199 protein-coding genes, 3 tRNA genes and 3 pseudogenes (2 of these 205 running past the window's edge) are annotated in these 228,504 nt (G+C 62.2%); 109 read left to right on the top strand and 96 right to left on the bottom strand.

Features of this window, described 5'->3' with window-relative positions; translation table 11 throughout:
• The 4 genes in view from QOS90_RS18050 to QOS90_RS18035 are tightly spaced (at most 18 nt apart) and all read left to right on the top strand, a layout consistent with a single transcriptional unit that may run on beyond the window.
• On the top strand, window positions 1-861 hold the 3' portion of the coding sequence (locus QOS90_RS18050; RefSeq protein WP_085273907.1) for a TauD/TfdA dioxygenase family protein. 39 nt of this gene lie to the left of the window's left edge; the window shows 861 of its 900 coding nt (coding positions 40-900); the start codon falls outside the window, past its left edge; the stop codon is at window positions 859-861.
• Between the two features lie 18 nt (window positions 862-879).
• Window positions 880-1,899: an ABC transporter substrate-binding protein gene (locus QOS90_RS18045; protein ID WP_085273906.1), complete on the top strand. Its 1,020-nt coding sequence runs from the start codon at window positions 880-882 to the stop codon at window positions 1,897-1,899.
• 6 nt (window positions 1,900-1,905) lie between these two features.
• On the top strand, window positions 1,906-2,769 hold the full coding sequence (locus QOS90_RS18040) for an ABC transporter ATP-binding protein (protein WP_085273905.1): 864 nt from the start codon (window positions 1,906-1,908) through the stop codon (window positions 2,767-2,769).
• A gap of 14 nt (window positions 2,770-2,783) precedes the next feature.
• Entirely contained in the window at window positions 2,784-3,647 is an 864-nt protein-coding gene (locus QOS90_RS18035; RefSeq protein ID WP_085273904.1) for an ABC transporter permease, read from the top strand.
• A gap of 56 nt (window positions 3,648-3,703) precedes the next feature.
• Here the strand turns inward: QOS90_RS18035 and QOS90_RS18030 are convergent, their stop codons facing one another.
• Window positions 3,704-4,264: a WYL domain-containing protein gene (locus QOS90_RS18030; RefSeq protein WP_027595110.1), complete on the bottom strand. Its 561-nt coding sequence runs from the start codon at window positions 4,262-4,264 to the stop codon at window positions 3,704-3,706.
• A gap of 206 nt (window positions 4,265-4,470) precedes the next feature.
• Between QOS90_RS18030 and QOS90_RS18025 the strand changes: the two genes are divergently transcribed.
• From QOS90_RS18025 to QOS90_RS17990, 8 genes are all read left to right on the top strand, one after another.
• Entirely contained in the window at window positions 4,471-5,265 is a 795-nt protein-coding gene (locus QOS90_RS18025; protein ID WP_085273903.1) for a tetratricopeptide repeat protein, read from the top strand.
• 261 nt (window positions 5,266-5,526) lie between these two features.
• On the top strand, window positions 5,527-5,979 hold the full coding sequence (locus tag QOS90_RS18020; RefSeq protein ID WP_085273902.1) for a MarR family winged helix-turn-helix transcriptional regulator: 453 nt from the start codon (window positions 5,527-5,529) through the stop codon (window positions 5,977-5,979).
• The gene (locus QOS90_RS18015) at window positions 5,976-8,063 is read left to right on the top strand and encodes an FUSC family protein (RefSeq protein ID WP_027595113.1); all 2,088 of its coding nucleotides are present in this window, start codon (window positions 5,976-5,978) and stop codon (window positions 8,061-8,063) included. Before QOS90_RS18020 ends, QOS90_RS18015 begins: the two co-directional genes overlap by 4 nt.
• Window positions 8,060-8,272, top strand: coding sequence for a DUF1656 domain-containing protein (locus tag QOS90_RS18010; protein ID WP_027595114.1), 213 nt, complete (start codon window positions 8,060-8,062; stop codon window positions 8,270-8,272). Before QOS90_RS18015 ends, QOS90_RS18010 begins: the two co-directional genes overlap by 4 nt.
• Window positions 8,269-9,144, top strand: a complete 876-nt coding sequence (locus tag QOS90_RS18005; protein WP_085273901.1) for an efflux RND transporter periplasmic adaptor subunit — start codon at window positions 8,269-8,271, stop codon at window positions 9,142-9,144. Before QOS90_RS18010 ends, QOS90_RS18005 begins: the two co-directional genes overlap by 4 nt.
• On the top strand, window positions 9,141-10,559 hold the full coding sequence (locus QOS90_RS18000) for an efflux transporter outer membrane subunit (protein WP_085273900.1): 1,419 nt from the start codon (window positions 9,141-9,143) through the stop codon (window positions 10,557-10,559). The genes QOS90_RS18005 and QOS90_RS18000 overlap by 4 nt, the downstream gene beginning before the upstream one ends.
• 625 nt (window positions 10,560-11,184) lie before the next feature.
• Entirely contained in the window at window positions 11,185-11,439 is a 255-nt protein-coding gene (locus QOS90_RS17995; RefSeq protein WP_027595117.1) for a hypothetical protein, read from the top strand.
• Window positions 11,440-11,455: 16 nt separating this feature from the next.
• The gene (locus QOS90_RS17990; protein ID WP_027595118.1) at window positions 11,456-11,704 is read left to right on the top strand and encodes a DUF3077 domain-containing protein; all 249 of its coding nucleotides are present in this window, start codon (window positions 11,456-11,458) and stop codon (window positions 11,702-11,704) included.
• Between the two features lie 33 nt (window positions 11,705-11,737).
• On the opposite strand, the gene QOS90_RS17985 is transcribed toward QOS90_RS17990, so the two are convergent.
• Entirely contained in the window at window positions 11,738-13,234 is a 1,497-nt protein-coding gene (locus QOS90_RS17985) for a Fic family protein (protein ID WP_027595119.1), read from the bottom strand.
• A gap of 207 nt (window positions 13,235-13,441) precedes the next feature.
• Between QOS90_RS17985 and QOS90_RS17980 the strand changes: the two genes are divergently transcribed.
• Window positions 13,442-15,385 (top strand): cytochrome c/FTR1 family iron permease, encoded by a 1,944-nt coding sequence (locus tag QOS90_RS17980; protein ID WP_085273899.1) that lies wholly within the window; start codon window positions 13,442-13,444, stop codon window positions 15,383-15,385.
• Between the two features lie 27 nt (window positions 15,386-15,412).
• Here QOS90_RS17980 and QOS90_RS17975 read toward each other — a convergent pair whose 3' ends face one another.
• Both QOS90_RS17975 and QOS90_RS17970 read right to left on the bottom strand, forming a co-directional pair.
• Window positions 15,413-15,658 (bottom strand): TIGR02647 family protein, encoded by a 246-nt coding sequence (locus QOS90_RS17975; RefSeq protein ID WP_027595121.1) that lies wholly within the window; start codon window positions 15,656-15,658, stop codon window positions 15,413-15,415.
• Between the two features lie 69 nt (window positions 15,659-15,727).
• Window positions 15,728-16,027: a hypothetical protein gene (locus QOS90_RS17970; protein ID WP_027595122.1), complete on the bottom strand. Its 300-nt coding sequence runs from the start codon at window positions 16,025-16,027 to the stop codon at window positions 15,728-15,730.
• Between the two features lie 147 nt (window positions 16,028-16,174).
• On the opposite strand from QOS90_RS17970, the gene QOS90_RS17965 reads away from it, so the two are divergent.
• Window positions 16,175-16,837, top strand: coding sequence for a glutathione S-transferase (locus QOS90_RS17965; RefSeq protein ID WP_085273898.1), 663 nt, complete (start codon window positions 16,175-16,177; stop codon window positions 16,835-16,837).
• Window positions 16,838-16,960: 123 nt separating this feature from the next.
• On the opposite strand, the gene argH is transcribed toward QOS90_RS17965, so the two are convergent.
• Window positions 16,961-18,355 carry an argininosuccinate lyase gene (gene argH, locus QOS90_RS17960; RefSeq protein ID WP_085273897.1) on the bottom strand — a complete coding sequence of 465 codons (1,395 nt, stop codon included), beginning with the start codon at window positions 18,353-18,355 and terminating at the stop codon, window positions 16,961-16,963.
• Window positions 18,356-18,664: 309 nt separating this feature from the next.
• Here argH and QOS90_RS17955 point away from each other — a divergent pair, with 309 nt between their 5' ends.
• The 7 genes from QOS90_RS17955 to QOS90_RS17925 all read left to right on the top strand — a co-directional run bounded on the left by QOS90_RS17955 (window position 18,665) and on the right by QOS90_RS17925 (window position 25,073).
• A complete protein-coding gene (locus QOS90_RS17955; RefSeq protein ID WP_027595125.1) occupies window positions 18,665-19,408 on the top strand; it encodes a LytR/AlgR family response regulator transcription factor in 744 nt (247 codons plus the stop codon).
• Between the two features lie 125 nt (window positions 19,409-19,533).
• Window positions 19,534-20,475: a hydroxymethylbilane synthase gene (gene hemC / locus QOS90_RS17950; protein ID WP_085273896.1), complete on the top strand. Its 942-nt coding sequence runs from the start codon at window positions 19,534-19,536 to the stop codon at window positions 20,473-20,475.
• Window positions 20,472-21,239, top strand: coding sequence for a uroporphyrinogen-III synthase (locus QOS90_RS17945; RefSeq protein ID WP_097151362.1), 768 nt, complete (start codon window positions 20,472-20,474; stop codon window positions 21,237-21,239). The genes hemC and QOS90_RS17945 overlap by 4 nt, the downstream gene beginning before the upstream one ends.
• Window positions 21,240-21,284: 45 nt before the next feature.
• A complete protein-coding gene (locus QOS90_RS17940; protein WP_097151363.1) occupies window positions 21,285-22,385 on the top strand; it encodes a uroporphyrinogen-III C-methyltransferase in 1,101 nt (366 codons plus the stop codon).
• A complete protein-coding gene (locus tag QOS90_RS17935) occupies window positions 22,382-23,620 on the top strand; it encodes a heme biosynthesis protein HemY (RefSeq protein ID WP_027595129.1) in 1,239 nt (412 codons plus the stop codon). The genes QOS90_RS17940 and QOS90_RS17935 overlap by 4 nt, the downstream gene beginning before the upstream one ends.
• A 244-nt stretch (window positions 23,621-23,864) precedes the next feature.
• Window positions 23,865-24,371, top strand: a complete 507-nt coding sequence (locus QOS90_RS17930; RefSeq protein ID WP_027595130.1) for a disulfide bond formation protein B — start codon at window positions 23,865-23,867, stop codon at window positions 24,369-24,371.
• Window positions 24,372-24,602: 231 nt separating this feature from the next.
• Complete coding sequence (locus QOS90_RS17925) at window positions 24,603-25,073, top strand: Rsd/AlgQ family anti-sigma factor (protein WP_027595131.1); 471 nt, start codon at window positions 24,603-24,605, stop codon at window positions 25,071-25,073.
• Between the two features lie 9 nt (window positions 25,074-25,082).
• On the opposite strand, the gene QOS90_RS17920 is transcribed toward QOS90_RS17925, so the two are convergent.
• The gene (locus QOS90_RS17920) at window positions 25,083-25,733 is read right to left on the bottom strand and encodes an FKBP-type peptidyl-prolyl cis-trans isomerase (protein WP_085273895.1); all 651 of its coding nucleotides are present in this window, start codon (window positions 25,731-25,733) and stop codon (window positions 25,083-25,085) included.
• 228 nt (window positions 25,734-25,961) lie between these two features.
• Here QOS90_RS17920 and QOS90_RS17915 point away from each other — a divergent pair, with 228 nt between their 5' ends.
• On the top strand, window positions 25,962-27,020 hold the full coding sequence (locus QOS90_RS17915) for an AlgP family protein (protein ID WP_085273894.1): 1,059 nt from the start codon (window positions 25,962-25,964) through the stop codon (window positions 27,018-27,020).
• Here the strand turns inward: QOS90_RS17915 and QOS90_RS17910 are convergent.
• Complete coding sequence (locus QOS90_RS17910) at window positions 26,996-27,478, bottom strand: TIGR02444 family protein (RefSeq protein WP_085273893.1); 483 nt, start codon at window positions 27,476-27,478, stop codon at window positions 26,996-26,998. The two genes, QOS90_RS17915 and QOS90_RS17910, sit on opposite strands and share 25 nt — an antisense overlap.
• 50 nt (window positions 27,479-27,528) lie before the next feature.
• Here QOS90_RS17910 and QOS90_RS17905 point away from each other — a divergent pair, with 50 nt between their 5' ends.
• Together QOS90_RS17905 and QOS90_RS17900 are read left to right on the top strand one after the other, a co-directional pair.
• Window positions 27,529-29,439, top strand: coding sequence for an ATP-binding cassette domain-containing protein (locus tag QOS90_RS17905; protein ID WP_085273892.1), 1,911 nt, complete (start codon window positions 27,529-27,531; stop codon window positions 29,437-29,439).
• A 235-nt stretch (window positions 29,440-29,674) separates the two neighbouring features.
• Entirely contained in the window at window positions 29,675-30,307 is a 633-nt protein-coding gene (locus QOS90_RS17900; protein WP_027595136.1) for a LysE family transporter, read from the top strand.
• Window positions 30,308-30,338: 31 nt separating this feature from the next.
• Here QOS90_RS17900 and QOS90_RS17895 read toward each other — a convergent pair whose 3' ends face one another.
• A complete protein-coding gene (locus QOS90_RS17895) occupies window positions 30,339-31,091 on the bottom strand; it encodes a slipin family protein (RefSeq protein WP_085273891.1) in 753 nt (250 codons plus the stop codon).
• Window positions 31,092-31,093: 2 nt separating this feature from the next.
• A complete protein-coding gene (locus tag QOS90_RS17890; RefSeq protein ID WP_027595138.1) occupies window positions 31,094-32,443 on the bottom strand; it encodes an NfeD family protein in 1,350 nt (449 codons plus the stop codon).
• A gap of 99 nt (window positions 32,444-32,542) precedes the next feature.
• Here QOS90_RS17890 and QOS90_RS17885 point away from each other — a divergent pair, with 99 nt between their 5' ends.
• The 3 genes from QOS90_RS17885 to QOS90_RS17875 all read left to right on the top strand — a co-directional run bounded on the left by QOS90_RS17885 (window position 32,543) and on the right by QOS90_RS17875 (window position 34,013).
• The gene (locus tag QOS90_RS17885; RefSeq protein ID WP_027595139.1) at window positions 32,543-33,001 is read left to right on the top strand and encodes an aminoacyl-tRNA deacylase; all 459 of its coding nucleotides are present in this window, start codon (window positions 32,543-32,545) and stop codon (window positions 32,999-33,001) included.
• 61 nt (window positions 33,002-33,062) lie between these two features.
• Entirely contained in the window at window positions 33,063-33,305 is a 243-nt protein-coding gene (locus QOS90_RS17880; RefSeq protein ID WP_085273890.1) for a DUF2789 domain-containing protein, read from the top strand.
• A 69-nt stretch (window positions 33,306-33,374) separates the two neighbouring features.
• Window positions 33,375-34,013: a hypothetical protein gene (locus QOS90_RS17875; RefSeq protein WP_027595141.1), complete on the top strand. Its 639-nt coding sequence runs from the start codon at window positions 33,375-33,377 to the stop codon at window positions 34,011-34,013.
• A gap of 6 nt (window positions 34,014-34,019) precedes the next feature.
• Here QOS90_RS17875 and QOS90_RS17870 read toward each other — a convergent pair whose 3' ends face one another.
• Complete coding sequence (locus tag QOS90_RS17870; protein WP_085273889.1) at window positions 34,020-34,457, bottom strand: CBS domain-containing protein; 438 nt, start codon at window positions 34,455-34,457, stop codon at window positions 34,020-34,022.
• A gap of 256 nt (window positions 34,458-34,713) precedes the next feature.
• Here QOS90_RS17870 and QOS90_RS17865 point away from each other — a divergent pair, with 256 nt between their 5' ends.
• Genes QOS90_RS17865 through QOS90_RS17855 form a run of 3 tightly spaced genes read left to right on the top strand, consistent with a single transcriptional unit; the run spans window position 34,714 to window position 38,750 of the window.
• Window positions 34,714-36,291: an OmpA family protein gene (locus QOS90_RS17865; protein WP_085273888.1), complete on the top strand. Its 1,578-nt coding sequence runs from the start codon at window positions 34,714-34,716 to the stop codon at window positions 36,289-36,291.
• A gap of 21 nt (window positions 36,292-36,312) precedes the next feature.
• Window positions 36,313-37,920: a hypothetical protein gene (locus QOS90_RS17860; protein WP_085273887.1), complete on the top strand. Its 1,608-nt coding sequence runs from the start codon at window positions 36,313-36,315 to the stop codon at window positions 37,918-37,920.
• A complete protein-coding gene (locus tag QOS90_RS17855; RefSeq protein ID WP_027595145.1) occupies window positions 37,917-38,750 on the top strand; it encodes a hypothetical protein in 834 nt (277 codons plus the stop codon). Before QOS90_RS17860 ends, QOS90_RS17855 begins: the two co-directional genes overlap by 4 nt.
• Before the next feature lie 133 nt (window positions 38,751-38,883).
• Here the strand turns inward: QOS90_RS17855 and QOS90_RS17850 are convergent, their stop codons facing one another.
• The 4 genes from QOS90_RS17850 to QOS90_RS17835 all read right to left on the bottom strand — a co-directional run bounded on the left by QOS90_RS17850 (window position 38,884) and on the right by QOS90_RS17835 (window position 43,498).
• On the bottom strand, window positions 38,884-40,614 hold the full coding sequence (locus tag QOS90_RS17850) for a dipeptidase (RefSeq protein WP_159455785.1): 1,731 nt from the start codon (window positions 40,612-40,614) through the stop codon (window positions 38,884-38,886).
• A 160-nt stretch (window positions 40,615-40,774) separates the two neighbouring features.
• Window positions 40,775-40,851 (bottom strand) — tRNA-Arg (locus QOS90_RS17845).
• A 188-nt stretch (window positions 40,852-41,039) separates the two neighbouring features.
• Window positions 41,040-41,903: an ABC transporter ATP-binding protein gene (locus QOS90_RS17840; protein ID WP_050580764.1), complete on the bottom strand. Its 864-nt coding sequence runs from the start codon at window positions 41,901-41,903 to the stop codon at window positions 41,040-41,042.
• Window positions 41,900-43,498: an ABC transporter permease gene (locus tag QOS90_RS17835; protein WP_256577499.1), complete on the bottom strand. Its 1,599-nt coding sequence runs from the start codon at window positions 43,496-43,498 to the stop codon at window positions 41,900-41,902. The genes QOS90_RS17840 and QOS90_RS17835 overlap by 4 nt, the downstream gene beginning before the upstream one ends.
• Before the next feature lie 300 nt (window positions 43,499-43,798).
• Here QOS90_RS17835 and QOS90_RS17830 point away from each other — a divergent pair, with 300 nt between their 5' ends.
• Both QOS90_RS17830 and QOS90_RS17825 read left to right on the top strand, forming a co-directional pair.
• On the top strand, window positions 43,799-44,836 hold the full coding sequence (locus tag QOS90_RS17830; protein ID WP_027595149.1) for an ABC transporter substrate-binding protein: 1,038 nt from the start codon (window positions 43,799-43,801) through the stop codon (window positions 44,834-44,836).
• 36 nt (window positions 44,837-44,872) lie between these two features.
• On the top strand, window positions 44,873-45,778 hold the full coding sequence (locus QOS90_RS17825; RefSeq protein ID WP_027595150.1) for a TauD/TfdA dioxygenase family protein: 906 nt from the start codon (window positions 44,873-44,875) through the stop codon (window positions 45,776-45,778).
• 128 nt (window positions 45,779-45,906) lie between these two features.
• On the opposite strand, the gene QOS90_RS17820 is transcribed toward QOS90_RS17825, so the two are convergent.
• A complete protein-coding gene (locus QOS90_RS17820) occupies window positions 45,907-46,821 on the bottom strand; it encodes a LysR family transcriptional regulator (protein ID WP_027595151.1) in 915 nt (304 codons plus the stop codon).
• Between the two features lie 193 nt (window positions 46,822-47,014).
• Between QOS90_RS17820 and QOS90_RS17815 the strand changes: the two genes are divergently transcribed.
• From QOS90_RS17815 to QOS90_RS17795, 5 genes are all read left to right on the top strand, one after another.
• The gene (locus QOS90_RS17815) at window positions 47,015-49,351 is read left to right on the top strand and encodes a TonB-dependent receptor (RefSeq protein ID WP_085273885.1); all 2,337 of its coding nucleotides are present in this window, start codon (window positions 47,015-47,017) and stop codon (window positions 49,349-49,351) included.
• Window positions 49,352-49,368: 17 nt separating this feature from the next.
• Window positions 49,369-51,045: an aryl-sulfate sulfotransferase gene (locus tag QOS90_RS17810; protein ID WP_085273884.1), complete on the top strand. Its 1,677-nt coding sequence runs from the start codon at window positions 49,369-49,371 to the stop codon at window positions 51,043-51,045.
• A gap of 335 nt (window positions 51,046-51,380) precedes the next feature.
• On the top strand, window positions 51,381-52,823 hold the full coding sequence (gabD, locus tag QOS90_RS17805) for an NADP-dependent succinate-semialdehyde dehydrogenase (RefSeq protein WP_027595154.1): 1,443 nt from the start codon (window positions 51,381-51,383) through the stop codon (window positions 52,821-52,823).
• Window positions 52,824-53,005: 182 nt separating this feature from the next.
• Complete coding sequence (gene gabT, locus QOS90_RS17800) at window positions 53,006-54,283, top strand: 4-aminobutyrate--2-oxoglutarate transaminase (RefSeq protein WP_027595155.1); 1,278 nt, start codon at window positions 53,006-53,008, stop codon at window positions 54,281-54,283.
• 136 nt (window positions 54,284-54,419) lie between these two features.
• Window positions 54,420-55,682 (top strand): response regulator, encoded by a 1,263-nt coding sequence (locus QOS90_RS17795; RefSeq protein ID WP_027595156.1) that lies wholly within the window; start codon window positions 54,420-54,422, stop codon window positions 55,680-55,682.
• Window positions 55,683-56,214: 532 nt separating this feature from the next.
• On the opposite strand, the gene QOS90_RS17790 is transcribed toward QOS90_RS17795, so the two are convergent.
• Both QOS90_RS17790 and desA read right to left on the bottom strand, forming a co-directional pair.
• Window positions 56,215-57,204, bottom strand: a complete 990-nt coding sequence (locus QOS90_RS17790) for a GGDEF domain-containing protein (RefSeq protein ID WP_027595157.1) — start codon at window positions 57,202-57,204, stop codon at window positions 56,215-56,217.
• A 141-nt stretch (window positions 57,205-57,345) separates the two neighbouring features.
• A complete protein-coding gene (gene desA / locus QOS90_RS17785; protein WP_085273883.1) occupies window positions 57,346-58,530 on the bottom strand; it encodes a delta-9 fatty acid desaturase DesA in 1,185 nt (394 codons plus the stop codon).
• Window positions 58,531-58,677: 147 nt separating this feature from the next.
• Here desA and dibA point away from each other — a divergent pair, with 147 nt between their 5' ends.
• Entirely contained in the window at window positions 58,678-60,573 is a 1,896-nt protein-coding gene (dibA, locus tag QOS90_RS17780; protein ID WP_085273882.1) for a phosphodiesterase DibA, read from the top strand.
• Window positions 60,574-60,577: 4 nt separating this feature from the next.
• Here dibA and QOS90_RS17775 read toward each other — a convergent pair whose 3' ends face one another.
• The 11 genes from QOS90_RS17775 to tcyJ form a co-directional block, all read right to left on the bottom strand.
• Window positions 60,578-61,831, bottom strand: coding sequence for a HipA domain-containing protein (locus QOS90_RS17775; RefSeq protein WP_085273881.1), 1,254 nt, complete (start codon window positions 61,829-61,831; stop codon window positions 60,578-60,580).
• Complete coding sequence (locus QOS90_RS17770) at window positions 61,828-62,055, bottom strand: helix-turn-helix domain-containing protein (protein WP_033694250.1); 228 nt, start codon at window positions 62,053-62,055, stop codon at window positions 61,828-61,830. The genes QOS90_RS17775 and QOS90_RS17770 overlap by 4 nt, the downstream gene beginning before the upstream one ends.
• Before the next feature lie 226 nt (window positions 62,056-62,281).
• A complete protein-coding gene (locus QOS90_RS17765) occupies window positions 62,282-62,926 on the bottom strand; it encodes a methionine ABC transporter permease (protein WP_008096606.1) in 645 nt (214 codons plus the stop codon).
• Window positions 62,916-64,025, bottom strand: a complete 1,110-nt coding sequence (locus QOS90_RS17760) for a methionine ABC transporter ATP-binding protein (protein WP_085273880.1) — start codon at window positions 64,023-64,025, stop codon at window positions 62,916-62,918. The genes QOS90_RS17765 and QOS90_RS17760 overlap by 11 nt, the downstream gene beginning before the upstream one ends.
• A gap of 1 nt (window position 64,026) precedes the next feature.
• On the bottom strand, window positions 64,027-64,827 hold the full coding sequence (locus QOS90_RS17755; protein WP_085273879.1) for a MetQ/NlpA family ABC transporter substrate-binding protein: 801 nt from the start codon (window positions 64,825-64,827) through the stop codon (window positions 64,027-64,029).
• Window positions 64,820-66,211 (bottom strand): LLM class flavin-dependent oxidoreductase, encoded by a 1,392-nt coding sequence (locus QOS90_RS17750; RefSeq protein ID WP_085273878.1) that lies wholly within the window; start codon window positions 66,209-66,211, stop codon window positions 64,820-64,822. The genes QOS90_RS17755 and QOS90_RS17750 overlap by 8 nt, the downstream gene beginning before the upstream one ends.
• Entirely contained in the window at window positions 66,211-67,392 is a 1,182-nt protein-coding gene (locus tag QOS90_RS17745) for an SfnB family sulfur acquisition oxidoreductase (RefSeq protein ID WP_085273877.1), read from the bottom strand. Before QOS90_RS17745 ends, QOS90_RS17750 begins: the two co-directional genes overlap by 1 nt.
• Window positions 67,393-67,531: 139 nt before the next feature.
• On the bottom strand, window positions 67,532-68,773 hold the full coding sequence (locus QOS90_RS17740; RefSeq protein ID WP_085273876.1) for an SfnB family sulfur acquisition oxidoreductase: 1,242 nt from the start codon (window positions 68,771-68,773) through the stop codon (window positions 67,532-67,534).
• A gap of 269 nt (window positions 68,774-69,042) precedes the next feature.
• Window positions 69,043-69,801 (bottom strand): L-cystine ABC transporter ATP-binding protein TcyN, encoded by a 759-nt coding sequence (gene tcyN, locus QOS90_RS17735; protein ID WP_085273875.1) that lies wholly within the window; start codon window positions 69,799-69,801, stop codon window positions 69,043-69,045.
• Between the two features lie 2 nt (window positions 69,802-69,803).
• Window positions 69,804-70,472 carry a cystine ABC transporter permease gene (tcyL, locus tag QOS90_RS17730; RefSeq protein WP_085273874.1) on the bottom strand — a complete coding sequence of 223 codons (669 nt, stop codon included), beginning with the start codon at window positions 70,470-70,472 and terminating at the stop codon, window positions 69,804-69,806.
• On the bottom strand, window positions 70,469-71,263 hold the full coding sequence (gene tcyJ, locus QOS90_RS17725) for a cystine ABC transporter substrate-binding protein (protein ID WP_027595169.1): 795 nt from the start codon (window positions 71,261-71,263) through the stop codon (window positions 70,469-70,471). Before tcyJ ends, tcyL begins: the two co-directional genes overlap by 4 nt.
• A gap of 271 nt (window positions 71,264-71,534) precedes the next feature.
• Between tcyJ and epsC the strand changes: the two genes are divergently transcribed.
• Window positions 71,535-72,467: a serine O-acetyltransferase EpsC gene (epsC, locus tag QOS90_RS17720; protein WP_027595170.1), complete on the top strand. Its 933-nt coding sequence runs from the start codon at window positions 71,535-71,537 to the stop codon at window positions 72,465-72,467.
• Between the two features lie 255 nt (window positions 72,468-72,722).
• Window positions 72,723-74,684, top strand: coding sequence for a choline transporter BetT (gene betT / locus QOS90_RS17715; RefSeq protein WP_172960398.1), 1,962 nt, complete (start codon window positions 72,723-72,725; stop codon window positions 74,682-74,684).
• Between the two features lie 114 nt (window positions 74,685-74,798).
• Here betT and tauD read toward each other — a convergent pair whose 3' ends face one another.
• From tauD to tauA, 4 genes are read right to left on the bottom strand one after another with little or no spacing between them, the layout of a single operon-like run.
• A complete protein-coding gene (gene tauD, locus QOS90_RS17710) occupies window positions 74,799-75,632 on the bottom strand; it encodes a taurine dioxygenase (protein ID WP_085273873.1) in 834 nt (277 codons plus the stop codon).
• A 45-nt stretch (window positions 75,633-75,677) separates the two neighbouring features.
• Window positions 75,678-76,517: a taurine ABC transporter permease TauC gene (gene tauC / locus QOS90_RS17705; protein WP_085273872.1), complete on the bottom strand. Its 840-nt coding sequence runs from the start codon at window positions 76,515-76,517 to the stop codon at window positions 75,678-75,680.
• Window positions 76,514-77,302, bottom strand: a complete 789-nt coding sequence (tauB, locus tag QOS90_RS17700) for a taurine ABC transporter ATP-binding subunit (RefSeq protein ID WP_027595174.1) — start codon at window positions 77,300-77,302, stop codon at window positions 76,514-76,516. Before tauB ends, tauC begins: the two co-directional genes overlap by 4 nt.
• Before the next feature lie 13 nt (window positions 77,303-77,315).
• Window positions 77,316-78,287 (bottom strand): taurine ABC transporter substrate-binding protein, encoded by a 972-nt coding sequence (tauA, locus tag QOS90_RS17695; RefSeq protein ID WP_085273871.1) that lies wholly within the window; start codon window positions 78,285-78,287, stop codon window positions 77,316-77,318.
• A gap of 499 nt (window positions 78,288-78,786) precedes the next feature.
• Between tauA and QOS90_RS17690 the strand changes: the two genes are divergently transcribed.
• The 8 genes from QOS90_RS17690 (at window position 78,787) to QOS90_RS17655 (ending at window position 85,888) form a co-directional block, all read left to right on the top strand.
• A complete protein-coding gene (locus QOS90_RS17690; RefSeq protein ID WP_085273870.1) occupies window positions 78,787-80,115 on the top strand; it encodes an OprD family porin in 1,329 nt (442 codons plus the stop codon).
• Between the two features lie 165 nt (window positions 80,116-80,280).
• The gene (locus tag QOS90_RS17685; protein ID WP_027595177.1) at window positions 80,281-80,919 is read left to right on the top strand and encodes a peroxiredoxin; all 639 of its coding nucleotides are present in this window, start codon (window positions 80,281-80,283) and stop codon (window positions 80,917-80,919) included.
• A gap of 229 nt (window positions 80,920-81,148) precedes the next feature.
• Window positions 81,149-81,742, top strand: a complete 594-nt coding sequence (gene ssuE / locus QOS90_RS17680; protein ID WP_027595178.1) for an NADPH-dependent FMN reductase — start codon at window positions 81,149-81,151, stop codon at window positions 81,740-81,742.
• Between the two features lie 94 nt (window positions 81,743-81,836).
• A complete protein-coding gene (locus QOS90_RS17675) occupies window positions 81,837-82,802 on the top strand; it encodes a sulfonate ABC transporter substrate-binding protein (RefSeq protein WP_027595179.1) in 966 nt (321 codons plus the stop codon).
• A gap of 60 nt (window positions 82,803-82,862) precedes the next feature.
• On the top strand, window positions 82,863-84,011 hold the full coding sequence (gene ssuD, locus QOS90_RS17670; RefSeq protein WP_027595180.1) for an FMNH2-dependent alkanesulfonate monooxygenase: 1,149 nt from the start codon (window positions 82,863-82,865) through the stop codon (window positions 84,009-84,011).
• A 10-nt stretch (window positions 84,012-84,021) separates the two neighbouring features.
• Window positions 84,022-84,819, top strand: coding sequence for an aliphatic sulfonate ABC transporter permease SsuC (ssuC, locus tag QOS90_RS17665; RefSeq protein ID WP_027595181.1), 798 nt, complete (start codon window positions 84,022-84,024; stop codon window positions 84,817-84,819).
• Window positions 84,816-85,628: an aliphatic sulfonates ABC transporter ATP-binding protein gene (ssuB, locus tag QOS90_RS17660; protein WP_027595182.1), complete on the top strand. Its 813-nt coding sequence runs from the start codon at window positions 84,816-84,818 to the stop codon at window positions 85,626-85,628. The genes ssuC and ssuB overlap by 4 nt, the downstream gene beginning before the upstream one ends.
• Before the next feature lie 44 nt (window positions 85,629-85,672).
• On the top strand, window positions 85,673-85,888 hold the full coding sequence (locus QOS90_RS17655) for a TOBE domain-containing protein (protein WP_027595183.1): 216 nt from the start codon (window positions 85,673-85,675) through the stop codon (window positions 85,886-85,888).
• 141 nt (window positions 85,889-86,029) lie between these two features.
• Here the strand turns inward: QOS90_RS17655 and QOS90_RS17650 are convergent, their stop codons facing one another.
• From QOS90_RS17650 to QOS90_RS17635, 4 genes are all read right to left on the bottom strand, one after another.
• Window positions 86,030-86,662, bottom strand: a complete 633-nt coding sequence (locus QOS90_RS17650; RefSeq protein ID WP_027595184.1) for a TetR/AcrR family transcriptional regulator — start codon at window positions 86,660-86,662, stop codon at window positions 86,030-86,032.
• On the bottom strand, window positions 86,662-88,239 hold the full coding sequence (gshA, locus tag QOS90_RS17645; protein WP_371918160.1) for a glutamate--cysteine ligase: 1,578 nt from the start codon (window positions 88,237-88,239) through the stop codon (window positions 86,662-86,664). The genes QOS90_RS17650 and gshA overlap by 1 nt, the downstream gene beginning before the upstream one ends.
• Window positions 88,240-88,498: 259 nt before the next feature.
• On the bottom strand, window positions 88,499-88,882 hold the full coding sequence (locus QOS90_RS17640) for a PaaI family thioesterase (RefSeq protein WP_050580765.1): 384 nt from the start codon (window positions 88,880-88,882) through the stop codon (window positions 88,499-88,501).
• Window positions 88,882-91,206: a Tex family protein gene (locus tag QOS90_RS17635; protein WP_085273868.1), complete on the bottom strand. Its 2,325-nt coding sequence runs from the start codon at window positions 91,204-91,206 to the stop codon at window positions 88,882-88,884. Before QOS90_RS17635 ends, QOS90_RS17640 begins: the two co-directional genes overlap by 1 nt.
• Before the next feature lie 227 nt (window positions 91,207-91,433).
• Here QOS90_RS17635 and ompR point away from each other — a divergent pair, with 227 nt between their 5' ends.
• Complete coding sequence (gene ompR, locus QOS90_RS17630) at window positions 91,434-92,174, top strand: osmolarity response regulator transcription factor OmpR (protein WP_085273867.1); 741 nt, start codon at window positions 91,434-91,436, stop codon at window positions 92,172-92,174.
• Window positions 92,175-92,187: 13 nt separating this feature from the next.
• Window positions 92,188-93,501 carry an ATP-binding protein gene (locus QOS90_RS17625; protein WP_027595188.1) on the top strand — a complete coding sequence of 438 codons (1,314 nt, stop codon included), beginning with the start codon at window positions 92,188-92,190 and terminating at the stop codon, window positions 93,499-93,501.
• A 116-nt stretch (window positions 93,502-93,617) separates the two neighbouring features.
• Here QOS90_RS17625 and rimK read toward each other — a convergent pair whose 3' ends face one another.
• Both rimK and rimB read right to left on the bottom strand, forming a co-directional pair.
• Window positions 93,618-94,523, bottom strand: a complete 906-nt coding sequence (gene rimK / locus QOS90_RS17620) for a 30S ribosomal protein S6--L-glutamate ligase (RefSeq protein ID WP_012316721.1) — start codon at window positions 94,521-94,523, stop codon at window positions 93,618-93,620.
• Window positions 94,520-95,002, bottom strand: coding sequence for a retropepsin-like aspartic endopeptidase RimB (gene rimB, locus QOS90_RS17615; protein ID WP_027595189.1), 483 nt, complete (start codon window positions 95,000-95,002; stop codon window positions 94,520-94,522). Before rimB ends, rimK begins: the two co-directional genes overlap by 4 nt.
• Window positions 95,003-95,111: 109 nt before the next feature.
• Here rimB and QOS90_RS17610 point away from each other — a divergent pair, with 109 nt between their 5' ends.
• A complete protein-coding gene (locus tag QOS90_RS17610; protein ID WP_027595190.1) occupies window positions 95,112-95,513 on the top strand; it encodes an RNA-binding S4 domain-containing protein in 402 nt (133 codons plus the stop codon).
• An 83-nt stretch (window positions 95,514-95,596) separates the two neighbouring features.
• Here the strand turns inward: QOS90_RS17610 and QOS90_RS17605 are convergent, their stop codons facing one another.
• A complete protein-coding gene (locus QOS90_RS17605; protein WP_027595191.1) occupies window positions 95,597-96,391 on the bottom strand; it encodes a phosphatase PAP2 family protein in 795 nt (264 codons plus the stop codon).
• 118 nt (window positions 96,392-96,509) lie between these two features.
• On the opposite strand from QOS90_RS17605, the gene hslO reads away from it, so the two are divergent.
• Window positions 96,510-97,409: an Hsp33 family molecular chaperone HslO gene (gene hslO, locus QOS90_RS17600; RefSeq protein ID WP_085273866.1), complete on the top strand. Its 900-nt coding sequence runs from the start codon at window positions 96,510-96,512 to the stop codon at window positions 97,407-97,409.
• A gap of 179 nt (window positions 97,410-97,588) precedes the next feature.
• Entirely contained in the window at window positions 97,589-99,130 is a 1,542-nt protein-coding gene (locus QOS90_RS17595) for a phosphoenolpyruvate carboxykinase (RefSeq protein ID WP_085273865.1), read from the top strand.
• 57 nt (window positions 99,131-99,187) lie between these two features.
• Here the strand turns inward: QOS90_RS17595 and QOS90_RS17590 are convergent, their stop codons facing one another.
• Entirely contained in the window at window positions 99,188-99,439 is a 252-nt protein-coding gene (locus QOS90_RS17590) for a type II toxin-antitoxin system RelE/ParE family toxin (RefSeq protein ID WP_371918161.1), read from the bottom strand.
• A gap of 20 nt (window positions 99,440-99,459) precedes the next feature.
• On the bottom strand, window positions 99,460-99,924 hold the full coding sequence (locus QOS90_RS17585; RefSeq protein ID WP_256577497.1) for a ParC-related protein: 465 nt from the start codon (window positions 99,922-99,924) through the stop codon (window positions 99,460-99,462).
• Window positions 99,925-100,026: 102 nt separating this feature from the next.
• On the opposite strand from QOS90_RS17585, the gene QOS90_RS17580 reads away from it, so the two are divergent.
• A complete protein-coding gene (locus QOS90_RS17580) occupies window positions 100,027-100,467 on the top strand; it encodes an acyl-CoA thioesterase (protein WP_085273862.1) in 441 nt (146 codons plus the stop codon).
• A gap of 55 nt (window positions 100,468-100,522) precedes the next feature.
• On the opposite strand, the gene QOS90_RS17575 is transcribed toward QOS90_RS17580, so the two are convergent.
• The 3 genes from QOS90_RS17575 to fdhD form a co-directional block, all read right to left on the bottom strand.
• Window positions 100,523-101,002 (bottom strand): glycine zipper domain-containing protein, encoded by a 480-nt coding sequence (locus QOS90_RS17575; RefSeq protein ID WP_027595195.1) that lies wholly within the window; start codon window positions 101,000-101,002, stop codon window positions 100,523-100,525.
• A gap of 263 nt (window positions 101,003-101,265) precedes the next feature.
• Window positions 101,266-103,611: an FdhF/YdeP family oxidoreductase gene (locus QOS90_RS17570; protein WP_085273861.1), complete on the bottom strand. Its 2,346-nt coding sequence runs from the start codon at window positions 103,609-103,611 to the stop codon at window positions 101,266-101,268.
• Window positions 103,612-103,616: 5 nt separating this feature from the next.
• Window positions 103,617-104,447: a formate dehydrogenase accessory sulfurtransferase FdhD gene (gene fdhD / locus QOS90_RS17565; RefSeq protein WP_027595197.1), complete on the bottom strand. Its 831-nt coding sequence runs from the start codon at window positions 104,445-104,447 to the stop codon at window positions 103,617-103,619.
• Between the two features lie 174 nt (window positions 104,448-104,621).
• On the opposite strand from fdhD, the gene lysM reads away from it, so the two are divergent.
• Window positions 104,622-105,062, top strand: coding sequence for a peptidoglycan-binding protein LysM (gene lysM / locus QOS90_RS17560; RefSeq protein WP_085273860.1), 441 nt, complete (start codon window positions 104,622-104,624; stop codon window positions 105,060-105,062).
• A gap of 154 nt (window positions 105,063-105,216) precedes the next feature.
• On the opposite strand, the gene yrfG is transcribed toward lysM, so the two are convergent.
• Window positions 105,217-105,879, bottom strand: a complete 663-nt coding sequence (gene yrfG / locus QOS90_RS17555; protein ID WP_027595199.1) for a GMP/IMP nucleotidase — start codon at window positions 105,877-105,879, stop codon at window positions 105,217-105,219.
• A gap of 64 nt (window positions 105,880-105,943) precedes the next feature.
• Here yrfG and nudE point away from each other — a divergent pair, with 64 nt between their 5' ends.
• Window positions 105,944-106,510 (top strand): ADP compounds hydrolase NudE, encoded by a 567-nt coding sequence (gene nudE / locus QOS90_RS17550; protein ID WP_027595200.1) that lies wholly within the window; start codon window positions 105,944-105,946, stop codon window positions 106,508-106,510.
• The gene (gene cysQ, locus QOS90_RS17545; RefSeq protein ID WP_027595201.1) at window positions 106,507-107,343 is read left to right on the top strand and encodes a 3'(2'),5'-bisphosphate nucleotidase CysQ; all 837 of its coding nucleotides are present in this window, start codon (window positions 106,507-106,509) and stop codon (window positions 107,341-107,343) included. The genes nudE and cysQ overlap by 4 nt, the downstream gene beginning before the upstream one ends.
• Window positions 107,344-107,493: 150 nt before the next feature.
• Here the strand turns inward: cysQ and QOS90_RS17540 are convergent, their stop codons facing one another.
• The 7 genes from QOS90_RS17540 to rfbB are packed head-to-tail and all read right to left on the bottom strand — an operon-like array spanning window position 107,494 to window position 114,558.
• Window positions 107,494-107,949 (bottom strand): thioesterase domain-containing protein, encoded by a 456-nt coding sequence (locus tag QOS90_RS17540; protein WP_027595202.1) that lies wholly within the window; start codon window positions 107,947-107,949, stop codon window positions 107,494-107,496.
• Window positions 107,946-109,355: a sigma-54-dependent transcriptional regulator gene (locus tag QOS90_RS17535; RefSeq protein WP_027595203.1), complete on the bottom strand. Its 1,410-nt coding sequence runs from the start codon at window positions 109,353-109,355 to the stop codon at window positions 107,946-107,948. Before QOS90_RS17535 ends, QOS90_RS17540 begins: the two co-directional genes overlap by 4 nt.
• Complete coding sequence (locus QOS90_RS17530) at window positions 109,352-111,166, bottom strand: sensor histidine kinase (RefSeq protein WP_027595204.1); 1,815 nt, start codon at window positions 111,164-111,166, stop codon at window positions 109,352-109,354. The genes QOS90_RS17535 and QOS90_RS17530 overlap by 4 nt, the downstream gene beginning before the upstream one ends.
• A gap of 38 nt (window positions 111,167-111,204) precedes the next feature.
• Entirely contained in the window at window positions 111,205-112,143 is a 939-nt protein-coding gene (gene rfbD / locus QOS90_RS17525; RefSeq protein ID WP_143491094.1) for a dTDP-4-dehydrorhamnose reductase, read from the bottom strand.
• Window positions 112,062-112,607, bottom strand: a complete 546-nt coding sequence (gene rfbC / locus QOS90_RS17520; protein WP_027595206.1) for a dTDP-4-dehydrorhamnose 3,5-epimerase — start codon at window positions 112,605-112,607, stop codon at window positions 112,062-112,064. The genes rfbD and rfbC overlap by 82 nt, the downstream gene beginning before the upstream one ends.
• Window positions 112,604-113,479 (bottom strand): glucose-1-phosphate thymidylyltransferase RfbA, encoded by an 876-nt coding sequence (gene rfbA / locus QOS90_RS17515; RefSeq protein WP_027595207.1) that lies wholly within the window; start codon window positions 113,477-113,479, stop codon window positions 112,604-112,606. The genes rfbC and rfbA overlap by 4 nt, the downstream gene beginning before the upstream one ends.
• Window positions 113,476-114,558 carry a dTDP-glucose 4,6-dehydratase gene (gene rfbB, locus QOS90_RS17510; RefSeq protein WP_027595208.1) on the bottom strand — a complete coding sequence of 361 codons (1,083 nt, stop codon included), beginning with the start codon at window positions 114,556-114,558 and terminating at the stop codon, window positions 113,476-113,478. The genes rfbA and rfbB overlap by 4 nt, the downstream gene beginning before the upstream one ends.
• A gap of 266 nt (window positions 114,559-114,824) precedes the next feature.
• Here rfbB and aguA point away from each other — a divergent pair, with 266 nt between their 5' ends.
• Both aguA and QOS90_RS17500 read left to right on the top strand, forming a co-directional pair.
• A complete protein-coding gene (gene aguA, locus QOS90_RS17505) occupies window positions 114,825-115,931 on the top strand; it encodes an agmatine deiminase (protein WP_027595209.1) in 1,107 nt (368 codons plus the stop codon).
• A 195-nt stretch (window positions 115,932-116,126) separates the two neighbouring features.
• Entirely contained in the window at window positions 116,127-116,324 is a 198-nt protein-coding gene (locus QOS90_RS17500) for a hypothetical protein (RefSeq protein ID WP_027595210.1), read from the top strand.
• A 117-nt stretch (window positions 116,325-116,441) separates the two neighbouring features.
• Here QOS90_RS17500 and QOS90_RS17495 read toward each other — a convergent pair whose 3' ends face one another.
• The gene (locus QOS90_RS17495) at window positions 116,442-118,526 is read right to left on the bottom strand and encodes a TonB-dependent receptor (RefSeq protein WP_085273859.1); all 2,085 of its coding nucleotides are present in this window, start codon (window positions 118,524-118,526) and stop codon (window positions 116,442-116,444) included.
• A gap of 469 nt (window positions 118,527-118,995) precedes the next feature.
• Between QOS90_RS17495 and QOS90_RS17490 the strand changes: the two genes are divergently transcribed.
• Window positions 118,996-120,315 (top strand): OprD family porin, encoded by a 1,320-nt coding sequence (locus tag QOS90_RS17490; RefSeq protein ID WP_027595212.1) that lies wholly within the window; start codon window positions 118,996-118,998, stop codon window positions 120,313-120,315.
• Between the two features lie 136 nt (window positions 120,316-120,451).
• On the opposite strand, the gene QOS90_RS17485 is transcribed toward QOS90_RS17490, so the two are convergent.
• From QOS90_RS17485 to QOS90_RS17475, 3 genes are all read right to left on the bottom strand, one after another.
• Window positions 120,452-122,122: an FMN-binding glutamate synthase family protein gene (locus tag QOS90_RS17485; RefSeq protein WP_027595213.1), complete on the bottom strand. Its 1,671-nt coding sequence runs from the start codon at window positions 122,120-122,122 to the stop codon at window positions 120,452-120,454.
• Between the two features lie 121 nt (window positions 122,123-122,243).
• Window positions 122,244-123,611: an ATP-binding protein gene (locus QOS90_RS17480; protein ID WP_085273911.1), complete on the bottom strand. Its 1,368-nt coding sequence runs from the start codon at window positions 123,609-123,611 to the stop codon at window positions 122,244-122,246.
• A 1-nt stretch (window position 123,612) separates the two neighbouring features.
• Window positions 123,613-124,332 carry a response regulator gene (locus QOS90_RS17475; protein WP_027595215.1) on the bottom strand — a complete coding sequence of 240 codons (720 nt, stop codon included), beginning with the start codon at window positions 124,330-124,332 and terminating at the stop codon, window positions 123,613-123,615.
• A gap of 140 nt (window positions 124,333-124,472) precedes the next feature.
• Here QOS90_RS17475 and QOS90_RS17470 point away from each other — a divergent pair, with 140 nt between their 5' ends.
• Window positions 124,473-126,770, top strand: coding sequence for a TonB-dependent siderophore receptor (locus QOS90_RS17470; protein WP_085273858.1), 2,298 nt, complete (start codon window positions 124,473-124,475; stop codon window positions 126,768-126,770).
• Between the two features lie 65 nt (window positions 126,771-126,835).
• Here QOS90_RS17470 and QOS90_RS17465 read toward each other — a convergent pair whose 3' ends face one another.
• From QOS90_RS17465 to QOS90_RS17440, 6 genes are all read right to left on the bottom strand, one after another.
• Entirely contained in the window at window positions 126,836-127,042 is a 207-nt protein-coding gene (locus QOS90_RS17465) for a DUF3079 domain-containing protein (RefSeq protein WP_085273857.1), read from the bottom strand.
• 403 nt (window positions 127,043-127,445) lie between these two features.
• Entirely contained in the window at window positions 127,446-128,261 is an 816-nt protein-coding gene (locus QOS90_RS17460) for a hypothetical protein (RefSeq protein ID WP_143491093.1), read from the bottom strand.
• A 245-nt stretch (window positions 128,262-128,506) separates the two neighbouring features.
• On the bottom strand, window positions 128,507-128,938 hold the full coding sequence (locus tag QOS90_RS17455; RefSeq protein WP_085273855.1) for a hypothetical protein: 432 nt from the start codon (window positions 128,936-128,938) through the stop codon (window positions 128,507-128,509).
• 5 nt (window positions 128,939-128,943) lie between these two features.
• Entirely contained in the window at window positions 128,944-129,987 is a 1,044-nt protein-coding gene (locus tag QOS90_RS17450; protein WP_143491092.1) for a DUF6731 family protein, read from the bottom strand.
• Window positions 129,988-131,117: 1,130 nt separating this feature from the next.
• Window positions 131,118-131,193, bottom strand: a tRNA-Thr gene (locus QOS90_RS17445).
• A 98-nt stretch (window positions 131,194-131,291) separates the two neighbouring features.
• Entirely contained in the window at window positions 131,292-131,540 is a 249-nt protein-coding gene (locus QOS90_RS17440) for a hypothetical protein (protein WP_085273910.1), read from the bottom strand.
• Window positions 131,541-131,989: 449 nt separating this feature from the next.
• Here QOS90_RS17440 and QOS90_RS17435 point away from each other — a divergent pair, with 449 nt between their 5' ends.
• Window positions 131,990-132,283 (top strand): DUF3077 domain-containing protein, encoded by a 294-nt coding sequence (locus QOS90_RS17435; protein WP_085273853.1) that lies wholly within the window; start codon window positions 131,990-131,992, stop codon window positions 132,281-132,283.
• 236 nt (window positions 132,284-132,519) lie between these two features.
• Here QOS90_RS17435 and QOS90_RS17430 read toward each other — a convergent pair whose 3' ends face one another.
• From QOS90_RS17430 to QOS90_RS17410, 5 genes are all read right to left on the bottom strand, one after another.
• Window positions 132,520-133,731 carry a methyltransferase gene (locus QOS90_RS17430; RefSeq protein ID WP_085273909.1) on the bottom strand — a complete coding sequence of 404 codons (1,212 nt, stop codon included), beginning with the start codon at window positions 133,729-133,731 and terminating at the stop codon, window positions 132,520-132,522.
• Window positions 133,732-133,862: 131 nt separating this feature from the next.
• Window positions 133,863-134,552, bottom strand: coding sequence for an ABC transporter permease (locus QOS90_RS17425; RefSeq protein WP_027594257.1), 690 nt, complete (start codon window positions 134,550-134,552; stop codon window positions 133,863-133,865).
• Window positions 134,549-135,244 carry an ABC transporter permease gene (locus QOS90_RS17420; RefSeq protein ID WP_085273852.1) on the bottom strand — a complete coding sequence of 232 codons (696 nt, stop codon included), beginning with the start codon at window positions 135,242-135,244 and terminating at the stop codon, window positions 134,549-134,551. Before QOS90_RS17420 ends, QOS90_RS17425 begins: the two co-directional genes overlap by 4 nt.
• A 54-nt stretch (window positions 135,245-135,298) precedes the next feature.
• On the bottom strand, window positions 135,299-136,060 hold the full coding sequence (locus QOS90_RS17415; RefSeq protein ID WP_085273851.1) for an ABC transporter substrate-binding protein: 762 nt from the start codon (window positions 136,058-136,060) through the stop codon (window positions 135,299-135,301).
• Between the two features lie 13 nt (window positions 136,061-136,073).
• Window positions 136,074-136,847 carry an ABC transporter ATP-binding protein gene (locus tag QOS90_RS17410; protein ID WP_085273850.1) on the bottom strand — a complete coding sequence of 258 codons (774 nt, stop codon included), beginning with the start codon at window positions 136,845-136,847 and terminating at the stop codon, window positions 136,074-136,076.
• A 617-nt stretch (window positions 136,848-137,464) separates the two neighbouring features.
• Here QOS90_RS17410 and gabP point away from each other — a divergent pair.
• The gene (gene gabP / locus QOS90_RS17405; RefSeq protein WP_027594261.1) at window positions 137,465-138,850 is read left to right on the top strand and encodes a GABA permease; all 1,386 of its coding nucleotides are present in this window, start codon (window positions 137,465-137,467) and stop codon (window positions 138,848-138,850) included.
• 206 nt (window positions 138,851-139,056) lie between these two features.
• Here gabP and QOS90_RS17400 read toward each other — a convergent pair whose 3' ends face one another.
• Window positions 139,057-139,500 carry a hypothetical protein gene (locus QOS90_RS17400; RefSeq protein ID WP_027594262.1) on the bottom strand — a complete coding sequence of 148 codons (444 nt, stop codon included), beginning with the start codon at window positions 139,498-139,500 and terminating at the stop codon, window positions 139,057-139,059.
• A gap of 129 nt (window positions 139,501-139,629) precedes the next feature.
• Between QOS90_RS17400 and QOS90_RS17395 the strand changes: the two genes are divergently transcribed.
• Complete coding sequence (locus QOS90_RS17395) at window positions 139,630-140,163, top strand: hypothetical protein (protein ID WP_027594263.1); 534 nt, start codon at window positions 139,630-139,632, stop codon at window positions 140,161-140,163.
• A gap of 9 nt (window positions 140,164-140,172) precedes the next feature.
• On the opposite strand, the gene ppk2 is transcribed toward QOS90_RS17395, so the two are convergent.
• Window positions 140,173-141,024, bottom strand: a complete 852-nt coding sequence (gene ppk2, locus QOS90_RS17390) for a polyphosphate kinase 2 (RefSeq protein WP_252827369.1) — start codon at window positions 141,022-141,024, stop codon at window positions 140,173-140,175.
• 351 nt (window positions 141,025-141,375) lie between these two features.
• Between ppk2 and QOS90_RS17385 the strand changes: the two genes are divergently transcribed.
• Window positions 141,376-141,582: a hypothetical protein gene (locus tag QOS90_RS17385; protein ID WP_085273848.1), complete on the top strand. Its 207-nt coding sequence runs from the start codon at window positions 141,376-141,378 to the stop codon at window positions 141,580-141,582.
• A gap of 161 nt (window positions 141,583-141,743) precedes the next feature.
• Here QOS90_RS17385 and QOS90_RS17380 read toward each other — a convergent pair.
• From QOS90_RS17380 to QOS90_RS17365, 4 genes are all read right to left on the bottom strand, one after another.
• Window positions 141,744-141,819 (bottom strand) — tRNA-Phe (locus QOS90_RS17380).
• Window positions 141,820-141,909: 90 nt separating this feature from the next.
• Window positions 141,910-142,182 carry an oxidative damage protection protein gene (locus QOS90_RS17375; protein ID WP_027594266.1) on the bottom strand — a complete coding sequence of 91 codons (273 nt, stop codon included), beginning with the start codon at window positions 142,180-142,182 and terminating at the stop codon, window positions 141,910-141,912.
• Window positions 142,179-143,246, bottom strand: a complete 1,068-nt coding sequence (mutY, locus tag QOS90_RS17370; RefSeq protein WP_085273847.1) for an A/G-specific adenine glycosylase — start codon at window positions 143,244-143,246, stop codon at window positions 142,179-142,181. Before mutY ends, QOS90_RS17375 begins: the two co-directional genes overlap by 4 nt.
• A complete protein-coding gene (locus QOS90_RS17365) occupies window positions 143,243-145,492 on the bottom strand; it encodes an AsmA family protein (RefSeq protein WP_085273846.1) in 2,250 nt (749 codons plus the stop codon). Before QOS90_RS17365 ends, mutY begins: the two co-directional genes overlap by 4 nt.
• Window positions 145,493-145,921: 429 nt before the next feature.
• Between QOS90_RS17365 and QOS90_RS17360 the strand changes: the two genes are divergently transcribed.
• From QOS90_RS17360 to hisF, 6 genes and pseudogenes are all read left to right on the top strand, one after another.
• Complete coding sequence (locus QOS90_RS17360; protein ID WP_085273845.1) at window positions 145,922-147,583, top strand: OFA family MFS transporter; 1,662 nt, start codon at window positions 145,922-145,924, stop codon at window positions 147,581-147,583.
• A 242-nt stretch (window positions 147,584-147,825) separates the two neighbouring features.
• Window positions 147,826-148,419 (top strand): imidazoleglycerol-phosphate dehydratase HisB, encoded by a 594-nt coding sequence (hisB, locus tag QOS90_RS17355; RefSeq protein WP_027594270.1) that lies wholly within the window; start codon window positions 147,826-147,828, stop codon window positions 148,417-148,419.
• Window positions 148,420-149,058 (top strand): imidazole glycerol phosphate synthase subunit HisH, encoded by a 639-nt coding sequence (gene hisH / locus QOS90_RS17350; protein WP_027594271.1) that lies wholly within the window; start codon window positions 148,420-148,422, stop codon window positions 149,056-149,058.
• Window positions 149,059-149,320, top strand: a pseudogene (locus QOS90_RS17345) (DUF2164 domain-containing protein). It abuts the gene before it with no gap.
• A gap of 27 nt (window positions 149,321-149,347) precedes the next feature.
• The gene (gene hisA / locus QOS90_RS17340; protein ID WP_027594273.1) at window positions 149,348-150,085 is read left to right on the top strand and encodes a 1-(5-phosphoribosyl)-5-[(5-phosphoribosylamino)methylideneamino]imidazole-4-carboxamide isomerase; all 738 of its coding nucleotides are present in this window, start codon (window positions 149,348-149,350) and stop codon (window positions 150,083-150,085) included.
• A 10-nt stretch (window positions 150,086-150,095) separates the two neighbouring features.
• Complete coding sequence (gene hisF / locus QOS90_RS17335; protein WP_027594274.1) at window positions 150,096-150,866, top strand: imidazole glycerol phosphate synthase subunit HisF; 771 nt, start codon at window positions 150,096-150,098, stop codon at window positions 150,864-150,866.
• Between the two features lie 120 nt (window positions 150,867-150,986).
• On the opposite strand, the gene choV is transcribed toward hisF, so the two are convergent.
• The 3 genes from choV to QOS90_RS17320 all read right to left on the bottom strand — a co-directional run bounded on the left by choV (window position 150,987) and on the right by QOS90_RS17320 (window position 154,039).
• Window positions 150,987-152,165, bottom strand: coding sequence for a choline ABC transporter ATP-binding protein (choV, locus tag QOS90_RS17330; RefSeq protein WP_027594275.1), 1,179 nt, complete (start codon window positions 152,163-152,165; stop codon window positions 150,987-150,989).
• Complete coding sequence (gene choW / locus QOS90_RS17325) at window positions 152,162-153,010, bottom strand: choline ABC transporter permease subunit (RefSeq protein WP_172960399.1); 849 nt, start codon at window positions 153,008-153,010, stop codon at window positions 152,162-152,164. The genes choV and choW overlap by 4 nt, the downstream gene beginning before the upstream one ends.
• Window positions 153,011-153,091: 81 nt before the next feature.
• Window positions 153,092-154,039 (bottom strand): choline ABC transporter substrate-binding protein, encoded by a 948-nt coding sequence (locus tag QOS90_RS17320; RefSeq protein WP_027594277.1) that lies wholly within the window; start codon window positions 154,037-154,039, stop codon window positions 153,092-153,094.
• Between the two features lie 453 nt (window positions 154,040-154,492).
• Here QOS90_RS17320 and QOS90_RS17315 point away from each other — a divergent pair, with 453 nt between their 5' ends.
• From QOS90_RS17315 to QOS90_RS17285, 7 genes are all read left to right on the top strand, one after another.
• On the top strand, window positions 154,493-155,869 hold the full coding sequence (locus QOS90_RS17315) for an L-serine ammonia-lyase (protein WP_027594278.1): 1,377 nt from the start codon (window positions 154,493-154,495) through the stop codon (window positions 155,867-155,869).
• A gap of 395 nt (window positions 155,870-156,264) precedes the next feature.
• Window positions 156,265-157,371 carry a choline metabolism transcriptional regulator GbdR gene (gene gbdR, locus QOS90_RS17310; RefSeq protein ID WP_027594279.1) on the top strand — a complete coding sequence of 369 codons (1,107 nt, stop codon included), beginning with the start codon at window positions 156,265-156,267 and terminating at the stop codon, window positions 157,369-157,371.
• A gap of 200 nt (window positions 157,372-157,571) precedes the next feature.
• Window positions 157,572-158,072 carry a sigma-70 family RNA polymerase sigma factor gene (locus QOS90_RS17305; RefSeq protein WP_027594280.1) on the top strand — a complete coding sequence of 167 codons (501 nt, stop codon included), beginning with the start codon at window positions 157,572-157,574 and terminating at the stop codon, window positions 158,070-158,072.
• Between the two features lie 100 nt (window positions 158,073-158,172).
• Complete coding sequence (locus tag QOS90_RS17300; protein ID WP_085273844.1) at window positions 158,173-159,135, top strand: FecR family protein; 963 nt, start codon at window positions 158,173-158,175, stop codon at window positions 159,133-159,135.
• A 188-nt stretch (window positions 159,136-159,323) separates the two neighbouring features.
• Window positions 159,324-162,158: a TonB-dependent receptor gene (locus QOS90_RS17295; RefSeq protein WP_085273843.1), complete on the top strand. Its 2,835-nt coding sequence runs from the start codon at window positions 159,324-159,326 to the stop codon at window positions 162,156-162,158.
• 26 nt (window positions 162,159-162,184) lie between these two features.
• A complete protein-coding gene (locus tag QOS90_RS17290) occupies window positions 162,185-164,953 on the top strand; it encodes a M16 family metallopeptidase (RefSeq protein WP_085273908.1) in 2,769 nt (922 codons plus the stop codon).
• On the top strand, window positions 164,950-166,605 hold the full coding sequence (locus QOS90_RS17285) for an ABC transporter ATP-binding protein/permease (protein ID WP_085273842.1): 1,656 nt from the start codon (window positions 164,950-164,952) through the stop codon (window positions 166,603-166,605). The genes QOS90_RS17290 and QOS90_RS17285 overlap by 4 nt, the downstream gene beginning before the upstream one ends.
• A 153-nt stretch (window positions 166,606-166,758) precedes the next feature.
• Here the strand turns inward: QOS90_RS17285 and QOS90_RS17280 are convergent, their stop codons facing one another.
• On the bottom strand, window positions 166,759-167,016 hold the full coding sequence (locus QOS90_RS17280; RefSeq protein ID WP_027594285.1) for a hypothetical protein: 258 nt from the start codon (window positions 167,014-167,016) through the stop codon (window positions 166,759-166,761).
• Window positions 167,017-167,387: 371 nt separating this feature from the next.
• Between QOS90_RS17280 and QOS90_RS17275 the strand changes: the two genes are divergently transcribed.
• A complete protein-coding gene (locus QOS90_RS17275; protein WP_143491091.1) occupies window positions 167,388-169,028 on the top strand; it encodes a reprolysin-like metallopeptidase in 1,641 nt (546 codons plus the stop codon).
• 68 nt (window positions 169,029-169,096) lie between these two features.
• On the opposite strand, the gene QOS90_RS17270 is transcribed toward QOS90_RS17275, so the two are convergent.
• The 4 genes from QOS90_RS17270 to choX all read right to left on the bottom strand — a co-directional run bounded on the left by QOS90_RS17270 (window position 169,097) and on the right by choX (window position 172,514).
• A complete protein-coding gene (locus QOS90_RS17270) occupies window positions 169,097-169,570 on the bottom strand; it encodes a thioesterase family protein (protein ID WP_085273840.1) in 474 nt (157 codons plus the stop codon).
• A 10-nt stretch (window positions 169,571-169,580) separates the two neighbouring features.
• A complete protein-coding gene (locus tag QOS90_RS17265; RefSeq protein WP_085273839.1) occupies window positions 169,581-170,546 on the bottom strand; it encodes an L-carnitine dehydrogenase in 966 nt (321 codons plus the stop codon).
• Window positions 170,547-170,563: 17 nt separating this feature from the next.
• Entirely contained in the window at window positions 170,564-171,448 is an 885-nt protein-coding gene (gene cdhC, locus QOS90_RS17260; protein WP_027594288.1) for a 3-dehydrocarnitine:acetyl-CoA trimethylamine transferase CdhC, read from the bottom strand.
• Between the two features lie 121 nt (window positions 171,449-171,569).
• The gene (gene choX, locus QOS90_RS17255; protein ID WP_085273838.1) at window positions 171,570-172,514 is read right to left on the bottom strand and encodes a choline ABC transporter substrate-binding protein; all 945 of its coding nucleotides are present in this window, start codon (window positions 172,512-172,514) and stop codon (window positions 171,570-171,572) included.
• Window positions 172,515-172,661: 147 nt separating this feature from the next.
• On the opposite strand from choX, the gene QOS90_RS17250 reads away from it, so the two are divergent.
• Complete coding sequence (locus QOS90_RS17250) at window positions 172,662-173,606, top strand: GlxA family transcriptional regulator (RefSeq protein ID WP_027594290.1); 945 nt, start codon at window positions 172,662-172,664, stop codon at window positions 173,604-173,606.
• 117 nt (window positions 173,607-173,723) lie between these two features.
• On the opposite strand, the gene QOS90_RS17245 is transcribed toward QOS90_RS17250, so the two are convergent.
• Window positions 173,724-174,125, bottom strand: a complete 402-nt coding sequence (locus QOS90_RS17245; protein ID WP_027594291.1) for a lysozyme inhibitor LprI family protein — start codon at window positions 174,123-174,125, stop codon at window positions 173,724-173,726.
• 285 nt (window positions 174,126-174,410) lie between these two features.
• Here QOS90_RS17245 and QOS90_RS17240 point away from each other — a divergent pair, with 285 nt between their 5' ends.
• The 6 genes from QOS90_RS17240 to etfB all read left to right on the top strand — a co-directional run bounded on the left by QOS90_RS17240 (window position 174,411) and on the right by etfB (window position 182,215).
• Window positions 174,411-175,388, top strand: a complete 978-nt coding sequence (locus QOS90_RS17240) for a dipeptidase (RefSeq protein ID WP_027594292.1) — start codon at window positions 174,411-174,413, stop codon at window positions 175,386-175,388.
• Between the two features lie 77 nt (window positions 175,389-175,465).
• Window positions 175,466-175,996, top strand: coding sequence for a DUF5943 domain-containing protein (locus tag QOS90_RS17235; RefSeq protein ID WP_027594293.1), 531 nt, complete (start codon window positions 175,466-175,468; stop codon window positions 175,994-175,996).
• Window positions 175,997-176,011: 15 nt separating this feature from the next.
• Window positions 176,012-178,072, top strand: coding sequence for a dimethylglycine demethylation protein DgcA (dgcA, locus tag QOS90_RS17230; protein WP_027594294.1), 2,061 nt, complete (start codon window positions 176,012-176,014; stop codon window positions 178,070-178,072).
• Window positions 178,073-178,249: 177 nt separating this feature from the next.
• Complete coding sequence (dgcB, locus tag QOS90_RS17225; RefSeq protein WP_085273837.1) at window positions 178,250-180,202, top strand: dimethylglycine demethylation protein DgcB; 1,953 nt, start codon at window positions 178,250-178,252, stop codon at window positions 180,200-180,202.
• Window positions 180,202-181,434: an electron transfer flavoprotein subunit alpha gene (gene etfA, locus QOS90_RS17220; protein WP_085273836.1), complete on the top strand. Its 1,233-nt coding sequence runs from the start codon at window positions 180,202-180,204 to the stop codon at window positions 181,432-181,434. The genes dgcB and etfA overlap by 1 nt, the downstream gene beginning before the upstream one ends.
• A 10-nt stretch (window positions 181,435-181,444) precedes the next feature.
• Window positions 181,445-182,215, top strand: a complete 771-nt coding sequence (gene etfB / locus QOS90_RS17215) for an electron transfer flavoprotein subunit beta (protein ID WP_027594297.1) — start codon at window positions 181,445-181,447, stop codon at window positions 182,213-182,215.
• Window positions 182,216-182,359: 144 nt separating this feature from the next.
• On the opposite strand, the gene QOS90_RS17210 is transcribed toward etfB, so the two are convergent.
• Window positions 182,360-182,578 carry a cold shock domain-containing protein gene (locus QOS90_RS17210; RefSeq protein WP_027594298.1) on the bottom strand — a complete coding sequence of 73 codons (219 nt, stop codon included), beginning with the start codon at window positions 182,576-182,578 and terminating at the stop codon, window positions 182,360-182,362.
• Window positions 182,579-182,994: 416 nt separating this feature from the next.
• Between QOS90_RS17210 and QOS90_RS17205 the strand changes: the two genes are divergently transcribed.
• Window positions 182,995-184,032 (top strand): RHS repeat-associated core domain-containing protein, encoded by a 1,038-nt coding sequence (locus QOS90_RS17205; RefSeq protein WP_085273835.1) that lies wholly within the window; start codon window positions 182,995-182,997, stop codon window positions 184,030-184,032.
• A pseudogene (locus tag QOS90_RS17200) lies at window positions 184,032-184,289 on the top strand (RHS repeat-associated core domain-containing protein); the annotation flags it as partial. The gene QOS90_RS17205 and the pseudogene QOS90_RS17200, both read left to right, overlap by 1 nt.
• 251 nt (window positions 184,290-184,540) lie before the next feature.
• Here QOS90_RS17200 and gbca read toward each other — a convergent pair.
• A complete protein-coding gene (gene gbca, locus QOS90_RS17195; RefSeq protein ID WP_085273833.1) occupies window positions 184,541-185,833 on the bottom strand; it encodes a glycine betaine monooxygenase oxygenase subunit in 1,293 nt (430 codons plus the stop codon).
• A 295-nt stretch (window positions 185,834-186,128) separates the two neighbouring features.
• Here gbca and gbcB point away from each other — a divergent pair, with 295 nt between their 5' ends.
• Complete coding sequence (gbcB, locus tag QOS90_RS17190) at window positions 186,129-187,229, top strand: glycine betaine monooxygenase reductase subunit (protein ID WP_085273832.1); 1,101 nt, start codon at window positions 186,129-186,131, stop codon at window positions 187,227-187,229.
• Between the two features lie 142 nt (window positions 187,230-187,371).
• On the opposite strand, the gene QOS90_RS17185 is transcribed toward gbcB, so the two are convergent.
• Window positions 187,372-188,997, bottom strand: coding sequence for a methyl-accepting chemotaxis protein (locus QOS90_RS17185; RefSeq protein ID WP_085273831.1), 1,626 nt, complete (start codon window positions 188,995-188,997; stop codon window positions 187,372-187,374).
• 278 nt (window positions 188,998-189,275) lie between these two features.
• Here QOS90_RS17185 and QOS90_RS17180 point away from each other — a divergent pair, with 278 nt between their 5' ends.
• From QOS90_RS17180 to QOS90_RS27665, 4 genes and pseudogenes are all read left to right on the top strand, one after another.
• Window positions 189,276-189,506 carry an MreC domain-containing protein gene (locus tag QOS90_RS17180; RefSeq protein ID WP_027594302.1) on the top strand — a complete coding sequence of 77 codons (231 nt, stop codon included), beginning with the start codon at window positions 189,276-189,278 and terminating at the stop codon, window positions 189,504-189,506.
• Window positions 189,503-189,805: a cell division protein ZapA gene (locus QOS90_RS17175; RefSeq protein WP_027594303.1), complete on the top strand. Its 303-nt coding sequence runs from the start codon at window positions 189,503-189,505 to the stop codon at window positions 189,803-189,805. Before QOS90_RS17180 ends, QOS90_RS17175 begins: the two co-directional genes overlap by 4 nt.
• A gap of 191 nt (window positions 189,806-189,996) precedes the next feature.
• Window positions 189,997-191,070, top strand: a pseudogene (locus QOS90_RS27670) (HAMP domain-containing protein); the annotation flags it as partial.
• 126 nt (window positions 191,071-191,196) lie between these two features.
• Window positions 191,197-191,934 (top strand): methyl-accepting chemotaxis protein, encoded by a 738-nt coding sequence (locus tag QOS90_RS27665; RefSeq protein WP_371918312.1) that lies wholly within the window; start codon window positions 191,197-191,199, stop codon window positions 191,932-191,934.
• Window positions 191,935-192,050: 116 nt separating this feature from the next.
• Here the strand turns inward: QOS90_RS27665 and QOS90_RS17165 are convergent, their stop codons facing one another.
• Window positions 192,051-193,091, bottom strand: a complete 1,041-nt coding sequence (locus QOS90_RS17165; RefSeq protein WP_085273829.1) for a threonine aldolase family protein — start codon at window positions 193,089-193,091, stop codon at window positions 192,051-192,053.
• 340 nt (window positions 193,092-193,431) lie between these two features.
• On the opposite strand from QOS90_RS17165, the gene QOS90_RS17160 reads away from it, so the two are divergent.
• The 7 genes from QOS90_RS17160 to fdhA all read left to right on the top strand — a co-directional run bounded on the left by QOS90_RS17160 (window position 193,432) and on the right by fdhA (window position 202,436).
• On the top strand, window positions 193,432-194,685 hold the full coding sequence (locus tag QOS90_RS17160) for a serine hydroxymethyltransferase (protein WP_283600555.1): 1,254 nt from the start codon (window positions 193,432-193,434) through the stop codon (window positions 194,683-194,685).
• A 15-nt stretch (window positions 194,686-194,700) separates the two neighbouring features.
• Window positions 194,701-195,951 carry a sarcosine oxidase subunit beta family protein gene (locus QOS90_RS17155; RefSeq protein WP_008089646.1) on the top strand — a complete coding sequence of 417 codons (1,251 nt, stop codon included), beginning with the start codon at window positions 194,701-194,703 and terminating at the stop codon, window positions 195,949-195,951.
• Between the two features lie 14 nt (window positions 195,952-195,965).
• Window positions 195,966-196,301, top strand: coding sequence for a sarcosine oxidase subunit delta (locus tag QOS90_RS17150; protein WP_027594307.1), 336 nt, complete (start codon window positions 195,966-195,968; stop codon window positions 196,299-196,301).
• Window positions 196,298-199,315: a sarcosine oxidase subunit alpha gene (locus QOS90_RS17145; RefSeq protein WP_085274037.1), complete on the top strand. Its 3,018-nt coding sequence runs from the start codon at window positions 196,298-196,300 to the stop codon at window positions 199,313-199,315. Before QOS90_RS17150 ends, QOS90_RS17145 begins: the two co-directional genes overlap by 4 nt.
• Window positions 199,316-199,456: 141 nt before the next feature.
• Window positions 199,457-200,089, top strand: a complete 633-nt coding sequence (locus tag QOS90_RS17140; RefSeq protein WP_027594309.1) for a sarcosine oxidase subunit gamma — start codon at window positions 199,457-199,459, stop codon at window positions 200,087-200,089.
• Between the two features lie 12 nt (window positions 200,090-200,101).
• Window positions 200,102-200,959 carry a formyltetrahydrofolate deformylase gene (gene purU / locus QOS90_RS17135; RefSeq protein ID WP_027594310.1) on the top strand — a complete coding sequence of 286 codons (858 nt, stop codon included), beginning with the start codon at window positions 200,102-200,104 and terminating at the stop codon, window positions 200,957-200,959.
• 277 nt (window positions 200,960-201,236) lie between these two features.
• Window positions 201,237-202,436 carry a formaldehyde dehydrogenase, glutathione-independent gene (gene fdhA / locus QOS90_RS17130; protein WP_027594311.1) on the top strand — a complete coding sequence of 400 codons (1,200 nt, stop codon included), beginning with the start codon at window positions 201,237-201,239 and terminating at the stop codon, window positions 202,434-202,436.
• 58 nt (window positions 202,437-202,494) lie between these two features.
• Here the strand turns inward: fdhA and QOS90_RS17125 are convergent, their stop codons facing one another.
• Together QOS90_RS17125 and QOS90_RS17120 are read right to left on the bottom strand one after the other, a co-directional pair.
• Complete coding sequence (locus tag QOS90_RS17125; protein WP_081717493.1) at window positions 202,495-203,403, bottom strand: RHS repeat-associated core domain-containing protein; 909 nt, start codon at window positions 203,401-203,403, stop codon at window positions 202,495-202,497.
• Between the two features lie 311 nt (window positions 203,404-203,714).
• On the bottom strand, window positions 203,715-204,635 hold the full coding sequence (locus QOS90_RS17120; RefSeq protein WP_085274038.1) for an RHS repeat-associated core domain-containing protein: 921 nt from the start codon (window positions 204,633-204,635) through the stop codon (window positions 203,715-203,717).
• Between the two features lie 330 nt (window positions 204,636-204,965).
• Between QOS90_RS17120 and QOS90_RS17115 the strand changes: the two genes are divergently transcribed.
• On the top strand, window positions 204,966-205,541 hold the full coding sequence (locus QOS90_RS17115) for a DUF2780 domain-containing protein (protein ID WP_027594313.1): 576 nt from the start codon (window positions 204,966-204,968) through the stop codon (window positions 205,539-205,541).
• A 102-nt stretch (window positions 205,542-205,643) separates the two neighbouring features.
• On the opposite strand, the gene QOS90_RS17110 is transcribed toward QOS90_RS17115, so the two are convergent.
• Together QOS90_RS17110 and yihG are read right to left on the bottom strand one after the other, a co-directional pair.
• Window positions 205,644-206,993: an APC family permease gene (locus QOS90_RS17110; protein ID WP_085274039.1), complete on the bottom strand. Its 1,350-nt coding sequence runs from the start codon at window positions 206,991-206,993 to the stop codon at window positions 205,644-205,646.
• Between the two features lie 245 nt (window positions 206,994-207,238).
• Window positions 207,239-208,126: a 1-acylglycerol-3-phosphate O-acyltransferase, YihG family gene (gene yihG / locus QOS90_RS17105; RefSeq protein ID WP_027594315.1), complete on the bottom strand. Its 888-nt coding sequence runs from the start codon at window positions 208,124-208,126 to the stop codon at window positions 207,239-207,241.
• A 182-nt stretch (window positions 208,127-208,308) separates the two neighbouring features.
• On the opposite strand from yihG, the gene rloA2 reads away from it, so the two are divergent.
• Complete coding sequence (gene rloA2, locus QOS90_RS17100) at window positions 208,309-208,809, top strand: retropepsin-like aspartic peptidase RloA2 (RefSeq protein WP_027594316.1); 501 nt, start codon at window positions 208,309-208,311, stop codon at window positions 208,807-208,809.
• A 210-nt stretch (window positions 208,810-209,019) separates the two neighbouring features.
• Here rloA2 and QOS90_RS17095 read toward each other — a convergent pair whose 3' ends face one another.
• Window positions 209,020-209,949, bottom strand: a complete 930-nt coding sequence (locus QOS90_RS17095; RefSeq protein ID WP_097151371.1) for an RHS repeat-associated core domain-containing protein — start codon at window positions 209,947-209,949, stop codon at window positions 209,020-209,022.
• A gap of 276 nt (window positions 209,950-210,225) precedes the next feature.
• On the opposite strand from QOS90_RS17095, the gene creB reads away from it, so the two are divergent.
• The 3 genes from creB (at window position 210,226) to creD (ending at window position 213,865) form a co-directional block, all read left to right on the top strand.
• Window positions 210,226-210,906: a two-component system response regulator CreB gene (creB, locus tag QOS90_RS17090; RefSeq protein WP_085274040.1), complete on the top strand. Its 681-nt coding sequence runs from the start codon at window positions 210,226-210,228 to the stop codon at window positions 210,904-210,906.
• Window positions 210,906-212,339, top strand: a complete 1,434-nt coding sequence (gene creC, locus QOS90_RS17085) for a two-component system sensor histidine kinase CreC (protein WP_027594318.1) — start codon at window positions 210,906-210,908, stop codon at window positions 212,337-212,339. The genes creB and creC overlap by 1 nt, the downstream gene beginning before the upstream one ends.
• Before the next feature lie 197 nt (window positions 212,340-212,536).
• On the top strand, window positions 212,537-213,865 hold the full coding sequence (creD, locus tag QOS90_RS17080) for a cell envelope integrity protein CreD (protein WP_027594319.1): 1,329 nt from the start codon (window positions 212,537-212,539) through the stop codon (window positions 213,863-213,865).
• A 148-nt stretch (window positions 213,866-214,013) separates the two neighbouring features.
• Here creD and QOS90_RS17075 read toward each other — a convergent pair whose 3' ends face one another.
• From QOS90_RS17075 to aceE, 5 genes are all read right to left on the bottom strand, one after another.
• Window positions 214,014-214,637, bottom strand: a complete 624-nt coding sequence (locus tag QOS90_RS17075; protein ID WP_085274041.1) for a glutathione S-transferase — start codon at window positions 214,635-214,637, stop codon at window positions 214,014-214,016.
• A 3-nt stretch (window positions 214,638-214,640) separates the two neighbouring features.
• Window positions 214,641-215,309: a peptide-methionine (S)-S-oxide reductase MsrA gene (gene msrA, locus QOS90_RS17070; protein ID WP_085274042.1), complete on the bottom strand. Its 669-nt coding sequence runs from the start codon at window positions 215,307-215,309 to the stop codon at window positions 214,641-214,643.
• A 132-nt stretch (window positions 215,310-215,441) separates the two neighbouring features.
• Window positions 215,442-218,132 (bottom strand): putative bifunctional diguanylate cyclase/phosphodiesterase, encoded by a 2,691-nt coding sequence (locus QOS90_RS17065; protein WP_027594322.1) that lies wholly within the window; start codon window positions 218,130-218,132, stop codon window positions 215,442-215,444.
• Window positions 218,133-218,493: 361 nt separating this feature from the next.
• Window positions 218,494-220,134: a dihydrolipoyllysine-residue acetyltransferase gene (gene aceF / locus QOS90_RS17060; RefSeq protein WP_085274043.1), complete on the bottom strand. Its 1,641-nt coding sequence runs from the start codon at window positions 220,132-220,134 to the stop codon at window positions 218,494-218,496.
• 13 nt (window positions 220,135-220,147) lie between these two features.
• On the bottom strand, window positions 220,148-222,793 hold the full coding sequence (aceE, locus tag QOS90_RS17055) for a pyruvate dehydrogenase (acetyl-transferring), homodimeric type (protein WP_027594324.1): 2,646 nt from the start codon (window positions 222,791-222,793) through the stop codon (window positions 220,148-220,150).
• Between the two features lie 383 nt (window positions 222,794-223,176).
• Here aceE and glnE point away from each other — a divergent pair, with 383 nt between their 5' ends.
• The 4 genes from glnE to QOS90_RS17035 all read left to right on the top strand — a co-directional run.
• Window positions 223,177-226,110: a bifunctional [glutamate--ammonia ligase]-adenylyl-L-tyrosine phosphorylase/[glutamate--ammonia-ligase] adenylyltransferase gene (glnE, locus tag QOS90_RS17050; protein WP_085274044.1), complete on the top strand. Its 2,934-nt coding sequence runs from the start codon at window positions 223,177-223,179 to the stop codon at window positions 226,108-226,110.
• Between the two features lie 173 nt (window positions 226,111-226,283).
• Window positions 226,284-227,333 carry a lipopolysaccharide heptosyltransferase II gene (gene waaF, locus QOS90_RS17045; RefSeq protein WP_085274045.1) on the top strand — a complete coding sequence of 350 codons (1,050 nt, stop codon included), beginning with the start codon at window positions 226,284-226,286 and terminating at the stop codon, window positions 227,331-227,333.
• Window positions 227,334-228,392: a lipopolysaccharide heptosyltransferase I gene (waaC, locus tag QOS90_RS17040; protein WP_027594327.1), complete on the top strand. Its 1,059-nt coding sequence runs from the start codon at window positions 227,334-227,336 to the stop codon at window positions 228,390-228,392.
• A protein-coding gene (locus tag QOS90_RS17035) for a glycosyltransferase family 4 protein (protein ID WP_027594328.1) crosses the window boundary here: on the top strand, window positions 228,392-228,504 show its beginning. Its footprint extends 1,012 nt past the window's final position; 113 of the gene's 1,125 nt are visible here — the first part of the coding sequence; its start codon is at window positions 228,392-228,394; its stop codon lies off the right edge, out of view. Before waaC ends, QOS90_RS17035 begins: the two co-directional genes overlap by 1 nt.

Below are 228,504 nucleotides of genomic sequence, written 5' to 3'. Positions count from 1 at the left end.
GCCCAGCCGCAAAGCTTTGAAATCCGCCCGTTCTCCGGTGCCGTCGGTGCCGAGATCATCGGCCTGGACCTGACCCGACCGGTCAACGCCGAGGATTTCACCCAAATTCATCGCGCCCACCTTGATCACCATGTACTGGTGTTCCGCGACCAGCGCATCACCCCGGAGCAACAGATCAGCTTCAGCCGCCGTTTCGGCGAGCTGCAGATTCATGTGCTCAAGCAGTTCCTGCTGACCGGGCACCCCGAAATCCTGATCGTTTCCAACATCGTCGAAGACGGTCGCAACGTCGGCCTGGGCGATGCTGGCAAGTTCTGGCATTCGGACCTGTCGTATAAAGAGCTCCCCAGCCTGGGTTCGATGCTGCATGCCCAGGAGCTGCCCAGCGAGGGCGGCGATACGCTGTTCGCCGATATGCACAAAGCCTGGGACGCCGTGCCCGAAGCCCTGCGCAAGGTAATCGCCGGCCGCGACGCGGCTCATTCCTACACGGCCCGGTATGCCGAGACCAAGTTCGAAGGCAACTGGCGCCCGGCCCTCAGCGCCGAGCAATTGGCCCAAGTGCAGGAAGTGATCCACCCGGTGGTACGCACCCACCCGGAAAACGGCCGCAAGGCGCTGTTCGTCAGCGAAGGCTTCACCACCCGCATCGTCGGCCTGCCGGACGACGAAAGCCGCGACGTGCTGCAGCAGCTGTATGCCCTGAGCGTGCTCGAGCAGAACATCTACCGCCATCAGTGGCAGCCACACGACTTGGTGTTCTGGGACAACCGTTCGCTGATCCACCTCGCCACCGGCTGCCCCGCGCACCTGCGGCGCAAGCTCTATCGCACCACCATCCAGGGCGATGCCCCGTTCTGACGACTGAGGAAACACACCATGCGTAAATCCATCAGCCGCCTGGCGGCAAGCATTGGCCTGGGCGCGAGCCTGGTCGTCGGCAGCCTGGCGGCCCCCGCCGTGGCCCAGGCCGAAGGCAAAATCCGCATCGCGGAACAATTCGGCATCGTCTACTTGTTGTTGAACGTGGTGCGTGACCAGCACCTGATCGAAAAACACGGTAAAGAACAGGGCGTCGACATTGAAGTCGACTGGGCCCAGCTCTCGGGCGGCGCGGCCATCAACGATGCGCTGTTGTCCGGCTCGGTGGATATCGCCGGTGCTGGCGTTGGCCCGCTGCTGACCGTCTGGGACCGCACCAAAGGCCGGCAGAACGTGAAGGCGGTCGCCTCGCTTGGCAACTTCCCGTATTACCTGGTCAGCAGCAACCCGAATGTGAAGACCATCGCTGACATCTCCGAGAAAGACCGCATCGCCGTGCCAGCCGTGGGCGTCTCCGTGCAGTCGCGCTTCCTGCAGTACGCCGCCGCCCAGCAGTGGGGCGACAAGGAATACAACCGCCTCGACAAGTACACCCTGGCCGTACCGCACCCCGATGCCACGGCCGCGCTGATCGCCGGTGGCACCGAACTGAACGGGCACTTCTCCAACCCGCCGTTCCAGGACCAGGCGTTGGCCAACAAGGATGTGCACGTTGTGCTCAACAGCTACGACCTGCTTGGCCCCAACTCGCCGACCCTGTTGTTCGCCACTGAAAAATTCCGCACGGACAACCCCAAGACCTACAAAGCCTTCGTCGACGCGCTGGCCGAGGCCGCAGACTTCGCCCAGAAGGACAAGGCCGCCGCTGCTGACACGTACATCCGCGTGACCAAGGCCAAGATCGACCGCGATGTGCTGATCAAGCTGATCGACAACCCGCAGTACGAGTTCACGGTAACGCCGAAGAACACCTACAAACTGGCGGATTTCCTGTATCGGGTTGGCGCGATCAAGCACAAGCCGGAGTCGTGGAAGGATTACTTCTTCCAGGATGAACGCCCGTTGCAAGGGAGCTGATCGATCATGACCGCCCCATTGCCAGGCCACGCGGCCAGCAACCTGAGCCGTGTCGCCACGCCACCGCTGCTCTCGGTGGATAACCTCAGCCTCGAATACCGCACCGCGCAACGCGTGGTGCGGGCCACCCACCAGGTCAGTTTCGAAGTCGACCGCGCCGACCGTTTCGTCTTGCTGGGGCCTTCGGGCTGCGGCAAGTCCACCTTGCTCAAGGCCGTGGCCGGGTTCATCGAGCCCCAGGAAGGGCAGATTCTGCTGCAGGGCCAGCCCGTCAAAGGCCCCGGCCCTGACCGCATCGTGGTGTTTCAAGAGTTCGACCAGTTGCCACCCTGGAAGACGGTAAAGCAGAACGTCATGTTCCCTTTGCTGGTATCGGGCCAGCTCAAGCGTGCCGAGGCCGAGGACCGGGCACTGCACTACCTGGACAAAGTCGGCCTGGCCGCCTTTGCCGATGCCTACCCACACACCCTTTCTGGCGGCATGAAGGCGCGCGTGGCGATTGCCCGGGCCTTGGCCACCCAGCCGAAGATCCTGCTGATGGACGAGCCGTTCGCCGCGCTGGACGCGCTGACCCGGCGCAAGATGCAGGAAGAGCTGCTGCTGCTGTGGGAAGAGGTGTGCTTTACCCTGCTGTTCGTGACCCACTCCATCGAAGAAGCGCTGGTGGTCGGCAACCGCATCTTGCTGCTGTCGCCGCACCCAGGCCGGGTACGGGCCGAGGTACACAGCCATCAGTACGACCTTGGCAGCCTGGGCGCCGCCGATTTCCAGGCCAGTGCCCGGCGTATCCATCGCCTGTTGTTCGATGAGGCGGACACGCCCGAGCAGGCCGACGACCTTGGCTTCAACGATATCCGTATCGCCTACTGACAGGAGCTTCAGCCATGACCACTACACCTGTACGTCAGGAATACGAGGTGCAGCTGGAGCCGCTGCTCAGTGTGCCTCTGGAACGCCAACTGCCCTTAGCCCAGCGCTTGTGGCAGCAAGGCTGGCTGCGCAAGGCTGTCATCCTGGTGGTGATCGCCGCGCTGTGGGAGGCCGTGGCCCGCTATCAAGGCAACGACCTGCTGCTGCCAAGCTTTCTGCAAACCTCTGCTGCGCTGTGGGACGGCCTGCTCAGTGGCGAGTTGCCCGCCAAGGTCGGCGTGTCGCTGGTGATCCTGCTCAAGGGCTATGTGCTGGGTATTGTGCTGGCGTTCGGCTTGACCAGCCTGGCGGTGTCGACCCAGCTTGGCCGTGACCTGCTGGGCACCTTGACCTCCATGTTCAACCCCTTGCCGGCAATCGCCTTGCTGCCGCTGGCGCTGTTGTGGTTCGGCCTGGGCGACAACAGCCTGATCTTCGTGCTGGTGCACTCGGTGCTATGGGCGCTGGCGCTGAATACGTATGCGGGCTTTCTCGGGGTGTCCGAGACGTTGCGCATGGCCGGTCGCAACTATGGCCTCAAGGGCCTGCGCTTGGTGCTGCACATCCTGGTGCCGGCGGCCTTGTCGTCGATTCTGTCGGGCTTGAAGATCGGCTGGGCGTTTGCCTGGCGCACCTTGATTGCCGCCGAACTGGTGTTTGGCGCCAGCAGCGGCAAGGGCGGGCTGGGTTGGTACATCTTCCAGAACCGCAACGAGCTGTACACCGACAAGGTGTTTGCCGGGTTGGCGGTGGTGATCTTGATTGGTTTGCTGGTCGAGGGGTTGGTGTTCAACACCCTGGAGCGGCTGACCGTGCGGCGGTGGGGGATGCAGCGCTAGCCAGTAAGCCAGCCCCGGCCTCTTCGCGGGCTTGCCCGCGAAGAGGCCGATACAGGCTATGGATTCTGGTACTGAGCCGCCGCATTGCTCAGCATCTTGCCAATCTCTTCGCGCAACCCCTCTGGTTGCTCAACCACCACCCCATCCCCCTGGCTCAGCAGCCACCAACGCAGCGGCCAGCCATCGCTTACCGTGGCCCGCAACCGATGCCCATGCTCCAGCGCCGTCAGCTGCATGTCGCTGCTCAACGGCGCCTCGCGCAACTGCCGCGCCAAGGCATCACTGACCCGCGCCACCAGCTCTACCCCCTCGCCTTGGGCCGGCTGCAGCGCATCACCGCGCAAGTACGTCAGCAAGTCGAAATTGCCGCGCAGCTCGCCCACGGCACTCGACGACCAGTGCCAGCCGAACGGTATGCTCTTGTCATTGCGCTCCAGCGGAAAAATCAGCGACAACTCGTTGAGGTCGCGCTCAACCGTGCGTTTGCTGACATTGAACCCCACATCACGCAGGCGCCACACCAGCTCGGCGCTGGTGATGCCTGGGGAGCGGCTGGGCAGTTGGCGCAGCAGCGCCCACTGACGACTGAGGGTGGCGCGAGTGGTGGCGAACGGCAAAAGATAACGTCCTTGTCTAGGCTTGCCGCAATAGGATGGCGGCACGAGCGGGGCATGGCAATTGGCCACAGCCTGCTCAGATCAAGGAAGTCGCATTTGGTTGCCTCGTGCCGAATCGTTCGCGACAGGTTTTGTCGTGACGTCACGCAGAATCACGCCTCATCACAGCCGAGGTCGAGGTTGTGTGTCGTTCAATGAGGATGAACATGTCTGCTGCCAGCAATATCCATTCGCTGCTTGCCCGTCTTCTGCCAGAGCGGGTCATCGCCCCGCCAGCCCCTGCCGGGAGGCGTCATCGGCTGTTTGCCGGGGTCGGGCTGCCCAGCCAGCGGTCGTTGCTGGTCAGCCGCCTGGACGAGGCCAGCGATTTGCAGGGTGTGTACGCCGACTTGCGCCGCCAAGCGCTGCAAGGCAGCGTGGCCGCACTGAATGACCTCGGCTGGATCTGGCTCAATGGCAAGTACTGGCGTGCCGACACCGTGCTGGCCGGCCACCTGTTGCGCATGGCGGCCTTGCAGGGTAACGCCGCGGCCTGGTTCAACCTGGGCCAGCAGCATTACTTCGGCAAAGGCATCGAAACCTCCTACGTGCAGGCGGCCGAGTGTTATCGGCAGGCGTTTGACCGCGGCATGTTGCATGCTGCTGCCGCACTCGGTGACTTGTATGAAGAAGAAGTGTGCGATGGCGACCTGGACTGGCAGGTCGACCTGATACAGGCCTACCAATGGTTTTTGCGCGGTGCCCAGCGGGGCGAAGCGCGGTGCCGGTTCGAGGTGGGGTACCGGCTGATGCATGGCCTGTATGTGGAGGCCGATATCAAAGGCGCGCTGTATTGGCTTGAGTTGGCGGCTGCGGCCGGGGTGATGCAGGCGGCCGAGGAGCTGGCGGTGCACTTCAGCAGCCGCGACCGCGCGCGTTACCTCGACTGGCGCGACCGGGCCGTGCAAATGGGCAGCACGCTGGCGCTGACGATGAAGCTGGAAGACCAGGTCCAGCCCTGAACCTGTGCAGTGGGAGGTCGCGGGCCCTGTGGGAGCGGGTTTACCCGCGAAGCAGGCAACGCGGTACATGGCACCGGCTTCGCCGGTGTTCGCGGGTAAACCCGCTCCCACAGGGAATGTGCAACACAGTTGCTCTCGCGGGCTAAAGGCCACGCATGAACAGAATTTCACCCACGCTACCCGTCGCCCACTGTTGACGACAGGGGGAGGGCGAGGCGTATATTGATAGTTAGCAAACTATGAATATCCTTGGTTCCCTTCATGACCCTTGATCTCCTGCGCCTGCAAGTCAGCAGCGGCATGGTGGTTGCCGCTCGCCATTGGCGGCGCATCTGCCACGCGGCCCTGACTGGCTATGGCATTTCTGAAGCCTGCGCCGCGCCGCTGTTGATGATCGTGCGCCTGGGCGACGGTGTGCATCAGGTGGCGGTGGCCCAGGCCGCCGGCCTTGAAAGCCCGTCGCTGGTACGCCTGCTCGACCAGCTGTGCAAAGCCGGGCTGGTGTGCCGCAGCGAGGACCCTCTCGACCGCCGCGCCAAGGCCCTGAGCCTGACCGCCGAAGGCCGCGCCTTGGCCGAATCCATCGAAGCCGAGCTGGTGCGCTTGCGCCGTGAGGTGCTGCAGGGCATCGACCAAGCTGACCTTGAGGCCGCCTTACGTGTGCTGCGCGCGTTCGAAGCTGCCGGCCTCGGCACACCCGGCGGGGCAGCATGAACGGATTCTTCAGCTCGGTCCCCCCAGCCCGCGATTGGTTCTACGGCGTGCGTACCTTCGCCGCGTCGATGATCGCCCTATACATTGCCCTGCTCATGCAGCTGCCGCGCCCGTACTGGGCGATGGCGACCGTCTACATCGTCTCCAGCCCGTTCGTCGGCCCGACCAGTTCCAAGGCCCTGTACCGCGCCCTGGGCACCTTGCTCGGGGCCGGCGGGGCGATATTCCTGGTGCCACCCTTGGTGCAATCGCCGCTGTTGCTGAGCGTCGCCATCGCCTTGTGGACCGGCACCTTGCTGTTCCTCTCGCTGAACCTGCGCACCGCCAACAACTACGTGCTGATGCTGGCGGGCTACACGCTACCGATGATTGCCCTGGCCGTGGTCGACAACCCCACCGCGGTGTTCGATGTGGCCTCGTCGCGGGCTCAGGAAATCTGCCTGGGCATCGTCTGCGCGGCCGTGGTCGGTGCAATCTTCTGGCCGCGCCGCCTGGCCCCGGTGGTGGTCGGCTCGACCGGCAACTGGTTTGCCGAGGCGATCCGCTACAGTGATACCTACCTGGCCCGTGACGTCGCCGCCGACAAGGTGGGCGGCATGCGTGCCTCGATGGTGGCCACGTTCAACACCCTGGAAATGATGATCGGCCAGCTCGGCCACGAGGGTGCCGGCCCTCACACCCTGAAGAACGCCAGCGAGCTGCGTGGGCGGATGATCCACCTGCTGCCGGTGATCGACGCCCTGGACGACGCCCTGGTCGCCCTCGAAGGCCGCGCGCCCGTGCAGTTCGCCCAGTTGCAACCGTTGCTGGCCGAGGCCCGCGAGTGGCTCAAAGGCACTGCCGACGATGCCTCCCTGGCGCCCTGGGCCGCCTTGCACGAGCAGATCACCCGCCTGCAACCCAGCGCCGCCGCACTGGACCAGCGCGCCGGCCTGTTGCTGTCCAACGCCTTGTATCGCCTGACCGAGTGGGTCGACCTCTGGCAAGACTGCTGCACCCTCCAGCACGCCCTGCGCAAGGACGACGCCACGCCCTGGCGCGCCGCTTACCGCCACTGGCGCTTGAGCCGCCTGACGCCCTTCTTCGACCGGGGCCTGATGCTGTACTCGGTGTTCTCCACCGTCACCGCGATCATCGTCGCCAGCGGCTTGTGGATTCTGCTCGGCTGGAACGACGGCGGCAGTGCGGTCATCCTCGCCGCCGTGGCCTGCAGCTTCTTTGCCGCGATGGACGACCCGGCGCCGCAGATCTACCGGTTCTTCTTCTGGACGCTGATGTCGGTGATCTTCTCCAGCGTCTACCTGTTCCTGGTGCTGCCCAACCTGCACGACTTCCCGATGCTGGTGCTGGCATTCGCCGTGCCGTTCATCTGCGTCGGCACGCTGACCGTGCAGCCGCGCTTCTACCTCGGCACCTTGCTGACCATCGTCAACACCGCCACCTTCATCAGCATCCAGGGCGCGTACGACGCAGACTTCCTGACCTTTATCAACGCCAACCTGGCCGGCCCGGTGGGGCTGCTGTTCGCGTTCATCTGGACCTTGCTGCTGCGCCCGTTCGGCGTCGAGTTGGCAGCCAAGCGCATGACCCGCTTCGCCTGGCGCGACATCGTCGAGATGACCCAGCCCGCCACCCTGGCCGAACACCGCCAGGTCGGCGTACAGATGCTCGACCGCCTGATGCAGCACCTGCCGCGCTTGTCGCAGACCGGCCAGGACAGCGGCGTGGCACTGCGTGACCTGCGCGTGGGCCTGAACCTGCTCGACCTGCTGGCCTACATGCCCCGCGCCAACCCGCAGGCCCGTGAGCGCCTGGCCACGGTCATCGAGGAAGTCGGCGCCCACTACGCCGCTTGCCTGCGCGCCAACCAACGCCTGCACGCACCGGCCACGTTGCTGCGCAACATGGAGCGCGCGCGGCAAGGGCTGGCGCTGGACGACCACAACGACCGCGGCGATGCCCGCGTGCACCTGCTGCATGCCCTGAGTGGCCTGCGCTTGGCCTTGCTGCCTGGGGTCGAGGTGATGCTCGAACCGACCGAACAACCGCAACTGCCCCCCGGCATCGATGGAGCCCCACTGTGATCGGTGATCTGGATATCAGCGGGGTGTTCCTGCCCACGCTGCTGGTGATGATGGTGTTCACCTACCTGCTGTTTCTGGGCGTGCACGCCTTGCTCGTGCGCCTGCATTTTTACCGCCTGGTCTGGCACCGGGCTTTGTTCAACGTTGCCCTCTACGCCGTGATGCTGGGCGCGGTCGACCACTTTTGCCGAAACCTGATGCTGCCATGAAAAAACCTTTGCTGACCCTGGGCCGTGTGGTCCTGACCTTGCTGGTCGTGAGTTTCGCCGCCGTGCTCGTGTGGCAGATGGTGGGCTACTACCTGTTCGCCCCCTGGACCCGTGACGGCCACATCCGCGCCGATGTGATCCAGGTCGCCCCGGATGTGTCCGGGCTGATCCAGAAGGTCGAGGTGCGTGACAACCAGGTGGTCAAGCGCGGCGACGTGCTGTTCACCATCGACCAGGACCGCTTCAGCCTGGCCCTGCGCCAGGCCAAGGCGACCCTCGCCGAGCGCGAGGAAACCCTGGCCCAGGCTGCCCGCGAGACGCGCCGTAACCGCAAGCTGGGCAACCTGGTCGCGGCCGAGCAACTGGAAGAGAGCCAGTCCCGCGAAGCCCGCGCCCGCTCGGCGGTCAACGAGGCACAGGTGGCTGTCGATACTGCCCAGCTCAACCTTGATCGCTCGGTAGTGCGCAGCCCGGTGGACGGCTACCTTAACGACCGCGCCCCGCGTAACCACGAATTCGTCACCGCCGGCCGCCCGGTACTGTCGGTGGTGGACAGCGCCTCGTACCACGTCGATGGCTACTTCGAAGAAACCAAGCTCGGTGGCATTCACATCGGCGATGCCGTGGACATCCGCGTGATGGGCGACAACACCCGCCTGCGCGGCCACGTACAAAGCTTTGCCGCCGGCATCGAAGACCGCGACCGCAGCAGCGGCGCCAACCTGCTGCCCAACGTCAACCCGGCGTTCAGCTGGGTGCGCCTGGCCCAGCGGATTCCGGTGCGTATCGCCTTCGACGAAGTGCCGGAAGACTTCCGCATGATCGCCGGGCGCACGGCCACGGTGTCGATCATCGAGGACAAGCGCCCATGAAACGCCTGATGTTGGTGGGCATGGCCCTTTCCCTTGGTGCCTGTGCCCTGGTTGGCCCGGATTACGAAGTGCCGAAAGACGCGGCCGTGCAGCGCAGCGACCTCAACGGCCCGCTGCGCCAGGACGCCGACAGTGTGGTGTCGGCGCCGGTGCCCGAAGACTGGTGGCAGCTGTACCAGGATCAGCGCCTCAACCAACTGGTGCGCCAGGCATTGAGCGCCAATACCGAGCTGCGGGTGGCTGCGGCCAACATCGCCAAGGCCCGCGCCCAAGTCGAAGTGGCCGAATCGCAGGGCGGTTTCAGTGGTGGCATCAAGGCTGGCGCCCAGCGCTTGCAGGAGTCTGGCGAGGCCTTTTTGCTGCCCGAGAAGGTACCCGTGGCCAATATCGGTGAAGCCATCATCAGCGCCTCCTACCAGTTCGACCTGTGGGGCACGTTCAAGCGCGGCACCGAGGCGGCCAAGGCCAACGCCGACGCGGTGCAGGCCGCAGCAGACACCGCACGCATCACCCTGGTGGCGGATGTGGTCAAGGCCTACACCCAGGTGTGCTCGGCCAACGAGGAATACCACATTGCCCGCGAGTCGCTGGGCCTGCAGGAGCAAGGCGTAAAGCTGAACCAGCGCCTGCGCGATGCCGGCCGTGGCGACGAAACCCAGGTCACCCGCTCGCAGACCCAATTCAAATCCCTGCGCGCCGAACTGCCACGCTTCAAGGCCGAGCGCGAGACGGGCTTGTATACCCTCGCTGCATTGCTGGCCAAACCGGTCGAGCAGTTGCCCGCCGGCACCGCCGATTGCGCCGAACTGCCGCACCTGGCCCAACTGATCCCGGTAGGCGACGGTGCCGCGCTGCTCAAACGCCGCCCCGACGTGCGCCAGGCCGAGCGCCAACTGGCGGCCGCCACCGCATACATTGGCGTGGCCACGGGCGCGCTGTACCCGGACATCAGCATCGGCGCCCAGGTGGGCACCATCGGTATCCTCGAGAACCTTGGCGAGCCCTCCACCAACCGCTGGGGCTTTGGCCCACAGATCAGCTGGACCATCCCCACCAACGGCACCCGTGCCCGCATCCGCATGGCCGAAGCCTCCACCCAAGCGGCGCTGGCGCATTTCGACGGCGTGGTGTTGAACGCCATCCGCGAGACCCAGACCCGGCTGGCGCAGTACAGCGCCTTGCTCGACCGGCGTGATGCATTGGCCGAGGCAGAGAAGTCGGCCAAGGAAGCGGCGGACCAGACGCACCGGTATTACCAGGCTGGGCGTGAGTCGTTCCTGGCGGATTTGCAGGCGACGCGGACGTATACCGATATGCGCGCGCAGTTGGCGGCGGCGAATAGCCAGGTGGCGGTGGGGCAGATTGGGGTGTTTTTGGCGTTGGGTGGGGGATGGAAGGGGGGCGGCACGCCTTGATCGTTTTGAGGGGCGAAGGTGTTTGGCGATAGAGCTGCGGCGCCTATGAGATCGAGCGCCGCCCGCGCGGCGCTTCGCAGCACAAGGCTGCTCCTACATTTTTTTGGGCCAGTCACGCCTGTGAAGGCGGCGCGCGATCGCCTTGTTTGTAGGATTCGATATCGTGCCATGCACCAATGGGCCGCGCGCCGATGGGGCAGGAATAACTGGCCCGAAAAATGTAGGAGCAGCCTTGTGCTGCGAAGCGCCGCGCGGGCGGCGCTCGGTCTTGAGGGCGCCGAACCTCTAACGTCGAACACCCCGAATATGTAAGACATTTCCGAATCTGAAACCAAATGCTTCAGCTCTCGCTATCAGGCGAACTATCCTACGCGCCTGTCGGAAGGTGCTGTCTAGGCGGGGAGATGCCCCAGGAATAATGTCCTAGGGTCGCCTCGCAAGGCGATCGGGCGTGAGACACCCGGTTTGCATTCGGTAGCACCGCTTCATGGCGGTCGTGCGCGGGCAGGCTTAGGCCTGGCCGGGGTTACCGTATGTCCCGGGTCTCACTCCGTGCACGACTGCCACCCAATTCCGTGAGACGAGGAGGACGGTAGTTTTTTCTTTCCGCATACGGAGCCCCACCATGAAAAAAATCGTCCCCGACCCACCGCCCGCAACCCTCCTTCTGCTCGACCCACCCCTCATCACACTCCAAGACCCTCCCTGCGCCGAAACGTGCGACCTGCTGATCCGCGCCCTGACCCTGACTGTGGAGCAGACCACCTCCGCCCTGCTAGACAGTAGCCCTGGCCTGATGCGTGATGCGATGGGTATGAACATCCGCCTGTTGTGCCGGATGATCAACGCCTTGTGCGACCACACCCGCGCCAGCGCCTGAGCCGAGGACCAACACAATGCGCGACGATCCCACAGCGTCTTCCACCGCAGGCGAGGAAACCTTCGACCTGTTCCGCCTGCAACCTGACGTCCCCTTCAACCACGCCTTCTCTCAGCTGTCCGTACTGCTCGGCTGCATCCGCCACCTGACCACCGAAGCGGAAATGGAGAATGACCGCGTTGCCGGCAGTGCAGCGCGGATTCTCAGCGAGATGGCCAAGGCATTGATCGACGATATGGAGCGGGGGATGAACAGGGTGCATTGAGTGCACTAGCGCCAAGGCAGCGAGTGAGTGCGCTCACTCCTGCTTGGCTTCGGCCCGTTGTGTCGCAAGGATGTGTTGCGACTGCTGTTCGATGAAGTCGAATACCTCGACCGGAACGGTGTATTGGTATTGCTTGCGCCGGTTCCTGGATACGATGCCATCATTGGTTAGGCACATCATCACCAGGTTGGCCAAGTCGCTGCCACGGACATCATACTGATTGTCCACTGCCCGATAGACAGCGTCGTAACTGGCCAGGAAATCGACTTCCTTTTGCAGTTCCACTTCAAGGGCCATTCTGGCCATGTCGAGCGTGAAGGCCACGCACGGCGTCGCATCCCAATAACGATAGACGGCTTCGTGGCCTTTGAACTCGAAGCTGTATTTGCCGAAATCGATCCACTGAACTTCCCAGAAGTCGCGAACTGGCCTTGAGAACGACTGTAATGCCTCAAGGTAGCGCAACTCTTGGTGTTTCATGGCCACTGACACAGGCAGCAGCAGCCCATTTTCCAACGCTCCGGCCCGGCACAACGCTTGGTGAATGAGAAAGCGGGACAGACGCCCATTGCCATCCAGGAAGGGGTGTATCAATACGAAGCCGAACGAAATGATGGCGGCACACACCAGCGGGTCAATCTGCGACGGCGCTTCATTAGCGAAACCCATCAGGCTTTCCATCAACTCTCTGCACAATGCTGGAGGCGGAGGAAGGTAAGTCACCCCTGCCGCGCCCTGTGAACTGTCTGAAAGATAGTTTTGCTCATGCCTGAACGCTGCCGCTGAATCGAGGGGGTTGGAGAGGGTGGCATTCTGTAGTGCCACCAGATATTCCTCTGTAAGGGGCTGGCGTTCATGAGCTTGGCGCAGGAGTTGGATAAAACGTCGCGATTTACTCTCTGAGGGCGCCTCTCGCTCAATGGCAAATGAGTCTTTGGTTTCGTGCAGATAGGCCCAATTGAGTGCGCGGTCCATCATCACCGGCGGTAGCTCCGCCATGAAAGCTTTTGCTCTTGAGAGTATGTCGTGCTCAAGCAACCCTGTGATAACGGGCGTGCGCTCGACCGTCGCACAATAGGTAAAGTCACCCAGGCCGTTGAACTCGATACGCCACTTCTGATTACGAGGGCCAGGCCTGGTGATATAGCGTTGCGGGTCGAACAGCGGAGCGTAAGGCACCCGTATGCGTGCCGCTTGGTCAAGCTGTTTACCTGTGAACATTTCCCATAAATAGCAGGCTTTTCTGACGTAGATACCGTTAGGTGCCTGTGTGAAGGCTGACTCAAAGTGCTCGGCCGGGATGAAGGGTAAAGCTTGAGCAAGCACCGCAAGGTTGATCCCTTCGTGTTTCAGTGCGAACAGCACATGTTCGAGAAGGTTGTCAGGTTCTGGTGCCATGGCGGCGGGGACGGCCAGTGTGTGGCCGATAAGCTGAACGCGTGTGACAGGCTCGATGACTGCTTTGTAACGCAGAGGAACTGCGGTCAGTTCCAGGTGATGGATCAGGCGTGAGTAGCCGACGGCCCTCATCTTGAAAATCCTCACATCGGTTTCATCGGGCAAATTTTTTCTCACTCTACAAGGAAAATTGTGATTTTCTGCGTATTGCTCAATTTTTTTCTCACTCGAGTACGTAATGGTGACAGCTTTCCTGGGGCTGCCCTTCCTTGAATATGCCGCAAGATTTTTCATGAAATCCGCTGGTGAGCCTTGAGCAAAGGAAAGTGGAAGTGAACAATGTTCTCTTTCGCATTCCCTCCGAGACTGGCCATGAAAACCCGTTCCCGTCTGCTTGCCTGGCTGACTGCTTTACTGCTTGGCCCAGTGCTGGCGCTGTGCAGCACCGTGGTGCTGGCCGAAGCCCCCGTCGAGGCCGCCAAGGCCTTGCACCTGCTCGATTACATCGGTGCCGACTACCCGCCGACCGTGCGCGATGGCAAGGTGATCGACGAGGGTGAATACCGCGAGCAACAGGAATTCACTGCGTTACTGGCCGAACTGGTCAAAGGTTTGCCGGCGCATGCTGAGCAAACGGCACTGGAGCAGGGCGTAGAGGGGTTGCGCCAGGCCATTGAGCAGCGTCATGAAGGCGCCGCCGTTGCCCGTCAGGCCCGCCAGTTGGGCGCGCGCCTGGCGGTGGCCTACGAGGTTAGCCAGGCCCCGGTGATTACCCCGGACCCGGCCCGCGGGGCCTCGCTGTATGCGCAGAACTGCTCGATCTGCCATGGCGATACCGGCGCCGGCGATGGCCCGGCCGGTGTCGGCCTGGAACCGCCGCCCGCTAACCTGCGCAGCGCCGAGCGGCTTGACCAATTGAGCCTGTTCGACCTGTACAACACCCTTGGCCTGGGCATCGAAGGCACCGAGATGCCAGCGTTCGCCGATCAACTCGATGAGCGTCAGCGCTGGGACGTCGCTGCCTATGTGGCAAGCTTCACGGCCCAGCCTGAAGCCGCCAAAGGTGACAAGGTCTGGAACCTGGCCGACCTTGCCCGCCAGACCCCGGCTGAAGTCGCGGCCAACGAAGGCGCCACTGCACTGGACGCGTTCCGTGCCCAGCGTGCCCAGCCGCCGCAGGTCAAACGCGGCCCGGCGCAGTTGCTCGAATACACCGCCAGCACCCTGGATAAAAGCCTGGCCGCCTACCGCGAAGGCGATCACGACCAGGCGTATGACCTGTCTGTGGCCGCGTACCTGGAAGGGTTCGAGCTGGTGGAAAGCTCGCTGGACAACATCGATACCCAAGCGCGCAAAGACACTGAAAAATCCCTTATGGCTTACCGCCAGTCACTGCAGGACGGTTTGCCAGTGGCCCAGGCTGAGCAGCGCCTGACCGAAGCCAAGACCAAGCTCAGTCAGGCCGCCAAACTGCTGGGCAGCGATGGCCTGAGTTGGTCGCTGAGCTTCATTTCCGGGCTGTTGATTCTGCTGCGCGAAGGCCTTGAAGCGATTCTGGTGCTGGCAGCGGTCCTCGCCTTCCTGCGCAACACCGGCCAGCAGTCGGCTGTGCGCAGCGTGAATATCGGCTGGGGGCTGGCGCTGGTTGCCGGCTTTGCTACCTGGGCCCTGGCGGCTTATGTGATCGACGTGGGCGGTGCCCAGCGCGAGCTGCTGGAAGGCTGCACGGCGCTGTTTGCTGCGGTCATGGTGCTGTGGTTGGGGGTATGGATGCACGACCGCCGCCACGCTGCGGCCTGGCAGGACTACATCAAGAGCAGCCTGGTCAGTGGCGGCGGGCGCTTTGGCTTTGCCATGCTGGCGTTCTTCTCGGTGTACCGCGAGCTGTTCGAGGTGATCCTGTTCTACGAAACCCTGTGGCTGCAGGCGGGGCCTGCCGGGCATCAGGCGGTGTTGGCAGGGGGCGCCACGGCGCTGGTGCTGCTGGTGGGGTTGGCGTGGGTGATTTTGCGCGGTTCGGCCAAGCTGCCGCTGTCGCTGTTCTTCAGCATCAACGCGGCGCTGTTGTGCGCGCTGTCGGTGGTGTTCGCCGGGCACGGCGTCAAGGCACTGCAAGAGGCCGGGGTGCTGGGCACGCGGCCGGTGGCGTTCTTCGAGTTCGACTGGCTGGGCATTCATGCCGATGCCTACTCGCTGGCAGCCCAGGCGGTGGCATTGCTGGCCATCGTGTTCCTGTACGGGCGCTCGCGGTTGGCCGAGAAGCGCAGGGCGGCGGCCAGCTAAGGCCGCCCTCCTGGTATACCTGTTCGATCAGGCCGGTTGTGGCGCCTTGAGAATGTTCTGCAGCAGTTGAACACTGTCGACGGCGTCATGACCCAGGCTGGTCAGGTAGCCACCATCGGGTTGATCGGTCAGCCCTTTCTCGAACAGGCGCTGAGCGGCCGCGATCAGGGCAGGGGAGGCGTGGCTGTTTATCTTGATGCCTTCCTGGCTGCTGTCGTGCTTGAACAGCGCGAGGACTTCCAGTTCGGCGATCAGATCGGGGGTAAAGGACATGGCGACTCCTGACTTCCAGACGAGGATGGCGGCACCGTCATCGGTGCCTGACCTTCGAGTGTAGTCGGGTTATTCGTCGTCGCCTTGATCCATCTCAGGTGGCAGCTCGGGCAGGGCGCGCAGGGCGTTTTCATACCACTCGCTATTGAAGGCGCGGTCTTCCACCAGCATGTTGTCGATCTCGAAGGCCAACACATGGGCCATCAGGTTGAGGATGTCCTCGCGCGCGTAGCCGACCAGGGTGAGCTTGTTGAAGGTGGCTTTGGCGGCCGGCGGCTCGCCGCTTTCGATCTGGTTCTCGATGGCCTGGGTCAGCGTTGCTTCGGCGAAGGCTTCGTCGTCATTGTCGATGTCGGTGGGCTCGCTCATGGCGGTACTCCTGTGATGGGGCATACAGTTTGCCACGCCTGTGCTGGCAATGTCCGGTCATCGACCGGGTGCATGACGCTGGTCAGGCGCTGGCGCAGGGGCTATAAAAGCCGGGCCATCCCCATACGGCCTGGAGGCTGTTACCCCATGCTCAAGCTTCACGGATTCTCGGTCAGCAATTACTACAACATGGTCAAGCTGGCGCTGCTGGAAAAAGGCCTGCCTTTCGAGGAGGTCACCTTCTACGGCGGCCAGGCGCCCAAGGCACTGGAAGTCAGCCCGCGGGGCAAGGTACCGGTATTGGAAACCGAGCACGGCTTTATCAGCGAAACCAGTGTGATCCTCGACTACATCGAGCAGACCCAAGGCGGCAAGGCACTATTGCCAACCGACCCGTTCGAGCAGGCCAAGGTGCGTGAGCTGCTGAAGGAAATCGAGCTGTACATCGAGCTGCCGGCGCGTACCTGCTATGCCGAGTCCTTCTTTGGCATGGCGGTGGAGCCGTTGATCAAGGAACGCGCCCGTGCCGACCTACTGGCAGGCTTCGCCACGCTCAAGCGCAATGGGCGCTTCGCACCCTATGTGGCGGGTGAGCAGCTGACCATTGCCGACCTGATGTTCTGCTTCTCGGTCGACCTGGCCTACGCGGTGGGCAAGAAGGTGCTGAACCTCGACTTCCTCGCGGACTTCCCCGAGGCCAAGGCATTGCTGCAGCTGATGGGCGAGAACCCGCACATGGCGCGGATCGTGGCAGACAAGGAGGCGGCGATGCCGGCCTTCATGGAGATGATTCGTAGCGGCAAGCGATAACTGTAGCTAGCGCTGAACCTGTAGGAGCAGCCTTGTGCTGCGAAGAGGCCGGTGCAAACACCTTAGATCCATGGTGTTTGCACCGGCCTCTTCGCAGCACAAGGCTGCGCCTACAACAAGCAGTTAGCGCGAAGCCAGCAAGGCTTGGCCGCGCACCACGGCCGCACGCACCTGCGCCGGTGCGGTACCACCAATGTGGTCACGGGCATTGACCGACCCTTCCAGGGTCAGCACAGCGAACACGTCCTGCTCGATCTGGTCGCTGAACTGGCGCAGTTCGTCCAGGCTCATCTCGGCCAGGTCCTTGCCAGTGTCCACGCCATACTTCACCGCGTGGCCGACGATTTCGTGGCAGTCACGGAACGGCAGGCCACGGCGTACCAGGTAGTCAGCCAGGTCAGTGGCGGTGGAGAATCCGCGCAGGGCCGCTTCACGCATGATCGCGTGCTTGGGCTTGATGGCCGGGATCATGTCGGCAAAGGCACGCAGCGAGTCGCGCAGGGTATCGGCGGCGTCGAACAGCGGTTCCTTGTCTTCCTGGTTGTCCTTGTTGTAGGCCAGCGGTTGGCCTTTCATCAGGGTCAGCAGGCCCATCAGGGCGCCGAACACGCGGCCGCTCTTGCCACGTACCAGCTCCGGCACGTCTGGGTTCTTTTTCTGCGGCATGATCGAGCTGCCGGTGCAGAAGCGATCAGGCAGGTCGATGAACTGGAACTGGGCGCTGGTCCACAGCACCAGCTCTTCGGAGAAGCGCGACAGGTGCATCATCGCCAGGCTCGCGGCAGCGCAGAATTCGATGGCGAAGTCACGGTCCGAAACGCCGTCCAGCGAGTTGCCCGATACGTCCTCGAAGCCCAGCAGCTTGCAGGTGAGCTCGCGGTCGATCGGGTAGGTGGTGCCGGCCAGCGCGGCGCTGCCCAGGGGCATGCGGTTGGTGCGCTTGCGGCAGTCGATCAGGCGCTCGTAGTCGCGGCTGAGCATTTCGAACCAGGCCAGCAAGTGGTGGCCGAAGGTGACCGGCTGGGCGGTTTGCAGGTGGGTGAAGCCGGGCATGATGGTCTCGGCTTCACGCTCTGCCTGCTCCAGCAGGCCCTGTTGCAGGCGGGTGATTTCGGCCAGGATCAGGTCGATCTCGTCGCGCAGCCACAGGCGGATGTCGGTGGCGACCTGGTCGTTGCGGCTGCGGCCGGTGTGCAGCTTTTTACCGGTGATGCCGATGCGATCGGTCAGGCGTGCCTCGATGTTCATGTGCACGTCTTCAAGGTCGACGCGCCAGTCGAAGTTGCCGGCCTCGATCTCGCCCTGGATGGTCTTCAGGCCATCGATGATGGTGTCGCGCTCGGCATCGCTGAGCACGCCGACCTGCGCCAACATGGTGGCGTGGGCGATCGAACCCATGATGTCGTGGCGGTACAGGCGCTTGTCGAAATCGACCGAAGCGGTGAAACGGGCGACGAAGGCGTCGACGGGCTCACTGAAGCGGCCGCCCCAGGACTGATTGGTCTTGTCGGTGCTCATGGATTCACTCATTGCAGGCGTGAACGAAAAAGTGGCGCCGATAATAGCAGGGTTGGGCTGGCTGCCGCAGGACGCCGGTCGAGAGAAATGACGGCAAATGGGCAGGCGAACGAGCAAGCAAGGATTTGCAGGATTGAACGGCAGTGTTCCACGGACCGTCTACAGTTGGACAGAGGACTGGCAGTGAATCTGCCGGCCGAGTGAATCTTTGGCCATTGCACCGGTCTAGAGCGTGACACGCAGTGTCGCTCGAACCACACTTGTCTACGCTACACCTGTGCGAGACTCATTCAGGAATCCAGCGCAATTATGAATGTCCTGATCGTTGATGACGAACCCCAAGGCCGTGAACGCCTCAGTAGGCTACTCGGCGAACTAGAGGGTTATACCGTGCTGGAGCCAAGCGCCACCAACGGCGAGGAGGCCCTGGCGCTGATCGAAAGCCTAAAGCCCGATGTGGTCCTGCTGGACATCGGCATGCCTGGCCTGGATGGCCTTCAGGTCGCTGCTCGCCTGTGCGAGCGCGAAGCGCCGCCCTCGGTGGTGTTTTGCACCGGCGACGATGAGTACGGCACAGAGGCTTTCAAGGACAGCACCCTCAGCCATGTGACCAAACCCTTCCAGCCTCAGGCGTTGCGCGATGCGCTGCGCAAGGCCGAGAAGCCCAACCGCGCCCAATTGGCGGCGCTCACCCGGCCGGCCAATGAAGGCGGCGGCCCGCGCAGCCATATCAGTGCGCGAACGCGAAAGGGCATCGAGCTGATTCCCTTGCCCCAGGTTATCTATTTCATCGCTGACCACAAATACGTGACCTTGCGCCACGAGGGCGGTGAGGTGTTGCTCGATGAGCCCCTCAAGGCCCTGGAAGACGAATTTGGCGAACGCTTCGTGCGTATCCACCGCAACGCGCTGGTGGCCCGCGAGCGTATCGAACGCCTGCAGCGCACCCCGCTTGGGCATTTTCAGCTGTTTCTCAAAGGCCTGGACGGCGATGCCCTGACCGTCAGCCGGCGCCATGTGGCTGGCGTGCGCAAGATGATGCAGACGCTCTGACCACGTCTTTGCGCGGCCGCTGCCCACGGCCGCGCACGGGACGTACATAGCCATTGACCCGCATCTGCTGGTGATGCCGCCGGAGCTGTTATCATCGGCAGCATTTCTCTGCATCGGGGCGTTCCATGTCCACTCGCGAAATCCGCATTGCCACCCGTAAAAGTGCCTTGGCCCTGTGGCAGGCCGAATACGTCAAAGCCCGCCTCGAGCAGGCGCACCCTGGGCTGATCGTGACCCTGGTGCCCATGGTCAGCCGCGGTGACAAGCTGCTGGATGCGCCGCTGGCGAAAATCGGCGGCAAGGGCCTGTTCGTCAAAGAGCTGGAAACCGCCCTGCTGGACAACGAAGCCGACATCGCCGTGCACTCGATGAAAGACGTGCCCATGGACTTCCCTGAAGGCCTGGGCCTGTACTGCATCTGCGAGCGGGAAGACCCGCGCGACGCGTTCGTTTCCAACCGTTTTGAAAGCCTCGAAGCCTTGCCCGCCGGCAGCATCGTCGGCACCTCCAGCCTGCGCCGCCAGGCCCAGTTGCTGGCGCGTCGGCCAGACCTCGAAATCCGCTTCCTGCGTGGCAACGTCAATACCCGCCTGGCCAAGCTCGACGCTGGCGAATATGACGCGATCATCCTCGCCGCCGCCGGCTTGATCCGCCTCGGTTTCGAAGACCGCATCACCGCCAGCATCAGCGTCGATGACAGCCTGCCGGCGGGCGGCCAAGGTGCGGTGGGTATCGAATGCCGCAGTGCCGACAGCGAAATCCATGCACTGCTGGCCCCGCTACACCATCTCGACACCGCCGACCGGGTGGTGGCCGAACGGGCCCTGAACAAGCGCCTTAATGGCGGCTGCCAGGTGCCGATTGCCTGCTACGCAGTGCTTGAAGGCGACCAATTGTGGCTGCGCGGCCTGGTTGGCCAGCCGAGCGGTGGCACCTTGCTGGTGGCCGATGCCCGCGCGCCGCGCGCATCGGCTGAAGCCTTGGGCGTGCAGGTTGCCGAAGACCTGCTCAGCCAAGGCGCCGAGGCCATCCTCAAGGAAGTCTATGGCGAGGCCGGGCACCCGTGAGCCCTTGGCGCCTGTTGCTGACCCGGCCTGAAGAGGACTGCGCGGCACTGGCGCAGAGCCTGGCAGCCGCCGGCGTGGCCAGCAACTGCCTGCCTTTGTTGGCGATCGAGCCTGTGCGATTGGGCGACGTGGCGCGTCAGCGGCTTGCCGGGCTGGGGCACTACCAGGCCATGATCGTGGTCAGCAAACCGGCCGCCAGGTTGCTGCTTGAGCAACTCGCGCACGCCGGCCTGCAGCCCCCGGCAACCGGCTGGTTTACCGTCGGTGAAGCAACGGCTGCAGTGCTGCAGTCCGCCGGTCTTCAGGTGACTTTCCCTACGCAAGGTGACGACAGCGAGGCCTTGCTCGCACTGCCGGTCCTGCGCGACGCTATCGCGCGTCCTACACCACGCGTCCTTATCGTCCGTGGCGTGGGAGGTCGCGAACTGCTGGCAGAGCGTCTTGCAGAGCAAGGTGCTAGTGTCGATTATCTGGAACTGTATCGTCGCTGCCTGCCAGAGTACCCGGCGGGCACGCTGATGCGTCGCATCGAAGCGGAACGCCTCAATGGCCTGGTGGTCAGCAGTGGGCAGGGTTTTGAACATTTGCAGCAGATGGCCGGCGCCGATTGGCCGCAGGTGGCGCGTCTGCCGCTGTTCGTGCCGAGCCCGCGGGTTGCCGAGCAGGCCAGGGCCGCCGGCGCCCAACAGGTTGTGGATTGCCGTGGCGCCAGTGCCACGGCCTTGCTGGCAGCTGTGCAGCGCAGCGCTGCACCTGCCTCTTAAGGCGCTAAGCTGAACGCCTAGCGCCCCCATGCAAAGGATGGATACGTGAGCGAAACTGTCTTGTCCAATAACGATCAGCCGTCGGCCCAGACGCCGGCGGATCCTGTCACCGCCACACCCGCCAAGCGCTCCGGCACCGGTTTGGCAGCGCTGGCGCTGCTGCTGGGTGCGGCCGGGGTCGCAATAGGTGGCTGGGGTGTCTGGCAGGTGCGGCAACTGCAAGGCAGCGAATTCAACCAAGGGCAGCACCTTGAAGCCCTGAACCAGCGCGCCGAAGCGCTGCAGCAGCGTGAACAGCAGATCAGCGCGCAGCTGGCCAGCCTGCCGGCCGCCAGCGAGCTGGAAGACCGCCGCCGCCTGGTTTCGCAGCTGCAAGGCGATCAGCAACGCCTCAGCCAGCGTCTGGAAACCGTGCTGGGCGAGAGCCGCAAGGAATGGCGCCTGGCAGAGGCCGAACACTTGCTGCGCCTGGCTACCCTGCGCCTCTCGGCGCTGCAGGACATCACCAGCGCCAAGGCCCTGGTCGAAGGCGCCGACGAAATCCTTCGCGAGCAGAGCGACCCCGGTGCCTTCGCCGCCCGCGAGCAGTTGGCGCGCAGCCTGGCAACCCTCAACAGCACGCAGCAGCCAGACCGCACGGGCCTGTTCCTCAAACTGGCTGCACAGCGCGAGCTGGTGCAACAACTCAGCGCCCAGTCGCCTGAGTTCGAGAGCAATGCCGATGCGCTCGGTGCGCTGACCTCCGACGGCGATGGCGCCAGTCGCTGGTCGCAGTGGTGGGCGGAAATCTCGAAGTATTTCCAGATCGACTTCAACGCCGATGACAACGTGCGGCCGCTGCTGGCCGGGCAGTCGCTCAACCAGCTGCGCCTGGCCCTGAGCCTGACCATCGAGCAAGCCCAGTGGGCCGCGCTCAATGGCGAGGCCAAGGTCTACACCCAGGCACTGGATGATGCGCGCAGCGTACTGCTGGCCAACTTCAATGCCGACAACCCACAAAGCAAGGCCATGCTCGACAGCCTCAACGCCTTGGCCGAGCAACCGGTGTCTGTGGTCACCCCTGACCTGAGCGAGAGCCTGGCCTCGGTGCAAGCCTACATCCAGCGCCGCCACCTGCCGGCCGAGGGTGAAGGGGGCAAGCCATGAAGCGGGTCTACCTGCTGGCCGTACTGGCGATCGTGATCGCCGCCGCGCTGGGCATTGCGGTGGCCAAGCACAGTGGCTACGTCTTGATCGCCTATGGCAGCTTCCGCTATCAGTCCGGCTTGTGGGCGGCGCTGGCGGGGCTTGTTGCCGTGATCGCCCTGCTCGGGTTGCTGCGCTACCTGGTTGGCCTGGTGCTGACCTCCAGCGGCGTGGTCAACCCGTGGTCGCGTCGTAACCGCAGCCGCCGCATCCGTCTTTCCATCGAGCAAGGCCAGTTGGACCTCGCCGAGGGCCGCTGGGCCAGTGCCCAGCGCCATCTGCACCGCGCCGCCGAAGCTGAACGCCAGCCCTTGCTGTACTACCTCGGCGCCGCCCGCGCCGCCAACGAGCAAGGCCGCAAGGAAGACAGCGACAACCTGCTTGAGCGCGCCCTGGAGCGTCAGCCGCAGGCGGAACTGGCCATTGCCCTGACCCATGCCCAGTTGCAGATGGACCGTGGCGACACGGATGGTGCGCTGGAAACCCTGTTGGCGATGCAGGCGCGGCACCCGCATAACACCCAGGTGCTGCGCCTGCTGCAGCGCTTGTACCTGGAACGTGGCGATTGGTCGGCGCTGATTCGCCTGCTGCCTGACCTGCGCAAGGGCAAGGTGCTGCCAGCGGCTGAGCTTGCCGAGCTTGAAAAGCGTGCTTGGGGCCAGAACCTGAGCCTGGCGACAACCCGCGGCGAGGATGCGCAAAGTGCGCGTCAGGCCCTGGAACGTGCCTGGCAGCAACTGACTGCCGCCCAGCGCCAGGAGCCGCAGTTAGTGCTGGCCTACGCCGAGCAGCTGCGCCAGGTCGGCGCCCAGGGTGAAGCCGAGCACGTGCTGCGCACGGCCCTCAAGCGTGAGTACGAAAGCCACCTGGCCCGCTTGTATGGCCTGGTGCGCGGTGATGACCCGGCGCGCCAGTTGCAAACAGCCGAAGGCTGGCTGAAGGCGCATCCACAGGACCCAAGCCTGCTGCTGACCCTCGGCCGCCTGAGCTTGCAGAACCGCCTGTGGGGCAAGGCGCGGGACTATCTGGAAAGCAGCTTGCAGATGGAGCGCAACCCGGAAACCTGTGCCGAATTGGCCCGTTTGCTCGCCGGCCTTGGCGAGACCGAGCGCAGCAACCAGCTGTTCCAGGAAGGCCTCGGCTTGCTGGATGAGCGCTTGCTGGCGCTGCCGTTGCCAGAAGCAGTGCGCGCCTGAGTTACGCCTAAGCGTTTTACCTGGGTTACCCCTTAGTTCGCGCCAGCGTGCGGGCTAAGGGGGCGGGTAACTTGTCCGGAGATATAAGTTAGTTCTGCAGTCCATTTCTTAAGACGTTTCCTACTGCCAGGCAGGAAACTTCCTTTGCTATTCAGCGACTTGTCGTCCCTGTAGCGCCTTGAAACACAGCGGTTATTTCCTCTACCGTTTCAAGCCACTTCATTCCCCGGGACCTCCATCGCCCATGCTGCCGGCCCGTTTACGCACTTTTTTCTTTCCTGCCTGCCTTGCCGCGTTGGCTGTGCTGGCCGGTTCATTTCACCTGGAAAGTGCCCTGGGGCTGGTGCCGTGCCCGTTGTGCTTCAGCCAACGTTTGTTACTGGGCCTGTATGGGCTGCTTTGCCTGTGCGCAGTGCTGCAGGCACCGGGCAGGTCGGGTATTCGTCGTTACGCGCAAGCACTGTTGGCCTGCTCGGCGGCGGGGGCGTTGCTGGCGGCACGGCATGTCTGGCTGCAAGGGGCGGGTGGGGCAGTTCACGTGTGCCCGGCTCCGATCTGGGATGTGTTCGAGCAATCCTGGCGTGAAGCCGCGCGGCAATTGCTGCTGGGTGGCCCGGATTGCAACGCGCTGACCTGGAGCTTTGTTGACCTGACACTGCCTGAATGGAGCCTGCTGGCATTCCTGTTGCTGGGCGCGCTGCCCTTGAGCCGCCTGCTGGCGTATCGTTTCCGCACCCTGGCAGGCGATTGACCTGGCGCAAGCCTGGAACGCTATCGCGACCAATGGTGTTGTAACGGGGTATTAAACACTTGTATGAACTTTGTCTGCTGCGTACCTTGATGGTCAGCACGCGCGGGAATAATCTCCCAGCACGCATACCGAAAATACAACTGCTCGATGCCGTCCTGCTGATGTCACCTTTGTGCTGCGCGGTCGTGGTGCGAGGTGCAGCGGCATCTACCCAGAAGGGAAGAGATCGCCATGCTCGATAGTTGTCAGAACGCCCAGGAACGCTGGGGTGGGGTTCACAAGCTGATCGACCGTTGGCTGGAGGAGCGCCATGAACTGGTGCAGGCTTTCCGCGCGTTGCGCGACGCCAAGCCAGCCTTCGCCGACAAGGACAAGAACCGCGATTTTTGCGCGGTGCTGGTCGATTATGTCTCGGCTTGGCATTTCGAAGTCAGCGAACAGCTGGTCAGTGAAGCCAAGGCCTTCGGCGACACTCGCGGCCTTGAACTGGCCACGCAGATCAACCCGCGCATCGATGACAGCACCCAGATCGCACTGGCATTCAATGACCATTGCGAGAAGGGCGAGTGCACAGACCCCGAGCGCTTCGCCGAAAAACTGGCCAAGCTGGGCGGCCTGCTGCACGAGCGCTTCGAGCTGGAGGATTGCCTGATCGAGGTGCTGCACAACGCGCATAAGGAAGAGGGCACGGTCGAAGCCTGAGGCGTGGCGTCAGTCGCCAACCGCCAGCAGTTCGATCTCGAATACCAAGGGGGTATAGGGCGCGATCAGGTCACCCGCGCCCTCGGCACCGTAGGCTTGCGCCGACGGAATCACCAGGCGCCATTTCGCGCCTGCATGCATCCGAGGCAACGCCACCCGCCACCCTTCGATCACCGAATCCAGGCTGAACCACTGCGGCTGTTGGTTTTGGTCGAACACCGAGCCATCCGGCAACCTGCCCACGTAGCGTACCTGTACCTTGCCACCCGCTTTCGGCTGCGCGCCGGCGCCGCTTTGCAGTTCGCTGTAAAGCACGCCTTCGGGCAGTTCATGCACACCGGCACGTGCCCGCTCGTTGGCCATGAAGCGTGTTTCCACCGCCTTGAGTTTTTCTGCCTGAGCCTGCTCGGCGGCGTTGTCGGCTTGCGCTTCATGCTGCTGCAACACAGCCTGCATGCGTGCCTTGTCGAGCTTCAGTGGTTGCCCTTGATAGGACTGGCGCAGGCCTTCGACCAGGGCGTCCAGTTGCAGCCCCGGCATCTCTTCGCGCAGCCGCTCGCCCAGGCTGGCACCCAGGCTGTAGGCCAGGTCGTGGTCGTCTGCATTGGCCAGGGCAAAAGGCGCCACCAGGCACAAACCTAAAACAAGAAAACGCGGCATGGACAGTTCCTGCGCAATGAGCGGGCCGTGGCAGCCAACATCGGGGTTGGCCTGTATCTGCCAAATATGAGCAACGCTTAATTCAGCAACTACACTTTCACGGAGCTGCAAGATAACAACTTTGCCCAGGCATGCAACGCGGCGTAAATATTACTGTCAACATGCCCTAGCGGCGGTAGCAGCAGAAGCATAGTATGAGCCGCAATCTCGTCAGCCAGGAGGTAAACCATGTCGGCCAAAAAGAAGCCAGTAAGTACGCCGTTGCACCTGCTCCAGCAACTTTCGGGCAGCCTGCTCGAACATTTGGAAGATGCCTGCTCGCAAGCGCTGGCTGATGCGGAAAAACTGCTGGCCAAGTTGGAAAAGCAACGTGGCAAGGCACAAGAGAAACTGCACAACGGTCGCCTGAAACTGCAGGACGCGGCCAAGGCAGGTAAAGCCAAGGCGCAGACCAAGGCACAAAAAGCGATCGGTGAACTTGAAGGGTTGCTCGACTCGCTCAAGGACCGCCAGACCCAGACCCGTACCTACATCCAACAGCTCAAGCGTGATGCCCAGGACAGCCTGAAGCTGGCCCAAGGTGTGGGCAAGGTGCGTGAAGCCGCGAGCAAGGCACTGGACCAGCGCGCCGTCGCTGCCAAGGCTGCAAAACCAGCTGCTGCTAAAGCACCGGCCAAGGCTGCCAGCAAGCCAACAGCACGCGCCACGGCCGCCAAACCTGCCGCCAAAGCACCTGCAGCCAAGGCGCCGGCCAGAGCTGCTGCCGCCAAGCCAGCCGCCAAAGCCGCTGCCACCAAAGCGCCAGCAAAAGCCGCTGCCGCCAAGGCACCCGCCAAAACCGCCGCCGCCAAACCTGCGGCCAAGCCAGCCGCTAAAGCCGTCGCTGCCAAAGCACCGGCCAAGGCTGCAGCTGCAAAACCCGCAGCCAAGCCAGCTGCTGCCAAGGCGCCAGCCAAAGCCGCCGCTGCTAAACCGGCAGCCAAACCTGCAGCGGCCAAAGCCCCAGCTAAACCTGCAGCTGCAAAACCTGCGGCCAAGCCTGCTGCCAAGCCCGCGGCTGCCGCTAAAGCACCCGCGCGTGCTGCCGCCAAACCGGCTGCAAAACCGGCGGTGAAAGCTGCTGCAAAACCGGCTGCTGCCAAACCAGCCGCGAGCAAGCCAGCTGAAACCAAGCCCGCCACGGCTGCCACCAGCGCGCCTGCCGCCGCGACCAACTCGGCCAGCCCGGCCGCAGCACCGTCGGCACCCGCCAGCACCCCGGCTCAGGCGCCGTCTTCGGCATCCTGAAGCGCTGCCGCCGCGACGCGCAATTGATGCAGCGCGCGGTGATCTTGGGCCTGGTCCGGCGCTAGCCGGGCCAGCCAGTCGTCCGTGGGCTCGTGCGAGTCCGCGGGCCACTGTTGCGAGCACGCCTGCAGGCGTTCCAGCAAGGCCTTCTCGGCCTGCAATTCCAACCCCTTTACTTGCTCACGCAACGCTGCCAACTGCGCATCGTTGTGCGCTGCCGTGCGCCATTGCTGGCGCAGGTTACGCAATGGCGTCACCACCTCACGCTGCCAAGGTTCGGCAATGTCGCGCAGGGCTTGTGCGCGCTCACCTGTCGCGGCCACGCCGCGTGCTTGCAGCCAGGTGCCGCAGAGCAACAGGCAAACGTCACCGCCCAACGCTTGCACGTCAAGGCAGGCCTCTTCCACGCCGGCCCTGGCATACAAGGCCAGGGCGTGATTCCACAGGTCGGTGTACATGATTCCACTCACGCTACGGGCCGAGGAAGCTGGTAGACTCCGCGACCATCATGATCAGACTATCCAACCTCACTTTACAGCGTGGTCCGCAGCGCTTGCTAGAAGGCGCCGAGATGACCTTGCACGCCGGCCACAAGGCCGGTTTGATCGGTGCCAACGGCGCCGGAAAATCCAGCCTGTTCGCCTTGCTGCGCGGTGAGCTTTCGCCCGATTCCGGCGATTGCCAGCTGCCCGGCGACTGGCGCATCGCCCACATGCGCCAGGAGGTCGACAACCTCGATCGCCTCGCGGTGGACTATGTGCTCGATGGCGACGTGCGCCTGCGCAAGGTGCAGGCCGAGCTTGCCATCGCCGAAACGGCGCACGACGGCACGGCCTTGGCGCGCCTGCACAGCGAGCTGGAAAGTGCCGATGGCTATACCGCCGATGCCCGAGCACGCAAATTGCTGGCCGGCCTTGGCTTCACCAACGAACAGATGGACCGCCGCGTCGGTGACTTCTCCGGTGGCTGGCGGATGCGCCTGAACCTGGCACAGGCACTGATGTGCCCGTCCGACCTGCTGCTACTCGACGAGCCCACCAACCACCTGGACCTGGATGCCATCCTCTGGCTGGAAGACTGGCTCAAGGGCTACCCCGGCACCCTGTTGCTGATTTCCCACGACCGCGATTTCCTCGATGCCGTGGTCGACCACGTGGTGCACGTCGAGCAGCGCAAGCTGAACCTGTACAAGGGCGGCTACACCGCCTTCGAGCGCACCCGTGCCGAGCGCCTGGCGCAACAGCAGCAAGCCTACGAGAAGCAGCAGGCCCAGCGTGCGCACATGGAAAAGTACATCGCCCGCTTCAAGGCACAGGCCACCAAGGCCCGCCAGGCCCAGAGCCGGATCAAGGCCCTGGAGCGCATGGAAGAGTTGTCGGCGGCGCATGTCGATTCGCCGTTCGACTTCGTCTTCCGTGAGTCGCAGAAAATCTCCAGCCCACTGCTGGACATGTCCGAAGGCCGCCTGGGTTATGGCGACAAGGCCATCCTTGAGAAGGTCAAGCTGCAGCTGGTGCCGGGTGCGCGTATCGGCCTGCTCGGCCCCAACGGCGCGGGCAAGTCGACCCTGATCAAGAACCTTGCCGGCGAGCTGGAGCCGCTGTCCGGGCGCCTGGTGCGTGGCGAGAACCTGGCGGTGGGCTACTTCGCCCAGCACCAGCTCGACTCCCTCGACGACAAGGCCAGCCCGCTGTTGCACCTGCAGCGGATTGCCCCGACCGAGCGTGAGCAGACGCTGCGCGACTTCCTCGGCGGCTTCGATTTCCACGGTGACCGTGTCGACGAGCCGGTGGTGAATTTCTCCGGTGGTGAAAAGGCCCGCCTTGCCCTGGCGCTGATCGCCTGGGAACGGCCGAACCTGTTGCTGCTCGACGAACCGACCAACCACCTGGACCTGGAAATGCGCCTGGCGCTGACCATGGCCTTGCAGGAGTTCGCCGGTGCTGTGGTGGTGGTTTCCCACGACCGTCACCTGCTCAAAAGCACCACCGACGATTTCCTGCTGGTGGCTGACGGCAAGGTCGATACGTTCGATGGCGACCTGGAAGACTACAGCCGCTGGCTGGTCGAGTACCGTCAGCGCAACGCGCCGGTCAGCAACACCCCGGCCAACCCGGACAAGACCGACAAGAAAGCTCAGCGCCAGGCTGCAGCGGCCTTGCGTCAGCAACTGGCACCGCACAAGAAGGCGGCCGACAAGCTGGAAGCCGAGCTCAACCAGGTGCATGCGCAACTGGCTGAGATCGAAACAGCGTTGGGCGACAGTGGCCTGTACGAGGCCGCGCGCAAGGACGAACTGCGCGATGTGCTGGCCCGCCAGAGCAAGTTCAAGCAGCGCGAAGGCGAGCTTGAAGAAGCCTGGATGGAAGCGCTGGAAACGTTGGAAAGCATGCAGGCCGAGCTTGAGGCGCTGTCCTGAAGCTGAGGTCTTTGGGGCGTAGGGCGGGAGCCTTTTAGCGCCTGTGAGATCGAGCGCCGCTCGCGCGGCGTTTCGCAGCACAAGGCTGCTCCTACATCTGTTCGTGTCAGGCGCAAAGGGGGGTCGCGCCCATGCCACAGGAATAACTGGCCCAAAATCTGCAAAATCCGCTGGTTATTTTTTCGCCAACATCTTAGCTTAACGTTTTGCAACATATGTTCGAGCGAGGTGTGTGATGTCGATGGAAGTGTGGTTGGGCTTCTTTGCCGCGTGTTGGGTAATCAGCCTTTCACCGGGGGCCGGGGCGATTGCCTCGATGTCCAGCGGCCTGCAGTACGGTTTCTGGCGCGGTTACTGGAACGCGCTAGGCCTGCAGATTGGCCTGATCGTACAGATCGCCATCATCGCCGCCGGCGTCGGCGCTATCCTCGCCGCTTCCGCCACCGCCTTTACGGTGATCAAGTGGTTTGGCGTTGCCTACCTGGTCTACCTGGCCTACAAGCAATGGCGCGCGCTGCCGATGGACATGAGCGAAGAGTCTGCCGTACGCCCGATCGGCAAACCGCTGAGCCTGGTGTTCCGTGGTTTTCTGGTCAACGTCAGCAACCCCAAGGCACTGGTGTTCATGCTGGCGGTGCTGCCGCAGTTCATCAACCCACATGAGGCCCTGCTGCCGCAGTACGTGGCCATCACCGTCACCATGATCACCGTCGACATGCTGGTGATGGCGGGCTACACCGGCCTGGCTTCGCGGGTGCTGCGCCTGCTGCGTACACCCAAACAGCAGAAGCGGCTGAACCGCACCTTTGCCGGGTTGTTCATCGGCGCGGCAACCTTCCTCGCGACCCTGCGTCGCGCGCCTATCTGACAGGCCATCGGGGGCGCACAAGCGCCCCCGGTTATTTCGGCTTTTCCACAAAGCCCTTGAGCAAATCCAGCGGCAGTGGAAAGACGATGGTCGAGCTCTTGTCCCCGGCAATCGCCCCCAGCGTCTGCATGTAGCGCAACTGCATCGCCCCTGGCTCCTTGCTGAGCATCTGCGCCGCCTGCATCAGTTTTTCGGACGCCTGCAACTCCCCTTCGGCATGGATCACCTTGGCCCGTCGCTCACGTTCGGCCTCGGCCTGGCGCGCGATGGCACGCACCATCGATTCGTTGAGGTCGACGTGCTTGATCTCGACATTGGCCACTTTGATGCCCCAGGCATCGGTTTGCGCGTCCAGCACCTGGCGGATATCAGCATTCAGTTGCTCGCGCTCGGCCAACAGCTCGTCCAGCTCATGCTTGCCAAGCACGGCGCGTAAGGTGGTCTGGGCCAGCTGGCTGGTAGCGACGAGAAAGTCTTCGACCTGAATGATCGCTTTTTGTGGTTCGAGCACGCGAAAGTACAGCACGGCATTGACCTTGACCGAGACGTTGTCGCGGGTGATCACGTCCTGCGGCGGTACATCCAGCACGACCGTGCGCAGATCGACCCGAACCATCTGCTGGATGACCGGGATCAGCAGGATCAACCCCGGCCCTTTCACCTGCCAGAACCGTCCCAGCTGGAACACCACGCCGCGCTCGTACTCGCGCAAGATCCGGAACGCCGACAGCAACAACACGCCCAGCAGCATCAGCAGGGCGCCGAAACCCAATTGCATGAACATCGTCATTCTCCTTGGGCCGCAGGTGCAGCAGCGCTGACCTCCAGCATCACGCCACGGCGCGCCGTGACTCGCACGTGTTGGCCAGGCTGCAGTGGCGTCGCGCACTGAACCTGCCACTGTTCGCCCTGCGCCTGCACCGAACCGCAGAACGGGTTGTCTGCCAGCACCTGAGTGACCGTGACCAGGCTCCCGACCAAGCCGGCATCGCCGCTCACCAGGGCGCGCTTGCGCGCTTTCAGGGCCATGCCCAGCACGCCACCGATGAGCAGCGCCGACAGCACTGCCAGGCTGGCGATCAAGGGCAAGGGGATGCCGAACCCAGGCACGTCGGTGTCCATCAAAATCACTGCGCCGACCACGAAGGCCACGATGCCGCCAAAGCCGACCACGCCAAAGCTGGGCAAGAACGCCTCGGCAATCATGAACGCCAGCCCGAGCAGGATCAGCGCCACCCCGGCGTAGCTCACCGGCAGCAATTGCAGGGCATACAGCGCCAGTAATAGGCAGATACCGCCGATCACGCCGCCTACGGTGGAGCCGGGGCTCATGAACTCGAACAGCAGGCCGTACACGCCGACCATGATCAGGATCAGCGCCACGCTGGGGTTGGTGATGACCGCCAGCAGGCGTGTGCGCCAGTCCGGCAGATGTTCGACCAGGCTGGCTGCGCGGGTGTGCATCTGCTGCGGCTGGCCGGCAGCGTCCAGTGTTTTGCCGTCGAGTTGGCGCAGCAGGTCGGGCAGGTCAGTCGCCACGAGGTCGACCACCTTCAGCCGCAACGCCTCGCTGGCCGACAAACTGACGGCTTCGCGCACGGCCTGCTCCGCCCAATCGGCATTGCGCCCGCGCAGCTGCGCCAGGCCGCGTATGTAGGCAGCAGCGTCATTGACCTGCTTGCGGGCGAGGGTTTGTTCATCACCACTGGGCTTGGCCTTGTCGTCCTTGGGCATGCCCGGGGGGCCGCCGATCTGCACCGGGGTGGCCGCGCCCAGGTTGGTCCCGGGGGCCATGGCTGCGACATGGCTGGCATAAAGGATGTAAGTGCCAGCGCTAGCGGCCCGTGCACCGCTGGGCGCGACGAAGCTGGCAACCGGCACGGGGCTGGCGAGGATGGCTTTGATCATCTGGCGCATGGCGCTGTCCAGGCCACCAGGGGTATCCATGCGGATGACCACAAGTTGCGCGCCTTGTGCATGGGCCTGGTCCAGGCTGCGCACCAGGTAGTCGGCACTGGCCGGGCCGATGGCATCGTCGATGCTCAACACCCAGACGGCACCGGGCGCTGCCTGGCTGCCCGGTGCCAGCCCAAGCAGCATTAACAGCAACAGCCAGCGCCACCAGCGAGCGGCCACCTGTCGTCACCTCGTTCGTCCCTATTACACAAGTTTAGTCATGCCTGCCGGGCCAAGGCCTAAAATTGAAGATTGGGGGCGCAATACCGGAGGTGCATCATGCGTATGGCAAAGACCCTGCAGGCCCGCCTGGACAAGGCCAACTGCGACTACGACATCATTCCCCATCCACATTCAGCCACCAGCCTGGAGTCGGCACGCACGGCCGGTGTACCCGCCGAGCGGGTCGCCAAGTCGGTGGTGCTCGATGACCGGCATGGCAACTACATCCTGGCCGTGCTACCAGCCAACCGGCATCTGGACATGAGCAAGGTGCGCATGTCGGGCGCCTGGCAACTGACCCGCGAAAGCGGCCTGCCGACGCTGTTCGGCGATTGCGAACGCGGCGCAGTGCCGGCACTTGGCGATGCCTACGATATAAAAATGCTGCTCGACCCGACCCTTACCCGGCAAGGTGATGTCTACCTGGAGGCGGGTGACCACGATCACCTGATCCACATGAGCATGGAGCAGTTCATGAAGCTGGTACCGCACGCCGAAGTGCGTGAGCTGTGCTGATGTTCTCAAGCCAACGCCGGGCGGGCGTCGTGGACGGCCTGACCGGCTTTTAGGAGGAATCATGGAAGCACCGATCCATCCATTCGCCGAGCTGTTCAAACAGCTGGGCTTGCCTGACGATGCTTTGAGTATCGATCAATTCATCACCAGCCACTCGCCGCTGCAAAACGAGATCAAGCTGGTCGATGCCCCGTTTTGGACCGATGCCCAGCGCAACTTCCTCAAGGACAGCATCAACGAAGATGCTGATTGGGCAGTCCCTTTCGACCAACTCAACGAGGCGTTGCGCCGCCCCCGAAAATAAAGCGCCGAGCGGCACCTGACGAGTGATTGGCCGTTGCTATGCTCAGGAAAACAATAAGGGGATAGCGCGATGAAAGATCCCTACGCACCAGGGTTCTGGTGCTCCGTGACGATCCTGGGCACGCTGACGGCCAGTTACTTCTATGGCATCAGGCAGACGCAACAGATGAACCAGGCGGTGCAGTTTCTCTACGCCGCCGCCGCGGTCACCGTGGCGGTTGCGCTGGTGGCGCTGACCTGGATCGCCTGGCAACAGTTGCGCCTGAACAAGCGTGAGGTGATCCAGGGGCGAACGTTGCTGACCATCTGGAACACCAAGGTTGCCCTGCGCCGGGTCGAAACGGTATTCGACCGCTATTTCTGGGGCAGCTACTGGCACTCCGGGCGCACCTTCGAAGAAGTCATGGGTGAGCTCAAGGGCACCCCGCTGGAGCAAAGCCTGGACGCCTTAAAGCGCCAGTGCCGGGCGCTCGACCGTGAAATCCACGATCACCACCACCACTGGCTGGCCAACGCACGGGACCTCTCCAGCGTGGCGGCGGCCATGGCCCGCGAACGCTATCAGCTCGACCTGGGCGAGCCGACGAGCACGGGCAATGGCACCACTGCCGTGCTCAACCGCGACCTTGAAGTGCTGGTGTACACCTGGTCGGCGCGCCTGCGCAGCTTCGACCACCAACTGGACGAACTGGAGCGCGCCTATCACTGAGGCGGTTTACTCGCCGCGGATGTACTGCTCCAGCTGCAGGATCAGGTTGGCCTGTTCGGCGATGGTTTCCTTCACCAGGTCGCCAATCGACAACAGGCCCAGCAGTTCGCCATTACTGACCACCGGCAGGTGACGCAGGTGCAGGTTGGTCATCTGGTTCATGCAATATTCCAGATTGTGCTTGGGTTCCACGGTAATCACCGGGGCGCTCATGATCTCGCGTACCGGCGTTGCCGCTGACGAACGGCCTTTGAGCACCAGCTTGCGGGCATAATCCCGCTCACTGACGATGCCGATCACCTGGTTGTTCTCCACCACGGGCAGCGCACCGATATTTTTCTCCGCCAGCAGTTTAAGGGCGTCCAGTACCGAGTCGTCCGGGCCGATGGTGTAAACGGTCTGGTGCTTCGACTTGGTCTTGAGGATTTGTTCGACGTTTTTCATACGGGCCTCTGCGGGTGGAAAAAGCGCTGTCTCAATGTAAATAAAGCATCCGGCACGGCGCTCTGCACGGCAATGCAGGAAACGGCATGGAGGCGATTGAAAAACGTCATGGTTGAATCGATTGTGTACCAAGCACTCCGGCAAGCCGTGTATCCGGCGCTGGAGATGCTTACCTGGGTGGGGCAAAATCCCCGGTAATCTGTGACAATGCATGTCAAGTTGCCATCATCCAGACCTGTTTCGGCAAGGAGCCGCAATGCAAAGCATGTTTCGCCTCACAGCGCTCAGTTGCGCCTTCATCACCGCTGCCGGTTGCAGCAGCCAACAGATCGACAATATTTCCAAGAGCGTTAAAGACATTGGCAGGGACTACGGCATGCCCGTGCTCTGTGGTGTCGGGGTTGTCGCCGGGGGCGCTGCCGGTTATGCCCTTAAAGGCAAGGACGGCATCTTGCCGGGCGTTGCAGTCGGCGGCACGTTGGGGTGCATCGCCGGTTATGTCTGGCAGTCGCGCTTGCAGGAGCTTGACCGCATCGCCAAGGAAGAGAACCTGAAGATCACCACCGAGAAGTTGACCGTTGCCTCGGCTGCGGTGGTGACCGCCGTCCCTGAACAGGCGGGCCTGGTGACCCAGATCGAAGACACCGGGATGTTCGCCACTGGCTCCGACCAACTGACCCCCAACGGCCAGCGCGCCGTGGCCAAGCTGGCGCAGATGTATGCCAAGCCGGCCGCCACCGACAAGCAGGCCGCCGCCAAGGAGGCGCAGGCACGTCGCTTGTTGATCGTTGGCCACAGCGATGCCGTGGGCAATGCCGATTTCAACCAGAAGCTGTCCGAGCGCCGCGCCAAGACCGTGGGCAAGGTCATGCTGCAGGCCGGCATCCCGGCCAGTGCCATCTATTACCAAGGCGCCGGGGCATCGCGCCCGATTGCCGATAACAGCGACCCGTTGCTGCGTGGCCAGAACCGCCGTGTGGAAATCGTCGAGCTGGCCAACGAACAGGCCCTGGTAATGCGCGCCCAGGCAGAAGCGGGCAACACCCGCTACCTGCACTACGGCACCTCGACCGCTGCCAAACCTCGGCAGGCGACCACTACCGCACACGCGAGCAGCAAGCCTGCCGCGAGCAAGCCGACCACGGCACAGCGTACGCCTGCCACGGCCAGCAGTACCGCCAGCGCAACCACCAGTACCAGCAGCACCAGCACCAGCACCAGCACCAGCACCGCGAAGGCTGTTGCAGCTGTGCGTCCGCAGGTCGATTTCGCCGGTACCCCCGTGGCCAACTACAGCTGGACCATGGCGCAGAGCATCAAGCCGAAACAGAGTGGCTTCACGCTGATCAGCAGCGCATACGCCGCGCAGATGCCGATGTCCAGCTGCGAGGCCGACCGCCCACGCAATGCCGGCGAAGTGCTGAGCATGGTCAACGACCAACCTTTGCAGCGCCGCGCCACCAAGGACTACCTGCCGGGTTACAACAACCGGGTCTGGGCCAACCTGGTCAACGGGCACCTGGTGACCGTGTCGCCAGTATCGATCTTGCGTGAGAACGCCATGGTCGACCGCCAGCCGATCCTGCAGTTGGTCGAAGACTACAAACAGCCCACGCAGCACAAACCACGCACCATGAAGGCCGTGGCCAACACCTATGAAGGCGAAAGCGAAGTGCTCTACCGGGTCTTCGCCAGTGATGCCCAGGCATCGATTTCGTGCATGGACATCGTATTCAGCAAAGGCAACGCCGAGGTCAGCCAAGGTGCCTTGTTCTATGCCGCCGGCAGTGACGCGTTCGTCGCTTCCTACAAGCCGATCCCGGCTACCAAATAACCCCAGTCAAGGACGTCCTGAATGGAAGACTTTTCGCTCGCTGCACTTAAATCACTGATTCTCGCCAATCAGTTGCTCTCTGCCGGCCTGCTTTCGTTGCTGATCACTGCGGTGATCGTGCGTAACTATTGGGAAGAGGTTTCCTACTTCCTGACCCGTGTCTGGCACAGCTTCCCCTTGATCGGTACGGTCGCGCGCCTGTCGCGCAAGCCGGCTTCGGTCGACGCTGAAGGCTGGATCAACCACGAAGTCACCCTGTCGAACGTGTACAACAAGAAGTTCAAGCTCTACGCCAAGGACGCGAACGCCTACAGTGCCTACCTGGACTACCTGTCCAAGGCCGGTGAGGCCGGCCGTTCTGCACGGCCGTGGTGGGTGTTGGCGGTTGTCCTGTTGCTGGTGGTGATCGAGGCCATGGGGTTTGCCTATGTGGTCGCCGGCTGGGTCAACATGGACGCGTCGACCAATGACCGTCACTGGCTGACGGCATTCGTGGCGATTCTGCTGGCCGTTGCGTCGGCGTTTCTGGCCGAGGCTGCCGGGCACGCGGTGCACCACAACAGCCTGGTCGCTCGCGCCCGCCATTGGTGGCAGGGTGAAGAGCCTTCCAAGCGTTCGCGCTCGCTGAAAGCCAACAAAGCCATCAACCTGGAAGACTCCTTCAGCGACTCGGACAAGCCTGACTACGAGCAGTTGCTGGCCCGTGTGAAGGACGTGAACGCCAACGTCACGCGCAAGTTCTTCTGGTTGATCACCTGCGGTGCGTTCGTGGTGGCCATGGCCATTGGTGCCTTCCTCATCCGTTCGGCCACCCTGGACAGCATCGAGACCGAGATGGTCAACGGCATGCGTGCCGAAGCGTCCACGCAAAGCAGCACCGCGGGCTCGCCGTTCGACCTGCCAGCAGAATCCCAGGCCATCAACGATGAAGCGGATAACGCCACCATCGACGACAAGATGCAGGCGATCCGCAAGGCCAGCCTAACGACCTACGTGATGCTGTCGCTGATCTACGTGGCGATCCAGGGCATCAGCCTGTGGCTGGCCAGCCGCTACTTCTTCGCCGGTACGCACTCGCACACCGCCTGGCAGCGTACGCACAAGTACGCCACCTCCGAAGAAATGCTCGATGCGATGGACCAGAAGCGTTCGGCCATCGCCAGCCATGCCGATGACAAGCTGCGCCGCTTGCAGACCTTGTTGTCCAGCCGTGATCACACCGATGCCAATGTGCTGACTGCACTGGATGGGGAAAACACCGCCCGCCGCAATTTCTTGAGCTTCGTCGAACACAAGGCTGACAAAGTATCGGAGCAGCCAGAGAAGCCAGCCCGGACGATTGAAACCGTTGCGCCAGCACCCGCGGCTGTAGCCGTCGCTGTCGCCGCGATGCCGGTCGAGCCTGCGCCTGCCGTAGCCCCTGTTGCCCCTGCTGCTGCAGTGGCCGAGCCGGTCGCTATCAAGGCCTCCGAGTTCCACGATGTGACTGGCCTGCCGGAAGAAAGCCTGGCCGCCGCCAGCCGTGCGCTGAATGTCAGCGAGGCGCAACTGCGCGACATCCGCGAGCAACAGCAAGCACTCAAGGCCCTTGGCCTGTTCCCTGCGAAGAAGGAGGGCATGCTGTCATGAGGCTTGCCAAGGCCCTGATCCTGGCGCTGGCGCTGCCGTGTGCAGCGCTGGCCGCCGAACGCAACGATCTGCAGAGCTGCTACACGCGCAACGGCCTGGCAGACATCAAGCCTGCAGGTTCCGGCCGCGAGCTGGTGGTGATCATCGATCAGACCATCCCGATGCCAGAAGACTTGCAGCGCAGCGCCTGGGGCCAGATCGACCGGTTCGTGCAGCCGGGCGATCGCGTCAGGCTCTATACCTTCTCGGCGTTCCTGCCGGGTGAGTATCAGCGCCTGGTGTATGCCGGCGAGCTGGACACGCCGTTGCAGGGAGAGGTTCGCGACGATGTGAACATGCGCAAGCTGCGTGGCCTGGACCAGTGCCTGGCGACCCAGAAAAAGGCGTTTCAGACCGGTTTCGGCGGGCTGTTCGTGAAGGGCCTGCGCGAGGCGCGTCAGGACATCCCCAAGAGCGAAATCATGAACACCCTGCGCCGTGTCGGTGAAGACATGGGCAAAGAGCAGGGTATCCAGGAGCGGGTGGTGTACCTGATTTCGGACATGCTCGAGCATTCCGACTACACCAGCTTCTACGCGGCCAACCAGATCAAGCAGCTGAACGTTGGCAACGAGCTGAAGCTTGCGCAGAGCAAGGGGCTGTACGCCGACCTGCAAGGCGCCCGGGTGTATGTGTCTGGCGCTGGGCTGGTCACCGACGCGGTGAAGCATGCCTACCGCTCTGGCAAGACCATGGATGCGCTGAACGACTTCTGGGCGCAGTACTTGAATGCGTCCAACGCAACGTTGGAAGGCTTTGGCACGCCTAGCCTGAGTACCGACCTTCGATAACCCGGCCTTCCGAGTAATACGCACCCTTGTAGGAGCAGCCTTGCGCTGCGAAGAGGCCGGTGACAACAGCGCAGATCTACTGTGTTGTCACTGGCCTCTTCGCAGCGCAAGGCTGCTCCTACAGGTGATTGCGCTACAGCTTCGGCATCTGCCCGATGCGCGCGACCATCTCGCTCACTACCTGCAGATCCAGCATGAACTGCTCCACGGTCTTGAACTCGTTGTCGTTGTGCCCGGTGTATTTCACGTCAGGCATGGCCAGGCCGAACTGCACGCCGTTGGGCAAGTCATGCACCGAGGTCGCCCCCGCCGACGTGCCAAACTCGTGCTTCATGCCCAGGTTCTCGCTGGCCACGGCAAGCAGGGCCTTGACCCACTCGCCCTCCGGGTTGCGGTACATCGGCGCGTCGAGGCTGTAGTCGAAGGCCACTGGGACGTGGCTGGTGCTCTTCCATTTATCCAGCTTGGTCGCCAGGTCATCCTTGATCACGGCAATTTCCTTGCCCTTCGGGATACGCAGGTTGACCGCCAGTTTCAGCCCCTTGTCGTCCACGCCGACAAAGGTCGGCGAGGCGGTCAGCGGCCCCATGAACGCGTCTTCAAAGCCTACGCCGAGCTTTTTGCCCAGGTAGTCCAGGCCCCAGTTGTCGCTGGCATAGCGGGCGGCGTCGGTGAACTGGTTGTGCTTGAGTGGCACCTGCTTGCCCAGGCCATTGATGAACACCAGCATGCGCGCCACCGGGTTGACCCCGGACTCTGGCTCCGAGGAGTGGGCCGAGACGCCTTTCACAGTGAGCTGCACGTTCTTGCCGACCACCTTGGCATCGATGCTGAAATCACCGCCGTTGCCCTTCACATACGCGGCACCGGCTTTGTTCAGGCTGGCTGCCAGTTCGGCAGGCTTGTCGCTGGCCAGGGTGGCGACCGACGTCGTCGGGATCTGGTTGGTGGCCAGTCCGCCGGTGAGGTGGGTGATTTCGGCGCCCTTGCCGGTGGCGGCGCGCTTGGCGAAGCTGGCCATGACCGTGCCGTAGCCTTTCTCGGCGATCACCACAGGGTAGCCGCCGTCCAGCGCCAGGTTGTAGTCGGGCGTCGGGTTGCGCTCGAAGTAGTAAGGGATCGCGTCACCGCTGGTTTCTTCGGTGGTGTCCACCAGCAGTTTGAGTTGCCGGGCCAGCGGCAGCTTTTCGTCCTTGGCCACTTTCAGCGCATACAGCGCCACGACGATGCCGTTCTTGTCGTCTTCGGTGCCGCGGCCATACATGCGGTCACCCACCAGCGTGACCTTGAAGGGGTCGAGGCGAGTGCCATCGTCCAGCTTCCAGTTGTCCGGGTTGACCGGCACCACGTCGGCGTGGGCATGGATGCCGACCACCTCTTTGCCTTCGCCCAGGGTGATTTCGTAGACCCGGTTGTCGATATTGCGGAACGTCAGGCCAAAGCCTTCGGCCAGGGCTTTGATCTTGTCCGCGATCTTCAGGAACTCGGGGTTCTCGTGCTGCGGTACGCCATCGACGCTGAAGGTGGGGATGGCCACCAGTTCGCGCAGGGTCTCGGTGGCGGCCTTGCCGTACTTGATACGGGTATACAGGCCCAGCAGGCGGTTGATTTCGTTCTGTTGCTCGTCGGCCAGCGGCTTGTTGGCCAAGTACGCGCTCAGCGTCTCGCCGAGGTTGTCGGCCTTGGCCAGGTCGCTGCCGTTGAGCTTGCCGATGAACTGTTTGAAGTCCGCCAGTTCTGTGCCGTCGTAGGCCTTGATGATGGCCGCGGATTGTTGCTGGGAGAGGTTGGCCTGGGCCGGTACGCTGAACAGGCCGATGCTGGCCAGCAGCAGTGAGGTAGCGGTGAGTTTTTTCAGGTACATGGGCGCGCGCATTCCTTCGCGAGTCATTGTTGGGGGTACCCGTTCGAAAAACGGGAAGGTGCCCACGCTAACACCAATGCTCTGCAGTACGGGAGTACCAGAAACGCGACATGTCGCACAAACGAAAAAGCCCCGGGAAAAATCCCAGGGCTTTCGAAGATGGCGCACTCGGCGGGATTCGAACCCACGACCCCTGCCTTCGGAGGGCAGTACTCTATCCAGCTGAGCTACGAGTGCAACGCGCACGCATGATACCCATCTGTTTCGGTTGCGTCCATCGCCTTGATCTGTAGCTGTTTTTACCCGCGCTTTGGGCATAACGCCTGTAGGAGCAGCCTTGTGCTGCGAAGAGGCCAGTGGCAGCAACGCAGACGTGTGCTGTTATCGCCGGCCTCTTCGCAGCACAAGGCTGCTCCTACCGGCCATCAGAGTGCGATCAGCTCGGGCCGCAGCCCTTCTACTCGGCGAACCACGGGTGGTAGGTAACCGCCGGCACCGGTGATTTGGTGCAGCACCTTCTCGCGCAGCCCATGCAGCGCCACGCCTGTGCGCAGGCGCGGGTGTGGCAGGTCGATTTCGACCACCGACTTGATCCGCCCCGGGCGCGGTTCCAGCACGACCACCCGGTCGGCCAGGTAGGTGGCCTCTTCCGCATCGTGGGTCACCAGCAGGGTGGTGATACCCGCACGTTCACGAATGGCCAGCAGTTCATCCTGCAGTTGCTGGCGGGTCAGCGCATCGAGCGCGCCGAAGGGCTCGTCAAGCAACAGGATCCGTGGGCTGGCCACCAGCCCGCGGGCGATTGCCACGCGCTGGGCCATGCCGCCGGAAAGCTGGTGCGGGTAAGCCGACTCGAACCCGCTAAGGCCGACCAGCAGCACAAATTCATGCACGCGCCGGGCGCGCTCACCCTGGGTCAGCTGTTCGTTGACCAGCCCCAGGGCGATATTCTGTTCCACCGTCAGCCAGGGGAACAGGCGGTGTTCCTGAAACACGATGCCGCGTTCGCCACCGATGCCACTGACCGCGCGCCCGTCGACGCGGATGCTGCCGCTGTAGTCGGTGTCGAGCCCCACCAGCAGGCGCAGCAGGGTGGATTTGCCACAGCCGGACGCACCGACGATGGCGATGAATTCGCCTTCATTGATCGACAGGTTGAAATCGTGAATGGCCTCCAACGGTTGGCCATCGACGCGGAATACCTTACCGACCCCCTCGAAGCTGACCAATGGCGGGGTGACGTCGGGTTGATTGGCCGCAGGCAGGTGCGAGGTATTGAAGGCGTTCATGCGGTTCTCCAGCGCGTGGCGCGCGATTCGAGGCGTTGTCCGAGGGTACCGAGCAGGGCGCCGACCAGGCCGATCAGGACCATGGCGGCCATCACCTGGTCCATGCGGAACAGCTGTTGGGCGCCGATCATCAGGCTGGCAATGCCGCCGTCAGAAGGCATGAAGTATTCCGCGCCGATGGTGCCCAGCCAGGCGTAGATCAGCGACAGGCGCAGGCCGGCGAAAATCGCCGGGGCAGCGCCGGGCAGCACCAACCGGCGCAAGCGTTGCCACAGGCTCAGGCGCAAGGTGCGGGCGGCCTCGCCCAGTTGAGGCGACAGCCCGGCGATACCGCGCTGGGTGGCGATCAGCAACGGGAAGAACGCCGCCAGGGCCACGAACACAGTCTTGGCGCCTTCGCCCAGGCCGAACCAGGCCGTAAGCAGAGGCACCCAGGCAAACAGCGCCACTTGGCGCACGGCCGTCAGGCTCGGGCCGAACACGCGCTCGGCGCGTTGCGAAAGCCCCAGCAGCAGGCCAACCAGCAAACCCGCGCCACCGCCCAGCACCAGGCCGGTCAAGGTGCGTTGCAGGCTCAGCAGCAACGCCTGTGGCAGCGTGCCGTCCGCCAGCCCGCTGAACAGGGTGTGCAGCACGCCCAGCGGTGACGTGAGGATGTTCTGGTCGACCCAGCCAACGTTGCTGGTGAACTGCCACAGTGCCAGCAGCGCAATTGGCAGCAGTAGGCTTTGCCAACCTTTTGGGATCGGGCCGCGCTGCTGCTCGCCGGTTGCGGGTTGCGGCCAGAACAGCAGGCGTTTCTCCAGGCGCGAGAAGCCTTGCTCCATGAGCGCCCCAACCAGGCCGATCACCAGGATGCAGAGCAGCACCAGGTCGAGCATGAACAACTGCCTGCCCCACACCATCAGGTAGCCGATGCCCTCGCTGGAGGCCAGCAGCTCCACGGCCAGCAACGACGTCCAGCCGGTAGCCAGGGCCAGGCGTACGCCCGTGAGGAAGGCGGGCAGGGCGGCGGGCAACAGCAGCCGCAGGAACAACAGGTGACGGGGCAAGCGCAACGCCGCTGCAGCTTCACGCAGCTTGGGTTGGGCATCGCGCACACCGACCAGGGTGTGCAGGGTGACCGGCACCACCACGGCTTTGACCAGCACCACCAGCTTCAGCAACTCGCCGATGCCGAAAAACAGCATGAACAGCGGTATCCAGGCCAGGGTGGGAATTTGCGCCAGCGCGACGAAGGTGGGCAGCACCAGCGTCTGTGCCCGCCGCGACGACCCCAGCCAGGTGCCCAGCAGCAACCCGCTGACAATCCCGACCGCCAAGCCCCAGAACAGCCGCTGCACACTTATCCACAGGTGCCCCCAAAGCTCCCCGGAGCCAAACTCCAGCGCGCTCTCCCACACCCGCGAAGGCGCCGGCAAAATCTGCTCGCTCATCCAGTGTTGCTGGCTGGCGACCACCCACAACACCGCGATCAACACCGGCAATACCCAAGAAAGGTACGCAGCCCTCGTGTAGGCGCTGCCTTGCGTCGCGAAAGGGCCGCGAAGCGGCCCCCGAAGCCACCCCCAACTCCTGTTCAGAATTCCATTCATCGGCATCTCTCGAACGAAGCGTTGTTATCTTATGCACTAATGGAATTAAAAATTCATAAGTGCGCATTTCAAGAGATAAGAGCATGCAACCCTTGCATGCGCAAACCCCTTACCGTTGCGTTTTCCTCATATTTTCCATGCGTTCCCCGCAAGCCCCCCGCAGGCCCGCATAGCGCCTGATTTATGCTTTCTGGTTACTAAAAAATGAAGTTTTGATCTTTGGAGGTTCTAACCAGACCTGCCTAGCTTCTGGCCAAAGCGCCGGCCTTCGTCGGTGGCAGCCTGCCAAGGAGCCTTGCCATGAAAACCCCACTACGCCACCTGATCACCGCCCTTGGGCTGGTCTTCACCCTCAACGCCCACGCTGCCGAGTCAGCCAAGCCAGCGAGCATCCGCATCGCCGTGCCCGACTTGAGCGCTGGCAGCAAACACAGCGCCGGGGGCGTGGTCGATGTGCTGCGCGACCAGCAATTGCTGGAGAAGGAATTTGCCAAGGACGGCATCCGCATCGATTGGCACTTCTTCAAGGGCGCAGGGCCGGTGGTGAACGAGGCCCTGGCCAATGGCCAGGCCGACTTTGCCTACCTGGGGGACCTGGCTGCGATCGTCGGCAAGGCCAATGGCTTGGATACGCGCGTGCTGTCGGCCGGCGTGCGCGGGGTGAAAAGCTACCTGGGGGTGGTGCCGGGGTCCGGCATCAAGACCCTGCACGACCTCAAGGGCAAGCGTGTGGCGGTGTTCCGCGGCACTGCCAACCAGCTGTCGTTCGCCAGCGCGCTGGCCAGCCAGGGGCTGTCCGAGCGTGACCTGAAGGTGATCAACCTCGACTTCAACGCTGCCAACGCCGCAATCGCCGCCAAGCAGATCGATGCCACCTGGGGCCTGTCGAACCTGCTGGCGCTGCGTGAACGCGGGCTGGTCGAACTGCCCGTCAATTCCCGCGACCTGCAAGGCGCCGGCAGCACCCAAGCGGTCTTGCTGGGCACCGGCGAATTCATCCGCCAGCACCCAGACCTGGTGCAGCGCCTGGTCAATGCCCAGGAGCAGGCTACCGCGTGGCTGCGTGACGAACACAACCGCGACGCCTATGTCGACCTGGTGGCAAACAACGCCAGCTGGCCGCGCAGCATCCTCAGCGATGACTTGGCCAAGGAAAACCTCGCGCATTACTTCGACCCACGCCTGGACGCTGATTTTCTGGCCCAACTGCAGCAGGGCGTCGACTTGGCCGCCAAAGAGCGCCTGATCCGCCGTGGCTTCCAGGTTGCCGACTGGGTCGAACCACGCTTTCTCGACACCGCACTGCAACAGCAGCAGGCCGTCCAGGCCGCCCGCTAACCCTTTGAACCGACAATAACCGCAAGGACCACGACCATGAGCAATGCCGCCCTGGCCACCGCGCCACTCGCCCTTGAACTCGACATCCATCCGGTTGCCGGCCGTATCGGCGCCGAGATCCGCGGGTTGAAGCTTTCTGCCGACCTGGATGCCGCCACGATCGATGCCATACAGGCGGCCTTGGTCGAGCACAAAGTGATCTTCTTCCGTGGCCAGACCCACCTGGACGACCAAAGCCAGGAAGGCTTCGCCAAGTTGCTGGGCGAACCGGTCGCCCACCCCACCGTACCGGTGGTCGATGGCACCAGCTACCTGCTGCAGCTCGATGGTGCCGAAGGCCAGCGGGCCAACTCCTGGCACACCGACGTGACCTTCGTCGATGCCTACCCTAAGGCGTCCATCCTGCGCAGCGTGGTGGCGCCGGCGTCTGGTGGGGATACCGTGTGGGCCAATACCGCAGCGGCCTACCAGGAGCTGCCCGAGCCACTGCGCGAGCTGGCCGACAAGTTGTGGGCGGTGCACAGCAACGAATACGACTACGCGTCCCTCAAGCCTGACGTCGACCCGGCCAAGTTGGAGCGTTATCGCCAGGTGTTCACCTCGACGGTGTACGAGACCGAGCATCCGGTCGTGCGCGTGCACCCGGTCAGCGGTGAGCGGGCGCTGCAGTTGGGGCACTTCGTGAAGCGCATCAAGGGTTATTCGCTGGCCGATTCGCAGCACCTGTTCGCCGTGCTGCAGGGGCATGTCACGCGCTTGGAAAATACCGTGCGCTGGCGCTGGGAAGCGGGGGATGTGGCGATCTGGGATAACCGCGCGACGCAGCATTATGCGGTGGATGACTATGGCACCCAGCCGCGTGTGGTTCGGCGGGTGACGTTGGCGGGTGAGGTGCCGGTGGGGGTGGATGGGCAACTGAGCCGCACAACCCGTAAAGGCTAAGTACTGCCCAGTCTGTGGGAGCAGCCTTGTGCTGCGAAGAGGCCGGTGCTGCCAGGCTCATTGCGTTTGGCATGCGCCGGCCTCTTCGCAGCACAAGGCTGCTCACACACAGCGGGCGGTAGGGTTGTTCATAGGTCGGTATCACAGGCAATCAACTGCCTGACCAACCCCTGCGCCAACGGCGACAACCCATACCCCACCCGGCTCACCACCCCATAGCGGGTATAAAACGCTTCTTCGTGCTCCGGCGCCAAGTCCGAAAGCTTCAGCGCCACCAGCCCCCCGTCACGTTGATACGGCCGCAGGTTGGCATTGCAGGCAATGCCGATGGTGTCCGAATGCATCACCACATTCAGCAACGCATAGCCATGTTCGCATTCCACCGTGGGCAGAAAGTCCTGCCGCCCGCTGAGGTCGCTGAGGACCTTGCGGATGTTCGGCGGGCGAAAGGTGGTGGCCAATGGGTATTCGAACAGGTCCCGCGCCTGCACTGCTTGCCGCGTGGTCAGCGGGTGACCAGCGCGGCAGCAGAAGTGCCAGCGCTGCGGCGCCAGCTTGTGCACGCGGTAATCCGGGTCTGACTCGAACTGGCGCGTGTCGGCGACGAAAAACTCGATCTCTTCGGCGATCAGCTTGCGGTTCAACGCCTGCCAGTTATCCACCTGAAAACACGTGCGCGCCGCTGGGTATTCGGCGACGAAGCGCGCCACTGCCCGTGGCACCAAGCCCCCCGCTGGCGCAGGGCCGGAGCCGAAGCGCACCACGCCGGTGGTAGCGCCGTTGAACTGGTGAATTTCATTGACCAGGTTGTGCGCCCCGTGCACCAGCCGCCGTGAATGCTCCAACACCAGCAAACCCTGGCGGGTGGGGGCCAGCTCTTTGCTGGCGCGGTCCACCAGGCGGCAGCCGATGTTGTGCTCGAGGGTCTGGATGCTGCGGCTGAAGGCCGATTGCGACAGGTTCACCGCAGCGGCCGCGGCCACGAAACTGCGGTGCTCGACCAGGGCAATGTAATGGCGCAGCTGACGGAGATCGATATGCATTTTCTACATTAAAACCTTCGGTCAAATGCAATTGCTGATAAGGGTGAGTCCCCTTATAAAGGCTGTTACTTATTCCACTAAATATGAATTACAAATATTTATATCACTTAAAAGAATATAAGCCCGACTGACCGCGATTCGGTTCCGCCAACGGAAATGCTCGCTCAGGGCCCATGCCCCAAGGAGCATCAGCATGTCCCGAGTTTCCCGTTGGCCTGCGCGCGCATCGCGCTTCACCCTGCAACCCTTGGCCGCTGGCGTGTTGCTGGCGGCATCCACTGGCAGCTTTGCCGAAGCGCCTGTCAGCACAGCCCCTGCCGTGGAGCAGGAGGCCAAGCTTGGCACCGTTACCGTCAACGCCCGCCGTCGCGAAGAAACCGCACAAAGCGTGCCCACGCCGATCAGCGTGCTGAACAGCGAAACCCTGGAAACCCAGCGCATCTACCGCGTGCAGGATTTGCAACAGTTGGTGCCCAGCACCAACGTCGCCTATGTGCATGCCCGTCAATCGAGCATCTCGATCCGTGGCCTGGGCAACAACCCGGCCAGCGATGGCCTGGAAGGCAGCGTCGGCATCTACCTGGACAACGTCTACCTCGGTCGCCCCGGCATGGCCGTGTTCGACCTGCTGGATGTCGAGCAACTGGAGGTGCTGCGCGGCCCGCAAGGCACGCTGTTCGGCAAGAACACCACCGCCGGTGTGCTCAACATCACCACGCGCAAGCCGACCTTCCACCGCGAGGGCAGCGTTCAGCAGTCGATTGGTGAAGATGGCTACCTGCAGACCCAGGGCAGCTTCTCCGGGCCAATCAGTGACACCCTGGCCGGGCGCATCAGTGCCTACCGCACCGAAGACGATGGCTACGTGAAGAACATCCACAACGGTGACGACCTCAACGGCGGCAAGCGCCAGGGCTTTCGTACCCAATTGCTGTTCAAGCCCAGCGAAACCTTCAACCTGCGCTGGATCGGCGAGTACAACGAAGAAGATTCCAACAACGGCATCCTCAGCTTGTACAGCACCGGCCCGACCATCAACGGCGTCAACCGCTACGAGAGCCTGGCAGCGCAGGCCGGCGCGACGCTGGTGTCGGGCAAGGACCGCAAGGTCAATTTCGATGCCGATCAGCAGGTGACGGTGTTCCAGGGTGGCACTTCGGTCGAGGCCAACTGGACCTTGCCCAACGACTTCACCCTCACCTCGATCACCGCCTACCGCTGGTGGGACTTTACCCCGCGCAACGACGATGGCCTCAACGTGCCGGTGTTCTACAGCGCTGGTGTGTCGGTGCGCGACAAGCAGTATTCGCAGGAGATTCGCCTGGCTTCGCCGACCGGTGGCGCCTTCGACTATGTGGTGGGCGCGTACTACTTCAAGCAGGACCTGGACAATAAGTCCTTCACCTATTACGGCCCTCAGGCAGACATCTGGAACATCACCCCGGCCGGCGCCCTGAACAACGTCAACACCCTCGGTGATGGCCACATCGACACCGACAGCTATGCGCTGTTCGCCCAGGGCACCTGGCACCTTACCGACCGCCTGGACTTCACCGCCGGTGTGCGCGGCACTTACGAGGAGAAAAGCGCCTGGGTGACCCGTGATGCGCCTACGGGTGGCGCGGCGGTCACCGGCGCCGCAGCGGCGGCGCGCCAGGGCAGGGTGGGTGCCTACGACTCGGGGGATCTCAACCAGTACAGCTTCAGCCCCTCTGGCCTGCTGGGCCTGAGTTACCGCTTCAACGACCAGATACTGGGTTATGCCACCCTGACCCATGGCGAGAAATCCGGGGGTATCAACCTTACCGTCGGCGCCGCGCCGCGCTTGGGCACTGACTCGCTGCTGGTCGGCACCGAGCGGGTCAACAACGCCGAAATCGGGGTCAAGAGCACGCTGCTGGATGATCGCCTGCAGCTCAACGCCAACCTGTTCTGGGCCGAAGTGCATGGCTACCAGGCCAACGTGTATGACGAGGCTAACCGCGTGCAGTACCTGGCCAACGCGGGGCGTGTGCGTTCGCGTGGCCTGGAGTTCGAGGCCACGGCACTGCCGGTGCGCGGCCTCACGGTCAACTTCAACGGCTCGTGGAACGACGTGCGCTACACCGAGTACGACGATGCGCCATGCCCGCCCGAAGTCAGCCTGGCCAATGCCACCGCCACCTGCGACCTGTCGGGCCATCAGGTGGTCGGTGCCTCCAAGTACATCGCCAACCTCAACGCCCAGTACAAGTGGCAGCTGGCCGAGCGCGTCGAGCCCTACGTCACCGCCAGCTACGCCTTCCGTTCCAAGGCGGTGGGCACCATCGACGACTCTGACTTCGGCCAGATCCCCAGCTATGCGCTGGTCAACCTCTCCACCGGCGTACGCCTGGACCAGGGCGACGGCGTGCTCGACCTGTCGCTGTGGGTGAAAAACGCCGGCGACAAAACCTACTTCACCAGCCTGTGGAACTCCGCCAACGGTGGCTATGCCGGGGTACTCGGCACCCCTCGCACCTTCGGCGCTACCGCCCGTTACGACTTCTGAGCACAAGGAGCTTTGCCATGAATGCTAAAACCGAAACCCCTGCATTGCCTGAAGGCGCCTGCCTCACAGCCAAGGTCCCCGGGCCTGATGAGGCGCTGTTGGGCGACGTGGTGGTCAACCCGTACCGCCTGGCACCGCTGACAGCCATCATCCGCGATGGCGGGCGTACGCTGAGTGCGGCCCATGTGCGCGTGCTGGGCCGCGGCGAGCGGGGCGTAGACATCGCCTACGAGGTGTCGGACCGCTCGCTGTGGACCTATGGCGGCATCCCGGTGTTCGGGTTGTACCCCGACTACGTCAACCAGGTCGAAGTGACCTACAAACTCGATGGCGAGCGCATCCGCGAGCGTTATCAGGTCTATGCGCCGGCAGTGCGCCTGCCGGTGGTGGCGAAGCAGACTGCGGCGTTGCCAGAGGTCGAACCCATCAAGGTAGCGCCCGGCTTCGAAAATCGCCTTTACCTGTTCAACCACCTGCAGGGGGATATCCCGGGCGGCCGGGCCTTCAAGTGGAATGCCCTGGGCGGTGCGGCCGAGTGGGACCAAGTGGGCAACAATTGGATCGCCGACAGTAATGGCGACGTGCGCTGGTACCTGGATATCGAGCAGATTCACGATTCCAACCGCCGGGACGGCCTGGGCGGCACCATGGGCTTCCAGCAGACCCGTGACGGCAAGCTGATCTGGGGCCAGGGCCAGACTTACTCCAAATACGACCTGCTTGGCCGGCGCATCTGGCAACGCAGCCTGCCGGACAAGTTTGCCGACTTCTCCCACGAAATCCGCGAGACCGCCAACGGCACCTACCTGTTGCGGGTCGGTACCAGCGACTATCGCCGGCCAGACGGCAAGCGCGTGCGCTCGATCCGTGACCACATCATCGAGGTGAGCGAAGCGGGTGATGTGTTGGACTTCTGGGACCTGAACCAGATCCTCGACCCGTACCGCGGCGACTTGCTGGAAACCCTTGGCAAGGCGGCGATCCAGTTGCCCGACGGCGTGCAAAAGCACGAAGACCGGCTGGCCAACGAACTGGCCGAAGGCGACCTGCCGTTCGGTGACACCCCAGGCGTTGGCACCGGGCGCAACTGGGCGCACGTCAATGCCATCGACTACGACGCAGATGACGACAGCATCATCGTTTCAGCACGCCATCAAGGCGTGGTGAAGATCGGCCGTGACAAAGCCGTGAAGTGGATTCTCGCCTCGCCGCAGGGGTGGCCGCAGCGCTTGCAGGACAAGGTGCTGACGCCGGTGCAGAGCGAAGGCTTCGATTGGTCCTGGACCCAGCACACCGCCTGGCTCACGGGCAAAGGCACGTTGACCGTGTTCGACAACGGCTGGGGGCGCGATTTTGCCCCAACCAAGCTGGCCGGTAACTACAGCCGCGCGGTGGAGTACAAGATCGACGAGGCCAAAGGCACGGTCGAGCAGGTGTGGGAGTACGGCAAAGCGCGCGGTGACGAATGGTACAGCCCGGTGACCTCGGTGGTGGCCTACCGGCCCGAGACCGATACCCAGTTCATCTATTCGGCCTCGGTGAATTTCCTCACCCCAGAGAAGCTGACTACCACCGTGCTCAATGAGGTGCGCCGCGGGACGCAGGAGGTGCTGGTGGAGCTGAAGGTGCACAGCCGGCAGCCGGGCAGTGTCGGGTATCGGGCGTTGGTGATAGACCTGGGCAAGGCGTTCTGATCCATCCCGTCTGGGAGGGCCGTCGGTCCTCCCTTCACATTTCTTCCCGCTCGATCGTCTAACCTGTATCGGCCTCTTCGCGGGCAAGCCCGCTCCCACAGGATCTCCACAATCTCCTAGGGATGTGCACTCTGTGGGAGCGGGCTTGCCCGCGAAGAGGCCGGCTGCGGTGTAAAAAATCATGAAATTTCCCCAGGCTGTTCAACCATTCGTTCTTTTTTTCGAACAGCCTATTGTCCTACACCCCAGCAGCCGCTTAGCATTCGTTTGAGATTTCAAACGCTCGATGCCCTGCTTTGGGCGCTTTTCAACAATCAACAATTCGGGAAGCCGACATGCAGCTCAAAGACGCTCAGTTGTTCCGCCAGCAAGCCTATATCAATGGTGAGTGGCTGGATGCGGACAATGGCCAGACCATCAAGGTGACCAACCCGGCCACCGGCGAAGTCATCGGTACCGTGCCGAAGATGGGCACCGCGGAAACCCGCCGCGCCATCGAAGCCGCCGACAAGGCCCTGCCGGCCTGGCGCGCCCTGACCGCCAAAGAGCGTTCGGCCAAGCTGCGTCGCTGGTTCGAACTGATGATCGAGAACCAGGACGACCTGGCTCGCCTGATGACCACCGAGCAAGGCAAGCCACTGGCCGAAGCCAAGGGCGAAATCGCCTACGCCGCCTCGTTCATCGAGTGGTTCGCCGAAGAAGCCAAGCGCGTCTACGGTGACACCATCCCAGGCCACCAGCCTGACAAGCGCCTGATCGTCATCAAGCAGCCAATCGGCGTTACCGCGGCCATCACCCCGTGGAACTTCCCGGCGGCCATGATCACCCGTAAAGCCGGCCCGGCCCTGGCCGCTGGCTGCACCATGGTGCTCAAGCCTGCTTCGCAGACCCCGTACTCCGCTCTGGCCCTGGTCGAGCTGGCTCACCGTGCCGGCATCCCGGCTGGTGTGCTGAGCGTCGTCACCGGCAGCGCTGGCGAAGTCGGCGGCGAGCTGACTGGCAACTCCCTGGTTCGCAAACTGTCCTTCACCGGCTCGACCGAAATCGGTCGCCAGCTGATGCAAGAATGCGCCAAGGACATCAAGAAGGTTTCCCTGGAGCTGGGTGGCAACGCGCCGTTCATCGTGTTCGACGACGCTGACCTGGACAAGGCAGTCGAAGGCGCGATCATCTCCAAGTACCGCAACAACGGCCAGACCTGCGTCTGCGCCAACCGTATCTACGTGCAGGACGGCGTCTACGACGCGTTCGCCGAGAAGCTGGCTGCTGCAGTGGCCAAGCTGAAAATCGGTAACGGTCTGGAAGACGGCACCACCACTGGCCCGCTGATCGACGGCAAGGCTGTCGCCAAGGTTCAGGAACACATCGAAGACGCGGTCGCCAAAGGCGCCAAGGTGCTGGCCGGTGGCAAGCTGATCGAAGGCAACTTCTTCGAGCCGACCATTCTGGTCAACGTGCCGAAGACCGCTGCTGTCGCCAAGGAAGAGACCTTCGGCCCACTGGCGCCGCTGTTCCGCTTCCAGGACGAAGCCGAAGTCATCGCCATGTCCAACGACACCGAGTTCGGCCTGGCTTCGTACTTTTACGCCCGCGACATGAGCCGTGTGTTCCGTGTTGCCGAAGCGCTGGAATACGGCATGGTTGGCATCAACACCGGCCTGATTTCCAACGAAGTCGCACCGTTTGGCGGTATCAAGGCTTCGGGCCTGGGCCGCGAAGGTTCCAAATACGGTATCGAGGACTACCTCGAAATCAAATACCTGTGCATCAGCGTCTGATCACCGGTTAAAAGGCTTTACCTCTGCCAGCGGGGCGCGAGAGCGACGTCTCGCTGGCCTTTTTTACATGCAGTACCTGGTGGCCAGGGCGTTCACGGCAGTCGATCAACGAATACTGTGCGCGAGCACTCCCAGCCACCCCCGAATAAAAGCGCCATTCTGATCGGCGCAATGAGGGCATTATGAGCAAGACCAACGAATCCTTGATGCAACGCCGTGTAGCCGCCGTCCCACGTGGCGTCGGCCAAATCCACCCGATCTTCGTAGACACCGCGAAGAACTCGACGGTGATCGACGTTGAAGGCCGCGAACTGATCGACTTCGCGGGCGGCATCGCAGTGCTGAACACCGGCCACCTGCACCCGAAAGTGGTTGCAGCCGTGCAAGAGCAGCTGACCAAAGTCAGCCACACCTGCTTCCAGGTGCTGGCCTACGAACCCTATGTAGAGCTGTGCGAAAAGATCAACAAGCTGGTCCCAGGCGACTTCGACAAGAAGACCCTGCTGGTCACCACCGGCTCCGAAGCCGTTGAAAACGCCGTCAAGATCGCCCGTGCCGCCACTGGCCGCGCTGGCGTCATCGCCTTCACCGGCGCCTACCACGGCCGTACCATGATGACCCTGGGCCTGACCGGCAAGGTCGTGCCGTACTCCGCTGGCATGGGCCTGATGCCAGGCGGCATCTTCCGCGCACTGTTCCCGAACGAACTGCACGGTGTGAGCGTCGACGACGCCATCGCCTCGGTTGAGCGCATCTTCAAGAACGATGCCGAGCCTAAGGACATCGCCGCGATCATCCTCGAGCCCGTACAAGGCGAAGGCGGCTTCCTGCCAGCGCCGAAAGAGCTGATGCAGCGCCTGCGCGCCCTGTGCGACCAGCACGGCATCCTGCTGATCGCCGACGAAGTGCAGACCGGCGCTGGCCGTACTGGCACCTTCTTCGCCATGGAACAGATGGGCGTTGCGCCTGACCTGACCACCTTCGCCAAATCCATCGCTGGCGGCTTCCCGCTGGCCGGTGTGTGCGGCAAGGCCGAGTACATGGACGCCATCGCACCAGGCGGCCTGGGCGGCACCTACGCCGGTTCGCCGATCGCTTGCGCCGCGGCCCTGGCCGTGATCGAAGTGTTCGAAGAAGAAAAACTGCTGGACCGCAGCAAGGCTGTTGGTGAGCACCTTGTGACTGGCCTGCGCAAGATCCAGGAAAAGAACCCGATCATCGGTGACATCCGTGGTCTGGGCTCGATGATTGCTGTCGAAGTCTTCGAGAAAGGCACTCACACCCCGAACGCTGCTGCTGTTGGCCAGGTTGTTGCCAAGGCACGTGACAAGGGTCTGATCCTGCTGTCTTGCGGCACCTACGGCAACGTCCTGCGTATTCTGGTCCCGCTGACCGCCGAAGACGCACTGTTGGACAAAGGCCTGGCGATCATCGAAGAGTGCTTCGCCGAACTCGCCTAATGTGACACGCTTCAGAAAAAACCCGCCTCGGCGGGTTTTTTTTGTGCCCAGAAAACGCGATGGACGCTATCGTTGACGCAGGACTTGCCTTGGAAGCTGCGACGGATTGCGTGTCAGGGATATTCAGGAGTTGGCCATGAGCGCTGTAGACCCCACCCCACCTTGCGTACTGATTGTCGAGGGCGACCCGTGGGTGCGTGACATGCTCAAGGAGATGCTGCTCAGCGTGCGTTGCGACGCCCGTCTGCAGGTCTGCGCCGACGGCTCGCAGGCGCTGAGCGCGCTGTCGAGCAAGCCCGACCTGATCATCGCTGCGCGTGAGCTGGCCGGCGTCGATGGCCTTGACCTGCTGCGCAAGGTCCGCGCCAAAGGCCCGGAGTTGCCGTTCATTCTCATGAGCAGCCGCAGCGACAGTGCCAGCGTGCGCGAAGCGTTGCCCCTGCACCCCACCGCTTACCTGAGCAAGCCCCTGAACCTGGATAACCTGCGCAAGCGCCTGGAAGAACTCCTGCTGGCCGTTGGCGAAGAAATCGCCTGCCCGGTGCCGCCTTTGCAGCCGGGTGCCAGCCTGGCCGGTTACCTCGAGCAGCGCCGCGCGACTGCCGATGGCGGACCGCTGCTGGCCGATGTGCAGGTGGCGATCAAGCGCGCGCTGAACCCTCAGGGCCTGAACCTCAAGGTGCTTGAAGAGGAAGTGCGCAACGACCCGCAGGTTACCGCAGTGCTCATCGCCGCCGCCAACAGCGCCGCCCTGCACCGCGACGCGCCCGTGCAAACGTTGCTGCAGGCGTTGAACAAGCTTGGCAGCACCCAGAGCATGAACCTCATCCTGGGCATGACCCTCAAACGCAGCGCACGGCTGAGCGACCCCTTGCTGGCGCAGCACGCGGCGCACTTCTGGAAGCTCTCGCTGCACTGCGCTGAGTACGGCCGCAGCCTCGCGCGTATGTTGGAGCTGGATGAAGGGCGTTGTTACTGCGCCGGGCTGTTGCATTGCCTGGGCGACCTGGCAGTGCTGCGCTGCCTGCAAGAGTGGCGCCTGGCCGGTGGTGAGTTGGACGAGGGCACGGTCCGCAAGTCGCTCGATGAATACGGCGCGGCATTCGGTTCGGCGCTGCGCACGCGCTGGCGCTTGCCACTGGCACTGCGTGAACTGATTGCGGCCATCTACCAACTGGGCGGTGGCGTGTATTCGCGGGAGATCCTGGCGATGAATCTGGCCGGGCAATTGTCACGGTTGCCGGCTGAGCATGGGTTGGAGCAGGTTGCCAGTAACAAGACTGCACGGCTGCTCAAGCTCGGCTTGGCGGAGCTGGGCCGGCTGCGCAAGGTCGAGAACCCGGAGGTGAAGCCGCAGCGTGAAGAATTACCTGTCGGTGAGAGCGGCGCTGATACCTGATCTTAGGTTTTTGTACGAAAAGTATGGTCATCCATCGTTGTGGGAGCGGGCTTGTCCCGCGAATGGGGCTACGCGGTGCATGGCACCGGCTTCGCCGGTGTTCGCGGGGCAAGTCGGATCGCCGCACCGCCGCTCCCACGTAATGCGTCATTTTTTAGAAATTGCGCAAGACAGTTGCTCCCATGCTCAGGGTTCATTCGTGCACGCGTTCTTGCCTAGTCAGAAATGACAAAACCCAGCCTAGGCTGGGTTTTGCAGGTCCCTCAAGGGGAATAAAACGCGAAGTGCCTCTAAGGGCTACGGGGACAAGATCATGGGGTAAGTATCAAATCAAGATGTCCTCGTCCAATTTGCCTGGGTTGATGAGCAGGCAGCTCATCGTACCACCCTCCGCTTAGCGTTCCAGCATCCCTGGTCGCGGAAAGAGGCACCACTATGCAGGCATCTGGATCGATTATTCCATTGAGAACGACTACCAGTCGGCTTTTTACCATTTCAGGTTCAAGCGATAATCGCGGCTTGGTAAGTTTACCTATCCCCGCACAATCTGATTCTTCCCCTGCCGCTTGGCCCGATACATCGCCGCATCGGCGCGGGCGAACAGGCTGTCCAGCGACTCATCCTCATCCGTCAACGCCGTCAGCCCCTGGCTCACGGTCACCCCGTAGACGTGCTCGTCGTGGCTGAAGCTCAGCCGTTGAATCTCTCGCTGCAAACGCTCGGCGATCTGCTCGGCCACTTGTGCATTACAGCCCGGGAACACGGCCGCAAACTCCTCGCCACCAATACGTCCAAACTGGTCCCCTCGGCGTAGCACGGCTTTGCCGCTGTCGGCGATACGCTGCAGCACTTGGTCGCCTTCCTGGTGCCCGTAGCTGTCATTGATCTGTTTGAAATCGTCGATGTCCAGCAGCAGGAAGGCCAGTGGCGTGCCGTCCTCGCGGGCGCTGTCGAAGGCCTGCTGGGCACATTCGAAGAAGTGCCGGCGGTTGCTGCTCTGGGTCAGCACGTCGGTGGTGGCCAGGCGATGCAGTTCGCCTTCGAGTTGCTTCTTTTCGGTGATGTCTTCGGCGATACCGACAACGATGACCCGCTGTTCGCCCTCGCGGTGCTGGTTGATGTAGCACTTGTCACTCAGCCAGCGCACCTGGCCTTCGGCATTGAGGATGCGGTATTCGCGGTCTTCCACCGAGCCTTTGAGCAGCACTTGGGCCAGGCTGCGCTCGGCGTACTCCAGGTCGTCGGGGTAGATGCTGTCGCGCCACTCGTTGTAGTCGGCCAGCACCAGGCTGATCGGGCGGCCAAAGATACGTTCGTACGCCGGGCTGACGTAGAGCACCTGGCGAGCTTCCCAGTCAAAGGCCCAGAGTACGGCATTGACGCTGTCCAGCAACGAACTGAAGAGTTGTTCGCGTTCACTCAGGCGGGCAACTTCGCCTTGGGCGTGCAGCAGGGCCAGCAAGGTCTTGGCGGCTTCTGGAGGTGGGGTGCCGGGCAGGGAAGTTGGAATGTTCTTGGCCATGTGCACGAGCGAGTCTCGACAAGTGAGCGTGCGGCCAGCATCAGGCCCGCCACGCGGGCGATGTGCCGAATTGGAGTGGTGGGCAGGGGGGGAAGTTCCAGGCGGCACGCCCTGCTAGCAGGGCGTGCCGATCAACGGCGGTCAGGCGCCAGTTGGGCGCAGGGAGTAGGTTTTCAGTTGTGCGGCGAAGTCGTGCAGGGCATGGATGCCGCTGGCTTCGGCCTCGTGCACCCAGTCCTTCATGGCCGCGAGCATGTCGTGGCCATTGGCGCTGGTGCGTGCCCAGATTTGCTGCAGGGCCAGGCGTTTTTCGTAAATGACCTTGAGGGCCTGGCTATGCGCGAGCAGCGTCTCGATGCGCACGTGGTGGCGGTCTTCCAGCAGGCTGGTCTCCCGCGACAGCAGGCGCTTGGCGCGGCGGAAACGGTGGCGCATCGACGCGTCGACCTTGGCCAGCTCTTGCTGCACCAGCGGGCCGATCACCAGCTTGCGGTACTGGGCCATGATCTGGAAGCGATTGTTGAGGATCGCCATGGCAGTGTCCATGTCCAGGTTGGCCTTGCCTTCGACCCTGTGGGCGATCGGCGCCACGCGCTGCACCTTGGCCAGGCGCAGGAAGCAGAACAGGCGTATCCAGGCCCAGCCCATGTCGAACTCCCAGCGTTTTACCGACAGCTTGGCCGAGTTGGGGTAGGTGTGGTGGTTGTTGTGCAGCTCTTCGCCACCGATGACGATGCCCCACGGCACCAGGTTGGTGGCGGCGTCCCGGCATTCGAAATTGCGGTAGCCGACGGCATGGCCCAGGCCATTGACCACGCCAGCGGCCCAGAACGGAATCCACATCATCTGCACCGCCCAGATGGTGATGCCAATAGTGCCGAACAGCAGCAAGTCGATCACCGCCAGCAGGGCAATGCCGCCCAGCTTGTACCGCGAGTAGAGGTTGCGCTCGATCCAGTCGTCCGGGCAGTTCTTGCCATAGATGCGCAGGGTTTCGGGGTTGCGTGCCTCTTCGCGGTAGAGCTCAGCGCCTTTGCGCAGGACCGTGCTCAAACCCTTGTGCACCGGGCTGTGCGGGTCGTCCGGGGTTTCGCACTTGGCGTGGTGCTTGCGGTGGACGGCGGTCCACTCGCGGGTGTTCTGCGCCGTGGTCAGCCACAGCCAGAAACGGAAGAAGTGCTTGAGCGCGCCGTTGAGCTCCAAAGCCCGGTGCGCGGAGTAGCGATGCAGGTAAACCGTGACGCTGACGATGGTCACATGGGTCATCAACAAAGTGATGCCGACCAGTTGCCAGGCCGACAAGTCGAGCAGGCCGTTGTACCACATAGGTGTTAAAACCCTCGAGAACACAGGGGAAGGGTCTGATTATCCCTTGGCAGGGAAATAAAACCAGTCACCCTTTCAGATAGGACGTCACGACATGTTTCACCCTTTATAATGCGCGCTCTTCGTTCATGGGCTATTCCACCCGACATGTCTGTTTCCGTTCGCGACGCCTTGCGCATGGCTGCGCTCTATGTGGTGCTGTCGATCCTCTGGCTGGTGCTGGCGGAGATGCTCCTGCATGGTATGACTGACGACCCGCTGGCACTGACGGTGGGGCGGCAGATCAATGTGGTGATTTGGGTCTTGTTCAGCGCGGTGCTGATTTTCGTGTCGCGGGCACGGCTGCTCAATTTCATCGGCATTGGCGCGCGCCTGCGCTGCGAAGACCGCGAGCGGCTGCGCATGGCGGCGGCGGTGTTCGACAGTACCCTCGAAGGGGTGCTGGTGACTGACCGCCAAGGCCTGATCGTGCACGTCAACCGCGCCTTCATGCGTATCACCGGCTACCAGCAGGACGAGGTCATTGGCCAGCGCCCGAACAAATTCAAGTCGGGCCGCCATGGCGCGTCGTTCTATCAGCAGATCTTTGCCACCCTGGCCAAAAAGGGCGAATGGAGCGGCGAGATCTGGAACCGCCGCAAAAGCGGCGAGATCTACCCGCAATGGCAGACGATCTGCGCCATACGCGATGACGCTGGCGAGCTGAGCCATTACGTGGCGGTTTTCAGCGACATCAGTGCGATCAAGCATACCGAGCAGGAACTGGCCTACCTGGCCCATCACGACCCGCTGACCGGCCTGCCCAACCGCCTGCTGTTCACCGACCGCGTCGAGCAGGCGCTGGTGACGGCGCAAGCCAACAAACGCGGTTGCGGTTTGCTGCTGCTCGACCTGGACCATTTCCAGAGCATCAACGACGGCCTTGGCCACACCATCGGCGATCAGTTGCTCAAGCTGGTGGGCGAGCGCCTGGGCGAGGTGGTGGGCAATGGGGTGACCCTGGCGCGGCTGGGGGGGGACGAGTTCGGTGTACTGGCCGAGAACTGCCAGCAAGTCGGCCAGGCGGGCAAGCTGGCGCAACGCATCATCGAGCGTATGCGCGAGCCGTTCGTGTTCGATGGCCATCGCCTGTTCATCAGTGTCAGCGTCGGCATCAGCCTGTTCCCCAGCGATGCGCTGGGTACCGAGCAGTTGCTGCGCAATGCCGACGCGGCACTGTTCAAGGCCAAGAGCAGCGGGCGCGCCTGCTATGCGCTGTACACCGAAGAGCTGACCGCGCACGCCCAGCACCGGGTGGAAACCGCCGGCGAGCTGCGCCGTGCCTTGGAGCAGGATGAACTGCGGGTGTACTTCCAGCCGGTGCATGACCTGGCCACGGCCGAGCGGGTAGGGGTCGAGACCCTGGTGCGCTGGGCGCATCCTCAGCGCGGCCTGGTGCCGCCGAGCGAGTTCATACCGATCGCCGAGCGCACCGGGTTGATTGCCGAAATCGACACCTGGGTGCTGCGTCAGGCTTGCCTGCAGATGGTGCAGTGGCAGCGCGAAGGCCGGCAGCTGGCGTTCGTCGCGGTGAATATCTCAAGCCGTCTGTTTGGCCAGCACGCGTTGTATCGGCAGGTGGCCGAAGTGCTGCACGAAACCGGCCTGGCCCCGGCGATGCTGGAGCTGGAAGTCACCGAGAGTGCGGTGATGGAAGACCCGGAAGTGGCGCTGGAGCAGCTGCATCGCCTGCGTGAACTGGGCGTGACCTTGGCGATCGACGACTTCGGCACGGGGTATTCATCGCTGCTGCGGCTCAAGCGTTTGCCGGTGCAGAAGCTGAAGATCGATCAGGGCTTTGTCGCGGGCTTGCCACATGACGATGACGACATCGCGATCGTGCGGGTGATCATTGCCCTGGCCCGCAGCATGGGCATGCAAGTGCATGCCGAGGGCATCGAGCAGCAAGAGCAGGCCAGCTTCCTGCTGCAGGAGCAGTGCCAGTTGGGCCAGGGTTACTGGTTCGGCCGGCCGGTGCCGGCGCAGGACCTAGAGTGGGGGTGATGGCTCAGGGCCGTAGTTTTTCCGTCATGTCGCGGATCACGCCATGGACGATGCGCCTGACCAGCCTGCTTTCACCGGCATGCCAGGCATGGACGTTTTTTTCCAGAAGGTCTCTTGCTGCATCTTCCACGCCCGGTACCAGCTCATCAATGATCTTGTTACCCAGCGGCGCGCGTACGCCAATCGCTTCACCGAGGCTGATGACGCTGGCCCTGGTAATGTCAGCGTGGGTGCGGACGCCTTCTGGCTTCCACACCAGTTCTGCCTCAAGCCATGGCGCAGCGGATTCGCCGTAAACGGCGGTGCACAAGAGGTCGTAGTGCGGTGCGAGGTAATACGCATCCGGACGCACGAAGAACGACAGGTTTTTCAAGTGGGCATCGTTGTTGCCAACGACAATGTTGAATACCAACCACCTGAATAGCTGAAGCCGCGTCTGGGCCACATTCCGGACCTGCCCGAGAATCTTTCGTAACGTTTCTGCAGTCGCTTGTTGGTACTTGAAGCTTTTGTCGAGCGTGAGCAATTGGCAAGCATCCAGCACATGCACGCGTTCGAGCCGATCATTCACCCGTGTGCGGTCGAAGCGCTCGATCAGATAGGCTGCCTCGGGTACGCGGCGAACCTTCACATCGGGTACTTGCAGCCCTACCGCTCGTGCAACACTCATCACGAACCACTCGTTCACTGCGGTCGCGTCATAGAGGTCACGGTCAGGGTGGTCGGGCTTGAGGATATGGGTCGACGGCGTGTTGCCGATCGGTTCGAACAGGGCGTCTTTTTCCATGACAATCGGCAGCTTATGCTGCGCGCCAGCGAGTGACATACGCTTCGGGGCGCCTGTGGTCAATGCGACTCGGGGCAGGTTGCGAATCCTCTCACTCAACTGAGCGTCCGAGATAGGCTTCAGCCCGCTCGCCTGCTCAAGTTGTGGCTCAGGTAGCAAGGTGATTGCACCTGCCGACTCTGAACCGTAGTAGCTGAGCAAGCCAAAAGCGTCCGCGAATTCGAGCTTTGCATCGCTGGCCAGCAATGTGCGTGCTTGCTCTTCGGGCAGCAGATTGTCGAAGAACCATTGAACAGGGCGCTCGGATGATCCATCAACCAGCAAGCCTTTGGCACGAGGCAGTGCGGGCGACAGATCATAGCCGTCGGGTCGGGCTATCCAGGCTGGCGTATATTCCAGGCTCCAGACACCTGCGTTGTCGCTGAGCGTTGCAACGTGGTGGCTGTTGATCAGGATTTGGAGGGCTCTCATTTGTCAGGCACATCCACATAAACCCGTATGCCAAGTTCCTGCATCACTTGCAGGACGCTTGCGAGTGACACACTGCCCTTGCCTCGCTCGATGTCCCTGAGCAGGACGTGGCTTTTGCCGACGATGAGGGCCAGGTCCGATTGGGTTATTGCCTGGTTTTTGCGTACCTCACGTACTGCATTTCCCAAATCGAGAGGTGTCTGGATCTGTTTGAGGGAGCCCATGGGTGTTCAGCCGGTTCGAAAGAATAGTTTCGATTATGGTCGGCGACAGGGAACATTCAAGGAAAACTAAGGTTTTATTTAGTTTTTACCGTGTGGGGAGAGGTCAGCGCTAAAAACGAAAGTATTGTTTCGATAGTTAGCGTTAGCGCCTTGATGTGGTTTTATCTCAACGATAATTTAGTTTCTGTACAACTGCGAATGGGGCCGCAAAACGGCCCCTGACAATTCACCGCTTGTTCAACCCCTTCGCCAGCCGATCCCCACCCAGTTGAATCAACGCCACCAACGCCACCAGCATGGCGATCACGGTCAGCATGATCTGGCTGTCGAAGCGCTGGTACCCATACCGATAGGCAATGTCGCCCAGCCCACCGGCGCCAATCGCCCCGGCCATGGCTGACGAGTTGATGAGGGTCACCAGGGTAATGGTGAACCCCCCGACGATGCCGGGCAGCGCCTCGGGCAGCAGCACATGCCAGACGATGTGCCAGCGCCGGCAGCCCATGGCCTGCGCCGCTTCCACCAGGCCGTGGTCCACTTCGCGCAAGCTCACCTCGGCAATCCGGGCAAAGAAGGGGGTGGCGGCGATGGTCAGCGGCACCACGGCCGCCCACACACCATAGGTGGTGCCTACCACCAGGCGGGTGAAGGGGATCAGCGCGACCATCAGGATCAGAAACGGGATCGAACGGAACAGGTTGACGAACGCGCCCAGCACCCGGTTCAGCAGCGGTGCCTCGAAGATGCCGCCCTTGTCGCTGGTGACCAGCAGCACCGCCATCGGTACACCCACCAACAGCGCGATCAGCGACGACACGCCGACCATCAGCAGGGTGTCGAGCAAACCTTCAAGCAGGCGATCAAACCACATGGCCCAGTACCTCCACGTCTTCGGCCCAACGGCGGGCACGCTCCAGCAATTGGTGGGTGTCGTGTGGCGAATGCTGCACCGACAGGATCAACTGCCCAAGGGCATGTTCACCGATGGTTTCAACGCCACCTTGCAGCAGGCGCACACGGCCGCCGAGGTCGGTGAACAGGGCAGAAAGCTCCGGCTCGCCGAGCAAGGTCAGCTTGAGCACCACGGCGCTGTCGCGGCTTTGCGGGCTGGCCTTGAGGCTGGCCTGCAAAGTCGCGGGCAGCTTGGCCTGCAAGGGCGCGAGCAAGGTCCGCGTCACTTCATGGCGCGGTGTGCCGAATACCCGCCAGACTTCCCCTTGCTCGACCACTTCGCCGCGCTCCAGCACCACCACGCGGTGGCAGATATCGCGGATTACCGCCATTTCATGGGTGATCAGCACGATGGTCAGGCCCAGGCGCTGGTTGATGTCACGCAGCAGTTCAAGGATCGAGGCCGTGGTTTCAGGGTCGAGTGCCGAGGTGGCCTCGTCGCACAAGAGAATCTCGGGGTCGTGCACCAGCGCCCGGGCGATGCCGACGCGTTGCTTTTGCCCGCCCGACAACTGCGCGGGGTAGACGTGGTGCTTTTCCTGCAGGCCGACCAGCTCCAGCAGTGCACGCACCTTGCGCTGGCGCTCGGCCTTGGGCACGCCGGCCACTTTCAGCGGCAGCTCGACGTTTTGCCACACGGTCTTGGCCGACATCAGGTTGAAGTGCTGGAAAATCATGCCGATGCGCCGGCGCAGCGCAACCAAGCGGTCCTCGTCGAAGGGCGCGATGTCCACCTGGTCGATCAGCACGCGGCCCTGGCTGGGTTGTTCCAGGCGGTTGATGGTACGCAGCAGCGACGACTTGCCGGCGCCGCTGCGGCCGATGATGCCGAAGATCTCGCCATGGCGGATGTTCAGGTCGATGCCTTGCAAGGCAGGCTGAGCCTGGCCAGGGTAGGTCTTGCCGAGGCCGATGAAGCGCACGTGGGCTTCGTTGACCTCTGGGCGCAGGGCCTGTTCCTTGGCCGTTGGCGGCAATGGTTGGGGTGTCGGCGCCCTGAGCGCGCTGGCCTGGCTCATGTCAGCCCTCCCAACCGGCCTGGTAGAGGTTGCCGTGGGCTTTGTTCAAGGCCGCGCGCACCGCGGGCGAGTGCTGGTAGATATCGACGAACTTGGCCAGGCGCGGGTCGTCCTTGCTTTGCGGGCGAATGACGAACTGGATCACGTACTCTTTGTTTTCCAGGCCATCGAACAGCAGCGCGGAGGTGGCGTCGAAGCTGTTGGCCAGGCGGATGTAGGCCGGGTAGCCCTGGACCAGGTCAGCGTCGTCATAGGCGCGCACCAGTTGCACCGCCTCGACCTGAAGGATTTTAAGGTGCTTGGGGTTGGCGATGATGTCGTCTTCCGTGGCCTTGTAGCCGACCCCAGGTTTAAGCGTGATCAGCCCCGCCTTGGCCAGTAGCTGCAGGCCACGGCCGCTGTTGATCGGGTCGTTGGCGATGGCCACGCTGGCGCCTTCGGGCAGCTCGGCGAAGCTTTTGTACTTTTTCGAGTACAGGCCGACGTTGTTGATGATGCCTGGCGCGTAGGGCACCAGGTTGAAGCCCGCAGCGGCCTTGGCGTTTTCCAGGAACGGGATGTGCTGGAAGTAGTTCACGTCGATGTCGCCGCTGTTGAGGCTGACGTTGGGGGCTATCCAATCGCTGAACTCGATCAGCTTCACGTCCAGGCCTTGCTTGTGGGCTTCTTCCACGGCGGTTTCCAGGGGAATCGCAAAGGCGGAGGTGGTACCGATTTTCAACGGCTCGGCGGCGAAGGCGCTGGCGGACAGGCCAAGGGTGACCGCAATGGCCGCGACGGGCCGGAACAGTTTCTCAAGCATGGTGCAGGGCTCCAGTCGGGGCAGGGGTTGGGGTAAAGCGGTAGCGCGAGCCGGGATGGCTGGCGGGCAGGTGCGGGTGGTCGGTATCGAACAACTTCTCGCGCAGGGTGCCCTCGGCGTAGGCGGTCTTGTAGCGGCCACGCTGTTGTAGCTGCGGGATGACCAGGTCGATGAAATCCTCAAAGCTTTCTGGTGTAACGGTGCGGGTCAGGTTGAAGCCGTCCAGCCCGGTTTCGTCGAGCCAGGCGATCAGGGCATCGGCGACCTGTTCAGGGCTGCCGACCAGGGTCACGTAGCGCCCGCCCAGGGCGTGCTGATCAAGCAGGCGGCGGCGGGTCCAGGCGTTTTCCTGCAGCTGGCGCGTGGCCGACTGGATGGCGTTGCCCTTGCTGAAGCCGATCGGCTCGTCCAGCCCATAGGCCGCAAAGTCGATGCCGGTGGAGGCGGCAAAGTGCGCCACGCCGGCCTCGGGGCTGGCATGGCGAAGGTACTCGGCATGCTTGGCTTGGGCCTGTTGCTCAGTGGGGGCGACGATCACCGTGATGCCCATGAACACCTTGACCGCCTGCGGATCGCGGCCCGCCGCCTTGGCGGCCGCGCGCACCTTGTCGACCTGGGCGCGGGTGGCGGTTTTGTCCTGGCCGCTGATGAACACGCACTCGGCATGGTTGCCGGCAAAGGCGAGGCCGCGCGGGGAACTGCCCGCCTGGAACAGCACCGGTGTGCGTTGCGCTGAGGGCTCGCACAGGTGGTAGCCCTCGACGTTGTAGAACTCACCGTGGTGGCTGACCTTGCGCACCTTGTCGGGCTGGGCGTAGACGCGCTGCTCGCGGTCGGCGACCACGGCATCGTCAGCCCAGCTGCCTTCGAGCAGTTTGTACAGCACCTGCAGGTACTCGTCGGCCTGGTCGTAGCGCCGATCATGCTCGGGTTGCTGCGCCAGGCCCATGGCGCGGGCCGCGCTGTCGAGGTAGCCGGTGACGATGTTCCAGCCGACCCGGCCATTGGTGAGGTGGTCGAGCGTGGAGAGGCGCCGGGCGAACAAGTAAGGCGCCTCGTAAGTGAGGTTGGCGGTAAGGCCGAAGCCCAGGTGGCGGGTGACGGCAGCCATGGCCGAGACCAACAGCAGGGGGTCGTTGACGGGTAGCTGGATCGACTCCTTGAGCGTTATCTCCAGCGACTGGCCATAGATGTCGTAGGTGCCGACGATGTCGGCGATGAACAGGCCGTCGAACAAGCCCCGTTCCAGCAGGCGTGCCAGGTCGGTCCAGTATTCAAGCGTCTTGTACTGGGTCGAGGTGTCCCGCGGGTGGGTCCACAGGCCATGGTTGATGTGCCCGATGCAGTTCATGTTGAAGGCATTGAGCAGAATCTGCTTGGCCATCAGATCGTCCCCCGGCGCGGCGGGTTTTCGTTGTTCAGGTAGTAGTTGCCGATGGCGTGGTACTTCCAGCGCACTGGGTCGTGCAGGGTGTGCACGCGAGCGTTGCGCCAGTGGCGGTCGAGGTTGTGCTCGGCGAGGGTGGCCTGGCTACCGGCCAGTTCGAACAGCGTGGTGCCGGCGGCGAGGGAAATCTCGGTGCTGATGGCGCGTGCTTCGGCCACGGCAATGGAGGCGGCGGCGACGTTGTCGGCGCTGCTGTCTTGCTGGGCGCGGTCGAGGTATTCACCGGCGCGTTCGAGCAGGGCTTCGGTGGCGTGCAGGCGGATCGCCAGTTGGCCGAAGCTTTTCAGGGTCAAGGGGTCTTCGCTGGCCTTGTCCAGGCCCGAGTCGACCCAGGGGCGGCTGCGGGTGCGCACGAAGTGCAGGGCATCTTCGTAGGCGGCGCGGGCGATGCCGGTGTCGATGGCGGCGTGGAGAATCTGTGCCAGTGGGCCGACCGGGGTCGGGCGTTCGAAGGCGCTCTGGAAGGTGACTACGTCTTGCGCGCTGACCCACACATTGTCGAATACCACCGAACCACTGCCGGTGGTGCGCTGGCCGAAGCCGCTCCAGTCGTCGATCACCTGCAGGCCTTGGCTGTCGGCGGGGACGAAGGCCAATTGTTGCACGCCATCGTCATCGATCACCGAGGTCGGGATGCGCTGGGCGTAAAGGGCACCGGTTGAATAGAACTTGCGGCCATTGATACGGAACCCATCACCGTCGCGGCTCAGGCGGGTGGTGCGGTCGTTGGCGGTCTTGGTGCCCAGTTCGGCCAAGGCATTGCCAAAGCGCCGGCCGGCCAGCACTTCGGCGTACAGGCGTTGCTGTTGTTCAGGGCTGCCGTTTACCCGCAGCACTTCCAGGGCATAGAAGTGGTTTTGCGGGATCTGCCCCAAGGAGCCATCGGCCTGGGCGATGCGGGCGATGACTTTGGCCAGGGTGACGTTGGACACACCGGCGCCGCCGAAGGCCTTGGGCACGCTGATGGCCCACAGGCCGGAGCGGGTGAACAGGTCGAGTTCGGCATGGGGCAGGCGACGCTCGCGGTCGCGCAGGGCGCTGTCGCGGCGCAGTTGCTGGGCGATATCTTCGGCGATGGCCAGGGCTTGGGTGTCGCTGGTGATGATGTTTGTGGTCATGGTGTTTCTCCGGGGCCTTGGGGGCCGCTTCGCGCCCCAATCGCCGGCAAGCCGGCTCCCACACGTTCGGCGGTAGCGCTCTGAAGGTGGGAGCCGGCTTGCCGGCGATTGGGCTGCGAAGCGGCCCCAGGGCCAATAATCAGATCCAGGAATGCCGCGCAGGCAGGCTGCCGTTCAGGTGGTAAGCGCCCACCGCGTGGTACTTCCAGCGCACCGGGTCATGCAGGGTGTGCACGCGGGCGTTGCGCCAGTGGCGGTCGAGGTTGAACTCGCCCAGGGTGGCGCGGCTGCCGGCCAGCTCGAACAGCTTTTCGCTGGCCTGCAAGGAGACCTCGGTGGTCAGCACCTTGGCCTCGGCCACAGCAATCGAAGCGCGGGCCGCAGAGGCAGCGTCGATCGGTGCAGCATTGACCTCATCGAGCACCCGCGCCGCTTTGCGTAGCAGCGCCTCGGCAGCGTGCAGCTCGAGCTTGAGGCGGCCGATGTAGGCGATCACGTACGGGTCGTCGCTGGCGCGCTCGACCTTGGCGTCGATCCAGGGCCGCGATTTGTCGCGCACAAAGCTGATGGCATCATCGATGGCCGCTTCGGCGATGCCGGCGTCGATGGCTGCCTGGATCAACTGCGAAGCCGCGCCCTGGATATTCGGCGTGTCACGCTGGCGCCAGTTGTCGATCACCAGTTCCGCATCGACCGGTACCTGGTCGAGCAGCACGGTGCCGCTGGCGGTGGTGCGTTGGCCGAACCCAGACCAGTCATCGACGATGCGCAGCCCAGGGCTGCCGCGGCGGACGAAGGCCAGGCGCTGGCGGCCTTCGTCGTCCAGTGCCTTGACCGCCACCCAGTGGGCGTACAGGGCGCCCGTGGAGTAGAACTTTTCACCACTGATGCGATAACCGTCGCCTACGCGGGTGATCTTTGCCTTCAGGGTCAGGGTGTCTTTGGTGCCGCGCTCGGGGCCGGCATTGCCGATGCGCCAGCCGTCCAGCACGCTGCGGAAGATCACCGCCTGCTGTGCCTCGGTGGCGGTCAGGCGCAGCAACTGCAGCATGCCGAACTGGTTCTGTGGGATCTGCCCCAGGGCCGGGTCGGCGGCACTGATCAGGCGGAAGACTTCCGCCACGGTTTCGAACGAGACATCGGGGCCGCCATAGGCCTTGGGTACGCTGATGCTGCCCAGGCCGCTACGGGTGAACTGCTCGATCTCTGCCCACGGCAGTTTGCGTTGCTGGTCGCGGCGTGCGGCCTGCTCACGGGCCACGTCGGCCAGTTCGCGTGCGGCTTGCAGGGCCTCGGCGTCGTTGCGCAGCACCTTGGCTGGCAGCAGCAGGGGCGAGCTGTCGACGTCGCTGTGGAAAAGGGTATTTGGCTGGCTGGACATCAGTACCGCTCCTTGGCTGCACTCAATGCCCTGGCGATACGCACTGGGGTGATTGTGATCCTGACCATTCCTAACCTCACAAAAGTAGATGCGTCGCTTCAGCTGATGGCGACAGACGTTTGCTGGTCCGGTGGTCCGGTGTATATACCCTAATGGCTTATTAAAAGATTATGAACTAACCTTTTGGAATATATATAGAAGTTGAGATTTGCGCAGCGGGTGCCGGCTTCTTCGCGGGCAAGTCGGACCGCGAAGAGGCCAGTACAGGTTTATTCCGAAGCTGCGGTGCCGAGGAACTTGCGCAAGAACTGCCGGGTGCGCTCTTCCTTGGGCGCGGCAAACAGCGCCTTGGCTTCACCCTGTTCGACGATCACCCCCTTGTCGAAGAAGATCACCCGGTTCGCCACATCACGGGCAAAACTCATCTCGTGGGTAACGATGATCATGGTGCGCTTTTCTTCGGCCAGGCCGCGGATGGTGGCGAGCACTTCGCCAACCAGCTCCGGGTCGAGCGCCGAGGTCGGTTCGTCAAACAGAATCACCTCAGGCTCCATCGCCAGGGCACGGGCAATCGCTACCCGCTGCTGCTGGCCACCGGAAAGGCGCCGCGGGTAGGCGTCTTCCTTGCCCGCCAGGCCTACCTTGGCCATCAGCTTGCGGCCCAGGGCAATGGCCTGGTCGCGGGGCGTCTTCTTGACGATCACCGGGCCCTCGATGACGTTTTCCAGGGCGGTGCGGTGGGGGAACAGGTTGAAGTTCTGGAACACGAAACCGGCCTGCTGACGCAACCGGCGAATCGCACTCTGCTGCCCACCCAGCGGGCGATTGGCATCGATGCTGATGGCGCCGATCTGGATCTGCCCGGCGTCGGGGGTTTCCAGCAGGTTGAGGCAGCGCAGGAAGGTGGTCTTGCCCGAGCCGCTGGGGCCGATGATGGCGACCACTTCGCCTGGCTGCACGGTCAGGTCGATGCCATTGAGCACGGTCTGGCCCTTGAACTGCTTGGACAGGCCTTTAACTACGATCATGCTCAATGCTCCTGGTCATGCTGGTTGACCCGCGCTTCCATGCGGTTCTGGAAGTGCGCGAGGATACTGCAGAGGATCCAGTAGATAACGGCCACAGCCAGGTACATGGTGAAGACTTCGAAGGTGCGCGCGGTAATCAGCTGGGCCTGGCGGAACAGCTCGGGCACCTGGATGGTCGCCGCCAGGGCGGTGTCCTTGACCAGCGAGATGAAGCTGTTGCCCAGCGGCGGCAAGGCCGTACGCAGGGCTTGCGGCAGGATGGCCCGGCGCATGGCCTGGGTGCGGGTCATGCCGATGCTGGCAGCGGCTTCCCACTGGCCACGGTCGATCGATGAAATCGCCGCACGCAGGATTTCGCAGATGTAAGCTGCCATGTTCAGCGACAGGCCGATCAGCGAGGCCGGGATGGGGTCGAGTTCGATACCGATCTGCGGCATGCCGAAGTAGATCACGAACAGCTGCACCAGCAGCGGCGTGCCCCGGAAGAACGACACGTAGATGCGTGCCAGCCAGTCCAGCGGCAACATCTTCGACAGCCGCATCAGCGCCAGGGCAAACCCCAGCACCAGGCCGAAGAACATGCCACCGACACTGAGCAGCACCGTATAACCCGCGCCCTTCAGCAGGAAGGGCGTGGAATCGACAACGAGTTGCAGGCTTTCAGGGATCATTTAGTGACATCGGCACCGAAGTATTTTTCCGACAGCTTGGCCAGCGTGCCGTCGGCCTTGAGCTTGTCGATGGCCTTGTTGAGGGCCGCCAGCAACTCAGGTTCGCCTTTGCGCAGGGCCACGCCGCTTTCCAGGCGCGAGAAGGCGTCGCCGGCAAGCTCGGTGTCCTTGGCTTTTTGCGCGTATTCCAGTGCGGCCAGGCGGTCGATCAGGATCGCGTCGATGCGGCCGTTGCGCAGGTCGGCGAATTTGCTCGGGTCGTCTTCATAGGTGCGCACGTCTGCTTGCGGAACATCTTGCTTGACCCATTGCTCGTAGTTGGTGCCCAGGCCTACGCCGACTTTCTTGCCAGCCAGGTCAGCCGCTTTGTGGATGTTCAGCTGCTCGGCCTTCTTCTTCAGGATCAGCGCCTGGATGCCGGAAATGGTGTAGGGCTCGGAGAAGTCGTACTTCTTCTTGCGCTCTTCGGAAATGGTCACTTGGTTGATCACCACGTCCAGACGCTTGGATTCCAGCGCGGCGAGAATCCCATCCCATTTGGTCGGTTGAACCTTGGCTTTGACCCCGAGCTCCTTGGCCAACAGCTCGGAGAGTTCAACCTCGAAGCCGGTCAGGTTTCCGTCTGCGTTGACGAAGCTGAACGGTGGGTAGGTGCCTTCCAGGCCGACGTTGATCACGCCCTTTTCCTGAATGGTCTTCAATTGCTCGCCGGCGAAGGCCTGGCTGAGCAGGCCGGCACCCAGCAGGATGGCCAGGCTGGCGTTGAGTAGCGGTTTGGCGAATTTCGACATGTCAGGCCCCGCGCTTGGTGTGGAAGTAGTGGGTGGCGACTATAAAGTTGGCCGCTTAGGCCAGGAAATAATAAAAAATTATCTTATTATTCCGTTTTGTTTTTTCTGCCGAGTGACATCAGCTTTGAGGGTAGGCCAGGATACTGGCGCCGTCATCGCGGCTTATGCCCGACTTAGCGCAGGATGGAATAAAGCGTTGTTTTTTCCAAGGGATGGATTTGCCGTAGAGTGGATTGCATAACGACAGATTGGCCCCAGGCAGGAGAACACCGTGAGCGAACAACCAACATCCGCGCATTGGCAGTTGCACAGCATCGTCAGTGGTTTGCGCAGCGCCCGTGAGCAATGGCGCAGCCGCAATGGCCGCAGCATTGGCGAGCAGGGCGGGCGCGAACTGCCCTCTCGCGAGGCCATGCGGCAGATTCTCGAGCAGTTGTGCGGGGCGCTGTTCCCGATGCGCCTTGGGCCGGTCGACCTGCGCGAAGAGAGTGAAGATTTTTACGTAGGGCACACCCTGGATGCCGCCCTGACCGCATTGCTGGCCCAGGCCCGCCTGGAGCTGCGCTACGCCGCCCGGCAGAGCCAGGGTGACTTGGTGTCCGTCGATGCCCAGGCACTGCGGCTGATCCAGGATTTTGCCGCGGCGCTGCCCAACCTGCGGGTATTGCTCGACACCGACGTGCTGGCCGCCTACCACGGTGACCCGGCGGCGCGCAGTGTCGATGAGGTGCTGCTGTGCTACCCAGGCATCCTCGCCATCATCCATCACCGCCTGGCGCATCACTTGTACCAGGCTGGTTTGCCGCTGCTGGCGCGTATCAGTTCGGAGCTGGCGCATTCGGCGACCGGTATCGACATCCACCCCGGCGCGCAGGTCGGCCCGAGCTTCTTCATCGACCACGGCACCGGCGTGGTGATTGGCGAGACCGCGATCATCGGCGAGCGGGTACGTATCTACCAGGCGGTGACACTGGGCGCCAAGCGCTTCCCAAGCGATGAGTCGGGTACCCTGCACAAAGGCCTGCCGCGCCACCCGATCGTCGAGGACGACGTGGTGATCTATGCGGGGGCGACGATCCTGGGGCGCATTACCATCGGCAAGGGCTCGACCATTGGCGGTAATGTGTGGCTCACCCGCAGCGTGCCGGCCGAGAGCAACATTACCCAGGCCAACCTGCAGCTGGATTGCCAGGACAAGAACTGACCTGAGGTCTTTACTGGCTGTACCGGCCCTTTCGCGGGCCGGTTCAGGCATGCACCGATCAGCACCCCGGTTCGCATCAAATCCCGATCCATGGTTAACTTGAACGCTTGTTCAATGAAAAAACGCTGGTCCGCTGCCGGTGTTCAACAGGAGGATTCCTTTGCTGAACCCGTTCATTTCGAACCTTACGTCACGTGACGAGGTGCATGCCCGATGAGTGCACCGACCCCCACCCTTGCCAACGGCAAGATGCGCATGAACCCTCCGGTGTTCTATTTCGCGGCAAGTTTCATCCTCATCTTCGGCCTCATTGTCATCACCAATCCGCAAGCCGCAGGCGACTGGTTGCTGGCGGCACAGAACTGGGCGGCCAACACGGTCGGCTGGTACTACATGCTGGCGATGACGCTGTACCTGGTCTTCGTGGTGGTCACCGCCTTGTCTGGCTACGGCAAGATCAAGCTCGGTGCCGACCACGACGAACCCGAGTTCAGCTACTTGTCCTGGGCCGGCATGCTGTTTGCCGCCGGCATCAGCATCACGCTTTTCTTCTTCTGCGTATCCGAACCGCTGACCCACATGCTGCAGCCGCCCCAAGGCGAAGCAGGCACGGCAGAGGCCGGGCGCCAGGCCATGCAGATCCTGTTCCTGCACTGGGGCCTGCATGGCTGGGGCGTGTTTGCCTTCGTCGGCATGGCGCTGGCCTACTTCGCCTACCGGCATAACCTGCCGCTGGCCTTGCGCTCGGCGCTGTACCCCCTGATCGGCAAGCGCATCAACGGGCCGATTGGTTACGCGGTGGATGGCTTCGGCATCATTGCCACGGTGTTCGGCCTGGGCGCCGACATGGGCTTTGGCGTGTTGCACTTGAATGCCGGCCTGGATTACCTGTTCGGGATCAGCCACAGCCAGTGGGTGCAGGTCGCGCTGATCACCCTGATGATGGGCGCGGCGGTGGCCGTGGCGGTCGCCGGTGTGGAGAAAGGCGTGCGGGTGATGAGCGACATCAACCTGTTCCTGGCCTGCGCGCTGTTGCTGTTCGTGCTGTTTGCCGGCCCTACCCAGCACCTGTTCAACACGCTTATCCAGAACCTGGGTGACTACCTCGGCGCCTTGCCCCGCAAGAGCTTCGACGTCTATGCCTATGGCGAAAACCGCGACTGGCTGGGCGGCTGGACGGTGTTCTACTGGGCCTGGTGGATTGCCTGGGCGCCATTCGTGGGCTTGTTCATTGCGCGTATTTCGCGCGGGCGCACCATCCGCGAATTCGTCTTCGGCGTGTTGTTGATTCCCCTGGGCTTCACCCTGGCGTGGATGTCGATCTTCGGCAACAGCGCATTGGACCAGGTCATCAACCATGGCATGACCGCGCTTGGCCAATCGGCGCTGGATAACCCGTCGATGAGCCTGTACCTGCTGCTAGAGACCTACCCCTGGAGCAAGGTGGTCATCGCGACCACGGTGTTTATCAGCTTCGTGTTCTTCGTCACCTCGGCCGACTCGGGCACTGTGGTGCTGTCGACTTTGTCGGCCAAGGGGGGTGACCCGGATGAAGACGGGCCTAACTGGCTGCGGATTTTCTGGGGCGCGATGACCGCGCTGATCACCAGTGCATTGCTGTTCGCCGGCAGCATCGATTCGCTGAAGTCGGCGGTGGTGCTGACCTCGCTGCCGTTCTCGCTGATCTTGCTGTGCATGATGTGGGGGCTGCACAAGGCGTTCTACCTGGAGTCCCAGCGGCAGATTGCGCAGATGCATTCGCTGGCGCCGTTCGCTCAGTCGCGTCGCGGTCGTGGCGGCTGGCGCCAGCGCCTGAGCCAGGCCGTGCACTTCCCATCACGCGATGAGGTGTACCGCTTCATGGACGACGTGGTGCGCCCGGCGATTGCCGATGTGCGTGAGGTGTTCGAGCAGAAGGGCCTGGTGCTGATTACCCAGGACGACCCGAGCCACGACAACGTCAGCTTGAAAGTGGGCCATGGCGAGGAGCAACCCTTCATCTACCAGGTGCAGATGCGCGGCTATTTCACGCCGTCGTTTGCGCTGGGTGGGCTGGGTGCTCAGGAGTTGAAGAACCGCCGTTATTACCGGGCGGAGGTGCACCTGAGCGAGGGCAGCCAGAACTACGACCTGGTGGGCTACAGCAAGGAGCAGATCATCAACGACATCCTCGACCAGTACGAGCGGCATATGCAGTACTTGCACTTGGTCCGCTAGAACGCTGGGGCCGCTTTGCGGCCCTTTCGCAGCACAAGGCTGCTCCTACAGGATGTGCGATCCCCTGTAGGAGCAGCCTTGTGCTGCGAATGGAGGCCAACGGCCTCCCGCGGTTCAAAACGGCGCATCCCCCAAAATCGTCGCCCGGTGCATCACCCGCCGATTCGGCCGGTAATCATCCACCGCAAAATGCTGGGTCACGCGGTTGTCCCAGAACGCTACATCATTTTCCTGCCACCGCCAGCGAATGCTGAACTCAGGCCTGGTCGCATGGGCGAACAGCAGCTTGAGCAATGCGTCGCTCTCATACTCGTTCAACTCATTGATGCGCGTGGTGAACCCTTCGTTGACGAACAGCGCCTTGCGCCCGCTGACCGGGTGCGTGCGGATCACTGGGTGTGACAGCGGCGGGTTGTTGCGCCGGGTCGCCTCCCAGCGCGCCAGGTCTTCTGGCGTGGTGCCAAAACGCTCGAGCGGGAACGACTTGGTGAAGTCATGGGTGGCCGTCAGCCCGTCAAGCATCTCGCGCAGGGGCGCCGACAAGGCTTCGAGGGCGGCAATGCCACTGGCCCACAGGGTGTCGCCGCCATACGCCGGCAGTTGTTTGGCGCTGAGTACCGCGCCTAACGCCGGGGTCGGCAGGAAGGTCACGTCGGTGTGCCAGACGGCATTGTCGCGCACGTCGGTGACCGCCGTGTCGAGCACCAGCACCTGTGGGGTTTCCGGCACGTTGGGGTAGATCGGGTGGATGTGCAGGTCACCAAAGCGGGCCGCAAAGCGGGCTTGCTGGTCTGGGTTGATCGGTTGATCGCGAAAGAACAGCACCTGGTGCTTGAGCAGCGCTTGCTCGATGGCGTCGCGCTGCTCGGTGGTGATGTCGCGGCTGATGTCCACGCCGCTGATCTGGGCGCCGAGCGCCGGGCTGAGAGGGGTGATGGTCAGGCTCATGTCGGTCTCGATCTGTTTTTACTAGGCGCCGAAATGCCGGCGTGGTCAGTGACTTTGCCCGTGCCAGGGCACCAGCTTGCGTTGCAGCGCGCGCAGGCTCATTTCCAACGCGAAGGCGATCAGGGCGATCAGCAGAATGCCCAGCACCACCACGTCAGTGACCAGGAACTGCGCCGCCGACTGCACCATGAAGCCCAGGCCGCTGGTGGCGGCGATCAATTCTGCGGCGACCAGGGTCGACCAGCCGACCCCAAGGCCGATGCGGATGCCGGTGAGGATGTCGGGCAAGGCGCTGGGCAGGATCACGTGGCGGATCAGTTGCGCCTTGGTCGCCCCCAGCGATTGCGCGGCGCGCAGTTTGGCCGGGTCGACGGTGCGTACGCCGGTGGCGGTGGCGATGGCAATCGGGGCGAAGATCGCCAGGTAAATCAGCAACACTTTCGACAGCTCGCCGATGCCGCACCAGATGACGATGAGCGGCAGATAGGCCAATGGCGGAATAGGGCGGTAGAACTCGATCAGCGGGTCGAGAATGCCCCGCGCCACGCGGTTGTAACCGATGGCGATGCCGACCGGGATGGCGGTCAGGGTGGCGGCGACCAGCGCCAGGCCGATACGGCCCAGGCTTGCCCCCAGGTGCTGCCACAGGCTGGCATCCATGTAGCCCTGGGTCAGTAGGGTCCAGGCCCTGGCCAGGATATCGCCGGGCGCCGGCAGGAACAGCGGCTGGATCCAGCCGGCGGCCGTCACCAGCCACCAGGCCAGCAGCAGGCTGGCCAGGGTCAGGGTGCTGATCCAGCGGGTAGCAAGCGGGCGGCGTACCTTTTCAGCAGGCCGGGTGTGGGCGTCGCGTTTGCCGGTAACCGGCAGATCCAGGCTGCTCATGCGCGCTCCTGCAGGCTTTGGCGTTGGGAGAAGACCCGCGCCAGCACATGCTCGCGGGTTTCGATGAAGCGGGGGTCGGACTTGATCGCCCGGGCCGGCTCGCCCGCCGCGTAGCGTTGGCCGAAGTCCAACTGCAGGCGCTCGACTACACGCCCCGGGTTGGGCGCCAGCAGCACCAGCTCGCTGGCGAGGAACACCGCTTCTTCAATGTCGTGGGTAATCAGGAACACAGGCTTTGCGGTGCGCTGCCAGACCTGCAGCAGCAGCTCTTGCATCTGCTCGCGGGTGAACGCGTCGAGCGCGCCGAACGGCTCGTCCATCAGCAGTACCCGTGGGTCGGCCGCCAGCGCGCGGGCCAGGCCAACACGCTGCTTCTGGCCACCGGACAATTGCCATATGCGCCGCTCGGCAAACCCTTCCAGGTCGACCAAGGCCAGCATCTCGCGGGCTTTGGCCTCGCGCTGGGCGCGCGGTACGCCGGCCAGCTCAAGGCCAAAGGCGACGTTGCCCAGCACGTTCTGCCAGGGCAGCAAGGCATCGTCTTGGAACACCACACCGCGTTCGGCGCTGGGGCCGTTGACCGGTGCACCGTCAAGGGTGATGCGGCCGCCGCTGGGGGCGACGAAGCCGGCGATCAGGTTGAGCAGCGACGTCTTGCCGCTGCCGGATGGCCCGAGGGCCACCAGCAGCTGGCGTGGCCCCAGGCTCAGGTTGATGTCGGCCAGCACCGGGGTGCTGGCGCCAGGGTACTGTGCGCTGATGCGCTCCAGTTCAAGCAAGGCCATGACGGGCTCCGGATCAGTTTGGAAGGAACTTGGCGCTGACGTACGGCGAGTAGTCCGGCAGCACCGCGTCGACCTTGCCTTGTTGCTTGAGGAAGGTGGCTGTGTCGGTCAGCGCTTGGGTGGTCGGTGCACCCAGGGCGTTGGCCTGGTCGGCGGCCAATGGGTAGACGTTGCCTTCCAGCAGCACCGGGATATCGCTGGCCTTGGCGCCGGACAGCTTGACCAGCTTGGCCACGTTGTCCTTGTTGGCCAGCCACGCTTGCGGGTCTTTGCGGTAGTCGGCGTAGGCGTCGAGGGTGACCTTGGCGAACGCCTTGACCACGTCAGGGTGCTTGTCGGCGAAGTCCTTGCGCACGATCCAGGCGTCGAAGGTCGGTGCGCCTTTTTCGGCCAGTTCACCGGAGGTGATCAGCACCTTGCCGTTTTCCTTGGCCACGCCCAGGGCGGGGTCCCAGACGTAGGTCGCGTCGATGTCACCGCGTTTCCAGGCGGCAATGATCGCCGGTGGCGCGAGGTTGAGGATCTGTACCTTGGACGGGTCGATGTTCCAGGCCTTGAGCGCCGCCAGCAGGCTGTAGTGGCCGGTGGAAACGAAAGGCACGGCCACTTTCTTGCCGATCAGGTCTTGCGGCGTCTTGATGCTGTCGCGTGCCACCAGAGCTTCGCCCGCGCCGATCTGGGTGGCGATCAGGAAGGTCTCGACTGGCAGTTTGCGCGTTGCCGCAGCGGCCAGCGGGCTGGAACCGAGGTAGCCGATCTGCACGTCACCGCTGGCCACAGCCGTGATCACATCGGCGCCGTTGTCGAATTTGCGCCAGTCGATACTGGCCTTGCTGGCTTTTTCGTAGTCGCCATCGACCTGGGCCACTTTGGCCGGGTCAACGGTGGTCTGGTAGGCCACGGTCAGGTCGGCGGCCTGGGCCAACCAGCTGGTGCCGGCGAGGGTCAGGGCGGCGAACAGGCGCAGCGGAGCGTGCGGGATCATGGTTGAACCTCTCGTCAGGCAATCGATGTGATGGATGGCGAGAAGACTAAATGATCTAAGAAATCTAAAATAAATAACTTTTTAGAATTAGCTTAGGAGCCAAATGCTTTAAGCCGCGCGCCGTTGATGTCGCGCAATGGCGAAATCCGACAGGGCTGCTAGGCTTTTTCGTCCCTTAGAGCAGTATGGAATTAGGTTATGAGCAAACGTTTGCAAATAACCCACAGTTATGAACGAGTGTGCCGTTTACAACAAAAGGCAGTAAAGGTTCCTAACATATTCCGGAAAAATCTTACAAATTCATAAAACGGTCATTTTGGATTTATAGGATTGTCATTATCCTGTAGCGCAGGTGGCGTCTTAGACCAAAGTCGCGAAACGTTTAGAAACGATTGACTTCATGGTCACGCTTTGGGACTAAATCGCCAATCCACGGTGAGCGGGGCAGCAGACCCCGCCTCCAGAGATACACAAGAATTAGAACGTAGAGGAGCAAAACATGTACAAGTCCAGCCTGGCTCTGGCCGTGGCACTGGGGGTTCTCGCCCAACAAGCAGGCGCTGCCGGTTTCGTTGAAGACAGCAAACTGTCGCTCAGCTCGCGCACCATGTACTTCAACAACGACAACCGTGACGGCGGTGCTGACAACCGCGAGTCTGGCCAGGGCTTCAAGCTCGACTACCTGTCCGGTTTCACCGAGGGTACCGTTGGCTTCGGCGTCGATGTTCAGGCCCTGTGGGGTATTCACCTGGATGGCGGCCGCGGCAAGCACCCTGACAACAGCAGCTTCTTCCCGAGCGATACCGACGGGTCTGCTGTAAGCCAGTGGGCGCGTGTAGGCGGTAACGCCAAGGCTCGCTTCTCCAAGACCGAAGCCCACTTCGGTAGCGCCCTGGCGCCGAACCTGCCGATCCTGGTGGCCAACGATGGCCGTCTGCTGCCGCAGACCTTCGAGGGTGGCACCATCCAGTCGAAGGAAATCGACAACCTGACCGTCAACGCCGGTCAGCTGACCCACGCCATGGGCCGTGCTTCGAGCAACCGTACCGGCCTGTCCGTGGCGGGCGCTACCCAGGACAGCAACAAGTTCCGCTACGGCGGCCTGGACTACAAGCTCACGCCAGACTTGACCCTGCAGTACTACTACTCGAACCTGGAAGACTTCTACAAGCAGCACTTCCTGGGCGCGACCCACGTGTTCAAGATTGCTGACGACCAGTCGTTCAAGACCGACCTGCGCTACTTCGACAGCAGCAGCGACGGCAAGAACGGTGAAGCCGGCTACCGCTTCAACAACAACGGCGGTTATGCCAAGAACGCTGGCGAGGTCGACAACAAGACCTGGACCGCCATGTTCACCTACACCCTGGGCGGCCATGCGCTGATGCTCGGTCACCAGCGCGTCAACGATGACGGTGGTTTCGTCTGGCTCAACCAAGGCAGCGTCGTTGATGGCAATGGCCGCAACGAAGGCGCCGGTGGTTCCAGCTTCTACCTGTTCACCGACAGCATGATCAACCAGTTCGCCAAGGCCGGTGAAAACACCACCTTCGGTCAGTACTCGTATGACTTCGCGCGTCTGGGCGTCCCTGGCCTGAAAGCTTCGGTCTCCTACCTGAAAGGTGAAGACGGCAAGAACGCCAACGGCAACGGTACCTTCAGCGAATGGGAACGTGACGCCCGCGTCGACTACGTTATCCAGGAAGGCACCTTCAAAGGCCTGGGCGCCAGCCTGCGTCACGGTGTCTACCGTGGCACTGGCACCAGCTCGCTGGCTGACCAGGATCAGACCCGTCTGATCTTCAACTACACTTACAACTTCCTGTAAGCCGTAGCTGAACCAGAAGCCTCGCCTAGTGCGAGGCTTTTTTATGTCTGCAATTCGGTATGCTCTGTGGTTATAAATAAATCAGTATTTATTCTTTTTGTTTTTAACTGAATGCAGGCACATTGAACCCCACAAGGCCAGAACACAGCACAGGAGCCGCACCCCATGAGCCTCAAACTCGGCGACATCGCCCCCGATTTCGAACAGGATTCCAGTGAAGGCAAGATCCGCTTCCACGAGTGGCTCGGCAACAGTTGGGGTGTGCTGTTTTCCCACCCGGCCGACTTTACCCCGGTGTGCACCACCGAACTGGGCCTGACCGCCAAGCTCAAAGACGACTTCGCCCAGCGCGGCGTCAAGGCCATCGCGTTGTCGGTGGACCCAGTCGACTCGCACCACAAGTGGATCGATGACATCAACGAGACCCAGAACACCGTGGTCAACTTCCCTATCATCGCGGACGCCGACCGCAAGGTGTCCGACCTCTACGACCTGATTCACCCGAACGCGAACGACACCCTGACCGTGCGCTCGCTGTTCGTCATCGACCCAAACAAGAAGGTGCGCCTGACCATTACCTATCCGGCCAGTACCGGGCGCAACTTCAACGAGATTTTGCGGGTAATCGACTCGCTGCAGCTGACCGACAACTACAAGGTCGCCACGCCAGGTAACTGGCAGGACGGTGACGACGTAGTGATCGTGCCTTCGCTCAAAGACGAGGAGGAGATCAAGCAGCGTTTCCCCAAAGGGTATCGGGCGGTGAAGCCTTATCTGCGCCTTACGCCGCAACCTAATCGTTAATGGATCCACGTTGCATTGCTCTTAGCCATAGCAGGGATTTCGGGCCGTTTCGACGGCCCTTTTTTATGCCTGAAGGAACGGTGTTGGCTTCTTCGCGGGTAAACCCGCTCCCACAGAGACCGTATTGGGGGATAGATAAAAGTGGAATAAACAAATGAAAAAATATGATTTCTAGATATATGAACGGGCTGTTAATGTCACTCCCAACAGAACACAAGGAAGCGCTCCAATGCTGGTCGTCTCAATCGGTGGTAGCCCTGGTACCCGTTCACGCTCCGGCGTGTTGCTCGAGCGCTCGCGCCAGTGGCTGCAGCACCGTGGCGTCGAAGTGGTGACCTTTCAGGTACGTGACTTCCCCGCCGAGGACCTGCTCCATGCGCGCTTCGACAGCCCGCAGGTGCAGCACTTCCAGCAACTGGTGGCCCAGGCCGATGGCCTGATCGTCGCCACCCCGGTGTACAAGGCATCGTTCGCCGGCGCGCTGAAAACATTGCTCGACCTGCTGCCCGAACGCGCCCTGGAGCACAAGGTCGTGTTGCCCATCGCTACCGGCGGCAGCATCGCCCACATGCTGGCGGTGGATTACGCGTTAAAACCGGTGCTGTCGGCACTCAAGGCGCAAGAGACCCTGCAAGGGATCTTCGCCGACGACAGCCAGGTCGCCTACGCAGAAGGCGCCAAGGCGGCACAGCTGGCACCTGCTCTGGATGAGCGCCTGCAGGACTCGCTGGAAACCTTCCACGTTGCCCTGGCCCGTCGGCCGCGCCCCGTGGCCCCCGGCGTACTCAATGAACGCCTGATCAGTGCCCGCTGGAGCATCTGACCCGGTTCAACGGCTTTATCGCGTCATCCACCTTACTCGCCCGTCAACGAGGCAAGCAGGTGCAACCCGAACCCCATTCGCACAGGAGAGCGCCATGCGCACAGTCTTCTTGCGTCGTGGTCTGGTCGCCCTGTTTGCGGCGGCTGTGTCCTTCGGCGCCATCACCCAAGCCCAGGCCGAGAGCCTGCGCATCGGTTATCAGAAATACGGCACCCTGGTGCTGCTCAAGGCCAAAGGCACGCTGGAGAAGCGCCTGGCCGAGCAAGGCGTGCAGGTGCAGTGGACCGAATTCCCCGGTGGCCCGCAGTTGCTCGAAGGCCTGAACGTCGGCTCCATCGACTTCGGCGTCACCGGCGAAACGCCGCCGGTATTCGCTCAGGCTGCCGGCGCCGACCTGCTCTACGTGGCCTACGAGCCACCGGCGCCGCACAGCGAAGCGATCCTGGTGCCGAAGGGCTCGTCGATCCAGTCGGTGAAAGACCTCAAAGGCAAGAAAGTCGTCCTCAACAAGGGCTCCAACGTCCACTACCTGCTGGTGCGTGCCCTGGAAGATGCAGGCCTCAAATACAGCGACATTCAACCGGTCTACCTGCCGCCAGCCGATGCCCGCGCGGCATTCGAGCGTGGCAGCGTCGATGCCTGGGTGATCTGGGACCCGTACCAGGCCGCCGCCGAGAAACAGCTGCAGGCACGCACCCTGCGTGACGGCAAAGGCCTGGTCGACAACCATCAGTTCTATCTCGCCACCCGTGACTATGCCACCCAGCACCCTGCAGTGATCAGCACCTTGATCGACGAAGTGCGTGCCGTGGGCGAGTGGTCCCAGGCCAACCCGCAGGAGGTCACCGATCAGGTCGCGCCCCTGCTTGGGCTGCCTGCCGACATCACCCTGACCTCGGTCAAGCGCCAAGGCTACGGCGCTGCGCCGCTCACCCCTGAGGTGGTGGCCGCACAACAGAAGATCGCCGACACGTTCCAGGCGCTGAAGCTTATTCCCAAGCCGCTGAGCATCAAGGACGTGATCTGGACACCCCCGGCCAAGGTCGCCAGTGCGCCTTGATTGAATTGCCTGCGCCGGGGCGTTGCTCCGGCTTGAGCCACCCTTGAGGAGACAACTCCAATGAGCCTTAACATTTTCTGGTTTCTTCCCACACACGGTGACGGCAAGTACCTGGGCACCTCCGATGGCGCCCGTGCAGTCGATCACGGCTACCTGCAGCAAATTGCCCAGGCTGCCGACCGCCTTGGTTTTGGTGGGGTGCTGATCCCTACCGGGCGTTCCTGCGAGGATTCCTGGCTGGTGGCTGCGTCGTTGATCCCTGTCACCCAGCGCCTGAAGTTTCTGGTTGCCCTGCGCCCCGGCATCATTTCGCCGACCGTGGCGGCGCGCCAGGCCGCGACCCTGGACCGCCTGTCCAACGGCCGTGCGCTGTTCAACCTGGTCACCGGTGGCGACCCGGACGAACTGGCCGGTGACGGCCTGCACCTGAGCCACGAAGAGCGCTACGAAGCCTCGGTCGAGTTCACCCGTATCTGGCGCAAGGTGCTGGAAGGCGAAAACGTCGACTACGATGGCAAGCACATCCAGGTGAAGGGCGCCAAACTGCTCTATCCGCCGGTTCAGCAACCGCGTCCGCCGCTGTACTTCGGCGGCTCGTCCGAAGCCGCGCAAGACCTGGCGGCCGAGCAGGTCGAGCTGTACCTGACCTGGGGCGAGCCACCGGCCGCTGTTGCCGAAAAAATCGCCCAGGTGCGCGAAAAGGCGGCCGCCCAAGGCCGCGAAGTGCGCTTCGGTATCCGCCTGCACGTGATCGTGCGTGAAACCAATGAAGAAGCCTGGGCCGCCGCTGACCGCCTGATCTCGCACCTGGACGACGAAACCATCTCTCGTGCCCAGGCCTCGCTGGCGCGTTTCGACTCGGTCGGCCAGCAGCGCATGGCTGCCCTGCACGGCGGCAACCGCGACAACCTGGAGGTCAGCCCCAACCTGTGGGCGGGTGTCGGCCTGGTACGTGGCGGCGCCGGTACTGCGCTGGTCGGCGATGGCCCTACCGTGGCTGCGCGGGTCAAGGAATACGCCGAGCTGGGCATCGATACCTTCATCTTCTCGGGTTATCCACACCTTGAAGAGTCCTACCGCGTTGCCGAGCTGCTGTTCCCGCACCTCGACGTACAGCGCCCGGAACAACCGAAAAGTACCGGTTACGTGAGCCCGTTCGGCGAGATGGTGGCCAACGACATCCTGCCCAAGTCCGTGTCGCAGAGCTGAGGGCCGGGCCATGAGTCGTGCAACTTCTTCTACCTTGGCCCAGCGCCTGGCCCCGTGGGCACTGCCGGTACTGCTGCTGGCGGCCTGGCAGCTGGCGGTCAGCGCGGGCTGGCTGTCGACCCGCATCCTGCCAGCGCCGAGCGCGGTGGTCAGCGCGGGTGTCGAGCTGGTGCGCAGCGGCGAGATCTGGACCCACCTGGCCATCAGTGGCTGGCGTGCCGGGCTGGGCTTCGTCATCGGCGGCAGCATCGGCCTGGCGCTGGGCTTTATCACTGGCCTGTCGAACTGGGGCGAACGCCTGCTCGACAGCTCGGTGCAGATGATCCGCAACGTGCCTCACCTGGCGCTGATCCCACTGGTGATTCTGTGGTTCGGTATCGATGAGTCGGCAAAGATTTTTTTGGTCGCCCTGGGCACGTTGTTCCCGATCTACCTCAACACCTACCACGGCATCCGCAACGTTGACCCGGCCCTGGTGGAGATGGCGCGCAGCTATGGCCTGTCCGGTTTCGGCCTGTTCCGTCAGGTGATCCTGCCAGGTGCATTGCCCTCGATTCTGGTGGGCGTGCGCTTCGCCCTGGGCTTCATGTGGCTGACCCTGATCGTGGCAGAAACCATCTCGGCGAATGCCGGTATCGGTTACCTGGCGATGAACGCCCGTGAATTCCTGCAGACCGACGTGGTGGTCTTGGCCATCGTCCTGTACGCCGTGCTTGGCAAGCTCGCTGACCTCGCCGCCCGCGGCCTGGAACGTGTCTGGCTGCGCTGGCACCCGGCCTATCAAGTGGCCAAGAAGGAGGGCGCATGACCGTGCTCAAGGAACAGCCGCCACGCCTGCTGCGTGGCATCCCCCTGGCATCCAACGGCCTGCGTAAAACTTTTGGCCAGCGTGAAGTGCTCAAAGGCATCGACCTGCACATCCCGGCCGGCCAGTTCGTCGCCATCGTTGGCCGCAGCGGCTGCGGTAAGAGCACTTTGCTGCGTTTGCTGGCCGGCCTCGACCAGCCCAGCGCCGGTGAATTGCTGGCCGGTGCCGCACCCTTGGCCGAAGCCCGCGAAGAAACCCGGCTGATGTTCCAGGACGCGCGCCTGTTGCCGTGGAAGAAGGTGATCGACAACGTCGGCCTGGGCTTGTCTGGCAACTGGCGGCCACGTGCGCTGGATGCGCTGGAAGCAGTCGGCCTGGCCGACCGCGCCAACGAGTGGCCGGCAGCACTCTCCGGTGGCCAGAAGCAACGGGTGGCCCTGGCGCGGGCACTGATTCACCAGCCGCGTCTGCTGTTGCTGGACGAGCCGCTGGGTGCCCTGGATGCATTGACCCGTATCGAGATGCAGCAATTGATCGAACGCCTCTGGCGTCAGCACGGGTTCACCGTGTTGCTGGTCACCCACGATGTCAGCGAGGCGGTTGCCGTGGCGGACCGGGTGATCTTGATCGAAGACGGCGAGGTCGGGCTCGACCTCACTGTCGATCTGGCACGGCCAAGGTCGCGTGGTTCGCACCGTTTGGCGGCGCTGGAAAGCGAAGTGCTCAACCGTGTTCTGTCGGCTCCGGGCACTGCGCCTGAGCCGGATCCTGTAGCCCCTTTGCCCACGCAACTGCGTTGGGCGCACTGAATCACTCACTTACCCGACTGAAGCCAAAGAGAAGGAATCAAGCCATGACTATCAAAGCCATCAACGTTCGCAACCAGTTCAAAGGCACCGTGAAAGAAATCCTCGAAGGCCCGGTACTGTCGGAAATCGACGTGCAGACCGCCTCCGGCGTTGTCACCTCGGTGATCACCACCCGCTCCGTGCGTGAGCTGGAGCTGCAGGTGGGCAGTGAAGTGATTGCCTTTGTGAAGTCGACAGAAGTGTCCATCGCCAAGCTGTGATTCTGGTGTTGAAGGGGGCTGCTCTGCAGCCCTTCGCGGGCAAGCCCGCTACTACAGGAGATCGAATTCCCATCAGGAGATCGAATCCCATGTGGGAGCGGCCTTGCGTCGCGATAGGGCCGCAAAGCGGCCCCAACCATTTCAACCCAAACGCTTAGCCAAAAACGGCGGCAAATAAAGCCCCAGATACGCCTCGAACACCCGCTTGCCTTCCTCAGCCATGCGCGCCGTGATCTGTTCATGCAACTGCACCGACCGCGCATACACCCGGTCGCTCAGCTCCATGGCCAGGGCAAACACATCCACATCTGCAGGCATCACCGGCAAGTGAAAATGCTGGTCGAACAGCTTGTACATCAGGTCGCCCAGCTCCATGTCGTGCTGCCGGTCAGCTTGCACCACTTCGCTCAGGCCATGCTGCGCCAGGATCAACTGACGCGCCGCGGCATCCCCGTTGTAGATATCCAGCATGCGTTGCTCGATCAACCGTGACAGTTCATGCCAGGTCGTCAGCGTACTGCTGTCGATCGGTGCACTCAGCGCTTCGCGAAACGCCCGGTGCACGTCGGCGGTCAACGCCTCCAGCAGGGCCGGGACGCTGGCGAAGAAGTGGTACACCGACGAAGGGGGTATCTGCGCCCGCTCGGCCACGCTGTAGATCGACAACCCCGCCACCCCCAGCTCGGCAAGCAGCTCGCGCGCGGCCGCCAGGATCGTCTCGATCCTGGCCTGGCTGCTGGCGCGCGGCTTGCGCGGGGAGGCGGTGCGGCTCATCAGTTGCTGATCGCCAGGATGCTGGCCTGGTAGGCGCCGACGAACAGGTCGAAGTCGCCGACTTCGGTCTGCTCAAGCTCGGCCTGTTTGGCCAGCGACTCGCGGGCGAGCGTTTCGAAGGCCTGCTGGCGTTCGCTGCTGAGCGGTTGCTCGCGGAAGCGCTCGGCGTGAACGCGGCTCTGGCGCAGCGAGAACTGGACAAAACTTTCGTCATGTTCGGTCATGCGTGCCAGGACTTGGGCCGATGGGGTCAGCGAGGCGTCGTCGACCTTGGCCTGTTGCTCCTGCAGGGCGTTGGCATGTGCGTCGCCGCCGTGGGCGCGGTCGAGCAGCTCGGCCAGTTGGCCAATGCGAGTGATCAACTCGGTAGCCCAGGTTTTCAGCGCGATGGCCTGACCATCACGGTGCAGTTCCAAGCCTGGGCGACGGCCTTCTTTGACTACGGTCAGGAAGTTGCTGGTGCACTGGCCACACTCGCCGTTGTCCAGTTGCGGGCTTTCTTCAAGCGCGCAGAACAGCAGGAAGGCATCGAGGAAACGCGCTTCGGTCAGGTCGATCCCGACCGGCAGGAACGGGTTGATGTCCAGGCAGCGCACTTCGACGTACTGCACGCCACGGGACGTCAGCGCCTGGATCGGCCGCTCGCCGGTGTAGGTGACACGCTTGGGGCGGATGTTCGAGTAGTACTCGTTCTCGATTTGCAGGATGTTGGTGTTCAGCTGCACCCACTCGCCATCCACGTGCGTACCGACTTCAACGTAGGGCGGGTAGGGCGTGCCCACCGCCTTGCGCAGGCTGTCGGTGTAGCTGGCCAGGTTGTTGTAGCAAGGCGTGAGACCGGCCTGGGCGTTGCTCTGGTAGCCCAGGTCGCTCATGCGCAGGCTGGTGGCATAGGGCAGGAACAACGTTTCGGCATCCAGTTCTTCGAGCTGGTGCGGGCGGCCACGCAGGAAGCCTTTGTCCAGGGTCGGCGAAGCGCCGAACAGGTACATCAAAAGCCAACTGTAGCGGCGGAAGTTGCGGATCAGTGCGATGTAGGCCGACGACTGATAATCGCGCGCGTCTTCTGCGCTGCCTTCGCTTGCGCGCAGCAAGGGCCACAACGCTTCAGGCAGCGAGAAGTTGTAATGGATACCGGCGATGCACTGCATGGTGCGGCCATAGCGCAGGGCCAGGCCTTTGCGGTACACGTGCTTGAGCTTGCCGATGTTGGAGCTGCCGTATTCGGCAATCGGGATGTCTTCCTCGGCCGGCAACGCGCAGGGCATCGACGGGCTCCACAGGTATTCGCTACCCAGCTTGGTGTAGACGAAGCGGTGGATCTCGTCGAGGTTCTCGAGCACCTGGGCCGGGTCCGCCAGGGCCGGGGTGATGAACTCCAGCAGCGACTCGGAATAATCGGTGGTGATCTGCTCGTTGGTCAGCGCCGAACCCAAGGCCTCAGGGTGCGGGGTCTGGGCCAGGCGACCTTCATCGGTCACGCGCAGGCATTCTCGCTCAATACCGTGCAGGCACTGCTTGAGCAGGGGGAGATTTGCGCCGAGCAGGCTCAGGCGGCGGTTGAGGAGTTCGCTCAAGATGTATTCCTTCACGCGTCAGTCGCCCCAATATGGGGGTAGAGATAACGGTCTACAAGGGTAGGAAGAAAGGAACTGGCGTTGTCGCCTGGTTTACGCGGTTCCGGCACCGAATTGTGGGGCCGCTTTGCGCCCCATCGCCGGCAAGCCGGCTCCCACAGAAGGTCAGCGGGGACCTTGTGGGAGCCGGCTTGCCGGCGATGCGGCACGAAGTGGCACCAAGTTGCTGCTGAAAATACCGCAGATACAGCTTGGTGAGCTAGAGAACAGCGAAGGTTCCTTGCGCTTTGGCCACAAGTTTGTCGCCTTGAACTACGTCGGCGTCGACCACCAGCGTACGCCGCCCGGCGTGCAGCACACGGGCCGTGCACAGCACCTCGCCATCACTGACCGCGCGCATGTAGTTGATCTTGCATTCGATGGTCACGCTCTGCTGGTCGAAACCATGGCTGGCCGAGCAGGCCAGGCCCATGGCGATGTCCACCAGGCTGAAGATCGCCCCACCGTGCAGTTTCTGGCCACGGTTGCGCAGTTGCGGCTCGAGCGCCAGGGCCACTTCGGCAACGCCTGTGTCCAGGCGTTGCAGGCGGCAGCCAAGCAGTTGGCTGAAGGCGCTTTCGACGTATTCGCGCGGGACGTCCATCACTTCTTCTTCAGCTGCTTGGCGTTGGCGAACAACGACGCCATGGCATTGTTGGCCGGGGCAGCAGTGGCAGTTTCACGCTGGCGCGGGGCCTGCTGCTGGCGATTGCCGCCGTTGCCACGGCCGCCGCCACGGTTGCCTTCAACCTTCTCGCCTGGGGTATCGCCCATGCGCATGGACAGGCCGACACGCTTGCGCGGAATGTCCACTTCCATGACCTTGACCTTGACCACGTCGCCGGCCTTGACCGCTTCACGCGGGTCTTTGATGAACTTCTCGGACAATGCCGAGATGTGCACCAGGCCGTCCTGGTGCACGCCGATGTCGACGAAGGCGCCGAAGTTGGTGACGTTGGTGACCACGCCTTCGAGGATCATGCCAGGCTCCAGGTCCTTGAGGTCTTCGACGCCGTCCTGGAAGGTGGCGGTCTTGAACTCAGGGCGTGGGTCGCGGCCGGGTTTGTCCAGCTCTTGCAAGATGTCGGTAACGGTCGGCAGGCCGAAGGACTCGTCGGTGAACTGCTTCGGGTCCAGGCGCTTGAGGAAGCTGCTGTCGCCGATCAGCGAGCGGATGTCGCGGTCGGTGCCAGCGGCGATGCGTTGCACCAGCGGGTAGGCCTCAGGGTGCACGGCGGAGGCGTCCAGCGGGTTGTCGCCGTTCATTACACGCAGGAAGCCGGCGGCTTGTTCGAAGGTTTTTTCACCGAGGCGGCTGACCTTTTTCAGCGCTGCACGGGTCGCGAACGGGCCGTTGGCATCGCGGTGGGCGACGATGTTCTGTGCCAGCGTGGCGTTAAGGCCGGAGATACGGGTCAGCAGCGCTACCGAGGCCGTGTTCACGTCCACGCCCACGGCGTTCACGCAGTCCTCGACCACGGCGTCCAGGCCACGCGCCAGCTTCAGCTGGGACACGTCGTGCTGGTACTGGCCGACACCGATGGATTTCGGGTCGATCTTCACCAGCTCTGCCAGTGGGTCCTGCAGGCGGCGGGCAATCGACACGGCGCCGCGGATCGATACGTCCAGGTCCGGGAACTCGCGGGCGGCCAGTTCCGATGCCGAGTACACCGACGCACCGGCCTCGGAGACCATGATCTTGGTGATTTTCAGGGCTGGGTATTTTTTGACCAGTTCGGCCACCAGCTTGTCGCTTTCGCGGCTGGCGGTGCCGTTGCCGATGGCGATCAGTTCCACCGAGTGCTTGGCGCACAGTGCGGCCATGATGGAAATGGTGCGGTCCCAGTCGTTCTTCGGCGCGTGCGGGTAGACCGTCGTGTAGTCCAGCAGTTTGCCGGTGGCGTCGACCACGGCGATCTTGCAACCGGTGCGCAGGCCTGGGTCGAAGCCCAAGGTGGCGCGCGGGCCAGCCGGGGCGGCCAGCAGCAGGTCGTGCAGGTTGTGGGCGAACACGTTGATCGCCTCGCTTTCGGCGTTGTCGCGCAGTTCGCCGAACAGGTCGGTTTCCAGGTGGGTGTACAGCTTGACCTTCCAGGTCCAGCGCACCACTTCACCCAGCCACTTGTCGGCCGGCCGGCTGCGGTTTTCAACGCCGACGTGGTTGCCGATCATCACTTCGCACGGGTGCAGGGTGCCAGGCAGTTCTTCACCGACTTTGAGCGAGGCGCTCAGGATGCCTTCGTTGCGCCCGCGGAAAATCGCCAGGGCACGGTGCGACGGGGCGTTGCGCAGCAGTTCGTCATGGGCGAAGTAGTCGCGGAACTTGGCGCCTTCTTCTTCCTTGCCAGCCACCACGCGGGCGCTGAGCACCGACTCCTGCTTGAGGAAGTTGCGCAGCTTGTCGAGCAGGGCGGCGTCTTCGGCGAAGCGCTCCATGAGGATGTATTTCGCGCCTTCCAGCGCCGCCTTGACATCGGCCACGCCCTTTTCGGCGTCGACGAAGCGGGCCGCTTCGGTTTCCGGGGTCAGTTGCGGGTCGTTGAACAAGCCGTCGGCCAGCTCGCCGAGGCCGGCTTCCAGGGCGATCTGGCCCTTGGTGCGGCGCTTTTGCTTGTACGGCAGGTAAAGGTCTTCGAGGCGGGTCTTGGTGTCGGCCAGCTTGATCTCGCGGGCCAGTTCCGGGGTCAGCTTGCCCTGTTCCTCGATGCTGGACAGGATGCTGGCGCGGCGCTCGTCGAGTTCGCGCAGGTAGCGCAGGCGCTCTTCCAGGTGGCGCAGTTGGGTGTCGTCCAGGCTGCCGGTCACTTCCTTGCGGTAACGGGCGATGAAGGGCACGGTCGAGCCTTCGTCCAACAGGCCCACGGCCGCTTCGACCTGTTGTGGGCGTACGCCCAGTTCCTCGGCGATACGGCTGTTGATGCTGTCCATGTAAACCACCTGACAATTGTGAATACGGGGGCCGCGCGCGGGTTTGCAGCCCGACGGCACTGGATGAAAGCCGCGCATTATACCCATCGTGACCGGCTTGCGGTGATGGCGCCAAGCCAGCCTGAACGGCCCGGAACTGGCGCCGGGGGAAAAATCTGCTAACAATGCTCACGGCACGCGTTGCAATGGCTACGCCATAATGCGCGGCGATACCAGAGGAGTAATTCATGACCGGCACTGCAAACACCGCTGAAGGTGACAAGATTCTCATCGTCGACGACGATCCGGGGCTGAGCAGCCTGCTGGAGCGTTTCTTCACCAGCAAGGGCTACCGTGCCCGTGCGGTGCCCAACACCGAACAGATGGACCGCCTGCTCGCGCGGGAGGTGTTCAACCTGGTGGTGCTCGACCTGATGCTGCCGGGCGAAGACGGCCTGTCCGCCTGCAAGCGCCTGCGCCAGTCGAACAACCAGATCCCGATCATCATGCTCACCGCCAAAGGCGACGAGCTCAGCCGCATCAAAGGGCTGGAGCTGGGCGCTGACGACTACCTGGGCAAACCCTTCAACCCCGACGAACTGATGGCCCGGGTCAAGGCCGTGCTGCGCCGCCAGGCGCCGAGCGTCCCGGGGGCCCCGGGCAGCGAGGACGAATCGGTCACCTTCGGTGATTACGAGCTGTCGCTGGCCACCCGCGAGCTTAAACGCGGCGACGAAGTGCACATGCTCACCACCGGTGAGTTCGCCGTGCTCAAGGCGCTGGTCATGCATGCGCGTGAACCGCTGACCCGCGACAAACTGATGAACCTGGCCCGTGGCCGCGAGTGGGATGCCCTGGAGCGTTCCATCGACGTGCAGATCTCGCGCCTGCGCCGCATGATCGAGCCCGACCCGTCCAAGCCACGGTACATCCAGACGGTCTGGGGCGTAGGGTACGTCTTCGTGCCGGACGGAAACGCCGGCAAATGATGCCGCGTCGTCCATGAGAACGCCGTTGTGGTTTCCGCAAAGCTTCTTCGCCCGCACGCTGTGGCTGGTGCTGATCGTCGTCCTGTTTTCCAAGGCGCTGACCCTCGTTTACCTGTTGATGAACGAGGATGTGCTGGTCGACCGTCAGTACAGCCACGGTGTGGCATTGACCTTGCGCGCCTATTGGGCTGCCGATGAAGAGAACCGTGACAAGATCGCCGAAGCCGCAGGGCTGATCCGGGTGACCGGCTCGGGTGTGCCGGAAGGCGAGCAGCACTGGCCTTATAGCGAGATCTACCAGCGCCAGATGCAGGCCGAGCTGGGCGAAGACACCGAAGTACGCCTGCGCATTCATGCGCCACCGGCGTTGTGGGTCAATGCGCCGAGCCTCGGCCCTGGCTGGCTCAAAGTGCCGCTGTACCCGCACCCGTTGCGTGGGCAGAAGATCTGGAACGTGCTTGGCTGGTTCCTGGCCATCGGCCTGTTGTCCACCGCCTCTGCCTGGATTTTCGTGCGCCAACTGAACCAGCCGCTCAAGCGCCTGGTGTTCGCCGCCCGGCAACTGGGCCAGGGGCGCAGCGTGCGCTTGCCAATCAGCGATACGCCCAGTGAGATGACCGAGGTGTACCGCGCGTTCAACCAGATGGCCGAGGATGTCGAGCAGGCCGGGCGTGAACGCGAGTTGATGCTGGCAGGGGTTTCCCACGATTTGCGTACACCGCTGACGCGGCTGCGCCTGTCGCTTTCGCTGCTGGACAGTGACAACGAGCTTAGCGATGACATGGTCCGCGATATCGAGGACATGGACGCGATTCTGGACCAGTTCCTCGCGTTCATTCGCGATGGCCGTGACGAGCCGGTGGAAGAGGTCGACCTGGCCGACCTGGTGCGCGAAGTGGTGGCCCCGTACAACCAGCCCGAAGAACGTGTACGGCTGTGCCTGGAGCCGATTCCGCCGTTCCCGCTGCGCCGGGTTTCGCTCAAGCGCATGTTGGGCAACCTGATCGGCAACGCCCTGCACCATGCCGGCAAGGGCGTGGAAGTGGCGGCCTATGTGTCCGGCGACGAGAGCGCGCCTTACGTGGTGCTCAGCGTGCTGGACCGGGGGACGGGGATCGACGAGTCGGAGCTGGAGACGATCTTCAACCCGTTCATTCGCGGTGACCGTGCCCGTGGTGGCAAGGGCACCGGGTTGGGCCTGGCGATCGTCAAGCGCATCGCGGCCCAGCATGGCGGGAATGTCGAGTTGCGCAACCGGTCGGGTGGCGGGATCGAGGCGCGGGTCAGGTTGCCGTTGGGGCTTTTGCTGCCGCGTAATGCGGTGTGATTGTCGGGGCCGCTTTGCGGCCCATTCGCAGCACAAAGCTGCTCCAACAAGGCTTACGCGGTCCCTTGTAAGAGCAGCCTTGTGCTGCGAATGGGCTGCAAAGCAGCCCCAACATTTCAGCCCTTACCCTTGGTCCGGGTCTGATTCGGCCCGCCATTCTTCTCCAGGTGCTCGATGATCATCCCGGCCACGTTCTTGCCGGTGGTCACTTCAATCCCTTCCAGCCCCGGCGACGAATTCACCTCCATCACCAACGGCCCATGGTTGGAACGCAGGATATCCACCCCCGCCACGCTCAGCCCCATCACCTTGGCCGCACGAATGGCGGTAATCCGCTCTTCCGGCGTGATCTTGATCAGGCTGGCGACACCCCCCCGATGCAGGTTGGAGCGAAACTCGCCGGGCTTGGCCTGACGCTTCATCGAGGCAATCACCTTGTCACCCACCACAAAGCAGCGAATGTCGGCCCCGCCGGCCTCCTTGATGTATTCCTGCACCATGATGTTCTGCTTCAGGCCCATGAACGCCTCGATCACCGACTCTGCAGCTTGAGTTGTTTCGCACAGCACCACGCCAATGCCCTGGGTACCTTCCAGCACCTTGATCACCAGGGGCGCGCCGTTGACCATCTGGATCAGGTCCGGGATGTCGTCAGGTGAGTGGGCGAAACCGGTGATCGGCAGGCCGATGCCACGGCGCGACAGCAACTGCAACGAGCGCAGCTTGTCACGCGAGCGGGCGATGGCCACCGACTCGTTGAGCGGGTAGACGCCCATCATCTCGAACTGGCGCAGCACCGCGCAGCCATAGAACGTCACCGAGGCACCGATGCGCGGGATCACCGCATCGAAGCCTTCCAGTGGCTTGCCGCGATAGTGGATCTGCGGCTTGTGGCTGGCGATGTTCATGTAGGCCCGCAGGGTATCGATCACCACCATTTCGTGGCCACGCTGGGTACCGGCTTCGACCAGGCGGCGGGTGGAATACAGACGCGGATTGCGCGACAGCACAGCGATCTTCATGCAGCACCTGTGACAGGGGAAAGGGTGGCCGGAAAGGCCGGTTTGTCTTGTACGTACTTCAGGCCAGGGTTGACCACCAAGTGGCCGTGAATAAGTGCCTTGGAACCCAGCAGCAGGCGGTAGCGCATCTCTTTGCGACAGGCCAGGGTGAACTCGACTTCCCACACGCTATCGCCCAGTGCCAGCGATGTGCGAATCACATAGCGGGTCTGGGCGTGGCCATTGGAGCTCTTGATGGTCTTCATGGTCACCAGTGGCGCTTCGCAACGGCGGTGGCGCAACTGCACCACCGAACCCAGGTGCGCAGTAAATCGGACCCACGGTTGGCCGTCACGTTCGAACTGTTCCACCTCGGTGGCGTGCAGGCTGGACGTACTGGCGCCGGTGTCGATCTTGGCGCGCAGCCCGGCGACGCCAAGGTCGGGCAGGGCTACCCACTCGCGCAGGCCGATCACAGTCAAATGGTCAAATGTCTTCACGAAGCGCACCCAGGGGATAAGGTGGTGAACTGTAAGCACGGCGTGGACTTTTTGCATCCGCAAGATACGGTAGTACAGTTCGATTAAAGACAGAATTCGAGGTAACGGGATGGCACACAAGGCGGAAGAAGACGACAAGGTTCGCCTGGACAAATGGCTATGGGCGGCGCGGTTCTACAAGACCCGCGCGCTGGCCAAGGCGGCCATCGAAAGTGGCAAGGTGCATTGCCGGGGCGAACGCTGCAAGCCGGGCAAGGAACCGAGGGTAGGGGATGAGTTTGTACTGCGCACCGGGTTTGACGAGCGCACAGTGGTGGTCAAGGCGCTGTCGGTGGTCAGGCGCGGGGCGCCCGAAGCGCAGGCGCTGTATGCCGAAACCGAAGAGAGTGTGCGCCGCCGCGAACAGGCTGCCGAAATGCGCAAGGCCGGGGCGATGGGTGTGACCACCGATGGCCGGCCAAACAAGAAGCAGCGGCGACAGATTCACCAACTGCACGGTAGCTTTGACTGAACAGGGGCTGCTTTCAGCCCATTCGCGGGGCAAATGTGGGAGCGGGCTTGCCCCGCGAATGGGCCGCAAAGCGGCCCCCGCTGTTAGCGAACCACCGCCAATCTACCGACCAACGGTAACCTGGCTGCCAGGGCAAACAACGGCGCCGTCCAGCGCATCAACGCCGCACTGCCTTTGGCCGCCAGTGGCGTATAGCAACTCCACCCCAACGCCAGCACCGCCATCAGCAACCCGCCGATGTAGTCGTCCTGGCCCCAATGGGCGCCCGCCACCAAGCGTGGCAGCATGAACACCAGCGCCAGCCCCCAGACCACCAGGTAGTGCATCAGGCGACGGCTGAACACGCTCATGAACAACGCCCAGACCAGCAGCACCGAGGCGTGATCGCCCGGGAAACTCTTGCTGGAGCGGTCCTTGAGTTCCCAGGCCGCTTCCAGGTTCGGGTAATAGTCACTGAGGTGCACGACGTCATCGAAGATCATCGACGGGCTCTTGTGTTGCCACCCCGCAGCATCCACCCACTTGGAAAACAGCGCGCGAATCACCACTAATAGGATCAGGGTCACCAGAAAGCCGAAAAACGCCTCACGCACCTGGCAGGCTTTGAACACCCAGTTGCCACGGATCAGCACCGCTAGAAGGATCAGCCCGACCACGATGTCGAACGGGCGCAGGCTGCCAAGGGTCCAGATGTAGCGCCAGGTGGTGTTGTCGGCCAGCGGCGCATTGAGGCTGTGGAACAGCCACTCGTCGAAAGTCAGGCACAGGATCTGGCCAAAAGGCCATAACCAGAAACACAGTAGAGCGATGGGCAGCAGTGTGCAGGCTGCCAAGGGCCCGAAGGACCACCTTGCTTGGAACAGTGGTCGATTGTCCATAAGATACCTCTATTGCCAACAGGAATCTGAGCGCCTTGTGAGCGCTCTGCCACGGGCTTCGCAGTATTTCGAAACGCCGTGTAACCATTTTGTCATCATTTTCAGATAGCCAGAACCTATGAGCGAATTGCCGGATACCGATTTCACCCAACGTTTCCTCTTCGACGACCGCGATATCCGCGGTGAGTGGGTAGGGCTCGACCGCAGCTATGCCGAAGTGCTGGCGCGTCACCCGTACCCCCAACCCGTAGCCGCGCTGCTCGGCGAATTGATGGCCGCCACCGCATTGCTGGTGGGTGCCCTGAAGTTCGACGGCCTGCTGATTTTGCAGGCGCGCTCCGAGGGGCCGATCCCGCTGCTGATGGTGGAATGCTCGGGCGAGCGCGAAATCCGCGGCGTGGCCCGTTACGAAGCCGATCAGATTCCTGCCGACGCGACCTTGGCGCAGCTGATGCCCGACGGCCATCTGACGCTGACCATCGACCCAGTCAACGGCCAGCGCTACCAGGGGACCGTTGACCTGGACGGTGCCAACCTGTCGGAGTGCTTCACCAATTACTTCGTTCAGTCGCAACAGCTCAACACCCGTTTCTGGCTCGAGGCCAAAGATGGCAAGGCCCGCGGCCTGCTGTTGCAGCAATTGCCACGTGATCGCCAGCCGGACGACGAAGAGCGCGAGGACAGCTGGCAGCACGTTGTAGCCCTGGCCAAGACACTCAAGCCTGAAGAGTGGCAAGAAGACAACGAAACCTTGCTGCACCGTCTGTACCACGAAGACGCCGTGCGCCTGTTCGACATCGAACCCCTGCGCTTCCACTGCAGCTGCTCGCGCGAGCGCTCCGGCAATGCGCTGGTCAGCCTCGGCGAGCACGACGCCAAGCAGTTGGTCGAGGAGTGTGGTGGCAAGGTGGAGATCGATTGCCAGTTCTGCAACGAGCGCTATTTCTTCGATGCAAGCGATGTGGCGCAACTGTTTGCGGGTGGCGGCACGGACACGGCCTCAGAAACTCGCCACTGAAACGATTAATTGCAGGGAAATCTCCTGTCTAATTGCGCAAAAGCGCGGTTACGACAGGAGGGGCCTACTTTTTTTGGGCTTTTCTGGCATAATCCGGCCACTTTTTTCGCTGTAGTAGTTTTTTACAGACAACTACAAAACGTTTGGAGCACTCGGCCTCGGGCCGGATGGGGTATCTCATGACGCAAGCCAACAACACCGTGTACACCGACCTGAGCGTCGATGAGCTGGTAAAAGAAGCGCTGCAACGCGGTGAAGGCGTACTAGCCGATACCGGCGCACTGGTCGTTGAGACTGGGCACCGTACTGGCCGTTCGCCGGCTGACCGTTTCATCGTCGAAGAACCTTCCACCCAGGATGCCATTTCCTGGGGCCCGATCAACCGCAAGTTCCCGGCCGACAAGTTCGATGCCCTGTGGGACCGCGTCGAGGCGTTCAACAACGCCCAGGATCACTTCGTTTCCTACGTTCACGTAGGGGCGGCCGCCGAGCACTACCTGCCGGTGAAGATGACCACCCAGACTGCCTGGCAGAACCTGTTCGGCCGTTGCCTGTTCATCAACCCTGAACAGTACAACCCGGCTGGCCGTGACCAGTGGCAAGTGCTCAACGTTGCCAACTTCGTGTGCGAGCCTGAGCGTGACGGCACCAACTCCGACGGCTGCGTGATCATCAACTTCGCCGCGAAGAAGGTGCTGATCGCTGGCATGCGTTACGCCGGTGAAATGAAGAAAGCCATGTTCTCGGTGCAGAACTTCCTGCTGCCGGCCGCTGACGTGCTGCCAATGCACTGCGCTGCCAACATCGGCGAAGAGGGCGATGTGACCCTGTTCTTCGGCCTGTCCGGCACCGGCAAGACCACCCTGTCGGCCGACGAAAGCCGTTACCTGATCGGTGACGACGAGCACGGTTGGGGCGAAGGCGTTGTCTTCAACATGGAAGGCGGCTGCTACGCCAAGTGCATCGACCTGTCCGAGAAGAACGAGCCGGTCATCTGGAAAGCCATCAAGCATGGCGCAGTGCTGGAAAACGTCGTACTCGACGCCAACAAGCACGCCGACTACACCGACGTCAGCCTGACCCAGAACAGCCGTGCGGCCTACCCGCTGGAGCACGTTGCCAAGCGTTCCGAAGCGAACCTGGGTGGCGAGCCTAACGCGGTCATCTTCCTGACCTGCGATCTGACTGGCGTTCTGCCTCCGGTTTCGATCCTGAACAACGAACAGGCTGCTTACCACTTCCTGTCCGGTTACACCGCGCTGGTCGGTTCCACCGAAATGGGTTCGGGCGGCGGCATCAAGTCGACCTTCTCCACCTGCTTCGGCGCGCCGTTCTTCCCGCGTCCGGCTGGCGAGTACGCTGAGCTGCTGATCAAGCGCATCAACGGCTTCAACTCCAAGGTTTACCTGGTCAACACCGGCTGGACCGGCGGTGGCTACGGCGTTGGCAAGCGTTTCAGCATTCCGACCACCCGTGCTGTGATCGCTGCGATCCAGAGCGGTGCACTGGTAGGTGCCGAAACCGAGCACTTGGACATCATCAACCTGGACGTGCCAAAAGCCGTTCCGGGCGTCGACACCGAGCTGCTCAACCCGCGCACCAACTGGGCTGACAAAGCCGCTTACGACGAAGCGGCCAAAGGCCTGGCCAAGCTGTTCATCGAAAACTTCAAGAAATTCGAAGTTTCCGACGCGATCAAGGCTGCTGGTCCACAGCTGTAAGCTGCTAGCAGTTGCAACGACAGAGCCGCCCTCAGGGGCGGCTTTTTCGTATGTGAATCAAGGCCATTTTTGCCGTGCATGCAGAATACGGATGATCTCAACGCACTCGCCCGAGACGCGGTAAATCATCACATAGTTAGGCCGTACCACGATTTCTCGAGTCTCTGGGTACCTGCCCTTTCTGTACAGAGAAGGATTGTGCGCAGCGCGCCTGGCTTTCTCCCTGAAGGATTCGTCCAGCATGATGGCCGCTTCAGGGTTATCTTGCGCAATATGGTCCATGATGCGAAAACGGTCTTTACGTGCCATCTGACGCCATACCAGGCGCATCAGCGAATGTTGGCCCTGAGCGCAGCGCGGTGCGCGGCGAACAGTCGTTCCGCTTCTTTATCCTCCATAAGCGGTGAAGTATCGTTCAGGCTTGCCTCGACCTGTTCAGTAAACCAAGCCTCATAGGCTGCGGCCTCATGGGCTTTTTTGAGGGCCTGGGCACGATCCGGCCGTTGATAGGTACTCGTTTGCACAGGATCAAACGTGGATGCATCGACTTCGAAATGCTCAATACCCAGATCGAGCAGGTAAGTCACCAGGGTTTCGAATTTCTTGAACAGCCTCACGTTGCCGCTGCGTTGGGCGGTCAGAATGTGTTCCTGCTGATTGATATCGACCTGAATGGCCCAACCTCCCGGTTGGCCCACGATGTGAGTGGCGTTGATGCGTCCTGCTTCAGCCAATCGGCTCAGGTTGGCATGGTCTACTTGATGAGTGGGCACGGGTGTTTTTCTCGGTTTCATCGGGATAAACCATGCTATGCAATCTATAGTTGATTGCGACTATATGCCTTCCGATATTGTTGTGGGAAGCTTCCTTCTGGTGTCATCAACTGTGGATAACTAATGACCGAATCTCCTCAGCGTTCCGCATTCACCCACTTCCACCCCATCCTCACCCGCCCGCAAGACAACGACCACAACGGCCATATCGCCGGTGCCACCGTGCATGGCTTCTTCGAAACCGCTATCCAGGCGTTTCTGGTGGAGCAGGCCGAATTCGACCTGCGCGAAGGTGCGCTGGCGGCGTTCGTGGTCAGTTCGGCGGCAGACTTCTTCGCCCTGCCGGGCTTTCCGGATGTGCTTGAGGTGGGGCTGGGCGTGACACGCCTGGCGGGCAGTACCGTGGAGTACCGGTTGGCCCTGTATCGCCCGGGTGAAGCGGATGCCTGTGCGGCGGGGACGGTGGTGCAGGTGTTCATCGAGCGGGCAAGCGGCCGGCCTGTGCCGTTGCCAGAGGCGCTGCAGGCAGTGCTCGCTGGCCTTCAGCTCGGGCAGCAGGCATAAAAAAGCCCCGCCGGTGCGGGCGGGGCTTTTGCTGCCAGGGCTGGGCCCTCAGGCATTAGTCGCGCCAGTGGCGCTTGTGCTTGCGGTGGCCGTAATGGTGGCCACGGTCGTAGTGACGGCGGTCGTCATAGCTGCGACGGTAGCGACGATCGTCATGGCGCTCGTCTTCGTCGGCCTTGTTACCCATGTAGTTACCCAGCGCGCCACCGGCACCACCGCCGGCTGCTGCACCAATGTAGCTACCGGTGGTACCGCCCACGGAGCGACCGACTACGTTACCGCCTGCAGCGCCCAGCGCGCCACCGATGGCGGCTTCGCCACGCTGACGTTTGTCGGCACCCAGGGCACCGCCGGCGGCGCCGCCCAAGCCGGCACCAATGGCGCCGCCTGTGCTACCACCGATGGAGTTGCCCACGACGGAGCCGAGTACCCCACCCAATGCGCCGCCAATGCCGGCCTCGGTATTGCCACCGGCCATGGCAACGCCGCTGAGCAAGCTGAAAGACAACAACAGAATCGAGGAGTACTTCTTCATCAAGAGAGCCTCATAGGGATGACGAGGCGAATTTGAGGCTCTGGAGCGCGGCTGGCAATTGAAATCCGACGAGTAGCACGAGTTGTACACAATTCTCTAAGTTACTGTATTTGCTGTGAAACTTTATCGTTTTTTGGCTGTCAGAGGTATTTATGACAAAGCCCTGAACCGTTGCGGAACAGGGCTTTTTTCGTTTTTTGGCGGTGCTGCTTTCGGCTCTTTCGCGGGCAAGCCCGCTCCATCACCATCACCCCAACACCTCTCTAAAGAATGCGCCCATTGTCCCGCGCCCGCTCAAGCTTGATGGCAATGAACTTCGACGTCGGCGTATGGCTGCCATCGCCAATGCTCTCAAGCGGCACCAGCGGGTTCACTTCGGGATAGTAAGCCGCCGCTTGCCCCGCCGGGATATCGAAGGCCAGCAATGTGAAACCGTGCACACGGCGCACATGCTCATCCCCCCACAACGAAACGATGTCGACCTTCTGCCCCGGCTGGAAGCCCAGGCGGACGATGTCGGCCTCGTTGGCGAACAGCACTTCACGCTGGCCACGCACGCCGCGGTAGCGGTCATCCAGGCCATAGATGGTGGTGTTGTACTGATCGTGCGAGCGCATCGACTGCATGATCAGGTCGGGCAACTGGCCGCTGGCCCGCACCCTTTCATCAAGCAAGGTATCCGGCAACAGGTTGGCCTTGAAGTTGGCGCGGCCGGTAGCGGTCTTCCATTCGCGGCTGGCGGCGCTGTTGCCCAGGTAAAAGCCACCCGGTTCACGCAGGCGTTCGTTGAAGCCGCTGAAGCCGGGGATGGTGTCGCCGATCAGGTCGCGGATGCGGTCGTAATCGGCCACCAGCCAGTGCCAGTCGACCGGTTGTTTGCCCAGGGTGGCGGCGGCGATACCGGCGACCACCGCAGGCTCCGAGCGCATCTGCGTCGACAGCGGTTTCAACTGGCCGTTGGAGGCATGGACCATGCTGAACGAGTCTTCCACAGTCACCGCTTGTGGCCCATCGGCCTGCAGGTCGATGTCGGTACGGCCCAGGCACGGCAGGATCAGCGCCTGCTTGCCGTGGACCAGGTGGCTGCGGTTGAGTTTGGTGCTGATGTGCACGGTCAGTTCGCAGTTGCGCAGCGCCTGCGCGGTGCGCTCGGTGTCTGGCGTGGCTTGGGCAAAGTTGCCGCCCAGCCCGATGAACACCTTGGCGCGGCCGTCGAGCATGGCGTGGATGGCTTCGACGGTGTTGTGGCCGTTGTGCCGCGGCACGGGGAAGTTGAAGCGCTTTTCGATGGCGTCGAGCAAGGCCACCGGCGGCCGCTCGTTGATGCCCATGGTGCGGTCGCCCTGGACGTTGCTGTGGCCACGCACCGGGCACAGGCCGGCGCCTGGCGCACCGATGTTGCCGCGCAGCATCTGCAGGTTGACGATTTCCTGGATGGTCGGCACCGAATGGCGGTGCTGGGTGATGCCCATCGCCCAGCACATGATCACCCGCTTGCCACGGCAGTACATGCGCGCGGCCAGCTCGATGTCGGCCAGGGTCAGGCCGGATTGCGCCTGAATGTGTTCCCACGAAGTGGCGTCGACCACGGCCAGGTAGTCATCGACGCCGTGGCCATGCTCGGCAATGAAGGCGTGGTCGAAGACCGCAGGCTCGCCCTTGGCCTGGGCTTCACGTTCCCACTGCAGGACGAACTTGGCCATGCCACGCAGCAGCGCCATGTCGCCACCCAGGGCCGGGCGGAAGAACGCAGTGTTGGTCGGCCGGTCGCTGTTGGTCAACATCTCCAGCGGGTTCTGCGGGTGCTGGAAGCGTTCAAGGCCGCGCTCTTTCAGCGGGTTGACGCACACCACCTGGGCACCGCGTTTTACCGCATCGCGCAGCGGGTCGAGCATGCGCGGGTGGTTGGTGCCCGGGTTCTGGCCCCAGACGAAGATCGCATCGGCATGCTCGAAATCGTCGTAGGTGACCGTGCCCTTGCCGACGCCGACGCTCTGCCCCAAGGCCACGCCGCTGGCCTCGTGGCACATGTTCGAGCAATCCGGGAAATTGTTGGTGCCGTAGGCGCGCACGAACAATTGGTAGAGGTACGCCGCTTCGTTGCTGGCACGGCCCGAGGTGTAGAACTCAGCCTGGTCAGGGGTTGCCAGGTTGTTCAGTTCGCGGGCGATCAGGGCGAAGGCCGCCTCCCAGCTGATGGGCTGGTAATGGTCGCGTTGCGCGTCGTAGACCATCGGTTCGGTCAGGCGGCCCTGGTACTCCAGCCAGTAATCGCTTTGCTCGCGCAGCGCGCTGACGCTGTAGCGGGCGAAGAAGGCGGCATCGACGCGGCGCTTGGTGGCTTCCCAGTTGACTGCCTTGGCGCCGTTCTCGCAGAACTTGACCATGCCGCTTTCCGGCGAATCGCCCCAGGCGCAGCCAGGGCAGTCAAAGCCGCCATTCTGGTTGGTCTTGAGCAGGGCGCGAATGTTCTTCAGCGCATTGTCGCTGCCGACCCAGGCCTTGGCCACGCTGCGCAACGCCCCCCAGCCACCGGCGGGGCCGTGGTAGGGCTTGTAGCGAGGGGAGGAGGCTGGGGCGTTGTCCGGGAGGTGCTGGTACGAGGTCACGGCTGTTACGACTCCGCCGCTGGGCTGTAGACCCGCGGTGCGCTGTGCTTGGGCAAGTGGATGAGGTTGAGGTTGTGCTTGCGTGCCCATTGCAGGGCAAGGCCGGTGGGCGCCGACAGGCTGACCAGGGTCTGGATGCCGGCACGCAGGACCTTCTGGATCAGCTCCAGGCTGCAGCGGCTGGTGACGATGGCCAGGCCGCCTTCACTGTCGATGCCTTGGCGCAGCAGGGCGCCGATCAGTTTGTCGAGGGCGTTGTGCCGGCCAATGTCCTCGCGGCCGAGCAACAGCTCGCCGTTACGGTCCATGAACAGTGCCGCATGCACCGCGCCGCAATGCTGGCCTAGCGGCTGGAAGGCGTCGATGCGCTGGCGCAGGCCAACCAACCACTGCGCGGGCGGCAGTGGCGCGCCGGGCAGTTCGGCAAGCTCTGGCAGTGCCTGCTCCAGGGCTTCGACCCCGCACAGGCCGCAGCCGCTGGTGCCGGCCAGTTGGCGGCGCTGGTTTTTCAGGTTCCAGAAGGCGCGGCTGGAGATTTCCAGGTCGGCGTACATCGCCGAACCGCTGCCAGAAAGCTTGAGGTCATAGATTTCTTGGGTGCCTTCGACAATCCCGCTGCCGACGCTGAAACCGACTGCAAAGTCTTCCAGGTCGGTCGGGCTCACCAGCATCACGGCTTGATTCAGGCCGTTGAAGGCGATGGCCAGGGCCACTTCTTCGGCCAGTGGCGTGCTGGCGCGCTCGGCGTCGCTGAGCTGGACGTATTCGTAGGTGTTGCTGGCGGCGGGCAAGGCCAAAGGCGATGAGGCCGCGCAGACCGGAGGTTTGCTGTTCATCGGGGCTGACTACCGGCGGCTTTTTGATAGCACAAGCCTAGGCCTGTGGGCCGGTCACGTCTAATCGCTAGGGTCTATGCCGTGATAGACCGCGTCGATTGGTCGCACTGGGGCAGGGTGGGCAATCCTGGCCTAGACTCCTGGCTCCGAGGTTTTATCAACAAGGAGAACGCAATGAGCCTGTTCAGTTTCGTGAAGGAAGCCGGCGAGAAGTTGATCGACCTACTGACCCCCGGCAATGCCAATGCCGAGGAGCAGTTGAAGAAACACGTGAAAGACGTCGGCCTGGGCAATCCGAACATCACCGCCACTGTAGAAGGCGACAAGATCATCCTCAAGGGTGAGGTGGCCAGCCAGGAGGAGAAGGAGAAGATCATTCTCGCGGCGGGCAACATCAGTGGTGTGGCCAGCGTTGACGATCAGATCACCGTAACAGGGCCAGTCGTTCAGGCTGCGCGGTTCGTTACCGTTAAAAAGGGTGACACCCTGTCAGCCATTGCCGTAGTCGTGTATGGGAACGCCAACCAGTACAACAAGATCTTCGAGGCCAACAAGCCGATGCTTACGCACCCGGACAAGATCTACCCGGGGCAGGTGTTGCGCATTCCCGACTGATCTTTACAGCCCGTACCACAGGGTAGCGCATCAGCCTGAGCAGCCTTGTGCTGCGAAGAGGCCGGTATGGCCAGAGTATGCCTTTTGCCATACCGGCCTCTTCGCAGCACAAGGCTGCTCCTACAGGTCGGCGCTGTACCTGCGAAAAGGAGCATCACAGGCCTGCCAGCAAATCCCGGTAATCCTCGACCGCGGCAAACTCCTGGGTGTCGCGGGGTGCCGCCTGGCTATCGGGCTGGCGCACCGCCAGCAAATGCCCCACGCCAAACCGCTGGGCACTGCGCAAAATCGCCAATGTGTCATCGATGAACAGGCTGCGCGCAGGCTCAAAGCCGATATCCGCCTGCAAGGCATCCCAAAACTGTGGGCTCTCCTTCGGGTAGCCATAATCATGCGAACTGATCAGCCGCTCGAAATACGGCGCAAGTTCGACCCGCTCCAGCTTCAGTGACAGCGAGTCACGGTGGGCATTGGTGATCATCACCACGCGTTTGCCTGCCTGACGGATGGCGGCCAGGAAGGTGTCGGCGTCGGGGCGCAGGGCGATCAGGTCGGCGATCTCGCGTTTCAGTTCGCGGATCGGCAGCTTCAGTTCACGGCTCCAGAAGTCCAGGCAGTACCAGTTGAGCGTGCCAGCATTGCGCTCGAACAAAGGCTGCAGCTCCATTTCCGCCATGGCCCGGCTCACGCCATGAAGCTCGGCATAGCGCTGGGGCAGGTGCTCCAGCCAGAAGCGGTTGTCGTAGTGCAGGTCGAGCAGCGTGCCGTCCATGTCCAGCAGGACAGTATCGATGGCAGACCAGGGAAGAACAGGCATGGGAAACTCTCGTTCAGTCGGCTAGCCACGGTATAGTAACCCGTTCACGCCAAGGAGCTGCCCCATGCGCCAGAAACCCACCGTCCTTAACCGCGAAATCGTCGCCAGCAGCCGCCTGTTCCGCGTCGAGGCCGTGCAATTGCGCTTCAGCAACGGTGCCGAGCGCACGTATGAACGCTTGGTCGGCCGGGGCAATGGTTACGGGGCGGTGATGATCGTGGCCATGCTCGATGCCGAGCATGCCGTGCTGGTCGAGGAGTACTGCGGCGGCACGGACGAATATGAGCTGTCGCTGCCCAAGGGCTTGATCGAGCCGGGCGAAGACGTGCTGGCCGCGGCGGATCGCGAACTCAAGGAAGAAGCCGGCTTTGGTGCGCGGCAGCTGGAACACCTGACCGAGTTGTCGCTGTCGCCGGGCTACATGAGCCAGAAGATCCAGGTGGTGCTGGCCACCGACCTGTATGAAGAACGCCTTGAGGGCGACGAACCAGAGCCCATGGGCGTAGACAAGGTCAACCTGCGCGAGCTGTCGGCCCTGGCCATGCACCCGCAATTCACTGAGGGCCGTGCCTTGGCGGCGCTGTACCTGGCGCGCGACCTGCTGATCCAGCGGGGGCTGCTGGAGCTATGAACGACCTGCAACTGATGCACGAAGTGGTCAAGCTGGCCCATTTGGCGGGCGAGGCGATTCTGCCGTTCTGGCGGGCCGACGTGGCGGTGACCAACAAGGCCGACGATTCCCCGGTGACCGCCGCCGACCTGGCCGCCCACCGCATCATCGCTGATGGGCTGCTGGCGCTGGCGCCACAGGTCCCCGTGCTGTCCGAGGAGGACTGCAACATTTCGCTGGCCGAGCGCCAGGGCTGGAGCCGCTGGTGGTTGGTTGACCCGCTGGACGGCACCAAGGAATTCATTGCGGGCAGTGAAGAGTTCACGGTCAACATCGCCCTGATCGAAAACGGCGTGGTGGTGTTTGGCGTGGTCTCGATGCCGACCAACGGGCGCTGCTACTCGGGTGGGCGCCAGTTGGGTGCGTGGCGTGCCGAGGCGGGGGAAGCTGCCCAGCCAATCCAGGTGCGTAACGCACCGCCTGCCGAAGGCCGTTTCACCGTGGTGGCCAGCCGTCGCCATTCCAGCCCCGAGCAAGAGGCGCTGTTGGCAGGGTTAGGGGCGGCGGTGGGTGAGCTGGACCTGGCCAATATCGGCAGCTCGCTGAAGTTCTGCCTGCTGGCCGAAGGCAGCGCCGATTGCTACCCGCGCCTGGCGCCGACGTCGCAGTGGGATACCGCCGCTGCACAGGGCGTATTGGAGGGGGCCGGTGGCGAGGTGATTGGGCTGGATGGCCAGCCGTTCACCTACCCGGCGCGTGAATCCCTGCTTAATCCGTTCTTCCTGGCCTTGCCCCGCGCAGCCGCCTGGCGCCAAGCCTTGATCGAGCTGGCGTGTAAAGAACAAAACGCTTAACCCCGCGCCTCATGATCTTGTGGGAGCGGGTTTACCCGCGAAGAAGCCAACCCGGTATCTGGCACCGGCTTCGCCGGTGTTCGCGGGTAAACCCGCTCCCACAGAGCCCCTGCTAGGTCAGCAGGCGTTGTTTCGGTCCATGCGTGTGCGTCAGCGGTGCAGCACGTACTGGCCGCTGAATTTCACGGCAGGCTCGTCACTGCCAGCATTGCTGACGGTGGTTTCCAACGTCAAACGCGCCCGCCCGCGGCGCTGGTACATCGCCACGAAGCGCTCCCAAGCCTTCTCATCCGGCGCCGCACAGCGGGCCACTGCCGCGCCGGTGACCGGCAGCGGATAGCTGATCTGCCCCTCCTGAATGACGATATGCCCGTCATCGATGCCCAGCTCGCGCAAGCGCAGGTGCAGCCACCCCCAACCCACCAGCACTGCGGCGCAGTACAGGCTGCCGCCGAACATGGTGCTCTTGTGGTTGACGTTGGCTGCCAGCGGCAGTTGCAGGCGCAGGGTGTGCTGCTGCCAATCGATGACCTCCAGGCCCATTTCGCGGGTCAGAGGGATGTCGCTGTGCAGTACGGATTGCAGGTACTGGCTGTCGCTGCTCATGGACGGTTGTCCTCCTGGTCGTCGTGCCCGCCACTGCCGCCGTCAAAATTGAGGCTGTGTTTGCGCAACTTGTCATGCAGGGTCTTGCGGGGGATGCCCAGCGCTTCGGCCAGGCTGCGCATCGAGCTGTGCGGCTGGGCAAGCTCGGCGGCGATCAGCGAGCGCTCGAACTGTTCGACCTGTTCGCTGAGGTTGCCGGTCAATACCGCCGCCGTGGGCGTTGCCGCAGCGGGCGCCTGGCCGTCGAGGGCAAGCTCCAGGCCAAGGGCGAAGCGCTCGGCGACGTTCTGCAGCTCACGCACGTTGCCTGGCCAGTCGTGGCGCAGCAGCAAGGCACGCTGGGCCGGCTGCAGGGTGTGCGGCGGCAAGCCGTGGCGCTGGCTGGCGGCGTCGGCAAAGTGCTGGAACAACACCAAAATGTCATCGCCACGCTCGCGCAGCGGGGGGATGCGCAGCGGCGCCACGTTCAGGCGGTAATACAGGTCGGCCCGGAAGCGCCCTTGGTCGGCGGACTGACGCAGGTCTTCCTTGGTGGCGGCGATGATGCGGATATCCAGCGGGATCAGCTGGTTGCCGCCCAGGCGTTCGACCACCCGCTCCTGCAGCATGCGCAGCAACTTCACCTGCACATCCAGGCTCATGCTCTCGATTTCATCGAGGAACAGCGTGCCGCCATTGGCGAATTCGAACTTGCCGATACGCCGCTTCTGCGCGCCGGTGAAGGCGCCGGGTTCGTGGCCAAACAGCTCGCTCTCGACCACCGATTCGGCCAATGCCCCGGCGTTGATGGCCACGAAGGGCCCGTCGCGGCGGCTAGAAAGGTCGTGCAGGGCGCGGGCAACCACCTCTTTGCCGGCACCAGTCTCACCCAGAATCAGCACATCGGCACGGGTGCCGGCCAAGGCGCCGATCTGCTCACGCAGGCGTAGCATCGTCGGCGACTGGCCCACCAGGCGGGTGGCCAGTTGCTGGCGGTCGCTCAAGGCCAGGCGCAGGCTGCGGTTGTCCAGCACCAGGCGGCGCAGGGCCAGGGCGCGGCGCACGCTGTCGAGCAGGGCGTCGCTGGCGAACGGCTTTTCGAGGAAGTCATAGGCACCGGCACGCATGGCCTGTACCGCCAGCGGCACATCGCCGTGGCCAGTAATCAGCAGCACAGGCAGTTCGCTGTCGCGGCCGTGCAGTTGCTCCAGCAGTTGCAGGCCATCGATGCCCGGCATGCGGATGTCGCTGACCACCACACCGGGCCAGTCGGCTTCGATGCGCTCGGCCAGGCCTTGGGCATCGGCCAGCGCCACCACCTTGAGCCCGGCAAGGTCCAGGGTCTGGCTCAGGGCTTGGCGCAGGTGCGGGTCGTCGTCGACCAGAATCACCTGGGCTTGGCTGTCGATCAGTGTCTCGGGGCTCATGCCGAGGGGTCCTCCGAATTGGGCAGGGTTGCGCCGGGTGCCGCCACGCGCAGTTGCAGGGTAAGCAGGGCACCGCCTTCTGGGTGGTTGGCCAGCAGCAGTTCGCCGCCCAGGGCGCGCATCAGGCTTTCGCAGATGGCCAGCCCCAGGCCAAGGCCCTGGGTGCGGGTCTTGGTGGTGAAGAACGGCTCTTTGGCATGCTCCAGTGCCTGGCGGCTGAAGCCTGGGCCGTTGTCGCGGATGTACAGGTAGACGTAGCCATCGCGCTGTTCGGCACTCAGCCAGAGGCGGCGCGGGTTGGCCTTTTCGGTCAGGGCATCGAGGGCGTTGGCCAGCAGGTTGCCCAGCACTTGGCGCAGGCGGGTTTCGCCGGCTTGCACCCACAACGTGGCCTCTGGCAGGTCGCGGATCAGCTCGACGGCCATCGCCCGGCGGCGCTTGGCCAGCAGCGCCAGGGCGTCGTCCAGTGCCGGCTGCAGGGCCACGCTTTCCGGGGCGTGGCGGTCGCGGCGGGCGAAGGCGCGCAGGTGGGCGATGATCGAGGCCATGCGCCCGGTCAGCTCACCGATCAGCTTGAGGTTGCCGCGAGCGTCTTCGGTGCGCTGGTGGTCGAGCAGGATCTCGGCATTTTCGGCGTAGCTGCGGATGGCCGCCAGCGGCTGGTTGAGCTCGTGGCTGATGCTCGCCGACATGGTGCCCAGCACCGACAGCTTGCCGGCCTGGACCAGTTCGTCCTGGGCCCGCACGGCCTCCTGCTGGGCGTTTTCACGTTCGAGCACGGCGCTCTTGAGGCGGGTGTTGAGGCCTTCAAGGTCGGCGGTACGTTCGGCGACGCGCTTTTCCAGCTCTTGACGGCCACGGGCCTCGAAGTCGATGCGGTCGATGTAGTGCCGACGCCGCTGCATCACCAGGCCGGCCAGCAGCACCAGCACCAGCAACGTGCCGGCGCCGATGGCCATCACCGTCTGCACCGAGCGGTCGACCAGGATGCGCGGGGCGAGGATGCTGACCTGCCAGCCGGTTTCCTTGATGTCGCGGGTCTGGGTGATCCACGCGTCCTGGTTCAGCACCAAGGGTTGCGGGGCCTGGGTCGGGTACGGCTGGATGGCGATGATCGCCTGGCGCTCGGCCTCGGTCAGCGCGCGGGTGGCGCGGAAACGCCAGTCCGGCCGAGAGGTGAGGATGACCACGCCGTTATGGTCGGTCAGCAACAGTTGCTCGGGGGTACGGCCCCAGAGGGTTTCGGTGTGGTCGAGGTCGACCTTGACCACCAGCACGCCCACGATCCGCTCGCGGTCGCGCACGGCGGCGGCGAAGAAGTAGCCACGCTTGGCCGAGGTGGTGCCCTGGCCAAAAAAACGCCCCAGGTGGCCGGCCATGGCTTCGTTGAAGTAGGGGCGGAAGGCGAAGTTGCGTCCGACGAAACTGTCGTGCTTGTCCCAGTTGGAGGCGGCCAGGGTATTGCCGCTGACGTCCATCAGGTACATGACCTCGGCACCGGTCTGCTGGACGATATCCTTGAGCAGGCGGTTGGCGTTGGTCACCGCTTCCAGGCGGAACGGGTCGGCCAGCACGCCGCGCAGCGCCGGCAGGTCGCCGAGGATTTGCGGCAGGGTTTCGTAGCGGTGCAGGGTGCCCAGCAGGTTGGCGACGTACAGGTCGAGGGTCTGGCGATTCTGCGAGGCCAGCTCTTCCTGGTAATAGCGCTCGGCCAGATGATGCAGCGGCCACAGCAGTGGGATCAGGCACACGGCCAGCAGGGCCAGGCTGCGCCAGCGGGGACGGCGTGGGGGCGTGGGTTTCGCGATCATCAGGTCAATGCGCCAGAAAAGTCTGACGCAATTATGCGCTACTTGAGGCAGTCGATCAGCGCCTGCTGCCAGTGCGGCAGGCTGATGTGCCATTGCTGGGCCAAGCGTGAGCAGTCCAAGCGTGAATTGAGTGGCCTGCGGGCGGGTGTGGGGTATTCGCTGGACGGGATCGGCTGCAGTTCGGCACAGGGTAACCCTTGCGCCTGCAACTGGTCGGCGATCGCTTGGGCGAAACCGAACCAGGAGGTCTCACCTTGCGCAGTGAGGTGGTAGGTGCCCCAGTCGCCAGCCTGCCCGGCTTGCCAGCGCTCGATCAGCGTGCGGGTGCTGGCAGCAAGGGTAGCGGCAGACGTCGGCGCGCCAATCTGGTCGTTTACCACGCGCAGTTGGGGCTTTTCCTGCAGCAGGCGCTGCATTGTCAGCAGGAAGTTGCGCCCATACAACGAATAGACCCAGCTGGTACGCAGGATCAGGTGCTGGCCGGCCACCGCGGTAATCGCCTGCTCGCCGGCCAGTTTGCTGTGGCCATAAACCCCCAGGGGGTTGGGCGTGTCTTGTTCGGTATAGGGCGTGGCCTTGCTGCCGTCGAAGACATAGTCGGTGGAGTAGTGGATGAGCGGCGCACTCAGCCGTGCTGCTTCTTCGGCGAGCACGCGGGGGCCATGGGCATTGATTGCAAACGCCAGCGCGGGCTCTTGTTCGGCCTGGTCCACCGCCGTGTAGGCAGCAGCGTTTATGATCAGGTCGGGGGCGAGCCGGCGCAGCGGTTCGCGCAGGGCCTCGGGCTGTGCCAGGTCGAGGTGCTCGCGGCCAAGCACGTGTAGCTCGCCAAGCCCGGCCAACTGCGCCTGCAGCGCTTGGGCAACCTGGCCATTACGGCCGCAGACGACGATTTTCATGGCAGCAGTTGCGCCTCGCTCAGCGGTACGCCGACCTTGTCTTTGTCCGACAACACCGGCGGCCCCGCGAGTTGCCAGTCGATGGCCAGCTCAGCGTCGTCCCAGCGGATGCAACGGTCTGCGCCAGGGTTGTAGTAGTCCGTGGTCTTGTAGAGAAACTCGGCCGATTCGCTGACCACCGAGAAGCCGTGGGCGAACCCCGGTGGAATCCACAGTTGCCGATGATTATCGGCCGACAGGTGCACCGCGACCCATTTGCCGAACGTGGGCGAGCTCCTGCGCACGTCCACGGCAATGTCGCGTATCTCGCCCTGTACCACCCGCACCAGTTTGCCCTGGGTGTTTTCCACCTGATAGTGCAGGCCGCGCAACACGCCTTTGACGGAGCGCGAGTGGTTGTCCTGGACGAAGTCCACGGTGACGCCGGTGTGCTTCGCGAACTCGCGGGCATTGAAGGCTTCGAAGAAGAAGCCACGGCTGTCACCGTATACCGTTGGCTCGATGATCAGTACGTCAGGGATCTCGGTGGGGATGATGTTCATGCAGACTCGTTTGCCAGTTTGCCCAGGTACTGACCGTAACCGGTCTTCTTGAGTTTTTCAGCCTTGGCCAGCAGCTGGTCACGGGTGATCCAGCCCTTGTTGAAGGCGATTTCTTCCAGGCAGGCCACTTTCAACCCCTGGCGGTTCTCGATGGTTTGCACATATTGCGAGGCATCCAGCAGGCTCTCGTGGGTGCCGGTGTCGAGCCAGGCGAAGCCACGGCCAAAGCGCTCCACACGCAAGTCGCCGCGCTGGAGGTAGGCATTGGTGACATCGGTGATCTCAAGCTCGCCGCGCTCCGAGGGGCGAATGCCTTTGGCGATTTCGACCACGTCGTTGTCGTAGAAGTACAGGCCCGTTACGGCATAGCTGGACTTGGGCTTGAGTGGCTTCTCTTCGATGGACAGCGCGTTGCCCTGCTCGTCGAACTCGACCACACCGAAGCGCTCCGGGTCCTTGACCCAATAGCCAAACACGGTGGCGCCGCTGGGGTGGCTGACCGCGCGCTGCAACTGTTCGGTGAAGCTCTGGCCGTGGAAGATGTTGTCACCGAGGATGAGGCAGACCGAGTCGTCACCGATGAACTGCTCACCGATCAGGAACGCCTGGGCCAGGCCGTCGGGTGATGGCTGCTCGGCATAGCTGATGCGAATGCCGAACTGGCTGCCATCGCCGAACAGCTGGCGATACTGAGGCAGGTCCTGGGGTGTGGAGATCAGCAGGATGTCGCGGATATCGGCGAGCATCAGCACCGAGATCGGGTAGTAGATCATCGGCTTGTCATAAATCGGCAGCAGTTGCTTGGATACCCCGAGGGTGATGGGGTGCAGGCGGGTGCCGGATCCTCCGGCCAGGACGATGCCCTTGGTCATGCAATGAGCTCCTTGATGTCGGTATTGCCCAGGCGTTCCCCCTGGTAGCTGCCATCCTGGACATGGCGGCACCACTGCAGGTTATCCAGGTACCACTGCACGGTCTTGCGCAGCCCGGTGGCGAAGGTTTCCTGCGGTACCCAGCCCAGCTCCCGTTCGATCTTGCTGGCATCGATGGCATACCGCAGGTCATGGCCGGGGCGGTCTTGAACGTAGGTGATCAGGTCTGCATAACGGGCCACGCCTTCAGGGTGCTGTGGCGCCAGCTCGTCGAGCAGGGCACAGATGGCGTGGACCACGTCGAGGTTTTTCTGCTCGTTGTGGCCGCCGATATTGTACGTTTCGCCGACCTCGCCGCGGCTCACCACCTCAAGCAACGCCCGGGCGTGGTCTTCGACGAACAACCAGTCGCGCACCTGCTGGCCATTGCCGTACACCGGCAGTGGCTTGCCGGCCAGGGCATTGAGGATCATCAGCGGGATCAGCTTTTCAGGGAAATGGTACGGGCCGTAGTTGTTCGAGCAGTTGGTGATCAGTACCGGCAGGCCATACGTGCGGTGCCAGGCGCGTACCAGGTGGTCCGAGGCGGCCTTGCTCGCCGAATAGGGGGAGCTGGGCGCATACGGCGTGGTCTCGTGGAACAGGTCGTTGGCGCCATGCAGGTCGCCATACACTTCGTCGGTGGAGATATGGTGAAAGCGGAACGCACGGCGCTGCTCGGCAGGCAGGCGGCTCCACCAGGCACGGGTGGCTTCGAGCAGGGCATAGGTGCCGACGATATTGGTCTGGATGAACGCTGCCGGGCCGTCGATCGAACGGTCCACATGGGATTCGGCAGCCAGGTGCATGATTGCGTCGGGCTGGAAGCGCTCGAGTACGGCACTGACTGTCGCCGCATCGGCGATATCGGCCTGGACGAATTCGTAACGGGTATTGTTGGCGATGCTTTGCAGCGACTCGAGGTTGCCGGCGTAGGTCAGCTTGTCGAGGTTCAGCACTTCGTGTTCGGTGTTGCCGATCAGGTGACGGACCAGCGCCGAGCCAATGAAGCCGGCGCCGCCTGTGACGAGTATGCGCATCTCAAGTCGCCTCTGGTAAACCAAGTTCTATGGCATGCAGCCTAGCTCGTCGGCTAGGGTGGTGGCAGACAAATATCATGGGTTTGAGCGTGATCATGATGGATATGCCGATTGATATCGATCTAATAAGGGATAAGGCTTTGCCGATCGGCTATTTTTGCTTTTAAAGCCGATATATATCGGTTATAAATTTGCCATCGCTGCTCCTACCCCCATCGACCAACGCCCCAGCGCACATCGGCTCAGGGCCTACGCAGAGGTTAACCATGAAAACCCTCAATTCTACCCCCCGTGCCGACGGCTTCCACATGCCCGCTGAATGGGCGCCGCAGACCCAGGTCTGGATGGTCTGGCCGGAGCGTTCGGACAACTGGCGCCTGGGTGGCAAACCGGCACAGGCCGCTCATGTGACATTGGCCAAGGCGATCGCCCGCTTCGAGCCAGTGACCGTGGGTGTTTCTGCTGGCCAGTACGAGAACGCACGCCGTCAGCTTGACCTGCCGAACATCCGCGTCGTGGAAATCAGCAATGACGACGCCTGGGTGCGCGACACCGGCCCGACCTTCGTCATCAACGACCAAGGCGAAGTGCGCGGCGTGGACTGGGGCTTCAATGCCTGGGGCGGCTTCGATGGCGGGCTCTACGCACCCTGGAACCGTGACGAGGAACTGGCCGCCAAGGTCCTGGAAATGGAGCGCTGCCAGCGCTACCAAACCGAGGGCTTCGTGCTGGAGGGTGGCTCGATCCACGTGGACGGCGAGGGCACGGTGATCACCACCGAAGAATGCCTGCTCAACCGTAACCGCAACCCGCACCTGGGCCGTGAGGAAATCGAAGCGGTCCTGCGTGAGCAGTTGGCCGTCGATACCGTGGTCTGGCTGCCGGACGGCCTGTACAACGACGAGACCGACGGCCACGTCGACAACTTCTGCTGTTACGTGCGCCCGGGCGAAGTGTTACTGGCCTGGACCGATGATTCCAACGACCCCAACTACGCCCGCTGCCACGCGGCAATGGACGTGTTGAAAAACACCCGCGACGCCAAAGGCCGTGAGTTCGTGGTGCACAAGATGCCGATCCCTGGCCCACTGTACGCCACGGCTGAAGAGTGTGCTGGCGTCGACCAAGTGGCCGGTAGCCAGGAACGCGACCCGTCGGTGCGCCTGGCCGGCTCGTACGTGAACTTCCTGATCGTCAATGGCGGCATCATCGCGCCGAGCTTCGATGACCCTGCCGATGCCCAGGCCAGAGCCATCCTGGCCGAGCTCTTCCCGGATCATGAAGTGGTCATGATCCCAGGCCGTGAATTGTTGTTGGGGGGCGGCAATATCCACTGCCTGACCCAGCAGCAGCCGGCGCCAGTCAAGCGCTGAGACCACCCTGAATAAAAAGGCCCGTCATACGACGGGCCTTTTTTTCGGGTGACCTTTTCAAGCGACGTCCGGCCGCCTGAGTGGCATACGTTTTGTATTGTTTTTCAATTAGATAGCTCGAATGGGTCGGGCTCTCTGATCTGTAACAATGCCTACGTAAATTAGCCGCTCACGGGCAAAGGAGTACGTGTGGAAATGAACGCAGCAAGTGAGTCGGCTTTGTGCCCATCGGCAGTTAACCACCCATCGCTCAAGCTGTTGGCGCAGTGGTTGAAGCACCATGGAAACATCCAGGTCAGGACGACCGACCCACGACGTCTGCTTGCCGGGCGATACCCGCAAGGGCTGATCAGTGAAGCAGAGATGCAGGCGCTGATGGCGGTGTGGCACTGATCTCATCGGTTTTACCGGTGCTGGCCCCTTCGCAGCACAAGGCTGCTCCTACAGGTGGCGTGCGATCCCTGTAGGAGCAGCCTTGTGCTGCGAAGAGGCCGGTACAGGCAACAAAGATCAGAAGCGGTAAGTGCTCGTCACCACAAGGCTCCGCGGGTCGCCCACCTGGATCTGCGCCGCACTGGTCGCCGAGCTGTAGTAGGTCTTGTCGGCAATGTTGTTCAACGCCGCCCGCACATCCCAGTCGTGGGTGCGGTAGCCGGCCAGCGCATCCCAGCGGCCGTAGCCTGGCAACACCGTGGTGTTCTGGTTATCGGCATAACGCTCACCCACCAACGTCAAGCCGGTCTCGGCGTACCAGCCCAATTCCGGTTTCCAGGTCACGAACAGGCTGGCATTACGCTTGGCCACGTCGTTGATGCGGTTGCCTTCCTGGTTATTGTTGTCTTTGACGATGGTCGCATCCTGCAGGCCGATGCCCCCGCGCACGTACCAGTTGCCGACGATATTGCCGGTGGCGGTCAGCTCGATGCCTCGGGAGCGTTGCAAGCCGCTGAGCAGGGTGATTTCCGGGTTTTCCGGGTCACGCGTGCGGCGGTTGTACAGCTCCAGTTCATACACGGCGAGGGTGGTGGTGAGGCGCTGGTCGAACCAGTCGCTCTTGACCCCGATCTCCTTCTGGCGGGTCAGCTCTGGCCCGGTGTCGTTGGTGTTGCCCGGCGCGCCGGGGGTGATGCCGATCAGGCCACCGCCCACTGGCGAGAAGGTCTTGCTCCACGATGCATAGAAGGAGTGGTCTCGCCACGGCGTGTAGACCACACCCAGGCGCGGGCTGGTGGTGTTGCTGTCCTGCGGCTCGGTCAGGCCATCCTTGTTGGTGGTCTCTACCTCGAACTGGTCGAAACGCACGCCAGCGAGCACCTGCCATTGATCGTTCAGGCGGACCTGGTCTTGCAGGTAGAGGCCACGGCTTTGGACCACGGTGTGGTTGTCGCTCGACAGCAACATTGGGCCCGTGTGCTGCCGGCTGCGGTCGGGGTTGCCAACGTCCAGGCTTGGCACACTATTAGGCGCAGCGGTGTACAGGGTCGGGTCACGCCGTTGGCTGCCGAACTCCAGGCCCACCAACAGCTTGTGCTCCAGCCCCACGGTAGTGAAGTCGCCCTCGGCTTCGAGGTTGTTGAACAGGTTGCGGGTGTTCAGGTCCTGTTGCCAGCGCTGGCGGGTGACAGTGTTGGTGCTGGCGTTGTAGCCCGTCGCATAGGTGTTGTCGAACTCGCTGTCGAGCTTGAACAGGCCGAGGGTGTGGCGCAGTTGCCAGGTTTCGTTCAGCTGGTAGTTGAGCCGCGAACGCAGCGACTGGGCGCGGTCATCGATGTAGTCGCGCTGGGTATCGCTGTAGGTGGTGCTGCGGCTGACGTCGGCGGGGCGGCCATTGACCCCGGGGATACCGCGGTCTGGTGTGCGGTTGTAGCGGCTGTATTCGTACTGCACCAGCCAGTTCAGGTCGGGCGAGAGCTGCCAGCTCATCGACGGGGCGAACAGCTGGCGGCTGCCATCGATGCCGTCGCGGAAGCTGTTGTTGTCCTGGTTGCCCAGGTTCAGGCGCAGGCTGATGGTATCGCTGGGGTCGGCGCTGAGGTCGGCGTACAGGCTGCGCAAATCTTCGCTGCCGCCTTGCGCCTCGATGCTCGAACGGCGGCCGTGATCCGGCGCCTTGCTGACGCGGTTGACGATGCCACCCTGGCTGCCGCGGCCATACAACACCGCTGCGGGCCCTTTGAGCACCTCGACCCGCTCGATGTTGTTCAGGTCGCGAATGTACTGGCTGTCGTCGCGAATGCCGTCCAGGTAGAAGTCGTTGCTGGCCTCGAAGCCGCGGATGCGCACGCTGTCGAAGCGCGTGTCGGCGCCGCTGCTGACGTTGGGGATGCCCTCAAGTGCCTTGCCCAGGGTGTTGTTGCCGTAGTCCAGCACGTTGGCGGTCTTGACCGTGTCGATGGCCTGGGGCACGTAGCGCACGGGCGTCGAGGTGCGCGTCGCAGTACTGACTTCCTTGACCCGCGGGTTGTCCTCCTCGCGCTCGCCTTCGGCAGTCACTGACATTTCCGGCAGGGTGGTGGTGGCAGCGGTGGCCAGGCTGGCGCTGAACAGCAGCGACAGGCCAAGCGTCAGCGGGGAGAGGCGGCAGGGTACAAGCATGGAGACATCCGGACCGTGGCAGGTGAGAAAGGGTGCGAATGGTAATGCTTGCTATTTACTGTTGCTTGGGTATTTGTAAAGGGTTGTCTTTACATATGTATCACTTTGTAACCGCCGCTGTTGTATGCTCCGCGCCCATGAAAGCTGCCGGGTTGGTCAAAGCGACATTTCTGACAGAAGAAAAAATGCCCACTGATAGCGCCAACAGGCATGGAAATGCACCAGCGGGCTGGGTGATTTTGGTTATATCAACCTGCATTTCACGATTTTTTGACATTTGTAATCGCACACCGCTAGGATTCGGCCAACGCCTGCTGGCCATGACATGGCCATGCTGCTGTAAAAGGCCACCGTGCGATTGCCGGCAAGCCTTTCAGTCTGGATCCGCATAGCGTCGAACCTACGAAGGGGCGTTGGTTCCTGGCGTCATATTGCGAAGCGTTTTTGATTAAGAAATAAGGAAAACAACATGTTGAAAACCAGGATCAGCCTGGTCGCACTGGCAATGATCGCCGCGACCCAGGCCCAGGCCAATGAGCAGGCCGACAGCAAGGGCTTCATCGAAGACAGCCACGCCAACGTTCTGCTGCGCAACGCCTACATCAACCGTGACAAGAAGCACGGTACCGATGACCAGATCGAATGGGGCCAAGGCGTCATCGCCAACTTCTCCTCCGGTTTCACCCAGGGCACCGTCGGTGTCGGTGTCGACGCATTCGGCCTGTACGCCCTGCGTCTGGACGGCGGCAAAGGCCACAACGGTGGCGGCGGCGTCGACTTCTTCAAACCGCACGACACCAAGAACGCCGACGGCAACGCCAGCTCGCCACATAACCTGGCCCGTGGCGGCGCAGCCGTGAAATTCCGCATCTCCAACACCGTGCTCAAGTACGGTGACCAGATGCCAGCACTGCCTGTGCTGCAGTACGACGACGCCCGTCTGCTGCCAGAAAGCTTCACCGGTACCCTGATCACTTCCAAAGAAATCCAGGGCCTGGAACTGAACGCCGGCCGCTTCACCCAAGAAGCGCGCAAAAGTGCCGAGCGTCGTGACGGTGGTGGCCTGAAGTCGATCAACGTCTTCGGTGGTAGCTACAAGTTCACCGACAACTTCACCGCTTCGCTGTACACCGCAGACAACGAAGACGTGATGCAGAAGCACTACCTGGGCATGAACTATGTCTTCCCGATCGCCAGCGACCAGTCCCTGACCCTGGACTTCAACGGCTACAAGTCGGACATCAACAACAAGTTCGTCAAAGCGGCCGAGCTCAATGGTGACTCCAACACCATCTGGAGCCTGGCGGCGACCTACGCCTACGGTGCGCACTCGTTCACCATCGCTCACCAGCGCAGCACCGGCAGCACCGGTTACAACTACGGCTTCTACCAGAACGCCGGTGGCGTGGGTGACGGTGGTTCGACCATCTACCTGGCCAACTCGTACTGGTCTGACTTCAACGCCGAAGACGAGCGCTCCTGGCAGCTGGGCTACGGCCTGGACTTCGGCGCCTACGGCGTACCGGGCCTGACCTACAAGCTGGCCTACGTAGTGGGTGACAACATCAACACCCGCAACGTCGCCAACCCGCAAGGTTTCGGTGAAGGTAAAGAGCGCGAAATCTTCAACCAGATCCGTTACGTGGTTCAAGACGGCCCGGCCAAAGACCTGTCGGTCAAGCTGCGCAGCTCGTTCGTACGCACCAACAATGCCGTACAGCAGAACGGCTACAACGACGACGGTAACGAAGTCCGCGTATTCGTCGAGTACCCGATCAGCATCTTCTGATCGCATGGCGTCGGGGCTGCTTTGCAGCCCTTTCGCAGCGCAAGGCTGCTCCTACAAATACATGGACATCGCGCTCGCTGCCCCTGTTGTAGGAGCAGCCTTGCGCTGCGAAGGGCCGCAAAGCGGCCCCAGCTCATCAAGCTGGGACGCTTTCCTCACGGCGCCTGCCAGTTGCCTTCGCTACCAGCACGCCCTCCCCAGTCTCCGGCGCAAAACTGTCGCTGCGCGCCATCCGCCACATCCGCGCATAAAACTCGCTTTCAATCGAGCCACTGAGCAATTCGCCAGGCTTGAGGAACGTATGCAGGTCTGAAAACAAGCCGATCTCGCTGGCGCTGACACGTCGTGCCAAATGTTTGGGCTTGAGCTCCGACGGGTGCTCCAGGCCCGCCGCCGCAAGCATCTCAGCCAATGTATGCAGGGTATTGCGGTGGAAGCTCGCCACCCGCTGAGCCTTGTCCGGCACCACTAACGCACGCTGGCGGAGCGGGTCCTGGGTGGCGACCCCGGTCGGGCATTTGTTGGTGTGGCAGCTCTGCGACTGAATGCAGCCAATGGCGAACATGAAGCCGCGCGCCGAATTCACCCAGTCGGCACCAATGGCCAGCACACTGGCGATGTCGAAGGCGCTGACGATCTTGCCCGCCGCGCCAATGCGAATGCTCGAGCGCAAATTCAGGCCGACCAAGGTGTTGTGCACGAACATCAAACCTTCGCGCATGGGCACGCCCATGTTGTCGCTGAACTCGCGTGGCGCCGCGCCGGTGCCGCCTTCCTTGCCGTCGACGACGATAAAGTCGGGGGTGATTCCCGTCGCCAGCATGGCTTTGGCAATGCCCATGAATTCCCACGGGTGGCCCAGGCAGAACTTGAAACCCACCGGCTTACCGCCCGACAGTTCGCGCAGGCTGGCAACGAACCGCAGCAGTTCGACCGGCGTGCGGAATGCGCTATGGGCGGCCGGCGATATACAGTCTTCGCCCTCACGCACGCCACGGGTGGCGGCGATTTCCGGGCTGACTTTGTGCCCGGGGAGGATGCCGCCGTGGCCGGGCTTGGCGCCTTGGCTGAGCTTGATCTCGATCATCTTCACTTGCGGCGAGCGGGCTTGTTCGGCGAAGCGTTGCGGGTCGAAACGGCCTTCTTCGGTGCGGCAGCCAAAGTAACCGCTGCCGATCTCCCAGATCAGGTCGCCGCCATGTTCGCGGTGGTACGGGCTGATGCTGCCCTCACCGGTGTCATGGGCAAAGCGCCCCAGCCGTGCACCCTGGTTGAGCGCTGCGATGGCGTTGGCGCTGAGGGCGCCGAAACTCATGGCCGAGATGTTGAAGATCGATGCCGAGTACGGTTGCCGGCACTGCGGCCCGCCAATGGCGATGCGGAACGAGGCGGGGTCGGGCGTGGCCACCGGCAGCATCGAATGGCTGATGAATTCGAAGCCGGGTTTGTAGGCATCGTTGAGCGTGCCGAAGGCTTTTTCGGCGCTCTCGTTCTTCGCCCGTGCATACACCAGGGAACGCTGGGACCGTGAAAACGGCAGCTTGTCGTCGTCACCTTCGATCAGGTATTGGCGGATTTCCGGGCGGATGGTTTCGATCAAGTAGCGGATGTTGCCCAGGATCGGGTAGTTGCGCCGCACCGCGTGGTGGCTCTGGCGCAGGTCATTGAGGCCGACCAGGCTGAGCAGGGCGGTGATCAGGGTGAATGGCCATAGCCAGGCATGTTGGGGCAGTAATGGGAGGCTGGCACAGGTGAACGACAGGCAGATGAAAAGGCAGGCGTAGCGGCTGGGCAGTGAGTGTTTCATGGGTCCATCGCAGGCAGGATGACCCGCCTAGGATAGGCAATGGCGGGCTGCGGAAAACCTGGGCAATCGGTAAAACACTGTTACCTGATCCCGTGCGCTCCTACAAAGGCGCGGTGACAGGTTATCGAGGTAACAGCACGCTGGCCCGCAGCCCACCGCCGTCGCGGTTGCACAACAGCAACTCGCCGCCATGGCTGGCCGCGATCCGCTGGGCAATGCTCAACCCCAAGCCATACCCGCCAGACGCCTGGTTACGCGACCCTTCACCCCGCACGAACGGTTCAGTAACCGTCGCCAGCAAGCCTGGCGCGATCCCCGGCCCTCGGTCATCGACATGGATATAAACCCCCGTGGTCGCGCGCTCCAGCGTGATCGAAACCTCCTTGGCATAGCGCAAGGCATTGACCAGTAAATTCTGCAGGCAACGCTGCAGCAGCAGCGCATCAACCCGCAAGCTGCCGCCCTGGCCATGAACCGGCAGTGGCTCGCGGGCTGTGGACAAGTCGGCACACTGCCGCGTCACCAGCCGGTCCAGGTCCACCTGTTGCAGGTTCTGCTGCTCCCCGGCCCGCAGGTAATCGAGCACTTGGCCAATCATGTCGTCCATCTGCGTGATGTTCTGCCGCAGGCGCTGGCGATGCTCGTCGTCCGGCAAGCGCTCCAGGCGCAGGCGCATGCGGGTCAGTGGGGTGCGCAGGTCGTGGGACACGGCAGCCAGGAAATAGGCCTTGTCGTTGACCATCGCAATCAACCGCTGCTGCATCGCGTTGAAGGCCTGGGCGGCCTGGCGCACTTCTTCCGGCCCGTCCAGCGCCAAGGGCGGCTGCTCCAGGTTGCTGCCCAGGCCGCGCGCGGCATCCGCCAGGCGCCGCAACGGGCGCAGGCACAAGCGCACCGCCACCAGGCACACCAACAGCACGGCGACGATGCGCAGGGCATACACCCGCAGCAGGTAATCGCTGATCAACACCCAGGCGGACTCGCCGCTCCAGCCCTGCAGCTCCTGGCCATCGATGGTCAGCCAATGCCCATCGGCCAGCGGCACGGCAAACGCGATATGTGCCTGCGCCGTGCGCAAACCGAACAGGCTGCGCCAGACAATCGGCTGGCCCAGTTCATCGGTCAGGTGCACCTTCAGCAGGCGCACCTCCTGGGCGTGGCCCAGCTCGTACTTGAGGGCCTGTTGCAGCAGCAGCTCGATACGCTTGCGCCCTCTGCGTTCGTCGTGTTCCGCCGCGGGCAGGTTTTCGGCACAGCGCAACTGATAGTGGGCAGGTGCCTGCATCGGGCTGCCATGGCAATTGGCACTGGCAATCAGCGGCGCGCTGCGGGCGGCAATCAGCCGAACAGGGGCCTCAAGCACCTGGGCGAAACGCACATCGAACCAGATGCTGCTCGACATCAACTGGATCACCACGGTGCCGCTGACCATGATCAGCAGCAGTTGGCCAAACAGCGTGCGCGGCCACAGCCGGCGAAGCCAGCGCATGTCAGGCATCAGCCTCGCTGCGCGCAAGGCTCAGCAAGTAGCCTTCGTTGCGGATGGTAAGAATCTGCGCTGCGCCGCCCGGCGCGCGCCGCAATTGTTGGCGCAGGCGGCTGACGCACATGTCCACCGAGCGGTCGTCAGGCAGGTGGTCGCGGCCGAACGCACTGCGGGTCAGCTGATCGCGGGACACCACGCGGTTGTTGGCCTCCAGCAGCTCGCGCAATACGCGATGGTCGGAGCGGGGCAGGGTCAGCGTTTCACCGTCAGGGCGGGTGAGCAGGCGTTTGACGTGGTCGAGCCGAAACCCGGCGAACTGCTGCGCTTCCACCGCAGGCTTTGCAACCGGCGTGTCGAGGCGCTGCGGGCGCCGCAATACCGCTTTTATCCGGGCAATCAGCTCGCGTGGCTCGAAGGGTTTGGCCAGGTAATCGTCCGCGCCCACTTCCAGGCCAATGATGCGGTCCAGCGTGCTGCCTTTGGCCGACAACATGATCACCGCCAACCCGGGCGTCGATTGCAACTGGCGGCACAGGCTCAAGCCATCCTCGCCGGGCAGCATCAAGTCCAGCACCACCAGCTCGACTTTATGCAGCGCCAGTTGCTGGCGCATCCCGTCGCCGTCAGCGGCCGCTAGCACGGTATAGCCGGCATCGGTCAGGTAATCGCAGAGAAGTTCGCGGATCTCGTCGTCATCGTCGACAACCAGCAGGGTCGTGCTCATTTCAAAAAACACCTGTTCGATGAGGGCCGGTGGCGCTCGTTACGTTCGATTACAAGCCCGTACAAGCCGGGCCTGGAGCCCCAAGGGCGGATCCCTAGAATCGTAACAAAAAATCATCTGCGAATACGAAGCCTTCCCAAATGAAACCTCGGAGCATCATGAACGACTTCTCTCCCATCAGCCGAGGCGGAAGTCGCCTCAACCCGCTGGCCTTCTTCATTGCCGTGGCCATCAGCGGTGGAGCGATGGCGGCTGACAGCCAGCCCCTGGAGCTGGATGCCACGCAGATCGAAGACAGCGCGCTGGTGCCTACCGATGAAACCGGCCAGCTAGGGTACACGGTCGAGAGCAGCCGCAGTTCAACCGGCCTCAAGCTGACGCCGCGTCAAACACCGCAGTCGGTGACCACCATCACCCGCCAGCAGATGGACGACCGCGCCATCCACACCATCGAGCAGGCGCTGGAAACCACGCCAGGCGTGACCGCAAGCAAGGCCGAGGTAGGCGGCCGCACCGACTACCGCGCCCGCGGTTATTCCATCACCAACTGGAAGGTCGATGGCCTGCAGTTCCAGGGCGGTTCCGATTTCAGCGGCGGGGGTAATGCGCTGAACATGGACCTGTACGAGCGCATCGATATCGTCCGTGGCGCCAACGGCCTGCTCGGCGGCACCGGCGACCCGTCGGCCACCGTCAACCTGATCCGCAAGGCCCCGACCAAAACCTTCGGCGGCAGCGCCTACGCCACCTACGGCAGCTGGGACAAACGCCGCCTGGGCGCCGACCTGAACCTGCCGCTGTCCGAAGACGGCCGCCTGCGTTCGCGCTTCGTGATGACCCAGCAGGACGCCAACTCGTTCCGCGACAACCAGTCCGAACGCTCCCGCGCCGCGCTGGCCAACTTCGAATTCGACCTCGACGACGCCACCACCCTGGGCGCCGGCTACCAGTACGAATACAACAAAGTCGTCGGCGGCGGCTGGGGCGCGAACATCCCGATCTGGTACGGCGACGGCAGCAAGACCGACCTGCCGCGCAGCACCAACGTAGTGCCGAGCTGGAGCTTTGGCGAATACACCACCCGCACCGCCTTCGGCTCCCTCGAACACCGCTTCGACAACGACTGGGCGCTGAACCTCAAGGCCGCGCAAAGCACCGCCGAGGCCCTCAACCACCGCGGCCTGGCCAAGGTCAACTCCGCCGGGCGCGGCAGCTTTGGCGGCTACTGGGACCAGGGCGGCAGCGGCGCCGTGCTCAACGGCCTGCACAGCTCCAGCGACACCACCCAACAGTCTGCGCAAATCGACCTGTCCGGCCCGTTCCAGTTGTTTGGCCGCACCCACCAAGCGATGGTCGGCTACAACGACAGCCGCACCGTGGCCTGGTCGCCGGAATACACCTGCAACATGGTCAGCGACAGCCAAGTCAGCGCCGCAGCGCTGGGTTGCCAGTTCCGCGCCAACAACGGCTTCCCGCTGACCGACTGGCGCAATGGCGTGGATGACGATTACGACATGCTCGCCTCGCGCACCGGCCGCCACAGCAAAACCACCACCCGCCTGCAAGGCATATACGCAGCGACCCGCCTGAGCATCACCGACCCACTGTCGGTGATCGTCGGCGTGCGTACCAGCAACTACTCGGCCATTACCCGCAGCAACGCCGGCGTGCGCACCAGCCAGGAAGAAAACGGCATCGTCACCCCCTACCTGGGGGCGATTTACGACCTCAACGACACCTACTCGCTGTACGCCAGCTATACCGACATCTTCACCCCACAAACCGCCGAGACCAGCAGCGGCAGCAAAGTCGAACCCATTCGCGGCCAAAGCTACGAAACCGGCATCAAAGGCGAGTGGTTCGATGGCCGCCTGAATGCCTCGGCCGCGTACTTCCGCACCAAGCAGGAAAACAAAGCCGTGCTGGACGGCGACCTGACCACCCCAACCGGCAACGACGCCTACAAGGCCGGTTCCGGCCAGGAAACCGACGGCATCGACCTGGAAATCGCCGGCGCACTGACCCCCAGCTGGAACGTCTACGCCGGCTACACCTACCTGCACTTCCGCCGCATCGACAGCGACGGCCGCAGCGACCCATCACACCTGTTCAAGGCCTCCACCACCTACCGCCTCTCCGGCCCACTGGACCGCCTGACGCTTGGCGCAGGGGTTACCGCGCAGAGCAACATCCGCGCGGTATCCAGCCCCGCAGGCCAGCCCACCAATGGCGTGAGCGCAGGCTCGACCGACGTCAACTGGTCGGGGTATGCGATTTGGAATGCCATGGCCAAGTACCAGCTGACGGACGAGACCAGCGTTAGCCTCAATGCCAATAACCTGTTCGACAAGCATTACTACACCCGCTACGGCTTCTATGCCGGGGCAATCTATGGCGATCCCCGCAATGTGTCGCTGACCCTCAGCACGTCATTCTGACGCCCCCCTGTAGGAGCAGCCTTGTGCTGCGAATGGGCCGCAAAGCGGCCCCTTTCCCCCCACAATCAACTGCAATGCACCCCCGGCACCTCATCAATCGGCTTATCCAACCGATCCTCAAACCTGTCCCAGTCCTCGCCGAACAACTCCACCGGATGCATGGTCCGGTCTGACCCATTGCCACAGGCCAGTGCCTTGGCTGGGCAATAGAGGTCGCAGCCCCAGCAGATGCGCTCGGGGTGGCTGGGGTGGGTGGGGAATTTTTTGGGCATGGTGTTCAGGCCTCGCAGGTGGGGGGGCTGATTTCACGCTATGCGGTTTGGTGGTTTGGGGTTTGATTGAAGTCAAGGTGGGGTTGGGTGTTGCGGTGTGGCTTTCACATTAAGGTGGTTGCAAACGCTTAGGAAGTTTATCTCGCAATATTTATAGTGGGCGAGGGTTGTGCTCTAAATGCGTAATTGGAAGTCTTTGGCGGCTCTATGGAATTAGTGTCGTCTTGTATTTTGGTGTCCGTGCTCTTATTTTTTATTGGGCTACTGGCATTTAATGGTCGGTGCTTTGCATGATTTATCGAAATAAAACGGGATCCACTGCTGGTCGCGATGACAACTATGACTATTCTAAGTGGTTTGCGGTGTAACTGCGATGAGCCAAAATTAATTTGTATTGAACGGGCTAAATTGTGTTCCATATTTTACGGCTGCGGAAGTATGAATCTCTATTGCTAAAGCCGCCAAGAATCTCGTTAAAGTAGGGTATGGCTTCGTGATTAATATGCATGCTTAAATATTGCAGCTCGGAAAGAATGTCAACCCAGTATCGAATAATCTGTAATACGTAAAGTTGCCTTTTTGGTGCGACAGCTTCAAAAACCCCTGTGCGATGGCTAGCATCTGCATAGGAGTTAATCTCAGCTCCCTGTTCCGACGTGTGCCAAACCATGCCTAGTCTGCTCATTATCTCGCCAGTGGTTTTTGAATTCTCTTGTATTGTTTGTTTTTTTCTTCTGGTGGTATGTTTATTGTATAGCTCCATGTCAACCTTAAGATACCAATCACCTGCAGGATTGGATTGTCGCCCACCCACTAAGAAGTCGAAGTTTGAATAGCGATCTCCTTTGGCGAATTTAGACAGAATCCTAATGATATTCTTATGTATCGGGCTGTCTAATAAAAGTTGGTGTTTTACTTTTAACCGTCTTTCTGTAATCAGTTTTTGCGATCTCTTATATAATTTCATGAGGTCGTGGCCTATTTTGTTTTTTAGGTGTTCTTCAGTTGGGAATTCGCCATTCGTAACAATGAAATGGTCAAGCGTGAGGCATAGTTTTCCAATGCGTTCAAGGCCTATGCTTAGGTTGCTGAACGCTTGAAAGTACATCCCCTGATTGGCGTAGTTTGCTTTGCGGATTTGCGTTGCTCCGGCCCCTAATAGTTCCTTGCAGAACATTGCTTCCTTGGAAAGTGCGTTAAATATCTCTGATGATTTCATTTTGTGAAATTGACTCGATTATGGTTATAAAGTTGTGTCGGCTGTGTTGTATAGGTGTTTTAAGTTAGCTTGGGATTATTGCGGAATTGTTAGATCGGCGGTACCTTCTCCCTAGGCATAGATGTCGGCTTGATATTGGCAACAATGCAAACAAATGCTTATACGACTGGTACCCATTGACTACTTATCTACAGTAGCGGGGCTGATAAATGTGCAATGACCGCTTTCTAGGCACTGATAAATGATTATTCAGACGTAGAGAGATTGTTAAGCACAAGCCACAATTTTCTTCCGACATCTAGGAGTAGCAAAGTTGCGAATGAAAAGGTAGCTAGCGAGATCAGTGCTGGCCAAGGGAAGAAAAGTTTAGTCATCAGCGCTCCTAAGCTTGCAATCATCGCCATAGCATATGCCGAAGAGCTGAAAAACAATGTTCTCAGTAAGTTGTCATAGTGGCCACTTTTTTTGAGCTCCTTTATGAATTTATTGCTGGATATGGAGGCTATAATTGATATGGCTGCGATTAAAAATCCAAGCATTGTCGCCGCAATCTGAGCAAATATTCCTGCGGCAACTCTGCTGTCAGGTTCTCCAAGGCTGACAAAGAACTTGAACTTTAAAGCTGTAAAGAATATCGCAAAGGTAATGGCTAGGCTAATGCGTTTCCAGTATCTCATGAGGACTACCCAAAGTAGGCGTCTAGCGATGATTCAAGTTTGATCTTTTCGGCCCAAATGGCTTTGTAAATTTCATCCGCCTTTGGCTGGCCATTGATGCTTTTTACAGTGATCCGAGCTTTGACGCGGTCTGCGAAAAGATCGACAGGATCGGCTATATCGGAGAGTTTGATCTTTAACTTTCTTGTCTGAGGGGAGTCGAGTAATTTTTTTATAGGATTTTTTACGTTTGAAAAAATACCTCTACTTTGTGCTCTAATTCCTATTTTTGCTTGGAAAGAGGTTGCCCCAGTATTGGCCATGAACTCCATCGCCTGTTGTGTCCATGCGTCATCCGGGTCCGGTGTATATTTGGTTGAGCGAGGTTTGGCTACTCTGAATTCAACCTGCTTTATCAGCTTCCCGTTCAGCAAGTCATCTAAAGATTCTTCGGTTAATATATCGTTGAACGCGACTATTCGGTCGTGGCCGGCAACTGCAGACAGGTATCGAGCGAGAGCTGAAATGCTGCCGCCTTCTAAAGACTGTTGGAATGCAAGAACTTCGTAGTTGGGATGTATGAAAAGAGAAAAATAGATCTTCTCGATTATGTTGTGGCCGTCTTCTAGTATTATTTCTTTTTCGTCCAAGCTCGCTTTTGATCCCGATACGGGAATGTCCGGTCTGAATCTTACGAAACAGCCACGGATTTCACGGTTGTTGTCATGCGCGGAAAGGCCTCTAACTTGGTAATCGGAGTTGTTTTCAACTAGATGACGAGCCGATAGCGGTGCCCCCTTTTTTATTATAGCCTCAAGCAATTTTGAGAACTTGATTTCTTTGGAGCCTTGGAATAGTTTGGCTTCATAAAATCGAATTAGAAATCTACTTGTTGTTTCGATCGCCTTACGTGGGCTTGGGCTGGGTACTGCTGCATTCATCAGATGTTCCCTATCTGTCGCTTCGATTAATTGTGATATGTGTGACCATACCCAAGCTGATGGCCATTTGTCACTACTGCCGTGGAGATGGTCTGTGAAAGCAGGAAAAATTCCGGCTTTAGACTTCATTCAGATGGCACGTCAGCGCTAGCCGCAAGGCTACGATCGTTGTTGCTCCTCCGGGCACCCACCGGTGCCATCTTGATTACCTCATTTCTACCTCGCCCCACGTCATCCGCCAAGAATGCTGAGTGTTATCAGAGATCAAGCCCCCTGCGACCTGTGGGGAATGTCCTCTTGGCGGGACTGGCGGCTCTTTACGTCCGGGAGCGAGGGCATCTCATGATCTGGCCTCCTGAGCACCGTTGCCGGTGGGCGGGTGGCGGCTGCATTAGCTGACAAGACCAGTGCCGCGAGATCCTGAGCCAGGTGCAGCAGCTATGCGATGACCGGGGCATCCCTGACTGTCAGTCAGGTGCAGTCCATTCCCTGGTCTGCGGCACCATCATCTACATGGCTGTTGCTTGTGACCTCGGCGTTTGTCACGCCGGTAGTCACGGGGGGGATTGCAGCAAAGCGTTGTGCGATCAGGGTTACAGCATTGGTAGGAGTGCCCGTTTCTATTCAGGAGAAAGAGCTGGAACAGTTGGCGCAGTTTTCGGTAAAGCGGATAGGTTGCTGGAGGACAGCGCGTTTGGTGATGACCGCGATTATGCGCAGAGTAGCAATGTCAGCCATTGCATTCGGCGTGATATTGGGAGCCTCTGGATATCAGTCATAGAGGGTTATCGCGCAGAGCATATCTCTCCCGTAGCGAGTCCCGTTGGCGAGCCCACCAATGGCGTGGGCGAGGGGGTTACCGACGTCAGCTGGTCTGGGTAGCCGTTCTGGAATGCCAGCAATCTGTTTGATAGGCATTACTACGCTGGGTACGGGTTCGATGCGGGGCCGACCTTTTGGGCGCTGGGGAAATCTCTGGTTGGCGGTGAGAACGGTGTTTTGGCGGAGGCACTTGGGGCTGCTGTGCAGCCCATCGCAGGCAAGCCAGCTCCTACACGGGGCGTGCAGTTTTCAAGGGGATGGGTGGCCTTTGGATATGGGGTAGCTCAGATTACTGAAGCTGATGCGTATCCAGTGCGCTGCAAGGTGGCAATCCCGTGAAGGGCCAATCGGGCTGCCCTGAGTGGCTAGGGGGTGTCGCAGCGGCCACACAAACAAAAAAGGCCCACCTTTCGGTGAGCCTTTTTTGATACTGCGTATGGTGCCGGCACCAGGAATCGAACCCGGGACCTACTGATTACAAGTCAGTTGCTCTACCATCTGAGCTATACCGGCAATGGGGCGTCATTATAACGATCGTTTGGCGCCTGTAAACCACTTCCTTGCGATTGTTTGCAAATGAGCTAAGTCACCGGCTTAAAAGGAGATTTTTCCTACCAGCCGCGGTGGATCGTGTTGACGCTTGGCTCGGTTTTGCCGGGGTTGAAAAACAGCTTGTCGTTGTCGCAGCCGCGCTTGCGGCACGGGGTGTCGGCGCGCAGGGGGAGGCCTCGGTCGCCGCCCAGTTGCATGGCGGGGGTGTCCCAGCCCAAATTGCTGGAAGGTTGGCTTGGGGTGCCGCCGGCACACGCGGTCAGGGCCATGGCGAGGGTCAACAGGGCAAGGGGCTTGGCTTGGGTCACGATAAGGGTCCGTTGTTCCATTGTCGGCTCTGGCGCAACGCCAGAAGGTCGCAGGGCTGGCGGTCAGCGTGCGACGTGTCTTTTTAATGATTTGGGGGGCGGATGATACACCCTGGAAGGGGAGGCGGTGCGTGACCTGTAAGGCATTTCTGAACCTGAAACCAAATGCTTCGGGGTTGGCCTGCTTCGGACCTATCCTACGCGCGCTGCCGAAGTATCGCTGTTGTCGGGGAAGTGCCTCACGGATACCGTTTTCGGGTCGTTTCGGCGACCGGGTGTGAGAACCCGATTATGAATGAGTGCTACCTCGTAATGGTGGCTGTACGCGGGCAGGCTTCGGTCTGGCCGGGCTTCCTTATTCACTCGGTTTCTCACCCCGCGTACGGCTGCCACCTAAATCCGTGAGAAAGATTCAGTGGCAGTACCTTAATTGAATAAGGACTTACGCCATGATCAAGATCGTCCCCGATCCACCCCATCCCCACATAGAGATCACGACCGCAGGCCTGGAAACCTTCCTCGAAGTCGGCAACCCACCGGTTAACCTGCTGCGCGTACAACCCGGCATCCCCATCGACGACGCCTACGAGCAGGTCTCGATCCTGCTCGGCTATATCAAGCACCTGCTCAGGGAGGGCGATATGGAAGACGACCATAAGCAGTTGGGCGCAGCCGATTACCTGGCGGCGCTGGCCAAGGCGTTGATGAACGATATCGAGCTGGCCAAGAACAAAAAGCGTTGACGCATCGGGCCGCTTTGTGGCCCCTGCAGAAAGCACAACAAAAGTTTATGCACAAGTAGCATTGCCAACTTGCGCGAAAGGCATGCCGAACCCATACGCCGCTGGTCTTTGCGCAAATGCCTGTTTTTGCGGGCCTTGAACTGCCTGCAGGAATAAGCCAAACGCTTGAAATAGCGCTTGGATCCAACCATTCATCAAAAGCTTGTGCACAGACTTATCCACAGGTTGTGCTGCGGCTAACGGTCGCGTTCCGCGAGGATGAGCAGGTTGCGCGGCGTGAGTGGATAGTCGCAGAACAAGCCAAGGCGCACGGCATAGCCTTGTTCTTCCATGAACAGGGCGCGGTCGAGTACCAGCCACAGTTCCAGGGGGCGGCGGAACAGGTTGCGCACCCGTTCGAGGTTGCGGACTTCGGCCAGGCGCTGCCAGCCGGCGGCCTCAAGGGCAGCCCAGTCTGGCGTGCCGCTTAGCGGGAGTTGCTTGAGTGCGGCCAGGTCGCGGCAATACGCCTCGAAGGGCTTGTCCAACCAGGCCACCGGCAGCGACGGGGTGGGCAGGTAATCATCACACTGGCGCTGTTGGCGTTGCAGCAGGTCGAAGCCCAGGCGACGGGCCATCGAGGTGTCGCGCTGGCGGCGCACGCGGGCGCCGGCGGTGACGGTTTCACTCAGTGGTAGGCCGAGGTCGTCCAGCGAAAGCTGTAGGCTGGAGGCCTGCGCGGCTGTGGATAACGGCTGGTAGTGCTGCGCTTCGATGCGGTTGTAGCAGCAGGGGGCCACCGCGACTTGGCGGCAGCCTTGCTGGCTGGCAAGGCGCAGCAGGCGTACGTGCAGGTCGCCGCAGGCGTGCAGGGCCACCACGGTTTTGTCGCTGTCGAGGTGGCGGGCGCTGTCGGCGGCCATTACGTCTTGATGCACATGGCGCGCGGGTAGGTGGTGGTGGTCACTCAGGGCTTGGCCGGCGGCGACGAGCTCGGCGTCGTATTCCAGGCAGGTCAGCTGCTGGCCGGGCTGCAGCAGGCGGCGGCCGAGGTGGCCTTTGCCGGAGCACCAGTCCAGCCAGTGCTGGGGTTGCTCGTTGAAGGCCAGGCGGCGGGTGAAGGCTTCGATCTGCTGCCACTTGCGGCCGGGTACGCCGACGTCGAGGCGGTGGGCGGCGGGCGGCAGGACGGCGTCGGGCAGTGTATCCAGGGCGCTGAGGTGGTGGGCTTGCCGGGCCAGTTGTGGGAAGGGCGCGGGCAGGGTGGTTGGGGCGGGCTCGGCGTCGGCATCGGCCAGGGGGGATTGGCGCAGGTGGGCGGCGAGCGTTGGGTGTTGGGTTTCCCATTCCAGGCGCAGGGCGGTGAATGGCCTGGGTTTCCACAGGTGCTGGTGCTCGGTCAGGAACTGGTCTAGGGCCTGGAAGCGGTCGCTCAGCGGGTGGCTGTGGAGGATGGGCAGTGGGGTCATGGTTGTGGTCGGCAGGGTTGGGGCTGCTTTGCAGCCCTTCGCGGGCAAGCCCGCTCCTACAGGGGGCACAAGGTTTGAGCCCTGTGGCATTCCTGTGGGAGCGGGCTTGCCCGCGAAGAGGCCAGTAAGGTTTAGCGCCCTTGGCAGGCGTCTACCCGCAACCAGCGCTCCAGCAGTTTGAAGCCTTGCACCAGCACAAACGAGATCAGCAGGTAGAACAACCCGGCAGCAAAGAAGATCTCCACCGGCAGGTAGGTGCGGGCGATGATGGTACGCGCCATGCCGGTCAGTTCCAGCAGGGTGACGGTACTGGCCAGGGCGCTGGCCTTGAGCATCAGGATCACTTCGTTGCTGTAGGCCGGCAGGCCGATCCGGGCGGCGCGCGGCAGCATGATGTAGAACAGGGTCTTGCCCCGCGACATGCCCAACGCCCGTGCGGCTTCGATCTCACCTTTGGGGATCGACTGCAACGCGCCGCGTAGGATCTCGGCGATGTAGGCGGCGGTGTGCAGGGTCATGGTCAGCACGGTGCACCAGAACGGATCGCGCAGGTAAGGCCACAACGAACTGTTGCGCACGGCGTCGAACTGGGCCAGGCCGTAATAGACCAGGAACAGCTGCACCAGCAGCGGGGTACCGCGGAAGAAGAAGATGTAGCTGAACGGCAGGGCGCGCACGTACCAGTGGCGGGACGAGCGGGCGATGCCCAGCGGGATGGCCAGGATCAGCCCGGCAACCACCGCGATGGCCACCAGCTCCAGGGTCAGGGTCGCGCCCTGCGCCAGGCGTGGCAGCCATTTGATGATGACTTCCCAATTCATGATTCAGCCCTCGCAAAGCCGCGAGCGGCGCGTTTTTCCATGAAGTGCATGCTGGTCATGGCGATGACGGTCAAGCCCAGGTAGATGCAGGCCGCGACCATGTAGAAGGTGAACGGCTCTTTGGTCATGGTCACGCCGATCTGCGCGTGGCGCATGATTTCTTCCAGGCCGATGACCGACACCAGCGCGGTGTCTTTCATCAGGATCATGAACAGGTTGCCCAGGCCAGGCAGTGCAATGCGCCACATCTGCGGCAGGATGATTCGCGACAGAATGCGCGCCTTGGACAGGCCCAGTGCCAGGCCGGCTTCGCGGTGGCCCTTGGGGATTGCCAGGATGGCGCCACGGAACACTTCGGTGGCGTAGGCGCCGAAGCACAGGCCGAGGGCGATGACGCCGGCGGCGAAGGCACTGAGCTCAAGGCCGGGCATATTGAGCGCCTCGCCGAGGCTGTTCATCATGCCGACGGTGCCGAAATAAATAAGCAGGACCCAAAGCAGTTCGGGCACGCCGCGAACCAAGGTCGAGTAGAAGCCGCCAAGCCATTGCAGTGGCTTGACCGGGGACGTTTTGGCGAGGGCACCGAGCAGGCCCAGGATCAGCCCCAGCAGCAAGGCGCAGAGCGCCAGTTTTACGGTCATCAAGGTGCCAGCCGCAAGGGCCGGACCGAATCCGTGCAGGTCGATAGTCATGGGTAGGGTCGTTCTAGGGACCAGCACGCCCAAGGGCGTGCCGGTCGGGGCGAATCAATAGATGCTGAACGGGAAGTACTTGTCGTTGATCTTTTTGTAGGTGCCGTCGGCGACAATTTCCTTGAGTGCGGCATTGAGCTTGTTGCGCAGCTCATCGTCGCCTTTGCGTACGGCAATGCCGACCTTGTCGCTGTCGTTCACCGGTTCGCCTTTGAACTCGAAGTTTTTGCCGGCAGCGGACTTCAGCCAGTCGTAGTTGGCGTACTTGTCAGCGAGGATGGCGTCGAGGCGGCCGGAGGTCAGGTCCAGGTAGGCGTTTTCCTGGCCATCGTACAGGTTGACCTTGAACTCGCCGTCCATGCCGCCGTTGTCATCCAGCCAGGTCGCTGCCTGGGTGGCGCGCTGGGTACCGATGGTCTTGCCTTTGAGCGAGGCGCGGTCGGTTTTGAAGTCGACGTTTTTCGGCGCGATGAACTGCTGCTTGTTCGAGTAGTACGGGTCGGTGAAGTCGACGGCCTGCTTGCGCTCATCGGTGATCGACAGCGACGAGATCAGGAAGTCGAACTTCTTGGCGTTCAACGCCGGGATGATGCCGTCCCAGTCAGAGGTGACCACTTCGCATTCGACTTTCATCTTGGCGCACAGTGCGTCGCCGATGTCTTTGTCAAAGCCGACCACTTGGCCGCTGGCATCCTTGTTGTTGAACGGCGGGTAGGCCGCCTCAATGCCCATTTTGAGTTTTTCGGCTGCCATGGCATTTGCCGAGAACACCAGGGTGGCGGCAGCGGCCAGGAGGAATTTCTTATAGGTCTGCATTCGTGTTGCTCCGTTAGCGGTGGCTGGACATGAATTGCTTGCAACGCGCCGAGGTCGGGTTCTCGAAGACCTGCTGCGGCGATCCTTGCTCTTCAACCAGGCCCTGGTGCAGGAAGACGACTTCACTGGACACATGGCGGGCAAAGTTCATCTCGTGCGTGACCAGCAGCATGGTACGGCCTTCTTCGGCCAATGCGCGGATAACGTTTAGCACTTCCTGGACCATTTCCGGATCGAGCGCCGAAGTTGGCTCGTCGAACAGGATGACCTTGGGTTTCATGGCCAGGGTACGGGCAATGGCGGCACGTTGTTGCTGGCCACCGGAAAGTTGCGCGGGGTAGCTGTGGCGCTTGTCGAAAATGCCGACCTTGTTCAGCAAGGCTTCTGCGGCTTCGATGGCTTCGGCCTTGCTTTGGCCGAGCACGCGGCGCGGTGCCTCGATGATGTTGTCGAGGATCGACATGTGCGGCCACAGGTTGAAGTTCTGGAAGACAAAGCCGATCTCGCTGCGCAGGCGGTTGATCTGGCGGTTGTCGGCAGCGACCAGGTCGCCGTTTTTGGCGGCCTTGAGCTTGAGTGATTCACCGGCCACCAGGATTTCGCCCTGGTGCGGGTTTTCGAGCAGGTTGATGCAGCGCAGCAAGGTGGACTTGCCGGAACCGGACGACCCCAGGATGGAGATCACGTCACCGTCGCGTGCGGTCAGCGAAATGCCCTTGAGAATTTCCTGCTCGCCGTAGCGTTTGTGCAGATTGCGGATTTCCAGCGCGGGCGTGGCCTGAGCCATGTGCGGTCCTCATGTGTTCGGGTGCGTTCCCAGCTGTTGGCGGCCTTCCTGGCGTGCGCCAAGCTAGCATAGCGGCATTATGGCGGCCAACAGGGTCGCTAGGGGCTCGGGTCGCTGTCGGGGCAGATTGTCGCATCGCTGCAGTGCAACGTCGCGAGGATGACCGCGAAGGTCTAGCCCAACACCAGAGCCTTGATGAAAAAAGGCGCGATGGTGCCAGCTTTGGCCCGCGCTTGGAAGCGGTTTTGGACCATTCGCGGGTAATCCCCCTCTAGGCCATTGCTGACGCTTGCCAGGCAGGGTTGTACCTGCCGGTTGTACTTTTCTGCATTGCAGCGGTGCATAGGTGTTACCTGGGAGCACCTTTGGTGCATTTGTAAGTGGGTATTTCAGTAATCCGGACCTTGCACGGCGATTTGGCGGCCTTTCGGTCAAGGCATGGCCGAAAGCCCTGCAAGCCGCGTCCTTTACGGTTGCCAGATTTTTCTGACGAATGCATTCAGCCGATGGCTCACTTATTGCCAGTAGGAAACCGCCGATTGCAGCGACGCCTAACTAACCCCAGGCGCGCTTCGTTCCCGTAGTCGGAGTGGTCCACTCCTTACAAAGGTAGTTTTATGAGCGGTAACAATTCCAATGACCTCGCTCAGGGGCTCAAATCGCGGCATGTCACCATGCTGTCCATCGCTGGCGTGATTGGCGCCGGTCTGTTCGTTGGCTCCGGCCACGCCATCGCCGCCGCTGGCCCGGCCGTACTGCTGGCCTACGCCGCCGCCGGTACCTTGGTCGTACTGGTCATGCGCATGCTTGGCGAGATGGCCATTGCTTCACCTGACACCGGTTCTTTCTCTACCTATGCCGACCGCGCCATCGGGCGCTGGGCCGGCTTCACCATTGGCTGGCTGTACTGGTGGTTCTGGGTGCTGGTGATTCCGCTGGAGGCCAACGCGGCTGCGGCCATTTTGCATGCCTGGTTCCCTGCTGTTGATCTGTGGGCCTTCTCCTTGATCATCACGCTGGTGCTGACCCTGACCAACCTGTGCAGTGTGAAGAACTACGGCGAATTCGAGTTCTGGTTCGCCTTGCTCAAGGTTCTGGCGATCATTGGCTTCATCGTCGTGGGTTGCGTGGCCATGTTCGGCTTGGCGCCTGGCAGCCAGGTAAGTGGTGTCAGCCACCTGTTCGACACCCAAGGCTTCATGCCCAATGGCTTGGGCGCAGTGCTGGCCGCCATGCTGACCACCATGTTCTCGTTCATGGGTACCGAAATCGTCACCATCGCCGCCGCCGAGTCCAAAGACCCGGGCAAGCAGATCAGCCGCGCGACCAATTCGGTGATCTGGCGTATCTGCCTGTTCTACCTGGTGTCGATCTTCCTGGTCGTGGCGCTGGTGCCGTGGAACGATCCGGCCCTGGCTGAGCTGGGCTCTTACCAGACTGTGCTGAGCCGTATCGGTGTGCCGAATGCCAAGCTGATCGTCGACATCGTCGTGCTGGTCGCCGTCACCAGCTGCTTGAACTCGGCGCTGTACACCTCCTCGCGCATGCTGTTCTCCCTGGGCAAGCGTGGCGATGCCCCGGCCATGTCGCAACGCACCACCAAGGCAGGTACGCCGCATGTGGCGGTGTTGATGTCGACCGCGGCAGCGTTCCTGTGCGTGTTCGCCAACTATGTGGCGCCGGCCCAGGTGTTCGAGTTCTTGCTGGCCAGCTCCGGCGCCATTGCGCTGCTGGTGTACCTGGTGATCGCGGTGTCGCAACTGCGCATGCGCAGCCAGCGTGAAGCGCGTGGCGAGAAGATCGACTTCAAGATGTGGCTGTTCCCGGGCCTGACCTGGGCGACCATCGCCTTCATCGTTGCTGTGCTGGTGGTGATGGGGCTGCGTGAAGACCACCGCGCCGAGATCATCGCCACTGCCTTGCTGAGCATTGGTGTGGTGGCGGCCGGGCTGCTGGTGCATCGCAAGCGCGAAGCGGCTGGGCGGGTGGCGCTGGATAACTGATCTGCGCTGCTTTGAATGAAAAGGCCGCGCCCTGTGTAGGGCGCGGCCTTTTTGCATGTTACGGCCTGCTAGCGAATTCTGCCTCCCGCTGTAGGAGCAGCCTTGTGCTGCGAAGAGGCCCGTGAAAGCAGCCAATAGTTGCGGTGCATTCACCGGCCTCTTCGCAGCACAAGGCTGCTCCTACCCTAGGGTCGGTGCTGGCTTCTTTAGCCGAACTGCTTCTGCTGCTGTTGTTGCTTGGCCACAACTTCTGAGGCAGCGATATACGCCTCCTGGAACTCGTCGCTTTCCAGCCAGGCCATGGTGGTGTCTTCGTCTGCGCCATCCAGCCAGGTGCGGTAGGCATTGAACACCAGCACGATGTAGTCGGTGGCGTGCTCTTCCTTGTGTCCCTTGAGCACCAGGGCCAGCAGCGGGTCGACCAGGAACACCGAGATCATCGCGACCAGGCTGGTTTCCTGTGCCGCCTTCATCTTGTCGAACAGCTCCTTGTAGCTGTCCGACTCCATGGCTTTGTTGAACACCTGCTCGATGCTGGCGCTGTCGCCGGCGCTGGCTTTGACCGCCTGGCCACTGCGCACCATGCGGTTTTGCTTGGCCTTGCTGGCGGCGCGTTTGGCGCGTTTCTGTTGCTTGGTCGTGGTGGCCATGGGTGAATCCTTGGGTGTGCCTGAAAAAGTGCGCGTATTGAATCGCACTTGCCCGCGAAACCCAAGCGACATGCGAGGGTCTCAGGCAAGCGGCCGGATGTCCGGCATCTACTCATGAGGAATTCAGGGATGAAAACACCGATCTCGCTTTGCCTGCTGGCAGTGGCGCTGGCCGGCTGCGGCAATATTGCCGCGGTCAAATCGTTCAACACGCCTTATGGCTCACCGACTTCAGGCGATACCGCACGCTTGCGGGTGATTGCCGACGGCATGGTGCGCGCTGTGCCGGGCAAGGATTGTGTTGACTGGTACAGCCCCGGCGCCGGGGTTATCGCGGTGCCGAAGGAGGGTTTTGCCGACCGCAATGGCGAAACCCTGGGCATGCCCGCCAGCGCCCCGGTCATGCAGGGCGATGCGGTCAGCGAAGTGCTGGTGCCGGCCGGCAAGCCGTTCACCTTGCACTTTCTCGATGGTGGCCGTAGCAGCTACAACAGCGTGACCAACTGTTTGGGCATGTTCTACTTCGTGCCGCAGAAAGGCGCCGATTACGAAGTGGTCGTGCGCGGTTACAGCGCCTGTGGCGTCAAGCTGCGGCAACTGGGGGTTGAGCAACCCGTACAGACCACCAAGGCTGAATACTGTAGCGCCATGGCCAACTTCTGATTGCCGCTGTCAGTGGGCGGCGGCTGGTGCTTCATCCTCTTCGAAGTCGCGTGATGCGCGTCCCACCAGCAGCGGGTCTGGGGCGTGCGCTACGGCCAGATCCTTGCCTGGGTAATCCAGCGAGTGCAGGAAGTGCCGGATGCAGTTGATGCGCGCGCGCTTCTTGTCATCGGACTTGATCACCGTCCAGGGTGCATCGGCGGTGTCGGTATGGAAGAACATCGCTTCTTTGGCGGCGGTGTAGTCGTCCCATTTGTCCAGCGACTTGATGTCGATGGGCGACAGCTTCCAGTGCTTGAGCGGGTCGTCGCGGCGTGAGATGAAGCGCCGTAGCTGCTCTTCGCGGTTCACCGAGAACCAGTACTTGAACAGCAGGATGCCGCTGTTGCACAGCATACGTTCAAGGTCGGGTGCCTGGCGCATGAACTCCAGGTACTGCAGCGGGCTGCAGAAATCCATCACCTTCTCGACCCCGGCGCGGTTGTACCAGGAGCGGTCGAAGAAGACCATTTCGCCCGCCGTGGGCAGGTGCTGGATATAACGCTGGAAATACCACTGGCCCTTCTCCTGCTCGGAAGGCTTTTCCAGCGCCACAATCCGCGCGCCACGTGGGTTCAAGTGCTCCATGAAGCGCTTGATGGTGCCCCCTTTGCCCGCCGCGTCGCGCCCTTCGAACAGGATCACCACACGCTGGCCGGTTTCCTTCGCCCAGCTCTGCACTTTAAGCAGTTCGATCTGCAGCGCGTGCTTGGCCTTTTCGTATTCCTGGCGGTGCATGCGGGTGCGGTACGGGTAGCTGGCCGGTAGGCGTGCGCGGGTGCTGTCTTCGTTACTGCCTTTGGGCGCCCTGGCCACTTCCATGGCTGCCGGTTGCTGGCTGACCTGGGTGATGACGGGGTCGGCGACGGCTTTGATGGCGGGCTTGCGGGGGCGTGCGCGGCGGTTGGGGCTGGTTGACGTGGCGTTCGGCGTGGCGTTCGAGGTGGATGTGAGTAGCAGGGTGGCGTCGTCGCTCATGGAGGTCCTGTCGGTTCTGATGTGCTTTTCCCATGCTAGGGGCGACAGGCCTGGCGCTTATTGATGCGGGTCAATTTACCCGGATAGGTGGGCTCGGCCCCAGCCTCAGGTGGGTGGTTTCCACCTGATACTCAAAGGGCGGGCGCAATAGCCTGATCTGCCCACGCTTAGGTGGGGCTAACAGGAGACGTTCCCATGAAGCATTACTTTCACCTGGTGTTGAGCTGTGTCAGCAACGACGGCACCGGTTACAACGATTGGCTTACCCTGGCCCTGGACGAGTACAAGATCACCGAGGCGGAGTTGGCAAAGGCGGTCGCATCCGTTGATGACGCCAGGGCGCTGCTGAGCATTTCCTATCGGGGGCAGATGACCCCCGAGGAATTCGATAGCCAGGCGTAATGGCTGATTTGTGACGAGGCCCTCTGTGCATTGCTCAGAGGGCTTTTTATTTGGCGGGGTTACAGATGGCCACTGCAAAAATCGCAGGCAACAAAAAACCCGCACTAGGCGGGTTTCTTGTTGTCGCTTCGGGTAACTTTGCAACCACCAGAAGCTGAAGGTGGTGCCCAGAGACGGAGTCGAACCGCCGACACGAGGATTTTCAATCCTCTGCTCTACCGACTGAGCTATCTGGGCGACGAGGTGAATTAAATAGATTTCCAGACCGTCCGTCAACGACTTTTTGAAAAAATTTTAAATTAATTCCGTCGCTTACGTTTTTTGGGGTCATTCAGCAGGCGGAACGTAGCCTTCGGCCTGGGCGTATTCTTCGCCAGCGAAAAACTTGTCCATCTCGGCCTGGAGGAATTTGCGGTCCTCGGCATTCATCATGTTCAGGCGCTTTTCGTTGATCAGCATGGTCTGGTGCTTCTGCCAGTCGGCCCAGGCCTTCTGCGAGATGTGATCGAAGATGTCCTGGCCCTTGGCACCTGGGTAGGGCGGGCGCTCCAGGCCTGGGAGTTCTTCTTTGTACTTGCGGCACATCACGGTGCGGGTCATCGGGCATCTCCTGCAATCAGTTCGTCGGCCGCGCGTTTGAGCAACTTCTTGACCGGGGCAGCGAGGCCCAGGCGCGGCGGGGTGGCGAGGTTATACCAGAGCCAGTCGGGCTCGGCCACGTGCTGGCCGACCGGGTCGACCTTCACCAACCAGGGCTCGATCGCCAGCTGGAAGTGGCTGAAGGTGTGGGTCAGGCCGTCTAGTGCGCGGCTCTCTGCCAGGCGCAGGCCATGCTGGTAGGCGAGGTCGTCGAGCTGCTCGATGTGCTCAAGCTCCGGCAGGCTCCACAAACCACCCCACAGGCCGCTGGACGGTCGGCGGTACAGCAGGATCGCGCCTTCGTGGTTGGCCAGCAGTGGCATCAGCGTCCGGCGTTGCGGCAGCGCCTTGCGTGGCTTGGGCTCGGGGTAGCGGGTTTCTTCGCCGTGCAGGTGCGCTTCGCAGCCGCGTTGCAGCGGGCAGATTAGGCAGCTGGGCTTGCTGCGGGTACACAGCGTGGCGCCCATGTCCATCATCGCCTGGGTGTAGTGGTTGGCGCGGGTTTGCGGGGTGTAGCGCTCTGCGCTGGCCCACAGCTGGTTAGCCACCTTGGGCTCGCCGGGGTAGCCGGCCTGGGCGGTAAAGCGGGCCAGCACGCGCTTGACGTTGCCGTCCAGGATGGGCGCGCGGATGCCCATGCTGATGCTGGCGATGGCACCGGCGGTGGAGCGGCCGATGCCAGGCAGTTCGGTCAGTTGCTCGACGCTACGCGGAAACTCGCCGCCATGCTGCTCGACGACGATTTTCGCGGCCTTCTGCAGGTTGCGCGCGCGGGTGTAATAGCCCAGGCCCGTCCACAGGTGCAGCACTTCGTCCTCCGGCGCTTCGGCCAGGGCCTGCACGGTGGGCAGGGCCTGCATGAAGCGGTCGAAGTAGTTGAGCACGGTGCTGACCTGGGTCTGCTGCAACATGATTTCCGACACCCACACCCGGTACGGGTTGATGCCCTGTTGCCAGGGCAGGTCGTGTCGGCCGTGCGCGTCATACCAGTCCAGCACGGCGCTGGAGAACTGCTCGGGGCTCATCGTTTGAACAGCCCCTTGAGCGCGTCTTTGAGTTCAGGGCTCACTTTGTCTCCGAGTTTTTCGTCGAGTTTTTCATCAATCTTGTCTTTCAGGCGGTTGCCGGCCAGTTTCGCGGCGACCTTGCCTAGGCCGTCCTGGTCCAGGCGGCAGGCCTTGGCGCCAAGCTCCAGCGGGCCGCGGCAGCGCAGCGGCACTTCAACGCCGACATAGCGCTCGTTGACCTGGCAGGCCGGGTCCGGCATGGCGCGTTGGTCGCCTTCGACGACCACGCCGACGTTGTAGTCCATGCCCAACACGCGCAGGTCGAGGTCGCCGTGGCCGTTGACGGTCAGGCCTGGGATGCGGGCCTTGAGGTCTGGGTTGCTGGCCACGCCATTGCGCACCACCAGGCTGCCACGCAGTTCCTCGAAGGGCGTGTCCTTGCCGCGCGGTTCGCCGCTGAGCGTTTTACGGTTCAGGGTGGCGATGGCCTGGCACAGTTGCTGTTCAAGGTTGGCATTGACCAGCACGCCATCGTTGATGGTGAAGTTGGCGCTGCCATTGAGGGTGTCGACCAATGCCTTCTGGCTGTTGCCGGTCGCGGTCAGGTCGCTGGTCAGGGTCAACAGGCCCTTGACCGGTGGCGTTTGCTCTTTGCCCTCGGCCTTGATGAAGTGCTCCACCGGTACCCGGTTGATCTTGGTATTGACGCCAAGCTGCGGCACGGCGGGGCGCACATCGACGGTGCCCTTGGCCTCGAAGCTGCCGTTGTAGAGGCCGCCGCGCAGGGTCTGCAGGGTCACCAGGCCGCCTTGGCCGGTGGCCTTGAGCTGGGCATCCTGAATGGGCAGTTTGTCCAGGGTCAGTGCGCCGAACGTCAGGTCGGCCTGCAGGTCGAGGGCGCGCAGGCGGTCCACCGGCAGCAGCTTGTCGTCGCTCCAGGCGACCTGGGTCGGGGCGTTGGGCAGCGGGGAGCTGCTGGCACCGGCCACGGCGCTGGCCTCCTGTTGCTTGACCTCGGCTTGGCGGGCGGCCGTCGCGCCTTTGGCTTGTTCGCTCTTGGCGGGCAGGTAGCGGTCGGCGTCGAAGGTGTCGGCCTTCAGTTGCAGGCGCAGGGCCTGTTTGGCGAAATCTTCGACAGCCACGCGGCCGGTGAAGGTGCTGTCGTCCAGCTTCACGGCCAGGTCTGCCAGGGCCAGGCTGTTCGACGTGCCTTGCAGGCGGGTGACCAATTCCAGCTTGGTGAACGCGGCCGGGTCGTTCGTGGCGGGCAGCGGGCGGCCGATGCCGTCGAGGAAGGTGCGCAGGTCGAACTGGGCGATCGACAGGCCGCCGCTGAGTTGCGGTGCCTTGTCCAGGTCGCGCAGGTTCAGTTCACCCAGTGCACGCAGCTGGTTGGCCGAAATTTTCAGGCCGTTCCACGAGGCGACATTGGCTGCCAGGTCGACCAGCAGTTGGCCTTGTGCGGCGAAGGTCACGGTCTTGCCGGCAAACGGCTCGCCCGAGGTTTCGCCCGACAGGCGCATGTCTTCGAAGTTGTAGCGCTTGAGCTTGCGGTCAAAGCGCAGTTCGCCGGCAAGCTCGGTGCGGGCCTTGATGCTCGGGTGGGTGGCACTGAGGAAGGCACTCGCCTTAAGCGCAATGTTCGCGCCTTCGTGGACCGGGCCGGTGCTCAGCTGGATGCTTTCGGCGCTGTAGCTCTGGCCGTTTTTGGCATCGGTGTACTGCACGCGGGCGTTGTTCACGGTCAGGCTGTCGATGTCGAGTTTGACCGCACGCTCGCTGCCGCTGTCGGCTTGCGCTGGGGCCTGTTCGGCAGGTGCCTGGGCCGGTGTATCGGTTGGGGCGCCGTTAGGGGCGGGCAATGGCTTGCCGATGTCTTCCCAGTTGCCATGGCCATTTTCGTCGCGGGCCAGGGTCAGGTTCAGGCCTTCGACGCGCACATCGCTCATCTGCACTTGGCGGCGCAGCAGCGGCAGCACGCGTACCGACAGGCCGAGCATCTTCAGGTCGGCGAACGGCTCGCTGGGTTTGCTCAAGGTCGCGATGCTCGCGTCATGCAGCTCCAGGCCCAACCACGGGAACAGGCTCCAGCCGATGTCACCGTTGAGGGTCAGCTCGACATGAGCCTTGTCGCGCGCCAGCTGGCGAATCTCGTCTTTGTAGTCGTTGGGATCAAAGAGGTGGGTCAGGGCGAAGCCCAGCGCCACGATGATCAGCAGCAACCCGAGAAGCCCCAGTCCCAGGATTTTGCCGAACGCTTTCATGGGCGAGTCCTTGTAGTCCGATTTGAATTTCAGCGGCAGAGTATAGCGCCGCAGTGCTTATCCCTGCGTATCCGGCAAGAGATACAGGGCATTTCCCTACGAATGGATCAGATGTTGCGGCTTTCGACAGTTCTCATATCTACAGTTCCAACGGCGCATGCAGCCATTGTAGGAGCAGCCTTGTGCTGCGAAGACGGCAGAGCGAACAACCCTGAATCAAGCTGATTTTTGCCGGCCTCTTCGCAGCACAAGGCTGCTCCTACAAGAATGGGGTGAACTCGAAATACCGTTTCAGCTACAGAAAAATCCACGATATCAGATTGCTTTCATCCCACCGGGTGCTGGTAACCTTGCGCCGCTTTCGGTGTGCCCGCGACCCATTGTCGCGGTGCGTCGCCCAGTAAAGGCCATACAAAAAGGATCAAACCCATGAGCAGTAACGTCACGGCGGGCACCTTGGCCGGTGCGCCGAGCTTCCTGTCGAAGGAGCGCATCATCGCCCGTCCGGGCTTCAACCGTTGGCTGGTGCCACCGGCCGCCTTGGCTATCCACCTGTGTATCGGCATGGCCTATGGCTTCTCGGTGTTCTGGTTGCCGCTGTCGCAAGCCATCGGCATCACTGCGCCGGTGGCCTGCTCGGCGGACATGGGGTTCATCGCCCGCCTGTTCAGCGCCGCGTGCGACTGGCCGATTTCGATGCTGAGCTGGATCTACACCTTGTTCTTCGTGTTCCTCGGCTGCTCGGCCGCGGTGCTTGGCGGCTGGTTGGAACACGCCGGGCCGCGCAAGGCCGGGCTGGTGTCGGCGCTGTGCTGGTGCGGCGGCATGCTGATCTCGGCGATTGGGGTGAAGACCCATCAGCTGTGGCTGATGTGGCTGGGCTCTGGTGTGATCGGCGGCATTGGCCTGGGCTTGGGCTACATTTCGCCGGTGTCGACGCTGATCAAGTGGTTCCCGGACAAACGCGGCATGGCCACCGGCATGGCGATCATGGGGTTTGGCGGTGGCGCGATGGTCGGCGCCCCCCTGGCGACCGCGCTGATGGGCCACTTTGGCAGCGCAGAAGACGTTGGGGTATGGCAAAGCTTCGTGGTGATGGCGGCGATCTACTTCGTGTTCATGACCGCCGGCGCCCTGGGTTACCGCGTGCCACCGACCGGCTGGAAGCCTGAGGGCTGGACCGCCCCGGCGAAAAAGGCCGGCAATGGCATGGTCACCGACCGCCATGTGCACGTCAGCGTGGCCTGGAAAACCCCACAGTTCGCCCTGGTGTGGCTGGTGCTGTGCCTGAACGTCTCGGCCGGCATCGGTATTCTGGGCATGGCGTCGCCGCTGTTGCAGGAAGTGTTCGCCGGCAAGTTGCTGGGCAACGAGCTGAGCTTCAGCGAACTGAACGCCACCCAGCTGGCGCAAATTGCCGCCATCGCAGCGGGCTTCACCGGCTTGCTGAGCCTGTTCAACATTGGCGGGCGCTTCTTCTGGGCGTCGTTCTCTGACTACATTGGCCGCAAGAACACCTACTTTGCCTTCTTCGCCTTGGGCGTGGGCCTCTACAGCCTGGTGCCGAACATGGGTCACCTGGGCAACGTGGCGCTGTTCGTGGCGGCGTTCTGCATCATCCTGTCGATGTACGGTGGTGGCTTTGCCACGGTGCCGGCGTACCTGGCCGACCTGTTCGGCACGCAGATGGTCGGTGCGATTCATGGGCGCCTGCTGACGGCCTGGGCGGCGGCGGGCGTGCTGGGGCCGGTGCTGATCACCTACCTGCGCGAGTCTCAGCTGGCGGCGGGCGTTGAGCGCGCGGCGGCGTATGACATGACCCTGTATATCCTCGCGGGCCTGCTGGTGCTGGGCTTTATCTGCAACATGCTGATCCGCCCGGTGGCCGACAAGCACTTCATGAGCGACCAGCAACTGGCCGCCGAGCGTGCGCTGAGCCATGACAAGGGTGCCGATGGCGCACGTTCGCTGGAGTGGCATGCCGCACCGGGCAGCTTGCCGTTGGTGCTGATCGCCTGGGCTGCGGTGGTTGTGCCGCTGGCTTGGGGGGTGTGGATTACGTTGCAGAAGACGGCTGTACTGTTCCATTGAAGGTAGGGGGGGGCGCTGTGCGCCCCTTTCGCGGCGCAAGGCCGCTCCTACAAGGGCGTGGTTGGGTGCAAGAGCCGGCGAAAGGGCTGCAACGCAGCCCCAGATTCACAGCTTGTATAGACCTGTAACGGCATCTACCCCCCGTCATTGCTTGCTTTGCCATATGTCATCCGCGTTTCAAGCTGGCGCGTTCTGGGCCTATAATGGAGCCCTTTTCGCCCAATGATTTTGCGGAGCTGGTGATGGTCGAACGTAAGGCTTCCGTCGAGCGCAATACCCTGGAAACCCAGGTCAAGTGCTCGATCAACCTAGATGGCAGCGGCAAGGCCCGATTTGATATCGGTGTGCCTTTCCTTGAACACATGCTCGACCAGATCGCCCGACATGGGCTGATCGATCTGGACATCGAGTGCAAGGGTGACCTGCACATCGACGATCACCATACCGTCGAAGACGTCGGTATCACCCTGGGCCAGGCATTCGCCCAGGCGATCGGCGATAAAAAAGGCATCTTCCGCTACGGCCATGCCTATGTGCCGCTGGACGAAGCGCTGTCGCGCGTGGTCATCGACTTCTCTGGCCGCCCAGGCCTGCAGATGCACGTGCCGTACACCCGCGCCACGGTCGGTGGCTTCGATGTCGACCTGTTCCAGGAGTTCTTCCAGGGCTTCGTCAACCACGCCCTGGTGAGCCTGCACATCGACAACCTGCGTGGCCACAACACCCACCACCAGATCGAAACCGTGTTCAAGGCGTTCGGCCGCGCGCTGCGCATGGCCATTACCTTGGACGAGCGCATGGCTGGGCAGATGCCTTCCACCAAGGGATGCCTGTAAATGCAGACGGTAGCCGTAATCGACTATGGCATGGGCAACCTGCACTCGGTGGCCAAGGCGCTCGAGCATGTCGGCGCCGGCAAGGTACTGGTCACCAGCGACGCCGCGGTGATCCGCGAGGCTGACCGCGTGGTGTTCCCAGGCGTGGGCGCGATTCGCGACTGCATGGCCGAAATCCGTCGCCTGGGCTTCGACAGCCTGGTGCGTGAAGTCAGCCAGGACCGCCCGTTCCTCGGCATCTGTGTCGGCATGCAAGCGCTGCTCGAACACAGTGAAGAGAATAACGGCGTTGACTGCATCGGCCTGTTCCCAGGCCAGGTGAAGTTTTTCGGCAAGGGCCTGCAAGAGGATGGCGAGCACCTGAAGGTGCCGCACATGGGCTGGAACGAAGTCAGCCAGGCCAACCACCATCCGCTGTGGCACGACATCCCTGACCGCGCACGTTTCTATTTCGTGCACAGCTACTACATCAATGCCGGCAAGCCGAGCCAGGTGGTCGGTCGCGGCCACTATGGCGTCGACTTCGCCGCCGCGCTGGCCGACGGCTCGCGCTTTGCCGTGCAGTTCCACCCAGAGAAGAGCCACACCCATGGCCTGCAGTTGCTGCAGAACTTCGTCGCCTGGGACGGGCGCTGGTAAATGAGCCGATCGAAGACCAAGGCCCCGATCATTACCCTGGCCCCCCTAGCAGGAGCGCGAAGCGCTCGATACGCTCAAGCGTTTTCTCGAAGACCGTTTCGAGCTGCAGTTGGGGTCGTTTGAAGTGGCCGAGGTCCTCGACCTGTTCAGCAAAGAGATTGCACCCCATTACTACAACAGGGCGATTGCCGATGTTCAGCTGCACCTCAAGGAGCGGTTCGAGAGCATCGAGAGCGACCTGTGGGCACTCGAGAAGCCCTGAAACCCAACAAATAGACAGGTTCCCAAGATGCTGATTATCCCCGCTATCGATCTGAAGGACGGTGCCTGCGTGCGCCTGCGCCAGGGCCGCATGGAAGACTCCACGGTATTTTCCGATGACCCGGTGAGCATGGCCGCCAAATGGGTCGAGGGTGGCTGCCGCCGCCTGCACCTGGTCGACCTCAACGGCGCCTTCGAAGGCCAGCCGGTCAACGGCGAAGTGGTTACCGCCATCGCCAAGCGTTACCCGACCCTGCCGATCCAGATCGGCGGCGGCATTCGCTCGCTGGAAACCATCGAGCACTACGTCAAGGCGGGCGTCAGCTACGTCATCATCGGCACCAAGGCGGTTAAGCAGCCAGCGTTCGTCGCCGAGGCCTGCAAGGCCTTCCCGGGCAAGGTCATCGTTGGCCTGGACGCCAAGGACGGTTTCGTCGCCACCGACGGCTGGGCTGAAGTCAGCACTGTTCAGGTCATCGACCTGGCCAAGCGTTTCGAGGCCGATGGCGTCTCGGCGATCGTCTACACCGACATCGCCAAAGACGGCATGATGCAGGGCTGCAACGTGCCCTTCACCAAAGCCCTGGCCGAAGCCACGCGCATTCCGGTGATCGCATCGGGTGGCATTCATAACCTGGGCGACATCAAGGCCCTGCTGGACGCCAAGGCCCCTGGCATCATCGGCGCCATCACTGGCCGTGCCATTTACGAAGGCACCCTCGATGTCGCCGAGGCCCAGGCCTTCTGCGACAACTACCAAGGCTGAGGACTGAACCATGGCACTGGCCAAGCGCATCATCCCTTGCCTGGACGTGGATAACGGCCGGGTGGTCAAGGGCGTCAAGTTCGAGAACATCCGTGATGCCGGCGACCCGGTAGAAATTGCCCGTCGCTACAACGAGCAGGGTGCCGACGAAATCACCTTCCTCGACATCACCGCCAGCGTCGATGGCCGCGACACCACGCTGCATACCGTCGAGCGCATGGCCAGCCAAGTGTTCATCCCGCTGACTGTGGGCGGTGGCGTGCGCACCGTGCAGGACATCCGCAACCTGCTCAATGCCGGTGCCGACAAGGTCTCGATCAACACGGCTGCGGTGTTCAACCCGGAGTTCGTGGGCGAGGCGGCGGACCGTTTCGGTTCGCAGTGCATCGTCGTTGCCATCGATGCCAAGAAGGTCTCCGCGCCGGGTGAAACGCCGCGCTGGGAGATTTTCACCCATGGCGGGCGCAAGCCGACCGGGTTGGATGCGGTGGAGTGGGCGAAGAAGATGGAAGGCCTGGGTGCCGGTGAGATCCTGCTGACCAGCATGGACCAGGACGGCATGAAGAACGGCTTTGACCTGGGCGTTACCCGGGCCATCAGCGATGCGCTGGGGATTCCGGTGATTGCGTCGGGTGGGGTGGGTAACCTGCAGCACCTGGCGGACGGGATTCTGGAAGGGCATGCCAGCGCGGTGTTGGCGGCCAGTATCTTCCACTTTGGCGAGTACACCGTTCCGGAAGCCAAGGCCTACATGGCTTCGCGCGGGATCGTCGTTCGCTGAGCCATTGCTGGGAGGGCATTGCCCTCCATTCGCAGCACAAGGCTGCTCCTACAAGAATACGCGCCCCCCTGTAGGGGCAGCCTTGCGCTGCGAATGGGCCGCAACGCGGCCCCAATGGCATCACCCGTGATTCTTGCCCAACAACGCGTGGTAAAGCTCGGTATCCCCAAGAATCCCCACCACCTTGTCGTTATCCTGCAGCACCAGCTTGTTGCCCGTCTGATAACGAATCTGCAGCGCCTCACGCATACCGATATCGGCGTGCACCACCGTCGGCCTGCGCTCCAGCAACTCTACATTCTGCCCTGGCGCCCAATTCTGCATATCCAGGCCGTTCTGGCCTTGGCGTGCGCGCTTGAGCGAGCCGCCTTCGCCAATGTCCAGCCATGAGTCGATACCCGGGTCCAGGCACACCGACCCATTGACCCGTTTGCAGTTGTCCAGGCTGCGCATCAGGCTGCGGCCGCACAGCACGTTCAGCGGGTTGGTGTGGGCAACGAAGGTGCGCACATAGTCGTCCGCCGGGTTCAGTACGATCTCTTCGGGCTTGCTGTACTGGATGATCCGGCCGTCCTTCATGATTGCAATGCGGCTGCCCAGCTTCAACGCTTCGTCCAAGTCGTGGCTGACGAACACGATGGTCTTGCTCAGCTTGCGCTGCAGCTCCAGCAGTTCGTCCTGCAGGCCCTGGCGGATCAGCGGGTCGAGTGCCGAGAACGGTTCGTCCATCAGCAGAATGTCGGCATCCATCGCCAGCGCCCGGGCCAGGCCCACCCGCTGCTGCATACCCCCGGACAGCTCGTCGGGCTTCTTGTTGCGCCACTGGGTCAGGCCAACCAGTTCAAGCTTCTCGTCCACCAGCTTGCGCCGCTCTTTCTCTGGGCGGCCCTGCATTTCCAGGCCAAAGCTGATGTTCTCGCGCACCGTCAGCCAGGGCATCAGGGCGAACTTCTGGAACACCATGGCGATGCGCTTGGTGCGCATCATCTTCAGCTCGGCCGGGGTGCAGTGGGCGATGTCGATGTGCTTGCCTTCATGCTCGACGAACAGCTTGCCGCGGCTGACCGTGTTCAGGCCGTTGATGCAGCGCAGCAGGCTCGACTTGCCCGAGCCGGACAGGCCCATGAGCACGCAAATTTCGCCTTTCTCGATATCCAGGTTGGCTTTTTCGACACCCACCACCAGGCCGGTCTGCTTGAGGATTTGCTCGCGGGTTTTGCCCTGGTCGAGCAGCGACAGCGCCTCGCGCGGTTTGTTGGAGAAGATGACGTCGACGTCTTCGAACCGAATGATGCTCATGCTTCACCCCTTACCGTGACTTCCGGTTGCTTGCAGATACGGTCGAGCATGATCGCCAGCAGCACGATCGCCAGGCCCGCTTCGAAGCCCAGGGAGATATCGGCGGTGTTCAGTGCGTTGACCACAGGTTTGCCCAGGCCGTCGGCGCCCACCAGGGCCGCGATGACTACCATCGACAGCGACAGCATGATGCATTGGGTGACACCGGCCGCGATGCTCGGCATCGCGTGGGGCAGTTCGATGCGGGTCAGCAGCTGACGGCGCGAGCAGCCAAAGGCCTTGCCGGCGTCGAGCAGCTCTTGTGGCACATCGCAAATGCCCAGGTAGGTGAGGCGGATCGGCGCGGCGATGGCGAACACCACCGTCGAGATCAGCCCCGGAACCACGCCCAGGCCGAACAGGGTCAGGGTCGGGATCAGGTAAACGAAGGTGGGTACCGTCTGCATCAGGTCGAGTACCGGGCGCATGGCGGTATAGAACATCGGTTTATGCGCGGCGACGATGCCCAGCGGCACGCCAATGGCCACGCAGACCACGGTGGCGAAGGTCACCTGCGCCAGGGTTTCCATGGTTTCCTGCCAGTAACCCAGGTTGAAGATAAGCAGGAACGACAGCGCAACGAACGCCGTCAGCCCCCACTTGCGCTGAATAACGTGCGCCAGGGCGGCGAACAGGGCGATGAGGACGAACGGGTTGAACCAGGTCAGGGTACTGGTGACGCCATGGATCATGAACTCCAGGCCTTGCGCGATGGCGTCGAAATAATTCGCGCCGTTCTGGGTCAGCCATTCGACGAACGACGCGATGTACTGCCCCAGGGGTATTTTCTGATCGATAAGCATGATAGCGAGCTTCCACCTGCAAAGATTGAAATCAGTCCGGGGCGGGCACGGTCCCGCCCCGAGGTAGCGCTATTGCGTGGTGCGTTATTGCGCCAGCTTGGCCTTGGCCGCCTCAAGGCCGGGTTTGCCATCAACGGTGGTAACGCCCGCCAGCCAGGTATCCAGCTTGCCGGGGTTGTCTTTAAGCCACTTCTTGGCGGCTGCTTCGGGTTTCATCTTGTCGTCCAGGACATAGCCCATCATGGTGCTTTCATCCTTGAGCTCGAACGACAGGTTCTTGAGCAGTTGGCCAACGTTGCTGCATTCCTGCACGTAACCCTTGCGGGTGTTGGTCAATACGGTTGCCTTGCCGAATTCGGGGCCGAAAAAATCATCCCCGCCGGTGAGGTACTGCATCTTGAAGCGGGTGTTCATCGGGTGCGGTTCCCAGCCCAGGAACACCACCGACTCGTTGCGTTTCTGCGCCCGGTCGACCTGCGACAGCATGCCGGCCTCGCTCGACTGCACGATCTTGAAGCCCGCGTCCTTCAGGCCGAAGGCGTTCTTGTCGATCATGCTCTGGATGGTGCGGTTGCCGTCGTTACCCGGCTCGATGCCGTAGATCTTGCCGTCCAGTTCTTTCTTGAACTTGGGGATGTCGCTGAAATCCTTCAGGCCCTTGTCATACAGCGCCTGGGGCACGGCCAAGGTGTACTTGGCGTTTTCCAGGTTGGCGCGCACGGTCTCGACGGTGCCGGCGTCGCGGTACTGCTTGATGTCGTTCTCCATGGTCGGCATCCAGTTGCCGAGAAACACGTCCAGGTCCTTGCCGGTGGCCAGCGACTTATAGGTCACCGGTACCGAGATCATGGTGGTGTGGGTCTTGTAACCCAGGGCTTCGAGCACAACGCTTGTGGTGGCTGTCGTCACCGTGATGTCGGTCCAGCCGACATCGGAGAAACGTACCGTCTGGCACTGCTCAGGCTCGGCGGCCTGGGCCAGCAGCGGGGTGGACAACAACGCAACCAACAACAGCGAGGGTGAACCTTTCATGGATGGACTCCTGTGATTTTGTCTTCGGGTTCGCGTGGGTCGCCGGGCGTTCTGAAGGTCCGGTCGACCAGGCCTGCAGAGGGCAGGTTGCGTGGCCGTGCTATACGAGTCGCTTTTGATAATCCTCCAGCGCCGGGCAATCGCCTACTGGTGGGGTCGTATCCAGTACGGAACGGGTCGTATCCAGTACTGGCGATGTCGCATATGGATTTTTCCACCCCCTCGGCCGCGTTTTTGCGTCACCAGGCCGCTGGAAAACGGCGTGAAGACGGCAGTACCTCAGGTAAAAACAGCACGGCGCAGCTGGACAAAACTACGTCGGTTGCAGACGGCGAAGGGGTAGGCAAAAGGCCGATGATGCGTGCATTCATGGCGGCTCGCAGCTTCAGCCTAGCAGTTGCCCCGCCCTGCGCATGGCGCGCAGAGACAAGCCCAGCAAGAGGTGATTCGACAATGGCCATCAGCGTGTTCGACCTGTTCAAGATTGGTGTCGGGCCCTCCAGCTCCCACACCGTTGGCCCCATGCGGGCTGGCGCTCTGTTTGTGCAGGGGCTGCGCGAGCGCGGCGAACTGGAGCAGGTAAAACGGGTCGAGGTGCGGCTGTATGGTTCGCTCTCGGCCACCGGCATCGGCCACGGCACCGACAACGCCACCATCATGGGCCTGATGGGCGAGTGGCCGGACGCCATCGACCCCACCCAGATCGTCCCTCGCATCGCCGACCTGCGCGAAACCAACACCCTGCTGCTGGCCGGCCGCCTGCCCATCGAGTTTGTCTGGGCCCGCGACATGCTGTTGCTGGACGAGAACCTGCCGTACCACCCCAACGCCATGACCTTGATCGCCGAAGGCGCGCAGGGCGAGCTGCACCGCGACACCTACTACTCGGTGGGCGGTGGCTTTGTGGTCGATGCCGCGCAGGCCGCCAGCGGTGTGCTGGACGCCGACCAGACCGTATTGCCCTACGACTTCAACAGTGCCGCCGAGCTGCTGCAACTGTGCAAGCAAAACGACCTCAGCGTGTCGCAATTGATGATGGCCAACGAGAAGGTCTGGCGCAGCGAGGAAGAGATCCACGCCGGCCTGCAGAAGCTCTGGCAAGCCATGCAGGAGTGCGTCACCAACGGCCTGAAATACGAAGGCACGCTGCCCGGCGGCCTCAACGTACGGCGCCGCGCCGCCAAGCTGCACCGCAGCTTGCAAGAGATCGGCAAGCCCAACGTGATCGGCTCGACCATGAGCGCCATGGAGTGGGTCAACCTGTTCGCCCTGGCGGTCAACGAAGAAAACGCCGCCGGCGGGCGCATGGTCACCGCGCCCACCAACGGCGCTGCGGGCATCATCCCGGCGGTGCTGCACTACTACATGCGCTTCAGTGATGTGGTGGACGAGTCGAACGTGACCGACTTCTTCCTCGGGGCGGCAGCGGTCGGCATCCTGTGCAAGAAGAACGCTTCAATTTCCGGCGCCGAAGTCGGCTGCCAGGGCGAGGTCGGTTCGGCCTGTGCCATGGCGGCGGCAGGTCTTGCGCAAGTGTTGGGGGCGACACCGCCACAATTGGAAAACGCAGCCGAAATCGCTTTGGAACACAACCTTGGCCTGACCTGCGACCCGGTCGGTGGCCTGGTGCAGGTGCCGTGCATCGAGCGCAACGCGATTGCCGCAGTCAAGGCGATCAACGCAGTGCAGATGGCCCTGCGCGGTGACGGCGAACACTTCATTTCCCTCGACCAGGTGATCCGCACCATGCGTGACACCGGCGCCGACATGCACGACAAGTACAAAGAGACCTCACGCGGCGGCCTGGCGGTCAGCGCCATCGAATGCTGATGCGCTAATCACGCGCTGCTGGTCACCACGACGCCCCACTATGGGGCGTTTGTGCATGACCGGCCGTCAGATGTCGCGATGAGTGTGGGCATTGTCGGTGACACTTAAGAGTGTCGTTTCTGGGCAACCCACCAGGCACGTGTCACCAAAGTGCTCAGCAGTTACAAGGAGCGCGCCTAGCACGGCGGTTCCAGAAGTTCAGCCAGCCCGCGCCGAAGGCCCTGATTTGCCGAGTAAAGGCGTCGTTTTCAGGTTTTTTCGGATAGCCGTTCAATTTCAGGCACGGCGTTTGCGTTGTGATTGGCAACAAGCCCCTACCTACGAAGAGGGGGCCATAACAAAAAAATCAGTGCCCGCCTGAGGCACACCCTGCATTTGTGTGAGGAGAAATCGCGATGACGTCGTACACCTCCGGGAATCCAACCCAGAACCGCACAGCTCCCCAGTCCATCGGGTTTCTTCTACTGGACAACTTCACCCTGATTTCCCTGGCGTCGGCGGTCGAGCCGCTGCGCATGGCCAACCAGCTTTCCGGCCGCGAGCTGTACCGCTGGCACACCCTGACCGTCGATGGCGGCCAGGTCTGGGCCAGTGATGGCCTGCAGATCACCCCCGACGCGGCCATGCACAATGCGCCGCCGATCGACACCGTGATCGTCTGCGGCGGTGTCGGCATTCAGCGCACCGTTACCCGTGAACACGTGACCTGGCTGCAGGCGCAGGCTCGCCAGTCGCGGCGCCTGGGCGCGGTGTGTACTGGCAGCTGGGCGCTGGCCTGTGCCGGGCTGCTCGACGGCTTCGATTGCAGCGTGCACTGGGAATGCCTGGCCGCCATGCAGGAGGCCTACCCACGGGTGAACATGAGCACCCGCCTGTTCACCCTCGACCGCAACCGCTTTACCAGCTCCGGTGGCACCGCGCCGCTGGACATGATGCTGCACCTGATTAGCCGCGATCACGGCCGTGAACTGTCGGCGGCGATCTCCGAGATGTTCGTCTACGAGCGCATTCGCAACGAGCAAGACCACCAGCGCGTGCCGCTCAAGCACATGCTCGGCACCAACCAGCCAAAGCTGCAGGAAATCGTCGCGCTGATGGAGGCCAACCTGGAAGAGCCGATCGACCTCGACGAACTGGCGGTGTATGTGTCGGTGTCGCGGCGCCAGCTCGAGCGCTTGTTCCAGAAGTACCTGCACTGCTCGCCGTCGCGCTATTACCTGAAGCTGCGCCTGATCCGCGCGCGGCAGTTGCTGAAGCAGACGCCGATGTCGATCATCGAAGTGGCCTCGGTGTGTGGCTTCGTCTCTACCCCGCATTTCTCCAAGTGCTACCGCGAGTACTTCGGCATTCCGCCGCGTGATGAGCGCGTGGGCTCCAACACCGCGCAGCAGGTGGCGATGATGCCGATCCCGCAGGCCATGACCCTGTCGCCGCACAGCGGGCCGATGGCGGCGCTGAGCCAGGCACGCAACGAGTCGACGTTCGCCAGCGTAAGGCTGTAAACGCTACGCGCCCGTTTGTAGGAGCAGCCTTGTGCTGCGAAGAGGCCGGTGAAAACAGGTTCGTTATATGAAGCTGTCACCGGCCTCTTCGCAGCACAAGGCTGCTCCTACAGGTGGGTACCGCCCGTGATCATGTATTGATAATGATTCTCGACTACGGGTAACATCGCCGCCCCCGATACTCCCTGGCATACCACCCCGTGGCGGACGACAAACTGCAGCTGTACTTGGCCCATCGGGCGGCGTTGGTCGATTATGCCCGCCCGATCGTTGGCTGCCGTGCCCGCGCCGAGGATGTGGTCCAGGAAGCCTGGCTGCGTTTCAGTGGGCAGCAGGATGATGCCGACATCCGCCACCCGGCCAGCTACCTCTACCGCATCGTGCGTAACCTGGCCCTGGATCAGACCCGCCGCACCGCCACCGAAAAAGCCCAGCCAGACGGCGACGAAATCCTCGCCGAGCTGCCGTCGAGCAGTGCCTCGCCCGAGCAGGCGGTCAGCCAGCAGAACGAACTGGACGCCATCAGCCGAGCCCTCGAAGAACTGCCGCAACGCACCCGCATCGCCTTCGAAATGCACCGCCTAGGGGGCTTCACCTTGCAGCAGGTGGCCAACCACCTGAACGTCTCCGTGAGCTTGGTGCATCAACTGGTGCGCGACGCCATGAGCCATTGCATGGCGCGGCTGGAGGACGACCTTTGACGGGGCTGTTGAAAAAACCAGGCGCTGGCGCGTCCTTTGCTCATCGGGCCGACTCTGTGCGACCCTTCGCGCCCCTCAGCCCCCAGGAGACGTGCCGGACATGACGCCAGCAGACCTCGTATCCAGCCGCCGCGAGCAGGCCCTGGACTGGCTCCTGCGCCTGCAGCAGGCCCCGCAGGATGGGCCGCTGCGTGCCGAGTTCGAGCAATGGTGCGCCAGCGATTCGGCCAACGCCGAGGCCTACCGCAAAGCCGAGCGGGTGTGGCAACTGACGGGGCAACTGGCCCCTGCCACCACCGCGCAATGGCCGCAAGCTGAGGTACTGCGTCTGCCTGTGCAACGCACATCTCGGCGCCGCTGGTGGCTGGGCGCTGCGGTCGCTGCCTGCCTGTTGGTGGCGCTGGCGCCTTCCTTGAGCCTGCGGCTGCAGGCCGACTACCGCACGGCCCAGGGCGAAACGCGCGACATCACCCTGGCCGATGGCAGCGTGGTGCAGATGGACAGCGACACGGCCATCGCTGTGGACTATGCGGGTGATCACCGTGATGTGCGCCTGCTCACCGGCCAGGCCTTTTTCCAGGTCACCCCCGACAAAGCCAAGCCGTTTCACGTGCGTGCCCAGGCGGTGCAGGTGACGGTGACCGGGACGGCGTTCAACGTCGCACTGCGGCCAGGCAGGGTAGGGGTGGATGTGCAGCACGGGTCGGTGCGGGTCGAGGACAGCGGCGATGGGCATGTGCTGTCCGGTGCGCTGACTGCAGGGCAGCGGCTGCGCTATGACGACGGGCTGGTACAGGTGCACACCTTCGTGCCCGCGCAGGCGGCCGCCTGGCGTCAAGGGCAACTGATTGCCGATGACCAGACGGTGGCCGAACTGGTTGCGGAGCTGGCGCGGTACCTGCCGGGCAAGGTGCTGCTGCGTGACGATGCGCTGGGGGCCAAGCGCGTCACCGGTGTGTATGACCTGCGCAAACCCGAGGCGGCGCTGCGTGCGGTGGTCCGGCCGCATGGCGGAGAGCTGCGTAGCTATGGGCCTTGGCTGTTGGTGCTGAGTAAGCCTTGAGATTGACGGGGGCCGCTTTGCGTCGCGATGGGCTGCGTAGCAGCCCCAAAAAGCGCGCCACAAAAAACTAATTTCACAATTTTCTGAAAAAACCCCCCACTGCCCCGTCTTCTTCCCCGCGCGCAATAACTGATACCGATTCGTATTCAATTTTGCAGCCCGGCGATTGCCCGGGGTGGGGATGTGGGATGACTGAAACAACAAGCCGTATGCCTCGCCAAGCGCGGGGGTGGTCGTTGCGCCTGAAGCATTTGGCCCGCAGTACGCTGCTTGGCGCAGGCTGTGCCTTGTTCGTGCCTGCAGTGTCGGCAAGTGAGGCCGCCGCCGCTTCGCAATTGGCGCAAGTGCATGCATTTGCTATCCCGGCGCAGGACCTTGCTGCCGCGTTGATCGCCTTCGGCCAGCAAAGCGGTCTGCAAATGACCGCCGATGCGCAGTTGCTGGAGGGCGCGCAAAACAATGCCGTGCAGGGGCGTTTCAGCAACGAAGCGGCATTGGCTCGCCTGCTTTCTGGCAGTGGCCTGACCTGGGACTACGACGGTGGTGTGGTAAGCCTGCGCCTCCTGCACAGCGATGCAGATGCCGGCCCTATGGAATTGCATGACACCTTGGTGCTGGGCGATAGCGGCGACAATGGTTACCTGGGTGCCACGGTCATCAGCAATCAGGCCATCCGTGCCTTCCCTGGGGCCAACGGCGATATCACGACCCTGCTGCAGATGCACCCGAGCGTGCAATTTTCCAGCGCGCAAAAAAGCTCCAACACCCCGGGCGAAATCGACCCCGCCGACATCAGCATCAACGGCGCCAAGTTCTACCAGAACAACTTCATGATCGATGGCATTTCGATCAATAACGACTTGGACCCTGGCGCCCATGGCTACAGTGAAAACCGCCAATTCGATGCCGCGCCCAGTAACCCCCACGGCATAGCCCTGGACGCCGATCTGCTGCAGGAAGTGAAGGTCTACGACAGCAACGTTCCAGTCGAATACGGAGGCTTCAATGGCGGCGTGATCGATGCCATCACCCGTCGCCCGAGCAGAGAACTGCACGGCAAGATCTCCTATGCACTGACCCGCTCGGAGTGGACCCGCTACCACATTACCGAAGCCGATCAGGAGAGCTTCGACCACGCCTCTTCCGAGCAGTACCAGCCGGAGTTCGAGAAGACCACGTTGCGAGGCATGCTCGAGGGCCACCTGACCGACAATTTCGGTGCCATCCTGAGCTTTTCCCAGCGCCGCTCTGTGATCCCGCTCAACCGTTACGAAAATGGTTACACCAGCCCTAATGCCGACAGCAGCGCGGACCAGACCCGCCAGCTGGACAACTACATGCTCAAGACCTATTGGGACGTCAATGAGCGGTTGACGCTGGAAGGCTCGTTCATCCACGCGCCTCAGGAGAACGTGTTTTTCCGGCAGAATTTTCTCGACTCCGATTTCACCAACACCAATGGCGGCTGGCAGGGTTCGTTGAAGGCCGTCTGGGAAGGTGACCAAGCGCGCTGGACGCACACGCTGGCGCTTACCAACCTGTACAGCTCGCGAGAGGCCGACAGCAAGGACACGGTGTTCTGGTATTACTCCGATGAGAAGAACTGGGGTAACCCCACCGGCAATACAGCCCGCAGCGGTGAGGGCTCGTTCGGCAATCTGGACCAGCGTCAGCGCGGTCTTGATTACACGCTCAAGGGCCAATGGCAGACGTTCGATTTCGCCGGTACCAGCCACGCGTTCACGACAGGCCTTGAGTTGTCGCAAAAGCACGCGGAGTGGGAGCGCGAAGCAACCGGGCAGGGCGTGAGCGGGTTTAGCCGCGACGACGAAAGCCGCTGCGCAGGCGACGATCCGTGGTGCTCCGTCAGCCCGTTGCTCAACGGGAAAAGCCGCCAGTGGGCGAACCTGCGTACCCAGTACAACGCAGGCAAGCTGGACCTGACCGAAAATGCTTACGCCGTGTTCATCGACGACCAGATGCAGATAGGCAAGCTCAGCCTGCGCCCGGGCGTGCGCTTCGAAGGCGATGACTACATGCAGCAGAAGACCCTTTCACCGCGCTTTGCCGGTGACTACGACTTCTTCGGCGACCGCAGCACGGTGCTGGTTTTCGGCGCCAACCGCTATTACGGCCGCAACCTGTTCAAGTACCGCCTTGCCGATGGCCGCCAGGGCTTCAACACCACCTATACCCGCAGCAGCCAGACCAGTGAGTGGGTTGGTCGGCAAACGCTGAACACCAACCGTTTTTCAGACATGAACATCCCTTACGATGATGAACTGATGCTCGGCCTGGAACAGCGCTGGCTGAACACTGACTTTCGCCTGAAGTACGTACACCGCAAGGGCAAGGACCAGGTGGTGCGGTCCTCGTCGCGGGTGCTTGGCCTTGATCCCCTTGAGGGCTACCAGGCCATTTACTACACCTACGTGAATGCGGGTGCGAGCGAGAGCGACAACCTGTCCCTGACCGTTACGCCCAATCAGCCATTGCGGGTGCTGGGCAGTGTCACCAGCCTGCAACTGGCACTGGATTGGTCGCGCAGCAAGAATGCCTACAGCACCTATGAAGCTGGCTTCAATGACGCCGAATACGCGGATGGTGATGTGCTCTACGACGGCAAACGCATGGCTTACAGCCAACTCCCGGCCAGCGACTTCAACCGCCCTTGGACCGCCCGCCTGACCACCATTACCGAGATCCCGCGCTGGCACCTGAGCATCAGCAACTTCTTTCGTTACCGGGGTGCGTACGACCAAATCATCGACACCGGCCGCACCGCCGATGTGGACGGCGAGGCCCTGGCCGTTTACGACACCGCTTCGGTGGCTGGCGCACCCACCTGGGATATGCGCGTGAAATGGGAAATGCCCACCGCCAGGGAGCAGGCGCTGTTTGTTGCTGTGGACGTGACCAACGTCACTGACAAGGTCAACTCAATCGTCAGCAACAGCAGCACCGTCCGCACCACGTATGAAGTCGGCCGCCAGTACTGGCTGGAAGTCGGCTACCGCTTTTGACCCCATAAAAAACCGTGGACACCCTGATGAAAAAGCTCATTGCGGGCCTGCTCGGCCCGCTGCTGCTCGGCGCCTGCACCGCGCTACCCGAACCGGACTCGCCATTGCCTTGGGATGCCCAGGTCAGCCAAGGCACCCTGGCCAACGGCCTGCAATACCGGCTGGTGCGCGAGACCGCCCAGCCTGGCCGGCTCGACCTGCGCCTGACGGTCAATGCCGGTTCCATCGACGAAACCGACGAGCAGGTGGGCGTCGCGCACATGGTCGAACACCTGGTGTTCCACAGCCGCGCCGGGCAGTCGGGCAACCTGCGCCAGCGCATGACGGCGTTGGGCTGGGTGCAAGGCCGCCACTTCAATGCGGTGACCAACTACGAACGCACCCAGTTCATGCTCAGCCCGCCGGCCGGCGTGCGCCAGGCCCCGCAGGCTCTGCAAGCATTGGCCGACCTGGCGTTCGCCGGCGACTACAGTGCTGCCGACCTTGAGCGCGAACGGCCGATCGTCATCGAGGAGTGGCGGGGCGGCCTGGGTGTGGCCCAGCGCATGAACCAGCAACGCACCGCGTCGCAACGGGTTGGCTCACGTTACCCAGAGCACCGCACCATCGGCAACGAGGCGGCCATCCGCAATGCCAGCCTGGCCAGCTTGCAAGGCTTTCAGGCGCGCTGGTACCAGGCGCCGAACATGGTGATTTCGGCGGTAGGCGATTTCGAGCCCAAGGCCATGCTGGCGCAGATCGAGCACACCTTCGGCAAGGCCAAAGGTGGTGCCAGCCCGGCTCGCGACTACCGCGACCTGCCGCTGGACAACGCGCTGAAAATCTTCCGCCTGCAAGACCCGCAGTCTGGCAGCAACCAGGTGGCGCTGTTGTTCCGCCTGCATGAACCGGACAGCCGCGGCACCACCCGCGCGGCGCTGCGTGAGCGGTTGATCGACCGCATGGCCTTGGCCGCGCTGCTCGACAGCCTGCGACGCCAGCCGCTGGCGCCCGGGGTGCGCAGCCTGGTGGCACAGAAAACCCTGATCGGCAGCCAGTCGACGGTGCTGGGTATCGCTGCCGGCGTCGAAGGCCAGCAGCACGAACAGGCGCTGCGCCAGCTGCTGACCGAGATCGAGCGCTTGCGTCAGCATGGCTTCAGCGAGCAGGACTACCAAAAACAGCAAGCCCATATTCGCGCCTTGGGCGACAAGACCTTGGCCAACCACGCGCCACGTACATTCGAGCAGTGGGTCGAACAGCTCAACAACGCCACCGCGGCAAAAGGCAGCGTGGTCGAGCGTCATGCTGCTGCCCGTCGCTACCTGCAGGTGCTGCCAGGCATCGAGCGGGAAGACCTCAATCACAGGCTGCGGCATTGGCTTGGCAGTGCCGATCGCGTGTTGCAGTTCAGCGTGCCTGGGCAGTCGCAGGTCGAGTTGCCAAGCGTGGCAGCGGTCGAGGCACTGCGGGTAGAGATCGCCAGCCAGAAGCTCTCCCCACCTGTTCAGCAGTCAGCTGAAACCCCGAGCGTAGCCAGTTACATGCCCGATGCACCGGGTACCGCAGGGCACATTGTCGACCGCAAGGCATTCCCTGCTGAGCACGTCGAACACTGGCGCTTGGGGAACGGCGACCGGCTGGTATGGCTGCGCCGTAACGGCCCAGAGGGCAAGTGGCTGTTACAAGCGGACTCGTCCGCCGGCTACCGCCTCGCCGATGCGCCTGCCTGGCGCTTACAGATGGCTGCCCAACTGGCCGTGCGCAGCGGGCCGGACGGTGCGCAGGCGTGGCGCCAGGCGCAAGGTGCCACCGTCAGCCTTGAGCATCAGCCACAGCGCCTGCAGTTGAACCTCAGCGCCCGCCCCGAGCAGCTTCCGGCCTTGCTGCAGAGCTACCGGCTGAGCCAACAGGCGAGCATCGACGCCACGTTGTTCGACGAGGCGCGCAGCGATCTGCAGCAGCGCCTGCGCAGTCGTCCCGAGGATGTGCGTGCGCGCCAGGAGCGCGAGCAGCGCGTACTCAAGTACGGCGCCGATCATTGGCGAACCCCTGACCAGGCTGCGCTGCAACAGCTCGATCGCAAGCAGTTGCAGGCGGACTGGCAGCGCCTTGCCCGTGCGCCGGTGACTTACTACCTGATGGCCGATGTGCCCGCAGAACAGCTCGAACCGCTGGTGCGCGGCTACCTGGCCAACCTGCCGCGCGGCGTCTCGCCAAACCCGCAAGCCGCGTTGCAGCAACCCGGCCAGCGCCGCAGCGACCTGGCGATAGCGCTCGAGCCCCGCGCTGTGCTGCAGGCCAGCAGCTACCAGCCGCACGCCTGGCAACCGCAGGCCGCCATGCGCGTCGCACTGCTGCGTGAGCTGGCCAACCAGCAGCTCAAACAGCAACTGCGTGGCGAGGCCTCGGGGGTTTATCGCCTGAGCTTCGATGCCCAGCTCGACCCCGATTCGCAGCGCATCGAAAGCACCCTGAGTTTTACCTGCGACCCGGCGCGTGTGGATGAGTTATGGGCACTGGCGCAGCAGACCCTGGCCGGGCTGAAGGTGGATGAGCAGTGGCTGTTGGCCGAGCGTCGCGAGCTGGTGCGCCAGGAGGCTAAACGCCGCGAAGACCCGCAAACCCAATTCAAGCGCTTGATCCTCAGTGAGCGCCACTGGCAGGACCCTCGCTACCTGAGCGAACAGGCGAGGCTGCCCGAGGCACTGACCGTGCCGGCCATGCAGCAACTGGCGCGGCAGTTGTTCCCCGTCGCCAACCAGGTGCAGCTGCGCCTGCTGCCATCGGCTGGCGCGTTGGAGCAGGCGTTGTGAATACCCTGCGCAGGTTCTACCGCCTGAGCCGGCCATTCTGGCAAGCCCGCCAGCAGTGGCTTGCCTGGCTGATGCTGGCGACGATCATCGGGCTTGGCCTGTTGATCGTGCAGATCAACGTGTTGATCAACAGCTGGAGTAAAACTTTCTACGACACGCTGGCGTCTTTCGACACCGAGGGGCTGTACGCGCTGGCCGGTGAGTACGCGCTCTATCTTGGGCTCTACGTGCTGATTTTTGTCGCCCTCGACTACCTGCGCAAAGGGCTGGTACTGCGCTGGCGCCAAGCGATGACCGGGCGTTTGATCGATGCTTGGCTGGGCGACCAGGCGTTCTACCGCCTGGGGCTCAGCGGCGAACCCGACAACCCGGACCAGCGCATCGCCCAGGACGTCGACCTGATGGTGGACCTGAGCATCGAGCTGGTGGCCTCGCTGGTGGTCAATCTGGCCCAGGTCGGCGCGTTCGTGGTGATCCTGTGGAACCTGTCCGGGGTGCAGACCTTCCACCTGTTCGGCGAACCCTTCACCGTGCATGGCTACCTGCTGTGGATCGTGCTGGCCTACACCTTGATCGGCAGTGTCCTGACCCACCTGATCGGCAAACCCTTGCACGCGCTCAACTATGCGCGTGAGCAACGGGAGGCGGACTTTCGCGCGGGCCTGCTGCGCAAGCGCGACCACGCCGAGCAAATTGCCCTGTACCGAGGCGAGGCGGTCGAGCGCCAGCACTTGGCACAGCGCTTCCAGGCGATTGCCGAGAACTGGCGACAACTCATGGGCCGTGAGCGTGACCTGAGCCTGTTCACGGTCGCCTACCAGCGCTTCAGCCTGATCGTGCCGGTATTCGCGGCGCTGCCCGCGTTCATGGCCAAGACCATCACCTTGGGTGGCCTGATGCAGATTCGCAGCGCGTTCAATGCCGTGCACGACTCGCTCAGCTGGTTCATCAAGCTGTACCACAAGCTGGTGCGCTGGAGCGCGGCGCTGGAGCGGCTCGACCAGTTCGAGCAGGCCATCGCCGCCAGCCGCCAGCAGGTGATCAAGGCGCCGCAGGGCCATTGCCTGTGCTTGCAAGGGCTGACGGTATGCCGGCCCGACGGCAGTCATTTGCTCCGCGGCCTCAAGCTGCGCGTCGGCCAGGGGCAGTGGGTGCGGCTTGCCGGGCACAGCGGGTTGGGCAAGTCGACCTTGCTGCGCACCTTGCAGGGGCTGTGGCCCCATTGCACGGGTGATTGGCAATTGCCGCCGGGGCGCAGCCTGTTGTTGCCGCAGCAGCCGTATCTGCCGCAGATGAGCTTGCGTGGCTTGCTGGCTTATCCACAGGTGCGGTCGATAGACGATGTGCAGTTGGTCGATGTGCTGGGCAAGGTGGGGCTGGGGGGCTTGATCGGTCAACTGGACAGGCACGTGGAGTGGGAACGGGTGCTTTCTGGCGGCGAGCAGCAGCGGGTGAGCCTGGCGCGGGCGCTGTTGTACCGGCCGGATACGTTGTACCTGGATGAGGCGACCAGTCAGCTGGATATCGGCAGTGCGCAGCGTTTGCTGGAGATGCTCAAGCGGGAGTTGCCGGGGTGTACCGTGGTGGCGGTGACCCACCAGGAAGGGCTGGCGGGGGTGTTTGGGAAAACGCTGGAGCTAGAGCCTGTGTGAACGTGCACCGGCCTCTTCGCGGGTGAACCCGCTCCCACATGGGGCTCACAGCCTTTGAAGGCTCTGCTGAACCTGGGCTCACAGCCTTTGCAGGCTCTGCTGAACCTGTGGGAGCGGGTTTACCCGCGAAGAGGCCGGTGCAGGATTAATCAGTCAGGTGCGCTTGCTGAACTGTGCCAGCGCAGGCAAAAGCTGTTTGTCGATCGCCTGGCGCACCGCCGGCAGTATCGTCGCGCTGCCGGTATACATCTGCTCGACCATGCCCTTCAGCGCCTTTGCATTGGGCTCGGTCAGCCCACGCACCACCGCCTCGCAGGCCTGTTCGGCGCTGGCCCCGGCGGGGATGTCGAAACCGCGCGCGCGCAGGTGGCCGGCGAGGTCGTCCTGGTCAATCAAATCCGCATGCATCATGGCTGTTGTCCCTTTTATCGCTAAGCGAGTGCTGCTGTGATTTACGACCGATTCTGTGTCCACCGCGACATGCCCGCAAGGGCAGAATGTCGCAATGGCTGCTTTGGCTAAGAACAGGTCGTTTACGGCTAAATCACCCGGCCCTGAAGTGAGCACACTCAAGCCATCTGCCGCAACGGAGGGTTTGGTCACCCTCGCTCTTGCACAGTGGATGTTGCTCGCTCTTGGCCCCGGATGCTCACGGCTTTCCGGGGTTATTTTTTGCCCATACTTCGCTGTTTTCCATGCCGCTACCTGACATTTCTGCCAGGTGACTAGCCTGCGTGTTACCTGCTCTGCTAGAGGCGATGGACTTCCAGTGGAGCGGGATTATGAAAATATCTGCCTATAGGGCATTGCTCGTCATAGCAGGGTGCGCGTTGCTCGCGGCTTGCTCGTCATCGACACCGCTAGAGAGCGGAACTTCAAGCGCGGTTACGCAACTGTTCACGCTTGAACCCACCCCAGATCGCAGTACGCTGCAGAAAACAGCCACGGGGTATCTGGCGACTCTGTTGGCGAACCCGGCTAACGAGGAAATTACGCTGGTTGACGCCAATGCGGAGTTGATCAACAACAGCACTCAGCATTTGGCAGTGACATTGCCCGATGGTAAAACAGCCCAATTCAACGTGCGCGACTTTACTTCAATGGCCGGTGGTTACGAAGGCTGGGTGGGCTATAAACCTTCAGCGTGGAAGCTGAATAACCCTTCACCTGCTGAGATCGATTTTGACCCTCGCTATTACCTGTCGATCGTGCGCCACGGCACCCAGTTGGTCGGTAACTTGATCGTGGATGACCAGCGCTATCAACTGGAATACCTAGGAGGCAGACAGCATGCGTTAATAAAAATTGACAGTTCGAAGTTGCCGCCTGAGGACAGTCAGGATCCAAAGGGGCATGCAAATGAGGTATCGACAGTCAAGACCAACCTGCCGCCAAAATCAGCACACAGTACGATCAGGTTGCTGTTTGTCACTACCAAACAGTCCCGTGCTAAGAATCCAAACTACCGCGCCGCGCTGACCCTTGGGTTGCAGGATGCCAATCAGATCACAAAAAATAGCCAGGTCGCTATAACGTATGAATTAGCCGGTTTTATGGACGCTAATCACGATGAGACCGGCAAAGATTTTGTCACGCTTCTCAATGATCTGACGTACCGGATGCCGGAGGTGAAAGTTGTGCGGGATCGGGTGCGTGCTGATCTCGTCTCGATGTTAGTGGCCAATAACGAGCTGTGTGGTGGCGGTAAACCAGGCCCAGAAAAACATTTAGGTTTTTCGGCAATCTATTGCATCCCTTCATTGTCGCACGAGATCGGTCACAACTTCGGTATGTCCCATAGCTGGGACGGTGTGAGTAATGCTTACACGCATGGATATCAGTATAAACCTGCGTCGGGCTCCCTCAGGTTCCGCACGCAGATGGCTCCCGAGTGCAGCCCTGTCTGCCCTCGGCAATTGTTCTTCTCCAATCCACGCTTGAGTTATCAAGGGCAAGCTCTGGGTACGGTAGCGAACCATGATGTTGCTAGAGCGATGAATGAACGCAGAGAAACGGTCGAGAATTTCTACCCTCCCTTTACGGGTAAGAGAATCAGGAGTGTCGAACGCGCCAAATTAGGGCTTCCAGCCTGCTTGACGGTCACATCAAGTGATGTGCTGACTTTTGCGGATTGCGGAAATATCAGTGAAGGTGATTTTTGGTACTGGAACAACAATGCGCTGACGACCATTCGCGTCCAGCAAGGCGATGTTTTATCATGCCTTCAATGGACGGCAAATGGTGAGGCGGCAGGCATGGGTGCATGCTCAGGTCTGCGGTCAAACTTTAGTTTTGCGGGGGGGATGATTAAGTTTTCAGCCTTGGGTATCTCCAACTGCATGGAAGGTAATGGAAGAAGCGCCAGCCCTAAATTCAGCTATTGTTATGACAGAGATGATGCTCGATGGGAAACTATACCCTGACCGTCTAAAATGTATATTAGGGAACAGGTGGGGCTGCGGTACCTGGTTTGGACTTCGCCCCACCTGCATTACCGTGGCAGCAGGCCAATGATGTGGCCGACGTAGACGGGTGGTGGAATGCCGTATTGGAGCTTCGTTAGGCGTTGTATGCACTCGGTGGTCACATCACCGAATGGAGATGCCTTCGACGCTTTCAAGCAGACGTGCAATAACATCTGTTCACTGGCTGCCAAAGGCCCCTCAACATTTTCGCTGTGCAAGCTGTGATAAACATGCAAGCGCTTGTGATCAAAACCGATGATCTGCGTCTGCACCCACACCTCGGTACCCAGCTTCACTTCATGCAGGTAGTTGATGTGCGCTTCGAGCGTGAACAGCGAATGCTCACTTTGCCCGCGGCTGTCGGCATCCAGGCCGATACGCTCCATCAATGCATCGGTGGCATAGCTGAAAATCAGCAGGTAATAGGCATCGCGCAGGTGCCCGTTGTAATCCACCCAGTCCTCCTGGACCGGGGTGCGGTAGGTGATCAGTGCAGGCATTGCAGTCTCCTTAATCGCCAAAGGCCATGCCGTGCTTGGCCTTGCTGGTTTTCACCGCGTCCAGCACTGCCAGCAGGGTGTCATCACGGTAGCGCTCCAGCGCCGCAATGCTGCGATCGCCCAGTTGGTCCGAGGTGCCGTCCACAACATCGTCGATCAGCTTGTCGGTCAACTCGGGGGCTGGCAAGTAGGTCCAGGGCAGTTTCAGCGCCGCGCCGAATTGCGACATGAAGTGGCGCATGCCGGCATCGCCACCGGCGAGGGTATAGGTGAGGAAGGTGCCCATGAACGACCAGCGCAGGCCGGCACCAAAGCGGATTGCATCGTCGATCTCGCCGGTGGTCGCCACGCCGTCGTTGACCAGGTGCAGCGCCTCGCGCCACAGCGCTTCGAGCAGGCGGTCGGCAATGAAGCCGGGGACTTCCTTGCGCACATGCAGCGGGCGCATGCCGAGCGCGGTGTAGATGGTTTTTGCCGCGTCGATGGCCTCTGGCGAGGTGCGCTTGCCGCCGACGATTTCGACCAGCGGCAGCAGGTAGACCGGGTTGAAGGGGTGGCCGACTACGCAACGTTCGGGGTGGGTGGACGACTCGTAGAATTCACTGGGCAACAGGCCCGAGGTGCTGGAACCGATGATCGCATCAGGCTTGGCCGCTGCGCTGATCTTCGCGTGCAGGTCGAGCTTGAGGTCCAGGCGCTCTGGTGCGCTTTCCTGGATGAAGTCGGCGTCACGCACGCAGGCTTCGATGGTGCTGACGAAGGTCAAACGTTGTGGCGAAGCGCCTGGCGCCAGGCCTTGTTTTTCCAGCGCCGGCCAGGCGTTGGCGACGCGCTTGCGCAGGGCCTGCTCGGCGCCGGGGGCTGGATCCCAGGCGACGACATCCAGGCCGTGGGCGAGGGCGCGAGCGACCCAGCCGCTGCCGATCACGCCACTACCCAGGGCGGCGAAGGTCTTGATCTCGGTGATGAAAGGCATAGCGGTCTCCAGTGGGATCAGCGGCGTTTGAGGTTCATTTTTTCCCGGCCCTCGGCCGGGGTCAGCACGCGGGCGCCGAGGCGGGAGATGATCTCCACCGCGCGCTCGACCAGTTGGCCGTTGCTGGCCAGCACGCCACGGTCCAGGTACAGGTTGTCTTCCAGGCCGACGCGCACGTTGCCGCCCAGCAGCACGGCCTGCGCGGCCATGGGCATCTGCATGCGGCCGATGCCGAAGCCGGCCCAGGTGACGTTGGCGGGCAGGTTGTCGACCATGGCCTTCATGGTGGTGGTGTCGGCCGGCGCGCCCCATGGGATGCCCAGGCACAGCTGGAACAGCGGGTCGTCGAGCAGGCCTTCCTTGATCATCTGCTTGGCGAACCACAGGTGGCCGGTGTCGAAGATTTCAAGCTCGGCTTTCACGCCCAGCTCGGTGATGCGCTTGGCACCGGCGCGCAGTTGGGCCGGGGTGGAGACGTAGATCGAATTGCCGTCGCCGAAGTTGAGGGTGCCGCAGTCGAGGGTGCAGATTTCCGGCAGCAGCGCTTCGACGTGGGCCAGGCGCTCCAGCGGGCCGATCAGGTCGGTGCCTGGGCCGAATTCCAGGGGCGTTTCGCCTGGGCCGATTTCCAGGTCGCCGCCCATGCCGGCGGTGAGGTTGACGATGATGTCCACGTCGGCTTCGCGGATGCGTTCCATGACTTCGCGGTACAGGTTCACGTCGCGGCTGAAGCGGCCGGTTTGCGGGTCGCGGACGTGGCAGTGGACCACGGTGGCGCCGGCTTTGGCGGCTTCGACGGCGGCTTCGGCGATCTGCTTGGGGGTGACTGGGACCAGGTGGCTTTTGGAGGCGGTGTCGCCGGCACCGGTGAGGGCGCAGGTGATGATGACGTCGTGGTTCATTGTGGTTCCTTGTGATGTCGGTTCTGGCCTTTTCGCGGGTAAACCCGCTCCCACAGGGGATGGTGATGTCCCTGGCATGCGCTGTACCTGTGGGAGCGGGTTTACCCGCGAAAGGGCCGGATCAGTTGGCGGTAAGCTTGAGGTTGTCCGCAGCGGGCTTGCCATCGAAGGTGGTCACACCTTCAAGCCAGCGGGCCTTGTCCTCGGGGTGGTCCTTGAGCCACTGGCGGGCCGACTCCAGCGCGTCCTTGTGGTCGAGCAGCGGCTGCATCATGCGGCTCTCGTCCTCGGCGCTGAAATTCAGGTTGGCCAGCAGGCGGTGAGCGTTGGGGCAGCGTTCGGCGTAGTCCGGCGCGGTGACCGTCCACACCGTGGCGCGGCCTTCGTCAGGGCCGAGCGCGTCCTGGCTGTCGCCCAGGTAGGCCATGTCGATGTTCACGTTCATGGGGTGCGGCGCCCAGCCGAAGAACACCACCGCCTCCTTGCGCCGCACGGCACGGTCGACCGCGGCGAGCATGCCGGCCTCGCTGGACTCGACCAGCTGGAACTTGCCCAGGCCGAACTGGTTCTTGGCGATCATCGCCTTGATCTGGGTATTGGCCCCCGAGCCGGGCTCGATGCCGTAGATTTTCCCACCCAGTTCCTTTTCGAACTTGTGAATGTCGGCGAAGGTCGTCAACCCCTTGTCGGCCAGGTACTTTGGCACTGCCAGGGTCGCCCGGGCGTCTTCCAGGCTCGGTTTGTCGAGCACCTTGACCTGCTTGGCGTCGATGAACGGGGTGATGGTCTGGGTCATGATCGGGTTCCAGTAACCCAGGAACATGTCCAGGCGTTTGTCGCGGATGCCGGCAAAGATGATCTGCTGCGAAGCGCTGGTCTGCTTGGTCTGGTAACCCAGGCCGTCGAGCAGTACCTGGGCCATGGCGCTGGTGGCGATGACGTCGGTCCAGTTGACCACGCCCAGGCGCACGTTCTGGCAGGCGGCGGGCTCGGCGGCTAGAAGCGGGGTAGAGACGATGCTGCTCACGGCAAGGGTCAACAGGCTGCGGCGGATCAAGCTGTGCATGGTGGCTCTCCATCGGCAGTGCATATTGTTATGGGGATCGGTCTCTCTGGACCGTGTGAACACGCTACGCTGCTGTCGGGGTGGAAAATCGCACCCTGGCGACCAACACTTGCACCCAGGCGACCACCTTCACTGTGGAGCACAGCAATGCCGCAGATCATTCATTTCCTGTTGTTGCCCGGCTTCTCGGCCATGGGCTTTATCAGTGCCCTGGAGCCGCTGCGTGTGGCCAACCGCTTCAAGGGCCCGTCGTATCGCTGGCAGGTGCTGAGCCTGGATGGCGGCGCGGTGCAGGCCAGCAATGGGATGTCGGTGAACGCCGATGCGGCATTGGGCGCGGGCGAGGCGGGGGGCATTTTGCTGATCGTCGCCGGCTTCGAGCCTTTGGCCTGTTATGGGCCGCCGCTGCAGCAGGCGCTGCGCCGTCTCGATCATGACGGGGTGATACTGGGTGGCATCGATACTGGGGCGGTGGTGCTGGCCGAGGCGGGCTTGCTCGACGGCCACCGCGCGACCGTGCACTGGGAGGCGCTGGAAGCGTTCAAGGAAAACTACCCAGGTTTGCAGGCGACCCAAGAGTTGTTCGAAATCGACCGGCGGCGCATCACCTGCGCGGGCGGCACCGCCTCGATCGACCTGATGCTCGACTTGATTGCGCAAGCCCACGGCAGTGAGCTGGCGGTGCAGGTGTCGGAGCAGTTCGTGCTCGGGCGTATCCGCCCGCGACAAGACCACCAGCGCATGCAGATCGCCAGCCGCTATGGCATCAGCAACAAGAAGCTGGTGAAAGTGATTGGCGAGATGGAGCGCAATACCGAACAGCCTTTGAATACCCAAGTGCTGGCTGATGCGGTGCAGGTAACGCGGCGGCAGCTGGAGCGGCTGTTTCGGCTACACCTGGACGACACGCCCAGCGGGTTTTACCTGCGGCTGCGGTTGGACAAGGCGCGGCAGTTGTTGCGCCAGACCGACATGAGCGTGCTGGAGGTGGGGGTAGCGTGTGGGTTTGAGTCGGCGTCGTACTTTACCCGCTGTTACCGGGCGCGGTATCAGCGGTGCCCGCGGGAGGATCGGCTGGCCAGAGCGGTGTGAAGTAAACCTGTACCGGCCTCTTCGCGGGCAAGCCCGCTCCCACAGGGACCGCGCCGGTCGTAAGGAATGCGCAGTACCTGTGGGAGCGGGCTTGCCCGCGAAGAGGCCGGTGCAGGTTTACTGCTGCCCGATAGACTGCAGGTACTCCGACCGGTCATCACTGCGCTGCGCCACACAGGTGCCCCACGCCGCCTCGAACGCCTTGCTGCCAGGCTTCTCGGCAAAGGTCTCGACCTTGCAATCGGCATCGCGCAGCTGGGCCCAGAGTTTTTCCGCCGCCTCCATGCGCCCCACCAAGGCATTGGCCTGATCGGCTTCGTCGGCATACTGGTCGCGAATGCGCTGGATCAAGTCATCGTAAGCCGACTTCAGCTCCCGCTCGGCCGTCTGCTTGTTGAAGGCCGCGCACGCGTACGTCTGTTGGTCGGTCTCGACGTTGTCGCACGGGGTGCTTTCTTCCTCGCCGGCCTGGGCGCCCGACACGACGGCCAGCAGTACCAGGCATGCCATTGATTTCATCCTTTATCTCCTCAACAGGCTGACGAATCGCAGGGATTCTCGCTCAGCCGAAGGCAACGCGGTAGCTCCCTGACGAAATGTTCATGAAAGCGAGCAAAATGTCGTTATCGAGACTGTCTCTCATCGCCAGATAGCGTCGCAGAGGGCCTGTTGTCGCGCATTGACGCTTTCGGCAAACCCCCTGTCGTTTTTGCATCGGGGCGCCTCGGGGCACAGGCATATGCTGGCCCCAAAGCGCTGGCACAACGTTCGGCGTGACCCAACTCAATAAAAGGGGACAGCCTGATGAGCCCAGCCGAATTACACGCCGACAGCATCGTCATCGACGGTTTGATCATTGCCAAATGGAACCGCGAGCTGTTCGAAGACATGCGCAAAGGCGGCCTGACTGCGGCCAACTGCACGGTGTCGGTCTGGGAAGGGTTCAAGGCCACGGTCGACCAGATCGCCTCCAGCCAGAAGCTGATCCGCGACAACAGCGACCTGGTCATGCCGGTGCGCACCACCGCCGACATCCGCAAGGCGAAAGAACTGGGCAAGACCGGCATCCTCTTCGGCTTCCAGAACGCCCACGCGTTCGAAGACCAGATCGCCTACGTGGACGTGTTCAAGCAGCTGGGCGTGGGCATCGTGCAGATGTGCTACAACACCCAGAACCTGGTCGGCACCGGCTGCTACGAGCGTGACGGCGGCCTGTCGGGCTTCGGCCGCGAGATCGTCGCCGAAATGAACCGCGTCGGCATCATGTGCGACCTGTCCCACGTGGGCTCCAAGACTTCTGAAGAAGTCATCCTCGAATCGAAGAAGCCGGTCTGCTACTCCCACTGCCTGCCGTCGGGGCTCAAGGAGCACCCGCGCAACAAGTCGGACGAAGAGCTGAAATTCATCGCCGACCACGGCGGCTTCGTTGGCGTGACCATGTTTGCGCCGTTCCTGGCCAAGGGCATCGATTCGACCATCGACGACTACGCCGAAGCCATCGAATACACCATGAACATCGTCGGTGAAGACGCCATCGGCATCGGCACCGACTTCACCCAGGGCCATGGCCAGGACTTCTTCGAATACCTGACCCACGACAAGGGCTACGCCCGTCGCCTGACCAACTTCGGCAAGATCATCAACCCGCTGGGCATTCGCACCGTTGGCGAGTTCCCCAACCTCACCGAGACCTTGCTCAAACGCGGCCACTCCGAGCGTGTGGTGCGCAAGATCATGGGCGAGAACTGGGTAAACGTCCTCAAGGATGTCTGGGGCGAGTAAGCCGCTCTCCAAGCCTGAAAGCCCCTGCCAGCAACGCCGGGGCATCCCAATAAAAAATTTTATGGAGTTGAGTTTCCATGGCCAAGATCGCCCCGCAATTGCCAATCGAAGTCGACAGTGAGACCGGTGTCTGGACCAGCGACGCCTTGCCGATGCTGTACGTGCCACGCCATTTCTTCGTTAACAACCACATCGGTATCGAGGAAGTGCTGGGCGCCGACGCCTATGCCGAGATCCTCTACAAGGCGGGCTACAAGTCGGCCTGGCACTGGTGTGAAAAAGAAGCCGAGTGCCATGGCCTGGAAGGCGTGGCGGTGTTCGAGCATTACATGAAGCGCCTGTCCCAGCGTGGCTGGGGCCTGTTCGAGATCCAGGACATCGACCTGGACAAAGGCACCTGCAGCGTCAAGCTCAAGCACTCCGCCTTCGTCTACGTGTACGGCAAGGTTGGCCGCAAGGTCGACTACATGTTCACCGGCTGGTTCGCCGGCGCAATGGACCAGATTCTCGCTGCCCGTGGCAGCAAGATCCGCACCGTGGCCGAGCAGGTCTATGGCGGGTCGGAAGAAGGCCACGAAGATGGCCTGTTCGTTACAAAGCCGTTGTAAGCCGGAGATAGCGTCATGGCATTCGAAGCAATGTTCCAGCCGATCCAGATCGGCAAACTGACCATCCGCAACCGCGTGCTCAGCACCGCGCACGCCGAGGTCTACGCCACTGACGGCGGCATGACGACCGACCGCTATGTGAAGTACTACGAAGAGAAGGCCAAGGGCGGCATCGGCCTGGCGATCTGCGGCGGCTCGTCGGTGGTCGCCATCGACAGCCCGCAAGAGTGGTGGGCGTCGGTCAACCTGTCGACCGACCGCATCATTCCGCACTTCCAGAACTTGGCCGACGCCATGCACAAGCATGGCGCCAAGATCATGATCCAGATTACCCACATGGGCCGTCGCTCGCGCTGGGACGGCTTCAACTGGCCGACCCTGATGTCGCCGTCGGGTATCCGTGAACCCGTGCACCGCGCCACCTGCAAAACCATCGAGGTGGAAGAGATCTGGCGAGTGATCGGCAACTACGCGCAGGCTGCGCGGCGTGCCAAAGAAGGCGGCCTGGACGGCGTCGAACTGTCGGCCGTGCACCAGCACATGATCGACCAGTTCTGGAGCCCGCGGGTCAACAAGCGTACCGACGAATGGGGCGGTACGTTCGAAGGCCGCATGAAGTTCGGCATGGAAGTGCTCAAGGCGGTGCGCGCCGAGGTCGGCGACGACTTCTGCGTGGGCATGCGTATCTGCGGCGACGAATTCCACCCCGATGGCCTGAGCCACGAGGACATGAAGCAGATCGCCGCGTACTACGACGCGACCGGCATGCTCGACTTCATCGGCGTGGTGGGCTCGGGTTGCGACACCCACAACACCCTGGCCAACGTTATCCCGAACATGAGCTACCCGCCGGAGCCGTTCCTGCACCTGGCGGCCGGCATCAAGGAAGTGGTCAAGGTCCCGGTGCTGCACGCGCAGAACATCAAAGACCCCAACCAGGCCACGCGCATCCTCGAAGGCGGCTATGTCGACATGGTCGGCATGACCCGTGCGCACATGGCTGACCCGCACCTGATCGCCAAGATCAAGATGGGCCAGATCGACCAGATCAAACAGTGCGTCGGTGCCAACTACTGCATCGACCGCCAGTACCAGGGCCTGGATGTACTGTGCATCCAGAACGCCGCGACCTCCCGTGAATACATGGGCGTGCCGCACATCATCGAGAAGACCACCGGCGTCAAACGCAAGGTGGTGGTGGTTGGCGCCGGCCCTGCCGGCATGGAAGCCGCCCGCGTGGCGGCCGAGCGCGGCCACGACGTGACCCTGTTCGAGAAGAAAGACCAGATCGGCGGGCAGATCACCATCGCCGCCAAGGCACCGCAGCGCGACCAGATCGCCGGTATCACCCGCTGGTACCAACTGGAACTGGCACGCCTGAAAGTCGACCTGCGCTTGGGCACCGCTGCCAGCGTGGACGCAATCCAGGACCTGCGCCCGGACGTTATCGTGCTGGCGGTGGGCGGCCATCCGTTCGTCGAGCAGAACGAGCACTGGGGCGCGGCCGAGGGGCTGGTGGTCAGCAGCTGGGACGTGCTCGATGGCAAGGTTGCGCCGGGCAAGAACGTGCTGGTGTACGACACCATCTGCGAGTTCACCGGCATGTCGACGGCGGACTACATTGCCGACAAGGGCAGCCAGGTCGAAATCGTCACCGACGACATCAAGCCAGGCGTGGCCATGGGCGGCACGACCTTCCCGACCTACTACCGCAGCATGTACCCCAAAGAAGTGATCATGACCGGCGACATGATGCTGGAAAAGGTCTACCGCGAAGGCGACAAGCTGGTGGCGGTGCTGGAGAACGAATACACCGGTGCCAAGGAAGAACGCGTGGTCGACCAGGTGGTGATCGAGAACGGCGTGCGCCCTGACGAGGAGCTGTACTACGCGCTGAAGGATGGCTCGCGCAACAAGGGCCAGATCGATGTGGAGGCGCTGTTCGCCATCAAGCCGCAGCCGATCCTCAGCCAGCCGGGCGAGGGCTACCTGCTGTACCGCATCGGTGACTGCGTGGCCCAGCGCAACGTGCATGCGGCGATCTACGACGCCTTGCGCCTGTGCAAGGATTTCTGATCGTTAACAGTCGCCGCCACTGAGCGCGGCCTCTGTGGGAGCGGGTTTACCCGCGAATGCGTCAGCTCTGACAACGCCGTTGCCTGACCGGACGCATTCGCGGGTAAACCCGCTCCCACAAGGGGCCAGTCTCGTCCTCAAGGCGGCGCAAGAATCCAGCTGTTGTGGGAGTCTCCCATGTTGAACACCCTTCTACCCATTCTGCTGTTCGCTGCCCTTGGCCTGGCGGTGCTCGGCGCCCTGCGCCGAGTGCGTATGTGGCGGCGTGGCCGAGCGTCCAAGGTCAATTTGATCGGCGGCCTGCTGGCCATGCCGCGACGCTACCTGGTCGACCTGCACCACGTGGTCGAACGCGACAAATACATGTCCAAGACCCACGTCGCCACAGCGGGCGGCTTTGTGCTGTCGGCGGCCTTGGCGATCCTGGTGCACGGCTTCGGCCTGCAGAGCAAGATCCTTGGCTACGCGCTGCTGGTCGCCACGGTGATCATGTTCACCGGTGCGATCTTTGTCTTCAAACGCCGCCTTAATCCACCCGCGCGCCTGTCCAAGGGCCCGTGGATGCGCCTGCCGAAAAGCCTGCTGGTGTTTGCTGCAAGCTTCTTCATCGCCACCTTGCCGGTCGCCGGTATTCTGCCTGCCAACACCGGTGGCTGGGTGATGGTCGGTTTGCTTGGCCTGGGTGTGCTGTGGGGCGTGTCGGAGCTGTTCTTCGGCATGACCTGGGGCGGCCCGATGAAACACGCCTTCGCCGGTGCCTTGCACCTGGCCTGGCACCGCCGTGCCGAACGTTTCGGTGGCGGCCGCTCCACCGGCCTCAAGCCGCTGGACCTGGAAGACCCGAATGCGCCGCTGGGCGTGGAAAAACCGGTGGACTTCACCTGGAACCAGCTGCTCGGGTTCGATGCCTGCGTGCAGTGCGGTAAATGTGAAGCCATGTGCCCGGCCTATGCGGCCGGCCAGCCGCTGAACCCGAAAAAACTGATTCAGGACATGGTCATCGGCCTGGCCGGTGGCACCGACGCCAAGTTTGCTGGCAGCCCGTACCCGGGCAAGCCGATCGGCGAACATGGTGGCCACCCGCACCAGCCGATCGTCAACGGCCTGGTCGACGCCGAAACGCTGTGGTCGTGCACCACCTGCCGTGCCTGCGTCGAGGAATGCCCGATGATGATCGAGCACGTCGATGCCATCGTCGACATGCGCCGCCACCTTACCCTTGAAAAAGGCGCGACCCCGAACAAAGGCGCGGAAGTACTGGAAAACCTGATCGCCACCGACAACCCAGGCGGCTTCGCCCCAGGCGGGCGGATGAACTGGGCGGCAGACCTCAACCTGAAACTGCTGTCGGACGTGAAAACTACCGAAGTGCTGTTCTGGGTGGGCGACGGCGCCTTCGACATGCGCAACCAGCGCACCCTGCGCTCGTTCGTCAAAGTGCTCAAGGCCTCGGGTGTGGACTTTGCCGTGCTTGGCCTGGAGGAACGCGACAGCGGTGACGTGGCCCGTCGCCTGGGTGATGAAGCAACCTTCCAGCAATTGGCCAAACGCAATATCCAGACCCTGGCCAAATACACGTTCCAGCGCATCGTCACCTGCGACCCGCACAGTTTCCATGTGCTGAAAAACGAGTACGGCGCGCTGGGTGGGGATTACCAGGTGCAGCACCACAGCACCTACATCGCCGAACTGATCGCAGCCAAGAAGCTCAACCTCGGCCAGCACAAGGGCGGCAGTGTCACCTACCACGACCCGTGCTACCTGGGCCGTTACAACGGTGAATACGAAGCGCCCCGTGAAGTGCTCAAGGCGTTGGGTATCGAAGTGCGCGAGATGGAACGCTCGGGCTTCCGTTCCCGTTGCTGTGGCGGTGGCGGCGGTGCGCCGATCACCGACATCCCGGGCAAGCAACGTATCCCCGACATGCGCATGGACGATATTCGCGAGACCCAGGCGGAGCTGGTTGCAGTGGGCTGCCCACAGTGCACCGCGATGCTCGAGGGCGTAGTCGAACCGCGCCCACAGATCAAGGACCTCGCCGAGTTGGTAGCCGATGTGCTGATCGAAGAGGAAACCCCTGCGGCCCCAAAGTCGCCAACGGTTAAACGTGAACCTGCGGAGGTGCACTGATGAGCGACATCATCCGCCGCGACCCACGCGCCGAGTGGATCGCCCGTAACCGTCTGCACCCGCTGCACGCGGCCATGCAGACGCAACAAACCAGCTGGATGGGGCCCAACGGCCTCATGCGCAAGAACCCGCATGCCATCGCCGCCGGTTTCATCGGCCCCAGTGGCATCAAGCGTATCGACCGCAGCGGTGCCCAGCAGGGCACGGGTGTGGGTGGGCGACGCACAGCGGCGGCGGCCGTCCAGTTGCCGCTGCACCAGGTGCCGGCGCCGGCGTTCTACATTGCCGTGGTGCCGGACATGGTCGGTGGCCGCCTGAGCAGCCACGACCGCGACCTGCTGGGCCTGGCCCATAGCCTGGCCGGCAACGACGGCGCAGTGTTGGCCGTGGTATTTGGTGAACACAAGGAAAGCAACTTTTCCACAGCCGGCGTCGACCGTCTGCTGGTTATCGAAGGCGAAGCGTTCGAGGGTTATGCACCGGAGCAACTTGTGCAGGGGTTGCGGGCTGTGGATAACCAGTTCACGCCGCGCCACTGGCTGCTGCCCGACAGCCGCACTGGCGGCGGCGAGCTGGGGCGGCGCTTTGGTGCCGCCTTGGGCGAACGGCCCGCGACGCGGGTTTGGCAGGTCAAGGACGGCCAATGCATCGGCCGCGCCGGCGCGGGTCAACAGGACCTGCAACGCGCCGTGCCACGGTTGATCCTGGCTGCGGCGGAATGTGCGGAGCCGGTCAGCGAAACCCGTCACGAAGCGCTGCCGGTAGAGTTGTCCACAAGCGTCGCACGCAGCCTGTCGCGTATCGAAGACCTCGGCTCGGTGGCCGTGGACCCGGCCACCATTGCCATGGCCGAGTCCGAGTTCATCGTTTCGGGCGGTAACGGCGTCAAGGACTGGGACCTGTACCACAAGGCAACTGCGGCCCTGGGCGCCACCGAAGGCGCCTCGCGGGTGGCGGTGGACGACGGCTTCATGCCGCGCAACCGCCAGGTCGGTGCTACCGGTACCTGGGTCACGGCACGGGTGTACGTGGCTGTGGGTATCTCTGGCGCGATCCAGCACCTGCAGGGCATCGGTGCCTGCGACAAGGTGGTGGCGATCAACATGGACCCTGGCTGCGACATGATCAAACGGGCTGACCTGTCGGTGATTGGCGACAGTTCGGCGATTCTCAAGGCGTTGATCGAGGCTGTGGACAACTTCCGCAGCGGCGGCCAGCGCGACGCGGCATAAGGGCACGAGCATGAGTACGAAAGTCATCAGCCTGGTTTCCATCGGTGCTCACCCAAGTTCTGGCCGCGCGCGCCGTGCCGAGCAAGATGCCCGCGCCGTGGAGCTGGGGTTGCAGCTGGCTGGGGATAACTTGCAGGTGGTGCATGCCGGTGACCCGCGGGAAGAGGCGCTGCGGGCCTATCTGGGCATGGGGCTGGAGCACCTAGACGTACTGGAACAGCCAGCCGGGGCGGATGTGTTGGGCGTGCTTGGCGACTACCTGCGCGACGCTGGCGCCCAGCTGGTGCTGACCGGGACTCAGGCCGAAACGGGCGAAGGTTCGGGCATGTTGCCGTTCCTGCTGGCCGAGAAGCTGGGCTGGCCGTTGATCGTTGGCCTGGCGGAAGTGGAATCGATTGAGAATGGCACCGCCCAGGTGCTGCAGGCACTGCCACGCGGGCAGCGGCGTCGCCTGAAGGTGCGCCTGCCGTTGTTGGCGACTGTGGATAACGCCGCGCCCAAGCCACGCCAGAGCGCGTTCGGGCCGGCGCGGCGGGGTGTGTTGGCAGCACGTAACGTGGCGATTGTCGAAGACGACCTGCTGGCCGAGGCAGAGCTGCAACCGGCCCGCCCACGGCCCAAGCGATTGAAGGTGATCAAGGCCAAAAGCGGCGCCGACCGGATGAAGGCGGCAACGGCCAAGGCCAGTGGCGGCGGGGGCAAGGTGCTCAAGGATGTATCCCCGCAAGAAGGCGCCGAGGCAATCCTCAAGCTATTGGTGGAGGAAGGGGTCCTGCGCTGAATTATCTGCCGTGCGTCATGCGCGCACTTTGTAGGAGCAGCCTTGTGCTGCGAAGAGGCCGGTAAATGCACAGTGAATCTTCGCTGCTGTCACGGGCCTCTTCGCAGCGCAAGGCTGCTCCTACAGGGCCGGTTTGCTGGGCCGTCAAGGCAGCTCGCCAGCCACATTGAAGGCCCAGAAGGCCAACCCTTCGATCACCGGTTCGAAGGTGACCCGCTCCCCCTCCAGCAGCCGCACCCTGCCCACCATCAGAATTGCACACCGTGCCACGAAATAGTCCCCGCTGCCGTCCTCAGCCTTGATCACTCCCACTCCCTTCACCTCGTGGAACCACTTCACAGTGCCGTTTAGGCGCCTGTGCATAAGTGACCTCTGGCTAAGCTCAACCTGTGGCTTTAATCAAACACAAAGGGGGGTTATGTGGAAACTGGCAGAAATGACAGGTCCGGTGGAATCTTACCCCCGGAATCTGTTCGCCAAGGTGTGGATAAAGTGTTCGTGCTTCGCTACAGCCCAAGAGGGATGCGGGATTCAAGGGCATGATCGAATAATGATCAAATAAAAGCTGGCATTGGGCTGTTTGAATGCGGGGCTAATGCGCGAAGTTCCCCACAATCGCTGTTGGCGGCTCTGTGGATAAGATGTTGGCTGTCGTCTGTAGCACACGTACATAGCGGGCTTGGCGATATCGTTCAAATAATGATCAAGTCTTCTCCGTATTGCGCAAACCGTTACCAATTGGGCCTTTCAGGCGTTTATTCACAGCCTTGAAAAGACAAATGGAGGAGTTGTTAACGAATTCTGTTCATCCACCTGTGGGCAAGGTGTTCGTGAATGGTCGTAGCCCTTGTAGGGCCTGGGCTGTAGAGTTTTGTTCAAAATTCGACCAAGGCGACTGTCATTTCTGCCAGTTTCCTAATGTGCTCACCGGTACTATCGTCTCGTTATTCCATCGAAACGAGCTCAGACTATCGATGAATAATCTTTTGCTGATGACGGATAGGCAGCGTTCAGTGTTGGCGGGGCGCAGCTCAAGCTCGATAGAAAGAGCCTTCACACCATACGGCTACGCGCCACTGGGGGCAGGCCCTCTCACGGCCTTTGCGGGACAGCGTCATGATCCATTGACAGGGTGCTATCACCTTGGCAACGGACATAGGCTGTATAGCCCTCGCCAGATGCGTTACTTGAGCCCAGATCGCCTGAGCCCCTTTGGCAGGGGCGGGTTGAATGCATATGCCTACTGTGCAGCGGACCCTGTGAACCACATCGACCCTAGCGGCAGGTTCCTGGCGGTACTGACTTCAATTGAAGCTTCCAGAGCTACGACCCTTGCGGCCTATGCCGGCCTCAATGTGGCTGCCTGGATGACGCGTGCCCCAAACAACGCGAGTGTCTGGGGGCTGCGGCAACTGGCAGTCGAAACAGCATTGGTGACGACAGGCGTGGGTATGTTGTTTACCGGCTCGCCTAGTTTGCAGCCCGTGGCGTTGGGCTTGGTTACCGCTGGCAATACAACTTCGATCTTTAAATCGTTAATAACGATCGGGCAAAGGTTGGGAAATGGGTTGGGAGAAGCTTGGAGGTCTATAGGAGACAATATCCGCAGTGTTTTCAGTATAAAGCGTGAGCAAAAACAAATTCTGCCTCCCACGCCTAGCCCAGCGTCGTCAATACCTGCTATTTCCAATACTGTCAGGGGGCTCAGAATCGATATGGACTCGGGCCATATGAGCATTCAGATGCATGAAATAGTCTCGGAGGTCAGATCTGGGGAGGTTAGTCCCCCTCAGAATTTACAGATGACTTGGCTGTGATGCGCCATACCCGCTCACGTAGCTATACCGCCTATGGTGCTGTGTGTGGGGTGGTGTCTGGCTCCCGCCTGGCATTTTGCGGGGAATACCGCGACGCATTGGCTGGGCATTACCTTCTCGGTAACGGTCGACGGGCCTACAACCCAGCGCTCATGCGCTTCAACAGCGCCGATACGCTCAGCCCGTTTGGCAGGGGCGGGATAAATACCTATGCCTATTGCTTAAACGATCCGATCAACCGGGTCGATCGCAATGGCGCATTCTCCTTTCCCAAATCAGTTTATTTTGCTGTCTTGGCGATGTCGTGGTGCCCTATCTGTGGAAATCACCAGGCCAGATACCCGGCGTGGTCGTGGACCTTATGCGGATTCAGACAGGAATTAGCCCGGTGCAGACGATTGTCAGTAACGTTGTGCAGAAGATCCGTGGAAACCCGGTGGGCACGATTGATCGTGCATGAAGGTCATAACCAGGCAGCCAATTTTCTGCCTGCCTGGTTCACTATTGTTTACTGCGCCTGCACTTCCTTCAAATACGGCGCTGGCTCCGCCCCCAGGTTCTCCAGCACCCGCTGGCTGTACCAGTCGATGAAGTTCACCACACCAAACTCATAAGTCTTCGAGTACGGCCCTGGCTGGTACGCCGTGGAGTTGATCCCGCGCTGGTTCTCTTCCGCCAGACGGCGGTCCTGGTCGTTGGTGGCATCCCACACCTTGCGCATCTGCGCAGGGTCGTAGTCGACGCCTTCGACCGCATCCTTGTGCACCAGCCACTTGGTGGTCACCAAGGTCTCCTGGGCGCTGATCGGCCACACGGTGAAGACGATCATGTGATCGCCCATGCAGTGGTTCCACGAGTGCGGCAGGTGCAGGATGCGCATCGAGCCAAGGTCCGGGTTCTTGATGCGGCCCATCAGCTTCTGGCAGGCCTGCTTGCCGTCCATGGTCATCGACACGGTGCCCTTGAGCAGCGGCATGCGCACGATGCGGTTACGCAGGCCGTGGCTCTTGTGCAGGTACGGGATTTTCTCGGCTTCCCAGGCAGCGGCAGAGGCGGCCACGTGGTCCTTGAATTCCTGGCTGGCACGCGGGTCGTTGGTGTCGTCCCATTCAAGCAGCGTCTTCAGCAGCTCGGGGTGCGAGCCGCTGCAGTGGTAGCACTCGCGGTTGTTTTCCAGTACCAGCTTCCAGTTGGCCTTTTCCAGCAACTGGGTCTGCACCGCGATCTTGGTGTTCTCCATGTCGTACGGTTCCATGTAATGGTCCAAAGTGGCCAGGAACTCGTCGATGGCTGGCGGGTTTTCCGCCAGGCTGATGAAGATGTAACCCCCCGCGACCTTCACGTTCACAGGCTTGAGGCCGTATTCCTTCATGTCGAAGTCGGCGCCCATTTCGGTGCCGGCGAACAGCAGGCGGCCGTCCAGCTCGTAGGTCCACTGGTGGTAATGGCAGACCAGCTTGGCCACCTTGCCCTTGTCGCTGGTGCACAGGCGCGAGCCGCGGTGGCGGCAGACGTTGTGGAAGGCATGCACCTTACCTTCGGCGCCACGGATGACGATGATCGGGTTCTTGCCGATCTGCAGGGTGATGAAGTTGCCTTTGGCCGGAATCTCGCAAGTCATGCCGGCGATCAGCCACTCTTTGTGGAAGATCTCCTGCATGTCGATCTGGAACAGACGCTCGTCGGTGTAGAAAGGCTGGGGCAGCGAGTAGGTGCGCTCGCGGGTTTGCAGCATCTCGGCGGTGGCCTTGCGTGCTGCTTCCAGTGGATCGCCCAGGCTCAGGGTTGCGGTGACGTCCATCGTGTGGTCCTCGGGGCCGTGTGCGGCCGGCAAAAGGTGGCTAATCATTGTTGTGGTGCCGCAAGGCTGTCGTTAAAAAAACAGCAGGTTCTTTTGCCGTGGAGTGTGCGTCCGAAGGCGTCGTGAACCGTATCCATGGGCGACATGGCCGATTTGAATAACGACGCCACAGCCCTTGTAGCATGGGGCTGGTCGCGATAAGTACGCCGATGTCGCAGGCAGGAATGTACGTCGCCTTCAGCTTGCGCATTATCGACGCCATAAAAAGGCCAATAGTCGGCTGCTGGAGATGAACATGTCCGATACCTTCCTCAATCCGGTCACCACCCAGACCTGGGCCAACGGCCGCCACATCGTGCGCTGCGTCAAGGTCATCCAGGAGACCTGGGACGTGCGCACCTTCTGCTTCATGGCCGACCAACCGATCATGTTCTTCTTCAAGCCAGGGCAGTTCGTCACCCTGGAGCTTGAGATCGAAGGCAAGCCGGTGATGCGCTCCTACACCATCTCCAGTTCGCCGTCGGTGCCTTACAGCTTCTCGATCACCGTCAAGCGTGTGCCGGGCGGGCATGTCTCCAACTACCTGCACGACACCATGCACGAAGGCGCCGAACTGCCCGTGCACGGGCCGGTGGGGTTGTTCAACGCCATCGACTTCCCGTCGGGTAAGGTGCTGTACCTCTCGGGCGGTGTCGGTATTACCCCGGTGATGTCGATGGCGCGCTGGTTCTACGACACCAACGCCAATGTCGACATGGTGTTCGTGCACAGCGCCCGTTCGCCGAAAGACATCATCTTCCACCGCGAGCTGGAGCAGATGGCCTCGCGCATCCCCAACTTCAGCCTGCACATCATTTGCGAGAAGCACGGGCTGGGCGAGCCGTGGGCGGGTTACCGCGGGTACCTGAACCAGCGCCTTATGGAACTGATCGCGCCCGACTATATGGAGCGCACGGTGTTCTGCTGCGGCCCGACGCCGTACATGACTGCGGTCAAACGCATGCTGGAAGCCGTCGGCTTCGACATGAAGAACTACCACGAAGAATCGTTCGGCGCGACGCCCGCAGAAGCCAAGGCCGATGCCGTGGAGCATGCCGAGCAGGCCGCCGATGCGCCGGAAGTGGATATTTCGGACCTCAACCTGGTGGAGTTCATTGGCAGTGAGAAGAGCATCCGCATCGCCCCGGGCGAGACCGTGCATGCAGCGGCAGCGAAAGTTGGGCTGATGATCCCCAAGGCTTGCGGCATGGGCATTTGCGGGACATGCAAGGTGCTCAAGCTGGGTGGCGAGGTGGAGATGGAACACAACGGCGGGATTACCGAGGAAGACGAGGCCGAGGGGTACATCCTGTCGTGCTGCAGTGTGCCGAAAGGGGATGTGCGGATCGATTACTGATCCGTAGATCCAAGGGGCCGCTTTGCGGCCCATTCGCGGCCGGTCCGACGCCTCGGCAAGGCCGCTCCCACAGGTTCACCGAGTACTTCAGGCTTGCGCATAACCTGTGGGAGGGGGCTTGCCCAGCGAAAGGGGCCGCAGATCAGGTGCGGAAGCGAGCTACCAGCCCATTCAAATCCACCGCCAACCGCGACAACTCGGCACTCGCCGCGCTGGTCTGATGCGCCCCGGTCGCGCTCTGCACCGACAGGTCATTGATATTCACCAGGTTGCGGTCCACCTCGCGGGCCACCTGGGCCTGCTCTTCCGCCGCGCTGGCAATCACCAGGTTACGCTCGTTGATCTGCGCCACCGCACCCGCAATGGTGTCCAGCGCCATGCCCGCACCCCGGGCGATATTCAAGGTCGACGCGGCACGTTCGGTGCTGGTGCGCATCGACTCCACCGCCTCTTCGGTCCCGCCCTGGATGCTGCCGATCATCCGCTCGATTTCGCTGGTCGACTGCTGGGTACGATGGGCCAATGCCCGCACTTCATCCGCCACCACGGCAAAGCCTCGGCCTGCTTCACCGGCACGGGCCGCTTCGATTGCGGCGTTGAGTGCCAGCAGGTTGGTCTGGTCGGCCAGGCCGCGAATCACATCCAGCACTTTGCCGATGTCACGCGACTGCTCGGCGAGGTGAGTGATCAGCGTGGCAGTGGCCTGCACATCACCGCTCATGCGCTCGATGGCGCCGACGGTTTCCAGTACCAGGTCGCGCCCGTCGCCGGCCGAACGGCTGGCTTCACCAGAGGCCTCCGAGGTGCTGACCGCATTGCGCGCCACTTCTTCCACGGCACTGGTCATCTCGGTGACCGCAGTGGCAGCCTGCTCGATTTCGTTGTTCTGTTGCTGCAAGCCACGGGCGCTTTCGTCAGTGACGCTGTTGAGCTCTTCCGCCGCCGAGGCCAGTTGGGTTGCCGAACCGGCAATCAATTGCAGGGTGTCGCGCAGTTTCTCCTGCATGCGGCCCATGGCGCGTAGCAGGCGCGCGGCTTCGTCGGTGCCTTCGGCACGGATGACGTGGGTGAGGTCGCCGTCGGCCACCTGCTCGGCGCATTTGAGCGCCTCTTCAATCGGTTTGACGATACTGCGGGTCAGCAGGAAGGCGCACAGCAGGGTCAGCACCGTGGCTGCGATCAACAGGCCAATCACCAGGGCGAAGGCAGAGGCGTACTGGCTGGCAGCCGTTTCATTGGTGGCGCGGGTCTGGTCGGTGTTGATGCGCACCAAGGTGTCCATGACCTTGTTGATCTGCTCGGAGTTGGCCAGCAGGTCGCGGTTGAGCAGGTCGCGCAGTTCGTCGGTGCGGCCTGCCTGGCTCAGGCTGCGCATGCGCGCCTCCAGCTGGCGGTACTGATTGAGCAGTTGGCTGTATTGATCGTAAGCCGTTTGCTCGTCGCGTGCGCCGATCATGGGCTCGTAGGCACGGCGCGCCTGGTCGATCTGGGTGTTGCGTTGGTCCAACAGGTTGAGAGTGTCGCGCTGCGTCTCTGGGTCGCGGTTGAGCAGCAGGCGATAGGAAAGGGTGCGCATGCGCAGGTTCAGCGCAGTAAGTTCGTCCAGCGTCTTGATGCTGGGCACGCTGATGCTTTCGATGGCAACGCCGGCCTGGCGAATGTTGCCCATCTGCATCAGCGAGAAGATGCCGAGGCCGAGCATCAACAGGCCGATCAGCGCGAAGCCGAGCAGCGCGCGCGGGGCGATATTCATGTTGCGTAGGGACATGAGGGGCGTAATCCAGGCAAGGGAAAGAGGTCGCAGGGGATGGCGACGAAATATGACTTGCCTGGCTATCGGTCGTGACTGGTCAGTCTTGAGCGAGACCGGTGAAAATTGTGAGCGCGCTAACCTTTTCCTGACCGGCGGTTGATCCAGGTCGGAACAAGCGGGCGCTTACCCTGTCAATCTGCGGGTTAGAAACCTTAAGAATCCGATATTTAATGGCGAGGACTCACGCTTTTCTTTATCGTGTGCGGCCTTTGCAACAACCTGAGATAGACCCCATGCTGGAAGCCTCCCTGAATCAAATCGAGCAACTGGTCAGCGACCTGATGCAGAAAAACGCTCAACTCACCGAGCAGAACACTACCCTGGGTCAGCAATTGGCACAGGCTAAGGAAGAAAACGAGACCCTGCAGCTGTCGCTGATGGAGCAGGAAGAGAAGAACGGCGCCACCGCCGCGCGCATCCAGGCGCTGGTTGACCGCGCCAATGCGGGTGTCGTCAACGCATGAGTCTGCAAGCGCAGCCGGTCAATGTCGTGTCGATCCTCGGCAGCGACTATTCGATCAAGGCGCCCGAAGGCCAGGAAGAAACCCTGGCGCAGGCGGTGCGGATGCTGAACACCGCCCTGGCCGAGACCAAGCGTTCGTACCCGACCCTGATCGGTGACAAGCTGCTGGTGCTGGCGGCCCTGAACCTGTGTTCCAAGCAGGTTGAGCTGCAGAAAGAGCATCAACAGACGCTGGCGCGTACCCAGGCGCAGATCGACGCCACGGTGGACGCGATCGTTCGGACTATCGCCGAACAATAAAGCACTCCGCGATCCCTTGTAGGAGCAGCCTTGTGCTGCGAAGAGGCCGGTGAAAACGCAGTGATTTCCGCTGCTGTCACCTGCCTCTTCGCAGCACAAGGCTGCTCCTACAATGTCCCAGATCACTGGAATAACTGGATACGTAAGTGTATACACTTCCCCCAAAACAATAATTGGCGGGGAGCACGGGCATGCGTATCTGGCGGCAAAGTATCCAGTGGCAATTGATCGCAAGCATGGGCGCAGCCCTGCTGGCGAGCATCCTGGTGGTGGTGATCATCTTCACGGTGGCGCTCAACCGCCTGACCGAACGCTACCTGGTCGACACAGCGCTGCCAGCCAGTGTCGAGGCAATCCGCAACGATATCGAGCGCATGCTCGGCCAGCCGCTGGTGGCGGCCGCCGACATAGCCGGCAATACCCTGCTGCGCGATTGGCTTGCGGAGGGCGAAGACCCCGCTCAAACCTCACGCTTTATCGAATACCTCGAGGCTGCCAAGCAGCGCAACAACGCCTTTACCACGCTGTTCGCCGCCACCGAAACCGGCCACTACTACAACGAGAAGGGGCTGGACCGCACACTCAGCCGGGCCAACCCGAAGGACACGTGGTTCTACGGCTACATCGACAGCGGCGCCGAGCGCCTGATCAATATCGACATCGACGGCGCCACGGGCGAGTTGGCGCTGTTCATCGACTATCGCGTGGAAAAAGACGGCAAGCTGGTTGGCGTGGCGGGTATGGGCTTGCGCATGACCGAGTTGTCGAAGCTGATCCACGATTTCAGCTTTGGCGAGCACGGCAAGGTATTTTTGGTACGCAATGATGGGCTGATCCAGGTGCACCCGGACAGCGCCTTCAGCGGCAAGCGCCAGCTTGTCGACCAGCTTGACGCACAGGCCGCGAAAGCGGTGATGAGTGGCGACCAGGGCCTGCGTACCAGCCGCTTCCAGCGTGATGGCGAAAGCTACCTGGCGTTAGGCTTGCCACTGCGCGACCTGAACTGGACCTTGGTCGCCGAAGTGCCTGAGGCCGAAATCTACGCGCAGATGCATCAGGCAGTCTGGCTCACCACCTTGATCGGTGGTGGCGTGGCGCTGTTGTCCTTGCTGCTGGTGGTGTTGCTGGCGCGCGGCTTGGTACGGCCGATCCGCCGCGTCACGGCCGCACTGGTGCAGATCGGCAGCGGCGCGGGAGACCTCAGCCACCGCCTGGATGATTCGCGCCAGGACGAACTGGGTGACTTGGCTAGAGGCTTCAACCGCTTTCTCGACAGCCAACGGGGGTTGATCGGCGAGGTGCTGCGCACGACTGAACGCTTGCACTTGGCCGTCGAACAGGTGACCCAGGTGGTGGACAACACGGCCGAGCGCTCCGGTCGCCAGCAGGAAATGACCGAAATGGTCGCCACCGCCGTGCATGAGATGGGCCTGACCGTGCAGGACATCGCCCGCAATGCCGGCAATGCCGCTGAAGCGTCACAATCGGCGCGCGACGAAGCCTTGCAGGCGCGTGACGTGGTGCGGCGCTCGATCCAAGGTATTGAAGGCATGTCCGGCGACATTGGCAAGGCGGCGGATGCGGTCGGACAGTTGGCCGACGAAGTCGCCTCGATCGATGAAGTATTGGCGGTGATCCGCAGTATTTCCGAGCAAACCAACCTCTTGGCGCTGAACGCTGCGATCGAGGCGGCGCGGGCAGGGGAGATGGGGCGTGGCTTTGCCGTGGTCGCCGATGAGGTGCGTACCCTGGCGCGGCGCACGCAGCTGTCTACCGATGAAGTGCAGCAGATGATCCAGCGCTTGAAGCAGGGCGCAGGCTCGGCGGTGACGTCGATGCAGGCAGGGCAGCAGGCGACGGGTAGCGGCGTTGAATCGAGCCAGCGCACCGGTGCCTCGTTGGGGGCGATTACCGACAAGGTCGAGCACATCAGCGACATGAACCATCAGGTGGCGACGGCGACTGAAGAGCAGTCAGCGGTGACGGAGGAGATCAACCGGACGGTACAGGGGATTTCCGACCTGGCCAGGGAGACAGCGGCGGAGGTGCAGGGGTGCCGGGCGGAGTGCCAGGCGTTGCGTGGGTTGGCTGATGATTTGGCGCGGCAGATGGGTGGGTTCAAGCTTTAGAGGGTTGGAGCTGCTGCCATCGCATTCGCGGGGCAAGCCCGCTCCCACAGGTCCCGCACAGTTTCAGCATCTGTGAGGACCCTGTGGGAGCGGGCTTGCCCCGCGAATGCGATCTATCAGGCAGTGATGATCGTGCGGATATCCGCCGCCAGCTCACGCACCCGGTCTTCTTCAGTATCCCAGGAGCACATGAACCGCGCCCCGCCACTGCCAATAAAGGTATAGAACCGCCAGCCCTTGCCCCGCAGCGCTTCAATCGCGTGCTCAGGCATTTGCAGAAACACCCCGTTGGCCTCCACCGGGAACATCAACTCCACCCCCGGCAGGTCGCTCACCAGCGACGCCAGCAGCTGCGCGCAGTGGTTGGCGTGCGTGCCGTGGCGCAGCCAGGCGCCATCTTCCAACAGCCCGACCCAGGGCGCAGACAAGAAGCGCATCTTCGACGCCAACTGCCCGGCCTGCTTGCAGCGGTAGTCGAAGTCTTCGGCCAGCTGGCGATTGAAGAACAGGATCGCCTCGCCCACCGCCATGCCGTTTTTGGTACCGCCAAAACACAGTACATCGACGCCGGCCTTCCAGGTCAACTCCGCCGGGCTGCAACCGAGGAACGCGCAGGCATTGGTGAAGCGTGCGCCGTCCATGTGCAGGTTAAGGCCCAGTTCCTTGCAGGTGGCGCTGATCGCCTTGAGCTCGTCGGGGCGGTACACGGTGCCCACTTCGGTGGCCTGGGTGAGTGTTACCACACGTGGCTTGGGGTAGTGGATGTCCTGGCGCTTCAACGCCACTTCACGGATCGACTCAGGCGTCAGCTTGCCGTTGATGCTGGGCGCGGTGAGCAGCTTGGAGCCGTTGGAGAAAAACTCCGGCGCGCCGCATTCATCGGTTTCGACGTGGGCGGTCTCGGAGCAGATCACGCTGTGGTAGCTCTGGCACAGCGAGGCCAGGGCCAGGGAGTTGGCTGCAGTGCCGTTGAAGGCGAAAAACACTTCGCAGTCGGTTTCGAACAAGTTGCGGAAGTACTCGGCGGCGCGCTCGGTCCACTGGTCATCGCCATAGGCGCGTTCGTGGCCCATGTTGGCCTTGGCCATGGCGGCCCAGGCTTCGGGGCAGATGCCGGAATAGTTGTCGCTGGCGAATTGTTGGCTCTTATCTGTCATGACACGGTCCTGTGAACGACGCAGAACAGCACTCTAAACCATCGATTCAGCAGTTGCCTATACAACCCATACATAAGCTGATTTCAGGGTTGTCTGAACGGGCCTCTTCGCGGGTAAACCCGCTCCCACAGGGATACCCAAAGGCTTCAAGCACCGCCGTACCTGTGGGAGCGGGTTCACCCGCGAAAGGGCCGGCACAAACAGCAAATCAGCGAATGTCGTAAACGCGCCATTGCAAGGCGTGCGCAGGCATCTGACCCACCCCGGCCAGTCATACCATCGCCACAAAGGGCCACAGTGCTCTACAGACAAGAAACGATCGCTGCCGGGAGACAACAAGATGTTCAGCAAGCAAGACCAGATCCAGGGTTACGACGACGCACTGCTGGCGGCGATGAATGCCGAAGAACAGCGCCAGGAAGATCACATCGAGCTGATCGCCTCGGAGAACTACACCAGCCAGCGCGTCATGCAGGCCCAAGGCAGCGGCCTGACCAACAAATACGCCGAAGGCTACCCAGGCAAGCGCTACTACGGTGGCTGCGAGCACGTGGACAAGGTCGAGGCACTGGCCATCGAGCGCGCCAAGCAGCTGTTCGGTGCCGACTACGCCAACGTCCAGCCGCACTCCGGCTCTTCCGCCAACGGCGCGGTGTACCTGGCCCTGCTGCAGGCCGGTGACACCATCCTGGGCATGAGCCTGGCCCACGGCGGCCACCTGACCCACGGCGCTAAAGTGTCGTCCTCGGGCAAGCTGTACAACGCGGTTCAATACGGCATCGACACCAAGACCGGCCTGATCGACTACGACGAAGTCGAGCGCCTGGCGGTCGAGCACACGCCGAAAATGATCGTCGCCGGCTTCTCGGCCTACTCCAAGACCCTCGACTTCCCACGCTTCCGCGCCATCGCCGACAAGGTCGGTGCGCTGCTGTTCGTCGACATGGCCCACGTTGCCGGCCTGGTTGCCGCTGGCCTGTACCCGAACCCGATCCCGTTCGCCGACGTGGTCACCACCACCACCCACAAGACCCTGCGCGGCCCACGTGGCGGCCTGATCCTGGCCAAGTCCAACGAAGAAATCGAGAAGAAGCTCAACGCTGCCGTGTTCCCCGGCGCCCAGGGCGGCCCGCTGATGCACGTCATCGCCGCCAAGGCCGTGTGCTTCAAGGAAGCGCTGGAGCCAGGCTTCAAGGCCTACCAGCAACAAGTCATCGAAAACGCCCAGGCCATGGCCCAAGTGTTCATCGACCGCGGCTACGACGTGGTTTCCGGCGGCACTGACAACCACCTGTTCCTGGTCAGCCTGATCCGTCAGGGCCTCACCGGTAAAGATGCCGACGCCGCCCTGGGCCGCGCGCACATCACCGTCAACAAGAACGCCGTACCGAACGATCCGCAGTCGCCGTTCGTCACCTCGGGCCTGCGCATCGGCACCCCGGCCGTCACCACCCGCGGCTTCAAGGTCGCTCAGTGTGTGGCCCTGGCCGGCTGGATCTGCGACATCCTCGACAACCTCGGTGACGCTGACGTCGAAGCCGATGTGGCGAAGAACGTCGCGGCGCTGTGCGCAGACTTCCCTGTTTACCGCTGAGTGGAGTAAACGACCATGCAACGCTACTCGGGCTTCGGCCTCTTCAAACACTCCCTCAGCCACCACGAAAACTGGCAGCGCATGTGGCGCACGCCGACCCCTAAAAAGGTCTACGACGTGGTCATCGTTGGCGGTGGCGGCCATGGCCTGGCCACGGCCTACTACCTGGCCAAGGAACACGGCATCACCAACGTCGCAGTGATCGAGAAGGGTTACCTGGGCGGCGGCAACACCGCCCGTAACACCACCATCGTGCGTTCCAACTACCTGTGGGACGAATCGGCGCAGTTGTACGAGCACGCCATGAAGCTGTGGGAGGGCCTGTCCCAGGACATCAACTACAACGTGATGTTCTCCCAGCGCGGTGTCTACAACCTGTGCCACACCTTGCAGGACATTCGTGACTCCGAGCGCCGCGTCAGCGCCAACCGCCTCAACGGCGTCGATGGCGAACTGCTGAACACCGCCCAGGTCGCGGCCGAAATCCCGTACCTGGACTGCTCGAAGAACACCCGTTACCCGATCCTCGGCGCGACCGTTCAGCGCCGTGGTGGCGTTGCCCGTCACGACGCCGTGGCCTGGGGTTACGCCCGTGCTGCCGACGCCCTGGGCGTGGACCTGATCCAGCAGACCGAAGTGATCGGTTTCCGCAAGGAAAACGGCGCGGTCATCGGTGTCGAAACCAACAAAGGCTTCATCGGCGCCAAGCGTGTCGGCGTGGTCACTGCGGGTAACTCCGGGCACATGGCCAAACTGGCCGGCTTCCGCCTGCCGCTGGAATCGCACCCGCTGCAAGCCCTGGTGTCCGAGCCGATCAAGCCAATCATCGACAGCGTGATCATGTCCAACGCCGTGCACGGCTACATCAGCCAGTCCGACAAGGGCGACCTGGTGATCGGCGCCGGTATCGACGGTTGGGTCGGCTACGGCCAGCGCGGTTCGTACCCGGTGATCGAGCACACCCTGCAAGCGATCGTCGAGATGTTCCCCAACCTCTCGCGCGTGCGCATGAACCGCCAATGGGGCGGCATCGTCGACACCTCGCCGGACGCCTGCCCGATCATCTCCAAAACCCCGGTCAAGAACATGTTCTTCAACTGCGGTTGGGGTACCGGTGGCTTCAAGGCGACCCCGGGTTCGGGCAACGTCTTCGCTGCCAGCCTGGCCAAAGGCGAGATGCACCCACTGGCCGCGCCGTTCTCCATGGACCGTTTCTACAACGGCGCACTGATCGACGAACACGGCGCCGCCGCCGTCGCCCACTAACCGGAGACACCGTCATGTTGCATATTTTCTGTCCCCACTGCGGCGAGCTGCGCTCCGAAGAAGAGTTCCACGCCTCTGGCCAGGCGCACATCGCCCGCCCGCTGGACCCTGCCGCCTGCTCCGACGAGGAGTGGGGCACCTACATGTTCTTCCGCGATAACCCGCGCGGTATTCACCATGAACTGTGGGACCACGTTGCCGGCTGCCGTCAGTACTTCAACGTCACCCGCGACACCGTGACCTACGAGATTCTGGAAACCTACAAGATTGGCGAGAAGCCGCAGGTGACCGCCAACGGCAAGCAAAACAGCGCACCGTCGACCGTCAAAGGCCAAGGGGAAAAAGTATGAGCCAGACCTATCGCCTCGCCAGCGGCGGCCGTATCGATCGCAGCAAGGTCCTGAACTTCACCTTCAACGGCAAGACCTACCAGGGTTATGCCGGTGACAGCCTGGCCGCTGCGCTGCTGGCCAACGGCGTCGACATCGTCGGCCGTAGCTTCAAGTACTCGCGCCCGCGCGGCATCATTGCCGCCGGTACCGAAGAGCCGAACGCCATCCTGCAGATCGGCTCCAGCGAAGCCACCCAGATCCCTAACGTGCGTGCCACCCAGCAGGCGCTGTACGCCGGCCTCGTCGCCACCAGCACCAACGGCTGGCCTAACGTCAACAACGACGTCATGGGCATCCTTGGCAAGGTGGGCGGCAGCATGATGCCGCCGGGCTTCTACTACAAAACCTTCATGTATCCGAAATCGTTCTGGATGACGTACGAGAAGTACATCCGTAAAGCGGCCGGCCTTGGCCGTGCACCGCTGCAGAACGACCCGGACAGCTACGACTACATGAACCAGCACTGCGACGTGCTGATCGTCGGTGCCGGCCCTGCTGGCCTGGCCGCCGCCTTGGCTGCTGCCCGCAGTGGCGCCCGCGTGATCCTCGCCGATGAACAGGAAGAGTTCGGTGGCAGCCTGCTCGACACCCGCGAAACCCTCGACGGCAAGCCTGCCGCTGAGTGGGTCAATGCGGTGGTCAAAGAGCTGGAAAGCCTGCCGGAAGTGACCCTGCTGCCCCGTGCCACGGTCAACGGCTACCACGACCACAACTTCCTGACCATCCACGAGCGCCTCACCGACCACCTCGGCGACCGCGCCCCGATCGGCCAGGTGCGTCACCGCGTGCACCGTGTGCGTGCCGGCCGTGTGGTACTGGCCGCTGGCGCCCACGAGCGCCCGCTGGTGTACGGCAACAACGACGTCCCGGGCAACATGCTGGCCGGCGCTGTGTCCACCTACGTACGCCGCTACGGTGTGGCCCCGGGCCGCAAGCTGGTGCTGTCGACCAACAACGACCACGCCTACCGCGCCGCGCTGGACTGGCACGACGCTGGCCTGCAAGTGGTCGCCATCGCCGACGCCCGCCACAACCCACGCGGCTCGCTGGTTGAAGAAGCGCGTGCAAAAGGCATCCGCATCCTCACTTCCAGCGCCGTGGTCGAGGCCAAAGGCAGCAAGCACGTGACCGGCGCCCGCGTGGCCGCCATCGACGTGCAGGCCCACAAAGTCACCAGCCCAGGCGAAACCCTCGAGTGCGACCTGATCGCCAGCTCCGGCGGTTACAGCCCGATCGTCCACCTGGCGTCCCACTTGGGCGGTCGCCCGGTCTGGCGCGATGACATCCTCGGCTTCGTGCCGGGCGATGCACCGCAAAAACGCGTTTGTGTCGGCGGTATCCATGGTGTCTACGCCCTGGGCGATGTGATTGCCGACGGCTTTGAAGGCGGCGTTCGCGCAGCCACCGAAGCCGGCTTCAAGGCCACCACCGGCACCTTGCCGAAAACCGTGGCACGCAAGGAAGAGGCCACCGTGGCGCTGTTCCAGGTGCCACACGACAAGGGCAGCAAAGGGCCTAAGCAGTTCGTCGACCAACAGAACGACGTGACCGCTGCCGGTATCGAGCTGGCCACCCGCGAAGGCTTCGAGTCGGTCGAACACGTCAAGCGCTACACCGCGCTGGGCTTCGGTACCGACCAGGGCAAACTGGGCAACATCAACGGCCTGGCCATCGCCGCCCGTTCGATCGGCATCACCATCCCGGAAATGGGCACCACCATGTTCCGCCCCAACTACACGCCGGTCACCTTCGGTGCGGTAGCGGGCCGTCACTGTGGTCACCTGTTCGAACCTGTACGCTTCACCGCCCTGCATGGCTGGCACGTGAAGAACGGCGCCGAGTTCGAAGACGTCGGCCAGTGGAAACGCCCGTGGTACTTCCCCAAAGCCGGTGAAGACATCCACGCCGCCGTGGCCCGCGAGTGCAAGGCCGTGCGTGACAGCGTCGGCCTGCTCGACGCCTCGACCCTGGGCAAGATCGACATCCAGGGCCCGGACGCGCGTGAGTTCCTCAACCGCATCTACAGCAACGCCTGGACCAAGCTCGACGTGGGCAAGGCCCGCTACGGCCTGATGTGCAAGGAAGACGGCATGGTCTTCGACGACGGCGTGACCGCCTGCGTTGGCGACAACCACTTCTACATGACCACCACCACCGGCGGCGCCGCACGCGTGCTGCAGTGGCTGGAGCTGTACCACCAGACCGAATGGCCAGAGATGAAGGTGTACTTCACCTCGGTCACCGACCACTGGGCGACCATGACCCTGTCCGGCCCCAACAGCCGCAAGCTGCTGAGCGCGCTGACCGACGACATCGACCTGGACAAGGACGCCTTCCCGTTCATGACCTGGAAGGAAGGCACCGTCGCCGGCGTACCGGCCCGTGTGTTCCGCATCTCGTTCACCGGTGAGCTGTCGTACGAAGTGAACGTGCAGGCCAACTACGCCATGGGCGTGCTGGAAAAGATCATCGAGGCGGGCAAGCAATACAACCTGACCCCGTATGGCACCGAGACCATGCACGTGCTGCGTGCCGAGAAGGGCTTCATCATCGTCGGCCAGGACACTGACGGCTCGATGAACCCAGACGACCTGAACATGAGCTGGTGCGTCGGCCGCAACAAGCCGTTCTCGTGGATCGGCCTGCGTGGCATGAACCGCGAAGACTGCCTGCGCGACAACCGCAAGCAGCTGGTCGGCCTCAAGCCGGTGGACCCGACCCAGTGGCTGCCAGAAGGCGCGCAACTGGTGTTCGACCCCAAGCAACCGATCCCGATGGACATGGTTGGCCACGTCACCTCCAGCTACGCGGCCAACTCCCTGGGGTATTCGTTCGCCATGGGTGTGGTCAAAGGCGGCCTCAAGCGCATGGGCGAGCGGGTGTACTCGCCGCAGGCTGACGGCAGCGTGATCGAGGCGGAAATCGTGTCTTCGGTGTTCTTCGATCCGAAGGGTGAGCGGCAGAACGTTTAAGGCCCCGGATGGTGGCGTCGAACCCTGTGGGAGCGGGTTTACCCGCGAATGCGATGTTGGCCTCACTGGCCTCTTCGCGGGTGAACCCGCTCCCACAGGTTCGGCGTTGCTCGGAACTACAGAATTCAAGGCAGGTAAGAAATGAGCGCTATCAACGTCTTCCAGCAAAACCCCGGCGCCGACGCCAAGGCCCAGTCGCCGCTGCACCATGCCGACCTGGCCAGCCTGGTTGGCAAGGGCCGCAAGAACGCAGGCGTGACCCTGCGTGAGAAAAAATTCCTCGGCCACCTGACCCTGCGTGGCGACGGCCATGACCCGGCCTTCGCCGCAGGCGTGCACAAGGCCCTGGGCCTGGAGCTGCCGGTGGCCCTGACCGTGGTCGCCAACAGCGACATGTCGCTGCAGTGGATGGGCCCCGACGAGTGGCTGCTGATCGTCCCGGGCGGCCAGGAGTTTGCCATCGAGCAAAAACTGCGCGCGGCCCTCGACGGCCTGCACATCCAGGTGGTCAACGTCAGCGGCGGGCAGAGCCTGCTGGAACTGCGCGGCCCGCACGTGCGCGAAGTGCTGATGAAGTCCACCAGCTATGATGTTCACCCAAACAACTTCCCGGTGGGCAAGGCCGTCGGTACGGTGTTCGCCAAGTCGCAACTGGTGATCCGCCGCACCGCCGAAGACACTTGGGAACTGGTGATTCGCCGCAGCTTCGCCGATTACTGGTGGCTGTGGCTGCAAGACGCTTCGGCCGAATACGGCCTGAGCATCGAAGCCTAAGGAGAGCCGCACATGAGTCGGGCACCGGATACCTGGATTCTCACCGCCGACTGCCCGAGCATGCTCGGTACCGTGGACGTGGTGACGCGTTTCCTCTACGAGCAGCGCTGCTACGTCACGGAGCACCACTCCTTCGATGACCGGCAGTCGGGGCGTTTCTTCATTCGCGTCGAATTCCGCCAGCCGGACGATTTTGACGAGGCGGGCTTCCGTGCCGGCCTCGCTGAACGTAGCGAAGCGTTCGGCATGGCCTTCGAGCTGACCGCGCCTAATCACCGCCCCAAGGTGGTGATCATGGTGTCCAAGGCCGACCACTGCCTGAACGACCTGTTGTACCGCCAGCGTATTGGCCAACTGGGCATGGACGTGGTCGCAGTGGTGTCCAACCACCCAGACCTCGAACCGCTGGCGCATTGGCACAAGATTCCTTACTACCACTTTGCACTCGACCCCAACGACAAGGCTGGGCAAGAGCGCAAGGTGCTGCAGGTGATCGAGGAGACTGGCGCGGAACTGGTCATCCTTGCCCGCTACATGCAGGTGCTATCGCCCGAGCTGTGCCGGCGCCTGGACGGCTGGGCGATCAACATTCACCACTCGTTGTTGCCGGGGTTCAAAGGCGCCAAGCCTTATCACCAGGCCTACAACAAGGGCGTGAAGATGGTGGGCGCGACCGCGCACTACATCAATAACGACCTCGATGAAGGGCCGATCATTGCCCAGGGGGTCGAGGTGGTGGACCACAGCCATTATCCCGAGGACCTGATTGCCAAGGGGCGGGATATCGAATGCCTGACCCTGGCGCGGGCGGTGGGGTATCACATTGAGCGGCGGGTGTTTCTTAACGCCAACCGGACTGTCGTTCTCTGACTATTTTGGGGCTGCTTTGCAGCCCATCGCAGGCAAGCCAGCTCCTACAGGTGCACCGCCGCTTTCGAATGCGGCGCTGTACCTGTGGGAGCGGGTTTACCCGCGAATGGCCCAACACATTATCCCCTGCCGTAAAAAGGCATCCCCCTGTCGTTTTCAGTCAGCGCAACTCGCCCCATCAGGCCCACAATTCCCCTCATCCCAGTAACACATGCCGCCCATGGATGGCGGCGCTTCAACCAACGCTGCATAAATAAAAATCAAGCGAGGTAAGAGCATGTCTGGCAATCGTGGAGTGGTGTATCTCGGCGCCGGCAAGGTCGAGGTGCAGAAGATCGACTACCCGAAAATGCAGGACCCGCGCGGCAAGAAGATCGAACACGGCGTCATTCTCAAGGTGGTCTCCACCAACATCTGCGGCTCCGACCAGCACATGGTCCGCGGCCGTACCACTGCCCAGGTCGGCCTGGTTCTGGGCCACGAAATCACCGGTGAAATCGTCGAGTTGGGGCGTGATGTCGAACGCCTGAAAAAAGGCGACCTGGTGTCGGTACCCTTCAACGTCGCTTGCGGCCGCTGCCGCTCCTGCAAAGAAATGCACACCGGCGTCTGCCTCACTGTAAACCCGGCACGCGCCGGCGGTGCCTACGGCTATGTCGACATGGGCGACTGGACCGGTGGCCAGGCCGAGTACGTGCTGGTGCCGTACGCTGACTTCAACCTGCTGAAACTGCCAGACCGCGACAAGGCCATGGAAAAAATCCGTGACCTGACCTGCCTGTCCGACATTCTGCCGACTGGCTACCACGGCGCCGTGACGGCGGGCGTAGGCCCAGGCAGCACCGTTTACGTCGCGGGCGCCGGCCCGGTTGGCCTGGCCGCTGCTGCCTCGGCACGCCTGCTGGGCGCTGCCTGCGTGATCGTCGGTGACCTCAACCAGGCCCGCTTGGCGCACGCCAAGTCGCAGGGCTTCGAAGTGGTCGACCTGTCCAAGGACACCCCGCTGCACGAGCAGATCATCGACATTCTCGGTGAGCCGGAAGTGGACTGCGCCGTCGATGCCGTTGGCTTCGAGGCCCGCGGCCATGGCCACGAGGGTGCCAAGCATGAGGCCCCGGCCACCGTGCTGAACTCGCTGATGCAGGTTACCCGCGTTGCCGGCAGCATCGGTATCCCGGGCCTGTACGTGACCGAAGACCCGGGCGCCTCCGATGCCGCTGCCAAGATCGGCGCCCTGAGCATCCGCTTCGGCCTGGGTTGGGCAAAATCGCACAGCTTCCACACCGGCCAGACCCCGACCATGAAGTACAACCGCCAGCTGATGCAGGCGATCATGTGGGACCGTATCAACATTGCTGAGGTGGTGGGTGTGCAGGTGATCAACCTGGACCAGGCGCCGGAAGGGTATGGCGAGTTTGATGCGGGTGTGCCGAAGAAGTTTGTGATTGACCCGCATAAGATGTGGGGTGCGGCGTAATTTAAGTTGAGCTAAAAGCCCCTCGAATGAGGGGCTTTTTTCTAGACACACATGCTATTCATTCATGGCGATGTGACGGCGCCCTTGGAAACTCGTCAGTGGGTTGCCTAATGTAGCTAGCCTTTGAACTGAAAGTACTATTCTGTGCTGCATTCCAGGTCATGACGGGGTACGGAAGTTGGGACAGTGAGTCGGGGCTAGGGGGGCGTGAGCCTGAAGGGGTGCTATCGCTTGATACCACTGGCGATGCTATAGGCGCGTCGCGCCTTTGTGTATTTCGCCTGGTCGTGGTCTGGGCGGCAAGTTGCGGTTTAGCAGGTGGCTGAGGAGCGACCTGGGGCGAGTTTAAGTAATGGCCTTGCGCAGGGTCATGCTGGGAAGCGGGTGACGGTGTGGGCTTCGGTGGTGCTGTGGGTTTTGGACCAATAGCAACGGCCATATTCTCGTTGACTTTGTATAATTGGCCGTTTTTTAAAGCAATGCGCTTCATATATCCACTTGGGCGCTCCATATGTCCACTTGGGTCGACAAAGTTGATGGGGTCACCCCCGCAGTAGCAATAAGCATTCAAGCCACCTTTTCCGAATGGGCTCCAGTTGTCTGCAGCACAAAAGCGTCTAAGGCGAGGAGAGTAGCTACGCAATCCAAGGCCCAGCAGGTAACTGGCCAAAACTGACTCGTAAGCTTCGCCATTAAAGCCAGTCGTTGTTCGCATCGAGGGCAAGGTCGGATCGTGGCCGTAGGCTGAGAAGTTATGGCCTTCCAGGCCATCCACATCTTGAACGCTGAGCACGGACCCCTTGTCATCGGTTGCGAGTACCCCGCCGCCAGACATTTCGCCCGTCTGCACCTCGGCCAGGGGCATATCCGCATGGCGGAAGATGGCGTGGTGGTGGTCGCCTTGGTTGACGGTGATCAGCTTGTTGCCCTGGTAGAAGAAAAGCGAGCGGTTCGATGCTTTGCTCATGATTCAGGTCTCTGCTGCTCTGGATGTATGGGGTGTGCCTGACGCCCATTCTGAACAGTCGCAAGAATTTCGATACTGGCAGAAATAACAGTTTTACAGCTTCCCCAGCACTGTCTCATAACCTGTGGGGTTTGCCCGCGAAGAGGCCAGCCCTGCCAACCCATGACTCAGTGCATCATCCCCAGCTCGGCATCAGATCGGCACGCTGAGCTTCCGCTTCGTCTTGAACTGGGTTGAATCGCATAGTTTCCACGCCAGCGGGACCCAGACCTTCGAAGGGTTTTTGTGGTCAGCATCGCCGAATCTATGTGTTACTGATTTCTCATGAAAGAAATTGTATTCTCCAAACTGTTTATTTTTCTATCTAGAGATGTAATTTTTAGATCAAGTTTTAGGTTGTTATTATAGAGTTCGTACATTTTCTGAACTCCTGGATTTACGTTGTAATAATGTTTTACGGCGCTTTCAGCTTGTTGTGCGTCGACGATTTGCCTGAACGCATCGCCAGGGTTCCAGTGACCTTCCTCTGCTATTTTATTTTTAAATCGAGCGGTTTGTATAAGGTCATGCGCTTGTTGAAGCTTGCCTCGGTGTTTGAGTGAATAGTTCAAAACTGCTTGATTGTCTTCTTTTAGGCTAGGGTTATCCAGCTCCAGCTGGGCGCGCTCTTGTTTTAATTTATTTAGCCGAAGCGTCATGGGGCTTTCTGACGGCGAAGGTGCGAAGGTTACTTTGCGGGTGCTAGTGCCTGCCGAATCGTGTTTTTTCCCTGGGGGGGCATGACCTGAGGGGTCTAAGTGATTAATGGGGTCTCCGGCACAATAGGCATATCCGTTAATGCCTCCGTCATCGAAGGGGCTTAGCGAATCAGGAGATAAAAATCGCATCAGTATGGGGCTAAACACCCGGTAGCCATTGCCCAGTACATAGCTTTCAGACCCTGTGTCGAGCCGTTCTGCATTAAAACCTAAGACAGTGCTTGACGAGGGGAGAGTTGGATCGTAACCGTATGCAGTGAATGCATGGACTTCTGTATTTGGGGGGGCATGCAACCTGAGCACCGAACCGCCATTTTCTACTGCCAACAGTCCAGTACCCAATAGTGTATCGGTATTTCGTTGTGCAAGTGGAATGTCAGGAGTTTGTATGCTCCTGGATATTTGGCCACCTTGCTGTACGCTGGAGAGCTTGCCGCTTTGGTAGAAGTAATGGACAGTGCCTTCGCGTTTCATGGTACATCCATAATAATTTGTGAGAAATGTAATGCTTTGATAAATGTAGCTATGCGTTATTGGTTTAACAACTAGCAAAAATGATAGGTGCTTGGGTCGAGCGATCACCACCAGGCTGGGAGCTAGGTCTACGGTCCCGGAATGAGAGGGTGCGGATTGACAGTGAGGGTTGGGCCTGTCAGTTAGCGGGGCCGCTGCGCGGCCCTTCGCGGGCAAGCCCGCACACGGAGGGTACGCGACATACCCCGATACGCGGCCTGGAACAAACCACCAATCCTCCAGTCGAATGCCTCGTTTCCCAGGCCATCCCGGCCCACGAGGTCCCTCCCGATGAAAGCATTCACCCTGGCAACCCTGATGACCCTGGCCGCAAGCCCGGTGTTCGCCTTCAACCTCAGCGATGCCGCCAATGCCGTGTCGGCCATGCAGAACCAAAAACAACAGGGCCAGGTCCAGGCGCCCGAGGCGCAGGCCAATTTGCTCAATACCTTGGGTAGTGAACTCAAGATCACCCCGGAACAGGCCGTGGGCGGGGCGGGGGCGATGCTGGGTTTGGCGCGCAATAACCTGAGTTCCGACGACTACGGTCAGTTGACCAAGGCCGTGCCTGGGTTGGACTTGCTGTCCGGTGCCAATGCGCTGGGCGGGTTGAGTGGGTTGGGTGAGCTGCTGGGCAAGAACAGCGAAAGCCAGTCGGCGTTGAACAATGCGCTGGGCAACAACGTGGAGAACCGCAGTGACCTGGACAGCGCGTTCAAGGCGCTGGGCATGGATACCGGGATGATCGGGCAGTTTGCGCCGTTGATTCTGCAGTACCTGGGGCAGCAGGGGATTGCAGGCTCGTTGCTGCAGAACCTGGGTAGCCTGTGGACTACCCCGGCGCCTCTGACCCAACCTTCGGTCTGAAGGCAGGACGCGGGCCCTGTGGGAGCGGGTTTACCCGCGAATGCGATAGTGACTTCACCGCCGCCTTCGCGGGTAAACCCGCTCCCACAGTTACAATGTTGCTCAAGTGGCTTCTGTGAAGTCCACCAAGCGCACCGGGCGGCGGAAGCCGCTAGTCAGTACGGCCAGGTACGCAAGGCCCAGCGCAAACCAGCACAGCCCAATCACCAACGTCAGCGCCGACAGGCTGGTCCATAGCCACAGCGTCAGGCCCAATCCCACCAGTGGTACCGCGCCATAGCACAGCAGGCCTTTGAGGTTGCGCTGTGCGCTGTCACCCATCAGGTGGGTCTTCACCACCGCCAGGTTCACCGCCGAGAACGCCACCAGCGCGCCAAAGCTGATCAGCGAGGCGAGGGTAGCCAAGTCGATCACCAACGACAGCAGCGAGAACGCCGACACCAGGGCAATGGCGAACACTGGCGTACCGAAGCGTGGCGACAGGTAACCGAAGCTGCGCCGTGGCAGCACATTGTCGCGCCCCATGGTGAACAGGATGCGCGACACCGCGGCCTGCGAGGCCAGTGCCGAACCCAGGCTGCCGGCGACGAAGGCGGCGGTGAAGAAGTTGGCGAGGAATTGCCCGCCTGCCTTGAACATCACTTCATTAGCCGCCGCATCGGCGTTTGCAAACGTGCTGCCCGGCAGCACCAGCTGGCTGACGTAGGCCAGCGCGGTGAACAGTACGCCGGCGAAGAGCGTGGTGAGGATGATTGCCCGTGGTACGTCGCGGCGGGCATCGCGGCATTCTTCGGCGAGGGTGGAGACGGCATCGAAGCCGAGGAACGACAGGCACAGTACTGCGGCGCCCGCCATCAGCGGGCCGAAGCCAGGTTGTGTGCCGTCACCCATCAGCGGCGAGAGCAGGTCTACCGGCTGGCCGGCCAGGGTCTGGCAGGACAAGGCCACGAACACCCCGATAAACACGATCTGCGCACCGACGATCAGGTTGCTGGTTTTAGCCACCGAGTTGATGCCGACCACGTTGAGCACGGTGACTAGGGCGATGGAGGCGAGCACGAAGGCCCAGGCGGGCACAGCCGGGAAGGCGATGTTGAGGAACAGGCCGATCAGCAAGTAGTTGATCATCGGCAGGAACAAGTAATCGAGCAGCAGCGACCAACCCGCCAGGAAACCAACGTTCTGGCCGAAGGCCATGTTGGTGTAGGAGTAGGCCGAGCCCGCGACCGGGAAGCGTTTGACCATGAAACTGTAGGACGCGGCAGTGAACAGCATGGCCACCAGCGTAACCAGGTAGGCGCCAGCGGTGCGGCCACCGGTGAGTTCGGTGACGATGCCGTAGGTGGTGAAGATGGTCAGCGGGACCATGTACACCAGGCCGAAGAAGACCAGGGCGGGCAGGCCCAGGACGCGACGAAGTTGGGCGGGGGTGGAGCAAGGTTGGTTGGCCATCGATCGATCCAGGCAATTTTTTGTAGTTGTGCTTTGATCGATTTTTATCCACTTAGGTGGAGGGTGACAAAGAAGTAATCCTTATGTTGATTATTAGCCTGGGTTTTAATCGGATTTGTGCTGTGCCTGTGCTGGCCTCTTCGCGGGCAAGCCCGCTCCCACAGGTTCACTACAGGTCTTGAGAGCGGTGGTAGAACTGTGGGAGCGGGCTTGCCCCGCGAAGAGGCCGGACCAGCCAACATGGCCTAGCGCAATTCTCCGCGCAACTCCTCGATACGCTGATCCTTCTCCAGCCACAGCTGGTTCACCCAAGCCTGCACGGTCTGCCGGAAGGCCGGGTCATTTTCATAATCCCCATCCCACAACGCCGGGTCCAGCTCACGCACCTGAATGTCGATAATCACCCGGCTAATGCTGCCATTGAGCAAGTCCCAGAACCCCGGCGCCTGGTTGCCCGGGTAAACGATGGTCACGTCCAGCAGCGCATCCAGCTGCTCGCCCAGCGCCGCCAGCACGAATGCCACGCCGCCGGCCTTGGGCTTGAGCAGGTGGCGGTAAGGCGACTGTTGCTCCTGGCGCTTGGCCTCGGTGAAGCGCGTGCCTTCCAGGTAGTTGACCACGGTTACCGGCTGGCGCTTGAACAGCTCACAGGCTGCCTTGGTGATCTCCAGGTCCTTGCCCTTGAGCTCGGGGTGCTTGTCCAGAAACGCCTTGCTGTAGCGCTTCATGAACGGGTAATCCAGCCCCCACCAGGCCAGGCCCAGCAGTGGCACCCAAATCAGCTCCTTCTTGAGGAAGAACTTGAAGAACGGCGTGCGGCGGTTGAGGCTTTCGATCAGCGCGGGGATGTCGACCCAGGTCTGGTGGTTGCTCACGGCCAGGTACGAGGTGTCCTTGCGCAGGCGGTCGACGCCCCGGATATCCCACTGGGTGGGGATGCACAGGGCGAAAATCGCCTTGTCGATCTCTGACCAGGTTTCGGCGACCCACATCACCGCCGCAGAGGCGTAGTCACGGCCACGGCCCGGCAGCACCAGCTTGAGCAGGGCAAAGACCAGCAGCGGGCAGATCAACACCACGGTGTTGAGCAGCAGCAGGAGGGTTGTGAGAATGCCGGTCAGCAGGCGACGCATAAAGGAACTCTTGTAGTGAGATAAAAACAGCCGGCAATGATAAGCAGCGATGCGGCCTACGCCAAATGCCCAATGCCCAGCGGCGAGGACAAATGTTTCACATTGTGTTGATTACCGTGTACAGACGAACCTATTCAACTCATGCAGTCTAAGCACTGTCTGCACTCAAGGAAGCGTAACCCGTGAAATCACTGCTTGCCCTGTTGTCACTGTTCGCCTTGCCGGTCATGGCCGCCGAGCCGACGATTTATGGCCGTTACGAAAACATCGCCCTGCCGGAGATTGGCGAGACCTTAAAGGCCAAGATGGACACCGGTGCCTTCACCGCATCGCTGTCGGCCAAAGACATCGAGCTGTTCACCCGCGATGGCGATGAGTGGGTACGCTTCCGCCTGGCGACCAAAGAGTCCGACGGCAAGGTCTACGAGCACAAGGTCTCGCGCATCAGCAAGATCAAAGGCCGTGCCGACGAAGAGGAAGAGGGCGATGCGCCGGAAATTTCCAAGCGCCCGGTGGTCGACCTGGAGCTGTGCCTGGGTGATGTGAAGCGCACGGTTGAAGTGAACCTGGTGGACCGCAGCAGTTTCAACTACCCGCTGTTGATTGGTTCCAAGGCGTTGAAGAAGTTCAAGGCGGCAGTCGACCCCGCCAAGAAGTTCACTGTTGGCAAGCCTGAATGCTAATTTTCGGCCGTTTGTGAATGCCCGTCGAGGGGCTGCTTTTGAAAAATATACGCAGCACTTGACGGGCGGGAAAATGGACGAGCGGCCTTGCCTTCTGAGTCGTTCGTAAAATGAGATGAGGTGAGTGGAATTGCGCTAAACATTGGATTGTAGCCTGTGCGATTCTCTTGCCCTAAATCACCTGATGAGCAGTATCGAGTGGTGCTGCTATTAAGGTGTGTACGGAGGCAGAATAGGGCGGTGATAGTTTGCAATCATTTGCATTCGGATACTTTCCTGCGTTTCGCTTATCGCATTAAATACTTGCGTGCTATTGGCGGTGTGAGGCTGGTTACCTGTGCGCAACTGTGCTTTCTGCATGATAAGGAGGTCGTATATTTTTGCAAGAGAAGTAAGGTCTTCTTTTATCTCTTCGAGCGTCCCTGGTCTGTGGACGCCGTGACGATCAAATGAAATATTTTTTGTAGATTGTCCGACCGTCGGAAGTTCGCTATATTTGGGTAAGTCTAACCAGGAGCGTCCTTCAGGAGGGGGGATGGCATGTTGGTAGCGGGGTAGTTCGGGTTGAATTTGAGTTATATGGATTGGAACTCCATCCAGGTCGCTCGGCGTAAATAACCTTTGTGATTGTGTTGGTGTTTTTTTTGACCATGACCATGACCATGACCATGACCATGACCATGACCATGGCAATTCCCAGCGACCCGTTGGGTCAATATTGTTTACAGGATCGTTTAGGCAATACGCAAAGCTATTAATACCTCCTGCGCCAAATGGGCTATGCCTGTCAGGGCTAATAAACCTGCGTAAAGTTGGACTGAATGCGCGGTAGCCATTACCTAGCAGATAATACTCGGTCAACCTATCTGGCAATTCTCCATTGAAACCAGGGATAGCATATGTACGAAGGTGAGGCTCATGGCCATAAGGCGCGTATGCCATATTTTTTTCGGGGTTCGACACTCGCGCGCGTAGTGTAGAGCCCTGGGTGTCAGCCATCAATAACTTGCTGTGATGAGCGTCTTGGGTAGCCAATACGTGCCTACCTGATCTCATTAGCAGTAGAGCGTTATCGCTCAGGATCGTCCCTAGATAATGGCCTTGGTAAAAAAATAGGGAGCGAAGTTCTTGAGTTTTCATGGTGTCAGACTTTAGTCTTCAGTTATTCCGGAGTCTAGAGTGGTCTGCGTATTTTTAAAACTGACATAAATAACAGTTGCAAAACTTTGCCAATTAAAGTCGGTATATGAACTGTCTTCGGTTCGAATGTGCTACAGAGGCGCGGGGCTCAACGTGATCAACGTGGGTGTGGGCTTACCCGCAAAGACTCCGGTGCGCACAACCCACATCCCGCTGCTTGCCACAGCCCTTGAATCCCCTAAGAATCCAGCTATGCCCCCAGCCAGGCCGGACACCATGCTCCATATCCTCATCGTCGAAGACGAAGCCGCCATCGCCGACACTCTGGTCTACGCCCTGCAGGCCGACGGCCACAGCACCGAGTGGGTGACCCTGGGCAGCGCCGCCCTCGACCAGCAGCGCCAGCGCCCGGCCGACCTGATCATCCTCGACATCGGCCTGCCTGATATCAGTGGTTTCGAAACCTGCCGCCAACTGCGCCGCTTCAGCGAGGTGCCGGTGATGTTCCTCAGCGCCCGCGATGGCGAAATCGACCGGGTGGTGGGCCTTGAGATCGGCGCCGACGACTACGTGGTCAAACCCTTCAGCCCCCGCGAGGTGGCGGCACGGGTGCGGGCCATCCTTAAACGCATGGCACCACGTGTTGAGCCCGTCGCGGCGGCAACGCTGTTCCAGCTCGACCCCCTGCGCATGCAGATCAGCTACCGCAACCAGCCGCTGAGCCTGACCCGCCACGAGTTTCGTTTGCTGCAGTGCCTGCTGGAACAGCCCCAGCGGGTGTTCAGCCGCGAGCAACTGCTCGATGCCCTGGGCGTGGCGTCTGACGTGGGCTACGAGCGCACCATCGACAGCCACATCAAGAGCCTGCGGGCCAAGTTGCGCCTGGTCGCCAGCGAGGCAGAACCGATACAGACCCACCGCGGCCTCGGCTACAGCTACAGCCCGGATCACGCCTGATGCGCCTGGGCATCCGGATCTTCCTGGTGTACTTCCTGTTCGTCGGGCTGGCGGGGTACTTCCTGCTTAACACGGTGCGCGAACAGATCCGCCCGGTGGTGCGCCAATCGTCCGAAGAAACCTTGGTCGACACCGCCAACCTGCTGGCGGAGATTTTGCACGATGACGTCAAGGCCGGTACCCTCGGGCAAAGCCGCTTGCCCGAAGTACTCAAGGCTTACGGTTCGCGCAGCCCGGGCGCGCAGATCTGGGGCTTGGCGAAGAACCAGGTCAGCCACCGCATCTACGTGACCGACGCCAAAGGCATCGTGCTGCTCGACTCCAGCGGTGAGGACCTGGGCAAGGATTACTCGAAGTGGAATGACGTTTACCTCACCCTGCGCGGCGAGTACGGCGCCCGCTCCACGCGCAGTGTCGCCGATGACGAAAGCACTTCGGTGATGCATGTGGCCGCGCCGATCATCGAAGACGGCCAGATCATCGGCGTGGTTACCGTGGCCAAGCCCAACAGCTCGCTGCAACCCTACATCGACCGCTCCGAGCAGCGTTTGCTCACGTTGGGCCTGGGCTTGATCGGCCTGGGCTTGTTGATTGGCGCAGCGCTGTCGTGGTGGCTGGCGCGCTCGCTGCGCAGGCTGGCCCGTTACGCCCAGGCGGTCAGCGAAGGTGAGCGGGCGGCGCTGCCGCATTACAAGGGCGGTGAGCTGGCGCACCTGGCCAATGCAGTCGAGCGCATGCGCACGCAGCTGGAAGGCAAGGCCTACGTCGAGCGCTATGTGCACACCTTGACCCACGAACTGAAAAGCCCACTGGCGGCCATCCGCGGAGCCTCCGAGCTGCTGCAGGGCGATATGCCGGCCGAACAGCGGGCGCGCTTTGCCGGCAACATCGAGCGCGAAAGCGAGCGCCTGCAGCAGATGATCGAACGCCTGCTCAACCTCGCCCGCGTGGAGCAGATGCAGGCGCTGGAGGATGAACAGCAGGTGGCGTTGGCGGCACTGGTCGACGAATTGCTGTTGGCCCATGCGGCACGCATCGAAGCGGCGGGCCTGCAGGTGCGGCAGCGGGTGCCGGCCGGTTTGCGGTTGTTGTGCGATCCGTTTCTGATGCGCCAGGCGTTGGCCAACCTGCTCGACAATGCGCTGGACTTTACCCCGGCCGGTGGGGCGTTGTTGTTCGAGCTTGAGCGCGACGGTGGGCGGGTGGCGTTGAGCCTGTTCAACCAGGGGCAGGCGATACCGGCGTATGCCATTGGGCGGGTGAGTGAGCGGTTTTACTCGCTGCCGCGGCCGGGGAGTGGGCGCAAGAGCACCGGGCTGGGGCTGAATTTTGTGGCCGAGGTGATGCAGCTGCATGGCGGTTCGCTTGCAGTAGATAACGTCGATGGCGGTGTGCGGGTGCGGTTGTGGCTGCCGGTGCGGCGTATCAGCTGAGATTGCCGGGTCCGCTGCGCGGCCCATCGCCGGCAAGCCAGCTCCCACAGGTACTCCACAGCTTGGGACCTTATGTTGTACCTGTGGGAGCTGGCTTGCCGGCGATAGGGCCCTTGAAGTACACACAATCTCCACACAGTCTCCCCAAGGTCTCCACGCAAGGCGCAGACACTGCGCCCACTGCCAAAGGAGGCCCTATGAACAAGACCCTTGGATTCAAGCTCGGCATGATTGCCCTGCTGATGGTGCTGTTGCTGATCCCGCTGCTGATGATCAACGGCCTCATCGACGAGCGCCAGACCCTGCGTGACAGCGTGGTGCGTGACATCGCCCAGAGCGCCAGCTTCGACCAGCAACTCAGTGGCCCGCTGCTGGTGGTGCCGTACCGCAAGTACCAGCGCCGTTGGATCGACAAGGACGGCGAGCGTACCCAGGAGACCAGCAGCATCGCCGGCCACCTGTACTTCCTGCCGGAAACCTTCGAGGCCGACCTGGGTGTCGACACCGAGCTGCGCTCACGCGGCATCTACCAGGCGCGGCTGTTTCACGCCAAAGGCCGCATCAGTGGCCGCTTCAAGCTCCCCGAACGCTGGGGCATCGACAAGGATTTTGAAGACTACCGGTTCGACAAGCCCTTTCTGGTGGTGGGCATCAGCGACATTCGTGGCATCGAGAATGGCCTGGAGCTGACGCTCGACGAGCGCAAGTTGCCCTTTGAAGCGGGGACCGGGCTCGACTGGATGCGCGGTGGCGTGCATGCCAGCGTGCCAGGGCTGGATGGCTTGCAAGCGCGGGAGTTCAGCTACGGCTTCGACCTGGCGCTGCAAGGCACTGGCCAGTTGCAGGTGTTGCCGGTTGGCCGTACCAGCAGTGTGGATATGCACGCCAACTGGCCGCACCCAAGCTTCATCGGCAGTTACCTGCCCAGCCGTCGCGACATCGATGCCCAAGGCTTCACTGCCCACTGGCAGACGTCGTTCTTCGCCACCAACCTTGAAGATGCCCTGCGCCAGTGCGCCACGGCCGGGCACTGTGAGGACTTCAGCGAGCGCACCTTTGGCGTCAGCTTTGTCGACCCGGTTGATCAGTACCTGAAGAGCGAGCGGGCGATCAAATACGCGCTGCTGTTCATTGCCCTGACCTTTGCCGGCTTCTTCCTGTTCGAGGTGCTGAAGAACCTCAGCGTGCACCCGGTGCAGTACATCCTGGTGGGTGTGGCGTTGGCGTTTTTCTACCTGCTGTTGCTGTCGATGTCCGAACACATCGGCTTTGGCCCGGCGTATGGGCTGTCGGCTTCAGCCTGTGTGTTGCTGATTGGCTTCTACCTGAGCCACGTGCTGCGCAGCCTGGGGCGTGGGGTTGGGTTTGCGGCGGGGTTAGCGGCGTTGTACGGGATGCTTTATGGGCTGCTCAGCGCCGAGGACTACGCGCTGTTGATGGGGTCGTTGCTGTGCTTTGGTTTGTTGGGCGTGTTCATGGTGCTGACCCGGCGGCTGGACTGGGCGCGGGTGGGGAGGGCGGCATGAGGGAGGATAGAGAAGTCGGGCGGTGGTTGGCACGCAGGATTGGGCAGTTGTTCCCTGCGATACCGAGGTAAGGCATTCGCAGCACAAGGCTGCTCCTACAGGACGCGCGCTACCGTGTAGGAGCAGCCTTGTGCTGCGAAGAGGCCCGTCAGGCCACAGGAGATGTGGCAACCATCGACGGCCGTTGGGCCACCTCGGCATACCACTTCGCCAGCCCAGGCTGGCGCTCACGCCAACCAAATTCAGGCTGGCGCAAATCCAGGTACCCCAGCGCACAGGCAACACCAATGGCAGCCAGATCAAAGCCCGAGATCAGCTCCGCCAGATGTTCCTGTTCCAGGTTGGCCAGGCTGCGGCGGATCTTGTCACCCTGCGCCTCGAGCCAGCCATCCCAACGCTTGTCCTCAGGCCGCAGGAAGCTCTCATAGCGGCTCGACACCGCCGCATCCATGATCGCATCGGCCTGCGACGCCAAGGTCATGCGCCGCCAGCGCGCCGAGCCCTCACGCGGCAGCAAGGGCAGGCCGACGTGCTGCAGGTCGAGGTACTCGCAAATCACCCGGCTGTCGTGAAGCACCGTGCCGTCATCCAGGCGCAGGGCCGGGATCTTGCCGATCGGGTTGCCCTGGTTGAGCTGGTCATTACCACTCACGGGGCTGATGTTCACCGGCTGCAGGGTGACGCGGTCAAGCTGGCCGGTCTCGTGCAGCACCACCATGACCTTGCGCACGAAGGGCGACAGCGGCGAGTGGAACAGGGTCATCGTGGCCATGGTTCAGTTGCCCTGCAGGCTGGGTGGCAGGCACACACCGGTACCGCCAATACCGCAGTAGCCGTCCGGGTTCTTGGCCAGGTACTGCTGGTGGTAGGCCTCGGCGAAGTACACGGTCGGGGCCTGGTCGATCTCGGTGGTGATCTCACCGAAACCGGCCTTGTTCAGCTCGGCCTGGAAGGCGTCGCGGCTGGCCTTGGCTTCTTCGAGTTGCTGCGGCGAGGTGCAGTAGATGGCCGAGCGGTACTGGGTGCCGACGTCGTTGCCCTGGCGCATGCCTTGGGTCGGGTTGTGCAGCTCCCAGAACATGGCCAGCAGCTCGCGGTAGCTGACCTTGTCCTTGTCGAACACCACCAGCACCACTTCGGTGTGGCCGGTCAGGCCCGAGCAGACTTCTTCGTACGTGGGGTTGGGGGTGAAGCCGCCGGCATAGCCGACCACCGTGCTGACCACGCCTTCACGCTGCCAGAAGCGGCGCTCGGCGCCCCAGAAGCAGCCCAGGCCGAAGATGGCGAAGTCGATGGCACCTTCGAAGAAGGGGCCGAGCAGGGGGGTGCCTTCGAACACATAGTGGAACTCGGGCAGCGACATTGGCGTTTCGCGGCCAGGCAGGGCCTGCTCCGCGGTTGGCATGACGTTTTTGTTCACCAGGATTTCCGAACGCAGGACCATGGCCGTTCCTCTGTGTTTTTTCAGTTGGATTGGTGGTGAGGCCTTCGCAGCACAAGGCTGCTCCTACAGGGAGCGCGCACTGCTGCAAAAGGGCCCGAATGGACTCTATAGTGCCCGAGGTTAACGCTGCTGTCAGGCCATTGGACCGCGCGGATAGCGCTTCAGTCGCTCGGCCAGTTCACGCCCCGGAATCGGCCGATCGAACAGGTACCCCTGGCCCACGTCGCACCGGTGCCTGCGCAGAAACGCCAGCTGCGCTGGGGTCTCGATCCCTTCGGCGACCACCTTGAGCTTGAGGTTGTGGGCCATGGCCACCACCGCCGAGGTGATTTCCATGTCGTCCTGGTTATCCGGGATTTCGTTGATGAAGCTGCGGTCGATCTTGATGATGTCGATCGGAAACTTCTTCAAATAGCTCAACGACGAATAGCCCGTGCCGAAATCGTCCATCGCCAGGGTCAGGCCCAGGGCCTTGAGCTCGTCGAGCTGGCGGTGGGTGTCTTCGGTCGCTTCCAGCAGCAGGCCTTCGGTCAGCTCCAGCTCCAGCAGGTGCGAGGGCAGCGCTTCTTCCTTGAGGATCGAACTGATCGAGGCTACCAGGTCCGGGTCGGAGAATTGCTTGGGCGACAGGTTGATGGCCACGTGCAAGTTGCCCAGGCCGGCCTCGCGCAGTTGCTGGCTCATGCGGCACGACTGGCGCACCACCCACTTGCCGATGGGGATGATCAGGCCGGTTTCCTCGGCCACGCTGATGAACTGGTCCGGGCGGATCATGCCGCGCTCGGGGTGGTTCCAGCGCAGCAGTGCTTCCAACCCCAGCAGGCGGCCGCTGCGCAGGCACAGCTTGGGCTGGTAGAACACTTCCAGTTCGTTCTGGGTCAGGGCGCGGCGCAGGTTGTTCTCGACGAACAGCTTGTAACTGGCCTCGGCATTGAGCACTTCGGTAAACACCTGCACCTGGTGCTTGCCGTTGGCCTTGGCCTTGTGCAGCGCCAGGCCTGCGTTTTTCATCAGGCTCGCCGGGTCGATGCCGTGCAGCGGCGCACAGGCAAGGCCCACCGAGGCGGTGACGTTGATCAGCTGGTTGTCGACGAACATTGGCTTGTCGAGGGTGTGCAGCAACTGCTGGGCGACGTCCTGGCCGTCTTCCAGGCGGGTGTCGTCGAGCAGCACAGCGAACTCATTGCTGGCGAAGCGCGCCAGGATGCCACCGGCGCTGAGGCTGTTGCGCAGGCGGCGGGCCAGGCTGACCAACAGCTTGTCGCCGGTCTGGTGGCCAAGGCTGTCGTTGATGCGCTTGAAGTTGTCGATGTCCACAAGCAGCAGGCACATCGAGCTCTCGCTGTTACGGGCAAAGCGCTCGTCGAGGCTGCGGATGAACGCCGGGCGGTTGCCCAGGTTGGTCAGGTTGTCGGTGTAGGCCAGGCGCTCAATGCGCTGTTGGGCCAGCTTGGTCTGGGTGACGTCTTCGTAGATGCCGATGTAGTGGGTCAGCTCACGGTTGTCGCCATACACCTTGGATATCGACAGTTGGCCCCAGTAGGGCTCAAGGTTTTTGCGCCGGCTCTTGAATTCACCTTGCCAGCTGTTGCCCATGGCCAGGCTCGATGGCGAATCGAACAGCAGCTCGCTGAGGTTTTCCAGGGCTGGCAGCTCGGCCAGTTGGCGGCCCTGGACTTCATCGGTGCTGTACTGGGTGATCGCCGTGAAGCTTGGGTTGACGTATTCCACCACGCCGTCGCGGTTGACCAGCAAAAAGGCACTGGCGCTTTGTTCCACCGCGCGCTGGAACAGGTGCAGGGCGCTGGCCGCGGTGCGTCGGTTGTGGTTGGTGATGACCTGGGCGAATTGGTCGGCCAGCTCACCGGCAAAGGCGATTTCATCGGACTGCCAGGCCCGCGGCTGGCCGCTCTGCTCCAGGCACAACACCCCGATTACCTGGCCATCGACGCGCACGCTGGCATCGAGCATGGCTTTGTTGTCGGGGCACAGGCTCTGGGTCAGGGCGCGGGTGCGCGGGTCGTGGTTGGCGTTATGAGCGTCGATGGCGCGGCTGGCGTGCAGTGCGTCGAGGTAGTCGGGAAAGTGGCTGGCATCGATGGCTTCGGGCAGGCGATGTTCCTGCTCGTGGCGGTACCAGGCACTGATCGGCTCCAGGCGCTGGCCTTCCAGGTGCCAGATGCTGGCGCTGTCGACCTTGTAGATTTCGCAGGCGCTCTGGGTGATCAGCTCGGCGGCTTCGAGCAGCGAGTTCTCTGCGCTGTAACGCTGGCGGGCCAGGCGCAGGATCAGGTCTTGCTGGCCACGCACACGCTCCAGGTGTTCAAGCTGTTCTTGCTGGGCGCGCTGGTTGAGCTGCAGGGCCAGTTGCAGGCGGTTGTTGCGCGATTCCAGGTCACTGGCGTCGGGGTCGGCGGCGTCTTCGGGCGGGTCGTCGAGTACGCTCAGGTAGCCGCGCAGCAGTTGCCGGTTGTGTTGCCTGTAGGCTTCCCCGGCCTCCAGCAGGCGCAGTGACGCGCCAGGGGCATGCAAGGTGTAGCGCACGCGGTAGTAGCCACGCCGGGCAAGCTGCGACTGGATTTCGTCGTGCAGCCTGTAGCGGGCTTCGGGCTCCATCAGGCTGGCATAGGGCGAATCGACCAAGGCGCACAGCTCGCCTGCCTGCAGGCCGAACTGGCGTTCGCAGGTGGGGTCGAGGTAGAGCATGGCCCAGGTGGCTTCGTTGAGCCTTTCGAAACGCAGCATGCCGAGCCGCGAGGGCACGGGTAGCTGCGTGACGACCTCGGCCGCCACACGGCTGGCGGCATCGGGTTGGCTTTTCATCGAAGACTCGCTTGAAGAGGGAAACACGGCCTGGTCGGCGGCGTATCTGGCAAGGTTGCATCATGTCCCGAGGGCTGGCAAGCGGCCATGTGTGATGCTGTGTACGGGTTATCGGCAGAGGTACCACAAACTATAGGCGCACCCCTTGTAGGAGCAGCCTTGTGCTGCGAAGAGGCCCTGCCAGGCGCTGCAAATGTTGGCGGTGGTACCCGCCCTTTCGCAGCACAAGGCTGCTCCTACAAAAAAACCGGTGAGGTGTGAGCCGCAGGCAAAAAAAAGCCCCGCCAAATGACGGGGTTGAGGTACGAGCGTGGCAGCTCGAAAAGGGTACTGCCCCTCTTGCGAGGGGCAGCGTGCCGCCTTACAGCAGCAGGGTGCGGATATCCGCCAGCACGTCGCCCAGGCGCTTGGTGAAGCGCGCGGCGGCAGCGCCGTTGATCACACGGTGATCGTAGGACAGCGACAGCGGCAGCATCAGCTTCGGCTGGAAGGCTTTGCCATCCCAGACTGGCTGCATGGTTGCCTTCGAAACGCCCAGGATCGCCACCTCAGGCGCGTTGACGATCGGCGTGAAGCCGGTGCCGCCAATGTGGCCGAGGCTGGAGATGGTGAAGCAGGCGCCTTGCATGTCGTCGGCCGACAGCTTTTTGGTGCGCGCTTTCTCGGCCAGTGCAGCGGCTTCGGCAGCCAGTTGCAGCAGGCTCTTCTGGTCGACGTTCTTGATCACAGGGACCAGCAGGCCATCCGGGGTGTCCACGGCAAAGCCGATGTTCACGTACTTCTTGCGGATGATCGCCTTGCCGCTTGGCGCCAGCGAGCTGTTGAAGTCCGGCATTTCCTTGAGCAGGAATGCGCTGGCCTTGAGCAGCAGTGGCAGCACGGTCAGCTTGACGCCAGCCTTCTCGGCCACGGCCTTCTGCGCCACGCGGAAGGCTTCCAGCTCGGTGATGTCAGCGGAGTCGAACTGAGTCACGTGCGGCACGTTCAGCCAGCTGCGGTGCAGGTTGGCGGCACCGACCTGCATCAGGCGGGTCAGGGCCACTTCTTCCACTTCACCGAACTTGCTGAAGTCCACGGCAGGGATTGGCGGGATGCCAGCGCCGCCGGTTGCGCCGGCGGCTGCCGGGGCTTCCTTGGCCTTCTGCATCATCGCTTTGACGTAAACCTGCACGTCTTCTTTCAGGATGCGGCCATGCGGGCCGGTGGCCGCGACAGCGCCCAGCTCGACACCGAATTCACGGGCCAGCTGACGGACGGCTGGGCCAGCGTGCACCTTGGCGTTGTTGCCAGCCGCCGGCGCAGTAGCGACCGGAGCAGGGGCAGCAGCCGGGGCGGCAGCGGCAGGTGCGGCAGCAGGCGCAGCCTCAGCCTTGGCCGGTGCAGCAGCGGCCGGAGCCGGTGCGGCAGCCGGCGCTGCGCCAGCAACCTTCAGCTTGAAGATCAGGTCGCCAGTGCCGACTTCATCTTCCAGCTTGCACAGCACTTCTTCGACCACGCCAGCAGCAGGCGATGGGATCTCCATGGAGGCCTTGTCGGACTCCAGAGTGATCAGCGACTGGTCGGCTTCGACGGTGTCGCCGACCTTGACCAGCACTTCGATGATCTTGGCCTTGCCCGACGAGCCGATGTCCGGCACGTGGATGTCTTGCACGCTGGCGGCAGCCGGGGCTGCAGCAGGCGCAGGCGCGGCTTCGGCGGCCGGCTTTTCAGCGGCGGCCGGCGCAGCGGCAGGGGCAGGTGCGGCGGCTGGCGCCTCGGACGCCGCAGCGCCCTCGGCTTCCAGCACCAGCAGCTCGTCGCCTTCTTTCAGGCGATCGCCCAGCTTGACCTTCAGCTCTTTGATCACGCCGGCCTTAGGGGCCGGGATCTCCATGGAGGCCTTGTCGGACTCCAGGGTCAGCAGGCTCTGGTCAGCCTCGATACGGTCACCGACCTTGACGAACAGCTCGATGATTTCACCTTCACCGCTGCCGATGTCAGGTACGCGAATGAGTTCGCTCACTTAAAAATACTCCTCAGCAGTCCAGTGGGTTGCGCTTGTCCGGATCGATGCCGAACTTGACGATAGCGTCAGCCACCACTTTCGGTTCGATCTCGCCACGGTCAGCCAAGGCTTCCAGGGCAGCCAGCACCACGAAGTGGCGGTCAACTTCGAAGAAGTGACGCAGCTTCTTGCGGCTGTCGCTGCGACCGTAACCGTCGGTACCCAGGACTTTGAACTCTTTGCTCGGCACCCACTGGCGAATCTGTTCGGCGAACAGCTTCATGTAGTCGGTGGAGGCGATGACCGGGCCTTTGCGACCGTTCAGGCATTCTTCGACGTAAGTCAGCTGAGGCTTCTGGCCAGGCTTGAGGCGGTTGGCGCGTTCCACGGCCAGGCCGTCGCGACGCAGTTCGTTGAAGCTGGTGACGCTCCACACGTCGGCACCGACGTTGAACTCTTCACGCAGGATCTTCGCTGCTTCGCGGACTTCGCGCAGGATGGTGCCGGAGCCCATCAGCTGAACGTGGTGCGCGGCTTCGCGGGTGTCTTCTTCGAGCAGGTACATACCCTTGATGATGCCTTCCTCGACACCGGCCGGCATGGCTGGCTGCTGGTAGGATTCGTTCATCACGGTGATGTAGTAGAAGATGTCCTGTTGCTCTTCGGTCATCTTCTTCATGCCGTCCTGGATGATCACCGCCAGCTCGTAGCCGTAGGTCGGATCGTAGGTGCGGCAGTTCGGGATGGTGCCCGCCATCATGTGGCTGTGACCGTCTTCGTGCTGCAGGCCTTCACCGTTGAGGGTGGTACGGCCGGCGGTACCGCCGATCAGGAAGCCACGGGTGCGGCTGTCGCCAGCGGCCCAGGCCAGGTCGCCGATACGCTGGAAGCCGAACATCGAGTAGAAGATGTAGAACGGCAGCATCGGCTGGTTGTGGCAGCTGTACGAGGTACCGGCAGCGATGAACGACGACATGGCGCCGGCTTCGTTGATGCCTTCCTCGAGAATCTGGCCCTTCTTGTCTTCGCGGTAGAACATCACCTGGTCTTTATCGACTGGCTCGTAGAGCTGGCCGACGGACGAGTAGATGCCCAACTGGCGGAACATGCCTTCCATACCGAAGGTACGGGCTTCGTCCGGGATGATCGGGACGATGCGCTGGCCGATTTCCTTGTCCTTGACCAGCTGCGCCAGGATGCGCACGAAGGCCATGGTGGTGGAGATTTCGCGGTCGCCCGAGCCGTCCAGGATCGCTTTCAGCGTTTCCAGGGATGGGGTCGGCACGCTGAAGCTCTTGGCGCGACGTTGCGGCACGAAGCCACCCAGGGCAGCGCGGCGCTCGGCCAGGTACTTGGCTTCGGCAGAACCTTCTTCCGGCTTGAAGAACGGCAGGTTCTCAAGGTCAGCATCCTTGACCGGGATGTCGAAGCGGTCACGGAAGTGACGCAGGCTGTCGACGTCGACCTTCTTGGTGTTGTGCGCGGTGTTCTTGGCTTCGCCTGCACCGGTGCCGTAACCCTTGATGGTCTTGGCCAGGATGACAGTCGGCTGCTCTTTGTGGTTCACCGCCTGGTGATAAGCCGCGTAGACCTTGTACGGGTCGTGGCCGCCACGGTTGAGCTTCCAGATCTCTTCGTCGGACAGGTCTTCGACCATGGCCTTGAGCTCTGGGGTGTTGAAGAAGTTCTCACGCACGTACGCGCCGTCTTTGGCTTTGTAGTTCTGGTACTCGCCGTCGATGACTTCGTCCATGCGGCGCTGCAGGGCACCGTTGGTGTCCTTGGCCAGCAGTGGGTCCCAGAAGCGGCCCCAGACGACTTTGTTGACGTTCCAGCCACCGCCACGGAACACGCCTTCGAGTTCCTGGATGATCTTGCCGTTGCCGCGAACCGGGCCGTCGAGGCGCTGCAGGTTGCAGTTGATGACGAAGATCAGGTTGTCCAGCTTCTCGCGGCCAGCCAGGGCGATTGCGCCCAGGGATTCCGGCTCGTCGCACTCGCCGTCGCCCATGAAGCACCAGACCTTCTGCTTGCCGGCCGGGATGAAGCCACGGGCTTCCAGGTACTTCATGAAGCGCGCCTGGTAGATCGCCTGGATCGGGCCCAGACCCATCGAAACGGTCGGGAACTGCCAGAAGTCAGGCATCAGCCATGGGTGCGGGTACGAAGACAGGCCGTTGCCGTCCACTTCCTGACGGAAGTTGTTCATCTGGTCTTCGCTGATGCGGCCTTCCATGAAGGCACGGGCGTAAACGCCTGGCGAAGCGTGGCCCTGGAAGAACACCAGGTCGCCGCCGTGTTCTTCGGTCGGGGCCTGGAAGAAGTAGTTGAAGCCGATGTCGTACAGGGTGGCACTGGAGGCGAAGCTGGAGATGTGGCCGCCCAGGTCCGAGTCCTTCAGGTTGGTGCGCATCACCATGGCCAGCGCGTTCCAACGCACCAACGAGCGAATGCGGCGTTCCATGAACAGGTCGCCAGGCATGCGTGCTTCGTGGGTGACAGGGATGGTGTTGCGGTATGGCGTGGTGATCGCATACGGCAGCTGGGAGCCACTGCGGGTGGCCAGCTCGCCCATACGGGTCATCAGGTAATGAGCGCGGTCTTCGCCTTCTTTGTCGAGGACCGACTCCAGGGCATCCAGCCATTCCTGGGTTTCGATTGGATCGAGGTCTTGCATGGCTTGCTCCAGGGCGGAAAGGCAACCAGAATCGATTGCCTGAGTTTGCGACTGGCCTTATGGGCAGACGTCGTGAATTCTTGGATTACCGGAGTGTGATCCGGCGCCGTGTAGTTTTACTACAAATGCATTCGCATTTCATGCTTTTAGACAGTCGGGGTAGTAGTAAAACTACACAAATGCGGCTTTTGGTCGCACCCCGGCTTGTGGGGAAAAACGTTCATGTTGGTTGGCGATGTGTCGCGAACGGGTGATTCTTGATGTTTTTTGCCAGTGATTGCTTTTTTTCAGCTATTTCCAACTTTTGTATGACAGTCCAACCGTGGTCCGCCTTCCATTTGGCCGCCTTTACCCCTCTCTTTCACGCCGATCAAGGATAGTCCATGCGCCTGCCTTTGCCGCTCGATCTGCCCGCCACCCTGCAACCGCTGGTCGCTCGTAATCAGCAGTTCCTCAGCGAAGCTGTGGCTGGCCACCCCGAACTCGACCTGAACGGTTGCAGCCCGGCCCATCGGCAACAGTTTGACCAAGTTGCTGCCGCCAGCGACTTCGTCCTTGGCCTGGCCCAGCGCGAACCGGCCATGCTGCTCGCCCAGGTGGCCAGTGGTGAACTGGACCGCCGCTATGCGCCCGGCGAGTTGCGCGGGCAGATCGCCGCAGTGGCCCAGGCAGCGCAAAGCGAAGACGAGCTGGCGCGTAACCTGCGGCGCGAGCGCAATCGCCAGCAGTTGCGCATCATCTGGCGCGACATTACGCGCCAGGCCGAGCTGGGCGAAACCTGCCGTGACCTGTCCGACCTTGCCGACGCCGCCATCGACGAAGCGTATCAATGGCTGTACCCACGCCATTGCCAGCAGTTCGGCACGCCCATCGGCCACCGCAGCGGCCTCGCGCAGCACATGGTGGTGCTGGGCATGGGCAAGCTGGGGGCGGTGGAGCTGAACCTGTCGTCGGACATCGACCTGATCTTCGCCTTCCCCGAGGGCGGCGAGACTGAAGGGGTGAAGCGCTCGCTGGACAACCAGGAGTTCTTCACCCGCCTGGGTCAGCGCCTGATCAAGGCCCTGGACCCGGTCACCGTCGACGGTTTCGTGTTCCGCGTCGACATGCGCCTGCGCCCTTACGGTTCGGCCGGTTCGCTGGTGCTGAGCTTCAATGCCCTGGAGCAGTACTACCAGGACCAAGGCCGCGACTGGGAACGCTACGCCATGATCAAGGCGCGGGTGGTGGCCGGTGACCAGGCGGCAGGCGCTCAGTTGCAAGAGATGCTGCGCCCGTTCGTCTACCGCCGTTACCTGGACTTCTCGGCCATCGAAGCCCTGCGCACCATGAAGCAGCTGATCCAGCAGGAGGTACGGCGCAAGGGCATGTCCGAGAACATCAAGCTGGGTGCTGGCGGCATCCGCGAGGTGGAGTTCATCGCCCAGGCCTTCCAGCTGATTCATGGCGGGCGAGACCTGAGCCTGCAGCAACGGCCCTTGCTCAAGGTGCTGGCGACCCTCGAAGGGCAAGGTTACCTGCCACCTGCGGTGGTGGCCGAGTTGCGTGAAGGCTACGAATTCCTGCGTTATACCGAGCACGCTATCCAGGCCATCGCCGACCGCCAGACGCAGATGCTGCCGGACAATGAAATTGACCAGGCGCGGGTCGCCTACATCCTCGGCTTCGCCGACTGGCAGGGCTTCCATGACCAATTGATGTACTGGCGCGGCCGGGTCGATTGGCACTTCCGCCAAGTGATCGCCGACCCGGATGATGAGGACGGCGAGGGCGAACTGGTGGTCGGTGGCGAATGGTCGCCGCTGTGGGAGCAGGCGCAGGATGAAGACGCCGCCTGTCGTCAGCTTGAGGAAGCCGGGTTCAAACAACCCGCCGATGCATTGCGTCGCCTCGCCGGGTTGCGGGGCAGCCCGCAATTGCGCTCGATGCAGCGCATTGGGCGCGAACGTTTGGACGCCTTTATTCCAAGGCTCCTGGCCCAGGCCGTGGAGCACCAAGACCCTGACCTGGTGCTTGAACGCGTGCTGCCGCTGGTCGAAGCGGTTGCGCGGCGGTCGGCCTACTTGGTGCTGCTCACCGAAAACCCGGGGGCCTTGCGCCGCCTGTTGACCCTGTGCGCGGCCAGCCCCTGGATCGCCGAGCAGATCGCCCGCTACCCGTTGCTGCTCGATGAGTTGCTCAACGAAGACCGGCTGTTCAGCCCGCCATTGGCGCCGGAGCTGGCCAGCGAACTGCGCGAGCGTTTGACGCGCATCCCCGAAGACGACCTGGAACAGCAGATGGAGGCGCTGCGCCACTTCAAGCTAGCCCACAGCCTGCGTGTGGCGGCCTCGGAAATCAGTGGCAACCTGCCGTTGATGAAAGTCAGCGATTACCTGACCTGGCTGGCCGAAGCCATCCTCGACCAGGTGCTGGCCCTGGCCTGGCGCCAGACCGTAGCCCGCCACGGCCAGCCCAAGCGCAGCGACGGCAGCCTGTGCGACCCGGGCTTCATCATCATTGGTTATGGCAAGGTCGGTGGGCTTGAACTGGGCCATGGCTCGGACCTGGACCTGGTGTTCATTCACGATGGCGACCCCCAGGCCGAAACCGATGGCGCCAAGCCGATCGACAGCGCGCAGTTCTTTACCCGCCTGGGCCAGCGCATCATCCACTTGCTGACCACCCAGACCAACTCTGGCCAGCTGTATGACGTGGACATGCGCCTGCGCCCGTCCGGCGCTTCGGGGCTGTTGGTCAGCTCGCTCGGTGCCTTCGAGCGCTATCAACAGAATGAGGCCTGGACCTGGGAGCACCAGGCCTTGGTGCGTGCGCGTGTGCTGGTCGGCTGCAAACAGGTGGGCGCGGCGTTCGAAGGCGTGCGCGCCAACGTCCTGGGCCAACCCCGTGACCTTGAAACGTTGCGCACCGAAGTCAGTGAGATGCGCGCCAAGATGCGCGGCAATCTTGGCACCAAGGCCACGGCTGCCGGCACCGCAGCCAATGCCTTCGAGGCCGGTGTACCCTTCGATATCAAGCAGGATGCCGGCGGTATCGTCGATATCGAATTTATGGTGCAATACGCGGCTTTGGCCTGGTCTCACGACCACCCGGCCATACTCCGATGGACCGATAACATCCGCATTCTGGAAGAGCTGGAGCAGGCAGGTTTGATGCCGGCCAGTGACGCGGTGCTGTTGCGTGAAGTGTACAAGGCGTTCCGTTCTGCCTCGCACCGCCAGGCCCTGCAGAAGCAGGCCGGGGTGATCGATGCGGCGCAGTTTGCCGATGAACGCCGCGAGGTGCGGCGGATCTGGGGCGAGCTGGGTTTGACTTGATACCGCTGGGGCCCCTGTAGGAGCGGCCTTGTGCCGCGAAGGGCTGCAAAGCAGCCCCAAAGGTCCATGCCCCACCACCGGTGTTACACTGTCCGCCACATAGCCTGAATATAAAGAGGGGAGGCCAGGCTGTACCGCAGCCTGTAGCCTCCCCGAGCGTTTCTGGACTAAGCATGAGAATACTGATCATTGGCCCCAGCTGGGTCGGCGACATGGTAATGGCGCAGACCTTGTTCCAGTGCCTGAAACAGCAGCACCCCGACTGCGTGATCGACGTGCTGGCGCCCGAATGGAGCCGGCCGATCCTCGAACGCATGCCCGAGGTGCGCCAAGCGTTGAGCTTCCCGCTCGGCCACGGTGCGCTGGAACTGGCCACCCGACGTCGCATCGGCAAGTCCCTGGCCGGCCAGTACGACCAGGCAATTCTGCTGCCCAACTCGATGAAATCGGCGTTGGTGCCGTTCTTTGCCGGTATTCCCAAGCGCACCGGCTGGCGCGGCGAGATGCGCTTCGGCCTGCTCAACGACGTGCGCAAGCTGGACAAGGCACGCTACCCGTTGATGATCGAGCGCTTCATGGCCCTGGCCTACGCGCCGGGCGTCGAGCTGCCACAGCCTTACCCGCGCCCCAGCCTGCAGATCGAACCGCAGAGCCGTGACGCCGCCCTGGCCAAGTTCGGCCTGGCACTCGACCGCCCGGTGTTGGCGCTGTGCCCCGGTGCCGAGTTTGGCGAGGCCAAACGCTGGCCGGCCGAGCACTACGCCGCCGTGGCCGAGGCGATGATCCGCCAGGGCTGGCAGGTGTGGTTGTTCGGTTCGAAAAGCGATCACCCCGTCGGCGAGCAGATCCGCGACCGGCTGATCCCGGGCTTGCGTGAAGAATCCTACAACTTGGCCGGCGAAACCTCGCTGGCCGAGGCCATCGACCTGATGTCTTGCGCCGATTCCGTGGTGTCCAACGACTCCGGGCTGATGCACGTGGCGGCCGCGCTGAATCGCCCGCTGGTCGCCGTGTATGGCTCGACCTCGCCGGGTTTCACGCCGCCGCTGGCCGAGCAGGTGGAAGTGGTGCGCACCGGCATCGAATGCAGCCCGTGCTTCGACCGCACCTGCCGCTTCGGCCACTACAACTGCCTGCGCCTGCTCGACCCGCAGCAAGTCATCGCCGCCTTGCACAGCCTGGGCGGTCCGAACCTGATCGATACCGTGGCCGAGGTCGACTAAGTGCGGGTACTGATCATCAAGACATCGTCGCTGGGGGATGTGATCCACACCCTGCCGGCGATCACCGATGCCGCCCATGCGATACCGGGCATTCGTTTCGACTGGGTGGTGGAAGAAGGCTTTGCCGAGATCCCCAGCTGGCACCCGGCAGTCGACCAGGTGATCCCGGTGGCGATCCGTCGCTGGCGCAAGAACATCTGGCAGACCCTCAAGAGCGGCGAGTGGAAGGCGTTCAAGCAGCGCGTTCGCGCGCGCAAGTACGACCTGGTGATCGATGCCCAGGGCCTGGTCAAGTCGGCCTGGCTGACCCGCTACGTCAAGGCACCGGTGGCAGGGTTAGACCGCTACTCGGCGCGCGAAGGCCTGGCCAGCCGTTTTTATGACCGGCGCCTGTCGGTCGCCACGGGCCAGCACGCGGTCGAACGTGTGCGCCAGCTGTTCGCCCTGGCCCTGGCCTACGACTTGCCGGAAGGCATCGGCAACTACGGCCTCGACCTCGATCGCCTGCAATTGCCGCCCGCTGCGCCCTACGTGGTGTTCCTGCACGGCACCACCTGGGCCACCAAGCATTGGCCCGAGGCTTACTGGCGCGAGCTGGCCGAGCGCATGGGCCGGCGCAAGCTGCAAGTGCGCCTGCCGTGGGGCAACCCGGCCGAGAAGGCACGCGCCGAACGTATCGCCCAGGGCTTGAATAACTGCCAGGTACTGCCCAAGTTGAACCTTGTCGGCGTTGCCCGCGTGCTGGCGGCGGCCAAGGCCTGCGTGGCGGTGGACACCGGCCTGGGCCATTTGGCTGCGGCGCTGGATGTGCCGACCATTTCACTGTTCGGCCCGACCAACCCGGGCCTGACCGGCGCCTATGGCCGCGCCCAGGTTCACCAGGCCAGCGATTTCCCCTGTGCGCCGTGCCTGCAGAAAAAGTGCACCTACAAGCCGAGCGCCGATGACCTGCGCCGGTTCGATCTCAAACGCGAGTGGCCGCTGTGCTTCACTCGCCTGAATCCCGAGCATGTGGCGAGCCGCTTGAGCGCGCTGCTGCTGGCTGAGGATGTTCGTTGATGCAACTGGCTTTCGTGCTTTACAAATATTTCCCCTTTGGCGGGCTGCAGCGCGATTTCATGCGCATTGCCCTGGAATGCCAGAAGCGGGGCCACCAGATCCGTGTGTACAC

The organism is Pseudomonas sp. LAIL14HWK12:I10 (assembly GCF_900184205.1).
In the GTDB taxonomy this organism is placed as follows: domain Bacteria; phylum Pseudomonadota; class Gammaproteobacteria; order Pseudomonadales; family Pseudomonadaceae; genus Aquipseudomonas; species Aquipseudomonas kermanshahensis.
The sequence above is the reverse complement of the archived record's forward strand: the minus strand, read 5'-3'. Positions and strand labels throughout refer to the sequence as shown.

Bases quoted from the DNA above. Each gene is read 5' to 3' on its own strand.
- QOS90_RS18045 (WP_085273906.1), top strand. From the start codon at position 880: ATGCGTAAATCCATCAGCCGCCTGGCGGCAAGCATTGGCCTGGGCGCG.
- QOS90_RS18040 (WP_085273905.1), top strand. From the start codon at position 1,906: ATGACCGCCCCATTGCCAGGCCACGCGGCCAGCAACCTGAGCCGTGTC.
- QOS90_RS18035 (WP_085273904.1), top strand. From the start codon at position 2,784: ATGACCACTACACCTGTACGTCAGGAATACGAGGTGCAGCTGGAGCCG.
- QOS90_RS18025 (WP_085273903.1), top strand. From the start codon at position 4,471: ATGTCTGCTGCCAGCAATATCCATTCGCTGCTTGCCCGTCTTCTGCCA.
- QOS90_RS18020 (WP_085273902.1), top strand. From the start codon at position 5,527: ATGACCCTTGATCTCCTGCGCCTGCAAGTCAGCAGCGGCATGGTGGTT.
- QOS90_RS18015 (WP_027595113.1), top strand. From the start codon at position 5,976: ATGAACGGATTCTTCAGCTCGGTCCCCCCAGCCCGCGATTGGTTCTAC.
- QOS90_RS18005 (WP_085273901.1), top strand. From the start codon at position 8,269: ATGAAAAAACCTTTGCTGACCCTGGGCCGTGTGGTCCTGACCTTGCTG.
- QOS90_RS18000 (WP_085273900.1), top strand. From the start codon at position 9,141: ATGAAACGCCTGATGTTGGTGGGCATGGCCCTTTCCCTTGGTGCCTGT.
- QOS90_RS17995 (WP_027595117.1), top strand. From the start codon at position 11,185: ATGAAAAAAATCGTCCCCGACCCACCGCCCGCAACCCTCCTTCTGCTC.
- QOS90_RS17990 (WP_027595118.1), top strand. From the start codon at position 11,456: ATGCGCGACGATCCCACAGCGTCTTCCACCGCAGGCGAGGAAACCTTC.
- QOS90_RS17985 (WP_027595119.1), bottom strand. From the start codon at position 13,234: ATGAGGGCCGTCGGCTACTCACGCCTGATCCATCACCTGGAACTGACC.
- QOS90_RS17980 (WP_085273899.1), top strand. From the start codon at position 13,442: ATGTTCTCTTTCGCATTCCCTCCGAGACTGGCCATGAAAACCCGTTCC.
- QOS90_RS17975 (WP_027595121.1), bottom strand. From the start codon at position 15,658: ATGTCCTTTACCCCCGATCTGATCGCCGAACTGGAAGTCCTCGCGCTG.
- QOS90_RS17970 (WP_027595122.1), bottom strand. From the start codon at position 16,027: ATGAGCGAGCCCACCGACATCGACAATGACGACGAAGCCTTCGCCGAA.
- QOS90_RS17965 (WP_085273898.1), top strand. From the start codon at position 16,175: ATGCTCAAGCTTCACGGATTCTCGGTCAGCAATTACTACAACATGGTC.
- argH (WP_085273897.1), bottom strand. From the start codon at position 18,355: ATGAGCACCGACAAGACCAATCAGTCCTGGGGCGGCCGCTTCAGTGAG.
- QOS90_RS17955 (WP_027595125.1), top strand. From the start codon at position 18,665: ATGAATGTCCTGATCGTTGATGACGAACCCCAAGGCCGTGAACGCCTC.
- hemC (WP_085273896.1), top strand. From the start codon at position 19,534: ATGTCCACTCGCGAAATCCGCATTGCCACCCGTAAAAGTGCCTTGGCC.
- QOS90_RS17935 (WP_027595129.1), top strand. From the start codon at position 22,382: ATGAAGCGGGTCTACCTGCTGGCCGTACTGGCGATCGTGATCGCCGCC.
- QOS90_RS17930 (WP_027595130.1), top strand. From the start codon at position 23,865: ATGCTGCCGGCCCGTTTACGCACTTTTTTCTTTCCTGCCTGCCTTGCC.
- QOS90_RS17925 (WP_027595131.1), top strand. From the start codon at position 24,603: ATGCTCGATAGTTGTCAGAACGCCCAGGAACGCTGGGGTGGGGTTCAC.
- QOS90_RS17920 (WP_085273895.1), bottom strand. From the start codon at position 25,733: ATGCCGCGTTTTCTTGTTTTAGGTTTGTGCCTGGTGGCGCCTTTTGCC.
- QOS90_RS17915 (WP_085273894.1), top strand. From the start codon at position 25,962: ATGTCGGCCAAAAAGAAGCCAGTAAGTACGCCGTTGCACCTGCTCCAG.
- QOS90_RS17910 (WP_085273893.1), bottom strand. From the start codon at position 27,478: ATGTACACCGACCTGTGGAATCACGCCCTGGCCTTGTATGCCAGGGCC.
- QOS90_RS17905 (WP_085273892.1), top strand. From the start codon at position 27,529: ATGATCAGACTATCCAACCTCACTTTACAGCGTGGTCCGCAGCGCTTG.
- QOS90_RS17900 (WP_027595136.1), top strand. From the start codon at position 29,675: ATGTCGATGGAAGTGTGGTTGGGCTTCTTTGCCGCGTGTTGGGTAATC.
- QOS90_RS17895 (WP_085273891.1), bottom strand. From the start codon at position 31,091: ATGTTCATGCAATTGGGTTTCGGCGCCCTGCTGATGCTGCTGGGCGTG.
- QOS90_RS17885 (WP_027595139.1), top strand. From the start codon at position 32,543: ATGCGTATGGCAAAGACCCTGCAGGCCCGCCTGGACAAGGCCAACTGC.
- QOS90_RS17880 (WP_085273890.1), top strand. From the start codon at position 33,063: ATGGAAGCACCGATCCATCCATTCGCCGAGCTGTTCAAACAGCTGGGC.
- QOS90_RS17875 (WP_027595141.1), top strand. From the start codon at position 33,375: ATGAAAGATCCCTACGCACCAGGGTTCTGGTGCTCCGTGACGATCCTG.
- QOS90_RS17870 (WP_085273889.1), bottom strand. From the start codon at position 34,457: ATGAAAAACGTCGAACAAATCCTCAAGACCAAGTCGAAGCACCAGACC.
- QOS90_RS17865 (WP_085273888.1), top strand. From the start codon at position 34,714: ATGCAAAGCATGTTTCGCCTCACAGCGCTCAGTTGCGCCTTCATCACC.
- QOS90_RS17860 (WP_085273887.1), top strand. From the start codon at position 36,313: ATGGAAGACTTTTCGCTCGCTGCACTTAAATCACTGATTCTCGCCAAT.
- QOS90_RS17855 (WP_027595145.1), top strand. From the start codon at position 37,917: ATGAGGCTTGCCAAGGCCCTGATCCTGGCGCTGGCGCTGCCGTGTGCA.
- QOS90_RS17850 (WP_159455785.1), bottom strand. From the start codon at position 40,614: ATGTACCTGAAAAAACTCACCGCTACCTCACTGCTGCTGGCCAGCATC.
- QOS90_RS17840 (WP_050580764.1), bottom strand. From the start codon at position 41,903: ATGAACGCCTTCAATACCTCGCACCTGCCTGCGGCCAATCAACCCGAC.
- QOS90_RS17835 (WP_256577499.1), bottom strand. From the start codon at position 43,498: ATGAATGGAATTCTGAACAGGAGTTGGGGGTGGCTTCGGGGGCCGCTT.
- QOS90_RS17830 (WP_027595149.1), top strand. From the start codon at position 43,799: ATGAAAACCCCACTACGCCACCTGATCACCGCCCTTGGGCTGGTCTTC.
- QOS90_RS17825 (WP_027595150.1), top strand. From the start codon at position 44,873: ATGAGCAATGCCGCCCTGGCCACCGCGCCACTCGCCCTTGAACTCGAC.
- QOS90_RS17820 (WP_027595151.1), bottom strand. From the start codon at position 46,821: ATGCATATCGATCTCCGTCAGCTGCGCCATTACATTGCCCTGGTCGAG.
- QOS90_RS17815 (WP_085273885.1), top strand. From the start codon at position 47,015: ATGTCCCGAGTTTCCCGTTGGCCTGCGCGCGCATCGCGCTTCACCCTG.
- QOS90_RS17810 (WP_085273884.1), top strand. From the start codon at position 49,369: ATGAATGCTAAAACCGAAACCCCTGCATTGCCTGAAGGCGCCTGCCTC.
- gabD (WP_027595154.1), top strand. From the start codon at position 51,381: ATGCAGCTCAAAGACGCTCAGTTGTTCCGCCAGCAAGCCTATATCAAT.
- gabT (WP_027595155.1), top strand. From the start codon at position 53,006: ATGAGCAAGACCAACGAATCCTTGATGCAACGCCGTGTAGCCGCCGTC.
- QOS90_RS17795 (WP_027595156.1), top strand. From the start codon at position 54,420: ATGAGCGCTGTAGACCCCACCCCACCTTGCGTACTGATTGTCGAGGGC.
- QOS90_RS17790 (WP_027595157.1), bottom strand. From the start codon at position 57,204: ATGGCCAAGAACATTCCAACTTCCCTGCCCGGCACCCCACCTCCAGAA.
- desA (WP_085273883.1), bottom strand. From the start codon at position 58,530: ATGTGGTACAACGGCCTGCTCGACTTGTCGGCCTGGCAACTGGTCGGC.
- dibA (WP_085273882.1), top strand. From the start codon at position 58,678: ATGTCTGTTTCCGTTCGCGACGCCTTGCGCATGGCTGCGCTCTATGTG.
- QOS90_RS17775 (WP_085273881.1), bottom strand. From the start codon at position 61,831: ATGAGAGCCCTCCAAATCCTGATCAACAGCCACCACGTTGCAACGCTC.
- QOS90_RS17770 (WP_033694250.1), bottom strand. From the start codon at position 62,055: ATGGGCTCCCTCAAACAGATCCAGACACCTCTCGATTTGGGAAATGCA.
- QOS90_RS17765 (WP_008096606.1), bottom strand. From the start codon at position 62,926: ATGTGGTTTGATCGCCTGCTTGAAGGTTTGCTCGACACCCTGCTGATG.
- QOS90_RS17760 (WP_085273880.1), bottom strand. From the start codon at position 64,025: ATGAGCCAGGCCAGCGCGCTCAGGGCGCCGACACCCCAACCATTGCCG.
- QOS90_RS17755 (WP_085273879.1), bottom strand. From the start codon at position 64,827: ATGCTTGAGAAACTGTTCCGGCCCGTCGCGGCCATTGCGGTCACCCTT.
- QOS90_RS17750 (WP_085273878.1), bottom strand. From the start codon at position 66,211: ATGGCCAAGCAGATTCTGCTCAATGCCTTCAACATGAACTGCATCGGG.
- QOS90_RS17745 (WP_085273877.1), bottom strand. From the start codon at position 67,392: ATGACCACAAACATCATCACCAGCGACACCCAAGCCCTGGCCATCGCC.
- QOS90_RS17740 (WP_085273876.1), bottom strand. From the start codon at position 68,773: ATGTCCAGCCAGCCAAATACCCTTTTCCACAGCGACGTCGACAGCTCG.
- tcyN (WP_085273875.1), bottom strand. From the start codon at position 69,801: ATGATCGTAGTTAAAGGCCTGTCCAAGCAGTTCAAGGGCCAGACCGTG.
- tcyL (WP_085273874.1), bottom strand. From the start codon at position 70,472: ATGATCCCTGAAAGCCTGCAACTCGTTGTCGATTCCACGCCCTTCCTG.
- tcyJ (WP_027595169.1), bottom strand. From the start codon at position 71,263: ATGTCGAAATTCGCCAAACCGCTACTCAACGCCAGCCTGGCCATCCTG.
- betT (WP_172960398.1), top strand. From the start codon at position 72,723: ATGAACCCTCCGGTGTTCTATTTCGCGGCAAGTTTCATCCTCATCTTC.
- tauD (WP_085273873.1), bottom strand. From the start codon at position 75,632: ATGAGCCTGACCATCACCCCTCTCAGCCCGGCGCTCGGCGCCCAGATC.
- tauC (WP_085273872.1), bottom strand. From the start codon at position 76,517: ATGAGCAGCCTGGATCTGCCGGTTACCGGCAAACGCGACGCCCACACC.
- tauB (WP_027595174.1), bottom strand. From the start codon at position 77,302: ATGGCCTTGCTTGAACTGGAGCGCATCAGCGCACAGTACCCTGGCGCC.
- tauA (WP_085273871.1), bottom strand. From the start codon at position 78,287: ATGATCCCGCACGCTCCGCTGCGCCTGTTCGCCGCCCTGACCCTCGCC.
- QOS90_RS17690 (WP_085273870.1), top strand. From the start codon at position 78,787: ATGTACAAGTCCAGCCTGGCTCTGGCCGTGGCACTGGGGGTTCTCGCC.
- QOS90_RS17685 (WP_027595177.1), top strand. From the start codon at position 80,281: ATGAGCCTCAAACTCGGCGACATCGCCCCCGATTTCGAACAGGATTCC.
- ssuE (WP_027595178.1), top strand. From the start codon at position 81,149: ATGCTGGTCGTCTCAATCGGTGGTAGCCCTGGTACCCGTTCACGCTCC.
- QOS90_RS17675 (WP_027595179.1), top strand. From the start codon at position 81,837: ATGCGCACAGTCTTCTTGCGTCGTGGTCTGGTCGCCCTGTTTGCGGCG.
- ssuD (WP_027595180.1), top strand. From the start codon at position 82,863: ATGAGCCTTAACATTTTCTGGTTTCTTCCCACACACGGTGACGGCAAG.
- ssuC (WP_027595181.1), top strand. From the start codon at position 84,022: ATGAGTCGTGCAACTTCTTCTACCTTGGCCCAGCGCCTGGCCCCGTGG.
- ssuB (WP_027595182.1), top strand. From the start codon at position 84,816: ATGACCGTGCTCAAGGAACAGCCGCCACGCCTGCTGCGTGGCATCCCC.
- QOS90_RS17655 (WP_027595183.1), top strand. From the start codon at position 85,673: ATGACTATCAAAGCCATCAACGTTCGCAACCAGTTCAAAGGCACCGTG.
- QOS90_RS17650 (WP_027595184.1), bottom strand. From the start codon at position 86,662: ATGAGCCGCACCGCCTCCCCGCGCAAGCCGCGCGCCAGCAGCCAGGCC.
- QOS90_RS17640 (WP_050580765.1), bottom strand. From the start codon at position 88,882: ATGGACGTCCCGCGCGAATACGTCGAAAGCGCCTTCAGCCAACTGCTT.
- QOS90_RS17635 (WP_085273868.1), bottom strand. From the start codon at position 91,206: ATGGACAGCATCAACAGCCGTATCGCCGAGGAACTGGGCGTACGCCCA.
- ompR (WP_085273867.1), top strand. From the start codon at position 91,434: ATGACCGGCACTGCAAACACCGCTGAAGGTGACAAGATTCTCATCGTC.
- QOS90_RS17625 (WP_027595188.1), top strand. From the start codon at position 92,188: ATGAGAACGCCGTTGTGGTTTCCGCAAAGCTTCTTCGCCCGCACGCTG.
- rimK (WP_012316721.1), bottom strand. From the start codon at position 94,523: ATGAAGATCGCTGTGCTGTCGCGCAATCCGCGTCTGTATTCCACCCGC.
- QOS90_RS17610 (WP_027595190.1), top strand. From the start codon at position 95,112: ATGGCACACAAGGCGGAAGAAGACGACAAGGTTCGCCTGGACAAATGG.
- QOS90_RS17605 (WP_027595191.1), bottom strand. From the start codon at position 96,391: ATGGACAATCGACCACTGTTCCAAGCAAGGTGGTCCTTCGGGCCCTTG.
- hslO (WP_085273866.1), top strand. From the start codon at position 96,510: ATGAGCGAATTGCCGGATACCGATTTCACCCAACGTTTCCTCTTCGAC.
- QOS90_RS17595 (WP_085273865.1), top strand. From the start codon at position 97,589: ATGACGCAAGCCAACAACACCGTGTACACCGACCTGAGCGTCGATGAG.
- QOS90_RS17590 (WP_371918161.1), bottom strand. From the start codon at position 99,439: ATGGCACGTAAAGACCGTTTTCGCATCATGGACCATATTGCGCAAGAT.
- QOS90_RS17585 (WP_256577497.1), bottom strand. From the start codon at position 99,924: ATGAAACCGAGAAAAACACCCGTGCCCACTCATCAAGTAGACCATGCC.
- QOS90_RS17580 (WP_085273862.1), top strand. From the start codon at position 100,027: ATGACCGAATCTCCTCAGCGTTCCGCATTCACCCACTTCCACCCCATC.
- QOS90_RS17575 (WP_027595195.1), bottom strand. From the start codon at position 101,002: ATGAAGAAGTACTCCTCGATTCTGTTGTTGTCTTTCAGCTTGCTCAGC.
- fdhD (WP_027595197.1), bottom strand. From the start codon at position 104,447: ATGAACAGCAAACCTCCGGTCTGCGCGGCCTCATCGCCTTTGGCCTTG.
- lysM (WP_085273860.1), top strand. From the start codon at position 104,622: ATGAGCCTGTTCAGTTTCGTGAAGGAAGCCGGCGAGAAGTTGATCGAC.
- yrfG (WP_027595199.1), bottom strand. From the start codon at position 105,879: ATGCCTGTTCTTCCCTGGTCTGCCATCGATACTGTCCTGCTGGACATG.
- nudE (WP_027595200.1), top strand. From the start codon at position 105,944: ATGCGCCAGAAACCCACCGTCCTTAACCGCGAAATCGTCGCCAGCAGC.
- cysQ (WP_027595201.1), top strand. From the start codon at position 106,507: ATGAACGACCTGCAACTGATGCACGAAGTGGTCAAGCTGGCCCATTTG.
- QOS90_RS17540 (WP_027595202.1), bottom strand. From the start codon at position 107,949: ATGAGCAGCGACAGCCAGTACCTGCAATCCGTACTGCACAGCGACATC.
- QOS90_RS17535 (WP_027595203.1), bottom strand. From the start codon at position 109,355: ATGAGCCCCGAGACACTGATCGACAGCCAAGCCCAGGTGATTCTGGTC.
- QOS90_RS17530 (WP_027595204.1), bottom strand. From the start codon at position 111,166: ATGATCGCGAAACCCACGCCCCCACGCCGTCCCCGCTGGCGCAGCCTG.
- rfbC (WP_027595206.1), bottom strand. From the start codon at position 112,607: ATGAACATCATCCCCACCGAGATCCCTGACGTACTGATCATCGAGCCA.
- rfbA (WP_027595207.1), bottom strand. From the start codon at position 113,479: ATGACCAAGGGCATCGTCCTGGCCGGAGGATCCGGCACCCGCCTGCAC.
- rfbB (WP_027595208.1), bottom strand. From the start codon at position 114,558: ATGCGCATACTCGTCACAGGCGGCGCCGGCTTCATTGGCTCGGCGCTG.
- aguA (WP_027595209.1), top strand. From the start codon at position 114,825: ATGAAAACCCTCAATTCTACCCCCCGTGCCGACGGCTTCCACATGCCC.
- QOS90_RS17500 (WP_027595210.1), top strand. From the start codon at position 116,127: ATGAACGCAGCAAGTGAGTCGGCTTTGTGCCCATCGGCAGTTAACCAC.
- QOS90_RS17495 (WP_085273859.1), bottom strand. From the start codon at position 118,526: ATGCTTGTACCCTGCCGCCTCTCCCCGCTGACGCTTGGCCTGTCGCTG.
- QOS90_RS17490 (WP_027595212.1), top strand. From the start codon at position 118,996: ATGTTGAAAACCAGGATCAGCCTGGTCGCACTGGCAATGATCGCCGCG.
- QOS90_RS17485 (WP_027595213.1), bottom strand. From the start codon at position 122,122: ATGAAACACTCACTGCCCAGCCGCTACGCCTGCCTTTTCATCTGCCTG.
- QOS90_RS17480 (WP_085273911.1), bottom strand. From the start codon at position 123,611: ATGCGCTGGCTTCGCCGGCTGTGGCCGCGCACGCTGTTTGGCCAACTG.
- QOS90_RS17475 (WP_027595215.1), bottom strand. From the start codon at position 124,332: ATGAGCACGACCCTGCTGGTTGTCGACGATGACGACGAGATCCGCGAA.
- QOS90_RS17470 (WP_085273858.1), top strand. From the start codon at position 124,473: ATGAAACCTCGGAGCATCATGAACGACTTCTCTCCCATCAGCCGAGGC.
- QOS90_RS17465 (WP_085273857.1), bottom strand. From the start codon at position 127,042: ATGCCCAAAAAATTCCCCACCCACCCCAGCCACCCCGAGCGCATCTGC.
- QOS90_RS17460 (WP_143491093.1), bottom strand. From the start codon at position 128,261: ATGAAATCATCAGAGATATTTAACGCACTTTCCAAGGAAGCAATGTTC.
- QOS90_RS17455 (WP_085273855.1), bottom strand. From the start codon at position 128,938: ATGAGATACTGGAAACGCATTAGCCTAGCCATTACCTTTGCGATATTC.
- QOS90_RS17450 (WP_143491092.1), bottom strand. From the start codon at position 129,987: ATGAAGTCTAAAGCCGGAATTTTTCCTGCTTTCACAGACCATCTCCAC.
- QOS90_RS17435 (WP_085273853.1), top strand. From the start codon at position 131,990: ATGATCAAGATCGTCCCCGATCCACCCCATCCCCACATAGAGATCACG.
- QOS90_RS17430 (WP_085273909.1), bottom strand. From the start codon at position 133,731: ATGACCCCACTGCCCATCCTCCACAGCCACCCGCTGAGCGACCGCTTC.
- QOS90_RS17425 (WP_027594257.1), bottom strand. From the start codon at position 134,552: ATGAATTGGGAAGTCATCATCAAATGGCTGCCACGCCTGGCGCAGGGC.
- QOS90_RS17420 (WP_085273852.1), bottom strand. From the start codon at position 135,244: ATGACTATCGACCTGCACGGATTCGGTCCGGCCCTTGCGGCTGGCACC.
- QOS90_RS17415 (WP_085273851.1), bottom strand. From the start codon at position 136,060: ATGCAGACCTATAAGAAATTCCTCCTGGCCGCTGCCGCCACCCTGGTG.
- QOS90_RS17410 (WP_085273850.1), bottom strand. From the start codon at position 136,847: ATGGCTCAGGCCACGCCCGCGCTGGAAATCCGCAATCTGCACAAACGC.
- gabP (WP_027594261.1), top strand. From the start codon at position 137,465: ATGAGCGGTAACAATTCCAATGACCTCGCTCAGGGGCTCAAATCGCGG.
- QOS90_RS17400 (WP_027594262.1), bottom strand. From the start codon at position 139,500: ATGGCCACCACGACCAAGCAACAGAAACGCGCCAAACGCGCCGCCAGC.
- QOS90_RS17395 (WP_027594263.1), top strand. From the start codon at position 139,630: ATGAAAACACCGATCTCGCTTTGCCTGCTGGCAGTGGCGCTGGCCGGC.
- ppk2 (WP_252827369.1), bottom strand. From the start codon at position 141,024: ATGGAAGTGGCCAGGGCGCCCAAAGGCAGTAACGAAGACAGCACCCGC.
- QOS90_RS17385 (WP_085273848.1), top strand. From the start codon at position 141,376: ATGAAGCATTACTTTCACCTGGTGTTGAGCTGTGTCAGCAACGACGGC.
- QOS90_RS17375 (WP_027594266.1), bottom strand. From the start codon at position 142,182: ATGACCCGCACCGTGATGTGCCGCAAGTACAAAGAAGAACTCCCAGGC.
- mutY (WP_085273847.1), bottom strand. From the start codon at position 143,246: ATGAGCCCCGAGCAGTTCTCCAGCGCCGTGCTGGACTGGTATGACGCG.
- QOS90_RS17365 (WP_085273846.1), bottom strand. From the start codon at position 145,492: ATGAAAGCGTTCGGCAAAATCCTGGGACTGGGGCTTCTCGGGTTGCTG.
- QOS90_RS17360 (WP_085273845.1), top strand. From the start codon at position 145,922: ATGAGCAGTAACGTCACGGCGGGCACCTTGGCCGGTGCGCCGAGCTTC.
- hisB (WP_027594270.1), top strand. From the start codon at position 147,826: ATGGTCGAACGTAAGGCTTCCGTCGAGCGCAATACCCTGGAAACCCAG.
- hisH (WP_027594271.1), top strand. From the start codon at position 148,420: ATGCAGACGGTAGCCGTAATCGACTATGGCATGGGCAACCTGCACTCG.
- hisA (WP_027594273.1), top strand. From the start codon at position 149,348: ATGCTGATTATCCCCGCTATCGATCTGAAGGACGGTGCCTGCGTGCGC.
- hisF (WP_027594274.1), top strand. From the start codon at position 150,096: ATGGCACTGGCCAAGCGCATCATCCCTTGCCTGGACGTGGATAACGGC.
- choV (WP_027594275.1), bottom strand. From the start codon at position 152,165: ATGAGCATCATTCGGTTCGAAGACGTCGACGTCATCTTCTCCAACAAA.
- QOS90_RS17320 (WP_027594277.1), bottom strand. From the start codon at position 154,039: ATGAAAGGTTCACCCTCGCTGTTGTTGGTTGCGTTGTTGTCCACCCCG.
- QOS90_RS17315 (WP_027594278.1), top strand. From the start codon at position 154,493: ATGGCCATCAGCGTGTTCGACCTGTTCAAGATTGGTGTCGGGCCCTCC.
- gbdR (WP_027594279.1), top strand. From the start codon at position 156,265: ATGACGTCGTACACCTCCGGGAATCCAACCCAGAACCGCACAGCTCCC.
- QOS90_RS17300 (WP_085273844.1), top strand. From the start codon at position 158,173: ATGACGCCAGCAGACCTCGTATCCAGCCGCCGCGAGCAGGCCCTGGAC.
- QOS90_RS17295 (WP_085273843.1), top strand. From the start codon at position 159,324: ATGACTGAAACAACAAGCCGTATGCCTCGCCAAGCGCGGGGGTGGTCG.
- QOS90_RS17290 (WP_085273908.1), top strand. From the start codon at position 162,185: ATGAAAAAGCTCATTGCGGGCCTGCTCGGCCCGCTGCTGCTCGGCGCC.
- QOS90_RS17280 (WP_027594285.1), bottom strand. From the start codon at position 167,016: ATGATGCATGCGGATTTGATTGACCAGGACGACCTCGCCGGCCACCTG.
- QOS90_RS17275 (WP_143491091.1), top strand. From the start codon at position 167,388: ATGAAAATATCTGCCTATAGGGCATTGCTCGTCATAGCAGGGTGCGCG.
- QOS90_RS17270 (WP_085273840.1), bottom strand. From the start codon at position 169,570: ATGCCTGCACTGATCACCTACCGCACCCCGGTCCAGGAGGACTGGGTG.
- QOS90_RS17265 (WP_085273839.1), bottom strand. From the start codon at position 170,546: ATGCCTTTCATCACCGAGATCAAGACCTTCGCCGCCCTGGGTAGTGGC.
- cdhC (WP_027594288.1), bottom strand. From the start codon at position 171,448: ATGAACCACGACGTCATCATCACCTGCGCCCTCACCGGTGCCGGCGAC.
- choX (WP_085273838.1), bottom strand. From the start codon at position 172,514: ATGCACAGCTTGATCCGCCGCAGCCTGTTGACCCTTGCCGTGAGCAGC.
- QOS90_RS17250 (WP_027594290.1), top strand. From the start codon at position 172,662: ATGCCGCAGATCATTCATTTCCTGTTGTTGCCCGGCTTCTCGGCCATG.
- QOS90_RS17245 (WP_027594291.1), bottom strand. From the start codon at position 174,125: ATGAAATCAATGGCATGCCTGGTACTGCTGGCCGTCGTGTCGGGCGCC.
- QOS90_RS17240 (WP_027594292.1), top strand. From the start codon at position 174,411: ATGAGCCCAGCCGAATTACACGCCGACAGCATCGTCATCGACGGTTTG.
- QOS90_RS17235 (WP_027594293.1), top strand. From the start codon at position 175,466: ATGGCCAAGATCGCCCCGCAATTGCCAATCGAAGTCGACAGTGAGACC.
- dgcA (WP_027594294.1), top strand. From the start codon at position 176,012: ATGGCATTCGAAGCAATGTTCCAGCCGATCCAGATCGGCAAACTGACC.
- dgcB (WP_085273837.1), top strand. From the start codon at position 178,250: ATGTTGAACACCCTTCTACCCATTCTGCTGTTCGCTGCCCTTGGCCTG.
- etfA (WP_085273836.1), top strand. From the start codon at position 180,202: ATGAGCGACATCATCCGCCGCGACCCACGCGCCGAGTGGATCGCCCGT.
- etfB (WP_027594297.1), top strand. From the start codon at position 181,445: ATGAGTACGAAAGTCATCAGCCTGGTTTCCATCGGTGCTCACCCAAGT.
- QOS90_RS17210 (WP_027594298.1), bottom strand. From the start codon at position 182,578: ATGCACAGGCGCCTAAACGGCACTGTGAAGTGGTTCCACGAGGTGAAG.
- QOS90_RS17205 (WP_085273835.1), top strand. From the start codon at position 182,995: ATGGAGGAGTTGTTAACGAATTCTGTTCATCCACCTGTGGGCAAGGTG.
- gbca (WP_085273833.1), bottom strand. From the start codon at position 185,833: ATGGACGTCACCGCAACCCTGAGCCTGGGCGATCCACTGGAAGCAGCA.
- gbcB (WP_085273832.1), top strand. From the start codon at position 186,129: ATGTCCGATACCTTCCTCAATCCGGTCACCACCCAGACCTGGGCCAAC.
- QOS90_RS17185 (WP_085273831.1), bottom strand. From the start codon at position 188,997: ATGTCCCTACGCAACATGAATATCGCCCCGCGCGCGCTGCTCGGCTTC.
- QOS90_RS17180 (WP_027594302.1), top strand. From the start codon at position 189,276: ATGCTGGAAGCCTCCCTGAATCAAATCGAGCAACTGGTCAGCGACCTG.
- QOS90_RS17175 (WP_027594303.1), top strand. From the start codon at position 189,503: ATGAGTCTGCAAGCGCAGCCGGTCAATGTCGTGTCGATCCTCGGCAGC.
- QOS90_RS27665 (WP_371918312.1), top strand. From the start codon at position 191,197: ATGACCGAAATGGTCGCCACCGCCGTGCATGAGATGGGCCTGACCGTG.
- QOS90_RS17165 (WP_085273829.1), bottom strand. From the start codon at position 193,091: ATGACAGATAAGAGCCAACAATTCGCCAGCGACAACTATTCCGGCATC.
- QOS90_RS17160 (WP_283600555.1), top strand. From the start codon at position 193,432: ATGTTCAGCAAGCAAGACCAGATCCAGGGTTACGACGACGCACTGCTG.
- QOS90_RS17155 (WP_008089646.1), top strand. From the start codon at position 194,701: ATGCAACGCTACTCGGGCTTCGGCCTCTTCAAACACTCCCTCAGCCAC.
- QOS90_RS17150 (WP_027594307.1), top strand. From the start codon at position 195,966: ATGTTGCATATTTTCTGTCCCCACTGCGGCGAGCTGCGCTCCGAAGAA.
- QOS90_RS17145 (WP_085274037.1), top strand. From the start codon at position 196,298: ATGAGCCAGACCTATCGCCTCGCCAGCGGCGGCCGTATCGATCGCAGC.
- QOS90_RS17140 (WP_027594309.1), top strand. From the start codon at position 199,457: ATGAGCGCTATCAACGTCTTCCAGCAAAACCCCGGCGCCGACGCCAAG.
- purU (WP_027594310.1), top strand. From the start codon at position 200,102: ATGAGTCGGGCACCGGATACCTGGATTCTCACCGCCGACTGCCCGAGC.
- fdhA (WP_027594311.1), top strand. From the start codon at position 201,237: ATGTCTGGCAATCGTGGAGTGGTGTATCTCGGCGCCGGCAAGGTCGAG.
- QOS90_RS17125 (WP_081717493.1), bottom strand. From the start codon at position 203,403: ATGAGCAAAGCATCGAACCGCTCGCTTTTCTTCTACCAGGGCAACAAG.
- QOS90_RS17120 (WP_085274038.1), bottom strand. From the start codon at position 204,635: ATGAAACGCGAAGGCACTGTCCATTACTTCTACCAAAGCGGCAAGCTC.
- QOS90_RS17115 (WP_027594313.1), top strand. From the start codon at position 204,966: ATGAAAGCATTCACCCTGGCAACCCTGATGACCCTGGCCGCAAGCCCG.
- QOS90_RS17110 (WP_085274039.1), bottom strand. From the start codon at position 206,993: ATGGCCAACCAACCTTGCTCCACCCCCGCCCAACTTCGTCGCGTCCTG.
- yihG (WP_027594315.1), bottom strand. From the start codon at position 208,126: ATGCGTCGCCTGCTGACCGGCATTCTCACAACCCTCCTGCTGCTGCTC.
- QOS90_RS17095 (WP_097151371.1), bottom strand. From the start codon at position 209,949: ATGAAAACTCAAGAACTTCGCTCCCTATTTTTTTACCAAGGCCATTAT.
- creB (WP_085274040.1), top strand. From the start codon at position 210,226: ATGCTCCATATCCTCATCGTCGAAGACGAAGCCGCCATCGCCGACACT.
- creC (WP_027594318.1), top strand. From the start codon at position 210,906: ATGCGCCTGGGCATCCGGATCTTCCTGGTGTACTTCCTGTTCGTCGGG.
- creD (WP_027594319.1), top strand. From the start codon at position 212,537: ATGAACAAGACCCTTGGATTCAAGCTCGGCATGATTGCCCTGCTGATG.
- QOS90_RS17075 (WP_085274041.1), bottom strand. From the start codon at position 214,637: ATGGCCACGATGACCCTGTTCCACTCGCCGCTGTCGCCCTTCGTGCGC.
- msrA (WP_085274042.1), bottom strand. From the start codon at position 215,309: ATGGTCCTGCGTTCGGAAATCCTGGTGAACAAAAACGTCATGCCAACC.
- QOS90_RS17065 (WP_027594322.1), bottom strand. From the start codon at position 218,132: ATGAAAAGCCAACCCGATGCCGCCAGCCGTGTGGCGGCCGAGGTCGTC.
- aceE (WP_027594324.1), bottom strand. From the start codon at position 222,793: ATGCAAGACCTCGATCCAATCGAAACCCAGGAATGGCTGGATGCCCTG.
- glnE (WP_085274044.1), top strand. From the start codon at position 223,177: ATGCGCCTGCCTTTGCCGCTCGATCTGCCCGCCACCCTGCAACCGCTG.
- waaF (WP_085274045.1), top strand. From the start codon at position 226,284: ATGAGAATACTGATCATTGGCCCCAGCTGGGTCGGCGACATGGTAATG.